This is a genomic window from Gloeocapsopsis sp. IPPAS B-1203 (assembly GCF_002749975.1).
GTDB lineage: Bacteria > Cyanobacteriota > Cyanobacteriia > Cyanobacteriales > Chroococcidiopsidaceae > Gloeocapsopsis.
Map to the genome: position 1 here is coordinate 230,687 of NZ_PEIG01000001.1, position 230,686 is coordinate 461,372.

Below are 230,686 nucleotides of genomic sequence, written 5' to 3' on the forward strand. Positions count from 1 at the left end.
GCTTAGCAAGAATTTATCAACTCCAGCCTGAGGTGCGGTTAAAAGAAGCACTGATCAAAGCTGTCAACTTAGCAGCACAGTTTGTTCATCCTGATGGTTCTTATGGTGGAGAATACACGAGTCGCAATACTTATAATTTCTTTCCCCACGGTTTTGAAGTTATTGGGCACTGGATGCCAGAAGCTTTACAAGTCAGCGATCGCTTTTTAGAAGGACTAGCCAAAGGACTAGCACCTTGTTATGCCGACGATCATATCATTGGACATCATACATGGAATTATTTATTAGCATGGCGTGATTTTGTCCCACAGCGTCCCGCACCGATGATACATCCTCAAGGACGAGTCTGGCTCAAAGAAGCAAAAATTTTAATTGAACGTCGAGAAAATACAGAGTTATATTTAGCCCTAAACAAAGGAGGGGTATTTAAACTATTTCGCAACAATCAATTAGTTGTATCAGATACGCAGATTTCATTCCAAGTTGAAGTCAAAGGTAAACTAAAAAACTGTGTTGCTCATCTCATTGATACTTATAACATTAACATCAACGACGAAGAGATAACAATTGCTGGTGCTATGGGTTGGGCAAAACAAAAACAGATGACGCCGTTAAATTTACTGATTTTACGTGTTGTCATGCTCATTTTTGGACGCTTTTTTCCTAACTTAATTCGTAAGTTACTCCAAAAGATGCTAATCACAGGTAAACAAAATGCTCCTTTTTACTTCATGCGAAAATTACGCTGGAGTCAAGGGAAATGGTGCGTGAGCGATGAAGTACATACTCCAACATGGCATAACGTCATTCATGCTGGAATTAGTGGCGATCAAACTTCAATTTATGTTGTCATGAGTCGTACATTTCAACTAAATCAATTACAACCGTGGATAAATTTAACACCAAAAATTAGAACACTGTCTCTTGGAGAAGCATTAAAGATAGAACGTTATATTTAATTTAGATAAGTATATTTAATATTTATTTCAATTTACTTTAATGAAAAGATTTTTTTCTATCTGTGTTAGCCTTTTCATGCTGGGAATTATTTATTGGAAAATTGACTTTCCTCAATTATTGCAAGTTTTACAAAATAGCAATGTTTGGTGGCTGGTAATTAGTTTGAGCATGGTTGTTCCGTTGACTCTCCTTACTGCATGGCGACTGCAACAGCTCATGCCTACAGACAAACGATTAGGATTTGGTGAAGCAATTCGTTTAATTTTAGCAGCAAGTGTCTTAAATATGGTTTTACCATCAAAAATGGGGGATATTGCTAAAGCTTTTTTTATGAAAGAACGAGGGCAAATAAGTGGCTCTCTATCTTTATCTTTGGTCGTTTTTGAAAAAGCTTGCGATCTGCTTTCACTACTTTTATGGTGTGTATTTGGATTGCTATTTTACTCACAGCAAAATTGGTTGTTCTGGATCATGACAGCCAGTGTTAGCTTAGGATTGATTTTTGGTATGCTATTACTTGCTTCGCAACAATTTGCACAAGTTTTTTTTGATATTGGTAAATTTATTCTACCTAGATTTAGCTCAAAGCTAGCAAAACTACAGTCCTCTTGGGGGCAAATGCACAATTATTTTTGGCGCGATCGCACCCACTTATTGCTAATAGTTACAACTTCTATATTTATTTGGTTTTTACATTTATTACAAATCTGGTTTTTTATTTTTGCCATCAATGCTTGGACACCTTTTTTGGCTAATCTAGCATTATCCCCTTTAGCAATTTTGGCAGGGCTATTGCCGTTAACTTTTGCCGGAGTAGGAACCCGTGATGCTGCCCTGATTGTATTCTACCAACCTTATTTTGATGCACCAACAGCAGCAGCTTTAGGATTACTGTGTACTTCACGATATATTCTACCTGCGATCGCTGGTTTACCTTTTCTAGGACAATACTTGACAATGCTACAAACTATCCGAAATGGAAAGCAGTCTATCCGTTATTAACTCGTGATTCTTAATTAAATAAAATGGGCAAAGAATCTTACTTAACCTTTTACAAATTTTTGTTTTCACCCCAAAGATTACCTTGGGTTATTATTGCTTTTGGAACTTTTGTTCGCTTAGTACAGTATCTCTACAATCGCTCTTTATGGAACGATGAAGCTGCACTTGCTTTAAATATTGTCAACCGTTCCTATGCTGAATTACTCCAGCCTTTAGATTACGATCAAGCTGCACCGATTGGTTTTTTATATGTAGAAAAATTTATAACTCAAGTTTTAGGCAATTCTGAATACTCTTTAAGGCTATTTCCTTTCTTATCAGCAATTGTTTCTTTATTTGTTTTTTATCAATTAGCTAAACGATGCTTGCAACCTTTAGCAGCTACAATTGCTTTAGCACTGTTTGCTAGCTTACATATTATTGTTTACTATGCTACGGAAGTTAAACAGTATTCGAGTGATGTTGCGATCGCAATACTTTTGTGTTTGCTTTTAGTTAACTTGAATCGCACTAATTTGAATTTAAAATGGATTGTAAGTTATGCCCTTCTAGGTGCTACTACAATTTGGTTTTCCCATCCAGTTATTTTTGTTTTAACAGGGATTGGGATCGCCCATATTTTAATTACAATAATAAACCAGCAACTCACTCAGACTTTAAAACTTATATTAGTATTTCTATTTTGGGCAATTAGCTTTATTATATCGTATTTTGTTTCACTACAAGCTTTGACTAACCAAGCAACTTTAATAAATTCTTGGGAAAGCCGCGGAACATTTCCAACATCTTTTTTAGACTTTTCATGGTTGTTAAAAACATTTTGGGAGTTTTTTCACAAACCTTTGGGTTTTCCAGATGTTTTTTTGGGAATTGCTATTTTTGCTTTTTTTGTAGGTTTTTCTACATTAATTAAAACAAAACAAAAAACTTTAATGCTATTGCTATTGCCAATCATTGTTACTTTATCAGTAGCTTACTTAAAACTTTATCCTTTTGATGGCAGATTAGTGTTGTTTTTAACACCATTTTTCATTTTAATCATTAGCGAGGGAATAGCAAGAATTAAACAAAAAACTCGTTCGACAAAGTTGGCAGTATTAGGCACATTAGTTTTAATATTACTACTCGTTCCTCCAATAGGTACTAGTATATACCTAGTTATTCAACCATATGAAAAGCAGGAAATTAGACCAGTTATTGCTTATATTAAAGAACATCAACAATTGCAAGACATTATATATGTGTATCAACGAGCAGAATTCCAGTTTAAATACTATGCTCCTAAATTTGGTTATCAAGTAAACGACTATATTATGGGTATAGATGATTTAGATAAACAAGATGGACAAGGTATTTCAGACTTAGAATGGCAAAGATACATTCAGGATTTAAACCAATTAAAAAACTATTCAAGAGTTTGGATTGTCTTTTCTCATGTACGTAGTTGGGCACAAGAAAGTGAAAGAATAACATCTTACCTCAATACTTTTGGTAAGCAAACTGACGCTTTTCAAGAAAAAGGCTCATTTGTGTATCTATACACTTTTACTAAATCTTAAATGATTAATTTTTTCATATTATATTAAATTTTAGGTACAAGATACATTACATTATTGTTGATGATTTACCCTTATTAAACTAGTAAATAACTAAATACTTTCTGTATTTTATTCACTGCAAGAGTAAGTGATTGCAAATGAATTCGCCACTAAATAAATTAAAGTCTACGGAGGTGGGCTTAATCATAAAAATCTTGCTTTAGTGTACCTCCGTACACTTTGTATAGATAGCCCCGACTTCAGTCGGAGGGCATCTGTGATTCATGCAGGAGGTCTAGTATTTTCAGCTTTGAAACAAAAGTATCTAATACATACACTGGCTAGAAATATACCATTTCTTAACTTTATTTACAATGATTAGTTTACGTAGGTCTATTTTTTTTACTGCTCCTAGGATTAAACTTAGTGCCAAGTTTATTTGGTTAATTCTGAGCTTAATCTTTGCAATCTTTTATGGTGTATTAGGTTTAAAAATTGCTTTCAGCAGCGATTACGTTGTCCAAGACGATGCTCGTCAGCATATATTTTGGATGAGGCGTTTTTTAGATCCCCAACTATTTCCTAACGATTTATTAGCTGATTACTTTCAATCAGTTGCTCCATTAGGCTATACCACTTTGTATCAAGTTTTTGCAATGATAGGCATCGATCCTATGTTGCTTAATAAATTTCTACCTATACTTTTGTGTACTATAACAACGGGTTTTTGTTTTAGTATTTGCTTGCAAATGTTTCCTGTTCCGTTCGCGGGCTTTCTGGCAACTTTACTACTCAATCAGTATTTATGGTTACGAGATGATTTAGTATCTGGTACAGCAGTAGCATTTGTATATCCACTATTTACAGCATTTATATATTATTTATTACGCCATAATTTATTCATAGTTTGCATAGCGATCGCACTTTTAGGCATGTTTTATCCTCAGGGTGTATTCATCTGCGCTGGTATTCTATTTTTGCAGTTAGTCTATTGGCAATTCGGTTGTATTACATTTACTTCAAATCGACGCGATTACTTATTTTGTGCAATAGGTTTAGGAGTAGCCTTTCTCGTTTTATCAGTTTATGCATTAAAGTCTTCAGATTATGGTCCAGTTATGACAGCAACTGAGGCTAAAACCTTACCAGAGTTTCAATCAACAGGATTGAGCCAATTTTTTGTCGATATTCCTCAGCATTTTTGGTTTACTGGGCAGCGTAGTGGGATTATGCCTAAATATGGAACGATATTACCAATTTTGGCTACCCTGCTTTTGTTTCCTATGCTGCTTTTCTCTCAAGTATTTCCTTTAGTCAAACAGTTAAATTCAAAAGGATGGCTTCTGGTACAAATTACCCTAGCATCTTTACTCATGTTTTTTGTTGCCCATGCACTGTTATTTACCTTGCATCTGCCAACAAGGTACACCGAGCATAGCTTGAGAATTGTAACGGCGATCGCTGGAGGAATTGCTATTGCAATCCTATTAGATGCTTTATTCTACTGGGCTATAAATACTAAGAGCAATTCACAGAAATATCAGTGGTGTGCTTTAGGAACAGCTACTTTATTATTTACTTTAATTACTATATCGCCCTTTTTAGAAAAGTTTCCTAAAACTGACTATGTTATAGGGAAATTTCCACCCTTGTATGAGTTTTTTGCTCAACAGCCTAAAGATATTCTCATTGCTTCTTTAACAGAAGAGGTTGCTAATATTCCTTCTTTTTCTCAACGTTCTATTTTAGTAGGAGGAGTTGGATTTCCTGTTCCTTATCAAAAAGGTTATTATGCACAAATTAGACAACGAATGAATGATTTAATTGCAGCACAATACAGCCCTGATTTACAGCAAGTAAAAAGTTTTATTCAAAAATATCATATAGATTATTGGTTGGTAGAAAATTCAGCTTGGGATCGTGCGTACATAGCTGGTAGCCGATGGATTAGGCAATATCATACTGCTCATCAAGCTATCAACTTATTACAGCAGGGTAAAATACCAGCTTTAGCTAAAGAAATAAACCAATGTTCAGTTTTTCAAACAGGTAATTTTGTTGTTTTGCAAGCTGATTGTATTATGCATAACAAAAAGGGCTTCTAGAGCACTTAATTGTATGCTAAAATTTATACACTTGTACGATCGGCACGAACATGACGTAAGGTAATAATGATGAGAGTCAGCAAGGTAATCGGAATAATAAAGGCTTGAAATACTAAGCTAAATATAGGCAAACCAGCGTGCTGAGTAGAGTACAAAATTAGATACGCTGTATAAGCAACATAATAGCCAAGAAAGAGAATTCCTTCCCAACGCGAGATGACATTACCTGTAAAGAAAATTGGCAAGCAGGCGATCGCAGTTGCAATCATGACAGGAATATCAAACCTTAAGACTGAAGCAGAAACGGCAATACCATCTGGGGAGAAAATACTTGCTAAGCCTAATACTGCCAAGATATTAAAAATATTACTGCCAACAACATTTCCTACAGCAATATCACGTTCACCGCGCATACTTGCGACAACAGAGGTTGCTACTTCAGGTAAAGATGTGCCTGCTGCAACTATTGTTAATCCAATAATCAACTGACTAACACCAATAGCTTGGGCGATCGCAATCGCACCATTAACTAACCATCGCGAACCAATGACAAGCAATACCAAACCGCCAATAATCAATCCTAAGTTAACCAACCAAGTAGTTCTACCGTAGTTACCATACTCTTTGGCGTATTCTTCTTGCACGGCAGCATCTTTTTCTCTACGGCTTTGGTAAACCAAGAAAAGAGTATAAATAACGCCGCTAAGGAACAGCAAAATTCCATCAAATCTGCCAATCCTACCGTCAGAACCTAGCAAGTGAGTCAAAAACGATACACCAATCATGATGGGGACATCAAACTTGACTAATTGCTGAGATACAAGTAGCGGGGCAACTAAGGAAGATACGCCCAAAATAAATAAGACATTAAAGATATTACTACCAACAACATTACCCACAGCAATATCTGCTTGTCCAGCAAAAGCAGATTGTACGCTGACAGCAAGTTCTGGTGAACTTGTGCCATAGGCAACGATGGTTAAACCAATAACTAAGGGTGATATACCTACACTAGCAGCAAGCCGCGATGCTCCACGTACTAATATTTCCGCGCCCGCAACTAGCAGTACCAACCCGATAATCAATAAAACGATTGTTGTAATATCCATAAACGTTATAACATCACTGGGTCCAGTTGCCACTTGCCTTGACGCATAGCTAACAATAAATGTTATGCGATCGCCATTCAACGTGCGGAAACTAGACCCAGTTAATTAAACATGAAGAACTCAAACTCCAGTTTACGCTTTAGCGCTTACTACCCGCAGCATTCCGTACTGGAACCATTTTCATATAGTCAATGTTGTAAGCTGAGACACCTTGAGCATAGTTTTGCTTGGGTGCGATCGCAGCTGCCATATCGCTATATTTGCGGGGGTCGCCTTCGCGTAGCTGACGCTGTTCGTACTTGCGGCTGTAGAATTGCTCTAAAGCAAAACGCCAATCGGTTGTGACAGTTCCAGCTGTTTCGCGGAAATCTTCACCATAGCGGGGAGTCACTAAGTTGAAGGGGCGACCTTCCATCCGCTTACGCTGATAAGGTACGGTATAGTCACCGAAATTATCAATGTACTCTTCGCTATCGAGCAAGGCATCAACAAAGCCGTGGAAGCCTAGCGTGCCAATTTTGATTGACCAAGCGATTTGTTCATCTTTATTAAAAGATGACCGACCAAGGAAGCGCTTTAAGCAGATGTCAACGAGACGATAGTTATTGTTGACAGCAACAACCATTTCGTAAAATCGTTCTGACTTTGCCAGTCCGCGAATAAAATCTCGTACGGTGATGGCACGATTTTTCAGTTGCGATTCTAGCTGTGACTGACGGTTTGCTTTGAGGATTTCATGTTCGCTGAATACCTGGCGATACGCTGCCCAGATCAAGTCTTGAATCTCTGCTGGCGAGTTAGCATCCTCCACACGGTAGATGTATGGAGTTTCATCGTCAAGGTCTGCAACGCCAAAGCTGCTGACGCGGTGATTTTGTGTTGTAGGTTTGTACTGAAGCAACGGCAATGCCATGCTGGTATCTCCGTTTCAAATAAGTTTAATTGTCAAAAATTGGGGAAACTCAATTTATTCAGCTGTTACAACCGGACAGGGAAGCTAGCTGAAGGATTGACTGAAACTGGTACCCCTTGTTTATTATCCCGTGTCATGTCCGGAATTTGGATGTTGGCAGTACTAACAGATGTAAATCGTACTTGTCGAGTATTGATCGAACTTGCCATTTCCATGAAATTATTGATATCGCCCCATTTGTAGCGCTCATTTTCTTCCTTGTCACGCCAGTAATCACCATAACGTGGTGTAACCAAATTGAAGGGACGATCTTTAAAGCGACGGCGCTGATACGGTACTGTAGTATCACCAAAATTAGTTTGGTATTCTTCACTGTCAAGCAAAGCATCTACAAAGCCACTCCAGCCCATAGTCGCAATTTTAATTGACCAAGCAATTTCTTCGTCTCGATTATAGGGGGCACGACCAAGAAGTCGTTTTAAACCAACTTCTACAAGTCGGTAGTTAGAATTTGTCTCGACAACCAAGCGACGAAAGCTTTCTGACTTTGCCAGTCCGCGAATGAAGTCGCGTACGGTAATCGCACGATTTTTCAGTTGTGATTCTAATTGTGCTTGGCGATAAAACTTCAGTGTTTCATGTTCGCTGAATACCTGACGGTAGGCTGCCCAAATTAATTCTTGAATTTCGCCATCAGAAGCGCAATCTTCTAGACGGTAAATCCAAGGAGTATCCTCATTGGGTACTTCATAACCCGACACCCGCTGGTTTTGGGAACTCGGTTGATATTCAAGTAAAGGAATTGGCATAGTTTAAGAAAGTTATGAGTGTTGAGTTGTGAGTGTTGAGTTGTAAGTTTAAGAAAACTTAATTCAAAACTCTTTATGATTCAAAACTTTTCATTACTCCACTGTTGGATTAGCAGAAGGAATGTAACGATAAGGTAAAGCGGTTTCTTTAGGTTTAACCGCACGTTGTACTGAATTTTCGCTGCGAGTCATATCAGGAATCTCTAGGTTTTTGATCTGTGAGGTAACACTAGCAACTGTACGTTGATAATTAAGCTCATTGGGTAAAAGACCTCCTGCCATAGCGAAAAAGGTGTCTGGAATTGCTTGACGTGCAGCTTCTTGTTTGGGCATATTTTGTGTTCGTCGTACCTGATAATAAGAACGTCCTGATATGGATTGTAAGCTCTGGCGATCGCGCCAGTACTCTCCATAACGCGGATTCACTAAATTAAATGGACGTTCGTTAAAGCGACGGCGTTGGTACGGAACTACATCATCGCCAAAATTCTGCCGATACTCTTCACCATCAACAACCGCATCAATAAATCCATTCAAGCCTCGAGTTGCAATGACAATTGACCAAGAAATCTGTTCGTCTTTACCGTAAGATGCTCGTCCTAAAAATCGCTTAAAGGTAATATCAACTAAGCGATAGTTGGAGTTTGTTTCTCCTACTAATTCGCGGTAAACTTCCGATTTGCCTAAACCGCGAACAAAATCTCGTACTGTAATTGCTCGATTGCGTAGTTGCGATTCAAGAAAAAGTTGACGATGCTTTTCTAAAATCAAGTGTTCGCTAAAAATTTGTCGGTAAGCTGCCCAAATTAGTTCGTTAACGTCTGTATCCGAAGTGGCATCAGTCATCCGATAAGCTCTCGGATCGTCTTCATCAGGCACTTCGTAGCCAGCAACTCGCTGATTTTGTGTTGTTGGGGTAATTTCTAGTAGGGGTATTGACATTTTGACAACCTTATTATAAAAGACAGAAATTTGTAAAAGTTTAGTCTGAAGTTATACTGAATAACTGCGCTTGAGCAAATTGCACCCGCGATCGCACTGCAGCATCTTTTTCTGTTGCTAAAAGTTGCGCAAACTTGCTTTGAATTTGAGACGTTAGTTCCGACGTAGTTGCTAGCCTTTGCAAGCCCACAATCGCAGCATAACGAATCGACCAATCAGCATCTTGGAGAATCAACTCCAAAGTTTCTAGCGCTTTTACTTGGGCAGTACTGCGTTCATTTGTTGGTAGTTCACGCCAACGCAAAGCACCCAAACCTTTAGCAGCCGCGCGGCGAACACTAGGAGCAAAGTCTGTCGCAGCCGATGCGAGTAATATATCTAAAGCTCGTGGATCGGCGATCGCTGCTAATGCTCGAATGGCATATGCTCGTGCGCCGTAGTTGTAATCATCCAGTTGTTCGATTAATGGTTGTACTGCTGGACTACCAATCTGAATCAACCCTTGTACAGCTGCCACTGCAGCAGTGGGATTGTTATATCCTAAGACCGCAATCAAAGTTGATATCCCTGCTTCGACTTCAGCAGATGCCAAATCCTGAACTGCTGCGACTAAGCGCGGGGCAGAGTCTGCTTGTTCGACGGCGCGAATGAGAGCTTGAGCTTCGGTCATTGAGGAGTCAGGGTTTATAAAAGTGAGTCCATTAGAGTCATGACTTGGATGGTGTCTTGAGTTGGTGCTTCGTGTAGTTTAGCTTGATGTTCTAGCAATCCTTTGAGCGCCAGCAGTTTGAAACTATTTTCTACAGCACATCGAGCGATCGCCTCTCTTGCTGGTAAATAGCCAATTGCGCCTAAATCGCTTAATGCAGTGCGACGTAGTTGTAAGTCATTACCTTCTAAGGCTTTTACTAAGCTTTGACCATAGCTATCTTCCTGCGTCAGCTGATACATTGCTCGCGTAGCCGCATACTGTACTTTAGCTTGGGGATGTTCTAAAAAAGGTTGAATCAGTGATATTGCCTGTTTTGCTTGTAGTGCCCCCAAAGCTTCAATTACCGAGTCATACGGTTGAGTCAAGTGCGGACGTCCTGAAACGGGTACAGCTTCCTCTACACCACCTGTTAATAATTCCATCAATGGGAAAATTGCCGCTGGCGCGTCTAACATTCCTAGGGATTGAGCAGCTGCTTCGCGTACGTAATAATCCTCACACGCTAAACAGCGGATCAACCCAGGTACAGCTCGCGTGTCACCGAGTTTTCCCAAAGCTCTCGCCGCGTTTCGTCGCAGCGGGTATCCGCCTAATTCTGTACGATCTGCTTCATCTTCTAAAGCTACAATTAAAGCCTCTACTGCTGCTGGCATGTTGACGCGAAATTTGCCTAACCACCAAGCAGCGTAGTAACGCAAGCTCAAATCAGGCGATTGCAAGTTGGCGATCGCCTGTTCTACAGTAAGTCCTTCTGTTTCCGCGGCGGATTGTGACCAATTGGACTGCATTAGTCAGAACTTTTAGCATCAATGCTTAACGGTTGAATACTGACAATTTTGCCACCCAGGCGGGTAATCCGTTGCATTTCCTCATTCATGCGGTTGTAGGGGACTGTAACGAATACACTGCCGCTACGACGAATATCGTAGTTGTTTTTGTCAGCTTCTTGATTCTGACGCAAACCTACAACTTCATAACGAAATACACGACTAGCATTAGAGGATATTCCTCCATTACCAACAGTTGTTTGACCAAACATTGCTGCTTTGTATCTCCTTTCAAAAGTTTTGAGTCGTGAAGTGTTGAGTTTTGAGTTAACCTCAATAGATAAATCAAGGAAACTGAATTCAAGTTTTGAATTTTGAATTAGAAGAATCTTAACTCATAGCTCATAACTGAGAACTCATAACTCCGTGATGCGGTGATTAAAGTGAGATGTAATTCTAGCTGACTCGTGGGTTGCTATCTAGCCTTTATCTGCACCTGCAGCTTTATTTTTACCTTCAGCTTTTAAGTTTTGTGTCACCGCTGTTGCTTCGCTTTTAGCTTGTCCATCGCCTTCAATTGTCAGCGGTTCAATGCTCACGATTGTGCCGCCCATGCGGTGAATTCGCTGCATTTCTTCATTCATCCGATTGTAGGGAACGCTAACAAAGAAACTACCGCTACTCCGAATCGGATAGCTTAGTTGATCGTTTTCATATGTCTGACGCATTCCTCTGACTTCGTAGCGAAACATCCGATTTTCGGCGTTGCTGAGTCTGCCACTGCCAAGTCCAGTTTGACCAAACATTTTTATTTGTATTTCCTTGTAGTATTTAAACTTTGAATTGGGATACGAGCAAGAAGCATAAGGCTCAATCCCTCGCTCCTCGCTCCTTGCTCCTCTTATGCTGGGGTGACGCTGACTATTCTGCCACCTTTTTTGGTGATTTCCTGATACTTTTGTGAAAGACGCTCGTAAGGCACTAAAAACGCAGTGCTACTCCGGCGTACTTTAGGATATCCAGGTTGGAGAATTCCAGTAACTTCGATGCGGTACATGCGTCCGCTTTCTTCAGGTGTACCACCAAGTGCTTTTCTTGGTGCAGCATCATTGGGAATTGAAGCGTGTTTCCAGCCAGAACCACTACTACCCGCAGGTTGCACAATATTGGAAGCTTGATTGCGTCCAAGTTCGCGAGTTAACCGAGGAGATTTACCACCTACTGTACCGCGATCGCTTGTCGCATATCCGCGATACAACCGGAACATTCTTGTAAAACCAGTGGTTTGCACGCCTGGCTCTACCATAAAGCCCCGATAATACGGAACCACATTGTTACCAAAGCTGTTTTCGTACTCAATGCTATCGATATGCGCATCAATCTCAGCATCGTAGCCCTGTTCCTCACACAACTGCGTATGATAGGCTAACTCTTCTTCACTATATGGTGCCCGACCTAAGAGATGCTTGAAATTGAGTTCAACAAAGCGTTGATTTGAATTCGGATAGAAAAACTTGTTTTTGTATAAATCTGATTTAGCAACGGCACGGACAAAATCTCGAACTGTGATATTTCCTTGCCGTAATAGCGATTCAGCAGAGGTTAGACGTTCTGCTTGCATCACATAATCGTTGCCCAATACCTGACGATAAACAGCACGAATAACTGTTTGAATATCATCTTCTGTCCAATCAGGTCGCAGCTCAACTCTTGATGAAGCATCAAACGCCGAAAGACCGAGTCGCCCTGCTGCTGCTAAATTGTTTACCATTAAAGCACTCATCAACGGTTCCCCCAACGCAATAAATTGTGATTGTGCAAAATTGGAAAAACAATGCCCGGAAAAATTAGCAACTGCTAGCTTTTTGTGCCAACACTCGCTTACTCTTCCGGGCATCGCACCTGAATACTAGCTCAGGGCGTTGATGGCGTAATCAAGGTAGGTGTTAGCTTCGTTAGCTGCTTGACCTTGCAAGCCGTGGTTGGACTTAATATGCTTTAGTGCTTCGACATACCAGCTAGGAGATAGGTCGAAGGAGCGGTTGATTTCATCCAAACCAGCAATTAAGTACTCGTCCATAGGACCTGTACCACCAGAAACTAGGCAATAAGTTACCATCCGGAGGTAGTGACCGATATCACGAGCACACTTGGACTTACCACGCGAATCAGCAGCGTACTGAGGTCCCTGCATTTGAGTGGTGTATGGGAACTTTTGATAAACTGCTTGAGCAGCTCCATCAATCAATTGCTGTGACTTTTGAGTCAATGATCTTGCAGCTTCCATGCTAGCTGCTGCGCGGTCAAAGCGACCATTGATAGCTTGTAGTTCAGTGTTGCTTAAAAAACGACCTTGGGTATCTGCAGCACCAATTGCTTCTGTAATTGGGGTTTTCATTGTTGCAATATCTCCTTTTTGTTTTCTCGTAGTTTACTTAGCTATATTAAGCTTTGAAAATATTAGGCAACAGCAGAAGCAGCGCGATCAAAATAGCTAGCTACTTCAGACATTAATTGGCTACAATCACCTTGGGTAATACCGTTGGGGTCGTTAGCAATCTTGATAGCAGCATCTTTCATTTTTTGTACGCCAGCAGCAACTGAACCACCAGGTACGCCCAAAGCTTGATAAGTTTCACGCAGACCGTTCAAGCAGCGATCGTCAAGTACGCTAGCATCTCCAGCCATTACGGCATAAGTTACGTAGCGTAGGATGATTTCCATGTCGCGCAAGCAAGCTGCCATACGACGGTTGGTATAAGCATTTCCACCTGGTTGAATCAACTGGGGCTGCTCTTCAAACAAAGCACGAGCTGCATCAGTCACAATGCTTGAAGCGTTGCTGGTGATGCGGTTCACTGTATCCAAGCGCTTGTTGCCATCTTTCACCATATTGGTGAGTGCATCTAATTGCTCGTTACTTAAGAACTCACCTCTTGAGTCTGCTTGAGATACTACTTTGGCGAATGCATCTAACATCGACTTTATTCTCCTAATGAGCGAAAAGTAGAGTGCTGTTTTTAAAAAATCAGGAATGTTGTTGTATGCAGTTGGAATTGACTGCAACAGACCTTAGCTTCAACACTGTATTCAAGTTTCAATTTTTCTTGGTCGCCGTGAATCGGGGATCAGACGGTAACAAGAGAGAAATCTGAGAAATTGCGTGACTTTTATGAGAAAGTCATTAACTTGATTTACGAGTGTTTTTCATTGCTTTTGCCTGTTACTTAACCCCTCCAGGTACTCTTTATACAATGCCCTCGTGTCATTATTTTTTACAAGTTGTTAAGTTTTTCCTGTGTTTGCTAAATAAAACATCAAACCCTTATATCACAAGGATTTCCTTGCTAAATTACCTCATCTACCTGTAACAAAACTTCACGTATTTATACTTACTGAAGCCAAATATATTTTTTTTATTTTTTCTTTATTTTTTCTCTAAGCACGGAAGGTTAATGTTTTGGTCGTACATAACCTAATTGTATCAAGATAAATTTTGTTAAAAAATGTAAAGGAGTTGTGTCTAAATATTTCCATTAGTTGTTGCAATTCTTTAGCTAACAGAGGTGTGGCAAATAGCGATCGCTATCCGGCGACGTAACACTTGTAAAAGCGTAGTAAGACTAGCTGGCAAAGGCGCGATCGCCTCAATTGCTTCTCCAGTAACAGGATGCTGTAACCTCAGTTTCCAAGCATGGAGTGCTTGTCCAGGAAGATTGACACCAACTGAATGACCAGAACTATAAACAGGATCTCCGACAATTGGATGACCAATAGCAGCACAATGAACGCGAATTTGATGCGTACGTCCTGTTTCTAGCTGAAAGTGCATCAAGGTATAGTTACCTAATCTTTCTTGAACCTGCCAGTGAGTAACAGCAGAACGTCCTCCCTTCTCTGTAGAAACAACAGCCATTTTTTTACGGTCTACTGGATGACGACCGATAGGAAGGTCAACTGTACCGCTTTCAGTTTTAGGAACGCCATAGACAACGCCTAGATATTCCCTATGGGCAGTTTTCGCTTTGAGTTGTGCCTGGAGATGTTGTTGCGCAAAATCCGTTTTGGCGACCGCGATCGCACCCGTCGTATCTTTATCCAAGCGATGCACAATTCCAGGGCGCTGTACGCCACCAATACCAGGTAAGTTAGGGCAGTGTGCGAGTAAGGCATTGACTAATGTACCTCCAGCATGACCTGGTGCTGGATGAACGACTAACCCTGCTGGTTTGTTAATAATCAACACAGAGTCATCTTCATAAAGAATATCCAGGGGAATATTTTCTGGTTGTAAATCTAGCGGTTGCGCTTCAGGAATTTTAATTGTGATGCGATCGCCTGGTTTTACAGTAACTTTTTTGGACGTACAAACTTGATCGTTAACTTGTACTTGTCCTTGTTCAATCAAATTTTGGATACGCGATCGCGATAAATCAGGTAATTCTTGTGCCAAATAACGGTCAAGGCGATCGCTTTGTGCTTGTACTTGAATATTTATTGTCAATTCAGAATCAACTCAACAAAAATCATCAATTTATATTCTGGCTAATATAAATTCTGTTTGGAAAATGAACTATATTAAACTTCAAGCTTGCCGAATACATTTTTAGAGTGATGAGTCAAAGTAAATGGACAGTTCTGTACAATAAGCTGTTATGTTTCTTTATTTCTAAGTTATGACAGTACAAACAGTTTATATGTGAGAAGTTCAGCATTAGGTTAGTTTTAATTGTTACAACGATGCGTATTCTATGAACTTCGACCAAGCTAATTTTGAAGTGCGGTGTGAGTGGGGTAAACAAGGAGTTTTACAATTAGCTCCTATTAGTGATGTCATTATTGTTGTGGATGTTCTCTCATTCTCGACTTGCGTTGACATTGCTAACAGCCAGGGAGCGATCGTCTATCCCTACCAGTGGAGAGATGAATCTGCACAAATATTTGCTCAGTCCGTTGATGCGGAATTAGCAGAAAAGCGCGGCGGCGGTCGTTATTCATTATCCCCAGCATCGTTAATGGCAATTAGCAAAGAGGCGCGGTTAGTGCTTCCCTCTCCCAACGGTTCATCTTTAAGCTTGACAGCAGAAGCAACTCCGACTTTAACTGGATGTTTAAGAAATTATCGAGCTGTTGCATTAGCAGCCATGAGTTATGGACAGCGGATTGCCGTTGTACCAGCAGGTGAACAATGGAGTGATGGTAGCCTTCGTCCGTCCTTTGAGGACATGATTGGAGCAGGTGCAATCATCAGTCATCTTAGCGGTAGTCTGTCACCAGAGGCGCAAGCCGCAACTACAGCATATCAAAACTTTCAACACAGTCTAGAGTGTCTAATCAAGCAATGTGGCTCTGGCAAAGAACTGATTGAGCGAGGTTTTGAGCAGGATATTGAGTTAGCAGCAAAGTTAAATGTCAGCGATTGTGTTCCTACATTGGTTGGCAGAGCTTATATCAATCTCGCAAGATGATAACCTCAATGCAACTGAAAGGTAATGCTATGTAAGCTAAACTTCAAATTGGGCGACAGCTAGATAAAATCTCATGCACCTTTACAACATTACCAATTACAGCGATCGCCGGTGCGCTGAATTTCGCTTCCATTGGTGTCACAATTGTGGCTAATATACCAATTAATTCTTTGATTAAGTTCCGTTGAAGGCGGGGGTGGTAAGGCGGTAGCTTGAAGGCAGTAACATGAAGCATTGGGCATCGAACCAGACGTCAGGCTGCCCATTCTGTCAACTCTTGCCGCAATGAACCTAAAAGTATACATTGAAACTTCTATTCCCAGTTTTTATTACGAGGTGCGTTCTACCCCTGACATGGTGGCGAGACGCGAATGGACAAGGGAATGGTGGAGTAATGCAAGTAACAACTATCGGCTTGTGACTAGTCTTGCTGTGCTGGATGAACTTAACAGAGGTAGCTTTCCCAGAAAGACTGAGGCAGTAGAAATGATCAGCGGCTTGCCATTTGTTCTTATTGAACCCGCAATTGCTGAAATCGTAGAAGTGTATATTCAGCAACACCTAATGCCTAACGATCCAGTTGGAGACGCCCTACATCTTGCTCTAGCCTCATACCATAAATGTGATTTTCTGTTGACCTGGAACTGTCGGCACTTGGCAAATGCAAACAAGTTCGGTCACATTCAACGTGTGAACGTTATGCTTGGATTGTACGTTCCAACGCTAGTCACGCCATTAGAGTTAATCGGAGCGCAAGATGATGAATGATGAAGCAATCAACCAAATACGTGAAGTTCGCCACATTATTTCTGAGGAGCATGGACACGATCCTCAGAGGTTAGTGAGCTACTATATTAAACTTCAGAAGCAATATCCTCAAGCCCAGTTTCAAGATAATTACTCAGAAGCTGTTCAAGCGTCAAGAAAGCTAGCTGCTAAAGACAGTAAATAATCTAATAGATGTTTGATTTCTAACCTATTACATCAGCCGCATCTATCGTCCAAACTGGGCGACAGCTAGATAAAATCTCATGCATTTTTACGACATTACCAATTACAGCGATCGCTGGTGCACTAAATTCTTTTGCTTCCATCTGTGTTGCAATTGTGGCTAATGTGCCTATTAGTTCTTCTTGTTCGGGGCGCGTACCCCAGCGAACTAAAGCTATGGGGGTTTCTAAACTCAATCCGGCTGCGTGCAACTGTTCGATAATATGAGGTAGATTGTGGATTCCCATATAGATAACGATTGTTTCGGAACCGTGAGCGATCGCTTGCCAGTTGATAACTGGGTTATACTTTCCTGCTGCTTCGTGTCCTGTTACAAAAGTGACTGAAGAACTGTAGCTACGATGCGTTAATGGAATTCCGGCGTAAGCCGGTGCAGCAATACCTGAAGTAATCCCAGGAACAACTTCCACAGGAACTCCAGCTTTTACTAGGTCTACCATTTCTTCACCGCCGCGACCAAAAACAAACGGATCGCCACCTTTTAGCCTGACAACAATTGCATTATCTTGTGCTTTTTCAATTAAGAGTTGCGTAATTTCTTCCTGAATTAACGAATGACGTCCCCGACGTTTTCCCGCATGGATTTTTTCTGCCTGGGGGTTAATCATCATTAATATTGCAGAACTGACTAATGCATCGTAGATGACAACATCCGCACACTCTAGCAATCCCTTACCCTTTAGCGTCATTAATCCTGGATCTCCAGGTCCTGCACCCACCAAATAAACCTTACCCAATTCTTCTCTCTCTGTGTGCATTGTGGCTTATTTCTCAACCAAATCCCAGATTAAACTGGCTAACTCAGCACTCGCGCCGATTGGTTCTGTCAAATGTAAATTTAAACTTGGGAATCGCATTTGTAATTGCGCTACTGATTGGGCGATCTCATCAGTAATCCCTCCTGCAAAGAGAAAGTAAGGTACAATGCCAATTTGCTGATAACCTGCATTTGCTAGTGCTTGTACGCGTGATTCTAAACTTGGTGCTATTGCCCAATATGCATCTACGGCATTTAGTTGCTTTGCTACTGCTTTGACTGGTTCTTTTGCACCAGGGCGACGACTACCATGAGACAACAAAATCCAAGTTTCAATGTCCTTCGTAACTATCTTGGCTAATAATTGCACTAAACCTGGATGCGTACCAAGATGTGGTTGTAAATCAAGTATGACTTTTTCTCCTAAAGTTTGTTGAGCGATCGCGACTTGAGTAGGAATATCTTCTTTAACGTGCGTTCCTGGTAAGAGAAATACTGGTATGATTTGAACTTTGTTATAGCCTTGAGTAAGGGCGCGATCGCTAAAGTCTACGATTTGCTGCGCTAATGACAATGGACTTAGCTCTAAACACGCTTTATCAACCAGTAGTTGCTTAGTTGAACTGATGTCTACAGTAGGCAAGTGATGAAAACGATTGTTTCCAGAACGTTGCTGATTACTTACACTAATTTGTACTGGCGAGTAAGAAATCAACTTAACCAACTGCTCCATAGCAACTTCTGGTCGCGGGTCGCGACTTCCATGTGATACCAGCAAATAAGCAGATGGCATTAACTAAGTACTATCAATATCGTTATCTCTTAGCTATTATAATTAAAACCTTCTTCCTAATTTGTTTTGTATCATTTTTATCCATTTTGTACGACTGTAGCTAAAGTTAAAATCTTGGATGACTTTGATCGTAATGCTTAAAAATTTAGGTTTCATAAAAACATGAAAGGTCAGTAGATAGAATTCTTACTGACCTTTTCAAATTTATTTTTTACAATCGATGACTAAGTGCCTTAGTGCTTATCAGCAACAGGGTCAGCAATATAACGGAAAGTAGGCTCAGAATTCCAAGGACCACGCTCATCCTGCTTACCATTTGTAGATAGATTGTAATAAATATCTACTGTTTCATCTGGCTGAATTTCACCAAAGAACGGATCAGTAAGCTTACCTAGAGAATCTAGTGCCTTCATGAACATCTGTGTGTGCGAGATTTCTCTGGTGAGTAGATGGACTAAAGTCTTCTTAGTGCCTTCATCAGGGGCTAGCTTAATCAGATCCTCATAGGTTTGACGCGCACCTGCTTCAGCGGCAATATTAGCCCGTAGGTCGCGGACTACGTTACCACCTTCGTTAAGATAGGTAGCTGACCAAGCATTACCTTGGCTATCTAAAAAGTGAGGTCCCATACCACGTACTGCAAACAATGTGCTTTTATAAGCTTCTGTCTGATCTACGTTTTTAGTATGCCCTTCAATTAGTTTGCCCACCATTTCTAAGTGACCAAACTCTTCAATCGCAATATCCTGAAGCATATCTTTGATGCCAGGATGCTCGACGTGGAATGACTGTACCCAGTATTGTAAAGCGGCAGAAAGCTCACCTGTCGCTCCTCCAAACTGCTCTAAAAGCAATTGTGCAAAACGGGGGTTTGCCTCATTGATATCTACTACGTGAATTGGTTCTTTCTTGTGAAAAAACACGGCGTTCCTCTCTTTTACGGCAGTGATTTAGATTTAATTAGACAACTTATGGTAGAATAGCTGCAATCAACTTACTGAAATAAAACTTCAATAAGTCTGTAATCTTTTTACAATGTTAGTCTTAATAACTAACTCATACTTACTCCGCAAGAAAGATTTTACTACTTTAATATTTCTATCCAAGTAAGCATTATGCAGTGCTTTTCTAGCTTTTTACAGTTAAGCTAAAAAATAAATATAGTGTATATCCCACAACATATCTAAAGTTAATTATTATACATTAAATAACCGTAGTAATTTGAGACTAATTGCAATGCGGTGAGGAAACAAAAATAATCAAAGAAGGTCAATCCAAAATATCAAAAAATTTCAGTTGTAAGGAATAAAGACTTGTGCTGTTCTTCAAACGCCGTCAGCGGTTAGCAATTCTATTATTTAGCATTTGCCTTTGCGGGGTTTTATTACTTAATAGTAGTTGGGCTGTCACACAACCAGCACCTACACAAAACGCTGATGTATCAGCAATCAAGCCGCTTTCAGTTACAAACAATGTCCGCAAAACCATATTAGAAAATGGGCTAACAGTCCTCACAAAAGAAGTTCCGACTGCACCAGTTGTGAGTGTACAAGTATGGTATCAGATTGGTTCGCGGGACGAAGCACCAGGAGTAAATGGGATTGCCCACCAATTAGAGCATATGCTATTTAAAGGTACTACCGAGCGCCCAATTCAGTTTGGACGTTTGTTTAGTGCTTTAGGAAGTGACTCTAATGCATTTACTAGCTATGACCAAACGGCATATTTTGGCACAGTCGAGCGTAGTAAGCTGCAAACATTGCTGACGCTAGAAGCAGACCGCATGCAAAACGCTTTGATAGACCCTCAGGAACTGGAAAACGAAAAACGAGTTGTCATTTCAGAGTTACAAGGATACGAAAACGAGCCAGGTTATCGCCTCAGCCGTGCTGTTATGCAAGCAGTATTTCCCAATAGCCCTTACGGATTACCTGTAGGTGGTACAAAAGCAGATGTACAAAAGTTTACAGTCGAGCAAGTACGTGAATACTACCGCAATTACTATAGTCCAGACAATGCAACGCTAATCGTTGTGGGAGATTTTGATACAAATACGGCATTGGCAGCGATTAAAGAAACTTTTGGTAAAGTAGCCAGTCGCAAGGTAGCAACGCTAAGCAGAACACAACAACTCAGGGCAATCTTAAGTCAAAATCGCCAACACAATCAACCACAGACACCTGAAAGTCCAATTGTCCTGCAAGAACCAGGTGCAGCAGCTTTATTACAAGCAGTTTATCCTTTACCAAACATCAATCACCCTGATGTACCAGCACTTGATGTCATGGACTATATCATCAGTGAAGGCAGAAATTCACGGTTGTATCAAGCTTTAATCGAAACAGGTTTAGCGAGTGATGCGAGGGGTTCAGTTGCTAGCATGAAGTCATCTGGTTGGTATAGGCTAGCAGCAACTGCTGTTCCAGGTCAGGCGTTGCAGAAAATTGATAGTGTTATGCAACAGGCGATCGCCCAACTCCAAACGCAAGGAGTCACACAAGAAGAAGTTAACCGCGCTAAAGCCTTAGTCAGAGCAACAATCGTTTTAAGTAATCGCGATATTACCTCGCAAGCTATGCAATTAGGCTTCGACCAATCGACTGCAGGCAATTATCGATACAGCGATCGCTATTTAGCAGCAATTGAGCAAGTCACAGCGGCAGATGTCCAGCGCGTTGCTAAAACTTACCTTCAGCCACAAAAACGCACAGTCGGCTTTTTTGAACCAACCGCACTTCAAGAAGGATCTGCTAGTGCCGAGGAGGCAATTCAAACACACGAAAGTCTCGCCGCAGGACCACCTGTTGACCCCGCAGAGGTGGCAAAGTACCTTCCACCAATTGAATCGGCAACACCAACAGTACGTCAGTTACCTGAGCAATTTAAACTAACCAACGGATTAGAAGTCTTACTCTTAGCTGATAAAAGTACGCCAACAGTGACACTAAGCGGCTACATCAAAGCAGGTTCAGAATATGATGCCAACACAACAGCAGGACTTGCTACCCTGACAGCAGATAACTTGATGAATGGTACTAAAACTAAAAATGCCCAGACATTAGCAGCAGCATTAGAAAATCAGGGTGCTAGCTTGGAATTCGCCGCTTTTCGCGAAGGAGTTGATGTTACTGGCTACAGCTTAGCTACCGATTTACCAGTTTTAGTTCAGACACTTGCAGATGTTATGCAAAATGCGAACTTTCCTGCTGATGAATTGGAACTTGCCCGACAACGTGCTTTGACGAATTTAAAGCTAGAGTTAGATTCACCTGCACAAGTAGCGCGGCGACAATTTCAACAAACTATTTATCCGCCCAACCATCCATACCATAGTTTCCCCACCGCAGAAAGCTTACAACAAATTAGCCGTGAAGATGTGATGCGCTTTTATCAGCAGCATTATCGTCCCGATCAAGTTATCTTGACTTTTGTGGGAGATTTTGAGCCACAACAAGTGCGATCGCTTCTCGAACAGCAACTTAAGGGTTGGCGTTTCCAAGGTGAAGTGCCTACTGTCAATTATCCGCAAGTGTCACCACCAAAATCAGTAGTACAGCAAAATCCTGTTCTTCCTGGTAAAACCCAAGCAGTGACTTTTATGGGTTACAAAGGTATTGAACGACGAGATCCACGCTACTACAGTGCCTTGGTGTTAAATCAAATTTTGGGCGGAGATACGCTATCAAGTCGTCTGGGAACCGAAATTCGCGATCGCCAAGGTTTAACTTACGGCATTTATAGCTATTTTCAAGCAGGCAGAAATGCAGGTCCATTTTTAATTCAAATGCAAACGTCACCTGAAGATGCGACACGGGCGATCGCCAGCACAATTCAATTGCTGCAGCAAGTTCATACTCAAGGAGTGAATCAAGATGAATTAGATACTGCCAAGCGATCGCTTACAAGTGGTTATACTGTTGCCTTGGCAAACCCAGATGATATTGCCAATCAAATTTTAATCAATGCTGTCAATGAACTGAGTGCTGAGGAACTACGGGCATTTTCGCAAAAACTACACTCAGTCACCCTTAGCCAAGTGAATCAAGCAGCAAAAGAGTTGCTCCAACCAAATAATATTGTGGTAGTGACCGCAGGACCAGGAAGAAGTACTGCCACTAGATAAAAATTGCGATCGCCTGCAGTGAGCAGTACGCTCAGGTAAAGATAAATTACTTTAAAATAGGAAGTAATACTTTATTAAAATACTTTAACAGGCGATTTGCACATTGATACACCTTCTGTAGTCTATCTAAATGCTGTCATCGTCATTTCTAATCTATATACCCTCAGTCATCCCATCGGTATCTCATGAACATTCTTAGCAATTTACTATCTCAACCGACTCCAGCCCCGCGTCAAAAAAAGCAACGCAGAGGTATCGAAATTAAATCAGCACGCGAAATAGATATTATGCGGCAATCAGCAAAGATTGTTGCCACTGTGCTCAAAGAAATTTCTGAGATGGTACAACCAGGAATGACGACAGCTGATTTAGATGCTTATGCCGAAAAACGCATCCGTGAGATGGACGCCACTCCTAGCTTCAAAGGCTATCACGGCTTTCCTGGTTCAATTTGTGCAAGTATTAACAACGAAGTCGTGCACGGTATCCCCAATTCAAAGAAAGTTATTCGGACTGGGGATGTTTTAAAAGTAGATACAGGCGCTTATCATCAGGGCTTTCATGGTGACTCGTGTGTTACTATTGCTGTTGGCGAAGTCACACCTGAAGCTGCAAAATTAATTCAGGTAGCCGAAGAGGCGCTATACAAAGGTATCGCACAAGTCAAGGCTGGAAACTACCTGATGGATATTGCCGGTGCAATTCAAGACCATGTAGAAACCAACGGTTTTGTTATTGTAGAAGACTTTACAGGTCATGGTGTCGGTCGCAATCTCCATGAAGAACCTTCAGTGTTTAACTTCCGTACCCGAGAAATGCCGAATGTTAAGTTAAGAGCGGGGATGACACTCGCAATCGAGCCAATTTTGAATGCTGGTTCTAAGTTAACTCGAACATTAAGCGATCGCTGGACAGCTGTAACTGTAGATAACTCCCTTTCTGCTCAGTTTGAGCATACTGTGTTAGTAACTGATAGCGGGTATGAAATTCTGACAGATCGAACAAAACTTTAGATTATCCCTGTAACCAAACTCGGGGCTTCGCATGAGTAAGTCCACAGAAGTGGACTTATTTATCTAGCGGTAAATGTCATTCGCCCTTCTTAAAATGCGATCGCATTTGCCGCCTATTATTAGGATCAACTAAACGAGTCTTCTGGCATTTCTAATCCAGTTGCTGCAGCTGCATCTTGAGCTATTGATTCTGGTTCGTCAGGGAAGTGTTCTTTGAGCCATTGAGAAAATTCTTGCGTAATTATCTGCCTATAACTTGCTTCATGACTTTCTAGCCAAGCTGCTACTTCCTCATAACCCGTAGCTTTCAGCTCATCAACTACACAAGAAAACTCCAGCATACCGCAATTACCACTATCTCGAATTTCTAATAGTGTTGGCATTAAACTATGAGGACGCTCGTTTTTAACTGATGTCATCTTATTTTTCCTATTAGCTAGGTTGCTCTATCTTCAATAATGCAGCATAAATTTTCTCAATCAAAACCATTAAAATGCATAGCCAATATGACAATAGGGCAAGTGTTTTGACCATAAGCAGAACTCCTGAATTAACGTCTTCTTCAAGTTCAGCTTATAGCGTACGTTCAACCCGCCAGTCTGAGAGTATTTTTGTTCTTGCATATCAGGTCGCCACAACATTTTTCAGCTTGAGGATGCCATGTCGTGTTAAACTTTGTGCAAATGGTCATTATGCGTCAAGAACATGACCTCAGCTTGTTGAGAAATATCTATCAATCTGCATAAACAACTGCTCGTAGTCCGATTGCTAGGCATCATAGTAAATAACCGCAGCAAAGTTGAGGTGAACCTCATATCCTACCTCCACGAAATCATTGACTGCTTGTATGCGCTCTGTAATGCTGGAAGTGCATATATCAACAATGTCAGATTTTGACTAAGGATAAACAATATAGTCACTATAAGCAACAATTATAAAGCCCTAGCATAAAACCAGGGCTTGGGCTACAAATATGGCGTTCAGTATATAGAGTAGATCAGGCAAGCTAATTGCTATGCCTATATATTTATCTGTCTGAAAGCAGAGAATTATGCAGTTATTTATCTGTCACTCAGACATTTTCTATAAAAATCGACAAGAGTGCGATGCTGTCGTTTCTTTTACGTAACATACCAGCACTCTGCAAGCTCTGTAAGAAGTATTTACAACTTCTGAGCTTTTTTACTTATGGAGAAATCAATTCCAGGTTTAGCCTTCTCCTGGGAATCGCAGTTAATTTAATAATATTAATACAAATAGCTTACCAAGTAGGCGGAAGTAAGTCTCTGCCATCCGTTCATAGGTTTAATTTTACCAGACTCCCACTCTAGCACTTGTTCAAAATTCGTTACTTTTGTCACATCAAACACTGCAGTTAATTTGCAACCGAGATTTTCAGAGGTAGTAAAACCTTACTAATTTTTTTAGAAATCTATGTGTTTTAGCGTTTTTAGTTTGTAGTAATATCACATTTTTCAACAACAAAACAGAGAGCTATAGAGATCAACTCAGGTTTTCTTGAGCATTCGATGGGTAAGATGCAGAGATTTTCTGTAACGACAAATACAGATTTTCAAATTAGTTTTGTAAATGAAAGTTGGTCACGCATTAAAAGGCACGGACATCAAAACTTTTTTGAAGCACAACTAACTAGAAATATAAAAACAGGTAACTATGAAATATACACAACCTTTAACACAATCCAAAGTTCTCCTTGCACTCGCCGTAACCTTAATGTCTACAGCAGGAATTTCTACCGCTGCCTTGGCTGGGGATGCTAAAGTCTACGTAGGTAGCATGTGCGATCCTGCACAGGGTACTGATGTTTCTAACGTTAACAGAAACGGTGGGATTTTCAACAATTCCAATAACCCAGTGCTTGTGCGCTGCCCTATCGTCCGAGACATTACTGGAAGCAGCGACAACAGCTTTAATGGTCCTTTTGCTACGATTCAGTTGCAACGCTTCGGCACCCCTCCGAGTGCCACAACTCAGTGCCAGATGCGCACCTACCAAGCGAACGGAAATGTTTTTTCTGAGAGAATATCCAGCGTCACTACTAGTGCTGGAGATTTCACGATCAACATAGCTGCCGTACCCCAATCGCCTGGAGGAGCTTACGAAATCTCTTGTTCTCTACCACCACTTACTGGACTTGAGCGATACGTCGTAACTGAGTGAGGAGTGAGTAGGAGTAGTAGGGGGAGACATACATATTCTTTGAATTTTCTCACCCCCTTCTATTCTTTCTTATGCTATCTGTAGAGTGGGATGAGTGAGTATTAAGTACAGAAATTTTGTATTAATTTCCCTATGTTCTTTTAAAACTCAGATTAAATAAATTCTAGAAATTTTCTGTAAAGAAAAATACAAATTATTTGCTCTATTGTATTAAGTAAAATAAGGCAAGTCACCAAAGCTTGTTTCAAGTCTTATTACATTGATAAACTCACAGTTATCGAAGCATAAATCACAACAAAGCTTCTCAAAAATTCTGAGGAAGAAAAGGAAAAACATTTATTTATGGAGCTAGTGAAGCGGAATTGATTTAACTGTGTAAGTCTACTATCTATTAACTTTTGGTGTTCTGTTCAATCATCTTGTTTTTTAAATCTAGACAAAATTGTCTGTTACAGCTGTTGCACTTGAAAGTTTGGTTACTACTGTTGTGAGAATCTACTCTATATCCTTAGCTATTTAAGACTACTGAGATTTGTAATTATCGTTGTAGTCGTTTTTTTGTGAGTTGATATCCATACTTTAGAAAACTCACAGCTAAAACTCAGGGAGTTCTCAGATGAGCTAAGTATAATCTGAGTTACCAGGGTTGAAATACTCTAGCATTTTCTAACACTGTCTAGAAGTCTAGTACAGCGTTGGTACTCTAACACAAACCAGTTAAGAAACTAATGAAGGAGAACCATTTCTATGAACTCGATTTTGAAGAACTCTGCTCTTGCGACCATTTTCTACCTAGCTATGGCAACCACTGTACAAGCTACACAACCAAATAGCAACGCCATCGCTAATGTCAACACTGTTAAGTCTCAAAACCTGATCGCACAAATGTATCCACGTAGTCGCTTTGATGCTACTAGAACAAGACCATTCATTGATGAGATGATCTTGCTACATATGCAGATGGTTGATGCAGCTCAAAGAGCAATGCAATCTTCAGATACTGAAATTAAGAAGATGGCAGAGGAAACGATGAAATTTAGTAACGCTCGAATTAATAGCTTGATGGAGATGCGGAGAAGCTTTTTAGAAAATCCAGATAAGGGTTGATTTTGTAGTTTTTGTAGAGGCAATAAATAGGTAATAGTGCAGATCGCTAGTCATTATATTCGATGCTGATTTTGTGCTAAAAAAACTTTCTCACTTGTTCTGTTGGCTTTTCTCAAGACTCTGAGGTTGCATTGGTCTAGACGCCTCAGAAATTCTTCAATCTTGGCTTAGAGAATATACCTATCGAGTTAGCAATACAGTCATTAACAAATTATTTCAAAGTTGCAACAAATACAAGAATGAGACTCCTTACTTGTAAAGTAAGTTGGCAGGTAACTGCACGATCGCAGTGTACATTTTTAGATAAACTTCACAATAATTGCAAACTCTTAGTATTTCTGTAAGCGCGATCGCTTATCAACCATTCTAACTGAGAAGCTTGTAAGTACCGCCTCGCTTTAGAGCATGTTGGTATGCTGGACGTGCATGAATACGATCTAGGAAGCTAATCAACTTTGGATGAGTTGTATCTTCTAAGCCTGCTCGTGCGACCGCCACTTCGATAGGAAAGCTCATCTGAATATCAGCTGCAGTAAATTCCTCACCCGCAAACCACAAGCTGTTTCCAAGTTCTGCTTCTAGATAATTAAGATGTTGTGTAATTTGAGGTTCAATAAAAGAACTTTTAGTTCGACTTGCAATTAGTCGTGCGATCGGACGGACAAAAAAAGGCAATGGCTGCTTTTCAATGCGATCAAACACTAACTTTAACAATAGTGGCGGCATTGCTGAGCCTTCAGCATAATGTAACCAATAAGTATACCGTAACCTTTCTGGTGTACCTGGTGGAGGCGCAAACCGTTCCTTACCATATTGCTTAATTAGGTACTCAATAATAGCCCCAGATTCTGCCAGCGTTAGCGCGTCATCGGTAATAACTGGAGACTTACCCAAAGGATGCACTTGGCGTAGTGACTCTGGCGCAAGCATTGTTTTTGGGTCGCGTTCATAGCACTTTATTTCATAATTTAGTCCGAGTTCCTCTAGCAACCACAGTATACGTTGTGAGCGGGAGTTGTTTAGGTGGTGAACGACGAGCATAAGGTTATTTTTCAGTTATCTATTCAGCACAGCATGACAAAAAATGAGTAAGTTTCACATCATCAAATGGTATTAGAATGCAGATTCAGACTAGTTTTTTTATTTATTGGCTCATGTTATTTTTTAGTGCTACTACATGATTTGTAGCTGTTATAAAAACTTTCTACAGCTAGTTTTGTCAACATCATTTTGTTGTTTTAAACGATGTTGGTAAGCTTTTAGCTTTCAGTGGAGGTGTAAAGGGAATAGAGCCATTGGCTCAAAATATATGCAGATCGTCGTCGCATTGTTCACAACTCAAGTTATAACACTTGTTATAAAGGAGTTATGATAGAAGCATTAAAAGAAATACGTTCAGAATCAAACCAACATTCGTTAGCAAACGGCTTCCTACTGCATTAGCTAAAGACCGAACCTATTTATCTTCAATGGTTACTATCACAGCATATATTAATTCTCGAAAAATCTTTCTTCTGTAAACAGCTTTTCGCTTCCAATGGTACTACTTCCACAACGCTTACTTCAATTTACTGATTGGTTCTCACCAAAGCAAAACGTTATCTTATTCGACACACCAACTGCAGCTAATGAAATTGCTTTTATGTTGGGCGGCGAGTGGGATGGATGCAACGGTATCGTCATGAATAAATGTGATGAGGTTGCTGTCAATACTGCTGCTAGCTTAATCCAAGCACAATGGTGCTATTCTGGAGCAGAAGTAACTTATCTCACTCGATTGACTGCTAACGAGTTGCTACGACGCTATCAAGCCGGTGAAAAAAACTTTACTAATGCGAACTTAAGGGGTGTAACCATCACTTCTAACACATTGGTTGCAATCAATCTAAGTTGGGCAAAGTTGAGCGGTTCTAACCTTTGGCAAACCAACCTGAGCTATGCTGATTTAACTGCAGCAGATTTCACAAATGCTGATTTAGGTTTGACAAACTTGAGTAAAACAACTTTGTCAATGTGCAACTTAACAAGAGTAAACCTATCGCAAGCAAATCTCAAAGAGTCTAATTTATATCGTGCTTGCCTGAAAGATGCTGACCTCACACAAGCAGATCTTACAGGCGCAAATTTAACTTTAGCAGATCTTACAGGTGCAAACTTGAGTCAAGCTAAGCTAACTCTTGCAAATTTGGAAGGTGCTAAGGTTGTTGAAACTGAACTAGCAAAAGCTGAATTGTTGTGATGAGTGAGTTGTAAAGTCAACTTGTTAGTGAACACCAGCAAGTACTTTTCCTGTAGCAAAGTCTATACCTAGTACAGCACACGGAAAATTAGAACCAAGTTGCTGAACGATTAAATGATTTGCTGAGTTGCAACCTAAAAACAGCAAAGATGCATTTTCTGACTCTACAACTGCTTTGAGTTCTGAAGCAACGTTACCAAACCGCAGATGAGCAACAAGAGAACCCCGCCATTCTGCTGCAAGGCTCTTGGCTTGCCATAAAATTAAGTCAGCTTGTTCAAATAAATCTGGTGATGCGATGCGTGGCTGTAATAGTAGCATTTCTGAATGTTGTGTCGCATTCGACCGAGAACCTCTGTTGGCTACGTGAGCTAATTCTCGCGAAATACTCTCACTATATAACCTGCTTAGATCAAAACTAGGAGAAATTGGGCAATGGCGATGCTGAGTGTGTTCTTCTAGAACATACACTACGTGAACAGTAACTTGCTTTTGAGTTGCTAGGCGAGTTTGATGAGCAATCCACAAGGTTAGATCCAGTGCTGTTTGACTATTTGGAGAACTGTTATAACCCACAACCAAGTCAACCGACTTAGTGGTTTCCTGAATTTGCGATGCATCTGGTGCTAGCAGCATCATTCTTTCTATGACATTCGTTTCTGTTGCGCTTTGTAGGCGCGCTAACATTGGCTTGATGTTCATTCGCTAGATACCTTATGTCGAAAGCAGGTACAAAAAAACGAGCAGTACGAGCCTCAGACACTGAACGAGATACAAGTCATTGTAGAAATGCTTGCTCTTCAGTCTCCTCTCGATGCCTACGAAGTTAGCTGACGGGCTAGGACTGAGAGATGTCCTTCTGCTTTAATCTTTGGTTTTATCAAAATGATTAAAGCTCAATTTTAGATACGCCCCAGATTTTGGTTCCTCCGTTCTAGCCTTCTCTTAATTAATTTAAAATACAACTTTAAGAAGATTCTAGATTAGGCTGACTTACTCAAATTCACTAAATTCTACCATTGATTATTGTACCAAGCAACGTCTTGATTTTGTTTTCTAAATTAAGAAAAACTTATGTATTCAAAGGCTTTTTGAATTAACATTATTTATTCTTTAATTGTCAAATCTAATTTGAAGAATCGATAAATCATCCTCAAAGCTATCTTGAGAATTTATCTGGCTTAACTGAGATAAAATGTTGTCTAAATCACAATTACCTGCGGCATGATCAGCGCTGAGTAAATCAATAAAATGATCGAGCTGCCAAATTGAACCGTCAGCCAAATGCAGCTCATATACTCCATCGCTAAAAATATAAAGCGTACTCGACTCAGGGATCTGAAAAAACTTATCTTTGTAGTTGGTATCAGGAAACATACCAATAGGAATACTTGGAGTATCGAGTTTCGTTATTTGCAACGCAGGTGTTTCTGAGAATAAAACAGCAGGTGGATGTCCAGCATTAGCATAAATAAGTTGACGATTCACTCGGTTGTAAACTCCATACCAAATCGTAAAGTACTTAGAGTTTTGAGTGGTCATTTGAAAAGTATTGTTTAAGGCTCTCAGGACATCAGTCGGTTGATAATAATTAATGCCATCGAGAGCGCGAGAACGTAACATATTGAGTACTGAAATGGAAGGAAGTGTAGCTCCGAGTCCGTGTCCAGCAGTATCAAGTAGATAAATAGCTAAATAGTCAGGATCTAGCCAGTAGTAATCGAAGCAATCTCCACCCAGTCTTTGGGAAGGAATAAATCGAGAATTAATAGTCAGTGGTTCTTTGAGTTGTGGGGGAAGTAGCGATCGCACATAATCTGCGGCTTCACCTAATTCTGCTTCTAGCAATTGCTTTTGTTTTTGTAAATCCCGACTCATTTGGTGCAAGCGTAATCCAGCACGTACCCGCGCGGTAAGTTCATTTTGGTCAATTGGCTTGGTAATAAAATCATCTGCACCAGCATTAAGCGCTTGAACGCAATCAGCTACAGAATCTAAATCTGTCAGAAAAATAAAAAATACTAGCGATATCGGTTCAGCTTTAATTTTGCGACAAACATCTAGCCCACAGGTTTGCTGAATCATCCAATCGCAAATAACTAAACCAGGATACAACTGGCGTGCTAATGTAACTCCATCTTCACCATTATTAGTGACAACAACTTGATGGCCTTGATTTTCTAGTGCCCTTGAAAGCACGATCTGTACTGTCGGGTCATCATCGATTACTAAGATTAGAGACATGGGAAAAAGGATTGAGCCACAACACAATAGTGCGTTTTAGTTGATTTAAATCGCGATAGATTTCCTGCTTAAACCACTGTCCCATCGCATCAAATGGTGTAAAGTTTGTTCCAGTTTGCCACCTCACATCTTGACCTAAAGGTGTTGTATGACTTCCTGGCAATGTTTGTAAAGTAACCATATCAGGAAAGCGCTGTTGTAACAGCTGATTTAAAGCAGTCGATTGGTCAATTGTGTCATTAGTAAACTGAATCAGCAAATTGCGACGAACACGATAGCGATCGCGAACTAAGTTAGTTGTCTCCACAGGAGAAGGTGTAAATTCTACCGTAAACGTAGGAGTAAACTGTTGTACTAAGGGAATGGCATCGCGTGCAGCATAGTTGTTAAAAGACATAAAAATATTCCCTGCACGTTCTACATTAAATAAACTACCAATGAGTAAATGTAGTTTACAACCCATACTGTGTCCTACGCCATAGGTTGGCAGATAACGCCGCCGTAGCAATGCGCGATCGTGTAATTCAGCGATCGCATTTTCAAAGTTGGTCAAAACAGTCTCGGCGATTGCGACATGATCTAAAGTATTAACAAACGGAGTAGCAATAATGGCATATTCTTGCCCTAGTTGTTCTAACAACCAACGGTACGTTAATTGTGGTGCTGTCGCAACAAAAGCTCCTCCGAGAAAATGTATGATTCCCACAGGATGGCGGGGAACTAAAACCCAGTTACCAGCGATTTCCTTCCATTCCATGCAATCAATTATGCTCGATTAGTTATTTCGTCTCAAATCACAGGCAAGTTTAAAATAGCCTGCTTCAACTAATGAACCTCCTCATCTATTGTGGCAATTTACCTTGAGGTATGAGCTATATCTTTTGACTTACACTTGCTCAAATTCAGCTACCGACACACTACTCACAACCATTCGCTAACCTCAACTCACTTCCGCTCTGGGTGAGCTTCTGTAGGTGAAGGAGTACCCATTTGATTAATAGTTGCAATCATTTGGTAGAGACGTCCTAAATCCCGCTGGTTAAAATACAATACAAGGCGGGGTAGTTCAGCTGTTTCGTCTTGAGCCTCTTGAGGTAAAGCTTGGCTTTTTTCAATTTTTCCCTTAACGAGGATATCGTGAAAATTATCATTGAGTAGATCGACATCTGCATTAGTAATGTCTGTCTTCAACCGAATGACAAGTTTGTCACCCACGTAGCGGCTAGAGTGATAAACCTGATAAAAACGAGTAATCGCACTGCAGGCTACTTCAAGGTTATCGGTAATTGTGTAAAGGCTATCGTCTTCTGGACTAATTAATCCTTGTTGCCGTAGATGACGATCAATATATTCACTCCAAGCCCGCCAGTAATCTCCTCCAGGACGATCTATCAGAACAACTGGTACAGGACCAAACTTACCTGTTTGACTAAGTGTCATGCACTCAAAAGCTTCGTCTTGCGTACCAAACCCACCAGGAAACAAAGCGATCGCATCACTTTCACGCAAGAGAAACAGTTTACGCGTGAAGAAATATTTGAAATGAATCAGTTTAGGATCGCCTTCGATAATGGGGTTTGCCTCTTGCTCAAATGGTAATTGAATATTTAACCCAAACGAATTTTCTTGTCCAGCACCTTCATTGCCCGCCTGCATAATTCCCCCACCGCCTCCGGTCATTACCATAAAGCCAAGCTGAGTGACACATCGCGCAAAGTCAGATGCCATGCGGTATTCTGGAGTTTCTGGAGATGTACGTGCTGAGCCAAAAATGGTGACTTTGCGTACGTGTCGATACGGATAAAAGACCTTGAAGCCTTGTTCCATATCAGCTAATGATGCTGACAAGATCTTCCAATCTAGGCGCTCGATATCACTATTTGCCAGATTGACTATGGTAGCAAGTGCATATTGAATGAGTTGCCGATGTTTCAAGTTCGGCAGTTTTTCAATTAAATCAGTTAGGTCTGATTGGAGAGAATCTAATGATGGAAAATGAGAAGATGAGGTCATGAGTGCTTCCGCACAAGTGGCACTCTATTTTATCGATATTTTAGGGGTAGTTTGTCAAGCTACAGATTAATATTTTTTTAATACTGCTTGATAACAAACAGCATTTTGTGCTTTTTACTATTTGAATTAAAGGCTGAAGGATCAGTGGAGTATCTATCGAGCAATTAAATACTTATACTCAAGTACGACTTGCGATCGCTTCTCTATAGATATTAAGTTCGCTCAAATAATGCTCAACATTGCTTTTCAGCATGGTATTTGAGCGAAGTGTTCTTCAATTTGCTCAACCTGTTTAACTCTGACGAGATACAGCTACAGAGCAAAATTAGATTTAGTACAACTTACAAATACTTTTCCAAGGTATTAGACAAAGTACTTTTAGGAACGGCACCAACAACCATATCAACTCGTTGCCCGCCTTTAAAAATCATTAATGTTGGAATACTACGAATACCGTACTGACTTGCAACGTTGGGGTTCTCGTCTGTGTTAAGTTTTACAACTTTCACCTGACCATCATATTGCTGCGCAATTTCGTCCACAACAGGAGCTACCATCCGGCATGGGCCACACCAAGGTGCCCAGAAGTCCACTAGAACAGGAACTTCACTCTCGAGTACTTCTTCTTTAAACGTTGAGTCTGTAACTTGTGCGGCTACTGACATGCCTAGAAATCCTTACGCTATATCTCTTACTTTGCTGAAATTCTACCATAGTCGAAAGCCGCGTTCTGTTCTATCAACCGTCTATATTTAGACAGATCTTAAGTTCTTATACCCATAGGAGTAGTAGACCAGGAGGTGCAGAGGGTAGGCGGGTAGTAGGGTAGTAGGGAAAAAGCAATCAAATCTCTCAATCTCGCTCACTTGCCAACTCTACAACGCTCCCACTAGCTACTAACCACTACTTCCTACTAATAAGGAACCGCCCGAACAATAGTCCGGGCGGAGTGTGGTGTGAGGAGTGAACGGAAACATGCGTCTCCGCTTTTTCTATTGTAGGCGACACCTTAAATATTTTCCGAATTTCCTCAAGGATTCCTTAAAATTTTGTCAGGAAAACTACCCAAGTATAATTACTTGCCCATCCCTAATTGCTGTGCTTTTTGGTAAACCTTACCTTCAGTTAGCAAAGAAGGAGCAATGACAACTTCTACCTGCTGCATTTCTTTGAGATCTTTAGCTCCCAGCGTGCCCATACTAGTTTTCAAAGCTCCCAAGAAGTTATGAGTACCATCATCAAGTTGTGCTGGTCCGCGGAGAATTTGTTCTAACGAACCAGTTGTACCAACGCGAATGCGAGTGCCACGAGGTAATACAGGGCTAGGTGTTGCCATACCCCAATGAAAGCCACGTCCTGGAGCTTCTGCACAGCGAGCAAAAGGAGAACCAATCATGACACCATCAGCACCGCAGGCAATACACTTACAAATATCTCCACCAGTAATCAAGCCGCCATCAGCAATAACTGGAACATAATTGCCAGTTTCTTGATAATAGTCATCGCGGGCAGCCGCACAGTCAGCGATCGCAGTTGCTTGGGGTATCCCTACACCAAGTACGCCCCGTGAGGTACAAGCAGCACCAGGTCCAATTCCCACTAAAACTCCCGCAGCACCAGCTTTCATGAGATTTAGAGTAACTTCATAAGTTACACAATTTCCCAATACGACTGGCATAGGCATCTGACGGCAAAATTCAGCTAAATCTAAATTAGCCATTGATTCAGGTGATAAATGAGCCGTAGAAACTACTGTTGCTTGGACAAAAAATAAATCAGCTCCAGCTTTAGCAACAGTTTCACCATACTTACTAGCACCTGCTGGAGTCGCACTAACAGCAGCAATACCCCCTTGCCGTTTGATTTCCTGAATGCGTTGCTCAATGAGTTCCGGCTTAACAGGCTCAGCATAGAGTTCTTGCATCAATGGGACAAATTCATGCGCACCCACTGCAGCAATTTTGTCTAAAATAGGATTTGGATCAGCATAACGAGTTTGGATACCCTCCAAATTCAACACACCCAATGCACCCAATTCTGATAAAAGCACTGCCATACGGACATCAACAACTCCATCCATAGCGCTGGCAATAATCGGAATCTCGCGCTTAATACTGCCGATTTGCCAATGCGTATCTGCTAAACTTGGGTCTAGCGTGCGCTGTCCAGGAACGAGCGCAATTTCATCAATTCCGTAGGCTCGGCGAGCCATCTTCCCACGCCCAATCTGAATATCCACGCCTGTTACTTCTTAAGTTCCACTACTGTTTTTGTTAGCGTACCAAATTGCAAGGAAATTTATTTTACTTCTAGATATGCTAGGTAATTATTGCTGCAAAAGAATTTATGCAAGTTCGCTAGAATAAAAAAAGCCATAGCTAAATCATAACAAGCTATTTACTCACTCATAGCACCTGCAGTTTGACGGTTAAGCTTTGATTCAATCAGAGACTCTAGAACTACTCGAATGGTCGCGCCTGTGTCAACACTTGTCCACCTTTGCGGCAACGAAATTAGGGGCAACAGCAGCGCGTAATTTACAAATTCCCCTATCTCAAAAACACAGTGAAGAACTACTAGCGCAAACTAAGGAAGCATATCAGCTAGAAAATAGCCTCACCGGAGGTTTATCTTTTGAAGGTATTCAAGATATTGGTGATGCTTTAGAGCGCGTTCAACGTCAAGGAATTTTAACCGGAGAAGAACTTTTAGCGATCGCAACAACTCTGGCGGGAACTCGCCAACTGCGTCGCGCTATTGACAATCAATCAGATGTACCCGTTCTCACTGCATTAGTTGCCGATATTCGCACTTATCCAGAAATAGAGCAAGAAATTCATCGTTGTATCGATGAACGCGGACAAGTTAGCGATCGCGCGAGTACAAAACTTTCTGATATTCGTCATTCACTACGGCAAATTCGCAGTCAAATTACACAAAAACTGCAAAATATTTTGCAACGGCAAGCTAATGCCGTTCAAGAACTACTGATCACTAAACGTGGCGATCGCTTTGTGATTCCGGTAAAAGCACCACAAAAAGACGCTGTTCCAGGAATTGTGCATGATACTTCTACGAGCGGCGCGACACTTTACATTGAACCAAATTCTGTCGTTCCTCTCGGAAATCAACTCCGGCAATTAATTGTCAAAGAGCAAGCTGAAGAAACAGCCATTCGTCGGGCTTTATCAGAGCAAATCGCTGCTGTCACCTCTGATTTGGAGCATTTACTTAGTGTTACCACAATTATTGACCTTGCTTGCGCTCGTGCTCGCTACAGCTATTGGTTAAAAGCAAATCCACCAAGGTTTATTGAACGTGGTACAGGTGAAATAATTACTTTACGGCAACTCCATCATCCTTACTTGTGTGGCAGTTTGCTCACGAACAAGGTGCAGCCGTTATTCCGGTCGATTTGGTCATCAAGCCCCAAATTCGGGTAGTCACAATTACAGGACCGAATACTGGGGGCAAAACTGTCACGCTGAAAACTCTCGGCTTAGCAGCTTTGATGGCAAAGGTAGGGCTATTTATACCTGCACGCGAACCTGTAGAAATTCCCTGGTTTGATCAAGTCTTAGCTGATATTGGCGACGAACAATCACTTCAACAGAGTTTATCGACCTTTTCTGGTCATATTCGCCGCATTAGTCGAATTATCAATGCGTTATCCAGTAGTCATCCGGATCTAGATTCAACTCTAACCCCTCGTCCCTCCCTAGTTTTACTCGACGAGGTAGGTGCAGGAACTGATCCGGTAGAAGGTAGTGCCTTGGCGATCGCCCTTTTGCAATACTTAGCAGATCATGCCCAATTGAGTATTGCCACAACACATTTTGGCGAACTGAAAGCGTTGAAATACCAAGATGAACGTTTTGAGAATGCTTCAGTCGAATTTGATGAAGAAACCCTCTCGCCAACCTATCGCCTGTTATGGGGAATTCCTGGACGTTCTAATGCTTTAACAATCGCTCGCCGCTTGGGACTAAATGCAGAAGTCGTGGAGCAAGCGAAAACTAAACTTGGCGGCGCAACCGAAGACGTAAACCAAGTCATTGCTGGCTTAGAAGCACAACGGCGGCTGCAAGAAACCAAAGCAACAGAAGCAGAAAAGTTACTACAACAAGTGCAACGACTATACACTGAAGTATCACAAAAGGCTTCACTATTACAAGAGCGCGAAGCTCAACTAAGACAGCAACAAGAGCAATCAATTCAACAAGCACTCGTTCAAGCTAAAGGTGAAATAGCACAAGTTATTCGTCGCCTCCAGCAAGGTACGACAACAGCCCAAGATGCACAACAAGCAACAGATGCTCTTTCTCAAATTGCCCAGAAGCATCTTCCACCACCACCCAAACCTAAACCAGGATTTAAACCACAAGTAGGCGATCGCGTCCGCATACCGCGTCTAGGTCAAACTGCTGAAGTCATCAGCGCACCTGACGAAGATGGTGACTTAAGTGTTCGCTTCGGGTTAATGAAAATGAGCGTCAAGCTCGCAGATATTGAATCGTTAGATGGACAAAAAGCTGAAGTAGTTACTACTAAGAAGCAAGTCAAAGAAGCAGCGCGTAGCAGTACTAAGCAAGACTCACCTGTGGCAACGCCATCCTCACTTACAATTCGCACATCACAAAACACAATTGATTTGCGAGGAAACCGAGTTGCAGATGCAGAAATGATTTTAGAACGAGCGATCGCACCTGCTCAAGGACCAGTTTGGATCATTCACGGACATGGCACTGGCAAACTCAGACAAGGAGTTCACGCATTCTTGCAGCAGCATCCCCGCATTAGTCATTTTGAGCCAGCAGCCCCAGAAGATGGAGGCACAGGTGTTACAGTGGCTTACGTTGAATAAAAAGAATTGTCTCAACTCTCTTAAACTCATAACTCAGCACTCAACACTCATAACTCAATGCAAGCAGTTAGGATAAAACAGCTATATGCTTAGCTTGGTGACGTCAGATCATGCCGCTTGAACCCGATTCTCCCCCACCCAATCCTACTTCAGGTGTTGAGTCACAGCCAGAGGTGTTGTCCGATCGCACTCAAAACACTGAACTTGCTCCGAAAGGATCGCTATCGCAACAGGCTTTAGCCGCCCTCGCTTCAATGCAATCACCGCAGCACCAAGCTACTATAGACCGTCTGACGAGAGCACAACAGGGAAATCACATTCCCGACTTGCAGGCAACTGGAATGACTCTGATTGCGATCGCCATCATTATTTTTGGCTTAGCGTTGGGTAATGAGTTACTGGCTTGGTTTGGAGTTGTGCTGACACTTCTCCTATCAATAGCAATGCTACTCCCGTGGTTGAAAGCTGTCATCCAAGAATTGTTTTCTGCGCAAGAGCGATCGCTATTTGTGGCTATAGTAGGGGTTGTTGTTGCTTTGATCGGCATCGTAGAACTTACAGGTATCAATCGCCGCCTGCTATTTTGGGGTAGTCAGCTTAACTGGGAAGCTTTCGGTACGCTTGCTGAGTGGATTGGTGCTTTAGGGCAAATCTTAATTGCCGTGCTTGCAGTTTTTGTTGCTTGGCGACAGTACGTTATTTCTAAAGACCTAACAATTCAACAAAATTTGCTGACAGTGCAGCAAAACTTAATTACGCAACAACAAACAATTGACAGCTATTTTCAAGGAATTTCTGATCTTGTCTTGGATGACGAAGGATTGCTAGAAGATTGGCCTCAAGAACGAGCATTAGCTGAAGGACGGACAGCAGCAATTTTGAGTAGTGTCGATCGCGATGGTAAAGCTAAAATTTTACGATTTCTCTCTAGCTCTAGGTTACTAACACCACTTAAGCGCGACTCTCGCTTGGGAAGAGCGATTCTAAATGGTGACGGTGGCTATGCTGAAGATCGTGTTTTTGGAGTGCGCGTCATCGACTTAGGAGTCATGCTGGCGGGCGCGGATCTATCGGGTACTGATTTACGTTGGACAGACTTGAGCGAAGCAAATCTCATTCGCGTCAACCTTAGTCATTGTGACTTAGTACGAGCCAACTTCGCCCGCACGATTTTAGCAGAAGCTAAGTTCATTAGTGCAGATTTAAAGGGAACGCTCTTATTCTACGGCTCAGCCGCAACTGCTAGTCCTCGTAGCCGTACTGAACCACCAAACTATAGAACAGGAGAATATACTGGCGCTGTGATTGAAAATGCTGACTTTACAAACGCGCAGCGGATGTCTGAATCAACACGTTACTATTGCTGTGCTTGGGGTGGTGAAAAAACAAGAGCAACTATTCCTGGGGGTTGTAACGGAATTCCTAATAAGTTAGAGAAATAGTTCTTGTTTTAATACTTTTATTAATGGTATTCTTTAGTAAGAATAGGTTTTATAGTTGGGTTTAAAAACTTATAAAAAAAATGTACAGATTTCCATTATGGAATAGATTATACCAGAAAAATGTAGTGATTTTCGTGAGAAACTTTCAATATTCAACACGCAAGAAGTAGATTGCCTAAGTATTCATTAGTTGTTCCCATTTTCAATGAAGAAAAAACGATTCCGGCGCTGTATCAACGCCTGTGTATTGTAATGGAACGACTAGACGGAGAAGTAGAATTAATTTTAGTGAATGACGGTAGTCGCGATCGCTCGTTACAACTACTGCGCGAACTAAATTATCAAGACCCCCGCGTTTGTTATCTAAGCTTAGCCCGTAACTTTGGTCATCAAATTGCTGTAACAGCAGGTTTAAACTTTGTGCGGGGTCAAGTTGCGATTGTGCTAGATGGCGATTTGCAAGATCCTCCAGAACTGATCCCCGATATGATTGAAAAGTGGCGACAAGGATATCAAGTTGTTTACGCCCAACGCACGCAACGCCGTCAAGAGAATTGGTTTAAGCGGTTTACAGCTTATTTTTTTTATCGTCTACTCAAGCGCTTAGCCGATGTGGATATTCCCACAGACACGGGCGATTTTTGTTTGCTGGATCGCCAGGTGGTGGATGTACTCAATGCAATGCCTGAACGAAATCGCTACATTCGCGGGCTGCGATCTTGGGTAGGTTTTCCTCAAACTGCAATTCAATTTGAACGCGATCCGCGTTTTGCCGGAGAAGTTAAATATACATTCGCAAAATCTTTAGCGTTAGCTGTCAACGGCTTAGTATCCTTTTCTAAAGTGCCATTGCGATTGTCTACTTATGTAGGATTACTTGCTGCGATCGTCGCAATTTTGATGGCGCTTTTGGTACTCTATTGGCGACTTTTTGTCCCAAGTTCGCGTCTAGAAGGTTTTGCGATTATTTTAGTTGCAATCTTTTTTATCGGTGCTGTTCAACTTGTCAGTATTGGAATTTTAGGCGAGTATGTTGGACGTATTTACGAAGAAGTTAAAGGAAGACCACTGTATACTTTGGCAGAAGTCGGCGGATTGAACAACGAAATCGCAACTTCTTACAATCACACACAACCCCAATCACGTACTACTAAAATCTCAAACTTGGCATCAGAGGAAAGAAGAACATCTAAAGATTTATAGTGACTTTGGCACCAAGATCTAAAACTCTGCATAGCTTTTGGGAAAACATCATCAGGAACGTACCAGCAAGAAGCATGAGGTTTTGTTTGGTAAATATCGAGTAACTCACCGACAGTTTGCGCAATTTGCCACTGTGCAGCAATTACATATTCCATTTTGGCACCTTGTTGTAGCAGTAGTTGTGTTACTTCCTGTTGTGAAGCACTGTAAGTTTCTGGCTGAAATCCTGGTTGATTTTGGAGTATCTCTAACCACTGATTTTCAAATTCTGTTTGATGTTCAGTTCTTTTACTTTGACAGTGGAGATAAACGCCATTTGGCTTGAGCACTCGGCGAATTTCACTTAGGGCTTGTTGCCAACTAGGAATGAGATGTATGATATGCCGTGTCAGCACAACATCAAAGAAGTCATTTTCAAAAGGAAGCGAAGCAGCATCCGTTTGAATCAATGTGAGATTGTCTGGAATACCTTGTAACTTGTGGCGAATTTCCTCCATCATCTGTTTTGAGATATCAACGCCTGTGTAGGAATATCCTCGTTTAATAATTGGTATGGCGTTCAACCCCGTACCAATCCCTGGTTCCAAAAATTTTGTCTCTGGTGTTGTGTTAACTAGGCGCAGAATACAATTCGTGACTTGTTCAGATATATACGGTGGTAATGCTCTGGTAGCATCATAAATCTGAGCTATCAGGTTGTAGTAATTGCTCAAAGCTTTATCCCTGAGTACCAATTTACTAAATAGCTTCCATTATATTTACTGGCGTAAAATTGGATAATAGCGTTGAGAATACCTACTTTATTTTGCTGAGGATTTAGAGTATATTGTTGAATAATGGAAATATAATTTTATTTTTTATTTTTGGTTATATTTCTATTATGAAATATTTATATTATAGACAATAATTTGGTAGAAGAAACAACCCTAACTCAAATTTTTTGCGATCAAGCTAGGGATTTTAGTTTCAAGCTTTGGTTGTAGGCATGACAACTTTCTTAGCTAAACCTGCAGTTTGCAGGAGTTTAATTGCCCACCAAGTCATATCAATTTCCCACCAACGCTGTCCTGCTTTTGCCACATTGGGGTAAGCATGGTGGTTATTATGCCAGCCTTCGCCATAGGTTAAGATTGCTGCCCACCAAAGATTTCGGGAATTGTCACTCACTTGAAAGTTCCGATAACCGCGCAGGTGAGTTGCAGAATTAATTAACCAAGTCGTGTGCCAAAGTAATACTGATCTCACAAAAATACCGTAGATAACAAAAGACCATCCTCCCAAAACGTACAATAAAATGCCTAGAGGAAGTTGAAGAAGCAAAAAATTACGATTTAACCAACGATAGTAAGCGTCACGGGCTAAGTCGGGAGCAAATCTTTTATAATTTTCGTGGTCAAAAAACTCTGGACGTGGATAGAAGATCCACAGCATATGACTCCACCAAAAACCGCGCTGTGAAGAGTAAGGATCTTTGTCTTTGTCTTCGGTATGTGCGTGATGCAATCGATGACTTGCTACCCAAAAAATGGGTCCTCCTTGAATCGCTAACGCGCCTAAAGTTGCGATCACATATTCTAACCACTTGGGCGACACCTGCAAGCTGCGGTGACTTAAAAGCCTGTGGTAGCCTAAACAGATACCGATACTGCCGAACAACCAGTGGAGGAATAGCGTCACTCCCAATGCCGACCAAGAAAAATTCCAAAATGCGGCGATCGCTACAGCATGAACTGTACCAAAAAATGCCACGTTGACCCAACTTAGAGCAAGCGGCTGCTTACCCTCAGCGTTGATGGCTGATGTTGTCATGAATGTTACCTTTAAATTTCTGTTAATCCAGTGCAGACAACACTGGTTATCGTTTGTAACGAGCGATCGCTCATTACTCTAGAAGGAGATGCAAGTGCTACTTACATTCTTACCTTAACAACAATGCTGTAGAAATGCAAGTGTTACTTGCACAGTTATAACTAATGCAGTACTCCCGCTGATTGAAACTAGCCTGTATGTCCACTCAAATTTCGACTCGACAAAGATTAATTAATGCAGCAATTGAGTTATTCGCCACTCAGGGAGTTACCGAAACAACAACAAAAGCCGTTGCTGAGTTAGCCCAAGTCAATGAAGTGACGCTGTTTCGGCATTTTGGGAATAAGCATGGTTTACTGCTAGCGGTCATTTCCGAGTCGGCAGTATTTCAAGAGTTGGGTGAAACTTTGCGCCAGCAAGCCCAACAAACACATAGTATTGCGCAAGCAATTCAATGGTATGCAGAGGATCGCTTAACGGCGATCGCGCAATTTCCTGAATTGGTGCTGTCTATTTTAGGAGAAGCACGGCAATACCCAGCAGAAAATCGCCGGATTATTGGAAAATACATTGATCAAATCAGTCACGATGTTGCCGAATATCTAGCAACCGTGATGCAACGAGAACAGTTACGCAGTCAATTACCCGTTGAAAAACTTGCAAGTTTACTTAATTATATTTTGTTAGGCTACGCGATTATTGAATTAGCGACTGAAGTTAACGAATCGAGTGACCGAGAAGAATTTTTAAATGACTTGGTTCAACTATTTTTAGGAGAAAATATTGTTGCTACAACTGCAACAGAAAATGTAGCAGATTTACCAGCAAACTTAGTGCATACAATTCTGCAACAAGCTAAAAAATCAGGATCGCGAGATTATGCACTTGTTTACGTTTTATTTGCAACAGGCTTATCTCCAATAGATATTACTCATCTAGAGCGAAGTCATCAAATTAGCGATGCGCATCAACACTTATTACAAATCACGCAAGGTTCAGTTAGACAAGTTCCTGTTAATCAATGGATTATGGGTAAGCGCTACGGTTCTTACACTCGTAATCCACTGACACAATGGCTCAAAAGCCGCAAGGATGATTGTTCTGCTTTATTTCTCAATGATGATGGAATGCCAATAACAAAGCAAGAAATCGCAGCACGTTGGCAAGAATTAACTGAAGGATTATTAACCCTAGAGGGAAAAGTCCCAACGATAAAGCAAGCACAGCAAACTTGGTGTGTTGAGATGTTAGTGAAAGGAATCAGTATTGAAGATTTGAGTATTTTGACAGGATGGAGTTTAACCCAATTACAATCTTATGTATGTAGAGCAAAAGAGAAATTAGCCTTAGAGCAAGCCCTGCGTCTCGATCAAAAATCTTAGCATTGGAGCCAAGAGTCATATTTTTGCGGTTTCAACTCATCACAAGTAGAAATAAACTCTCGATGCAAAAAGTTGTTTTGATCGCCATAACAATTGTTTGAGGACGCGACAAAATCTGCGGCATTGTTTACGACAAACTGTAAAATAAAGAAGCATTGAGAGGACTATGTTTATGTCTCAAGCCACATCAGAAGCAACCGAAACAACTTCTTTGTTAGAGGTTGAAGATGAAGACATTCAATTTCCTCCCTGTGATTTAGACAGTGATGAGCCGCCCTTGGACACTGACCTACATCGTAATCAAATTGACTTGCTGATTCGGCTATTACAAGCTTGGTGGCAAGACCGACAAGACTTCTACATTTCCGGCAACCTGACGGTATATTACAACGAACAGCAATTGAAGTCTCGTGACTTTCGCGGACCCGATGTGTTTGTGGTGCTGGGAACCGAAAAGAAAAACCGTCGTAGTTGGGCAATTTGGCAAGAAGGGGGAAAGTACCCCAACTTGGTGATTGAACTGCTTTCGAGTTCTACGGCAAAAGTAGATAAAGGTGCGAAGAAAACGCTGTATCAGGAAGTGTGGCGCGTACCAGAATATTACTGGTTTCACCCAGATACATTAGAATTTGCGGGGTTTCGGTTAGTAGGTGGCGGCTACGAGGTGATTGCACCAACCGATAGCGGTAACTTACCCAGTGAGCAGTTGGGGCTAGAACTAGGAATTCACGAACAGCAATTACGCTGGTTTACCGCACAAGGCGATTTGATACCCTTACCCGAAGAAGTAGAACGCCAACGCGCTGAACAGGAACGCCAACGCGCTGAACAAGCTCAGCAACGATTGGAGCAGCTAGAAAACTTTTTGCGATCGCAAGGCATTGAACCCGATCAACTACCCGATTTGTGACACAGAGCGATCGCAAAATTCTTAACCTTCATCTTTATATCGTGTAGCCTCCATTACTTTACTGTTTCCAGAGGTTGAACTTGAGTCAAATTTTTCACTATATACGGTATTACCTCAGATTCTTTTTCACTCTTGCATGAACCTTTGAGGGTAGTGCTACAGAAGTAAGGATGTAAGTAGAGAAAAGAGGTCTTTCAACTTTCAGTCATGGCAGTAAACCCAATTACTTGTCCTCGTTGCCAGTCAACTGATGTGGTGAAAAATGGTAAAATTCACAACGGTCGGCAGAACTTTAAATGTAAAGGTGGCAACAGACAATTTGTACAAAACCCAACAAAAAAGGTAATTGGGCAGGAAACTAGAGATGTGAGCGACAAGTTGTTGTTGGAGCGGCTGTCATTGGCAGGAATTGCCAGAGTAACTTGGGGATCTGAACAATGGTTGCAGACATATGTCAATGCTAAATACTCATCCGTGCCAAAAACAGTAGCAGCGTGGTCGAAAAAAAGGGGCAGCTAACAATACAATGTGACCAGATGTGGTCATTTGTAGGCAATAAGAAGAACAAGCACCTGCTTTGGTTAGCTGTGGATGTAAACACGGGAAAAATTGTTGGTGTATGCGTTGGTAAACGTAGCCGTGAAGGAGCACAGGGATTGTGGGAATCACTGCCTGCGGTGTATCGCCAGTGTGTTGTGTGCTACACGGATTTCTGGTCGGCATCTGAGCGAGTGATTCCCCAGTCTAGGCATCGTGCTGTTGGTAAGCACAGTGGCAATACCAATCAAATTGAACGGTTTAACTGTACCTTACGTCAAAGTGTTTCACGTTTAGTTAGAGATACCTTGTCTTTCTCGAAGCAGTTGGATAACCATATTGGAGCTATCTGGTATTTCGTACCTCACTACAATTTATCCTTACTTCTGTAGCACTACCGCCAATTTCATCAAATCCGTTGGTATCATCAAAACATTCGTCATGCTTTAATCCTTCTTCCCACAGCTTCTCATACTCTGCCGCAGTTATAATCTTCATTAGAAGAATTGCCTAGTTTCACTTCCTTAGTAGAAAAGTTTCTCATAAAGCAAGCTATGATCAGCCTTTAATATGACTAAGCCAAGCGATCGCGTCAACAAATAGACAAGAAACACTTTACCAAACGCTCATCACTAAAGAAGTACCGTTTCTCCTGTTTGTGCCGATCGCCTGGCTGCATCTGCAACTTTCAATGTGTACAAACTGGCAGTTGGAGTTACGTACATATCCGTACCTGTCAACAAGTGGTTTAAAACCATTTCAGTATCTTTAGCAAATAAACCACGACGCGAACCGACTTCGATTGGTGTTGTTTGTTCTGTTTGAAACAACTTACCCGTATCGCCATCAAAAATTAATCCGCCTTTTTCGCCGTGAACTTCAAACTTGCGTTCACCTTGCCATAAAGTTTCACCTTTACCGTAGGTAACATCAGCAATGACACCAGAAGTAAACTTGAGTTGAGCAGTGCATAAACAAGCTTGATAGAAATTACCTTCGCCCCAATAACGGTTTTGACAACTCACTGTAGCGACTTTGCCAAATAAATCAGTGAGACGATGTAGACGTGAAAGGGCTGCTATTAGAGGAAAACCAAACAAATCTTTGTGGTAAGTCCATTTTTGTGGTGCAGGACGCTGAGGAGTGACAGTAGCATAGCGGGCGTAAAATACATTTCCGACGGCTGGTAAGTTTTGTTTGAGTGCTTGATGCAAGCCACCGAGTAATTCAATATGCTCGATGTGAAGCATTTTGTTTTGATTTTGGGCTAGAGTGACAAGATCTTCTGCTTCATTAATATTAAGAGCAAGTGGATATTCAACAACGACGTGCTTGGTGTTTTGTAATGCTGCTTTTGCGATCGCCCCATGCTCTTTATTTATATTTGATATCACAACTAAATCAATATCAGAGCGAGATACTAGTTCCTGCCAAGATATTAGCGCTTCTGCTTGATACGTTTGAGCAAATTCCTGAGTTTTTTCTAGTGTATGACCAACAATGGCGACAACTTGCGATCGCTCATCTTGCTGAAATGTTTGTGCCCTTAACTTCGCTGCATATCCAGTACCAACAATACCTACACGTACCAAACGCTGCTGATAATCGCCAAAATTCCCCATATTAATTTTTACCTCTCACTCTTCTCTAGTCACTAGCCACTAGTCACTCTCTCATAAGAATAACTAATTAGGATTAAATAACTAAATTTCATTACTAATCGCCTGCAAAATCGGAGGAAATAGGGGGTTACAAGCTATGGTTTTTCTCGTAGTATCAGAAATGAAGTGAACTCAAATATTTTGGACTTTGCTCATGAGCGAAGCCCACAGTTTACTTTAGTTTATCTTATACTGCCGTAGCAAATTGAGAGGATCGCTGAATGGCAACTTACAAGGTCACTTTAATCAACGACGCTGAAGGACTAAATCAGACGATTGAAGTTGACGATGATACATATATTCTAGATGCAGCTGAAGAAGCTGGACTTGATTTACCATACTCCTGCCGCGCTGGTGCTTGTTCTACCTGTGCTGGTAAACTTGTGTCAGGTTCAATTGATCAGTCCGATCAGTCTTTCTTGGACGACGATCAAATCGAAGCTGGATACGTTCTCACTTGTGTGGCTTACCCATCTTCTGATTGCACAATCGAAACTCACAAAGAAGAAGAACTCTACTAGATAACCATCTTGGTTAGTAGCCACAAAGTAGAAGGCAGGAACTATAATGGCAAAAGTTCCTGCTTCATTTAATGAAAATAGCACTTAACGTTTAGCTTGAACTCTAGATCATCATTTTCCGGTCATTGCTAGCGGTTCTTCGTTATAAAAGGTAATGCGATCGCTTAATGGCTGAATTTGTGTGCCAGGATAGTAGAAATTTAAAATTCGCTCACTCGACCAGCCTAATTTTGCTAATCGCTGCGAACCTGTTTGACTTAAACCAACACCGTGTCCAAAACCACCACCAACAAAAGCATAACCCCATAACGAGTTTGCTCCTTTGTTCAGCGGTTGCAGGTAAAACAAAGTACTGCGAGGTGCAGAAAAAGCACTACGGACTTCATCTTTTTCTAACACAACTGTGCCCAGATCAGTTTCTACTGCAAGTTTCAGAATACGTCCGCTAGGCGATCGCTCAACAACCTGCATTTGATTGATTTGTTTCAAGTTTGCCCACGGGCTATTGTTTGCTTTAAAAAAGCGCTGCAAATCTTCTGTAATCTGTACTAAGCTGCTTTCTTTACGCCAACGGAACATACTCCAGCCAACTTCGTTAAATCCTTGCCTGAGACTAATAAATCGCTGAAAATTCGTTTCTTCGGCTAAACTTTGACCAGATAAGTTCCAAACACTACCGGCAGCATCGACAACTGGTTGCAAGTAGGGACGATCTGTCCCCTGCCAGACATCACTAAATGCCGCAGTCACGCCACCTGTTGTAGAAGAATACAAAGCATCGACGAGTTGATTATTGTAAGTTAGGACTCGCCCACTAGTAGCGGCGATCGCGCGATCTGCTAGAGGAACAGCACCACTCAAACCTTTGTAAACTTGGCACTGAGTATCTGCACATAGTTCATAGTTATCGATCGCAAAGCGACGCAAGTTTCGCAGTGCATACGTCCGTGCAATAATTGCTTGAGCTTCTACAGCAGAATAAGGAACATTTGCTCCAATTTCGTGCGGTACGACACCCCGCAAATAAGTTTCTAAAGGAACTTCATTAATCAACGTATATGTACCATATGCATTTGGCTGTAGGCGGATCTTGCCTGCATAGAGACGGCGATCGCGCTGATTGCCCTCACTCAGTTGAATCAAGTTTTTATTCGTTGTAATGTCTATTTCTGGATGACTGTAGCGCTTGCCATCCACAACTAAATTGACTGTGGGTGCTTCTTGGAGCACTCGAGTATCAAGGTAAGCATCGTTGTTACCCTTTACCTTTAAACTTAACAATAGCAAGCGTCGTAAAAGAGGAGAGTTGTAAACATCTCGCTTTGCCCACACTTGCCACCGTTCAGGTTGGGCAATCTCAACTTCGATCCCAATTTTCTGCCACTGCTTAGCAGTATTTTCCGCTGTTTCAAAACTGCGATGTGTACTCAGCACAACTCGCTCAGCTAAAGTTACTTTTGGCAGCGGTTGCATCACAGTTTCTAGCTTGACATTGGTTGCTTGTAGTGCTGCTTCGTCTCCGGCTTTTGTTTGAATTGTGAGGCGATCGCCTGGAGTTGCCTGTAAACTTAATACATCTGTTGGTTTAGCACCAAATCTTTGCACAATGCCAATTTTGAGTTCTGGTTCAGATTCCTGGGCTGCCATTGCACCAGTTGCTGTACCACATAAGATAAAAATAGTTGTTATCCAAAAGGAGAAGTGCGATCGCTTTTGTCGAGTTTTCCTGTGCAAAGGTTGTGTTTCGCTTGACAACGACAATAAAGATAGATGAGAACTGTAAAAACGACGGCGTGAAAGCTGATGAGTTGCTGTTGCACAGTAAGTATCTTCAACAGTTTGCTTATCGTTGCAATTTCTTTGCGTCTTGATCACTGCTAGTTCCCTCACCGTCATAAATCAGTCTTGTGCTACCTAGTTTGTCTCAGAATAGCTTTATTTTCGAGGACTATAGAGGTTTATTTTAGTTCCTTTTCCAGGATTTTTTGATAAAAACTTGCAAATCAAAGTCATAACGACTATGATTTATATAAGGCAACAGCGAGGAGGTAGCAAGGCTAAATGACTAAAGTTCAAGAAATTCCACTTAACCAAATTAGACGTCCCCTGCCAAGAGAAAACGACCCCAATAAAGTAGCAGCTTTGATGGAGTCGATTCAAGAAATTGGTCAACAAGAACCGATCGATGTACTTGAAGTAGACGGACAATACTATGGTTTTTCTGGCTGTCACCGTTACGAAGCATGTCAGCGGTTAGGCAAAGAGACGATTTTAGCTAGAGTCCGCAAAGCTCCTCGCGCTGTATTAAAAATGCACTTAGCCTAAAAAATCTACTTAAGGAGAATTGTATGCAAATTCAAAGTAAGGTTATGCCAGTCAACATTGGCATCAATGAAGAAGACCGCAAAGAGATTGCTCAAGGGCTTTCACGTTTACTTGCAGACAGTTACTCACTATATCTCAAAACACATAACTTTCACTGGAACGTTACAGGTCCAATGTTCCAGACATTGCACGTGTTATTTGAAGAAGAATACACCGAGTTGGCAACCGCAGTTGATGAAATTGCTGAACGAATTAGAGCACTAGGCTATCCAGCACCTGGAACATATAGCGAGTTTGCTGAACTCAGTTCAATCCCAGAAACTAAGGGTGTTCCTAAAGCGGAAGATATGATTCGGTTGTTAGTTGAAGGTCAAGAATCAGTAGTTCGCACTGCGCGTTCTATCTTTCCAGTTGTCGAGCGAGTTAACGACGAACCTACAGCAGATCTTTTAACTCAACGGATGCAAGTTCACGAAAAAAATGCGTGGATGTTACGCAGCTTGTTAGAACAATAAGAGAGAGCAGAGGTCAGGCTTAAAAGCTAGTTATGGCAATAGCTTTGAGCATGAGTGTCCTAACTATATTGAATATTGCCGTAGCAGACAGAAAATTTAGTTCAATTAACTAGGAATTAGAGATCAGGATTTAGTTTCTAGTTCCTATTTTCTCATCCCCGATTCCTCTTAATTGTGGCGACAATTAAGCTATGGATGTACACGAACAGTCTCAAGGTAGAAGAAATCCAAAACCAACACTAGATCAGCTGACCTTTGCTTTACAAGAACAAATGCAACAGGTGGGCTTGTCTAGTTTTACAGCATTAGCTCGTGCTGCTGGAGTAGCGCGAGGGCAAATTCTCAAGCTACGTCGTGGAGAAGTGGGACAAATACGAGTGGAGACTTTGCTCAAGCTTTCTCAAGCACTACAAGTGCCGTTAGAGGAGTTGGTAGCAATATTTTCTGGAAAAAATACGAAGACAACCCAGCGCCAGGCGTCTGCTGATTTAGAACATGAGTACCAACGACTGCAAAATCTCCTCGAACAGCAGCGAGAAAGCTTATACTATGAATTTCAAAATTCAAGTTTACAACTGCTTGAGTCGTGGTTAATACAGTGGCCTACAGCAGCCCAAAAAGCACAGGAGAATCCTCAACTAGCTGCTGTAAAATTACTACCTTTAATGCGCCCTTTAGAACAGTTATTGCAACAATGGGGAGTGGAAGCGATCGCTTCTGTAGGAACTGAGATCCCTTATGACCCACAAATACATCAGCTTTTAGAAGGTACAGCACAGCCTGGAGATCGCGTCAAGGTGCGTTACACAGGCTACCGTCACAGAGATAAGCTACTCAATCGCGCCAAAGTAAGTCCTAACAACAATCTCCCCTTTGGCTGATGTCCTCTTTGGTGAGATTTGTTCCACTGATTAAGGAAGAACAAGCGAGTAAAACAAGGGATTATGCGTAAAATCAACATTGGTCTATCAGAAGAACAACGCTCAGGTGTAGTCAAATTACTAAACGGTGACTTGTCTGACGCTTATCTAGTTTTGATCAAAACTAAAAAGTTTCATTGGGATGTCGTCGGACCACAGTTTCGTTCTCTACATGAAATTTGGGAAGAGCAGTATACTGCGTTAACCGAAAATATTGACGCGATCGCTGAACGAGTTCGTGCATTGGGTGGTTTCCCTGTAGGTACAGCGCAAGGCTTTTTAGAAAACTCTACGATTAAGGAGCAAGGAGACAATATTCCTCTTGCAACTGAAATGGTAGCTCAGTTAGTAGACGACCACGAACAAATTATCCGCAATCTCCGCGAACATATCGATCAGTGTTCTGAAGAATTTCATGATGAAGGTACAGCTGACTTCCTTACAGGATTGATGGAGCAACATGAAGAAATGGCATGGATGTTGCGCTCCTTTATTGAAGGTGAGTCCCTAAAAGCAGACGGTTCTAAGCCTGATCCTGAGATGCAAAAAGTCCCTGCTCAAGTTAAATAATTTACATTACTTGCAGGAAGATCAACAAAACATCTTCCTAGTTAAATAAAGCAGAGCGCTTCTTCAAACAACTGAAGAGGCGTTTGTTATTAATGTGCTTCTTTGGTACATGTCAAGCTTTAACAACCAACTGCCTCCTGATCTCTATTCATCTCAGCCTCAGCGGTAGCTAAATGCTTTAATAAAGTTGCCTGTGCAAGTGGTCCTTGAATATGACTCCACGGTAAAACCCGCTCTCTGAGCCAATCATGGTGCACATAAAAATCCAACTCAGGAATTTGCCCGCGTAATGTTTTAAACGCCCGTCGGTAACTTCCCAACGAGTCACCATAGTGCCGCGTTAACTCTAATAATTGTGATAAGCGGCGATCGCCCCGTGACAACAAAGCCTGAATGACTGACCAATTGTAACTTTCTGGACGAAATTCAATACCTTGAGGTTTAAGTTGCTTTTGTAAAAACTGTAGCCGTTTCTCAGCTTGGCGGTTGACTCCGTACCATTGAAACGGTGTATGCGCTTTGGGAACAAACGTGCTACATCCTAGCGTTAACCTTAATCCAGGTGCAGCTTTTTTCAGCGATTCCATCATCACTACAGTTTGTTCGAGATCTGCCATCTCTTCTCCAGGAACTCCCACCATTCCATAGAGTTTTAAACTGCTTAATCCTCCAGCTTTAGCATTAATTGCAGCTTGAATAATCTCATCATTATCAAGTTTTTTATTAATAATGCGCCGCAAGCGTTCTGAGCCACTTTCGACTGCAATTGTCAGCGATCGCGTGTCGCGTTTTGCCAGAGTTTGGGCAAGTTGTACTGTAACGGTGTTTGTGCGTACCGAAGCAATACTTAGACGGATGTGGTCGTATTCTGGTTTACTTAAGTATGCCAACAAAGCGTCAAACTCAGGATGCTGAGTCACCGATGCGCCTAACAAGCCAATGCGATCAGTGACAGCTAATCCCCGTTCAATTGCTGGAATTAATGAACCCTCAAAACTCGCTGTCCGAAACGGAAGTGTTAAGTAACTTGCCAAGCAAAAGCGGCACATTTCGGGACAACTGCGTACTACTTCCACCATGTAAATATTTTCCCACGCAGCTTTTTCGGTAACTACTGTAGACGCTGATAAAGTATTACCGCGATAAGTTTGCTTTTCTACAACGTCAGGAATTGCTGCTAGTGGTCGAATTGACTGAATCTCGCCTGTAGGATCGCAATATGTGACTTCGTACAAACTGGGGATATAAACACCTGGAACTTGTGCTAGATGTTGCAACTGAGTTGTGCGATCGGCATTACGAACTTCTTGATAAGCTGCAATAAAATCTCCTATCAGGTTTTCACCATCCCCTAGCAAGATAATGTCAAAAAAATCTGCAAAAGGTTCGGGGTTTGCAGTTAATACTGGACCACCACCAAAAACTAGGGGATCGCTATTACTGCGAGCATTTGCACGAATTGGAACGTTTAAAGATTCAAGTAAATTGAGAATATTAACATAATCAAGTTCCCACGATACAGAAAAGCCGATCAACTCAGGATCTCGTGGTAGCTGTTCGCAAACATCGGTAAATAGACGGCTAACTTGCACATCTGACCGCATTGCTAAAGTCGCCCAAACTACTTGATAGCCCAAGCTAGTGATCCCTACGCTGTACTCATTGGGGAACGCAAAAATTGTCCGAATCGCCTCGTTGTTTGGAGTTGCTGGGTTAAACAAAAGGCGTTCGCTGGTAAAAACAGAGGCAGTCACAGGCTTTAATTAGCTTGAGTTAGCTATTGAGTCATCTATATCTTATTTTAAGCCCTAGAATTATTAAGTTGAAAATGAGTGTAATTAAGTTAGCAAGAATAATAGGTAAAGCTTGCAGGTAAATTCCATAAATTAACCACAGAAATACACCTGTTGAAAATATCATTAACATCCCCAAAGAAACATCTTTGGCTGATTTTGATTGCCAGGTTTTAAATAACTGTGGTAAGAAAGCAATTGTTGTTAATGTTCCGGCTATAAGTCCTAAAATTGTAACGGAATCCATGCAGTTGTTAGATAAGAATTGAGCAAATACTAGTTACAGAAAATACAGAAACTGGACGAAGGTTATTTAAGATGTTTTTTTAGTAAATTCTTGTGCGATTTCTTGAATTGTTTGGCGTAAGTTTTCTGAGTGTAACCAGCCGACAAAGCCACTGTAAAGACATTTGCCTTCTGGACAACTGACGAAAACGTGATCTATTCCTAATGAGTTTTTCCACGTGCAAATAGAAACACCGTTGTCTAAGGTGAAGCACACTTGGGCTTTGGTAAAGTCTCGATGGTGTGCGTCTGTGATACCGGAAATGAGTTGTAAACGATCAATGAGTAAGTCAGTTATATCAGGATCGGGAATACTAGTAAGTATTTTTTCGCTAGCCCAAAAATCTTTAATAACAGTTGCTACCTCAGAATGGTGACGCATAATTGCGTGAGCTAAGCGAGGCAGTAGGACAAACTGGGCATTGCGAAATTTTGTTGAACCTATCGGAATCGTGCCATCACTACCATTATCAAAATCTCCAGCAATGATTAATGTAGGAATTTCTTTGGCGATCGCTGCAGCTATTCCGCGACGATTTTTGCCCAAGTCGCCTGCAATACCAACTCCCAAACTCAGGGGATCAAACATTCTTGCTAGATCTGCACCTCCTACAGGCGATGCAACAAGAACTAATGATTCAACTCGCGACCACCATTCGGGATGACGATTAAGAACTTCTAGCCAGATTAATCCTCCCATTGAATGACCAATAATGCGGATAGGGGTGTCTGGATACCGCGAATTTGTTTCAATAGCAATTTTTTCGACTGCTTCAATTAAAGGTTCTATCCGTAACCAAGTATTAACAAAGCCCAAGCTAGGGGCAATGATGAGTGTTTTCGGAGTTGCCAAACGATTTGCTAGTGATGCGATCGCCTTACCGGTATCAGCCCATCCGTGTTGTGCGTAGAGAATAAAATTTGGTTTACCAGTGACCATTCTGCCTGAACTTAAACTATAGCTCAGTGCTATACTAACTATCTTTCTAATACTTGCGTGGTTTCACTTTTTCGTATTTACCTAACCTATCAAGCAACAAAAATCACTCTTTGTTATCTGTGTAAGATAGGTTCTTGTGCTTTGAAATAGTCATAAACAACCAAGCCAATAATAATAATTACCAGAGTTATAAAACCTGCTAATCCAGTTAATCCAACAGTTAAGTCATTTCCTCCTTGAATGACTAAGGTAGACAATCCTGCTGTACCATTCATAGTGCCATGCAGGATAGCAGCAGCAACGACAGATTTTGCTTTGATTCTGATGTAACTATAAATCGGTGATAACAACACGGTAAAAAGCGTCATCATGAAGACACCAATAACTGGATGTTGAGGGTAATTATGACCTTGAAGAATGATAGGAGCGTGCCATATTCCCCAAATAAGACCAATAAAAACCGATGCTTTCCAAAAGCCTATGCCATTGAGTTCTTTTTGCAGAAATCCTCTCCAGCCTAATTCTTCACCAAAAGCTGCGATCGCATTAACACTCAAACCTGCAATTAAACCTTGAAGTATACCAACTACTACAAAAGTCATGGGAGCAGCAGCTACCTCATTTTGAATTTGCTTTAATTGTGCAGGAGGAACTAGAGATTTTAGTTGCTCAAACAGCTTTGGCATTTCTGCAGTGTATTCAACATCAGGAAAAAGTAAACTAATTCCTAAAGCAGCAATGGCGCTAATTGGAGGAAGTAGCCATGCTACTAAAAACCACCAATTCAACTGCCAAGAAATTCCTAACTTTGTCCACGGTTCTCGATATAAACGATGAATGACAACAGTAACAAACATCGGAACAAACATATAAAGCAAGGTGATAATCAAAGACCCTGGGAAAATCCACTTGCCTCCTAATGCCAGATAAACTATTACCAAAAGATAGCTGCACAAAAAGATTAAAAAAACAAATAAGAAAACCTTTTTGATGTTTATGAGCATGATAAGTTCAATGGCAATTTTGGTTATTATGACTTAATTTTAAATTCTAGCGATCGCTATAACACTCCACACTGCCCTTGCTGTCGCAATAGATGATCGCATAGCACCAAAGCAACCATTGCCTCTACCATCGGTACAGCACGCGGTAACACACACGGATCGTGTCTTCCTTTAGCAGCTAACAAAGTTTCTTCTCCTGCACGGTTAACCGTACGCTGTTCCTTACGAATTGTCGCGGTCGGTTTAAACGCTACCCGCAAAACAATGTTTTCCCCATTAGAAATTCCTCCCTGAATCCCTCCTGAACGATTTGTTATAGTACGAACTTCCCCGCGATCGTCGGTGTAGAATTCATCATTGTGTTCGCTACCAGTGAGTAAAGTTCCAGCAAAACCAGAACCAATTTCAAAACCTTTAGAAGCTGGTAAGGACATGACACCTTTAGCAATATCGGCTTCTAGTTTGTCAAAAACAGGTTCTCCTAAACCTTTAGGAACATTGCGCGCAACACATTCAACAACACCACCAATAGAATCTCCCTGTCGTCCAATTTGTTCAATGTGTTCAATCATGCGTTCAGCACATTCAGCATCAGGACAGCGGACAATATTGCTTTCAACTTGGGCGCTGGTGACAGTGTTGGGATCGATGATGCCTTCTAAATCTTTAATTCGTTTGACATAGCCAATAACTTCGACACCAGCAACTGCAAACAGAATTTTTTTGGCGATCGCCCCTGCTGCAACTCTCCCAATTGTCTCGCGGGCAGAAGATCTTCCTCCACCTTGCCAGTTCCGAATGCCATATTTGGCATCATAAGTCGCATCCGCATGTGAGGGACGATATTTTTGTGCCATTTCATCATAGTCTTGCGGACGAGTATCTTTGTTGCGTACCAAGATTGCGATCGGAGTTCCTAAAGTTTTTCCTTCAAATACCCCTGATAAGATCTCGCAGGTATCTGCTTCTTTACGTGGCGTTGTAATTTTACTTTGACCTGGACGCCTGCGATCTAGTTCTTGTTGAATGTCTTCAGTAGAAATTTCTAAGCGCGGTGGACAGCCATCAATCACTACTCCAACGCCACCACCGTGAGATTCGCCAAAAGTTGTTACCCGAAATAAGTGCCCAAAAGTATTACCCATAGTATTGGGGTCAATAATGTATTAATTAAACTTAAAGATATCAAGATTCTACTGCTTGCTCTAAGCATCTTGCTGTTGAGGAGATACACAGTTTAAACATTCCCCCCAGCATTTACGATATAGGGACATTTTACGGGCTGCTGTATCCTGGTTCGTTTCTCAGACTTAGGTATTAATGCTTAATTCAGCAAAATTACTGAATAATTAGTCGCGATCGCAAATAAACTTCAGTAGTTCCACTGTAGCCACTCTACACCTAACTGCCATAAGAGTGGTACTCAATGCATAATAATCATGTCAATCACATCGTCAGTGTTGGTCAATACTTTGTTTTTTGTACAGTACGTCAGTCCTACTGCTAACTTTGCACAGCCTCAGACAAGCTCTAAAATATCCAAGCATGGTATGAGCAAGCTAAGACAAACTAAGTTACTTTTTTGTAAAACATCTGCTATTAGATTAGGATGACCAGCATAGAATCAGTTTCACGCTCAGACTTAGAGCAAAGACGAAAAAAGTTGCGGACTCACAGACGCCTCAAAATGTTACAAGCTGCATGGCAAACCTTAGCAGTAGGTGGCATGTTGGGTGGTTTAGTTTGGGCAACGACTCAACCTATTTGGGTACTACAAGAGCCTAGCCAAGTCACAATTGAAGGGAACCAACTTCTAGCAACACCCGCAATTAAGTCATTACTACCAGTATCTTATCCGCAGTCGTTGCTGCGGATTCAGCCTGAAGCGATCGCAAACTCTTTAGAGTCTCAACCAACGATTGCTGATGCGACTGTAACACGCGAATTGTTTCCCCCAGGGCTACGAGTGGTCATTACAGAAAGAATTCCTGTGGCGATCGCCTACATTAGACCACCTCAAGCTGTTACAACAGATACGCAAGCTAACATGGGTTTTGTAGATGCCAATGGGATATGGATTCCTTTTCAAACCTATGCTGCTCAATCTACAAATCTAAAACTGCCTCAATTAAAAGTTATTGGTCCCTGGGAACGATATCATTCTTACTGGTCTTCAGTATATCAAAGTGTTAGCCGTAGCCCAGTTAAAATATCTGAGATTGACTGCCAAGATCCAACCAATATTATTCTCAAAACCGAATTAGGTATTGTACATCTTGGTGCATATAGTTCGAGATTAACTCAACAACTACAAGTCCTCGATCAAATGCGGCAATTTCCTCAACAACTAAATTCTAGTCAAATTGCTTACATTGATCTCTCTAATCCGGAAACTCCAGCAGTACAAATGAACCAGTAAAAATAGTTAATCCTGATACGCTATAGGGTTAACTTTGGTGTCATATTGTCAAGAGATCTTCTTTATTTTTTTTTGAACAGTGATGAGTTTTTTTTGATAAAAATCAAAATATCCTTTGCGATTTCTCGCTGAGTACAACTTTCAAGTTTGTATCACTAAATCTTTTGGAAATAGTATATAGCAATTCCCGTAAGAGTTTTGCGATTAACAAAATTGTCAGTACAATTAAAAATTGTTCAAAATAAAATGAAGTAGTTCTATGCCAATGACTAAGATAGCTCAGATGCGTTTATGTATTTTTCAGGTTTATAGGCTGAGAGTATAGTGTAGATGTTCCCTTAGAAAGAAGGCTTACTAATTGGTTAGTTAACAATAAAAAGTGAGCAAAAGTCTTTGTATCAAAGAATGCAAAGCACACATTAACACAAGCAAGAGATGTTTCAAAGATTGACTGATTGCATGACAAGATATTGCTAAAAACCCAATAAAAACATTGCTATCTTAATGCGAATTTAATGAATATAGCTTAAGAAATACATATATTAAGGCGAACGTCGCATCCAAACTGTAGGAGCTACACTTTGTGAAGAATAAACAGTCAAGCGTGAAATCTGTTATTAACTCTATTAATTACGTTCAGCAAAATCAATTGCCAAAACTTAATGTGCTGATGCATGCTCTTAGGCAATCAAGTTTGCTATTTGCTAACAGACCTCATATTATAAAGTCTATTAGGACGACTATCGAGATCAGCACTACGCTTACGCGATCATCTCAACAAAAGCAACTTACTGTGTACGAGCACCAATTAAATCCTTTAAACTTTAAGAAAAACGACACTAATCTATTACCTGATTCACTCTATTTAAGTCAATGCCAGTGGTAATTTCCTAACGTTAGAGTGAAACTTACACTCATACCGAAGAGCAATTGTAGAGTCAAAGAAGGTCAACCTATAGTAGACTCTAAGCCAAATCAGATAAAAAGTTGTTTATATAACCTTGTTCATGCCAATGGTGCTTAACAGTAAAAGAGAGCCAACTGAGAAAAGCTCACAATCTCCAGGACAGTCAGGTTACTCGCTGAGTGTCAACTCTAATAATCCCTTCAACTCTTCCGGAATTCACTTTGGGCAAAATTATGATTCCAAAGGAATGCCTGAGCATGACGACCAAATGGACGGTATTGTACCAGGTCGAGTTGCTAATATCAAAGTTATTGGAGTTGGTGGCGGCGGTGGCAATGCAGTTAACCGCATGATTGCTAGTGAGGTCAGTGGTATTGAATTCTGGTCAATCAATACAGATGCTCAAGCTTTAACAAACACCTCAGCAACTCGTCGGTTGCAAATTGGACAGAAGTTGACACGTGGACTTGGTGCAGGTGGTAATCCGGCGATCGGTCAAAAAGCAGCTGAAGAATCGCGTGAAGAAATTGCTGCGGCTTTAGAAAATGCTGATCTCGTTTTTATCACTGCGGGTATGGGTGGCGGTACAGGTACGGGTGCAGCACCAATCGTTGCAGAAGTTGCCAAAGAATTAGGTGCATTGACAGTAGGAGTCATTACTCGTCCATTTATGTTTGAAGGACGGCGACGCACCTCACAAGCTGAACAAGGTATTGAGGCACTCCAAAGTCGAGTCGATACGCTCATTGTGATCCCCAATGACAAATTGCTATCTGTGATTTCTGAGCAAACACCTGTACAAGAAGCTTTCCGGATAGCTGATGACATCCTGCGTCAAGGTGTGCAAGGAATTTCTGACATTATTACTATTCCAGGATTAGTTAACGTTGACTTTGCAGATGTCCGCGCAATTATGGCAGATGCAGGTTCAGCATTAATGGGTATTGGTATTGGTTCCGGTAAATCTCGTGCCAGAGAAGCAGCAAATACTGCGATTTCCTCTCCTCTTCTCGAATCTTCCATTGAAGGTGCTAAGGGTGTTGTTTTCAATATTACTGGCGGTCATGATTTGACTTTACATGAAGTCAATGCTGCTGCTGAAACAATATATGAAGTAGTAGACCCCAACGCCAACATTATTTTTGGTGCAGTAATTGACGAAAGGCTACAAGGTGAGATCCGAATTACAGTAATTGCTACAGGATTTACTACAGAAGCTGCTGCAGAGCCACTATCTAATGTAAAAGTTATTTCAAAGCCACAACAAGCAGCACCAACCAATTCCTCTCCTCCTGCTATTGAGATAGAAACTGTAGAAAAACCAGGTTTAGATATCCCTGAGTTTCTCCAGAGAAGACGGAATCCTCGCTCTTAGGAAAAAGCGTAGACGATTTATCGACGTCTACGCCTATAGTCTTGCTTCTATCCACCGAATAGCCTGTTCGCCTAAACGAGTACCTTCTAACCGATCAATTTCTCTGATACCCGTTGGACTTGTCACATTAACTTCGGTAAGATAACCACCAATGACATCAATTCCCACAAAATACAAACCATCTTGATGCAGTCTTCTGGCGATATCGGCACACATCTGCTGCTCTCGCTCAGTAATATCGATTTGCGCAACAGTACCACCTGCTGCCATATTATTGCGAAATTCATTACCTGAAGAAAGTCGATTGAGTGCACCAATAGGTTTACCATCCAAAAGAATAATTCTCTTATCTCCTTCTTTGGCAGCCGCTAAGTAAGTCTGCACCATCACTGGGACACTTCCTTGCAAAGTACTTAACTCAACCATTGAGTTAAAATTGCGATCGCCTGCTTCCAAATAGAGAATTCCTTCTCCAGCTTTATTTCCTAAAGGTTTAAGAATGGCTGCGCCTTGTTTTTCAACAAACTCGTAAATTGTTTGTTTATCAGAACTGACGATTGTTTCTGGAATCCATTTGGTAAATTGCAGGGCATACATCTTTTCATTTGCTGCCCTAATTCCTTGGGGATCATTGATAACAAAGGTTTTGGCAGGATCGATATAGTCTAAAATGTACGTAGCATAGAGGTAGGAAGCCGTTACAGGGGGATCGGTACGCATAAAGACCGCATCCATACTGTCTAAGGGCGCAAAAGTGCGATCGCTCAATTCAAACCAAGGAGTTTTTACTACCCATCGTCCTTGTACGAGTTCCACAGGCTTTAGCTCGACTCGTTCCAACATAGCCCAAGCTTTGCCGGCTACGACACTGAGAAGATTCGCTTGAGTTATCCAAACAGAATGACCTAATGCTTGTGCGGCTTCCATCAAGGCTACGCTAGTATCATGTCCTGGATCGAGACGTGTAATAGGATCGATAATAAAGGCAAGTTTCATAGCTTTTTTTACGCTGTTAGCAATTGATCGAGCTTGCCTTGAAGTTCCAATTCGTACAAATCGTCACAGCCACCGATATGATTGTCATTGATGAAAATCTGGGGGACAGAACGTCTATCATGGGCGCGTTTTGCCATGAGCGATCGCGCTGCCTCATCCCCATCAATTACGTATTCTGCGAATTCAACACCTTTTTCTTTGAGTAAAGCCTTGGCACGAATACAAAAAGGGCATCTACTCCAGGTGTAAATTTCAATGTTGGGATTCATAAGCTATTGAGAGAATGACAATAAGAACAAAAAACTACTAAGCAATAATTCTTAAACTTTATTTTAAACTCTGGCTGATGCGGTATGCGAAGAACGGTTGATTGAAAAGGCTTGATTTCAGAATAGAAGAGACGTTATGCAAGTTTCCTCCTCTCTACAAAATATCAATTACGAATGACAAATTCATACAGCTTTCACCTGACTCTCGACCTCTTCTAAACTACTGCAGCTCATCGGCTTCTTGATACAACTCTTGTAATGCTTGATGTTGAGTTCGTCGTGAATGCCGTCGGTATTTCGTTTCTAACTTTGGTTCGTATTGTCTTCTACCGCGCTTCGTTTTCAGCTTCAAACTTGATTCAGGATCGGCTTGTTGATCGATCTGTTCTTGATGTGCGATCGCGTCTTCGAGAAAAGCTAAATAATGCTCGTATCGCTCCCAATCACCTCGCACAGCACAATTTGGCTCATCGCGATGCAAACAATCACTAAATTGACAAGTTTGTTGGGTTAGCCGCTGTCGTGCTTCAGGAAAGAAATTGACTAACTCGTGTGGGTGATAATTCAAATCTGGTTGATTGAAACCAGGAGTATCTGCCAGTAATCCACCATCAGGTAAGGTAAAAAGTTCTACATGGCGCGTTGTATGACGTCCGCGACTAAGCTTACCAGAAACTTCACTGGTACGTAGGTTAACTGTCGGAACCAAAGCATTAATTAAACTTGATTTTCCTACACCTGAAGGTCCAGCCATTGCTGAAATTCGTAGTTTGAGAAGATTTCTAACTTCAGAAATACCATTTCCCTGACGCACACTGACGAACACAGGTTGATAGCCCCACTGTTCTAAGCGATTGTGCCATTGTTGCTGTTGTTCGATTGTCAATAAATCGCTTTTATTCAAACACAAACGAACATCCAATCCTGTAGATTCAGCTTTAACCAAAAAGCGGCTCAGTTGGTAAGGGTCTAGTGGTGGTTCTTCTAAAGCGAAAACCAAAAGAATTTGCTCAGCATTGGCAACTGGCGGACGATCTAATTGAGACTTACGTGGTAAAACACTTGCGATCGCACCTCTACCACCTGCCCAATCTGGTTCAACAATTTCCACGCGATCGCCAACCATAACTTGCTGTCCTAACTTCTTAAGTCGCGCTCGCCGCGTACATAAAAGGAGGGGTGAGGAGCGTAGGGCTTTGCCCTTCTCGGAGAGTGGGGCGAGGAGCGAGGGGTTGAGGCGAACTTGATAGTAGTTAGCTTGAACTGCTAGTACTGTACCCATTAATGGTACATCTGCCGTGCTAGTAGCTTCCTGACTCATGCAATAATCATCAAGCGTCGCCAGAGATATATTCCCGTGAGGGCAAAATTGTACTCCATGTAGAACTTCATTCCTGACATCCGATCTCTGAACCGTAAGTCTGCGCTAAGCGCGTCCTCTGACCCCTTACGCATTTGCATCACCTGGGCGTTGGACTATTAAGGCAAAGTAGCCATTACATTCAGTGATTTGTTCAACTGAATAACCTGCCATCATTAAGCTATCGGGAACCTGCTCAATGGGTTCTCCAGGGTCTAACCAAACTTCTAGTCGCGACCCTGGAGACATTTTTTCCAAGCGCAGTTTTGTCCGCACAAAGTTGAGTGGACAGGGAGTACCACGCAAATCGAGTTGTGCGTGAGGTTGAGATGCCGTTTGATTCATCGCTGGAACAGATTTCCCAAAAATCCTTCTAGACCACCTTTACCTGTGCGATCGCCCTTAATTTTAGCTAATTTTTCTAGTAATTCTCTTTCTTCAGTAGTAATCTTTGTCGGAATGTCGATCAAAATTGTAATGAGATGGTCTCCACGACTTACCGGATTACCTAGACGTGGGACACCATGATTCTCAAGAGTAATTACCGTGTTAGGTTGTGTTCCTGCTGGTACTAACAACTCTTGTGGCCCATCCACGGTGTTTACTTGTATCCGACATCCTAGGATTGCTTGGAGATAGCTAATCTTAATTTCTGATAGGACATTGATGCCTTCGCGTCGAAATTCTGCATCTTCGTTGACAAACAAATAAACGTACAAATCTCCTGGAGGACCATTACGCTGCCCTGCATCGCCTTCGCTAGAGATTCGCAACCGCGTTCCGTTATCAACTCCAGCAGGAATTGTTATTTTCAGCTTCTTTGTAACTTGTCGTACGCCGTTACCTTCACAAGCATCGCACTTTTCTTCAATCATTTGTCCTGTCCCATTACATGTAGGACAAGTCGATACTTGGGTAAAACTGCCAAAAGGTGTACGTGTCACGCGCCGTACTTGACCGGAACCACTACACGTTGAACAAGTGCGCGGTCGAGTTCCAGGCTTCGCACCTGAACCGCTACAAACTTCACATGTTTCTAAGTGCGAAATGCGGATTTCTTTTTCACCACCAAAAACGGCTTCGCGAAACTCTAGCTTGAGATCTAAGCGCAAATCGTCACCGCGTACAGGACCGCTGCGTCGAGATCGCGCTTGTTGCCCTGCACCAGAAAAACCGCTGAAGAAGCTTTCAAACAAATCGGCAAAACCGCCCATGTCACCCATGTCTTGGAATCCTCCGACTCCAACTCCACCAGCGACTCCAGCTTCACCAAAGCGATCGTAACGAGCGCGTGTTTCCGGCTCAGAAAGCACTTCGTAAGCCCGATTGATTTCTTTAAAGCGCTCTTCAGCTCCGGATTCTTTGTTCACGTCAGGGTGATACTTCCGGGCTAATCGCCGGTAGGCGCGCTTGATTTCTTCTTTGTCGGCGTCACGAGAAACACCTAAAATTTCGTAATAGTCGCGGGCCATAAAGCGCTGCTTTGCTCGAGGTTAGTAGTTATACAATTCTTAATTTTAAATTGACAATTAAGTCATTAGTCATTATTCCCATACTACAACTTTAAGAGGAACTGATAGTTGTTACTCAATTGCTTCATAATCAGCTGTGACTGTGTAATCTTCATCAAAATCAAAATTGTATTCTTCTGCAACCGTAGCATTCTCTACGGTACCTGAGTGCGATTCAAGCTTGCTTTCGCTTGGAGTGCCAACTTCTGCTGCTTGAACCGATTGGTTTTGTTCTTCGTCAACATTTTTGTAAACATCTGTACCAATTGACAGCAGGGTTTGTTGGAAGTTATTTAAGATTTGCTTGACTTCTGCTACTGAGGTAGTTTGCTCCCCAAAAACAGAACGTAGCTCTGCGGCTTTTTGACTGACTTCAAGTTTTAGGCGATCGCTGATCAAATGCTCGTTGTCTTTTAGAGTTGATTCGTAAGTGTACAGCAAATCCTCTGCTTGGTTGCGTAGAGCAATCATTTCTACACGCTTTTTGTCTTGCTCAGCGTAGATTTCTGCCTCTTGACGCATTCTTTCTATCTCGGCAGCACTTAAACCACCAGTATTTGTAATACTAATACTTTGCTCGCGCCCCGTACCTTTGTCTTGAGCTAAAACTTTGAGAATGCCATTGACATCAATTTCAAACGATACTTCAATTTGAGGTACTCCCCGAGGAGCGGGAGGAATTCCGGTTAGGAGAAACTTGCCAAGGCTTTTATTATCTTTTGCTAATGGGCGTTCTCCTTGAAGGACGTGAATTTCCACAGACGATTGACCATCAGTTGCAGTAGAAAACACTTGTGATTTACTGGTTGGAATTGTCGTATTCCGCTCAATAACTTTTGTAAAGACTTCTCCTAGCGTCTCAATTCCTAGCGAAAGTGGAGTGACATCGAGTAGCAGAACGTCTTCAACTTCGCCTCCTAACACTCCACCTTGAATAGCAGCACCTAAGGCTACTGCTTCATCTGGATTGACTGAACGTTCTGGGGCTTTGCCGTTAAAGAACTTTTGGACAGCGTTCGTTACTGCAGGAATGCGTGTTGAGCCACCAACCAGGATAATCCGGTCAATATCTGCTGGCTGTAAACTGCAATCTTTTAATGCCTGACTCATAGGTTTGATTGTCGCAGCAATCAGATGGTTCACCAAGTCTTCAAATTTAGCGCGGGTGAGTTCCATTTCTAAATGCTTTGGTCCAGTTGAATCAGCCGTGATGAACGGTAGATTAATTGTCGTAGTACCCAGGCTAGACAGTTCTATTTTGGCTTTTTCGGCTGCTTCCCGTAGTCGCTGCAGTGCCATTTTGTCTATAGCTAAGTCAATGTTTTCTTGTTCTTGGAAACAGGCAATCATCCAGCTAACAATGCAGTTATCAAAGTCGTCGCCGCCAAGTTGGTTGTTACCAGCAGTTGCTTTGACTTCAAATACGCCGTCTCCAAGTTGCAGGATAGAAACATCAAATGTCCCACCACCAAGATCGAACACGAGAATTTTTTGCTCTTGTTCTAGCTTATCCAAGCCGTAAGCTAAGGCTGCTGCTGTGGGTTCGTTGATAATGCGCAATACTTCCATTCCAGCAATCGTGCCAGCATCTTTGGTAGCTTGACGTTGGGCATCTGTAAAGTAAGCTGGCACTGTAATAACTGCTTGGACGATCGCTTCACCAAGAAGACTTTCAGCATCTTGTTTGAGCTTGCGCAAAATCATTGCCGAAATTTCCTGAGGAGTGTAGGTGCGATCGCGGATTTGGACATCAACTGTATTGTCTCGCCCTTGAATGCACTTGTAAGAAACTCGCTGGCGTTCTGCAGTAGTATCGTCCCAGCGACGCCCAATAAATCGCTTGATACTGTAAATTGTATTTTCCGCATTAGTAACGAGTTGCCGCTTAGCGAGTTGCCCAACCAGGTGATCGCTTCCCTTACCAAACCCCACAACACTAGGGGTTGTTCTTCCTCCTTCAGAATTGGCAATAACCATTGGTTGACCACCCTCTAAGATGGCAACACAACTATTCGTGGTGCCTAAGTCGATGCCAATGACTTTTCCCATGCTTTCTGGTCGTAAGTGCAATTAGAACATAGTTTGTGCCATTTCTGGGATATTTATAGCATCTAAGGCATCGAAATAAGTAAACGGGTGAAAATTGGTAACCGGTCATTGGTAATTGGATAAGAATATCTACTACCCATTACCCATTACCCACAAAGGAAGTGTATATTTTCTAATTTGCCCACCTACTTATAGGTTATTGCCAATGTGATTTGGTTTACTCAGTTAGGTTCGGTTCTGACGTTTCTCCTGGTTCGGGAGCCGCAGATACTTTCACCAAAGCATGACGTAAAACGCGATCGCCTAAGAAATATCCCCGAACTAACTCTTCTAACACTGTTCCTTCTGGATGTTCATCCGTAGGTTCACGCATTACAGCTTCATGAAAGTTCGGATCAAAAGGACTTCCTTCTGAACGCATTGCGGAAACACCCAACCGTTTTAAAGTGTCTACCATTTGCTTATAAACGCTTTGGTAGCTTTTATGAATGGTCATTTCCGCATCGGTTTGTGGCTTGATCTGCGATCGTGCCCGCTCAAAGTTGTCAACTACAGGCAATAGCTCTGTAATTGTGTCCCGCTTGATTTTCTGCTCAATTTCTTCTTTTTCTTTTTGTGTCCGCTTGCGGAAATTTTCGAAATCTGCCCCAATCCTTATGTATTGAGAGGTGCGTTCCTCCAACTGCGATTTGAGCGATTCTACCTGCGCTGTTAATTCAGCTAATTCTGGATGTCCTTGATCAACAGCAGCCGTAGCAGCGTTTTCCTCACCCGTTATTTCATCTGGTGAGCTTGCTGATACTACTTGAGCATTTACCTCGGAGTTATCATTCAAATTCATTGTTTCAGCTGAGGTGTTACTCTCTTGTTCTGAGATTTCTGTTTGTTTGTCCTCGTCAACCATTATGCACCAATCTTAGATACTCGAAACTACGTTAAATAGTTACTTGTTTCACCGTACCTTTTCTAGGATGCACTAATTACACTCTAAGTCGCAAAACCCACCACAATTTTTTAGGGGAGTAGGGGAGAGATTTGATGATTGTTGCTCTTTACTACCCTACTACCCGCCTCTCTAATTCCTTAAGCTGCATAGTAACTTTGCCAAATTTTTTGGGAATACTTGATTACGGAAACTCTCACGACTCATGTATGACTTACTCCCCCTCACAGCGGCGTGCCCTGATCGTCAAAAATGACTTTTCTCCTTTCGGCAATAAAGTGATTGAGTCGGGGTATGTCAGTAATGAACAGATGCAGCAAGCTCTGAGTGAAAGTCGTAAATCTAAAAGACCCATAACAGAAGTATTAGAGTCACTAACTGGACGTCAACTCCCACCTGACTTACTGAGGTTTTATAAAAAGCAGCAACTCTTTGAACTCAAAATTGTTTATGGCGTTGAATTTATCGATCCTCAGCTCAATCAAATTGCCCCTAATCAAGTCGCAAATTTGATCGACACGCTCATCCCGGTTGAGATTTGCCGCCGTTTTCAATTAATTCCTTTGTCTCAAAATCCTGACCCTCCTTCAGTATTAGTGGCGATGGTCGATCCCGATCATCTAGAGGCTCAAGATTATTTGAGTCGAATTCTCCGTGCCAAAGGATTGGGATTGCAACGTATGGTGATGACGCAAGAAGACTTCCAACAGTTGCTTTCCAAATACCTCGACGCACAAGTTGAACAGCAAAAACAGCGAGACATTCAAAAATCAGTTGATGTTCAATCTGAGATCGAAGGCTTAGAGGGCTTTGATTTACAAAATGCCAATGATGAAATTGAAGCAGATTTAGGTGCTGCTATTCAAAATGCTGAGGCCGCACCTGTTATTGCTTTAGTCAATAAAATTCTTGTCAAAGCCTTGCAAGAAAAAGTTTCGGATATTCACATTGAACCGCAAGAAGAACATTTACGAATTCGCTTTCGTAAAGATGGAGTTTTACGTCAAGCATTTGAGCCACTACCGAAAAAGATTGTGCCGGCTGTTGTTGCTCGATTCAAAATTATTTCAGAACTGGATATTGCTGAGCGGCGGATGCCCCAAGACGGACGTATTCGACGAGTCTTTGAAGGACGTAAAGTAGACTTTCGCGTGAGTACTTTACCAAGTCGTTATGGTGAGAAAGTTGTTTTGCGAATTTTAGATAACTCAGCGACTCAACTTGGTTTAGACAAACTGATTAGCGACGAGGAAAGTTTAGAGATTGTCCGTGAAATGGCAAGTCGTCCTTTTGGATTACTGTTAGTGACAGGACCAACAGGTTCGGGAAAATCAACAACCTTATATTCTGTCTTGGCAGAACGTAATGAGCCAGGGGTCAATATCAGCACAGCCGAAGATCCAATTGAATATTCTTTACCAGGAATTACTCAAGTCCAGGTAATTCGTGACAAAGGTATGGATTTTGCCTCAATTTTGCGGTCTTTTCTGCGGCAAGATCCTGATGTGATTCTTGTCGGTGAGACACGAGACAGAGAAACTGCTAAAACAGCAATTGAAGCGGCACTAACCGGACATTTAGTCTTAACAACACTCCATACGAATGATGCTGCAGGTGCGATCGCCCGCTTGGATGAAATGGGTGTTGAGCCTTTTATGGTATCAGGTGCGTTACTTGGTGTTGTTGCTCAGCGTTTAGTTAGACGCGTTTGTTCAGCGTGTCGCATCCCCTATTCACCTTCTTCTACAGAGTTAGCACGCTTTGGTTTAACAAGTTCGCAAGACAATGGCGTGACTTTTTACAAAGCAAAGGCTTTACAGCCTGAAGAAATTGCCACTGCCCGCAGTCAAGGCGAACTTTGTCCAGAGTGTAGCGGTGTTGGCTACAAAGGACGTTGTGGCGTGTATGAGGTGATGCGCATTAACCAACGGCTGCAAAATTTAATTACTGAAGGTGCGCCAACCGAACGCATTAAAGAAGTTGCAGTAGAAGATGGTATGAAAACCTTGCTATCTTACAGCCTTGACTTGGTACGTCGAGGGCAGACCACACTCGAAGAAGTTGAACGTGTCACATTTACTGATTCTGGCTTGGAGGCGGAACTTAAAGCGAAACGAAAGAGTTCTTTAGAATGTCAAACTTGTAGCGCGGAGCTACAACCAGAGTGGTTAGAATGTCCCTACTGCATGACGCCACGTTTTCAAGATTAAACAGCCATTAATGATTAGCAATTAGTGCCCTACTTAAACATCAGGAGATAAATTCTATGGAATATATGATTGAAGACCTCATGGAGCAAGTTGTTGCTTGTGGTGGTTCTGACTTACATATTTCAACTGGCTTACCGCCTTATATCCGCATTAGTGGCAAGCTGACTCCGACTGATTATGAACCACTTACAGCGGAGCAATGCCAGCGTTTAATTTTTACGATGTTGAATAACACGCAGCGCAAGCACTTAGAACAAAACTGGGAACTGGATTGCTCTTATGGTGTGCGAGGATTAGCTCGCTTTCGTGTCAATGTCTATAAAGATCGCGGAACTTATGCAGCTTGTTTGCGAGCACTATCTTCCCAAATTCCCAGCATGGATGCTTTGAAACTACCAGATATTGTACGGGAAATTTCCGAAAAACCTAGAGGATTAGTTCTAGTTACAGGTCCTACTGGTTCTGGTAAATCAACAACATTGGCGTCGATGATTAATAACATCAATATGACGCGCTCAGAACACATCTTAACGATTGAAGACCCGATTGAATTTGTTTATGAACCCATTCAAAGCTTAATTCACCAGCGTCAAATCGGAGAAGATACGAAAAGCTTTGCTAACGCACTACGCGCAGCATTAAGGGAAGATCCTGATGTGATCCTAGTTGGTGAAATGCGCGACCTAGAAACAATTTCGCTGGCAATTTCTGCGGCAGAAACAGGTCACTTGGTATTTGGTACATTGCATACAAGTTCGGCAGCACAAACAGTTGACCGGATGGTAGATGTGTTTTCGCCAGAACAACAACAGCAAATCCGCGTACAGTTATCAAACTCACTTGTTGCTGTATTTAGCCAAACACTTGTACCGCGTAAAAATCCTAAACCAACTGAATTTGGCAGAGTCATGGCACAGGAAATTATGATCGTGACTCCAGCGATCGCTAACTTGATTCGCGAAGGCAAAACTTCTCAAATCTACTCGGCAATTCAAACAGGCGCAAAACTAGGAATGCAAACTCTAGAAAAAGTTCTTTCTGACTTGTATAAAGCAGGAACTATCTCACTCGAAGCTGCAATGTCCAAAACTTCTAAGCCTGACGAGCTTCAACGTCTCATCGGTGGTAGTATACCTGCAGCTCATGCAACACCAGCTAAACCAGGTTTGGGTAGATCAGTACTAGTAAATTAATTTTTTGCTTTTTATTAAGTAGCTCGCGTTCTGCCAAATGAAATCTTAGATTGTGGGGTAGGCAAGATGCCTACCCATTCGCCCCTTAACCTAATCTAGACTGTCTCACATTTAAGTTAAGTTGACATAATTAGTGTATGTATAATACTCCTCCTAATACTTAAACTTCAGGAAATATTAGTTATTGCTTGTAACTTTTTATTAGGACATTTAAGGGTAACAAAGAAGTATATTAAAAATTGAGTTTAATTTTCTTATTTATACATTGCGTTGTAAATTCAAAACATATGTTTCTATTTTCTCAATTATTATTTCCTTAATTTTGAATGATTCAAGTTATAAATTATGCCTACTTACGTAGCCAGTGTTAGAGACTCTAAGGGACAAATTAGAAAAGAGAAAATCACTGCAAAATCTCCAAGTGAAGCTCGTTCTAGTTTAAGAAATCAAGGATTATTTATTCAAGAAATCAAACAATCTTCAGAATTCGATTTAAGCAAAATTGATCTGCAGCAATTAACATTATTTTTATCAAAAGTTTCTGTTAAAGATAAAGCAGTATTTTCTCGACAATTTTCTGCTCTAGTAAATGCAGGAGTAGCAATTGTTAGGAGCTTAAGTGTATTAGCAGAGCAGTGTTCTAACCCTAAACTTAAAAAAGCTTTACTAGAAATTAGCTCAGATGTACAACAAGGTGTCAACCTTTCAGAAGCAATGCGTAAGCATCCTGATTGCTTTGATAACTTGTATGTCAGCATGGTTCAAGCTGGCGAAGTAGGAGGTGTTTTAGATGAAGTTCTTAATCGCTTATCCAAGTTACTGGAGGATATAGCTCGACTACAAAATCAAATTAAATCAGCATTAGCTTACCCTGTTGTTGTAGGTTTACTAGCACTTGCAATCTTTATTGGAATGACTGTTTTCTTAATTCCTATTTTTGCTAACATCTTTCAAGATTTAGGAACAGAATTACCAGTATTGACACAATTCATGTTAAGTATTAGCGGATTTATCCAAGGTTTTTGGTGGATGATTCCTATCATAATTGTTGCTCTCGGCTTTGCTTACCGTAATTACTACAAAACTCGAGTTGGTAGAGAAACAATTGACCGCTTTTCTTTAAAAATGCCTTTGTTCGGCGATCTAATTCAAAAGTCAGCTGTAGCACGCTTTAGCAGAACCTTTGGTGCTTTGACTCGTTCTGGCGTTCCTATTTTAACCGCTTTAGAAATTGTGAGAGATACAGCTGGAAACCAAGTTATTGCTAATGCAGTAGATGCATCTCGACAAGATATTCAACAAGGGGGAATGATCAGTATTGCATTGCAAAAAGAACGAGTATTTCCACCAATGGCAATTCAAATGATTAGTATTGGCGAGGAAACAGGAGAACTTGACCAAATGCTGATGAAAGTCGCTGATTTCTATGAAGATGAAGTTGAGCAAGCAGTCAAGGCGCTCACAAGTATTCTAGAACCTATAATGATTGTTGTTCTTGGTGGTATGGTAGGGTTAATTTTGCTTTCTATGTACTTACCTATGTTTAAGGTATTTGAGAGTTTGGGTTAAAACTAAGTAGTTGGACATAATAGGTATCGGCAGTGAGAAGTAGACAGTAGATATTTGTACCAATTACCCATTACCAATTATCAATTACCAGCATTTAAGTTATGAGTGTAAAAAACGTTCAATACCAAATTTGCTTAGCAGAGTATGCAAATACTGCTGGTGCGATCGCACTACTGAAGCAATATCGCCTCTATTTAGAAATGCTTCCTAGCTTGCGACGTGCGCATGAAAGTTTAATCGCGATTCCTTTACCTATTGTACGATTGCGTCAAAGGTCAGTTGTTATGGCTGAACGCAGCGACATCACACAAACTGCGATCCAACTTCCGTGTGATGTCGCGATTTTAATGTGCGACCCTGAATGGAAGATTAAAACTGGAGTTGAAATTATGGTCTTCATTCATCGCCCACACGAAGACTTTTCTGATTTCCTCAAGCGCTGGCGACAAACGCAGGTTTTACTTGATCAAGATTACGAATGGATTCTACCCTCTTCTTATCAACATATGTTAAATGAAGGAGCTAATATTCATCCTCTATTCGTTATTTTTGATGAAACACCGGAACGTATTAAAAAAGGTTTACAAGGAGCAAGTTTACCATTCATGACTGAAACCCTACCTATAGGAATAGAGCAAGACTCAGTAGAACGTATATCTTCATAAAGCTCCCCAGTTTAACGCTGAAGACTAAGAAATACGAAGTGAAGAAATAAACAAAAAAGTATTTAATAAAAATGTATTTTTTACTTAACAAGGTAAATAATAACCCGTATAAATCACTGAATTAATGATTTATTTTATTGAGCAGCAAAGAGGAAACTTAAGCCGTCTGGAGAAATAATACATGTATATAGACTTGCAGGAGATACTTGTCTTCAATATAAATAAATCTCTATGTTAATTAATTAAAACTTTTGCTATTCATAAATAATAATAATTTTGCGGATTTTTCATAAACTCACCTAATCTTACTTTTTAAAACTTATTTTACAAATCAATAAGTTAGCTAGATTTAAATACACACTTTCTTTTACTTTTTCACATTGTTAATCCTGAGACAAGAACTTAAATTACTAAGCAGTAAAAGGTTTCGTTAGCAAAATACAGTTAATAACCTGCTACTTAACAAAAAACTTTTGTTAGCAAAATGTTTTACTTCAAGTAAACATGCTAGAAATTCAAGAATTTATTACTAGCGATTATTAGGTTTCTTTTCAGGAGGATTTAATAATGCCAGAAGTTTTGGATTTAGATCTTAGCCATGCCCAAAAACCAATAGAATTTACTCTGCCACATCTTCGTACTACTCGTCCTACCACCTTTCTTTTGCGAGATCAGCTGCCAGCACAGGTACTGGCTACGGAAGCACCAACACTTGGCTGGGATACTGTGTTTGCGGTTAGGCTACCAGACGTCAACTCGGCGTTAATGAAGTCAGATAAGTATCCCAAAACATTCGAGATCACAGTCGATCCATCAGAAAATTACTCAATTCAGGGTACTTTTGGTTCTTGGCAGGTTGCCCGTGGGGGTGATGGCAAAATCGTATATCTGTCGATTCCCATTCCTACTGGAACCATGACATCTGGAACAAAAAGTTATCCGCTAGACGGTTCACAAGTCTATATCTCGGTAAATCTGAAGTACGTACCACAGAAGCAAGGCTCGAACGCACTCAAAGCGAGTGACAGTGACGTTGAAGTAGACGATTTGGTGGTAAACCCAGAGGCGCGTAGCGAAGAAGATCCAGCTGTTGTGATTCAAAATCTCAAGTTTGCGCAGAATCCGCCCAGCACATTTATTAAATCACTGATGATTGGTGCGCTACTGGAGTGGTTTAATGCGAACCTCATACAGTTTGCTTACGTTTTTTCCACGGTAAATCTCAATGAACGCGCAGATCAAGAACAGTTTCAATGGTTGAAACCAACTTATACTAGCTATGGCTACTCCGATGGTGCTACGGATGAAAAAAGCTACTTCGGCGTGCTGAATATGACTGACGACCGGAGTCCGGAAGGGTTGGAAAACCATTTGCCTCCAGCAGCAATTCCTGAAGAAGCACGGGCATCTTTTTCAATTGCTATGGAGCGTTTTTTAGAAAAAATGGTTTTACCAGGTCTTCCTAAAGGTTTCCCCAATGCATCCGACACCGATTTTACTTTAGCGAACAACAACACAGTGATTCAGAACACCAGAACGGTCATAGCAGACAAAATCAAGGTTGGGTTAATCTGGTACACGCCAGAAATTGAAACCTTTGAGCTGCAGGTTGTTGGTAATGAAATCCAAATTCACACGATCACGAAGGTCAATATCTCACCAGGCATCGATACTTTTGTTGATAACACGAGCTACCAAGAGATTATTGTCGTCAACAAGCCGGATGGATCGCAGACATTAGATTTCAAACAAACTAGAGACCCAAGGACAAATCACTGGGTAAAAACAGCGACTTGGGTAACTGTGACTGAAATTATTATCAGTGTGGCAGGCACGATCGCACTTGGTGTCGCGGGTACGGTGATCAAAGGTATAGCCAGAACTATTGTTGCAGTAGTCATCATTGCTCTAGTAGCTGGATTCGCAGCAGCAACACCTGCTCTGATTGCTGCGGTTGCTGGTGGTGAGGCTGGAGAGAAATTACCTTCAATTGATTTATTAGTGTTAAACTCGACCGCTCCTATTAAGTGGCCTGGCGCCTCTGAGTTTAAGCTCACCTCGGCGGGGTTGAATGGCTCGTTCCAGATGGGTGGCGATCCTGGTTTCACAATCTAAGCTCCAATACATTTCGCTCCGGCTTCCTTTTTTCTGAGGAGGTTGGAGTGAATTTCCCTAAAGGATATACCGTGTCAGCTTTTGGAGATGGCTATGCAAACCTTTGGTTGGGATACAGTTTTTATCGTGAGTATCAGTCGAATTAATGCGGCGTTGGCAGCAAACAGTACTACGCTTGTTATGTCCTTCGATGCTGCGCTCGATTCAGCTCCACCGGTTTCTGCAAATGGGAAGTTCAACACTTGGGAGATTGTTCCTGGTGGAGACGGCAAATTATTGTATCTGAAGCTACCCATTCACGAGGGGCTTTTGATTGTGGGAGAAGAAGATACAGCCCGAGAAATTTCTTTGGCAGGTGTTGCGGTAGTGATGTCACTTGAGTTAACGTTGTTGCCCAGTTACTCTGGGCTAGATCGCGGTTCAGGTCTGCAAGAGTTGAAGTTTTTGATTGATAAAGTGGGTTATGAGCAGATTCCCCCCGCTCCTGGTCTGATCACGCCTGTAACAGTCATAGACCCATCGGGGAGACTCAGTGTGGCTGACAAGGCGCTGCTTTCAAGCTTGCTCGCTAATTTTCTCGTCGAGAATGCGAACCAGATCAGTTATGTATTCGCCACAATCAATCTAGTGCCACCACATTCAAATAGCTGGCTTGCTCCTGTCTCATCAGACTATGCCTACCTAGACAAAACGGGTACTGGAAACGGTTATCTTGCGATCTTGAGTGTCACAGATGCACGGGATATCACGCACCTGCACCATACGCCTGACCCTGATGTGATCGCCGCTAGTCAAACGGCAAGCTTTGTGATTTCTCAGGACTTGTTTCTCAAGAATGTTATCCTGCCCTACTTAGCGGCTGCCTACCAGACAACACCCGACAGCTTCTATTTTGACGTACAAAGCCACGCAATCCGCAACAGACACTCATTTACAACTCTTGCAGTTAAGGAAGGTGCGATTACTTATTATCCGCAAATCGATCAGTTATTAATTGTGACAACCACTGATGGGCTGGGGACAACGATTGAAGGCTCGTGTTCGCTATACGCTGGAATTTCAATGACGTACAAAATTAGAACTCATAACAAAGCACAGTTCTACCCAATCGACAAAGCGATCGCATTTTTACCTGACCCAAAACCTCAAAGCAGTCACCATGCTGATATTCCTTGGTATTATTGGTTTTTAGGACTTTTAGTTAAGCCGATTGTTGATGCTGTGGTAGAAGCGATCGCGGATGGGATTGCTGAGTCATTGGATAATTTTGCCGGCCAAGCTTTGTCGCTTGCGAAAAACCCACCGCATTCAATTCAGTGGACAGATACCGAGCCGTTAGACGTAACCGTAGCAGGAGTAGACGGTAGCTTCTATATGATGGGACATGTCTAAACTACTCAAAATTCTTGATAAATCTCATTTGTCGATACCAAATGCTTGTGGAAATATTGGCGATACAAGTTACAGCGTGGTGTTACCTCATTTCCTTGCTGATGTACTAATCCCATACTGTATAGCTTAAATGCTTGCAGTGCAGCTAACCGTATAGGATGCGACGCAGTAACGGTTGATTTTATTGCTGCTGCTAGCTCGGGTTGTTGTTGTAGATTCCACAAGTGTCGTCGCAGATGATCGCTATAAGGTCCAGTTTCTGAAGGTGCTGTTCGCAAAAGTTGAGTAAGTGTCAGATCTTGCTGCGCAATATAATAAAGCGCTACCCGCACTAAATACGGGTGTCCTCCTACCATTGCCATCAGTTGAGCAACCTGTATGATATCCCAATGAAGTCCATGTCTTCGCGCTAAATCCTGCACTTGCTCGCTTGTAAATTCAGGTAACTCAATTGATAGCCCTACATTAAATGGCGATTGATGGATATTTAATGGGATATAAACTTCTGTTGAGTGTGCAATTACCAAGCGCAGTTTATGCCAAATTTCACGATTTTTTGCTTCTTCATGCCAAGCACGCAACAGCCCAAAAAAGTCATCGGCGATCTCAGGATATAGAAAGATACGATCCACTTCATCCAAACCTAAAACCAAGGGCTGGGACAGCTGAGCCAAAATGTACTTTTCAAAATAAACTTTGCAGCTGATCTTGCTGCCAAACATCTCATCCCAGTATTCAGCTAATCGATTAGGTAATTCTAATCCTAGTCCAACATTGACACAGAACCAGCGTAAAAATCGATCCAAATCTTGAAAAACACTACTATCTGCGAATTGAAAGCTTAAAGGTAATGTGTGGTAGCCTTGCTTGGTTGCATGGTGCAAAATTCTAGCCATCAGTGATGTTTTGCCCATTTGTCGAGGAGCTTTAATTCGGATCAAAGCTCCCCGATGCGAAATCATTTCGTAGCTGCGGGATTCAATTGGGGGACGCTCGATGTAAAAAAGAGAAGCTAGCTCGACTTGTCCTGCTGGTAATTCTGGTGCAGCTACTGGTGAGGGAGGACTATCAATTATAATTTTTTGTAACGTAGTGGGAACTGCTACTGTAAATTCACTGGTAGGTAATTGATGTTCTGCTATTCTGCTAAGAACTTTTTGCAAAGTTGTTGGTGTATCAGCAGGCGATCGCCACTCGTGCTGTGGAATCTGATTGAGATAGCCGTAGAGATCGTAGTTCAAGGATGAGCTTTGAGAGTCAACCCAGATTGGAATAATTACAGGGGACTTTTGCTGCGAGTGAGATATTTGTGTTTTAGTCCAACGAACGATTTCGGTAACTATTTCGCTAATTGCAGATTGCTCGGATAACAGCAAAACCCAGTAATCACAACGCTTTAATTCTGTATCGAACTGCGACCAGTTTTCTTGCGATCGCATAATCTCCTGAGCCATCAATGTTTGATGACCAGAGGCTCTCAAAGCTTGCTCAAACTCTCTCGCTATGTTGAGGTCTGACTCTTGGCTGCCATGATAGACAAAAACTTTTGAGTGGAGTAACGGAGCCACTTCACTATCAGTATTATGCTCTATTCCTGCGCTTTGCACTCGAAATGATTGAGTTTCGGGTAATAAGCTTCCTGTAATGGAGGTAGAGTATCTTTTTCTTCGCTCTAATGCAGCACGAAAGGTCTTTTTACTGACTTTTTCTTCTAATCCTTCAGAAAGTAATTTCCATAATGTAGCACCAACTGTTTTCACATAGTCTTCTGAGCAGTAGCAGGTTTGTGCAATTTGTTCATACTTCTGACTTAGCCATGTACCACGAAATACAGCAGCTTGTAGAGTATTCAAGTGCTTACCTGTTTTGGTAAATATCAAAGCATCGGTAAACGCTAGTGCCTCTTCAACGTCCATCGGTCAACTCAAGCTTTGATTCAGACTTTGGTTTGGTTGGTTTAGATAGCTAATTGCTATTAATAGTAGACTACAGGAACTAATATTCATGAGATATGATTCTTATCACGTTTTTGCGAAATATTAAAACATCTAAGTTAAGTCGCTTATTTTTTCCTAACTTTTGCCACAAACAATAACATTTTTTTTATTAAGACCAGTAAATAAATCGATCAATTCTTAATATTACTCTTAATGAGTTGCTTCTCAATAAAACCAAATATAATTTCGCCAAAATAAATAGTGAAACCTTTTTAATACCCTCATTTTTTGAAAAAAACGACCATTTATTTAAATCTAAGGGCATAATAAACTAATTTATTATACCTATCAAGGATTAACAGATTATCAATAGAATAAGTACTACTAAGTAGTACAGAAATTGTAAACTGCAAGTAGATAGACTAATTCAATTTTTAGGCAAACTTTACCTAAATAAGTTAGAGGGATGAAATGATAATTTTATCTGTGTGAAATACTACTACTAGCATCTCATGCTATAAAAAATATTTCCAGAGTAGGTACATTGATAAAGTTTGATAGAGCAATGCAGCTTTATTGCTAAAAATTTAATATTCAGTTAAAGCAACTTTAGTAATACTGAGTTAAAACTGACACCTTAAAAACATCTACAAATTATCTTGAAATATAGGAAATAACCATGAAAGAAACAACTCAATCATCAACTACTGAAGCAAAAAATACTAATTGCTCATCAGTGCCAGAGTCTGTTATGACTGCAGGTCGTTGTGAACTGACTGACGTCAAACTACACATTTCTGGAAAATTACCAGACGACTTACAAGGTCATGTTTTCATTGTCGGACCTGTAGGAGATGTTAATTCTGGAGGACTTCCCTACCCTAACGGTGACTCGGTTCTAAATGGCGATGGTATGATTTATCGACTTGATTTTGATTGCCAAGGCGAAGTAGGGCTGAAGTCTCGCATTGTTAAACCACCTTGTTACTTTGCTGACAAGGCAACTCGACTAGGATCAATGTATGCTAAGTATCGGTTTCGTAATCATGGACTTCTGCGTTTTTCATTATCGCTCGGCGCTCGCAATGATCTGAATACAGCTTTTCTACCCATAAGGTTCCGTGATGACTCAGAGGAGCGTCTGTTAGTAACTTACGATGCTGGTCGTCCTTATGAAATTGATACACAAACGCTTGAAGTTGTCACTCCTGTGGGAGCTAATCTTGAGTGGCGAGCAGAAACACAGTTAAAGTTTCCCTTTCAACCTATTTTTAGCACTGCACATCCCGCTTTTGATGCTCACACTAACAGGATGTTCACAGTCAATTATGGTAGATCAGCAGGCAATTTTTTAGAAACGTTACCTTTTATTTACGGATTAGATAAACTTCCACATGAGATTGATGAACTTTTAGATATTGTTGGGGAGTTTATCGAAACACAAGATTTAATCAAAGATTTCATCAAGCTTTTTTCCCAGTTTTCTCAAAATATTTGGCAATTATATATAAGGATAATTGAGCGAATTACAAGCATAGATATTGAGGATTTTGTTTATTTAGTTTGCTGGGATGGTGTTGGGAACTTAGAGCGATGGAAGTTGATACTCCCCGATGGCTCGCCAGTTAGGATTGAGCAAACCATGCATCAAATTGGGGTAACTCAAGATTATGTCGTCTTGATGGATACGGCTTTTAAAACTGGATTAGAGCAGATAATCAATAACCCTTTTCCAGAAAATAAAGGAGTTGAAAGATGTTTGAGGAATATACTCACACGACCCGTATCGCCTGACTCTACTATTTACATCGTGCGTCGCGCTGACCTGAAAGTTGGACAATGCCCAGCGTCTGCTCAGCAGGAAGTTGAAGTCCTAGTGCATCGAGTTGTGATTCCATTAGAAGCCGCGCATTTTTTAGTAGATTACGAAAATCCACACGGACAAATTACGCTCCACGCATCACATATCTGTGCCTGGGATGTAGCTGAGTGGCTTCGTGACTATAATAGCTCGGCATACAAACCTCATAATCCTGTACCGTCTCGCCTCAATGGAATGGAACAAGATGAAATGGACATCAGCCGCATGGGACGCTATGTAATTGACGGAGAAAGTGGACAAATTATTAAATCTCAAGTTATCTCAGATTTAAATCTTACTTGGGGTGTAGGATTATATGCGTATCTTGATAGACTCTCTTCCGGTATGCCTCTAGGGCAAATTAAAGATATCTACTGGACTTCGTTTGGGCTATGGAGAGAACTACTAACAAAGTTTATCTGCGATCTATACAAGGATTATAAATACCGAGCAGTGCCTGTGTCAGAAGTTCTTCACCTCGCAGAACAAGGTATACCAGCAAGCTTATTTCGACTGCACACCTCAGATGAATCGCTATATATCGCTGACAGCTTTCAGTTTCCTGAAGGTTATATGGTAAGTTCACCGCAGTTTGTACCTTATCTTGATGGAAATGACGGATCAACTGACGGTTACATTGTATGCGCTGTTGTCTTCGACGACAGCAATGAAATTTGGGTTTTTGATGCTAACAATTTGAAGGCAGGTGCAGTCTGCAAGCTAAGTCATCCTTTACTTAAATTTGGCTATACGTTGCATACAGCATGGCTGCCAAGCATTGGACTTCGCACAGCTAATTACTACATTTCTGTACGTCAGGATTACAAGGATTTAGTTAAGCAGCAACCACAAGAAATTCAACAGATGTTTGAGAATGAAGTGTACCCACACTTCGCATAAAGCTCATGCTATTACTTAAATATTTTCTGTTTAAGATAGGGAGCTAAACTACTATTAGATAAAAGTGTTATACATTTTTAAAAATGAGTAGTAAATAATTAGCTGTTAGCTTTACTTTTCGCTGATTACTAATAAATAGAATACTTAAAATTCAAAAAAATAACTTTAGTAAGAATGGCAATTACACATTTTCTAAACTTAAACAAACAATTGTTCTGTAAAACTAAGAAATATGCTGTTTATTCCAGAATACACAATTTCAGAGTTAATTTACACTGGCGCAAAAAGCATTGTTTATCGAGGAAATAGAAATTACGATAAAAAAGCTGTTGTTATCAAAGTAACAAAGGACAAATACCCTACACCAACGTATCTTGCTAAATTTAAGCATCAATATGAAATTATTAAAAACTTAGAAATTAACGGAGTTGTCAAATATTTAGGAATAGAAAAATATGAGAACAAGCTTGCTCTAATTATGGAAGATGACAAGTTTGAATGTTTAAAAAATGTTATTCCTAAAACCTATGGAAATTTAGACTTTTTTCTAAAAATAGCAGTTCAGCTTTCAGAAATTTTAAATGATTTACATCACAATAATATCATTCACAAAGATATTAAGCCAGCAAATATCATTATTAATAGTATCAAAGAGCAAGTAAAGATAATCGACTTTAGTAGTGCGTCACTTCTATCGAAAGAGAAACCAACTATTAGCGATCCTAGCTTACTAGAGGGCACGCTTGCTTATATGGCTCCAGAACAGACAGGTCGAATGAATCGGTCAATTGACTATCGCACTGATTTTTATTCATTAGGTGTTACTTTTTACGAAATTCTTACTGGTCAATTGCCATATCAAACAACAGAAGCGATGGAGTTAGTTCATTGCCATATTGCTAAACAAGCAGTACCTCCAGTCATACTAGTACCAGACATTCCCCCAATGATTTCATCTATTGTGATGAAGTTACTTGCTAAGACAGCAGAAGACAGATACCAAAGCGCATTTGGACTGAAAGCTGATTTGGAACAGTGTCTAGCGGCTTGGAAAACTGGCAACATTCCAAATTTTCCTCTAGGTGTGCACGATTTATCGAGTCACCTTCTTATTCCACAGCAACTCTATGGTCGTGAGGCGGAAGTTGCTCAACTTTTAGCTGCGTTTGAGCGAGTAAGTTCTGGCGCGCATGAGTTAATCCTCGTTACTGGTTGTTCGGGTTGTGGTAAATCTGCATTAGTGAATGAAATTCATAAATCTATTGCACAACGACGAGGATACTTTATCTCTGGTAAATTTGACCAATTGCAGCGAAATGTTCCTTATGCAGCGTTTATTAATGCTTTTCAAGAGTTGATACGACAACTATTAACAGAAACTCCTCAACAGCTACATGTGTGGAAGCAGAAGATCTTGAATGCTGTAGGTTTTAATGGTCAAATACTTATTGATGTCATTCCTGAACTGGAATATATCATTGGCTCACAGCCAATAGTTTCATCAGTAGGATTAACAGAAATACAAAATCGATTTCACTTTACATTTAATAATTTTATCCAAGTTTTTACTCAAAAAGAGCATCCACTTGTTCTATTTTTAGATGATTTACAGTGGGCAGATTTGGAGTCCTTAAAATTAATTCAGATATTAATAGACAATTCTAATATTCAGTCTTTATTGCTTATTGGTGCTTATCGAAATAATGAGATGGATGCAACGCATCCTCTAAACCGAATTATTGAAGATATTCAAGGCAATGCCATTATTAGTCATATTGATGTTAGGGAGTTAAATATCACCTTCCTCAATCAACTGCTTGCTGACATATTAAAATGTCAAAAAGAATATTCTCTTCCTCTAGCTAAATTAGTTTTTGAAAAAACTCATGGCAATCCTTTTTTCTCGATTCAATTACTTCAGGAGATGCATCAAGAAAAATTAATATTCTTAAATGATCAATTACTGTGTTGGGAATGGAATATCAAACAGATTCAGAACTTGAAAATAACTGATAATGTTGTTGAATTGATGGTATGTAAACTCAAAAAACTCAATCAGAGTACGCAGCATATATTGAAGTTAGCTGCTTGTATTGGAAGTCGATTTGATTTAGCAACACTCTCTTTTGTGAATCAAAAATCCCAACAAGCCACAGCATTTGAGCTTTGGGAAGCCTTACAAGTTGGTCTACTTACACCGCTGAGCGATTCTTATAAAATTCCTCTAACTTTAGACCAAAAAAGCACAGACAATTCGATTGTATCATCTGATGCGATCGCGTATGAGTTTTTGCATGACAGAGTACAACAAGCAGCATACTCACTCATCTCAGACGATCAAAAACAAAAAGTCCATTTAAAGATAGGTCAATTGCTACTAGAGAATACAAGTTCAGAAGAACAAGAAAACAAAATATTTGATATTGTTAATCATTTAAATATTGGTGCTAATTTAATTTGTGACGAATCTATTAGAAACAAATTAGCTGAATTAAACTTGATAGCTGGTCAGAAAGCTAAGGCAGCAACAGCATACAAGTCTGCGATCGCCTACTTAAATTTTGGTTTAAAAATATTGGAATCAAATACTTGGAAAACTCAATATAGTTTGACCCTCGCACTTTATCAAGAAGCCGCAGAAACAGAATATATTACCACTAATTTCCAGCAAGCAGTGCAGCTTTGTGACATTGCTTTAAATCAAGGAAAAACAATTCTTGATAAAATTCCTTTCTACAACTTAAAAATCAAAATTAATATTGCTAAAAATGAAGTTCAAAAAGCTTTAAACACTGGTTTACAGGTTTTGGCACTCCTTAATATTTCTCTATATGAAGCTCCTCAACAAACACTTATTATTGAGGATTTAATTAATCTACCAGAGATGAAAGATGTTTATAAAATTGCAGCAATGCAAATTTTAATAACGATACAACCTCCTTCAAGTTTTGGAGATACTTCATTGTCACTGCCCATTATATATACAATGTTGGAACTTTGCGTTCGCTACGGAAACTCTCATTCTTCAGCGTATGTTTATGCAATGTACAGTGTTATTTTATGTGCGCGATCGCTCAATATAGATACTGCATATCAATATGGTCAACTGGCGCTACAAGTATTGGATAAATTTCAGGCGAGAGCCTTTGAATGTAAGGCGATCGTAGCATTATGCCTCAATGTCATCCATAGAAAAGAGCATACTAGAAATACTTTAGAAGTATTGCGGCAGGCTGTTCAAAAAGGGCTAGAAGTAGGTGATATAGAATTTGCCTGTCATGCAGCCATGTACTATTGCCAACATTTATTTTTTACTGGTGAGACATTACAATCTGTTGTTCGGAAACACTCTGAATATATTGATTTGATTATTAAATATGACCAAAGACACCAACTTTATCTAGCGCAAATAAATAAACAAATTGTAATAAATTTAATAGAAGAATCTGAACATAAAAACTCTTTAGTTGGCAAAAGCTTTAACGAATTGAAAACGCTTCCCTTTTTTAAAAAAACAAATAACATAATTGCTATATTTTTTGTTTATTTTGCCAAAATTTTACTTGCATATCTATTTAAAGAATATCAAAAGGCTATAAAAAATGCTAGAGAAGCAGAAAAATATATAGGACACACTTTGACAATGATCGTTTTCATTGAATACAAGTTTTATTATTCTCTAGCACTACTGGCTCACTATTCATTTGTTAATATTAGAGAGCAAAAAAAATACCTAGCCATTGTTGTAGACAATCAGGAAAAGATAGAACACTGGGCACACTATGCGCCAATGAATTATCAGCATAAGTACGATTTGATAGTAGCCGAGAAAGCTCGTTTTCTAGAGGAAACTTTGACTGCAATGGAGTACTACGATCGCGCTATAGCTGGTGCTAAAGAACAAGGATACATTCAAGTAGAGGCAATTGCCTGCGAACGAGCAGCAGAATTTTACCTTTCATTGGGAAGAAAGAAAATTGCTCGTATGTATATGATCGATGCATACTATAACTACTTTCGCTGGGGAGCGATCGCTAAAGTTAGAGATTTAGAAAAAAACTATCCTGAATTCTTTTCTCATCAGACTATGAATCAAACAGGAAATGAAACTAGTAGCATCATTTCTTTAACTAGCGATAATACACAAGCGTTAGACTTAGCAACCGTAACGAAAGCATCACAAGCTCTAGCAACTGAAACTGACTTAACTAAGTTACTAGAACAATTAATAAGAATAGTGATTGAAAACGCCGGAGCAAAAACTGGCTTTCTCATATTAGCAAAGAATGAGCAACTCTTCATAGAAGCTTCCGGCTCAGTCGAGCAAAATAATGTATCTGTCATGCAATCTACTTCTATAGAGACAAATCCGGATATATCAGCAGCTATTATTAATTATGTAAATAGGACAAGAGAAACTGTTGTTTTAAATAATGCACTTTTTGAAGGCAGATTTACTAACGATCCATACATTATAAAAAGTCAAGCAAAGTCTATATTATGTACGCCAATTATTAACCAAGGAAGACTTATAGGAATTATTTTTCTAGAAAATAACCTGGCAACAGGAGCGTTTACACCTAAGAGGCTAGAAATTCTCAGACTACTTTCGGCTCAAGCAGCTATTTCTATTGAAAATGCATTGCTGAGGAATGCAGAACAAAACTTAGTTTATGAGTACCATGTAGGAGGCAGTTTGCCGTTAGGAACACCGACTTACATAGTACGTCAGGCAGATCGCGAACTCTATAAAGCTTTGAAATCTGGTAGGTTTTGTCACATCCTCAATTCACGACAGATGGGAAAGTCTAGTTTGCGGGTGCAAATCATGCAACAGCTTCAAACCGAAGGTTTTGCCTGTGCTACTGTTGATATTTCAGAAATTGGGCATCGGCAGATTACTTTGGAACAGTGGTATGCAGGCTTTATTTATGTATTAGTGAATAGCTTTAATCTTACAGATAAATTTAATATACGTACTTGGTGGCATGAGCACGAATTTTTGTCTCCAGTACAACGTTTAGGAGAGTTTATTACAAAAGTATTACTAGAACAAATTTCCCAGAATATCGTAGTTTTTGTAGATGAAATTGACAGTATTTTAAGTCTTAAAATTGAACTTGATGATTTTTTCCTTCTTATACGTAATTGCTATAATAAGCGAGCTGACCATGTCAAGTTTAAAAGACTTAGCTTTGTTTTACTGGGAGTAGCAACTCCTGGTCAATTTATTCAAGACAAAAGCCGTACACCCTTTAATATTGGTCAGGCAATTCAACTGCAAGGTTTTCAGTTACATGAAGCCCAACCTTTACTACAAGGTTTGATAGGAAAAGTTAGCAATCCTCAAGCTGTACTCAAAGAAGTTTTGTTTTGGACTAATGGTCAGCCTTTTCTCACACAAAAGCTTTGTAAGCTAATCTGCGCTTCTTCATCTCCTGTTCCTACTAACCATGAAGCAGAATGGGTAGAAAACTTGGTACGCCAGCAAGTGATTGAGAATTGGGAACTGCAGGATGAACCAGAGCATTTAAAAACAATTCGCGATCGCCTTTGCCGACAAGTGGAGCATAACCGCGTTTGGCATAGTAAACAGCAGGCTCTGTTACTTATGTATCAGCAAATTTTAGAGCAAGGAAAGAGTGTTGCAGTCGATACTCCAGAACAAACAGAGTTACTTTTGTCTGGTTTGGTAGTTAAGCAGCACGGATATCTCGAAGTTTCTAATCAGATTTATAAGTTAATCTTTGATTGCAGTTGGGTTGAGCGAATGCTAGTTCAATATTGCTGACTTACTCAACGCTCTTGGTTTTAAACAATGTTACAAAAATGTTGGATGTAAATTAAGTCTTACGCTTACTTGGTATATTTTAACCAACCACGATTTCTCCTACTTTTTCTTACCTATATTGTCACTTTTTCACACTGAAAAAAATTTAGGCATATCTTAGCTTGAATAAAGTAGGGGCAAACAGCTTTTCTCGATTGTTTGTAAAGATGTGCAGTGAGAGAAGTAAGTAGATGTCTTCAAGGTCAAAGTCATCCAAAGTCGAGCAGAGCGTAACGAAGGCTCTCGACAGGGCAATTTGATACTTCTCAAGCATCGTGTGAGATGAGGCATAATTCAAAACCAGGGTTTTCTAGCACAAATCTAGAAAAAGCATTTCTACGCTGAGTGTATTACGGGCAAATTTGCAACATAGAAAACGTCGTTCACTTCTGAACTTTTCGGGATTGGCAAAATTCTGTTTTGAACGGTAATTAACATACTATGTCGCACTCAGTAGGAGTTGTGTCGCTGTAGTACTTTGCTTTAGTCAAATCGCTCTAAATCCTACATTAGTTGCCAAAAGCGATGGGAATTCGTAACTCAGGAGCAAAAGCCTCTGATACTACAGCCATCAATTGTTTACTAAGAAGCATGAAGCAATCAGCTGGAGATGTCAGCCAAGAATCAACTGACGAAATGATATCCCTTGTCAGTCAATATCCAGTAGCAACAAGGAGCAATAACAATGGCAGTCACAACGATTGAATTAGCGAACCTCAACGGTAGAAACGGCTTTGTCCTCAATGGTATTGATAGAGGCGATAGCTCAGGCGAATCCGTCAGTAGTGCGGGAGATGTCAACGGTGATGGCTTTGACGATATGATTATCGGCGCCCCCAATGCTGACCCCAATGGCAACTCACTCGCAGGAGAGAGCTACGTCGTGTTTGGTTCGGGCAATAGTTTCCCGGCAAGCATCGATTTAGCCAACCTTAACGGTAGCAACGGCTTTGTTCTCAATGGTGTTGATACATTTGACTTCTCAGGCGATTCTGTCAGTAGTGCAGGAGACATCAACGGCGATGGCTTTGACGATGTGATTATCGGTGCCCCTGATGCTAACCCCAACGGCAACTCACTCGCAGGAGAGAGCTACGTCGTGTTTGGTTCGGGCAATAGTTTCCCGGCAAGCATTGACTTAGCCAGTCTCGATGGCAGCAACGGCTTTGTCCTTAATGGTGTTGATGAAGATGACGAATCAGGCTCTTCTGTCAGTAGTGCAGGAGACGTCAACGGCGATGGCTTTGACGATGTGATTATTGGTGCTTTTGGTGCTGCTCCCGATGGCAATATTGAGGCCGGAAAGAGCTACGTCGTGTTTGGTTCGGGCAATAGTTTTCCGGCAAGCGTTGATTTAGCAAGTCTCGACGGTAGCAACGGCTTTGTCCTTAATGGTGTTGATGTATTTGACGCATCAGGTGCTTTCGTCAGTGGGGCGGGAGACTTCAACGGCGATGGCTTTGATGATGTGATTATTGGCGCTCGCTTTGCTGACCCCAGCGGTACTGATGCTGCCGGAGAGAGCTATGTCGTATTTGGCTCAAGCAGTGGATTCCCTGCCAGCATCAACTTAGCAAGTCTTGACGGTAGCAATGGCTTTGTCCTCAATGGTATTGATGAAGATGATAGATCAGGCATTTCCGTCAGTGCTGCTGGCGATGTTGATGGCGATGGACTTGACGATCTAATTATTGGTGCTCCTGGTGCTGACCCCAACAGCAACTCTAACGCGGGAGAGAGCTACATCGTATTTGGCTTTCGCTCGTTGTTTGGCACTGCTGGTAACGACGTTCTCCTCGGTAGCAACACGCGCGACTGCATCTCAGGACTCGATGGCAACGACACCCTCGCCGGACTGTTAGGAGACGACACGCTTCTCGGTGGTGCAGGCAATGACGTGCTACGCGGCGACTTGAATAACCGCTCGCCTCAAGGCAGCGTCGGTGGCAACGATACGCTGTTTGGTGGACTCGGTAATGACCAACTCGGTGGCAAGGGGGGTGACGACCAACTGTTTGGCGAACAAGGTAATGATACGCTCTACGGCGATGATGGCGATGATTTGTTACGTGGTGGTGCAGGCAATGACACGCTGATTGGCGATGACTTCTCTGGTGGTCAAGGTAGCGATACTTTTGTCTTGGCAGCAGGCGAAGGGCGCGACACTATCCGTGACTTTGAAGATGGCATTGACTTGATTGGCTTGGCAGGCGGTTTGAGTTTCGAGCAATTGACGATTAGCGCTAGTGGTGCTAACAATGCCCTGATTCGCTTGGGCAGCGAGCAACTTGCACTGCTAACGGGTGTGGCGGCGAGCAACTTAACCGCGACGGACTTTACTCTTGTCTAATTTTGAGACGTTATGACACTACCACCAGTTGCATGAGGCAATCAGCTGGAGATGTCAGCCAAGAATCAACTGACGAAATGATATCCCTTGTCAGTCAACATCCAGTAACAACAAGGAGCAACAACCATGGCAGTGACAACAATTGAATTAGCAAACCTCAACGGTAGAAACGGCTTTGTCCTCAATGGTATTGAGGCAAATGACTTCTCAGGCTATTCCGTCAGTAGTGCAGGAGACGTCAACGGCGATGGCTTTGACGATGTGATTATCGGTGCCGCTAATGCTGACTCCAACGGCAACTCTACCGCCGGAGAGAGCTACGTCGTGTTTGGTTCCGGCAGTGGCTTTCCTGCCAGCATCGACTTAGCCAACCTCGACGGTAGCAACGGCTTTGTTCTCAATGGTATTGATGTAAATGACAGATCAGGCAGATCCGTCAGTAGTGCAGGAGACGTCAACGGCGATGGCTTTGACGACGTGATTATCGGCGCTCCCAATGCTGACCCCAACGGCAACTCATTCGCGGGAGAGAGCTATGTCGTGTTTGGTTCGGGTAGTGGCTTTGCGGCAAGCGTGGACTTAGCAAGTCTTGATGGCAGCAACGGCTTTGTCCTCAATGGTATTGATGAAGATGACTTCTCAGGCGAATCCGTTAGTAGTGCGGGAGACGTCAACGGCGATGGCTTTGACGATGTGATTATCGGTGCCATCTATGCTGACCCCAACGGCAACTCTAGCGCCGGAGAGAGCTACGTCGTATTTGGCTCAAGCAGTGGCTTTCCAGCCAGCATTGACTTAGCCAACCTTGACGGTAGCAATGGCTTTGTCCTCAATGGTATTGATGAAGATGACAGCTCAGGCGAATCCGTTAGTAGTGCAGGAGACGTCAACGGCGATGGCTTTGACGATGTGATTATCGGTGCCGCTAATGCTGATCCCAACGGCAACGCTGATGCCGGAGAGAGCTACGTCGTGTTTGGCTCAAGTAGTGGCTTTGCGGCAAGCGTGGACTTAGCCAACCTCGATGGCAGCAATGGCTTTGTCCTCAATGGCATTGCTGCAAATGACAGCTCAGGCGAATCCGTTAGTAGTGCAGGAGACGTCAACGGCGATGGCTTTGATGATGTGATTATCGGTGCCCCTGGTGCTGACCCCAACGGCAACTCTGGCGCCGGAGAGAGCTACGTCGTATTTGGCTCAAGTAGTGGCTTTGCCGCGAGTATCGACTTAGCCAACCTCGACGGTAGCAATGGCTTTGTCCTCAATGGCATTGCTGCAAATGACAGCTCAGGCGAATCCGTCAGTGGTGCAGGAGACGTCAACGGCGATGGCTTTGACGATCTGATTATCGGTGCCATCTTTGCTGACCCCAACGGCAACTCTGGCGCGGGAGAGAGCTACGTCGTGTTTGGTTCGGGCAGTGGCTTTCCTGCCAGCATCAACTTAGCAAGTCTTAATGGTAGCAATGGCTTTGTCCTCAATGGTGTTGCTGCGGGCGACTTCTCTGGTAACTCGGTGAGTGCCGCCGGCGATGTTGATGGCGATGGACTTGACGATCTAATTATTGGTGCTGTTGATGCTAACCCCAACAGCAACTCTAGGGCGGGAGAGAGCTACATCGTGTTTGGCTTTCGCTCGTTGTTTGGCACTGCTGGTAACGACGTTCTCCTCGGTAGCAACACGCGCGACTGCCTCTCAGGACTCGATGGCAACGACACCGTGGCGGGAGGGTTGGGAGACGACACGCTTCTCGGTGGTGCAGGCAATGACGTGCTACGCGGCGACTTGAATAACCGCTCGCCTCAAGGCAGCGTCGGTGGCAACGATACGCTGTTTGGTGGACTCGGTAATGACCAACTCGGTGGCAAGGGGGGTGACGACCAACTGTTTGGCGAACAAGGTAATGATACGCTCTACGGCGATGATGGCGATGATTTGTTACGTGGTGGTGCAGGCAATGACACGCTGATTGGCGATGACTTCTCTGGTGGTCAAGGTAGCGATACTTTTGTCTTGGCAGCAGGCGAAGGGCGCGACACTATCCGTGACTTTGAAGATGGCATTGACTTGATTGGCTTGGCAGGCGGTTTGAGTTTCGAGCAATTGACGATTAGCGCTAGTGGTGCTAACAATGCCCTGATTCGCTTGGGCAGCGAGCAACTTGCACTGCTAACGGGTGTGGCGGCGAGCAACTTAACCGCGACGGACTTTACTCTTGTCTAATTCTGAAACGTTATGACACTACCACCTATTTATTTCTACTTACCCCAACCCTACTTTCCTCACACTCTGCCCGCAACTGCTGCGGAGAATTGGGCAGGATATGGGCTGGGCATTTATACCTGGACGCTCCAAACTTACTTCCGGCTGCAAGCGGTTGGTTTTCCCTGTCAGTTGGTCAGTTCGCCGCCGAAGGAAGGAATTGTGCTATTTCATCGCCAAGCGTTGCAATTTCGTCCGCTCCAGCCGCAACCCCGATTACTCCTGATTTGTCTTCAAGCTGACAAACAACCCTGCCCTGTCGCTCACCTGCATGTGGTTCAAAATCCCACTGATTCCCGAATTCCACATAGCTACTATCTACCCCACTGGCCCCAACCTGGGTTAATTCCCCGTAATCCAGAACGCGGCGATCGCTTCGAGACAATTGCTTATTTCGGTCATGCGTGCAGTTTAGCTCCCGAACTCAAAGCACCCGCGTGGCAATACCAATTAGCCGCCTTGGGTTTACGCTGGCAACCAATTATCAATCACAACTCCTGGCACGATTTCCGCCAGCTTGACTGTCGCTGGAATGACTACAGCAACATTGATGCCATTGTTGCTATCCGCAGTTTTCACTCTGAGCAAACCTATCTTTATAAGCCCGCTACGAAACTCTACAATGCTTGGCTTGCTGGAGTCCCCGCGCTGCTTGGAGCAGAATCGGCGTATCGCGCGATCGGGCAAGCAAATATGAATTACTTAGAAGTGTCTTCCTATAGTGAGTTGCTCGCTACCCTCATCAGACTAAAGTCATCTGCTACAGCACGCCAGAGGTTAGTCGGCAACGGTGCGCTGTCGGCATTACAGTTTCTGCCCGAACAAATTACTGAGAACTGGTGTCAGTTTCTGATTAATGTCGCGATTCCTGCTTGGCAAGCCCGTTGTCAACGCAACGAGCGACAACTTTTCAGCCGAGTCAAAAACTTCAATTCCAGACTAGAACGCGCCACATCTTAAACGCAATCTTAGCGACTCGACATAAATGAAACTATATTATTATCAACGACGTGATGGCAACAGCAATTTTGGCGACGACCTCAATTCGTGGCTGTGGTCCCAGCTACTGCCAGGTTTTTTTGACGAAGATCCAACCATTGCCTTTATTGGTATCGGTACGTTGTTGAATCATCTACTTCCACAACGCGTACCACAAGCTCAACGGCTTGTCATCTTTGGTACTGGTGCAGGTTACGGCAATCCATTCACTGCGGTTGCTCATCAATGGCAAATTTATTGCCTTCGTGGCAGGTTATCTGCGCAAAAACTCGGTCTTGCAGAAGAGTTAGCAATTACGGATGCAGCTTTATTAGTTCGACGTTTGTTCCAGCCAACGAGTCAAAAAACAAGCCGCTTCGCTTTTATGCCACACGTGCATCATGCGACTTATGCTGGTACTCTATTGCAAGATATTTGCACTCAAGTGGGCTTAGGTTATATTGACCCACGGTGGTCAGTAAAGAAAGTCTTGACATCAATTAGCCAAACCGAGGTTCTCTTAGCCGAAGCGATGCATGGTGCCATTGTTGCTGATGCCTTACGCATCCCGTGGATTCCGGTATTGACGAGTCCTCGCATCCTCACATTTAAGTGGCATGACTGGTGCTCGTCGTTAAAGTTAGAGTATCATCCTTACTATATTCCGCCTCTAGTGAGTGCCTATCCTCGCTTTGCGCGTCGCCGCAGTGCGATCGCATATTGGAAAAATTGTTGGCAACAGGAACCGTGGCTGGCGTTATGTCAAATGGTATCTCAACGCTCATTGTGGGCAACTCAGTTACTGCGGATTACTCAAGTTGCTTGTCCTTCCCTCAGCCATGCTAGTCTAGTCGAGCAGTTAACAGATCAATTGGAAAATCGCTTAGAGCAGCTAAAAAGCGATTGGTCTGTATAATAGGCACATCTCGTGCTATGGCGATGAAACGACTGTAGCGCGTGAGCTAACTTCTATCGGAGAACCGTCAGGAGATTCAATCACAAATCCAGCATCGCAAATCATTTTTAAATCGCTGTGTGTTGCTTGTCCAGGAGTTGTCAAATAATCACCAATAAAGATTGAGTTTGCTGGATAAAGTCCTAAAGGTTGCAGCGATCGCAAATGAACTTCTCTACCGCCAGCGATTCTAATTTCCTGTGTAGGAAGCACAAAGCGAAATAAGCATAACACTCGCAGACAATAGCGCGGGTTCAAGTCTTTGATCTTCTCAAACGGCGTTCCTGGAATTGGAATCAAGAAATTTAGGGGAACACTAGTAGCATTCAATTCCCGCAACGAGAATGCTAAGTCGATGACATCATCATCCGACTCGCCCATGCCAATAATTCCACCAGAACAGGTTGTGATTCCTGCGGCTTTGACATTTTCTAGCGTAGCAGTTCGGTCATTAAACGTATGTGTTGTGCAAATTTGCGAGTGATAATCATCCGAAGTATTCAAATTATGATTGACGCGATCTACCCCGACTTCTGCCAAACGCAGCGTTTGCTCTTGACTCAACAACCCAAGACACGCACAAATTTTTAAATCATAGTTTGCTTTAACCGCTTGTACAGCGTCCAGAACCTGCGTAAACACTCGCTCACTGGGAGAACGCCCCGAAATAACCAGACAAAAAGTTCCAGCTTGCAATTTCTTTGCCTGTGCAGCAGCGTCTAGAATTTTTTCTTGAGCTAAGAGGGGATACTTCTCAATTTCAGCAGTAGAAATCTTCGATTGCGAACAATAGTGACAATCTTCTGGACAAAGCCCACTTTGAGCGTTAAGGAGAAAATGCAACCGGACGCGATTTTCCCAGTAATGATAGCGCACGCGATAGGCAGCAGCAAGTTGCTCAAGCAGGACACTATCAGGTGCATTGAGTACCGCCCGTGCGGCTTCGCGTGTCAGTAGTTCTCCAGCCAAAGCGCGATCGGCAAGTTCGTTCCAGTTAAGAGCAGAAGATTTCAACATAAGAAGAGGTCAGAGGTCGGAGGTCAGAGGTCAGAAATTATGGTTAAAACAGGGGTAAGGCACTGCCTTACCCATCACTGGAGCAATAATTCTGATTGACCATTGCTATATGATAGTATCAAGCACGCAGCGGATTGCTTGATAAATTGATTCGAGTTGCTCTAAGGTAATGCAATAAGGTGGCATTAAGTAGAGCGTATTACCCAGAGGACGTAAGAGAAATCCTTCCGCTAGAAACCTTTGTTTGAGGATTGGTGCGATCGCATTAAAATATCCACTTTGACCATCGGTGACAATATCCATCGCGGCGATCGTTCCGCAAGTACGTATTTTCTCTATTTTAGGATGCTCTTTCAACCATTTTTCTAGACAGTGGCGATGCTGCTGTTCTAAATGGCGAAAATGAGGATTTGCTTCCAGTAGTTCCAAAGACGCAACACCCGTAGCACAGGCTAACGGATTTCCTGTGTATGAATGACCGTGAAAAAACGTTTTACTGACATCATCACTGTAAAACACACGATAAATGTCTTCTGTCGCAACGGTGACAGCTAAAGGTAAGCAGCCGCCAGATAAACCTTTTGATAAACAAATAATATCCGGTGCGGTTTCTGCTTTTAAGCAAGCAAACAATTCTCCAGTACGTCCAAAGCCCGTCATTACCTCGTCATAAATTACAAGTATGCCAAAAGACTGTGCTAGGTTTCCCAATGCTTGTAAAAATTGCGGGCGACATACTCGCATTCCCCCTGCACCTTGTACAAGTGGCTCGATAAAAATACCTGCGTAGCGCGTGGAATTTTGCTGGAGAAGCCGTGTCAGTATATCTAGAGTATGTGCTTCACGGATTACTACATCGCCATCATCATCAAACGTAGCAGGAAAAGGCACAAGCTCTGTCGAGAACATCAAGCGTCGAAAAGGCTGCTCCCACGGAGAACTACCTGCAATTGACATTGCTCCTATCGTATCACCGTGATACCCACCTTCAAAGCTAATAAACGTAGTGCGTTCAGTCTCTCCTTGGTTGAACCAATATTGGCAAGCCATTTTCAGCGCTACTTCCATCGCTGTTGAACCGTTATCTGAAAAAAATACTCTTGTGAGCAATTTTGGCAGATGCTTCAGCAATTTTCTGGCTAACTGTTCGGCTGGTTCGTGAGTAAAACCTGTAAAAATGACGTGTTCCAATGCTTGGGCTTGTTTGTAAAGTGCTTCAGCAAGTACAGGATGTCCATGTCCATGAATTGTTACCCACCAACTAGAAATACAATCCACAATTTGGCGTCCGTCTTCCAATTCGAGCATCACTCCTTTCCCCTTGACTACCTTCAAAGGCATTGGCGCGGTTTTCATTTGGGTAAATGGTTGCCAAATCGGAGAATCATAAATTTCTTCGATGCTGCTCATAAAAAAAATCAAGTTCTTGAGTAAAAAAAGCTATGAATAATCCCGAAAAACAAGCAAATAGAACATAATTTAGTCTTTCTAGCCACTAATCACTCTTCCCTAGCCACTCAATTCTGACTTGACTGCTGAGGTTAGTTAAGCGAAACTGACAATAATTGATGTCAGGCTTCATGTATTGCTAAATTTTGTTAACTTTTTATTCTCTATAATTCGATAGATGAAACATTATTTAGCAATAGTGATAGTGAGGAGAGCACATAGTAGGCATAAACGCTTACAAATAGCAACAAGCAGCCGATACAGTGTAGCTGCAAAATTATAAATAAAGCTATGGTGATTAGCTAGAAGTATGGAAACGCTAGAGTTTGTGATTTATCCTGATGGTCGCGTCCAGGAAACAGTCTCCGGTATAGTAGGAGCTACTTGTACCGAAGTTACAGCGGCAATCGAAGCAGAACTGGGGCAAGTCGTCAGTCACCAGCCAAGCTCAGAATTTTATAATGCAGTACAACACCAGTCTACAGTTGCAACGACACAAGCTAGTTTTAGCGAGTGGTAATTTTACTAACTAGTCCAGCTTGATTCAATTCACAACTAATACAATGTCACACTTTAGCCAAATCAAAACACAAATCCGTAATCTTTCATCTCTACAAGCTGCTCTCACTGACTTAGGCATCAGTTGGAAATCTGGTTCTAGAGCAGTAAGAGGATATCGCGGTCAAACTCGTAATGCCGAAATCACCATCGAGCAGGAAAATGGTTACGATGTCGGCTTTAGTTGGAACGGTAAAGAATACGAACTCGTTGCCGATTTGCAGTATTGGCAGCAAGATTTGTCAGTTGAAGGTTTCCTGAAGAAAATCACCCAGCGTTATGCTTACCACACAGTGTTAAGTGAAACCTCGCGTTTAGGATTCCAAGTAGCAGAACAGCAACAAAATAAAGACGGATCAATTCGACTATTAGTACAGCGCTGGAGTGCGTAATGTCTGATTTTATGCCGCCGATCGAGCAGACAGCACAATCTGGAGCAATGCGATCGCAGCTTGAACCTGAGTTAGGTGGTATCTTTCGCGATGCACCCGAACGTTCTGGTTTAGAACCTGAGTTAGGCGGTGTAGTGCGGCAGAAAGGTGTCTACGTTGATGAAGTCACTTGTATTGGTTGCAAGCACTGCGCTCACGTTGCCCGCAATACTTTCTACATTGAACCAGACTATGGTCGCTCGCGTGTTGTCCGTCAAGACGGAGATTCAGAAGAGTTAATCCAGGAAGCAATTGATACTTGTCCAGTCGATTGTATTCATTGGGTTGATTACACAGAACTCAAAAAACTTGAGGAAGAACGACAATACCAGGTGATTCCTATCGCAGGTTATCCAGTAGAAGAAGCTGTTGTTGCTGCTCATCGACGGCGCAAAAAACGTCAGGCACAGAAAAAAGCTCGCTATTAATTGGAAGAAGTGTTTTATCCTTACAAAAGGCTGTTGTAACAGCCTTTTTTGGCTTTGTAGAGGGTAGGTAATGATTGACAGTCGAACGTGCTCGCGGTGCTAAAGTTTTAAACTAAATCATCATCTGGTAGGAGAATCAGTGTCGCGCTTGAGCAATTGTGGCTGCGAATATGGGATTATGAGCAGTGACTTTCACCTCTGTTTGTAATTCACGATTGATGATGAAGGCGATCGCTATGAATCAAGCGGACTTCGCACCCCTTTTCCACCCCGATTCAGCACATGCGTGTAAATCATCGTTGTCTTCACATCCTTGTGTCCTAACAGTTCTTGCACTGTGCGAATGTCGTACCCCGCTTCCAGCAAATGCGTGGCAAAACTATGACAAAAAGTGTGACACCCGACTCGCTTTTGAATTCTTGCTGCAAACACTGCTTGCTTGAGGGCTTTTTGCACTCCGCTTTCATGCAGGTGGTAGCGATTGATTTGCTCGGTTCGAGGGTCACGGCAACGACGGTTGGATGGAAACACAAATTGCCCCACCCACGATCGTTCTGCATTCGGATACTTCCGAGCCAGTGCATATGGTAAATGCACGGCTCCATAGCCCTGCGCTAAATCTTGCTGATGCAATCGGCGGACTCGTTGCAGATGCTCATTTAGCGGGTCATTTAGACTGGTAGGCAGCATCGTGACTCGACTCTCGATCCCTTTCGGTGTGCGAACGATGATCTGCTGTTGAGCAAAATCGAGGTCTTTGATCCGAATGTTTAGTCCTTCATTCAGTCGCACACCACTACCATAAAGAACTTGCACCACCAGTTGATACACGTCACTGAGATTGCCAATCACGCCTCTAACTTCATCTTTTGTCAGGACGGTAGGCAAGTAGCGCGGTTGCTTGGCTCGAACAGCATCGATCGACGCATCGAGTTCTTGCCGCAACACTTCGCGGTACAGAAATAAAATCGCACTCAAGGCTTGGTTCTGAGTTGAAGCTGCGACCTGCTCTTGCACGGCAAGATGCGTTAAAAATGCTTCAATTTCTGCACTTCCCATGTCTTTGGGATGGGTCTTGTTATGAAACAGAATGTAGCGTCGAATCCATTGGATGTAAGTTTGTTCAGTGCGATACGAATAGTGCTTGACTCGGAGCAAGTCAGAGACCTGTTCAAGCAGTTTTCTCGGTCATGGCTCCATTGTGGTGATCTCCAGCGCTGTAATGTTGTTATTCAGGATCTTAGGTGGACAGCGCTGTGTTCTCTGTTGGAAGAAATACGGCAGATTTCGGGCTAAGATCCCTGTCGAGGAGTATTATACGGAAATTGCGTCGGGCTAAGTTGCCTGGTGCGGACTTAGGCAGAAAGATTCGGGCTAAGCGCCTCAAACTGGGATCTTAGGCAGAAACTTTCAGTCCAAATATATAGTTAGGCTGATAGTTGGCTGCGGTTGGGGGTTTGATGGAGCCTCTTGATGATGGCAAAGTCCTGAAACGAAGCAATTAGAGTTAAGATGTCTTAGTTCTCTGTAGGAGTATAGGACTCGTAAAGCTTGATGACTAAGCCTTCGCAGCTTCAGCTTTTTGGTTTAGTACCTGAATCGCATAAAGATGCTCAATCACGAGTCATTCAAGAGCGAGTAGGTACTTTCACTGACAATATGAAATTGCCTATTCATAGGTGGTTTCGCTATTCTGCGGGCTTTTCAGCAGCTTGGGTTGAAAAAGTAATTACAGATTTAGAACCTCAAACTATCCTTGATCCTTTTGCAGGCTCCGGTACTGTCTGTTTAGCTGCGGACAAGCTTGGCATAAATTCTTTTGGCATTGAGGCGCATCCTTTCGTTTACAAGCTTGCAAAAGGTAAACTTTCATGGGGAGCTAATGTCCATACATTTGTAGAAGCAGTTGCCGAAGTTAAGCGTTTTGCTATCAGCCTTCAGCCTAATCTTCCAGAACAGCTTCCAGCCTTATTAGGAAAATGCTATACAAGTGAAGCGTTGATCGACCTCTTTAGACTTAGACAAGCTTATTGTGAAATAGCCTCATCTTTATCGGAAGAATTGCAGTTTCTCATCTTTCTAGCGATTTCCGCTATCTTACGCATGTCCAGCCATGTAGGAACAGCACAATGGCAATATATCCTTCCTAACAAGCGAAAGGTTAAAGCTTATGAGCCATTTGATGCATTAGAAAAACAGGTTTCTTTAATGCAGGAAGATATGTGTTATCTACAATCTCTTGCTAGATCGAGCCAAGCTACATTCATAAACGAAGATGCTAGAAGCTTAAAAAGTATCCCTGATAAATTGATAGACTTAGTAATAACATCACCTCCTTATGCAAATAACTATGACTATGCAGATGCTACACGTCTTGAAATGACTTTTTGGGGTGAGGTCGATTCTTGGGGAGATTTGCACAAGACAGTTCGTCAATTTCTAATCCGCTCAAGTTCTCAACATGTGTCAAAGGATCGACTGAGTTTAGATGCCTTGATCAGTACGCCAATTGTTGATCCGATTCGGGATGAACTAGTTCTTGTCTGTCAAGAGCTAGAAAAAATCCGAGGAACTAAAGGCGGCAATAAGGCATATCACACAATGGTTGCCGCTTATTTCAATGATCTGGGAATTGTTTTCTATGCTCTTCGCCGAGTCACAACGTCTAGTTGTAAAGTTTGCTTTGTTGTAGGAGATTCAGCTCCCTATGGAGTGTATGTTCCAGTTGAGCAGTGGCTTGGCAAACTAGCTATTGCAGCAGGATTTGATGTTTGGTCTTTTGAACAAATTAGACAGCGTAACATCAAGTGGAAAAACAGGAAGCATAATGTTCCACTTCATGAAGGACGACTCTGGATAGAAGGTGAATCTATGGCACAATCTCCATCACACAAGTTTGGACAGGATCTAGGCAAACTTCTTGAGGATATTGTCCTCGACGACATTCTCAAGCCTCGACTGCAACAGTTTGCACAAAGCAAAAACTATTATCTTGATTGGCAACGTCCACGTCCAGCGCGAAGTGGCAAAAAAGTAACTTGGGAAGATAAATATGGCAACAAACATGATTTAGACTTTGTGATTGAGATAGGCGGTACAGATGATCAGATTGGTAGACCTGTTGCATTTATTGAGTCTGCATGGCGCAGGTATACGAAGCACTCGAAGAATAAGGCTCAAGAGATTCAAGGAGCTATATTACCTATTATTGAACTTCATCAGTTGTCAGCACCATTTTATGGTGCAGTATTGGCTGGGGATTTCACTAAACCAGCTTTGGATCAACTGAGGAATAATGGATTTGCAATTATTTACATCCCCTATAAAGATGTAGTAGCAGCATTTAAAGGGATTGATTTTAATGTTGCATTTGACGAAGAAACACCTGACGAAATCTATGCTGTAGCCTCGAAAAAATTAGCTAGTCTTACTAGTTCTGATAAAGAGAGGCTCCGACAAGCTTTGATGCAAGTTTCAAAGCAAGAAGTAGATAGTTTTATGAATACGCTTAGAAATTCTCTTGAGCGTTATATTGCAAAAATAATTCTTATTCCTCTCTTTGGCGCAAAATATGAGTTTGAGAATATTGATGATGCGCTCACTCAGCTAGATACAATTGACATCGCTAAACCAAGTGGTGAGTTTGAACGATTTGAGGTCATCATCGACTACAGCAACAATGATACAATCCGAGCAACTTTTCAAAATAAAACCCTTCTTGCAGATTTTTTGAGGAAGTTGGAAAGTTAAGGTCAGCCTAACACTGCGTTGGTGCGGACGGAACAGAGGTTATTGGTGAGAATTCAAAGGTTATCTGCCGCCGCACAACTTCACCGTTACTGAGCATTTTCACGAGGATCTCGCGTGACTTGCGGGGCTTCACGATCTTCCAAAAAGGTTTGAACTTTGCCGTCAGGCGTCAAAACAACTCGAATTCTAGCAACTTTGCCATCGCTGATAGGAGACACAAAAGGTTCGCCAATCAAAGGCATTCCAGTACGGTCAATTTGGTCTCTCGCAGCTTGATTTAAAGGTTCAATGCGTTGAATTGTTCCATCAACGTCTAGGAGCAAACTATATTCTAAGGTTTGCTTGACTGCGGCTGTAGGTTCCCAGCGGCGCTGAAAAAATTGTCTAGCCTCTCCTACTTGGCTAATGTTGTCTAGTGGCGCAGGTTCGCTAGGAGCTGGAGAAGCACTAGGCGATCGCACTGCGGCAGTAGTAGTGTTATTCGCAGCTTGTTGTTGTGGCGGTGCTGGTGCTGGGCTAGCTGACTGTGCTGGGGCTGTAGGTTGAGCTTGAATAGTTGCTTGAGAACGAGGATTAGGAGTGTTGAGTTGCGCCAAAGGACTCGGTACTGCGATCGTGGGAGCATTTGAAGACCCTGTTGGTGGTGACGCTTGCTGCTGCGAACCTGGTTGTGGTGCTGTTGCTCCAGGAACAGTAGGAGTGGGTGGGACAGCGTTCGGTACGGGAATCGCAGGTAGTGGAGTAGCAGGCACTGGTACAGGAGAACCTACAGGCGGGGGAGGTGGCAATGTATCTATTGATGACAAGGGTGGTAGCGGTGAAGGTTGAACCGCGACTTGCTGCGGATCTTCAGGGATTTGATTACTGGTTATTTGCTGTTGAGCAGGACGATTGAGCTGCTGTAGTACAGCAAATAGACCAACAGCAAGTGTTAATCCAGCGGCAATTGTAGCCCATGCGGGGGGAGTGGTACTCACTCTAGAACGGCGGTTGAGACTTGGTAAAGCAACGATATCAGCTTCGTATTCATCTAAAGCAGTTGCTAAATCAAATAACTGCAGTACGCTCAACTGCACTATAGGTCCTGTCACAGGAGTTGCTAGAGAACCTAAACTCAATGTGTGAGACAATCCTGTACTGGGTTTGAGAAAAATTTGTTGTAAGCCAGAAGGCGATGAATCAGGAGAATTTGCTGGCGAAATCACTATTTGAGAATCAGCAACAGTCGTAGAGTCTGTTGCAGTATTTGTTGGAGTTAGCTGTGCCGTAAATTGTGCTGGAGATTGATTAAGTAGCTCTTGTACATAAGTTGTCACCGCCTGCTGTAAAGCTTCAAGTTGTTCGCGATCGCCAGTAAGATGAATGCGTTGTTCTGGTAGCCGTGGATCGTCAAGATGCAGGTGGAATTGTAACTGTGTGGCTACTGTACGCCCAGCCCAGCGTGATAATGGCGAGCGAGGAGCCACAATTTCTAATGTACAAGTGGGCGGAGTATACCTACGGAGAACCTGGGAATTTGACAAAGACATAGGTGAGAATTTGAGCAGAGGTCAGGGGTCAGGGGTCAGGGGAGACAACTAAGGTGATACTCTATTGACTAATCACTCGCTCCACTCTTCGAGAAGAAACTCGCCCCTCAGCTATTATTTTGAGCGGTCTAGAAGTGCTAACCAGAGGCGGCGATGACCGCCAGGAGAACTATAGAATAACAAATCAATTAAGAGTTTAAGAGCTAACTGAGTCAGAACATCGGTGGAGACGTTTTCATCTTCCTCCATGCGTTCCTGGTAGGTATTACTGAAAGCATCAATGTAATCTCCTAAAAGAGCGGCTTTGTAAGGAGCTTCATTGTTTTGTGTGACTTGTTCGAGCAAAGCAACAGCACGGCGAATAACTTCTTGGTGTTGTTTTGCAAGGTAGCAGCTGATCAACACAAGCGATCGCGCTTCTTCAACGTCGAGCTTTTTCCGTCCTCCTTCACCTTTGCGTAGCGGATTTGATTGGCGCAGTCGCCATAATGCCACGCGGTCTGGGATTTTGGACTCTAAATTAAGTTGGGCTGCAGCTTGGAGCATTGCTTCTGAACCAATCCCTGCCAAAGCTTCCAGCGCCAATAATACCAAGTCCAGTTGAGCTTTGATGTTGTCTAATTGGGCTGGGTTGGGCTGGATTTTAGTAAGCTCTTCCCATCTTGAAGTTGGAGTTGGCAACTGTGCGCTAGAGTGCATAACCTTAAGCATAGGAGGTAATACTAGAATGGGCATTTGTTGTTACCCATTTTGAAACCAGACTTGTCTAAATTGACGTTGGTTTCTAATTAGCTACCAGCTTATCCTGTTTGGTTCAAAAGTAAAATTACCCACTACAAAAAAAGCAGAGGAGCCAGTGTCGTGCGGAGGTGTCCTCCGTTGAGGAGCGGATTCGTTGCGGAGGTTGCCGCGCCCTGTAGAACTCCGCGTGAGCCACTGCGCCCTTGGGGGTGTCCCCCGTTGTAGCAAGTGGCGTACAACTGGCATGAGCAAAAGAAACAGAGTGACAAAATCAGGCTTGCGCAGAGGCAATAAGTTGATGGAACTGGTCAGGCGGCAATAGAATGGCAACGAATCATGCACTGTTCGTTGCATGGGGTTAATTAGTTGCTTAAACCTTAACACCAGCACTGGAGAGTTTTGGGTTATAGACTACCGCTGGTACAATCCGGACAGTGATGGCAATAACAAGCTTGACCCTCTTGAGTAGATGCTACACAATTGCGTAGTCTTCGCCCAGCCATTGCCGTTGGCAATCGGATTGATGGATAGTTGAGATGCGGCTTAGAAGTGAAGAATATTTCTCTAGTTGAGCATTCTCGCTAGCGTAGGCCATTCAATTTTCTGGTCAAATTTGGTTGTCTGGCTTGCTTGTTGCTATCAGCATAGGAAACCCTCTGTGCATTTAGGTGACTTTTTCCTCCCTGCTGCTTAACCTGAACAGAAGTTATAGCTAATACTTAAATCTCAGAAATAGCTTTCAAGATGTTGTCGCATAACTGAACGGACTAGATCAACACGTTCCTGAGTAAAATCTTGCCAATCAAGTCGCTTTGAGACTGCTGCTCGTGCAGTGCGAAAGACTAGAATTTGTCCTATGAGTGCAAATGCCCGAACTGCACATTCTGGATCGTTGGCTGTTTTGTCGGTTAGCTGAGCAATTAAAATGGTGCAGGGGCGTAGAATTCGCTGCAGAAAGTTTTCGTAGAGGATATCAAATGCAGACGAAGGATCGAGAAATTCCCGCATAATGAAGCGGTTGTAATGATCTTTACCGTCAGAAGCAATAACAGTAATCGCAAGTGTATCCAATAACTCTTGCAATAGCTCGAGGGCTTCCTCATGCGAAAGCTGGGTATCTTGAAGTAATACCTCAATGCGTCGGGCTGTAGAGGCTGCTGGTTCATCATCACTAGCGATATGCTCTGCAACCGCACGGTACAGTCCCTCTTTGCTACCAAAATAGTAGGGAATAGCAGCAAGATTAACGCCTGCTTTGTCTGCAATGTGGCGGGTACTCGCTGCTTCAAAGCCTGAAATGCCAAAAACTTCAATTCCCGCCTCAATTAAACGATGACGAGCATCCTCACCACGCTGCTGCACATTAGGTTGAGGAGATTTTGGTTGAACCATTATGATGTCACTTTACTATTACCAGCACAACTTAATTGTAGTCGATTGACAAAATCAATCGACTGACTTACATTAAAATCAATCGATTGAATTATTCGCTTGATTAAAATTAGGTGAAATATGTAGAGGCTAATTAATATGCAAAGCCAAATAAGTAGGAAAGTAATCGATGACAACATCTACTGAGATTGCAGTTTCCAAAACCCTTGTTCGTCGTCCCATTAGGCGATCAATTGCAGTACTTTTAGCCGTTGGATGTCTAACGCCCTTCATCTACTGGCAATTCCAGTCATTTCAATCGAGGAATTCGCCACCTCCAATTAAGCAGCCTGAGGTCAAAACGATCACTGCCTTAGGGCGGCTAGAGCCTGCAGGCGAAGTCATCAAGCTTTCAGCTCCTACATCAGCTCAAGGAAGTCGCGTAGAACAACTGCTTGTGAAAGAAGGAGATCCAATCAAAGTTAATCAAGTCATTGCAATTTTAGATAACCGCGATCGCCTTCAAGCAGCATTAGAAGAGGCACAAGAGCAAGTACGAGTTGCCCAATCTGAGTTGGCGCAGGTACTAGCAGGAGCAAAGCGCGGCGAAATTCAAGCACAGCGTTTTGAGATTGCGCGTTTAGAAGCTGAGAGAGTCGGAAATTTGAACGCTCAAACGGCAACAGTTACACGTCTAGCAGCAGAAGTGCAAAATGCACAAACTGAGTATCAGCGTTACGAATCTCTATATCAAAACGGAGCAATTTCAGCATCAGAACGCGATCGCCAGCAGTTAGCTTTGACGACGACTCAAAAACAACTCCAGGAAGCACAAGCGGCTTTAGAGCGGATTACAAAAGCCACTCAAGAGCAAGTCGCTGCAGCGCGTGCCACACTAGCACAGATTGCCGAAGTACGTCCAGTTGACGTGCAGACAGCCGAGGCAAGAGTAAGTCAGGCGATCGCCGCTGCCAAACAAGCAGAGAAAAATTTAGATCAAGCTTATATCCGCACTCCTCAATCTGGTCGAATCCTCAAAATTCATGCCCGCCCTGGCGAACTCATTTCCAGTGAAGTAGGACTTGCTGAAATTGGACAAACCGAGCAAATGTATGCAGTTGCAGAGGTTTATCAAAGTGATATTCATCAGGTACGAGTCGGACAGTCGGTGAAGCTTACGAGCGAATCATTACCTAATACAGAACTATATGGAACTGTAGAAAGCATTGGTTTACAGGTGCAGCGACAAGAAGTTATTAACAGCGACCCTTCAGACAATATTGACAGCAGAATTATCGAGGTCAAGGTGCAGCTAGATGCACCATCGAGTCAAAAAGTTGCTAACTTCACTAACCTTCAAGTTCAAACAGTGATTGAAACATGATACTTCAACAACTTCGCCGGAGAACTCCTTTAGGTTGGATTCAACTGCGTCACAACAAAACACGCCTTTTAGTCTCAATTGGAGGCATTGCCTTTGCTGATATCTTGATGTTCATGCAACTGGGAATTCTTAATGGCTTGTACGACAGCAATACAGCACCGCATCGCCAATTACAAGCTGATATTGTGTTAGTCAGTACTCAAGCGCGTCAATTGACAAATTTGTTATCTTTTCCCCGACGGCGACTTTATCAAGCAATGGACGTACGTGGTGTTGCATCAGCGCAAGCTTTGTATATCAACTTCATTGACTGGAAACATCCTGAAACTCGCCAGAAAACTGCAATGTTAGTTGTCGGCGTAAATCCTGACACAAAAGCATTTGACCTGCCAGCGGTTAACCAAAGCTTAGATAAAATCAAGTTGCCAGATACAGTCTTGTTTGATCGCGCTGCGCGAGGTAACTACCAATGGGTTATCGACCAAGTTGAGCAAAAACGCACAGTCACGACAGAAATAGAACGACGCACAATTACCATAGCAGGGCTGTTTGAACTGGGTGCATCCTTCACAACTGATGGTATTTTGCTGACGAGCGATCAAAGCTTTCTGAGGCTGTTTCCTAGCCGCCAAGCTGGACAGGTGAGCTTGGGATTAGTTCAGGTGCAACCTGGATCAGATCCAGAAGCCGTCGTTGAGGATTTAAATGCGTATTTGCCTCAAGATGTTAAAGCTATGACGAAGCAGGGGTTTGTAGATTTTGAAAAAGCTTACATTGACCAAAATCAGCCGATCGCTTTTGTCTTTGGATTAGCAACGACGATTGGTTTTATTGTAGGGATTGTCATTGTTTACCAAATCCTTTCTACCGACGTCAACGATCACTTAGCCGAGTACGCCACCTTTAAAGCAATGGGCTACCGCGATCGCTACTTATTAGGGGCAATCTTTGAAGAAGCACTAATTCTCGCTGCCATCGGTTTTATACCTGGTGTTGGAGTGTCTTTAGGACTATATAGCTTGCTGCGCCAGGTGGGAGCTTTGCCGATATATATGCCGTTATTGCGGTTGGTTTTGGTATTTACTCTGACTGTTGTTATGTGCAGTCTGTCGGGAATCGTTGCGACTCGTCAATTGCGCTCTGCAGATCCAGCAGACATTTTTTAATTTTGAATATTCTTGATTTACTCGCAATCAGCATCATGCAGCAACCTGTTATTCATATTCAACATCTCAATCACTACTTTGGTGAAGGTGAGTTACGCAAGCAAGTCCTATTCGACATTAATCTAGAGATTTTTGCCGGTGAAATTGTGATTATGACCGGACCCTCTGGCTCAGGCAAAACAACGATTTTGACTTTAGTCGGAGGATTGCGATCGGCACACTCTGGTAGTTTAAAAGTATTAGGACAAGAACTTTGCCAAGCGACTTCTCAGCAATTAGTTCAAGCACGCAGACATAATGGCTACATTTTTCAAGCTCATAATCTGCATCGCAGTCTGACAGCACTCCAAAATGTGTGTATGGGTTTAGAAGTTCATGGCAATTTATCCCGCACCAAAATGCAATATCGAGCTGCTCAAATATTAACCGAGGTTGGATTAGGCGATCGCCTACACTACTACCCTGACAATCTCTCTGGTGGGCAGAAACAACGAGTAGCAATTGCTCGTGCTTTGGTAAGTCACCCTAAAATTGTTCTCGCTGATGAACCTACAGCAGCACTTGACAGTAAATCGGGGCGAAATGTCGTTAATCTAATGCAGCAGTTAGCCCAAGAACAAGGTTGCACCATCCTGATGGTGACTCACGACAATCGGATTTTAGATATTGCAGATCGAATTGTTCATATGGAAGATGGAACATTATCTAATAACACGCTATCCCTCGATGCCGCCTAGGTAGCTGAGACAAGATACTAAGTAGGTTTTAATCCACCTTTCTACTAACAATGAATTAGGATAATGACAAGGCAACTACGAAACGCGAGTAGGATTAGGATATCGAGCAACCAGAGGAGCATCTACACTTGTACTCTACATAACCTAGATAGTATGATGCGTAAGAGCAAGAATGTTTTATTGATAGAATTCTCAGCACAAAAATTTTTAGTAGGACTTTTGCTATGTGTGCTACAGCAGTACTGCGTTGAGTGACTCAGCCGGTAAAATTTTACAATCGATAAAACTGTAGCTAATTTGCTATGGATTGCAAAAAGGCGTCTAGCTTGCTACTTTAATATGTTGACACTAGCGCAACAATGCTTGTTTCAACGCATAATTATATATACTTATAAATATTTTATTGTATGTGTTGATTGTCACAATAATAGGCTAATCCTAAAATTTAGTGTGAGTAAGCTATAAAACAGAATTTACCGATATCATAACTTGTGCGTAGACTACAGTAAGTCATTCATAAATCTAGAGTAAAAGCAGCATTTTTCAGCATGGTAAGCAGTGTAGCTTAAAGTATGAATGGTTTAAGAAGCATCTCGATATGTAGATATCTAGTCACTCCTGCTGCAGTCAAGTTGATTTTTGTGTGAGGAATCGTGGTGAAACAATTACGTCACAGCTTGTGGTTGAGCCTTTCTATGATGGTGGCAGTATCTCAGACTGCTGATGCTGATACCTTGCCAGGTAATCTAATTGATAAGAATACATTTTTAAAACAGCACAATAGCAGTCATAATAGTTTATTGCTAAGCGCGATACCTACCAATGCTGCAGATAAAGGTGTTATCCCTAGCCTTTCTCAAAAAGGTAGATCGACAGCTGGAGTTTTGTCCCAGAATAATACTCCGACAGATAATCGAAACATTGTTGTGCCCACGGTTCCTACTCCAGCAACGCCAGGAACTGCTATACCTGCTGCCCCTGACGTGCGTCCTCCAGCAGAGATACCAGATTATCTTAATCCCAGCCCTAATCCACTGCAATTTCCTACTCGACCAGAAGAAGTCCGTATTCAAGGAACTCAGCCGATTACATTTCAACAAGCACTAGAACTCGCACAGCGGAATAATCGCCAACTTCAAGTAGCTAGGCTCAATTTAGAGCGAAGCCGTGATACTTTACGCGAAGCCCAAGCTGCTTTGCTTCCTAATGTTGGTTTGAGTGCAGGGCTAACTCGTTCTTCATCTTCGTCTGGCAATCAAAACCCGTTTCAGCAACAAACTGGAGCTAGGACATCTTTCTCTGGTCAAGCACAACTGAGCTACAGTATTTATACCTCTGGAGAGAGAAGCTCTCGCATTCGTGCAGCAGAAGAACAAATCCGTTTAAATGAATTACAGCTAGAGCAAACAGCACAACAACTTCGATTAGACGTTGCCAACGATTACTATAATTTGCAAGCGTCAGATGAGTTAGTCCGCATTAACCAGTCTGCTGTAACAAACGCTCAAGCAAGTTTACGTGACGCTCAAGCATTAGAACAGGCTGGCGTAGGAACGCGATTTGATGTACTGCAATCTGAAGTACAACTTGCTAATGCCACACAAGAATTAACAAATGCTCTAAGTCAGCAGCAAAATAGTCGCCGTCAATTAGCCGCACGGCTAAGTTTAGCACAGTCAGTAAGTCTTGCAGCAGCAGAGCCAGTTCAAATTGCAGGGCTATGGAACTTACCGCTCGAAGATAGTATCGTACTCGCATTTCGTAACCGTTCAGAACTTCAGCAGCAATTAGCCCAACGTAATATCAGTGAAGCACAGCGACGGATAGCTTTATCACAACTTGGGCCGCGTGTCAATGTCTTAACAAGTTACGATGTGAATGACACTTTTAATGATGGTTCAGGAATTACCGATAATTATTCTTTGGGGGCTAACGTGTCGCTTAACTTGTACGATGGTGGAGCCGCAAGAGCAAGAGCACGACAAGAAGAAGCAAATATTGCGATCGCAGAGACTAATTTCGCGGATACTCGTAACCAAGTGCGCTTTGAGGTTGAAGAATCCTACAACACTTTGCAGGCAAACTTAGCTAATATTCAAACAGCTTCTGTTGCCTTAGAACAAGCAAGAGAAGCACTACGCTTAGCGCGGCTACGCTTCCAAGCCGGAGTAGGTACACAAACTGAAGTCATTGATGCTGAAAATGCTTTGACTAATGCTGAAGGCAATCGAGTTACTGCAATCTTGGACTACAACCGTGCTTTGGCAAGACTACAACGTGCAATTAGCTCTAGTCAACCACGCTAGTTTAGTGGCTAGTGGCTGGTAACTAGTGGTTAGTTGTTTTTCTAGTCACTAGTTACTCTGCTGCGGCTTGGGAGTCATCAAGTGTACTTTGGAGGTAATAAACTTTTCTGGATTTTGTAAGAACGATTGGCATTTATTTTCTAGCACTACACAAATGTTACTTAAAGCTTCTTGATAACTTTCCACATCTCCTTGTGCCAAAAAAAGTTTCGCGGCTTGCTTTAAATCTGTCAACGCACTGGAATGGTCTTGGTTCTGAGTTTTGTCACTTTGAGCAATTTCGTAGCGAACAATACCCCGCTTAATATATGCTTCAGCTTCTTGATTGTTAAGTCGCAAAGCTTGATTGAAGTCATTGATGGCTTCTTGATAGCCTGGATGCTGAATATTTTTACTATTTTGCGCTAATTTATAGTAAGAAATGCCTCTTTTTACGTATGCTTTAGCATTGCTTGGGTTCAGCATCACAGTTTGGTTGAAGTCACTAATAGCTGCCAAATAATTTTTATCTGTATCTTTACTGAATTTAGCAGTGTCATGGCGGACAATACCGCGACTCAGGTAAGCTTCCTCAGCTGATGGGTTAAGTTGCAACGCTTGATCAAAATCAGCGATCGCAGCTTGATATTCCATCACAGGATTACTACTATGTTGGGCTATCTCATAACGAGCATTACCACGGTTGACATAAGCATTAGCATCGTTAGGATTATAAAGTAAAGCGCGATTGAAATTTTCAATTGCTCCTTTGTAGTCACCTAATTTGTAATGAAAATTGCCTTGATCGTAGTAAGCAATCGAAATTTGATTACCATTTAGTGAAGGTTGTGGTATTGCAGGTTTTGCCTCACTTCTATCAGGAAAAAGATTGGCGATAGTTTGTGGAGAAATTTGCAGATCGTGAACAATTACAATAATCTCTAGACAAACTAGTGCTCCTGTGCCAATCAAACCCCACATCAAAGGATTAAATCTCTTTTTATGTTTCCCAACAACTAGTTTTGCAGTTGGGTTAGCTGCAGCGGAATTAAAAGCTGATAGTACTTGCTGCTGATAGTCTTTTTTTGGTAGTGTGACACGCTTGCGCTTCACTGGTTGGAGGTGTTGACCTGCACGAACAGCTTGTAGTGAAGGAAACTGATCGCGTCCTCCTAGTCTGACTGCACGCTCGCACCAAGGACAAGAACTAAGGTGGTTGCTGTAGCGGTGTTGGTTATTTGATGTGCAAGTTATCAGCGATTTTTCTGCTTCAATTAAAGCAGTTTGCCATGCTTGGGCATTCGGTCGCAATTTAGGATTGTGATGCCCTTCTTCAAAACAACGTAAGAAAAGCTGCTGTAAGGAAGGATAAAGGAGTTCAAAAGGGGGTGCGATCGGCGTAGGATTGTAGGGGACGCGCTTGCTTTTACTGTAGACAAAATGTCCAGCATTAATGCGTGCTGAAAATGAAGGGGGATCGCCAATTCCTTGATAGATGCCAGCAAACGGGTGCGTTCCTTCCATCAAGAGTTGAAATAACAGCACTGCTAATCCAAAAAGGTCGTGTTCTGGTTTGCGCTCGAAGTGGGCGAAGTTTTTGCCTTGTAATTCAGGCGGAGTAAATTCTGCTTTCCCAACTCCACAGCGATACACATAGCCACTTTTAGGATCTGGCACTTGAAATGAGTCAGTGTCTACCAAAGTAATTAAGGCAGTATCACTCACAAGAATATTTGATTCGTTGATATCTCCAATACAATAACCTCGGGAGTGCAGTGCTCCCATTGCGGTGACAAGGTTACGTGCTGTGCGGTGTAAGTAAAGATAGTTAAAGAAGGGGCAGGTTTGGCGGCGGGTTTTGGGGTTATAGAACTCTAAGACCGAGTGCATCTTGTGAACGCGAGGCATCAAAAAGCCGATAACGCGATCGCTACCATCTCCTGGATACAACAAATCAGTAGGCCAAGCAATCGAAATATGCCCTTTTGCTGCTGTAGGATTTTCTGGCGGATTAGCAAGCATTGCCATGAGTTTTTGCGCGTGAGCCTTGGTTGGCTTGTGATAAACTTTTGCCACCAACTGCTCGTCTTGCGGCAAGACAAAAACTCGCGCTTCACCCCCATGTCCTACAGTCAACTTGGGTTCAATGGTGATAATTTGTTTGTTCGATTGACGTTGCAACCGCATAGCCCAAAATTATTAACTTAGTGTTGCCAACAAAAGTGTTAAATCATCGTCTGTTCGTTCAGCGATCCTCGGAGAACGCAAAAAAGATACTAATTGGTCTTTTGCTGCTGTTTCATCTTGGATCTGGGCAACAAAATGAAACAAGGGAGAGAAAAAAGGTGCATAGGGTTTTCCTTGATCTAATTCCAAAGCGAGCATTTGCAATCCATCAGATAACAATGCAATCTTAGCTGTTTTCCCTTGCCAGAGAGTAATTTGTGCCGTATCAAGTGCTTGTGGCGAGACGAGGAAAGTTGTTTCATTAATGTATTCCCCAAATTGAGGCGTAGTTAAAGAAATTAAATTACCTTGCTGATCGCTGGCAACTGCGACACCATCACCAACTTGGGCTGCAACGACAAGGCTAGGTGTTGCAACGACAAGAATTAATGTTGTTGCAAGTTCGCGGGCGGATAGCTGACAGGCAACAGCCTCTGCTTCTACAGTTGTCCTGGCTACGGTGAGAGCTTCGTTTAATAGTACGCGCCATTCACTATCATTGTTAGGTAGTGGCGGTATTGCTAAGCGATCGCGAACTGTTTTCACGGCTGTTTGTGCCGCAACAATTGCACCAACTTTCCCTAAATTTGCAGAACCCGCACCATCAGCCACGGCAGCTACTAAAATTCCTTCAGGTAACTTTTCCCAAAAATGTGCATCTTGGCACAGTTGCCCTACTTTCTCGTGACCTCTACCACGTACTGACGCTGCTGCCACACGCCAGCTAACTTCTTCAACCGTATTCTTTTGTCTGAAGAAGTCATTCACGTTCATTTGATCTCACTAAAAACACCACATCATTAACATAGATAACTCGGATAGGCAAACAGCTAAGAATTGTTCCTGCCTTTCCCTTAAATTAGAAATCTAACCTCTTATATAGTAATCAGAATCTGCCGTTCAAGGATTTGTCATCCAATGTTTTAAACTTTTTTCATAAGTACTTCATCAATAATTTACTTAAATTTATGCAAGTTACTCAGGACACGTGCTATCTTAATGGGTTTACTCTTGTTCAGTAGACATAAACTCAGGTGTTTTGTGCCATAATCACTCCAACCTATTCAGTCTAAGGTTTACTACTATACTGCATTGCTAGGTCAGTCATTTGGCTGTCAATACATGGTTAAACGCATTCTACCTATTCAGAGTTCTCAGCCAACCTTATCAAGTTCTTCCTTGCTTTTGACCCAAACATGACGGAAGCACTAAGTAGGTAAGTTTGTGTAGCATCATAAGAAGAACGCTCATGTGACAGCTACTCAGCACTTTTCCAGCGAAAGTGTTCTGCAGTAATAGTCTTCTTGCAATTATGTATGCTTCTGCCTTACTACGAAGTTGTCAGACAGCTTCTTATAGAGACTAAGTGGCTCTCTAGGACTAGTATTTTGTTCCTTGTGCTAAAAGCAATCTCGATTAGATAAATGATACGTAGACTGTGGACTGTTAATATATGTAGTTAATATCATTTCCAGTTCACAAGAACTGTATCTCTAATGTAAAATTCATATAACTTAACAAGTCAATACTATTGAGGTAGTAGGATAGCTTCTAAATAATGAAAAAATATTGTTACTGCTCTCGTCTGTTTCAATTTCCATTTCAAAGAAAGAATAAAAATAATTGATTTAATAAACTTAAATTCAGTTACAAAACAATAGTTTAAAAGAATATCTCATATTAGGGTACTTTTATAAAGTTATAAGGTTTCAGTTATAAATGGCTATTTATGGCAAGTTTCAAACCCTACGCCCTTTAAGCTTACTAGCACATTTATGTAGTAGTTACGATAGTGCTTGTTTAAAAGTAAATAGCAATACTGTTTCTTGGTTGATTTATGTAAAACAAGGCAAAATTATTTATGCCTCTCAAACAGTTGATCCTCTCGATCGTCTCGATTGTTATCTGCGACGATTCAGTTATCACACCGCTACACTCAACAGTGAAATCCGCACCAAACTTCGTTTGATGTTTGACGAAGAGTCGACACTACATCCTGAATACCAAGCAATTTGTTGGCTCGTGAATAATCAATATTTGAATCAAGCTCAAGCAGCAGCTTTGATTGAATATCTTGTTAAAGAGGTTATAGAATCATTTCTCTTAATTAAAGAAAGCACATACGAAATAAATGAAAACTATAGTCCACTATCATCTGAATTGTGTCATCTTGATCTTCAAGATATAGTTAAACACTGCCAGAATAAATTACAAGTTTGGCAGTCTTTTGCACCTTATATTTGGTCTCCTTATCAACGTCCTTATTTATGCCATCAGTCAGGAATAAAAGAGCAACTTTCTCCAGAAATCCAACATAAATTGAGTGCAATTCTTAAAGGTTTTAGTATTCGGCATTTAGCTGTTTTGCTGAATCAAGATGAATTACAACTAGCACGAAGTTTGTATCCTTATATCAAAATGGGGAATATTATCTTGCAAGATCCCCAACCACCATTTGAGCAGCTACCGAAAACCTATGAATCACCTACAGAAAGTCAAGCTGTGCAACAAATACAAACTCCTGCTACAGTTGACATTGCACCTCCAGTAGCATCTATCAAAAATCACAATCGTGATGATGACAAAAATACAGTTTCTTTAACTAAAATTACACCCAATTCACAACAACCAGTTGTTAGTCGTCGCCCTACTCAACCTATTGAGAAATTCGTAGTATCTCAAAACAACTCTGTTGAAAAATCAGCTACACCCCCAGAAAAAATTACTAATCCTTATCCAAACAAAAATAAATTTAAAGTTGTCTGTATTGATGATAGTCAAGCAATGCTACAAGAGCTAAATCATTTCTTAGATGATGAAAATTTTGATGTTTTTACAATCAACGATCCTGTTAAAGCTCTTATGCAAGTTGTAAGGATTAAGCCTGACTTAATTCTATTGGACGTGAGAATGGCTGGTATAGATGGATATGAGTTATGTCGTCTTCTTCGTAATCATTTTTTATTTAAGAGTACTCCCATTATTATGGTGACAGGTAATACAGGAATTATTGATCGAGTAAAAGCTAGAATTGTAGGCGCGTCTGGATATTTAACTAAACCTTTTACTCAGTCAGAACTCTTTAAAATCATCTTTCGGCACTTATCTTGAGCAGCTTTTAAATAATTGTATTATCAAGCGTTGAGGGAAATTGAAAGTGGCTACAATTTTGGTAGTTGAAGATACTTTATCAGAACTAGAACTAATTAGTAATTATTTACGAGAGAGTGGTTTCACTGTCATTGGTGTTACTAGTGCTAAAGAAGCTTTGAATAAAGCGATAGAACAAAAAATCGATGCAATAGTCACAGATATTGTCATGCCAGGGATGAGTGGTTTTGAATTATGCCGTAAGCTTAAAAACAATCCAGATACAGAACAATTACCAATAATTATTTGTAGTTCTAAAGATCAAGAAATTGATCGTTTTTGGGGTATGAAACAAGGAGCAGCTGTCTATGTCACTAAACCTTTTACCCGAGAAGAGTTGGTTCGTGCTGTAAAATCTGTCGTAGCTTAATCTTATGGATATTCCTATCCTGACACCGCAATTGCATCAGCATAAAACAAGTGTAGGTGAATCTTATCTAAGATTTCAACTTAATGAGAATACTCCAGCTGTCCTTTTAATGAAGTACGTTCAAGAAGTCTTAATTATTTCAAATGGGCGCATAACGCCTATACCTAATATGCCTGAATGCATATTAGGTTTATTTAATCGACGCAATCGCATTTTCTGGGCAATCGACTTGGCATCTATGTTAACTTCACAACCTGTTGACGCTAGTAGTCAGCAGTACCACGTTATGATAATTCGAGTTGGGGAGATTCCACTCAGCTTAATTGTACGAGAAATTAAAGGAACAATTAGGCTAGTGTCAGATTTACAGCCTTTAGAGGAGGGTACTGCCACAATACAACCTTACCTGCAAGGATATATTTGGCAACACCAAGAGAAATTGCTTGTATTAAATGCTGAAGCAATTGTACACTCGCCCAGTTTATACAACTACTAGTTTTATAGTAGTCGAGCAAATACTGATTGGAGCTGATATGGCAACCCGATTTAAACAGGAACCAACAAGCAGACACAAGCACAAGAAAGCAAGTCATCTCAATAATTCTACGCACAACACTCCTCAAATGCCTAGTAGCAGTGTTCAGCATTCCCTGTCAGGGTTAGATAATCATCAGATTCCAACTCAGCAGTCGAATCAAAACTCAGTTTTCGATCAGTTAGGTTTATCTTTTTGGCGGCGGTTGAGCTTAAAGACTAAAGCAACTACACTAGCGATCGCACTCAGCACACTTCCAATTGTAGTTCTTGGGGCGACAGCTTACTACATTACAAGTAAAACTATTACAAATAATGTCACTCAGCAACAACAAGCCCGTGCAATTGCTTTGGCGGATCAGTTCGATAATTTTATCTCACAACGCTATTTAGACATTCAAAACTTAGCACAATCGAATTTACTAAATGATCCCACAGTTCGCACATTATTTCCTACTCAATCAAAAGAATTAAGTTTAGAGCAATATATAAAAAATAACCCTGGCTACGACAATATTGTTGTTATTAATCCTGCGGGTCAAGTTATTCTGCAAACTGCTGGAGAAGGAATCTCCAACTATAGTAATGTAGATTACTTTCAGCAAAGTATTCAAACCAAGCGTCCAGTTGTGACGCCGCCAAGAAAGTCTTTATTAACAGGCGAGTATTCAATCTATGCAGCTGCACCTGTAATTAATACAACAACAGGAGAGGTATTCGCCGTTGTGCGATCGCGAACTCCAGTACAATATTTTAATGAAATCTTACACGCTGAAGCAAAAAACTTAGCTCAAAGTGGCAATCGTTTTGGAGTTGAAGAATATTTTGCAGTTAATGATTTGGGCAAAGTTGTTGTTGCGCCAACAGAGCATTTGGACTACATTGGCGAAGATGCTCAAGCAGTATTTCCCCGTGTTGCTCCACGCTTAATCAACAATACTTCAGTAGGTAGTCTCATCGATCGAGATCGCGTTGAGCGCCAGCAGTACTTAGTTGCTTATACTCCCATTCGGCAAATTGAAAGTCAAACTGCATTAAATTGGAGTGCAATGGTTGCACTACCGACAGCACAAGTATTCGCAGCCCGCCAGGGACTATTTTTACCCTTCTTTCTAGGAACAACAGTATTTACTATTCTTGTAGGTGCGATCGCTGCTTATTTAGTCAACCGCGCCTTACGTCCAGTCGTCAATGCATCACTAGCTGTCCAAAAACTCGGAGAAGGAAACCTCAACACAAGACTTAGCGTCCAAGGCAAAGACGAATTAGCAGTGCTAGGTTCTAATATCAACGTTATGGCGAACCAACTGCAAAGTTTGCTGCGACAGCAAGAAGAAGTGACAGAACAAGCCCAATTGTTTGCTGATGTCACTTTTCGGATTCGCCGTTCCTTGAACGTAGACGATATTCTTAAAACAGCAGTTAAAGAAGTTAGAAAAGTTCTTAAAAGCGATCGCGTTGTTATTTATCAGTTCAACTCTGACTTAAGTGGCACTATCGTCGCTGAAGCAGTAGCACCAGGATGGACACAAGCTCTATCAGACACCATAGACGATCCTTGTTTCAAAGATCGACACATTCAGCAATACAAAAATGGTCGCGTTCGAGCAATTGATAACATTCATCAAGCTGGTTTAACTGATTGTCACATCAAGACTTTAGAACGATTTGAAGTTAAAGCTAATTTAGTCGCACCGATCTTAAAAGACAATCAATTATTAGGGTTGCTGATTGCTCATCAATGTGCCACAACTCGTGCTTGGCAACAGGCTGAAATTGATTTATTTACTCAGTTAGCAACTCAGATTGGATTTGCATTAGATCAAGCATATCTCCTAGAGCAAGTTGAAAAAGCTCGTGCAGTTGCCGAAGAAGTCTCTGGAGATCAGCGACAGCAAAAAGAATCACTCCAGCAACAGTTAATCGGATTACTCAGCGATGTTGAACAAGCAGCTCAAGGAAATCTGACGGTACGTGCAGAAGTTACCGCAGGAGAGATTGGTACAGTTGCTGACTTTTTTAACTCAATTATCGAAAGTTTGCGACAACTGGCGACAAATGTCAAAACAGCGGCAAGTCAAGTCAACTTTGCTGTTGCCGAAAACCAAGGGGCAATGCATCAACTAGCAGATCAAGCCTCACAACAAGCCGAAGCGATCGCCCATAGCCTTGATTCTTTGGCGCATATGACAGATTCGATTCAAGCAGTCGCTGCTAGCGCGCACCAAGCCGCAGAAGTCACCCGCACTGCTTCTCTTACTGCCCAAGTAGGAGGAGTCGCAATGAACCACACGGTAGACAGTATTCTAAACCTACGCCAAACCGTTGCTACTACTGCAGGTAAAGTCCGACAGTTAAGTGAGTCTTCGCAACAAATTTCCAAAGTTGTTTCTTTAATTAACCAAATTGCATTGCAAACTAACGTTTTAGCTATTAACGCTAGCATAGAAGCAAATCGTGCAGGTGAAGAAGGTAGAGGCTTTGCTTTGGTAGCAGAAGAAATTGGCGAACTGGCATCGCAATCAAGCGCAGCAACAAAAGAAATTGAACAAATTGTGGAAAATATTCAACGTGAAACTGTTGAAGTCGCCCATGCTATGGAACTTGGCACAAATCAAGTAATTGAAGGAACTAACTTAGTTGAAGATACAAAGAAAAACCTGAGGAAAATCTTTGATGGTTCGCGCCAAATCGACCAATTAGTACAATCAATTTCTCACGCCACAATTGCTCAAGCTCAGACTTCACAACAAGTCACGCAATTAATTAAAGAAATTGCCATAATTTCTGAACAAACAGCAGATTCTGCAAGACAAGTTTCAAGCTCTTTACAAGAGACGACTACTGTAACACAACAGTTACAAGCTTCCGTTGGTGTCTTTAAAGTTGATGATGAAAGTTAAACTTTCATTAATGTTAATCACATGGTAAAGGATAAAGAACTAGAAATCCGGCTTTCGTTTCTTGAGGAAGCTCAAGACTATTTAAATACGATTGAAACCGGAGTTATGGTTGCGACAGCACAGCAAGATCGCCAACAAATGGATGCAGTACTACGTGCTGCACATTCCATTAAAGGTGGTGCGGCAATGATGGGATTTCCTGTATTAAGCGATCTGGCTCATCGACTAGAAGATTTTTTTAAAGTCTTAAAAACACAGCAACTATCGCTTGACGTAGAGTTAGAAAGTTTACTACTAGCAAGCGTAGGTTGCTTAAGACAAGCGATCGCAATTTATCATCAAGGCAAATCTATTGATGAACGGTGGCAAGAAAATCACGTTACACCGATTTTTTCCCAACTACAGCAACGCTTAGGAAATGCTTCATCTATTGATAGTCCTGAGTTGATGTTGCCTGAAGATAGGCAAATGCAAACCTTAGTCTTTGAAACCGAAGTAGAAGAATATCTGCAGCGGCTAGAGAGTATTTTAGCAGATCCACAACATCCTGGATTATTAGAAGAAACAACGGCGATCGCTCAGGATTTTGCCAGTTTAGGGCAAATGTTTCAAATTCCGGCGTTTCAAAGCTTGTGTGAATCAATTAGTCAAAATTTAGCAGAATTTCCAGAACGTGTTGTAGAAATTGCTAGCTTAGCATTACAAGAATGGCGGCGATCGCAAGCAGCAATATTGTTGAACCAAGGCGTACCATCAACACTTCCTACTAATATTAATCAGAGCGACTCATTAGCAACAGCACAAGCCGAAATTGAAGCTCTTCTCGATTTGCTTTCACCAGAATTAACTGAGGACAACTCTCAACTAGAATTCAATCCAACTTTAGCGCCAATTGATCCGCAACAACACTCACAAACAACAGAAAAAAAATCTCTTCATCTCGCTTCAGAATCAACTTTAAATTCAATTGAACAAGATAAAACAGTTCGTGTTTCTGTTGATCTTCTTGAACAAATAAATGACTTATTTGGAGAACTCACAATTGAGCGAAATGGTATCAATTTATATATAGATCGTCTCAGAAACTTAGTCAAAATTTTAGATGGTCGAGTTCACACTCTCAAAAATTTTGATACTCGCTTGTTGACAGCCTATGAAAATCACTACTCGCATGGCACTACTGCGCATACGTTTAATAACACTATAGAAGAAAATAACTTTGCTAACCGATTTACCGATGAAAGCCACGATCTGCGAGCTTTAACTGATGAGGTTATGGAAAGTATTTTCCGGATTCAAGAAGTTGCTAATGACATTAGTATTAGTATTGAAGACACTGCACAAACTGTGGGCGAACTCAATCGCACAGCAAAACAGATGCAAACCAACTTAACACAAGTGCGAATGCGTCCGTTATCAGATTTACTCGATCGCTTTCCCAGATTTTTACGCGAGCTTTCATTGCAGTACAACAAAAAAGTTGAATTAAAAATCCAAGGCGGTGAAACTTTAATTGAACGGAATATTTTAGCAGCATTAAATGATCCTTTGACACATCTTCTACGTAATGCCTTTGATCACGGAATTGAAGATCTGCACACACGGCGATCGCATGATAAACCAGAACAAGGCACAATTGAGATTAAAGCCACCACACGCGGAAATCAAACTTTCATTAGTGTTAGTGACGATGGTCAAGGTATTGATTTGACTAAAATTCGTGCTAAAGCACAGCAGTTAGGTTTAAATGCACCAGCCCTCGCCAAGGCTAGTGAACAAGAACTTTTATCACTCATTTTTGAACCAGGTTTTAGCACAGCTGAGCAGGTAACAAACTTATCTGGTAGAGGTGTAGGACTTGATATTGTCTGCACTAACTTAAGAAAAATTCGTGGTGATATTAAAGTAGATACACAGTTAGGTAGCGGTACAACTTTTCATCTCAATGTACCTATAACCCTCTCTATTGCTAAAGTTATTTTAGTTGAAAGTAATAGTATGCTCATGGCATTTCCTACAGATACGATTGAGGAAATGCGCTTACTTAATTCTGAATATATTACTACAATTGAGGGCAAGGAAAAATTCAGTTGGGAAGAAAGCATAATACCTCTAATTCGCTTAGGACAATGGCTAACATTTCGTGGTGCATACAAAAAGTCAGACGCAGCAACAGTAGCTACTATGGGCGTTCCGACAGTGCTAAAAGTTGTCCAAGGTCATGAATTAGTAGCTGTTCAAGTAGATCGCTGCTGGGGCGAACAAGAAGTCGCCATTCGTCAAGTAGAAGGGGCGATCGCTATGCCTCCTGGATTTTCTAGCTGTACCATTTTGGGTGATGGTCGAGTTGTTCCGTTAGTCAATCCATCTGCTTTACTACAGTGGATTGCAAGTAGTCAGCAGTCGGCATTAGTACAAACAGAGACATTAGCTAATATTCAATTTCACAGTCATAAAGATACAATATTAGTAGTAGACGACTCAATTAATGTACGTCGTTTTTTAAGTTTAGCTTTAGAAAAAGCTGGGTATCGTGTTGAAGAAGCTATTGATGGTCAAGATGCAATTGAAAAACTTTTTAGTGGCTTACCAGTAAAAGCTGTGATTTCTGATGTTGATATGCCTCGCCTTGATGGTTACAGTTTATTAGCACAAGTTAAATCAATTGCTAATCTCAAACAACTACCCTTCATTATATTAACTTCGCGCCAAGGACAGCGAGAGCGGCAACTTGCAACAAATTTAGGCGCAGCAGCTTATTTTTCTAAACCTTTTAATGAACAAGAATTACTCCAAACTCTACAGCATATTTTATATTAGAAACGTAAGTAAAAATTGGTGTTGAAGAGTATTTGTGAATCTATCTAATACAGACTGGATATTTGTGAAGACTTGGTATTAGTAACATTAACGCGATCGCCTTGACATCTGTTTCAGTTTTAATGAGAATAAATTTCATTAGAGCAATTTGACTGTCAAACTCATGATCGTACTCACGAACACAGATTTCCAAGAACTTCAAGTGCAAGCTCAGCAGCAGGGTGAGACGATTTACCAGCCAACATTAGGAACTCAGATTGCTCTTCCGCAAATGCTTGGGACTGGTGGACAACACGACATTAATCTCCGTAACGGGTTAACTATTCAAATCCGCAATGGGACACTCGTGCAGCCAATCAATCTTGTACAGCAACACGACTACTCGTTTCCTCTAGTTGCCAAATTTTATCTGTCAGGCTTCTCCAGGGTGCAAACTCCGAATGTTAAAGACGTTGCAGCCGACTATGAAGAAATTAACAGCTTCAACTACCTCTATTACCTTCCTAATCTTACTGAAGTTGAACAATGGCCTGCCAATAAGGCGCTGTATGTCGTGATGCTTGTTGTCAAGCCCGAATATTTTAGCTCACTTGGTCAGGGAGACATGACTTTACCCAAGCCATTACAAAAGCTACTAGAAGGGAATCTAACTGAACGCTTTCATCAATCACTAGGCAAGACACCGCCTGCAATGAAGCAAGTGATTCAACAAATTTTGCACTGTCCTTACCAGGGTGTTATGCAGCAGCTTTATTTAGAAAGCAAAGCTCTGGAATTGTTTACATTACAATTTGCTCACTGGGCTAATCGCGATCGCTCATCTCCTCAATTAGCATTCTCATCAAATGACGTTGAGCGACTGCATCATGCTAGAGAAATCTTGCTCGAACACTTTGACAATCCCCCCTCATTACTTGAAATTGCCCAACAAGTTGGCTTGAATGACCATAAATTGAAGCAAGGGTTTCGTCATCTCTACGGCACTACCCTATTCGGCTATTTGCACGACTATCGAATGCAGCAGGCACGGCACCTCCTCCTTAACTCGAATCTGTCAGTCGCAGGTGTTGCGGCAAGGGTTGGCTATCGCAATCCTGAAGCCTTTAGCACCGCGTTTCGGAGAAAGTTTGCTGTCAGTCCTAAAGCCTATCAACTCGGAAATTGTTACTGATACGTTAGATTCTGCTCTCCGTCGCACAAAGAAAAAAACTCCGTTACGCAAAGAAAAGCAGAGGCTCAACCAACTAAGATTTCCCTATTACTTTTTGCAAACAATTCTTAGTTGTCATTAGGATGTTTTTTCTGAATGGCGATCGCGCAGTGGGTGAAAAACGGGAAATGAAACGGTTGATGCTTGACATGGGAACTGTCGCGCCGCTCGTGACTATTTTTACAATATTGTCGGTTCAATCAGCAGGTGCAATCGAGGTAGATGTAGCTTCCTGTGCGATCGCATCATCGCTATCCCTAAGCGACATCAAACAACCTGCAACAACAATTGATGAGTGGCTAACGCAAATTGCTCAAACTTCGATTGTACAAATCACACAAGTGCAACTCGACTCCACCGATGGAGAAATGACACTGACATTGCAAACAACGGGTGAGTTAGCAACTCCTACAACTTCTGTCGTAGGTAACGCCCTAATTGCGGATATTCCTAATGCGGCATTGGTATTGCCAGAAGGCGACGAGTTCTCAGCTGCTGAACCCGCAGACGGTATCACCCTCATCAATATCACAAATTTGCCCAACAACCGAGTGCGAGTTGTTATTACTGGAACAGAGGCTCCACCCACAGCAGAAATTATCGCTGAAGCTTCTAGGCTAGCCTTTAGCGTGACACCGAGAACCGCTACTGGAACCGATGACGATACCATCGAGATTGTAGTGATAGGCGAGGAAGAAGGTAGTGATTACTTTATACCCAATGCCAGTACCGCAACCCGAACCGACACGCTGATTCTAGATATACCGCAGTCAATTCAGGTCATCCCTCAACAGATATTGGAAGATCAGCAGATTTTACAGATCGATGATGCGCTGCGGAACGTCAGTGGTGTGATTGGCAGCTACGATGCTTTTGGAGCAGGGGCTACCTTAACGCTGCGCGGATTTACAACCGATAGTTTTTCAAATGGTCCGATTGTGCGCGATGGCTTTCGAGTATATGACAACCTGGGGGTACAGGAAACTGCGAATCTAGAACAAATTGAAATCATTAGAGGCCCATCCTCGGTTTTATTTGGTCAAAATGATCCAGGTGGAATTATTAATCTTGTCACTAAACAACCTTTATTAGCACCCTTGTACAAATTTCAGTTGCAAGCGGGTAGTTTTGGATTAATTCGCCCTAGCTTGGATTTTTCTGAGCCATTGAATGAGGACGCTTCATTACGCTATCGGCTCAATGCGGCTTACCAGCGACAAGATGGGTTTCGTGACTTTAACACGCTCAGCGAACGCTTCTTTGTTGCACCTGTATTGAGTTGGAACAGCGATCGCACTAGATTTTCTTTAGCGCTCGAATACTTAGATGATGAAGCTCCCTTTGATACAGGTCTAATTGCCTCAGGCGATCGCGTGATTGACGTGCCTTTTGACCGTAACTTCAATGAACCAGACGACTTTCGCCGCAGCCAATCTCTAAACCTTGGCTACAATCTAGAACATCAGTTGAGTGATAATTGGACACTGCGAAATGCCTTTCGCTACGTCGGGCAAGACTACAACATTCAAGTTGCTTTACCAATATCATTTGATGAAGCCACAGGCATCTTAAACCGTGCCTATGCAATTCGGGAGTATCGTTCAGATGATCACTCGGTGCAAACCAATATTGTCGGTCAATTTACGACTGGCGCACTTGAGCATACCCTTCTCGCAGGGGTTGATTTGAACTGGAATCGCTTTGACGAACGCTTTACCAAAGTAGACTTTGCTAATCTTGTACCGCTCAATGTCTTTGACCCAACTTATGGAGTCATTCCTCGTCCTGACTTTTCGACAATTGCTGCGACAACACCATTTGATACCGAGTATGACCGAGTTGGCGTGTTCTTGCAGGATCAAATTTCAATCGGCAATCATTTCATTATAGTTGGTAGCCTACGCTACGACAGCGTTGATTTTCGCAACACCGCAGAAGCGACAAGTCGCTCAGATTCAGCTTGGAGTCCACGCCTAGGAGTGGTGTATCAACCGCTTGAAAATCTATCGCTCTACGCCAGCTATTCTCAGTCATTTGTCCCCTCATTTGCCAGAGGAATCGATGGAGATTTTCTGGAACCTGAAACATCAGAAGGATTTGAAATCGGAGTTAAAGTTGACCTTCTCGATGGATTACTGGCAACTCTAGCTTATTTCGATATTACAAAACGCAATGTGGCGACGGTAGCTGACCCACTGACAGGGGCATCAGTCGCGACAGGAGCGCAGCGCAGTCAGGGCATTGAACTAGACGTATTGGGTGAGATTTTACCAGGTTGGAATATCATCGGTTTCTACGCCTACACCGATGCCAGAGTGACAGAAGATAATGTGATTCCGATTGGCAATCGCCTTCCTAATGCACCACGCCATAGCGCCGGACTTTGGACAACTTATGAAATTCAGCACGGCAATTTGCAGGGCTTAGGTTTTGGGTTGGGAGTGAACTATGTCAGCAACCGCTTTGGCAATTTGGACAATGACTTTGAAATTGGTGACTACTTCCTCACCAATGCGGCTTTGTTTTATCGGCGCGACAACTGGCGGGTGGCGCTTAATGTTAACAATCTATTTGATGTTGGATATATCACTAGCACGAATACCTTTAACCGTAATAGTGGCATTCGACCAGGAGAGCCTTTATCTATAATCGGCTCAATTTCAATCAGCTTTTAAGGGTGTAAATCAAAAAATACTAAAAGCCACATTTATGGTTAAACTTGGCAGCATTCAATTGCTGGTTACGTTCCTAACTGTTGCGATCGGGTCTTGTGGCGTGACAAATCATGCGATTCGCAACACTCCTTTGTCAACGACAAGCGCAGACTGCCGCACGATTGAGCATCAAATGGGTAAAGCCGAAGTCTGCGGACAACCGAAAAACATTGTGGTACTAGGTCCCAATCTTTTAGAGTTGGTACTTGCTTTAGGAATACAGCCTGCCGGATTTGCCGACCATATGGCATTTCACCAAGGAGACTATGACAATCCTCAGCAGCAGATTCCTTATATTGGCGATCGCATCACCAGTCAGCCTATTAATGTCGGGCTTACTTATACGCCATCACTTGAAGCAATCGTCAGAGTTCAGCCTGACTTAATTTTAGGAACGACACGAATGAATAAAAGCCAGTACGAGCAGTTGTCTCAAGTCGCACCAACACTGTTATTCGAGTGGTTTGATACAGAAACTAACTTACGCGCGATCGCTCAAGCTGTGAACCAACCTCAACGCGCAGAACAATTGCTAGCAGAATCTCAACAACTTATTGAAACGGCTCGCAAAGCCTTAGCGCCAGTCGTCTCAACGCATCCACGAGTATTGATGATGACATCTGGAGATGGTCAAGAATTGAATTTACTCGTTGCTGAGAATAACTTTTGCGGTTCTCTGGTTAGCGAGTTAGGCTTTCAACTCGTCTACCCACCTGAAATTGATAAAAATACGCTCAGGTCTTCTACACTTCCTATTTCTGTGGAGACATTACCCCGATTCAACAATGCCGATTTAGTGATTCTTCTAGGATACAACTGGGATACTCGTCAGTTTACAGATATGAAGGCATTTGACGATCATCAGTTAAATAATCTGAAGCAAGGTTGGAAAAAAAATGCGATCGCCCAATCGCTAGATGCTAGCCAAGTCGGACGGGTTTACTTTATTCCTGCTTATATGTGTCTAGGTTTACCAGGTCCAATCGGCACAAAACTGTATATAGAAGAACTACAAAAGTTGCTGTTATCAAACTAACTACTTATAAATTGGCATTTAACACTTGGTCAACACTCAGACCTAATTGCGAAAATACCCCAGACTGAAGCCTCTCATTTCCTTTAAAAATGACTTCCTCATACAGTCCATCAACAAGCGTTAACACTATGATTTGAGCCTGTTGTGGATCGACAATCCAATATTCGGCAATTCCTCTAGCGGCGTACTCAGACCTTTTGTAGCGATAATCTCTATCTTGGTTGATTTTTCCAGGGGAAACTACTTCAACTACCAACAGTGGCGGTGGCATATCTAGCGTAATCGTCGAGCGCGTCGTCTGCTGCATTGCCTCAACAAGCTCATCGGTGAGAACCATCAAATCAGGAATACGAGTCGTCGCACGCACGCCGCTAATCACAATCTCGGCTTTATTGCTGAGTTTGGCAATTGGAACAAATTGAAGAAATCGAACCAGCAAAAAAAGTGCAATCTGCACATTTAGGGGACTTTCCGGCGGCATCTCAACTAATTCTCCAGCCACTAATTCGTATTGAGTGTCCCCGCCATTGTCGTAGTTTAGATATTCCTCAAGCGTCAGGCGTTGGGTTGTGAACATAGCGATCGCACCTGCTGCGAGCAATATCTCAAATTTAACTTCAGTGTAACCCGAAATACACTTGTTGATGCTCTAAATCCTATCCCTATGCGTACTTTCATCATCCTCTGGCTAGGACAGCTTGCCTCCTCTATCGGCAGCAGCATGACATACTTTGCCCTCACTTTGTGGATCTGGCAGCAAACCCAGTCAGCTACCGCGATCGCCCTCATTTTAGTGTTCTATCAACTCCCTCAAGTTGCGATCTCAGTCTTATCCGGTATTTTGGTTGATCGCGTCTCGCGCAAATCTCTTTTGATTGTCAGCGATACTGCCTCCGCCTGCTGTACCTTCTCAGTAGGGATTTTGGCAGCAACTCAGGTTCTACAAACCTGGCATATTTACTTCATTGCCGCAATTATCGGTTGTTTTGGTAACATTCAAGCCCTCACCTATTCGACAATGATTCCGCTGTTGGTGTCGAAACAACATTACACTCGTGCCAGTAGTATGGGCGCAATGGTGGGCTATGCTGCGGGAATTCTCTCGCCCGCATTTGCCGGAGTGTTGTATCCCAAGATAGGACTTTTAGGCATTACAGCGATCGATATGGGGACATTTGCGATCGCCGTTTTCACGTTACTCATCGTACCAATTCCGCAAACACTGCGTGTCGAAATCGATAAGTCGCCAGAAGTCAAAACGGGAAAAAGAATTTGGCAAGAAGCAACGTTTGGATTGCGCTACATTGCTTCGCAGCGCAGTTTATTCTCAATGGCGATCGCGATGTCATCGTTTGCGTTTCTTAATCAAATCAGCGAAACGCTTTATCAGCCAATGATTCTGGCAAGAACGGATGGTAATTCACAAATACTAGGAACAGTCGTAGCAGCATCCGGTGTTGGAGGAGTTGTTGGGGGAATCTTGCTCAGTATTTGGGGTGGTTTTCACCGTCGCATCTTTGGTATGCTTTTCGGATTTATTGGTGCTGGCTTGAGTAACCTGGGATTAGGGATCGGGCTTCCTGTGATTTGGGCGATCGCTCGGTTCGCGGCATCACTTCACAGCCCACTCATTTTTAGCTCTTATATGGCAGTTTGGTATGCCAAAGTTGCCCCTGACTTGCAAGGACGGGTGTTCGCTGCTGATTATTTAATTGGATTAGTGATTGAATCAACAGCTAGTTTGACTGCGGGACTTTTAGCTGACCAAGTTTTTGAACCTGCGATGCGATCCGGCGGATGGGTTTTCTCACTTTTGACTCCCCTAGTTGGTGCTGGGGCTGGTAGCGGAATTGCATTGCTGTACATACTTAATTCTTGCTGCATGGTATTGGTAGGAATCGCGAGTTTTAAAGTACGACGACTACGAGACGCAGAAGCTTTGATGCCAGATTATGAGGCAACTTAGCGGCAACAGTTGTCAAGCTAAAGAAATTTAACGGCTGCCGTATCAAGAATTATTTCCCTAATTGCCCACGCCGCGAACTGAAGTGATATAATTAGCAACCAAAGCTAGGGGTGTCTGGATGTCCAGGCTGAGATCAAACCCTGAGAACCTGAGACCGGCTCATACCGGCGGAGGGAAGCTGTTACTAGAGGAACTGAAATAATGCGTACAGAATGGATCGCGAAGCGTCGCGGACAAAGTAACGTGACACAGCTGCATTACGCGCGTCAAGGCACAATTACCGAAGAGATGCACTATGTTGCTCAACGAGAAAATCTGCCAGCATCACTCATCCGCGAAGAAGTTGCACGGGGACGGATGATTATCCCCGCCAATATTAACCACACGAACTTAGAGCCAATGTGCATCGGCATTGCCTCAAAGTGTAAGGTGAACGCAAATATTGGTGCGAGTCCCAATTCATCGGATCTTGATGAAGAAGTTGCCAAACTCAACCTAGCGGTGAAATACGGCGCAGATACCGTCATGGATTTATCCACTGGTGGCGGGAACTTGGATGAAATTCGCAGCGCGATTATCAAAGCTTCCCCCGTACCAATTGGCACAGTGCCGGTTTATCAAGCACTAGAATCTGTTCATGGCACAATTGAAAAACTCACTCCTGATGACTTTCTTCATGTGATTGAAAAACATGCACAGCAAGGAGTAGACTACCAAACAATTCATGCCGGAATACTCATCGAGCATTTGCCTTTGGTGCGCGATCGCCTAACCGGAATTGTTTCACGCGGTGGTGGAATTCTTGCACGTTGGATGCTGCATCACCACAAACAAAACCCACTGTATACGCACTTTCGTGACATTATTGAAATCTTCAAAAAATACGACGTTTCCTTCAGCTTAGGCGATTCACTTCGCCCTGGATGTACGCACGATGCATCTGATGCGGCACAACTCGCCGAACTCAAAACCTTGGGACAACTGACGCGCAAAGCGTGGGAACAAGACGTTCAGGTTATGGTAGAAGGTCCAGGTCACGTACCGATGGATCAAATTGAATTTAATGTCAAAAAACAAATGGAAGAGTGTTCCGAAGCACCCTTCTACGTTCTAGGACCATTAGTAACAGATATTGCTCCTGGTTATGACCATATTACATCAGCGATCGGCGCAGCAATGGCAGGATGGTATGGTACTGCAATGTTGTGCTATGTGACGCCTAAAGAGCATTTAGGACTGCCTAATGCTGAAGACGTGCGGAATGGATTAATTGCCTATAAAATCGCGGCTCACGCCGCTGATATTGCACGTCACCGTCCTGGTGCTAGAGATCGCGACGACGAACTGTCCCGCGCTCGTTATAACTTTGATTGGAACCGACAGTTTGAGTTATCGCTCGATCCAGAACGCGCCAGAGAATACCACGACGAAACTTTACCTGCAGATATTTACAAAACTGCAGAATTCTGCTCGATGTGTGGTCCCAAGTTCTGTCCCATGCAAACAAAAGTTGATGCAGATGCATTAACAGAGTTAGAAAAGTTCTTGGCAAAAGAAACTGTATCTAGAAACGCTTAAACTAAAGACTGGGACTAGGAATGGGAACTAGTTCCCAGTTGTCGGAAATGTTTCTGCAGATCTTCAATTGTAAACACCGATTGAAATTGCAAACCAGCTGATGCATATAATTCAGCACCTCCTTGCAAGCGATCAACTAAGGAAATAACATAATGAACGTTGTAGCCCGCCGCTTTAAGCCTTTCTACGGCTTTTAATGCCGATCCTCCTGTTGTCACTACATCTTCCAACACCACCACACTCGCATTTTCTGGCAAATTGGGACCTTCAATATATGCTCTTGTGCCATGTCCCTTCGCTTCTTTGCGGACAATCAACGCTGGTATGGGGCGATTTTCATAAGCAGAAACAACACTGACTGCTGTAACAATCGGATCAGCACCTAAAGTTAAACCTGCTACAGCCTGAGTATTAGTTGGTAGTAGAGAAAGAATGATCCGCCCAATGGCTAATGCTCCTTGGGGATGTAACGTAACTTCCTTACCATTAATGTAGTAAGAACTGTATTGCCCAGAAGAAAGCACAAAATCTCCTTCGCGATAAGCTAGCCGACAAAACAAATCTAGTAGTTGCTGGCGAAGAATAGACAAACTAGTAGTAGTTGCCCAATTATCAGATGCTGGCTGCGACGCGGTTTGATCAATCATCAGTGTGTCAACGGTGGTAGCTAAGCAAAAGTTAAGCTAAAAAGAGTTTAAATTCCAGCATAAATGAAGATTGCGTTAGAAAGTGAGGTTGATTCATGCGTTTCTCATACAAATACTTGTTGAGTAGTTTAATAATTCTTGCTGTTCCTACTGCGGCGATCGCCCAAACACCTCCAATTGTAGAGTCAACAAGTAGCGAAACAGTACCAGAGGCATATTACAGAGCCTTCTTTACAAATGCGCCTGACTTCTATCGCGATCGCTCTTTACTGCGGCAACTTAACACATTTTTTGGAATTGGTTCTTTGACTCGCAACAGTTTTCCTGAAAACGAATACGCTCGTGATGCTCGGCTAATTAACATTTTGTACCAAGATATACTTCAACAACAGGCAGGTAGCACAACTATTCGTACCCCTGATTTACAAAATCCTTACGACTCGTCACTTTTTTCACAGCCGCCCGCAGTCACTACTCAAGATGAAAATAATACGCCCACTACACCCGATCCAGATGATGCAGAAAACTCGGATCAGAACGACATTGATGTTCCATCTGATGCGGAACCAACTGAAGACAGCCCTATAGAAAATGATTTTGAAAGCGAAACGGAGACTCCTGGAATTGTTCCCTTCGAGTAGAAGTTTTTAAAAATATTAAAATCGGCAGTGCAGGAGTTGAACCTGCCTAAGGCGAATTATGAGTTCGCTGCCTCAACCGCTCGGCCAACTGCCGTAATTTTTTTGCACAATTAACTACTTAAATAGCTTATTGTAGCTGACATATTAGCATATCATCTTTATACTATTATTGCTCATGCAATGCAGTTTAGTTATTGCTCAATGCTATCGTTCTAACAATAAGATAATTAAATAGACACAGCAAACAACATGTTGAGCAGCAACTTGTATATTAAATAACCCATGAAAATAAATTCTACTGTAGCGCTTAGTTTGCTCTTATTAGTCCTCATGGCAATAGCAGGTTACGTCAGTGCAGTATGGGGGTTTACCATCGGTAGCGAAGCACTTGAAAGCGTGACACAACCCGATACTCGTCCCACAAGTAAAGCTAAAGCTCCTTCAGGAGGCTCGCAACAACGGGCAGTAGTAATGTTGAAAGAGCAAGATATTCTCACCAACGTTCGGGCAAGAATAGAAGGAAAAGGCAAAAATGCCAAGCCTGAACCACAGCAACAAAAAAATGATACTCAGTCTAGTGCCAAACCAAAAGCACAGTTAGTAGTAGCCGCAAATCAACCTGGATTTCCTTTAGTCAATCGCGATCGCGGTGTCATGCTAGAGGTGATCTCAGCGCAATATTCTGGGGGAACTTTACAGCTAAGATTGAATCTTAAAAATGAAAGCGATCGCACAGTGCGCTTTTTGTATAGTTTTATGGATATCACTGATAACCACGGACGCCCATTAATTGCAAATGCTGAAGGTTTACCGGAGAAGTTACCGCCAGATGGTAAACCAATTTCTGGCATTCTCAGTATCCCCTCAACTGCTCTAGATGATGTTGAAAAACTGTCTCTACGATTGACAGATTATCCGGAGCAGCAACTTAAACTGCAAGTGTCCGAAATTCCTGTCAAAATTTAGGTAGTGTAGTATCTTAATTCGAGCAAGGTAGACCGCGATGCCAAAAGGCATCATCTGGAATCAAACTGATGTCTCACTTGCCGATAGTTTTCTGTATTGTTCCGCTGTTGGCTGTATCACCGTTGTTTATCTCAGACATTTGGTTACGTCTACTATCGGTGTTATTGCTCATTGCAATTAATGCCTTTTTTGTGACAGCCGAGTTTTCTATGGTGTCTGTACGGCGATCGCGCATTCACCAATTAGTCGAAGCTGGAGATGCTCCTGCTATTACACTTCAAGCCCTGCAACATAGTATTGATCGCTTACTATCTACAACTCAATTAGGAATTACTTTATCGAGTTTGGCGCTTGGCTGGATTGGAGAAAGTACTATGGCTGTACTCGTTGCTACTGGGCTGACACAGTTACCCTTATCTGACGTTATGCGGATCAGAATAGCGCACTCGCTATCAATTCCCTTAGCTTTTTTTCTGGTAGCATATCTCCAAATTGTTTTGGGAGAACTGTGTCCTAAGTCAGTTGCATTACTTTACTCTGAACGCTTGGCAAGGTTGTTGGCGCTACCGGTTAAAGCAATTGCGCGTTTTTTTACTCCCTTTATTTGGATTTTGAATCAATCTACACGCTTGCTGCTGCGAGTTGTCGGAATTCAATATACAGGTCAAGCTTGGCTTCCTCCGGTAACTTCTGAAGAGTTACAATTAATCATCGCGACCGAACGAGAATCAACAGGGTTAGAAGCAGAAGAACGCGAGCTACTCAATAATATTTTTGAATTTGGCGATGTTACCGCAGAAGAAATCATGGTACCACGCACTGGAATTGTTGCTTTACCAGAAGACGCAACGTTTCAAACCTTACTTAAAGAAATGGCAACAACTGGACACTCTCGTTATCCAATTATTGGTAAGTCTTTGGATGATGTGCGGGGAATTGTTCACTTTAAGGAACTTGCAAAGCCTTTAGTTTTAGGCAAGTTATCGTTAGACACAAAAATTAATCCTTGGCTTCACCCAGCAAGGTTTGTTCCTGAATATATGCCTTTAAGTGAATTGCTACCACTGATGCAGCGATCGCATCTATCAATGGTAATTGTTGTCAATGAATTTGGCGGTACTGTCGGCTTGATTACAATTCAAGATCTCGTTGCTCAAATCATTGGTAATACAGGCGAACTCGCAACTACAGACGAGTTACTCGTGCAAAACTTGGACGAACAAACTTTTCTTGTGCAAGCACAGATGAATCTTGAAGAACTAAATGAGTTACTTAAGCTAGATCTACCACTAAGCGATGACTATCAAACACTAGCCGGTTTCTTGCTTTACCAACTTCAAAAAGTTCCAGCGATCGGGGAAACTTTACACTACCAAAACTTAGAATTTACAGTAACATCAGCCCAAGGACCGCGTTTGCAACACATCCGCATTCGCCGTCTTCAGCCAAGATTCACTAATGAACATCAAGAGTAATATCAAACAAGATGCCCTTCGACTCCCTTCAGAGCTACTAAGCAGAGTATAATTTTATGCACTAAAACATAATTTATTTCGGTGTTTTAATGTAGGTAGACTTTGTTTGTATAGCAGCGAATTTATTTGCACTCGTATTGACATCACTATGATTACGCCACAAATGGAAAAATATTTTCCAACTTCCCTGTCAAGTTATAGTCGTTATGACTAAAATTAATTTACCTCAGCGTTGGCATGAGTGTTCGTAATCTCACAAGATGACTATATTCAAGCAAGTAATCTCTGGCACATCTTTTCTGAAGAGAAAAACCGTACAGCACAAGCGATCGCTGGGGCGCTAAGTGGAGCAAGACAAGATATTCAAATGCGGCACCTGTACCACTTTTTCCAAGCTGATGTCGATTACAGTCGGTGCGTTGCTCAGGCGTTAAGTATAGAAATTGACCCCTGCATGCTACAACACAACCCTCAAGCTGTTACGGTATAAGTTATGTATCATTTTCCGCCGTAAACTTAATACTAAAAGGGGTGTGTTTAAACACCCCTACTCACAGTACTTATCAGCTTTATCTGAATTTATTGCCTCAGAAAGAACGGTAACTATAGTGCTTAATTTCAAGTAACCGCATCTCAATTAAACTTGAATCCCGACAGGGCAGGCAACATTAGTTCCACCTAAACCACAGTAGCCGTTAGGGTTTTTTGCTAAATACTGCTGATGATAGCCTTCAGCATAATAAAATTCAGGAGCATCTAAAATTTCTGTTGTAATTGTTTTGTACCCTGCTGCACTCAACGCTTGTTGATAAGCTTCTTTGGAAGCTTCAGCTAGTTTTTTCTGAGTTTCAGAGTATACATAAATTCCAGAGCGGTATTGTGTGCCTACGTCATTGCCTTGACGCATTCCTTGAGTAGGATTGTGACTTTCCCAGAATGTTTTCAAGAGTTGCTCGTAGCTAACCACTTTAGGGTCGAACACAACAAGCACAACTTCATTGTGTCCTGTCATTCCTGTGCAAACTTCTTGATAAGTAGGGTTTGGTGTTATACCTGCTGCGTAACCTACGGCTGTAACAAAAACTCCATCTAGCTGCCAGAATTTGCGTTCTGCTCCCCAAAAGCAACCCAAACCAAACACAGCGGTTTCCATCCCATTGGGGTATGGTGGCTGTAGAGGATTGCCGTTAACAAAGTGACGTTCGGGAACTGACATCTTTGCCGCACGTCCTGGCAAGGCTTCTTCTGGCTTAGGTAGCGTTGATTTTTTACCAAGTCCAAACAGCATAGTGATTTATGAAAAAATTTATATTCCTTAATATAACGCGATCGCCCATCTAATCGTTTGCTACTACTTAAATAACTCTCAGTAACTAAGTACATCCAAATAAACTTTTGCTTTTCTCACCTCGGACTCCGTCCTGCTGGGCTTCGCCTCGCTGGGCTTCGCTAACGCTAACGCTAACACCCCTCAACACCAGTTTGCTCAACGGAGGACACCTCCGCACGAAAAAAGCGGCTCCTCCTCACCCCTGTTCGATAAGTTTGCGCGCGGTAGGAAATCGGATCTTCCAATCCCAATTCTGCAAAAGCTGCTAAGCGCAAGCGGCAAGCATCACAAACACCACAGGCAATGCCACCTCCAGCATAGCAAGACCAAGTTTTTTCCCAAGGTACACCTAGCTGATTGCCTAATTGAATAATTTCCGTTTTTTTCAAGTTAATTAAAGGCGTCTCAATTGCGATCGGTTGTCCCTCGCGTCCTTGCTTGGTACCGAGACGAAAAACTTCTTGCATGGCTTGAATATAGTCAGGACGACAATCAGGATATCCTGAGTAATCAAGGGCATTAACACCTATGTAAACACGCTCTGCAGCGATTGTTTCTGCATAAGCTAAGGCAAAACTTAAGAAAATTGTGTTGCGGGCAGGAACGTATGTGATAGGAATATCTTGAGACATCTCTGACACAGAACGATCGCTTGGTAAAGCAATACTGGTATCGGTTAATGCCGAACCCCCCCAAGAACGTAAGTCAAAAGTTACCAACTTATGAGTCAGCACTTGAGTCGATTGGGCGATCGCGATCGCGGCTTTTAGCTCGCGCTGATGTCGCTGTTGATAATCAAATGAGAGCGCATGGCACTTGTAACCATCTGCCACTGCTTGGTACAGTACCGTAGAAGAGTCTAAACCTCCAGACAATAAAATGACCGCTTTCATCACTAAACCTCTTAACTTGACAATCTATTTACTTTCTAATTTTCCCTAACCTCTAGCCCTCACCGCTTAGTCCATTCATAATGGACAGGTCAGAAAGTGACACATTGCGCCTACGCTATACACCTCAGCAAAATCACAATGATTGAAACCTAGCTTGGTGATAAACGTAACAATCTGTGGAACATATAAGTAAATTTGAAATTCTTCATAAATAGAGTCATTATGCTACCATCTGGATGATTTGAGACTGTAATCCAGTCAAAATTGCGTATTGGCGCTGTTATAGATGCGTCTTGATAGTTTTGGTGGTGGAGGAGAAGACAGAGGAGTGCAAAGCATGACAGTGGGACAACCCATCCCTCATTTACAGCGCAACCAGCCTCAACCAATCCGTGTTGGCGTGATTGGAGTAGGCAACATGGGACAACATCATACCCGTATTCTGAGTTTACTCAAAGATGTAGAACTCATTGGTGTTGCCGATATCAACGTCGAGCGGGGACTAGATATTGCTAGCAAGTACCGCATCCGTTTTTTTGAAGATTACCGCGATTTGCTGCCTCATGTCGAGGCAGTTTGCATTGCTGTTCCCACCCGCTTGCATCACGCTGTCGGGATGACCTGTCTCCAGGCGGGAATCCATGTTTTGATCGAAAAGCCTATTGCTGCCAGTATTGCTGAAGCTGAATCTTTAGTAAATGCCGCAGCCCAATCGCAGTGTATCTTACAAGTAGGTCATATTGAACGCTTTAACCCAGCATTTCAAGAACTCAGCAAAGTCCTGAAAACAGAAGAATTACTGGCTTTAGAAGCACATCGCATGAGTCCTTATTCCCAGCGAGCAAATGATGTTTCAGTTGTGCTGGATTTGATGATTCATGACATTGACTTGTTACTTGAGTTAGCAGGTGCACCCATTGTTAAACTAACCGCTAGTGGTAGTCGCGCTGCTGGTTCTGGTTACTTGGATTACGTCACCGCAATTCTCGGCTTTGCTAATGGAATTGTTGCGACACTCACTGCTAGCAAAGTGACTCATCGCAAAATTCGGCGGATTACGGCTCATTGTAAAAATTCCCTGACAGAAGCAGATTTTCTAAATAACGAAATTTTGATTCACCGTCAGACAACCGCTAACTACATGACGGATTATGGTCAAGTACTTTATCGTCAAGATGGTTTGATTGAAAAAGTTTACACGAGTAACATTGAACCTCTACACGCAGAATTAGAACACTTTGTGTCATGCGTACGGGGTGGTAATCAACCTTCTGTAGGAGGCGAGCAAGCACTTAAGGCTTTGCGTTTAGCGAGTTCTATTGAGCAGATGGCTTTAGATGGGAAAGCTTGGAAAGAAGAAGTAGAGCTTTATCAACGTAATGGTTCTGCTGTTGTTATCTGAGCTTTCTTCAGAACATCACAAAATTAACTGCAAGTGACAGCCCAATCTGAAAAGATGAGGGTTGTTTTTTTTGTTTTAGTCAGTTGTTTAACCAGATTATGTATGATAAGTGAGGTATACATCTTACTAATTACCTATAAGTTTCATTAATTTGTCTTTCTCCAGACAGCTATTGCAGTCAGCTTCTAGCACAAAAAAGAATATTTTAATTATAAGTTTTACAAATTAACGAACAAAGATACTAAAATCGAAACGGGTAAAATCAACACTCTGTCGTTGGAGGAGAACTTATATGTCTGACTTAGATCGTGGAATTATGAAGTTTAAGGGAGCCGATTCCCCAAAAGCAGTTGTAATCTCAACAATGCTGATATTGGGTTCAATCGCAGTTCTCATTTTATGGGCATTGCAAGTTGCTTATGCTCAATAACTAGGTTGTGGGAACTAGGAGTTTTATATAGTTTGCTTTCCGCAAAAATGAGCTAAGTTCTGTGCGTGCGTAATTATTAGCTATTAGGCTTAAGCTTTGCAATATCTGTAGGTATTACTTTAAAGTAAAAATGATCTTCGTCGTTGCTCCAATCAACAGGAAGAACAATCCATAAACCGTAATCTCTAATTCTAAAATGCTGCAAGTCTGGGGTGCGATCGCTATCTTTCTGATCTGTCCCCTTATTGGCGGATTACCACTCATTGCTTGGATCGTATCAGCGCTGACTGGACATAATTTAGCGAACTCAGGCACAGGTAATATCAGTGTGTCCGCAGCGTTTTATCATGGCGGTAAACTTGCAGGTGTTCTTGCCGTTCTCTCTGAAGCCTTAAAAGGCATAGCGGCTGTTCTTTTAGCACGGACATTCTTTCCGCAAGCTTCAGTTTGGGAGTTAATTGCCTTAATTGCCTTAGTTATGGGACGTTATTGGATAGGTGGAGGTGCAGGGACCACAAATGTTGTTTGGGGCTTCATCGTTCACGATCCCGTTGTTGCAGGGTTAGTATTTCTGATTGGTGGAATTAGTTTCACCGTCTTACGAGAAAGGCAATTGGGAAAAATTGGGGTCTTAATTCTGTTTCCCTTACTAACTGCACTGCTACGTCCTCATGATTTTGATCGCATTGTCGCAGCGATCGCTCTAGCAGTTTTACTGGGATGGATTTATCAAAAAATGCCTGACGATCTCGACTTAGCACCAAATGCAGGACACGCGGAGTCGCAAAAAGTGTTTCGCTTTTTTCGTGGTGATAAAGCCATCGTTTCCTTAAGTGATGAGTTGACAGCAGCTCAAGTCGGACACAAAGCAGCAACACTTTCACAATTAATCCGCTGGGGTTACCCTGTACCAACAGGTTGGGTACTTCCTCCTGGTGACGACTCAGAACCTCTCGTTAACTATTTACCCTTAGAATCCCCCTTAGTTGTACGTTCCTCCGCTGTAGGTGAAGATTCTCAACAAGCATCAGCAGCGGGACAGTATAAAACTGTTTTAGGTATGACAAGTAAAGAGCAATTGCAGCAGGCGATCGCTACGGTTTTAGCTTCTTACGACAATCCAGCAGCGATAGAATATCGCAAACAACGGGGTTTGCCAGACTCAGCAATGGCTGTTCTCATTCAAAAACAAATACAAGGAGTTTTTTCTGGAGTAGCATTTAGTCGCGATCCGATGACACAGCAAGGTGACGCTGTTGTGATTGAAGCATTGCCTGGTGATGCTAGCAAAGTCGTTTCAGGACAAGTGACACCAGAGCAGTATCGCGTTATTGTGCCGCAAACTGACTTAGAACACAGCCAAAACTGGGTATTGCCAGAAAATATAGCATTTAGCATTGAGGGTGAGGGGGACATCCCACCTCGTTTGATTCAACAAGTTGCTTTCTTAGCCCGACACCTAGAAGTACGCTATCACGGGATTCCCCAGGATATCGAATGGAGCTATGATGGTCAAACATTGTGGCTGTTACAATCGCGCCCAATTACAACGCTGCTACCAATTTGGACGCGTAAAATTGCGGCAGAAGTCATTCCAGGATTGATTCGTCCGCTGACTTGGTCAATCAATCGTCCTTTAACTTGTGGCGTTTGGGGAGAAATTTTTACAATTGTCTTGGGAAGTCGCGCCCGTGGTTTAGATTTTAATCAAACTGCAACGCTGCATTATTCTTATGCTTACTTCAATGCTTCACTGTTAGGGCGGATATTTTTACGCATGGGTTTACCGCCAGAGAGTTTGGAGTTTTTGACACGGGGTGCAAAATTTAGTAAGCCCCCGTTACATTCTACTGTGCGCAATGTCCCTGGATTAATGCGCTTATTAAGACGCGAGTTGAATCTAGCAAAGGATTTTCAAAAGGACAATCGACACTACTTCCAGCCAGCATTGATTGAGTTGAACTCCAGCGATCGCGACCCAGTACAACTGCTATCACAGATAGACTCGATTCTGATGTTGCTGAAAAGGGCAACGTATTACAGTATTTTGGCACCTTTAAGCGCGGCTTTACGACAGGCAATTTTCAAGACGAAAGATACAGAAATTGATAACAGTCTGACTCCTGAAGTGGCTTCAATGCGATCGCTTGTGCAACTTGCAACTGATGCGCGTCGTGTTTTACCTAATTCTCAAAATGTGTCTTCCGAAGAGGTATTTACTCAATTGGCTGCAACAGACCTAGGTAGGGCAATTTTACAGCGATTTGATCAGTTGTTGGAGCATTATGGCTATTTGAGTGAGGTAGGAACTGATATTGCTGTGCCTACTTGGAAAGAAGAACCGCAGTATGTACGAGAGTTGTTTGTGCAGTTTGTCAGGAGTGGAGGTATAGGAGGAAACGAACCACAGAGACACAGCAAAAAGTTTGAGCGGAGGAAACCGCTGATCAAAGCTTTTAAAGACAGAGGACACCGAGGCAAGATAGTACAAGGGCGGGTTGATTTGAAGGGAAGGGTGACTGAGGTTTATAGTCAGTTGTTAGCGCATTTGCGTTGGCGTTTTGTGACGTTAGAGCGAGTGTGGATACAGTCGGGATTGCTGACGTCTACGGGGGATATTTTCTTTCTGGAATTCGCGGAAGTACGACAGGTTGTGGATGGTGACTCGAAGCTGAGTTCTCAGTTAAAGGAACTTGTGGAACAGCGGCGATCGCAACTTGAGAAAGATCGTGGCTTAGATGTACCTTTTTTAGTCTATGGCAATGCTCCCCCAGCCTCTTTTACTTCTTCTGCTCCCTCTGCTACTCTACTCAAAGGCATCGGTGCTAGTCCTGGTAAGGTAATAGGGCGTGTGAAGGTGCTACGAAATTTGCAAGCGAATTTTGAGATTGACCAGGATACGATTCTTGTTGTACCGTACACAGATTCTGGTTGGGCACCATTATTAGCAAGATCGGGCGGGCTGATTGCAGAAGTGGGAGGACGGCTCTCTCATGGTGCAATTGTAGCGCGGGAGTATGGATTACCAGCAGTTATGGATATTCATAATGCCACTGTTATCTTAAAGGATGGTCAACGAGTGCAAATTGATGGTCAGTTGGGAACAGTACAAATTTTGGCAGATTAAAGTTATTCATCTATCTCAAGTACGTTTGAGTTTCTTGAAGAACGGGCTAAATAGTCCTGGCAAGCAAACTCATATCAATTGAAAATCTCAAAACAAAACGATATGACTCGTCGAGCATTATTACTAATTAATCGTCACGCTCGTCAAGGACAAAATTCACAAGCGATCGCTCAACTACAAAAGTTGGATTTGGAGTTAATTACAGAAAATATTGAAGATGTGCGGTTTTTACCTGAGATTATTGAAAGTTACCAAAACCAGGTAGATTTAGTCATTATTGGTGGTGGTGATGGTACTTTAAATGCTGCGGTTGACGGTTTAGTGACTACTCAGTTACCTTTGGGCATTCTACCTTTAGGAACAGCTAACGACTTAGCACGCACTCTAGGAATTCCTAAATCTCTATCTGCAGCTTGTCAAATCATTGCTCGCGGTCATGTTCAGCACATTGACTTAGGCTGTGTTAATGGTAAGCATTTTTTTAATGTTGCCAGTCTTGGGCTGAGTGTCCAAATTACACAAAGACTCACCAAGGAAACTAAACGGCGCTGGGGAGTTTTTGCTTACGCCATAACTGCAATAGAAGCGATGTGGCGATCGCGACCATTTCATGCAGAAATTCGTCTCAATGGAAAAACAATACAGCTAAAGACGATTCAGATTGCAATTGGAAATGGTCGTTACTATGGAGGTGGAATGGCGATTGTACACGATGCTAAAATTAACGATCAGAGGTTAGATGTGTACAGTTTAGAAATACAGCACTGGTGGCAGATGTTAGCTTTGCTACCTGCTTTACGGCGCGGGAGACATACCACCTCATCGGGTGTTCGTGCTTTTCACGCTCAGGAGATTGAAGTTTATACTCGCAAACCCCACCCCATTAATACTGACGGAGAAATTACAACATATACACCCGCTCATTTTCGTGTTATTCCTCGTGCTTTAGCTGTTTTGATGCCATAGCTATTTCAATGCAGAAATACAACACACCCAATGCTGAGATTTTCTCAAGATATTAAGTTATTGCTAGAAAAGTTAGCCTCTCAGCCACTTACTATTGGCGATATTTTGGCAGAAACTTCAGAAAGAGGCTTTAGCTTAGTTATTGCATTGCTTGTCTTACCCTTTCTCTTTCCAATGCCTCCAGGATTCACGGGTCCTTTGGGTGTAGGCTGTTTGTTACTTTCACTGCAAATGGTTATGGGTCGGCGATCGCCTTGGTTGCCTAAAAAAATTGCCCAGTTTCAATTTCCTCACCGATTTGTCTTACAACTTCTCCACAACTTAAGACGTATTACCCGAGTTATTGAAAAAATTGCACGTCCTCGATTGACAGCATTTGCCAAAAGTCAAATTACCTGGCGACTCAACGGACTGTGTATTTCTTGGCTAACGATACTTCTCATTTCTCCAATTCCGTTCACAAACCCCATCCCTACCATTGGAATTTTATTATTGGCTGTGGCTACTTTAGAAGCTGATGGTTTACTAATGTGCATCAGTTACATACTGACAGCTTTAATTACCTTGATAGTTTTATCAATTGGCTACACGCTTTGGCAAGCTCCTCAGGTATTGCCAAGTCTATTTTGACCAGGCAGTAATATTATCGGTCAGGACTTACGCAAGATTATGAAAAAACGAACCACATTCCCCGCAGGAGTTACTGTTAGCATAGCGAAGCGCGAAGCGAAGCCGAAGGCGCTATGCTAGGACACAAAGGAATAGGCGTTTCAGAGAGTTTTTGCGTTAAGTCCTAATCGGTAACTTGAGGTAGGCAAGATGCTTACCCCATATTTAAAATAAAAGCTCTAAGAAGGCGAACAAAGAAAAGTATCTATCTTTGTTACACCACTCTTAAAGCCTAACAATATACAGGAAATCTATAATTAACGAGTTTCCTTGCGCCGATCAACAACCTTAACTTCTGGCTGGCTGGTTGTGTCTACTACATTGCGTTTTGTTGTATCGCTAGTATAGCGATGTGTTGTTGGTTCTACAGTGTCTTGATGTACACTCCGCTCTACTTTATTGTTAGTAGCTGTGGTATTTGCGTAACCATTGCTAGCAGGTATATCATACACATTCCACTGATGAACACCTTGATTGCTTAGAAGTCTACTAGCACGGTCAATATCTGCGGCAGTACCTTCTATAAACACCAAATAGTCACCATCAGACACGCGATCGCTATACGTTTTGGCGTCTTCTTCAGGGATTCCCAAACCTGTCAGTGCTCCGACAATACTTCCCGCTGCTGCACCAATACCTGCACCAGCCAGTGTGGTTGCAATAGTTCCACCCGCGAGAAATGGTCCTACTCCAGGAATTAGCAAAGCTTCTAAGCCTACTAGTAATCCACCAGCACCTCCTAAAACTGTACCAGTAGTTGCACCAATACCTGCACCTTCTTGGGCTTCAGTATTACCTCGTTCATTAACCTGGTTGCGATCTTGCAGATCAACACCAGCAATTTGGTCATTACGGCTTGAGTCTTTAGCCAATATTGAAACTTTATCCATCTCAAAGCCTGAATCTCTTAAAGCATTAAGAGCAGATTCGGCTTCTGTCCGGCTGGAAAATGTACCAACTGCACGCTTAAGCTGAGTTGCCATTGTTCCCTCCTTTTCTAACTACATCAATGATGAGTTTTGTACTCGTCACTTGAATTTATAGTTTCTCCAATGAAGCTGGTTGCTTCATCAGTCTATGGTTTTAGCTATTTATCTATCAGAAGAGGGGGAGGTTTATAGATATCAGCTTAATAATTGGCTGTATTCAGCTTTACAGGATAAGAAATGAAGAATGCGTTCAACTTTTCAGATCCAATTTATATGGACGTAACTGGATTCGAACCAGTGACCTCTACGATGTCAACGTAGCGCTCTAACCAACTGAGCTATACGTCCGCAGGGAAACAATACTAGCATAGACATAGACCAGAATGCAATCATTAAAATTTACTGCACGGCGATCGCATTAATATTTAATTTAATTTGAGTAGCATCCTAACTTTACATCAAGAAAGAAAAATACTGAAATAAATAGAACGATGCAAACTTGATGGGATATGTCAAAATATCTACTAACAGATGATTTGATATGTGGTATTTTCATCAATAAATCGACCTGCAACTGAGCAGAAGGTGGCTCCTATGTCAACACTTAACCAAAGAAAATATAACGACGCTTCAATAATTTTTTTTACACATTCCTAAATTTGCAGGTAGTACGTTATAGAGTAATTAATCGCCAGTACAGAAAAGAATTTATCTTTTCTATTTATGGTTTTGAACGTAGTGAAAGAGAAGTTAAAACTGTGGAACAGTTTAAAGCTCTTCCAGAAACACGTAGAAGGAATATCAAATTATTAAGAGGACATATTGGACTTGGATTGCACAAGTACTTAGTACAGTCATCGATCAATACGCGATAGAATTAAATCATTGAGTCACCAATAATTAGCTGTTGTGCTACTCTAAAACATAATGTCTATTATCTTCTTTAAAAAGACTTTACTATAATAGATTTTTTCACTTCAATTTGCTATAAAGACAAGCAAAACTCATTCGATCCTCAAATATACAATGAATAAGCTTATTTTCGTAGGACAACAACTGGACAGTGAGCAAATCGAATGACTCTTTCTGCTACTGAACCAAGCAAAAAACGACTAAGCCCAGTACGTCCGTGGGATGGGATCACTATCAAGTCGGCATTGATTTCCTGAGCATAGTCAATAATCTTCGAGCTAGGATCGCCAACCAAAATAGCTAGATGAACGCCCTGATATTCTGAGTCTTTGAGGCGCTCGTGTAGTGCTTCTAATGCATGTTTTTTACGTGTCTCGTCATCTATCGTATTCCATATAACTCCTGGCTCAGCAGGATGAAGATGAGAGAGAATATGCAACACATACAACTGAGACGGTTCTTGCACAAACTCTCGTGCAGGTTGAAGCGCAGCAAACGATTCTTCAGAAAAGTCAATTGGGACTAAAACACGGTTTTTTTGTAGCCAGGTCATAATTTTTTCCTGATTAAAAGTCACACCTTTTTATGTCAGGTAATAGGTAATAGGTAATGGACAAGAAATATTCTTTTCAATTAGCAATTACCAGTTACCAATTTCTAGCCTGTAAGTGACGCTTATTCGCACCCACTTAATTAAAGCTCTATGCCTCAGCTTTAAGTTACCTATAGACTGGCATTTGTCCAGTGTTTAAACGTTTCATATAGCTTTCTAAATCTGCTGCTACCTTCCCAGACAATAGATAGCAACCAAGAATATTAGGAAAAGCCATAGCCAAGATCATCATGTCGCTGAAGTCGAGAACAGCACCTAAGTTGACGACAGATCCGATGAAAACAAAGACAACAAAGATGACTTTGTAAATTAACGTAGAGCGATCGCCAAACAAGTAAGCCCAACAACGCTCACCATAGTAACTCCAGGAAATCATCGTTGAGAAGGCAAATAAAAACACTGCAAGTGACAGAATAATCGGGAACCAGGTAATTACCGAAGCAAACGCAGTACTTGTTAGCTGTACTCCGCTATCTGTTTGATCGGTGTAGACACCAGTAATCACAACAACTAGCGCTGTCATATTACAAATGACTACAGTATCAATAAATGGCTCTAGTAAAGCCACAATTCCTTCTCGAACAGGTTCTTCTGTACGGGCTGCGGAATGGGCGATCGCCGCTGAACCAACACCAGCTTCGTTAGAAAAAGAGGCTCGCCGGAACCCTTGTACTAGCACTCCAATAAATCCCCCTGTAACCGCTTGAGGGACAAAAGCTTCTCGCACAATCGTGCCAAAAGCAGCAGGAACCTGCGGTAAATTAACTAAAATAATCCACAATGCAGCTAAAACATAAATCAAGCACATTGCAGGAACAAGTTTTTCCGCCACTCCACCAATACGACGGATACCACCAATAATCACTAAAGCGACCATAGCACCCAAAATAAGTCCATATAGCCAGCTTCGTCCCTCAAACAAAGGAATAACTCCGGCGATCGCAGAGTAAGATTGGTTTGCCTGAAACATATTACCGCCGCCAAAGGAGCCACCGATACACAAAACTGCAAATAAACCTGCAAGCAGCCTTCCCAAAGGACGCAGTCCGAGTTCTCCTAGACCGCGCGATAGGTAGCGCATTGGACCACCAGAAACTGTACCATCAGGTGACACCAAGCGATATTTTTGACCCAGCGTACACTCAACAAATTTACTCGACATACCTAGTAATCCAGCAATCGTCATCCAGAACATTGCACCTGGACCACCAAGCTGAATTGCGATCGCTACCCCAGCAATATTTCCTAACCCAACAGTTGCAGAAAGTGCTGCTGATAAAGCTTGAAAGTGAGTCACCTCTCCTGTTTCAGATGGATTATCATAATGACCTTGAACCACAGAAATGGCATGACCAAAACCGCGAAAGTTAATAAAACTCATGCGCAGTGTAAAGAAAACTGCACCAACAATTAACCACAAGACGATAAATGGTAAACCTGCAACGCTAAAAAATAGTACCTGCGATAAGGTATCTACCAAACTGGAAAAAACAGCATCGATTCCAGCCAAAAATCCATTGTCCGCCGTTGTCTCTTCTGCTGCTAAAGCTGTTCCTGACACAACCAATAGCAGCACTACTGAAAATATAGGAGATTTTCGCAGCACCCGTAAAAGCGAATATTGTCTCATCAGATACTAATGCAAACACTAGGGACAGAATGTCAAACAAACTATAAATTTATTTGATAATAAAACTGTTAACAAGGAAACATTTTTTTGCGTTTTGCTAGAAATCTTTTCGTTTGTCTATCTCCATTGGTATAAAACTCTCTCTTGATCAACTCTAAAATTAAAGTTAAGTAATATTAAGATTTTTTAAACAATCATTTGGTAAAAAGCATGACAACTGCTTTAATTACAGGTGCCTCTGCGGGGATTGGTGCTGTTTTTGCTCAAGAACTAGCTACTCACAAGACAAATCTAGTTTTAGTCGCGCGATCGCATGAAAAACTCCAACAGCTAGCAACACAACTACAAACGCAATATCAAATTTCAGTAGAGGTTATTGCCCAAGACTTGACCGCGCCACAAGCAGCGCAAGCTGTATTCGATACCCTAGCTAGCAAAGGCATAATAATCGATCTACTTATCAACAACGCAGGCTTTGGCGAATACGGTGACTTTATTGAACTGGATCGCGAACGACAGTTGAACATGATTCAGTTAAACATACTGGCGCTAGTGAATTTAACACATCTATTCTTGCCAGGAATGCGGCAGCGTCGTTCAGGAAACATTATCAATATGTCTTCTGTTGCTGCGTTTCAATCGATGCCTTACTTTAGTGTTTATGCTGCAACCAAGTCATTTATCCTAAGTTTTAGCGAGGCTTTGTGGGCAGAAAATCGTCAATATGGTGTCCGCATTATCGCAGTTTGCCCAGGACCTACTGATACAAGTTTTTTCCAAGATGCAGACTTTCCATCAGTTTTAGTTAATATTGCAGAAAAAAATTATACTTCGACAGAAGTCGTTGTTCGTGAAGCTTTAGCGGCGCTACAAAAAGAACATCCTGTTGTTGTTCCTGGAGACTTGCGCAACCAAATCTTGGCAAATGTACCGCGATTTTTACCAAGAGAAGCCGTTACAACTTTTTGGAAAACAGTCTTAAGAAGTAGAAAGTAGAGTGTTGGTAACTGGTAATCGGTAATTGGTAATTGGTCATTAAATAGCGATCAGCCGTTAGTGATCTTCGGTTAGCGTCTGTGTAGCTAAATGCTAATTGCCAAGTGCTAAAAGCTTTTTCATTAGCTATTACCCATTCTCCATTACCAAAACTACAGTTATACATACCGTGTCAACTGCACGCGGTAGCGTTCTTTTTTAGTGACAGCAACTTCTCCAACTTCTAAACGTCCTTTACCGCGAATTGCTATTAAGTCTCCAGGTTTAACTTGGGTGCTTGCTTGAGTCACCTCTTTCCAGTTAACGCGCACATCTCCAGAGTCAATCATATCAGCCATTTTGCTGCGCGATGTGCCAAATCCAGCTGATGCGATCGCATCTAACCGCATGGAAGCTTCAACCGTTGTTAGTTCTTTCTTCTTTGGTTCGCGAATTTTCAGTTCGCTTAATTCAAGGCGTTGTGTTTTCACAGGAACCGAACGAACTTGCTGGAGATTCATCTCCAAAAACTCTACAAGTTCAGGGACAACAATTGCCTGCGCACCACGTTCTCCTAAAACAATAATGTCGCCAGTTTTTTCGCGAACAATCCCAGTACCAAGCATTGCACCTAAAAAATCACGATGAGTTGCAGTGTCAAACAGAAAATTACCCGAAATATCCAGCGCAGCGACGATAACTTGTGACAAATCTAAAGGAATTTCAGCACGGGCGATCGCGACTCTTTGCCTTTCAGCTTGCGGATAGCCACCCCATGCGATCGTTTGTACTTCAGTTAAACGGCTAAAAACTTGTTGCGTTTCAGCTAATTCTGGAGGCGACAAAAAATCAGTTAGTACAACTTCCCAAGTTTTAATTGCCTGTTGTGCTTGATCGATCACTCGTGCAATACTATCGCGGTTTTCAACGCCCTTTAACAGTTCTTCTCTCGGTAGCATTGTGAAATGTGTTTAATACCTTAAATTAACGACGTATCATGCCATCATAATTATCTTTTCTCTTCTACGCCTCTATTCACGCTCCCGCTGGATCGACATATCCTTGCAAGTTTTCCGGTTCAAACTGACGCAGAACGCGAGTTGCTTGACGAGTTAAACTTTCTGAACCGCGAACAATAACCAAATACTTACCCGCATCGAGACGATTGCGATAAGGCAAAGCATCGCCACTACCAAAAGCTATTCCCGCCGCACCACCAACAAAAAAGCTTCCCATAAAACCAGCAGCAGCGCCTAACAAGCCGCCAATTAACTGATTGCCAATCTCTCCCGCCCAAGGGAAAGTATTTAAACCTGTGAGCAAATTAAATGCAATTCCGGCAATAAAGCCAAACGGCACAAGCCATAACATCATTATTTTCGACTGCTTTTTAGCCTGTTCTTTAGGATCGATTAACCCAAATTCATCTGCACTTTTATATCCTTTACCCAAAATACTAACTTTATCCGTTGGAATTCCTTCTTTTTCGAGCGCCAAGTAAGCAGCTTCGGCTTGGATGCGATCTGGTAATACAGCAATCAGGTAGTTCATTTTAACAAGTTATATTAACTGACAGTTATGCTTCAGTAGATATTTTGCGCTCATGCTGACTTACATACAGCAAGTAATATGCAAAGGATCTCAATTTTTAATGTACCAGTGGCAAGCACGCTGCTGGTTCTGTCGTAATTATGATTTGCTCAAAACTATAGTGTTTTATCGGTATATTAATAAGGGTATAGCCCAAATGCAGAAATTATTTTGTCAAATGTTCTGGGGTGGACGCCTTTACAGTTAAAATAACCTACGGCAGAAGCAACTGCGCTGTGGCACAGAAGTTTACTTTGCATGCCTACGATTGCGATCGCTGACGCAATAGTTGCTCAAGAGCGTTTTGCTGTTATCATTAAAAGCCCGTTTTTCCCACCTAGTCTTGCTTGCTAATTGTTGCTTATTATGGCTAAAGTTCTCGTCTCCGATCCAATAGACCAAGCAGGAATTGATATCCTGTCTCAAGTTGCTACCGTTGATATAAAAACTGGACTATCGTCAGAAGAACTGGCGCAGATTATACCAGAATATGACGCATTAATGATTCGCTCTGGTAGTCGCGTCACCCAAGAAATTATTGAAGCGGGAACGCAGTTGAAAATTATTGGTAGAGCAGGCGTCGGAGTAGATAACGTAGATGTTAACGCCGCTACCCGCAAAGGAATAGTTGTCGTCAACTCTCCAGAAGGAAACACAATTGCAGCCGCAGAACACGCGCTAGCGATGATGCTAGCTTTATCGCGCTATATTCCTGATGCAAATGCTTCAGTCAAAAGTGGTAATTGGGATCGCAAAAGTTTTATTGGGGCAGAAGTTTATAAAAAAACCCTTGGTGTTGTTGGTTTGGGTAAAATTGGCTCCCACGTCGCCACAGCAGCTAAAGCTATGGGGATGAAACTGTTGGCGTACGATCCGTTTATTTCCACAGAAAGAGCCGATCAGTTAGGCTGTCGCTTAGTTGAAATGGATGTACTGCTGCAGGAATCTGATTACATCACCTTGCACATACCCAAAACACCAGAAACAACCCACTTAATCAACGCAGAAGCGATCGCCAAAATGAAACCCAATGCCCGCATCATTAACTGTTCGCGTGGGGGCATCATTGACGAAACGGCACTATACAACGCACTTAAAGAAGGTAGAATTGCCGGTGCAGCCCTTGATGTTTATGAAACAGAACCTTTGGGAGATTCACCCTTAAAGTCACTCGAAAAACAAGTAATTCTCACTCCCCACCTAGGCGCATCTACTACAGAAGCACAAGTCAATGTCGCAATTGATGTCGCTGAACAAATTCGCGATGTTTTGCTCGGATTACCTGCGCGATCGGCAGTGAATATTCCTGGGCTTGGTCCTGATGTTTTAGAAGAACTACGCCCATATATGCAACTTGCAGAAACTCTAGGTAACTTGGTAGGACAGCTAGCTGGAGGAAGAGTAGAACAACTCGTTGTCAAATTGCAAGGAGAACTTGCAACAAACAAAAGCCAGCCTATTGTAGTCGCAGCACTCAAAGGTCTACTTTCGCAGGCGTTACGAGAACGAGTAAATTATGTTAATGCTTCCATTGAAGCAAAAGAACGTGGAATTCGGGTAATTGAAACGCGGGATGCAGCAGTTAGAGATTATGCAGGTTCGCTGCACTTAGAAGCCAAAGGTTCTTTAGGCGAGCATTCTGTGACAGGTGCTTTGCTGGGTGACAGTGAAATTCGCATTACAGACATTGATGAATTTCCTGTCAATGTTCCTCCCAGTCAAAATATGCTGTTTACGCTGCACCGCGATATGCCAGGAATTATTGGTAAAATCGGCTCGCTACTGGGTAGTTTTAATGTCAATATTGCCAGTATGCAGGTAGGACGCAAAATTGTGCGTGGCGATGCTGTGATGGTTTTGAGTCTTGACGATCCTCTACCTGATGGCATTTTAGATGAGATTACCAAAGTGTCTGGCATTCGAGATGCTTACACGGTGACATTGTAGGGGCGAGGGGTGAGGAGCGAGGGGCGAGTGGGAGTGTGGGAGTGTGGGCGAGTGGGAGTGTGGAAGAGATTTGATTACTTTACTATTGTTCTCTCTTACCCACCTACCCGCTACCCGCCTACCCAACTACCCAACGACCCTTCTTCTGCTATAACTTATGACAAATACTTGGTGTGAATTACAGATTGTTTGCGACTCTGTGCTAGAAGAAACTGTTTTTTGGCAATTAGATCAATTTGGGTTGCGAGGAATGGCAAGCGAGAAAAAAGGAGATTTTCGCCTGATTCGAGCGTATTTACCGTCCCAGGAAGTGCAAGCAGTTGATTTAGAAGCATTATTGCAAAAATTAAGTGAAAATGCCACATCGATGGATCTAGCCGTACCAGAAATGTACCAGCGATCGCTTGATGAAGAAGACTGGGCAAATAGTTGGAAACAATATTGGCATCCGCAGGAAATTGGCGATCGCTTCTTAATTAACCCCGCATGGCTACCAACGCCTGATACTGAGCGCATTATCCTACGACTCGATCCTGGTGTTGCTTTTGGCACGGGCAATCATCAGACAACACAATTGTGTCTCGAAGCATTAGAAGCTCATGTTAGCTGTGAAACCGTTATTGCAGATATTGGCTGTGGTTCTGGGATTTTGTCAATTGCCGCAATACTTCTAGGCGCAAGTAAAGTTTATGCAGTTGATGTCGATCCTCTGGCTGTGCAATCTACTGTAAACAATAGCGAACTCAATTCAATTAAACCAGAGTGCTTAATTGTTGAGCAAGGAAGTGTCGAGCAGCTTGTATCCTTAGTATCAGCACCAGTAGACGGCATTGTCTGTAACATTTTGGCAGAAGTTATTATCAAGTTAATTCCTCAATGGAATGCGATCGCCCATGCATCAACTTGGGGCATCTTGAGCGGAATTCTTGTCAGCCAAGCCCAGGCAGTTAATAATACTTTAAATCAACATGGCTGGCGTGTTACAAGCCAATTGCAAAAACAAGACTGGTGCTGCCTTAATATTTGCCGTACTTGAAGTTATAAACTTACTACAGCAAAGTTTGTAGCTTTTGGATCAAAGCATCTGCTGGCATGACACCTTCAATGCGTTCTACAGGTTGACCGTGTTTAAACAGCACTAATGTCGGTAATGCTTGAACTTGATGCTGACTAGCAATTTCAGGATATTTTTCTGTATCAATTTTAACAACTCGCAATTGTTGCTGGAACTGCGCATTGACTCGCTCTAAAATCGCCGCCATCATTTGACAAGGACCACACCAGTCTGCATAAAAATCAACTAGTACCGGAACATTCGATTGAGCCAATAATTCTTCAAAGTTTTTGAACTGTTGCTTAGTTGCCATAGAACAGTGGTTATTTTTTAGAATTGCATCTCTATCCTAATTTTTTCCGACAGCGATCGCACCTATTTCTAGAGATCAGAGATCAGGGAGTTATGAGTTCTCAGTTTTGAGTGTTGAGTTTAAGAAAGTGTAATTCAAAACTCTTGAGGATTCAAAACTCACCCCTCATCCCTCACTCCTCACTCCTCTCCTATAGGTTCAGGACACAAATCGACTTACAATGCTTGAGCAAGATAGTTGTAGAGGTGTATTTATGGAAGCATTACCAGATTTGCAAAAATTACGTGACAAAGTAGCAATTGTGACAGGTGCTTCGCGGGGAATTGGCAAAGCGATCGCTCTTAGTTTAGCTAGTGAAGGTGCAAATGTTGTTGTTAACTACGCAAGTTCTAGCACTGCAGCCGAACAAGTCGTTGCAGAGATCGCCGCAGGAGGAGGAAGTGCCATCGCGCTGCAAGCTGACGTATCCAAAGCCGATCAAGTCGAGGCGCTGATTAACGCTGTCATGGAAAAATGGAACCGTATTGATGTACTTATTAATAATGCAGGAATTACTCGCGATACGCTGTTATTACGGATGAAGCCAGAAGAATGGCAAGCAGTTATTGACCTTAACCTCACAGGTGTATTCCTGTGTACTCGTGCCGTCAGTAAAATTATGCTCAAACAGCGCAGTGGAAGGATTATTAGTATTACCTCTGTTGCAGGACAAATGGGAAATCCAGGACAAGCAAACTACAGTGCTGCTAAAGCTGGAGTGATTGGATTTACTAAAACTGTTGCCAAAGAATTTGCCCCACGGGGAATCACAGTGAATGCTGTTGCGCCTGGATTTATTGCTACTGATATGACAGGTAATCTCAGTAATACGGAAGAGATTCTTAAGTTTATTCCCCTAGGTCGCTACGGTCAACCTGAAGAAGTCGCTGGTATGGTGCGCTTTCTTGCTAGCGATCCTGCTGCTGCTTACATTACAGGACAAGTGTTTAATGTCGATGGTGGTATGGTAATGGCGTAACTAAAGCATTGAGCTGCACAGGAGTGGCAATTTCTGCAGCTAAATAGGGCGATGATTGAAAACCTAAACAGCTGATTCAACAAATTGCTTGCCACACTCCTTACAGAGATAGCACTGCTTTCCCCTTCTATACCCGTTTTTCGATAACTGCTGCGATCGACAATGGGGACACTTCATTACTTTCATTACATATTCTAACCGATTGTCACCAATGTGCGGTTCTAGATAGGAAACAAATAACTCCTCAATTTGCTGCACTAACTGTTGACGATGCTGTTCGTCTGGGTTGCGAAGTGCGGCTAAGATAACGGCATTACTACTGTGAACGCAAACTTCTGCTAGTAGATGACATTGCGTTTCATTCAATGCTAGGTTTCGTTGCTTAAAGAGACTGGCAGCAAAATCAATAGCTTCCTGAGTCATACTTTCATCAATCAACTGAAAAATCTCGCGGGAGCTAAAAAACTGTACGAATACTACCCGCGATACAGGCTGCTCAAACAGTTCGACGACAGCACTTACCAGCGCGTGAATCATTTGGCGTAATGGTAAGTGAATGATTTGCTGCGTGTTAGCTTGTGCCCACATCGCTTTGACTCGCTCGATATGCCGTAACTCCATTGCTTTAAAGATGGCAGCTTTATCGGGAAAAAACTGATAAATAGAGCCGATCGCTGTTTCTGCTTTTGCCGCAATTAGATGAGTTGTTGCTGCGGCGTAGCCTACTTCATCGAATACTGCTGCTGCTGCATCCAAGATTTTTTCAACACGTTCCTTACCACGTTGTTGTTTAGGTTGACGGCGCAAACTTCTTGACGAATGCGAAGATTTTGTCATATTCTAAAAACACGACGAATTCCTCACAATTTTATATCAAGCGGAGAACATCATGCTGTCAATGCTTCGTGGCGCACCTTGGTTGTTGGCGCATAAGTCGATGCTATCAATGCAACCTTGCAAAATTTCTTTATATGGTGTTGATTATGTGATGTGGAAAGATGCTGCAGGAAATGTCTATGCCCTACCTAATGCTTGTCCTCACATGGGAGCAATGCTATCAGAAGGATGGTGCGAAGCACAAAATGATGGTACAAGTGTTGTCACGTGTCCATTTCATGCTTTGAAGTTTGATGCAGAAGGCTGTACAGTTTTGCCTGGATCGAATAAAAAAACGTTACCTCAACTCAATCCTTTGCCTTTAATAATTCAGGGCGACTTTATTTGGTCTTACGGCGGACACGAACCAAAAATTCCTATTCCTACTGTGCTGAATGAGATTGCCAAGACCTATTACTTTGTTGGACATACAGCAGATACGAGTGTTGCAACAGATTTGTTAACAATGCTGCTGATTATGCACGACTACAATCATCAAAATGGCACACACCACGATTTGTTCCGAATTACCGAAGTTGAATTTCATCAATTTATTGATAACGGGCATCATTCCCATGCCTTTTACGATATGCCCACAGCACCTTATAGCTTGACAGCAAAGCTCAAGAAGCCAGATTTATTTCTACTGCCCAGCACGATTAAAGCACACCTAGAAAATCATTTTCCATCTCTCGTTATTTTTCACGGAGAAATGCCACTGGGTAAAGCTGCACAGTGTCACATTTTTGTACCAGAAGCCGAGAATCGGACGCGAACTTACATTTTGCTCTTTGGGCAAGCGAAACACCCTGCTTTCAAGCTATTTGGCAATACATATCTCGAGTTTGGTAATGTCGTTGTCAAGCAAGATGCTGATATTTTGGCAAAAATTTATGCAGATGCGCCACAGAAAATTAAACTCAATAATGAAGTAGGTATGGACTGGGTACGGCGTAACTTTAAAAGCTTTCCTCATATTACAGAGCCTAATTTTTCAAACTTCAGTTACCAGTAGAGTTGCTGTATGACAAACATACTATTACCAGTTAAAGTGTACGAAGGTACACTTTGTCTGAGTAGTTCTGACTTCAGTCAGAGAGTTTATTTAGTGAATTAAGCTTCAACAGTTGAGTCTAAATATGGGATAAACCAAGCTCTTTCTTCCGAAGAAAGCCGTCGCGGACGCATAGTTTGCCTATCAATAAATAATCCTTTTTGAACGCCCTCAGCCGCAAGTATTTGTTGACTATTATAGAAACGAAATTGCATAGTAGCAGAAGCGTTACGCAACTCAGACAGCCAGAGATCTATTTGAACGCGATCGCCTAAATACAAGGGTGATTTATAAATAATGTTCGTTTGAATTAAAACTGGTGCAAATCCTTGCTTGAAAATTTCATGAGTTGGCATTCCCACCGCTTCAAGCAGCTTAGTCCGTCCTATTTCCATCCAGTGAATATACACAGCATTGTTGACGTGTCCAATGAAGTCAATTTGGTAAGAGTAAATATCTAAATCAAAGGAAATTTTTTGCATTCGATCTACTCTCAGTCAACAAAAATGAAGTGTTTCATGTTGAGAATAATAACTAATTCACTGTTGAAATACTTTATGTTCCTCTAAATGGGCTTGAATGTCTTGACGCGATCGCCACACTGGACGTAATTGCTTTTGTGCAAATAACGATAACTGATCTCCGTTATGCTGCGAATGAGGTTGCGTTGAATTACCGTAACTGTTGAGTGTCATTGCCCGAATGGGATTGGAAAATTCAATCGCTGCAACATACGAATCGCCACCAATTGATGTATAACTACCGTCTCTTTGAGGTGCAAACCAAACTGTGCGAAACACCCCTAAGTTATCAAAAGCGCCATTACCAGGCAATTTTTGGTTGCCATACTGTAACTGAAAAACATCTCCCCAGCGGACATTCAATGTACCATACGCTTGTTTCACTTTACCAGCAGCCGTTTCTAAAGCTTTAACCGCACTTTGAGGATTTGCTAGTCCATTCGGTGTAGTTCGTGGAGAACAGAACAGCCAAGGAGTTGCAAACACTTCAGGAAATTTGACTTCATTTGTCCATGCTGTAAATAACACCGCACCTCTACTATTAGCTTCGGTTTGACGATCCCAAGATTCCAGAACATCCGCCGCCTGACGCACTAATTCATTACCATATTCACGTGCTACCAAAATGAGATTGTCTAAAATGCGATCGCTCAATTCCATACGTGTTGAGTGCTTGTATTGCATCATCTCCTCAAACGAGATTTGCCGATCTTCATCTAGCATACGTGCAGATCGCTGTGCTCGAAAATGCATAAATTGTGGAGCCATATATGCGGGAAACTTTGCTGGATCTAGCACCTGGGGAAATGTCGTTGTCCACGGTGGATCGTTAGCATTCTGTAACCAGCCACTTGCCGGATCGACTACCCGTGGTAAATCTTGGTAAGCATGATATTTTGTCCACAACGTTTTTGAAGTCTCACCAGGAATCACACCTGACCAATATTGATAGTCTCCTGCTTGTCTAATAGGAACTTGCCCGTTAAACAAATGCATAATGTGACCTTTACGGTCAGCATACATCACAGTAAACATGGGTAACTGCAAGCGTTGTAACGCGGCTTCAAACTGAGTCAAGTTTTTAGCCCGTGCCATATTCCACCATTGTTCTAATACCCCTGGTTGATCCAACCCGACAACTCGCAATGCTAACGCCTTGCCATCTTGTTGTGATATGACAGGTCCATGAACTGAACGGCTGACTAAAAGAGGTTGCGATCGCACGCTTCCATCTTGCTGCTTCACCCGTAGCGTTAAATTTTCTGTCTCAAACGCCCGTACCTTGCCATCAAAAAGATACCCATCATCTTGCAGCTGTAATTCATAAGCATCCCAACCATCGTGAGTATTGACGGTATACGTCCACCCCAAATTATTATTGAATGCGATCGCTAGCCCAGGAAACCCGACAAGTGTCGCTCCATAAATATCAACACCAGGAGCTTGCAACTGTGCTTCGTACCACAAAAACCGATCCGACCATAACAAATGCGGATTTGCGAGTAACATTGCATGACCATTTGCTGAACGTGAAGGTGCGATCGCCCAAGCATTAGATCCTGCAGAGTATTTTTCCTCTACCCCTGCAACTTGCGCCGGATTGACAACGAACGTAAAATACAGCACCCGCTGCAAATGCGCTAACGCATCTTCCGGATTAACTGGTAACACGACCTCAACTTTATCATCAATCAAGTCACCATGTTCTTGCACATACTGATTAATTCCCGCCGCAAATGCTTCAAGATAACTTTGAAAAGCCGGACTTTGCAGTTGATACCAACGACGCGCCCTGTTGGGTACACCCATCGTCAATACCCAGCGATCCGAATCTAAATAACTCTCTCCCCAATACTCCGCCGCACGTCCCCGCGCTTGTCCATAAAGCCGCAGCAATAAATCCCCATGACTTTGCATTTGCGCCCAACCAAAAGCCTGAAACGCACCACGCGCATCCTTAGCAAACACATGAGGAACACCATAAGTATCCCAAAGAATCTCCGTTGCTGTTGGCAAAATTGCCCTACCATACCCCCCAACCAGCAACACAACAATCAACCCTAAAACCACCAATCCAAATCGCCAAAACCTCCTTTGCATCTTTTCTCTGCGCCCTCTGTACACGCCATCACGGGAGTTGCTACAACGGGGGAGACCCCCGCAACGCACTCCCTCCTCAACGGAGGAAACCTCCGCACCTTTTATGTGGCTCCTCTGTGGTTCGTCTAAGCGATCGCACTTCTCACCTTCCGACTCAAAGGAATACACATCGGCGTTCCCGCAACCGGATCAGCAATAATCCGAGAATCCAAACCAAACACCTCACGCACCACCTCCTCTGTCATCACCTCTTGAGGAGTGCCATGCGCATAAATCCCCCCCTGCTTCAGCGCTACTAAATAATCTACATACCGACAAGCTTGATTCAGATCGTGCAACACCATCACCAAAGTTCTACCTTGCAGGTGATTCAACTCCTGCAATAAATCCAACACTTCAATTTGATGCGCCAAGTCCAAAAAAGTTGTCGGTTCATCTAATAGTAAAATTTCCGTATCCTGTGCCAACGCCATAGCAATCCAAGCACGTTGTCGTTGTCCACCAGATAGTGTATCAAGTTCGCGTTCGGCAAACTCTGTCATTGCTGTCGTTGCTAATGCTAACTCTACCAACCGCTCATCTTCTGGCGACCATTGCTGCAACCAACTTTGATATGGATATCGTCCGCAAGCGACTAAATCCTTTACTGTTAAACCTTCTGGCGCAACAGGTGATTGTGAAAGGATACCTAATTGCTTTGCAACTTGTTTAGTCGATAACTTAAAGACATCTTTGGCATCAAGGTAAACAGCCCCCGATCGCGGTTTGAGTAATCTTGCTAACCCTCGCAACAGAGTTGATTTACCACAGCCATTAGCACCCACTAAAGCGGTCATTTTCCCTTTGGGAATTGCCAAATCTAAGTTTTTGATGATTGCTGCTTTATCATAAGCAAGCGTGAGACGCTGAGTTGATAGTCGGTTTGGTGAGGAAGCTTTCAAAGTCATCTTTTGCAATTGAACACCAATAAAGCGTTGTCGGAGTACAAATCACTAATCTTGCGGTTAATTCTTCACAATGTCACTACACATTCAACTTCCAAGAAATCCTGAGAAATCAATGCAAAAACGACACAGAGTTTATGTTTGATTCTCCGTGTCGCTATTGTGTGCGAGGAGTAACACTAAAGATTACTTTATACTTATTGCGAGTGATTATCAAGTTTTTGAGGAGCGATCGCGTTCTACGATTAGCAACTCTATTAAATTCTCAAATCTTCAGTACGATCAGTAACACCTTCAGGCAAAATATCAAGAATGCTGTGAGCTAAAGAGCGTTAGTTCTATGTCCTTTGCAAAAAAATCTCTCCAGCCACCGTGGTTTTGGCTAGGAATATTAGCAGTATTTCTGGTCTCTCTAGGTCTGCGGTTTTGGCAACTGAGTCGGTTTAACACCTTAGTATTTGATGAAGTTTACTACGCTATTTTTGCCAATAACTACCTAACTCGTACTCAATTTTTTGACGGACACCCACCTTTAAGCAAATATATTATTGCTGTAGGAATGTGGATTGGCAGTCATCTTCCCGTTGGACAGGACACTGTAAATAGCCTCACGGGTTCTTTACGCTCTACGTGGAGTTATCGCTGGCTGAATGCGCTCACTGGGTCTTTTATTCCCTTAGTCATTGCCGGAATTGCTTACCAAATCAGTTATAGCCGTACCTATGCATTGATAGCAGCATTATTTACAGCGGCTGATGGCTTATTTTTAGTTGAGTCGCGCTATGCACTAAACAACGTTTACTTAGTGATTTTTGGACTATTAGGACACTTATGCTTTTTATTGGCATTAGAGCATAAGAAACGACGCCATGTATGGCTAACACTCGCTGGAATTGCTTTTGGGGCAACTATATCAGTAAAGTGGAATGGCTTATGGTTTTTATTGGGAGCTTATACTGTATGGATAGCTGGGTGGCTGAGTTGGCTATTTCCCAAACGCTACAGTAATTATCAAAGTCACTTTATTCGAGTTTCTTCGTCTTTAGTCAATCTTAGGCAAATCAAGCTTTGGCACGTTGTCTTTTATTTAGGCATTGTTCCAGTTGCTTTTTACAGTATTCAGTGGATTCCGCACCTACAATTGAATCCATCTCCTAACTTCTGGGAAGTACAGCAGAAAATTCTGTCTTACCATCAAAATATTGGTAGCGGCAGTGATGTCCATCCTTACTGTTCTTCTTGGCTCAGTTGGCTGTTCATGGTTAGACCTGTAGCTTATTTTTACCACATAGCTCAGTCTACAACAGCACCAATATCAATTGTGGGACCACCACTTCCCGCTAGCTATGCTCGCGTGATTTATGATGTTCATGCCATCGGAAATCCTATCTTATGGTGGCTGTCAACGGTAGGAATTGTCACTCTGCTGTGGAGACTAGTAAGACGCTTTGTTGTCAATTGGATTCAGACTAAGCGATTATCAGAACGCACATCACCTACAGATACTTGGATTGCGCTGTACTTAGTCATAAACTGGTTAGCCAATCTATTACCCTGGGTAAGAGTAACGCGCTGTACATTTATTTATCACTACATGGGCGCTTCAGTGTTTGCGGGACTGGCGATCGCCTGGCTAGTTGCTCGCTGGATACAAAGTTACTCTTTATTATTGCGGGCAGTTGCCATGACAATTATTTTCCTCATCTTGGCAGCCTTTGTCTTTTGGATGCCAATTTATCTTGGTTTACCATTAACTCCAGAAAGTTATCGATTACGAATGTTATCGCCCACATGGATTTAGGTAATGGGTAATGGGTAATGGGTAATGGGTAATTAGCCAAAGTGCCACTCATCACTCCTCATCTTTGACAAACATTGCCCGATACACAGGTTTTCCTTGCGATAGGGTTGACTTTTCTCTTTCCGTGTGTATTGGCAAAGGATTTTCGGCTAACCACTGCGTTCCTTGGCGATGGAAAGCGGGATGTGCACTAAAGCGATCGCACATCTCCTCAGCAACTGCTTCAATATCCGATTGCAAGAAAACAATACCGCCAGATGCTAGATGCTTTGCCAATTCTTCTACTAATTCTGGTTGCACAACTCGCCGTTTGGCGTGGCGATGTTTAAACCAAGGATCGGGAAATTGAATTGTAACTCGCTGTAATGTATTGGCAGGCAAATTACTCAAAAGCGGCGCGAGAGAATTATTTGCATTACAAAACAAATAATGTAAATTTGGTATTGCTAACTTATCGCGCAAATAATTTGCTTCTTGAACAAGCGGTTCGCGAATTTCTAATCCTAAGAAATTCCAGTTTTGCTGATTTATTGCCATCTCAAGCAAAAATTTTCCCTTACCACAGCCAATATCTAAGTGTAGGGGCTGAGTCAAATTAACATAGACTTTCTCCCAATCTAAAGCATGAACTGGCGTTTGATACTTCTGCGATAATGGATTGACGTGTTGTCGAACTCGGAGTGCCAATGTTTACCCTCCTGATTGCGTTTTGGATGGATGAAAGCCTCTGTCAGTCAGTTTACCGAATGATTTACTTTGTCGTGACTTACGAATAACGGATAACTTTGTTATGCGGGGCTAAAAACCGTTTTACAATTAGCTAATTGCTAATCGCTAATCGCTCAGTACTCTCTCTAGTCATGACTTTAAATTTTCGCTTTGCTGTAGTTAGCGACTTACACATTGCTCTTCCTCACACCGTCTGGAGTCATCCTAGTCGATTTCACATGGTGGAAGTCAGTATTCCCGCTTTAGAAATTGTCTTTGAGCATTTAAAACAACAGCAACTTGATTTTCTGTTACTTCCTGGCGATTTAACTCAAGATGGAGAACCAGATAATCATGCTTGGCTACAACAGCGATTAGCTCAGTTACCTTTTCCAGTGTATGCGATTCCTGGCAACCATGATTTTGAGACGAAAATTCCAGGTAAACAAGCGATCGCAGCCACTGATTTCCCTCGATATTACCGTAAGTTCGGTTATGAAACTACACAAGAGCTTTACTATACTCAGCAAGTACTACCTGGGTTAAGACTTATTGGCTTAAACTCCAATTACTTTAATGCGCAAGGAAAACTTGTCGGGCGATTGGATAGCAACCAACTCAAGTGGTTACATCAGGTACTTGAGCAAGCAGCAGAAGATGTTGTGTTGGTTATGGTGCATCATAACGTGATTGAACATATACCGCATCAATCACGCCATCAACTCGGTCAGCGATATATGTTAGAAAACGCGCCAGAGTTATTACAACTCCTCAAAATTTTGGCGTACAGTTGGTTTTTACAGGACATTTACACGTTCAAGATGTCGCGCAGTGGCAGAATATATACGAAATTACAACAGGTTCGCTTGTCAGTTATCCTCACCCTTACCGGATCATTCAGTTTCACCAAGATGACTCAGGACAAAATTGGTTAAAAATTGAGTCGCATCGCGTAGAAGCTGTTCCTGATGTCCCACAACTGCAACAAATGTCACGTCAGTGGATCGGCGATCGCAGTTTTCCTTTTATGCTCCATCTATTGACTCAACCACCTTTGAACTTACCGCAAACAGAAGCAGAAAAACTTGCTCCTCATTTACGCTATTTTTGGGCAGATATTGCGGCTGGAGATGCTTTATTTGAATTTCCTGATTTTCCCTTGTCTGCACAACGTTATTTTGCCAAATTTGGGGCGATCGCATCTAATGGCAAACTACTATTAATTGATAACAACACAACCCTAAGACTGTGAAGCTATGGCAAGATAGAATGCTAGTGGTTAGTGGCTAGTGACTAGTCACCTCGATGATTTGGTCATTAACCAAACTTTCTATTACGGTTGGCGACAAATCGCAAACACTGATGTGTAGCCATGCAGAAAGGTACTACCACCCACAGGACCAATTTCTCCATTACAGAAAAAACCTCCCATTGATACATTTGGCATATAGCTGCTAAATAGCTGAGAATCAAAGTTAGGTTTCCCGTAGAGCATTTCTCCTCGTCCCAAACAAGAAAACATTAACGCCCCAGCAGGTGATAAATCAGGATGAGTTTGTATGTATCGTTGTAGCAACCATTCCAAATCATCAGCAGAAGTTTCAGCATCGCGCAAGTGAAACTGAATTCGTTGTCCAGGGCGAACTAAATCAGCTACAGCGATCGCCCCAACTTTAGGATCGACTCCTAATAAATTCCGAATCAAAAAGTCTCCTTGTTCTAAACTCTGCTTAAACTCGTCGCGCACAACTCCAATAAATAAGGAGTGTTCTGCTAATTGCCGATCTGAATCATTTAAGCTAGAAATTAAATCGCGTAACACTTCTAACGGTGGTTGTTCTTCTAAAGCAAGTAAAATATTACGTTCAGAGGCGCTAACGCGGTAAGGTTCGCCAATAGGTCGGCATCCTTGTGCCACAATTGTATCCAAAATAATATTGCCACTTAAGGCAACGCCCACTGTTCCTGAACGATATAAAGTTTCGTTGCACAACAAGCCAATTCGCCCAGGAACTTGACTACCACTTGCTAATCCGCCTACTGTAATTGAACCAGGATAGGCATAATCTATCCCTTGCAATAAATCGCTAACTCCTGAAGCAAAAGGATCAGATAGTAAAATAAACTGAGGTTGTTCAGCTGGTGAGACACCAAATAAATCGACCCATGCTGTAGGAGGACTATCAGGATCGGGAAATTGCTCAGCGACAACGTGAAAAGGTTTGATTGCAACGCCTGGTAAGTGTGCCAAAGTCAGGCTTAGTGCTGGTATACCCTCAAATTCCTGCACAGATCCTTGCTGGTTCATCCCAATAATACCACCGCCACCACAACCAATCAGAACTTCAACGTCGGGTAGCTTTTCTTGTAATAAAGGAAGCAGGCGGGGATACTCACTAGTAAAGGCAGCAGAAATAAAAATTAATCCAAGATCTGCTGGTAACTGTAACAGTGTAGAAGCTTTTTCTACAACTTCTGCAACAGCGGCTTCTAATGAAGCACGAGTTGATACGGCGTTTGCCCACTGCATGAAGTCTGCCATAAGTTATACCATCACTCCTCTTCTAGGCTGAGGTCTTTTCTATTTTCGGTGTTAATAGGGAATAAAAGCATCTAACTGAAGTTAATTTAGCTAACGATTGGTCTAGAAGTGACTAGTGGAAGAGTGATTAGTTTTGAGTTTTGAAGTTTGAGTTTTGAGTTAAAAGAATTGTCATAACTCACAACTCCCCATCCTCCAGCCCTAAACAACGCCTATCTATCTAAAATAGTCTGTGACGATTTGTAAGATTCTTTCAGCTGCATGACCGTCACCGAAAGGGTTGATTGCGGTTGCCATCGTTTGATAAGCTTCTGCGTTATTTAATAATACGCTGGCTGCAGTAAATATTTGTTCTGGGTCAGTTCCGACTAGTTTAGCAGTACCTGCCGCGATCGCTTCTGGTCTTTCGGTTGTTTCGCGCAATACTAATACTGGTTTTCCTAAAGAAGGTGCTTCTTCTTGTAATCCACCTGAATCAGTCAGTAGTAAGTGCGATCGCCCAATTGCACCAACCAATTCTGCATAATCCAATGGTTCTGTTAAAAATATGCGAGAGTGGTGACTCAACGCCGCTTGCAACGGTTCTCTCACAATTGGATTGCGATGCAGGGGTAAAAGCAAAGCTGTATCTGGACACTGATCTAAGATTTGTAAAAATCCTTCAGCAATCTGGAGGAGGGGTTCTCCCCAATTTTCGCGTCGATGCACTGTTGCCAACAAAACACGGTATTTTTCCCAGTCTAAACCAGGGACATCACATGCAGGTTGACGCTGAGCAACTGATAGCAAAGCATCGATCACAGTATTACCTGTTTGATGAATTTTTCCTAATACTCCTGAACGTTGCAAATTTTGCACAGCAAGCGTTGTAGGGGCAAAATGCAATTGTGTCAGCTGTGATATTAAACGACGATTTGCTTCTTCTGGATAAGGGTTTAAGACATCATCTGTCCGCAATCCTGCTTCTACATGACCTACAGGAATTTTTTGATAAAACGCTGCTAATGCAGCAGCAAAAGCAGTCGTCGTATCTCCTTGAACTAAAACTAACTGAGGTTGGAGTTGCTTGAACAAGCTTTCTAATCCCTGTAAGCTGCGACATGTAATATCCGTGAGAGTTTGCTTTGGCTGCATAATTTCTAAATTTTGGTTCGCTTCCAAGTCAAATAACTGCATGACTTGTGCCACCATCTCAATATGTTGACCTGTTAAAATTACCTGCGTGTCAAAGAGGGGCGATCGCCTAAAGACTTGAATCACCGGAGCCATTTTAATTGCTTCCGGTCGCGTACCTAAAATAATGCAGACTTGCTTTGCCATGTGCTCAGGACTTATGACTGAAGTTAGAGAAAAACTTTCTCCTGATATATGTTCTCTTATCTTCTGTATCCTGACACGATTTTGGATGAGGTTGGGTAATATAGCAAGGTTCAGAGATCAGTGTTAGAAGGTTAGAAGTTAGCACTTAGCAATGACTCTAAGTTCTTGTATAGTTAATCAGAAAGCTATTACAATTCTTGGCATGAAAAAACCCGGCTTTTACCGGGCAGATCCACTGTCATTGCGGATAGTGACTATAAAACTACTTTGCAAATATCCGCTATCCCAGCGCTCCTTATTGCTTCAGTTCGCAAGTTAATGGACAAGCCGCGTAGACCGAAGTATGTAGGGTGTCTGCCTCGCCGTGTAGCCAGTTTAGCCAGCTAACTTCTTTTGGATGAATGCCTTTGAGTGTCAGTATGCCAGCACCAACCACTACTGCTAATACATTGATGGTAATGATGCTACCAACGACTAATAAAACTGCACTAACTGGTATCACTGATTGCAGCACAATTGATAGTAGCGAACCAAATGTTGCCATCAAAACAACAAGGGGAAACCCTACGACTAATAAGCAAACTGCCAGTGTAAAAGTCCAGATTAAAAAGCTTTTGAGCATAAAGAAATAATAAGTCTTTTTTAGACTGGAGCTTTGAGCTAGAGCCATGATTTCTCCTCCACAGAGAATAAAAAAAGTGAATTAAGTAAAATTCTTGTTAACTAGTTTTATCTAGCTTATCTATTGAAATTTAGTATATAGAAACCAATGGTTAAAATGATCTTTTAGTTATTAAACTTTACAGTTGAGCAAATGTATTTATGAATACTCAATTAAAGTTGTTGCATTTTGGATATTTATCATTAGTAATTACATTGGCATCTATCAATAGGTATAAAAGCTACAAGACCTTCTCTTTCGCGATCCCAAGCTATATTACTTCATGTATGCCTGCCGAGGTTGCGCTATTCTCACAATAATTTCTTGAGAGCTACAATCAAGGCTTAACATTTCTTATAAATAAATACATTTTCTCTCATAATTCTTTTGGTTCAGATTTGAGTAAATTCGTTCTGAAAAACAGTGCTTTGCTGAGGGTATTGATGCCTCCGCTGTAATAGGGATTCATTAATTCTTTATTTATAAAAATGTCATTGCGATCTCAACTCAATAAAAAATTAACAAGTAGCACTAGAACAAATGTATAGGAGTACAAATACTTAGTATTAGAAAGCTTAAAAATATCATGCTTTCATTTTTTAGAGATTCTGTAACAAATCCATTACAAAATCAGATTGATAAATAGGTGCTTTATCAAGACAAGCAACAATGCAATCGTGATGTCAAAACAATACACCTGATACAAAGCGTGGCAGTGAGGGAAAACTATAAACGAATGTCATTGCAGCCATTTGGTACAACAGGCTTGCAATGTCTCATTTGATTATTTAATCAGGTAGCCACAAGTATTAATACATGACAGAATCACAGCGCCCACCAATTCCTGCTCCAGCGATTCCTCGCGTACCACCGATGCCATTACCAAAGTCTAGAGTAGTAAATCATCCACCTACAGACATAACTGAGCTACAACCACAAACTGTTTTACAACTGAATACTCATATTCCTCACAAGTCTCAGCCAAGTACTGCGGCAACAAGTGCAACCCCAACATTAGAGCAACTAGTGCGAGAAGCTCACGAAAAAGGTATTTCAGACTTACACTTGGGTGTTGGCGAAGTTCCTCGTTTCCGCGAACGTGGAGAAATTATTGTGACCGATCATCCAAACATAGATGAAGCTACGTTTGCTAGCTGGCTTCAAGAAATTCTTACCGAACAACAAATTGCACAATTTCACGAATATTTAGAATACGACGGTGCTACACAGTATGAAGGAGTAGTACGAGTACGAATTAACGTATTTATCTCGCTCAACGGTCCAGCAATGGTGCTGCGATTAATTCCCTTAAAAATTCTGACGTTAGAGCAACTGAGTTTACCACCCATTTTTCGAGATTTGTGTCACTATCACAAGGGATTAATTTTAGTTACAGGACCAACGGGTTCGGGTAAGTCTACTACGCTCGCAGCAATGGTTGATTATATCAATCAAGAATTGCCTAAGCATATTATCTCAATTGAAGATCCTGTAGAATTTGTGCATCAAAGTAGAAAATCGCTAATCAAGCAACGGGAAGTAGGCATTCACACGTTGAAATTTGACAACGCCTTGAAAGCATCATTGCGGGAAGATCCAGATATCATTCTCATTGGGGAGATGCGCGATCGCGAAACTGTTAATACTGCTTTAAAAGCTGCCCAAACTGGACACCTTGTCTTTGGAACTTTGCACACAAATAGTGCAGTAAAAACAATTGAAAGAATTCTTAATCTTTACAACCCTGACGAGCAAGCTCCGATGCGAATTCAGGTTGCAGAATCTTTGGTTGCAGTTATTGCCCAAAGCCTCGTGAGGACAACTGACAACAAACGAGCGGCGATTCACGAAATTCTGATTAATACAGATGCTATTAAAGATTATATTATGCGCAACGAGGTTGAAGAAATCGAGGCAATCATTCCACGCTGTAACTTTGAGGGCATGTGCACCATGAATCAATCAATTTATAAACTATACGAAGAAGGAAGATTAACAGAAGAAACTGCTTTAGAGGCGTCACCCAAGCCAAACGAAATGGCGATGATTTTACGCGGTAGAGTATAAGAGGGGAGAGGAGTGAGTGATGAGTGACTAGTGACTAGTGGGAGAGTAGGAGTGTGGGAGTGTGGGAGAGATTTAATTATTATTGTTCTTTACTACCCGCCTACCCAACTACTCAACTCCCTCCTACCCTCTGACCCCTGACTCCTAACTACAAACAATTGAATCAAGCTCAGTCACAAGATATAGATACGTTTAAAGGTATTGCACTGTTTACCCCAGGGGGCGATTTAATTTACTGCATTGACCCCAAAAAACAAGGACGCTGGCATTCACATCTGTGTGCAGGTTTACAAGAAATACTCAACCTTCCTGAACTACCTCATTTCTTAGTGCCTTGCTATACTGCAACAATTGATCGTTGGTTAGATCCACAGACACAACAGGTACAGACTTACGCAGAAGCACATCCTCCTGTGCTACGGTACCAACCTCTGTTAAATGCTGTTTTTCGCACTCATGTAGTTTGGCAAGCTGCTCCTGTCACAGAAGGTTTGTGCGATCCAATATTGCTAGCTACGTATCGCCCCTCATTTCCGCAATTGTGGGAAGAACACGAGCTTGTTGTGCACTTTGAGCGATCGCTTGCGAGTTCCCGTTTTATTGAGCCAGTGTCATCTCAGCCATCAATAAAGTATAATTCGCAACCACTAGACTGTACCCTGTACTTGTTTGTTGCAGGACATAATCCAGCAACAGAGAGGATCTTACAAACTTTACGCCAAGTTCTTGAGCAATTTAACTATCCATACACACTAAAAGTCATTGATGTGCTTAAGTATCCAGAGCAAGCCGAAATTTATCAAGTGACAGCAACACCAACACTTGTCAAAGTCTCTCCAAAGCCAACACGGCGCTTGGTTGGTAATTTAGATAATGCCGAAAAACTGTTACAGATGTTAACTTTCCCTGAGATTTGAAGTAAAGAAAAGTGGCTAGTAGCTAGCCACCAATCACTTTGTCACCCTAGGCATTAGTTGTTGCAGGATCAGCCTCTAAAGGCTCAGGCGTAGAGGTTTGTAAAGATGCTTCATCGAGTTTTGTCCATTCAGTATGGAAGGCACCTTCTTTATCAACTCGGGCGTAAGTATGTGCCCCAAAGTAGTCACGCTGGGCTTGAGTAAGATTTTGTGGCAAGCGATCGCGGCGGTAGCTGTCGAAATAATCCAGTGAAGCACTAAATGCGGGTACTGGAACGCCGAGTTTAGCAGCAGATGCAACTACTTCCCGCCAAGCGTCTTGCCGATCCAAAATTGTTTGCTTGAATTCTGGTGCCAGTAGTAAGTTCAGCAAATTAGGATCTTCTTGGTAAGCGTGTTGAATCTTACCTAAGAACCCTGCTCGAATAATACAACCACCTTTCCAAATCCGAGCCATTTCGCTCAAGTTCAGATTATAAGAATACACTTTTGATGCAGCAGCTAACTGTGCCATTCCTTGGGCGTATGAGCAAATTTTTGAGCAATACAGCGCATCGCGAATCATGTTGATAAAAGCTTCAGCATCGCCTTCATACTTACCTGTGGGACCTGTAAGCGCTTGCGAAGCAGCAACACGTTCTTCTTTAAATGAAGACATAACACGTGCATTGACTGCTGCGGTGATTGTTGGAATAGCAATTCCTAATTCCAAAGCACTTTGTACTGTCCAACGTCCAGTTCCTTTCTGTCCAGCAGCGTCGAGAATTAAATCAACTAATGGCTGCTTTGTGGTTGGATCGATGTACCTAAAAATGTCTGCTGTAATTTCAATGAGAAACGAATTGAGTTCTTCAGTAGTATTCCACTCTGCAAAAATCTCGTGCAAGCGATTGTGATCGAGATTCAATGTACTTCTGAGTAAATCGTAGGCTTCTGCAATCAGCTGCATATCACCGTACTCAATACCATTGTGTACCATTTTGACGTAGTGTCCAGCACCACCAGGACCAACATAAGTGACACAAGGTCCATCTTCTACTTGGGCAGCAATTTTTGTCAAAATTGGCTCTAAGTATTCGTAAGAGCTTTTTGTCCCTCCTGGCATTAAACTTGGACCATTGAGCGCTCCTTCTTCACCACCACTGACTCCCATACCAATAAATCTGAAGCCAGCAGGTTCTAAATTGCGCGTGCGTCGAGCCGTGTCGTCATACAAGGAGTTTCCGCCATCAATAATGATGTCTCCTTCATCTAACAAGGGTTTAAGCTGGTCAATTACAGCATCAACAGGTGCTCCAGCTTTTACCATGATTAAAATTTTTCGGGGTCGCTCTAGCAAGCCAACGAATTCTTCAAGCGAGTAAGCAGCTTTAACATTCTTACCTTGTGCTCGCGTGTGCATGAAGGCATCTGTCTTTTCTGGGGTACGATTGTAGACGGCGATCGGAAAACCATTACGCTCGACGTTAAGAGCTAGGTTTTCGCCCATAACGGCTAAGCCAATTACACCAAAGCTTTGCTGTGTCATAAGTTTGCTTTACTAACTCCGCTATTGAGATGATTGATTCCCCTTCAGGGTAGCTTGAACTATTGGAATTCTTCTGTAAAAAAGAGATTAAAAGTGTTAAATAAGTTGGGTAAAAGTACATTTAAAATACAGATTCTCTGACTAAATAGATCAAAAGATAGATTTCTCTCATTAGCTTTCAGTCTAAATACAAGCTAGATGGTACATTGAGGATGCATAATCAGTGTGCAAAAAAAGCAAAAACATTGTCCCAGCCAACTTGATTTCTCCTGCCAATTAAGTAGATTCCAAGACTAGTCCAGTCAATTAACTAAGATTTGTATCCAATTGAACAATAAAAGCGCAAAATTAAAATATGTAGTCTGATGACACAGTAAGGAGTAACCCACAAATGCTGGCATACATCCTGGCGTTGGCGGTAGGTTTTTTTAGCCTCGCTATCTACATGACAGCTTTCTTTTTTCCTGAGGTACACCGCAAAGGTGACTTTATTTGGAGCGGGGTAGGACTATTCTACGCCTTAGTCTTATGGGTGTGTTCTGGACGCATCACAGGGGGTGTACTACTCGGTCAAGTAGCTAGCGTTGCTTTATTAGGTTGGTCAGTCACCCAAACGCTGTTGCTACGACGACAACTCACTCCACACCTTCTGCAAACCGCAGCACCCAGCGCGGAAGAAGTAAAAAACACAGTACAAGAAAAAGTTTCTAAATCCTCTTTCTTTTCTAAACTTTCGCAATTGACTAAGCGCGGTAGCAATAGTGCGGCTACTGCAAAAGAGCGGTTGCAACAATTGAGTGAAAAAACACAAGTTCCAGAAACAGGTTCCTCAGGGACAACTGCTACAAGTACTGTACCCGCGACTACCATCGATGACTCAATTCAAGTTATTGACAATCGTACGTTTACACCAGAGCAATTAGAAGGTGCTGCAACACTGCAAGAAACTTCTGCAGAGTCAGTAACTGAGAGTATTTCTGATGCAGTTTCGCCATCTACCGCAGCAGATGAAGTCGTCCAAGCAGCTAGAGAATCGACAGCAGATGCTCAGCCTAATGAGTTTGCTGAGTCAGATCTGTCTGAGGAAACAGCAACAGAAGCAACATCTGAATTGCCTGAGGTGATACGTCCTAATCCGCCCGACCCTGAATTAGTCGAAGCTGCACTTGAAGATGCTGAGGAAAAACATCAAGAAGCTGCACCACCGGAACCCCAAGCACCAGAAAAGCAAGATTCGTAATTACATAGTAAGCCTACTCAAGAAAACGCTTTTAGGTAATGGGTTGACGAGCGATCGCAAAAGGTGAGAGTTGCGATAAAATTATTGCAATTAAGTTTCAACAATTGGATGACAAACTAGCCTCACCATGACGCTCGTCCTTTCTCAATCAGACTGGGATGAACTGTTTCAGCAAGTTCCCCAAGCTCCTCCTGATAATCTGGTGCTTGATGATTTTGAGGAGTTTACGAACCTGCCAGAGTACATAGGACGCGGCTATAATCGCGGCATAGAGTTAACACCTGGGTTATGGTTAAATTTCTCTGAATGCGAATATTGCCAGGATTTGAGCGTGAAGGCACCCGCCCACGACCATTTAATCCAAATTGGGGTTCATTTGTCGGGATTTATATATTTTGATGCGGTTCATCCTAACTTGGGCGGGACACGTGGCTATTTTTCGGGGAGCGGAATTTCGCCAGCCTATGTTGAGAAGTACCGAAGTGGAGAGCGTTTAACTGCTGTCAGTGTAGACATTGAGCCGGAATGGTTGGAATTGTTTTTGACTGATGAGCAGCGATGTTCTGATACTTTAAAGCAGTTATTTAAACAAGAAGACTGGAAAGTATCATTTTACCCAAAAGTCACTCCGGCAATGCGATCGCTCGCGTACCAACTCTGGAATGCACCCTATCGAGGTGCAGCAAAGCGGATGTATCTTCAGGCGAAGGTATTTGAACTCTTAGCGATGCACCTTGACCTGATTTCGGCATCGGCACAAACGCTAAATTCACCACGATTGAAACCAAAGACGATTACGCGTCTGCATTATGCAAAAGAAATTTTGACGCAGCAATTCGAGAATCCGCGATCGCACGCTGCAACGAGGTTTTCAGGCACTGTTTCAAACAACCGTAGTCGGTTATCTAACGCAGCAGCGGCTTGAGCAGGCAGAAAGGTTATTGCGCCAGGGCGATTGTACGGTGGCAGAGGTGGCAACGCTAGTAGGTTATGGGCATTTAGGACACTTTGCAACGGCGTTTAAGCGACGATTTGGGATGACACCGAGTCAGTGTTTGGCGGGGAGAAGAGTGGATGGGTAGGCGAGTGGGAGTGTGGGAGGGTAGGTGAGTGGGAGTGTGGGAGGGTGGAAGTGTGGATGGGTAGGTGAGTGGGAGGGTAGGTGAGTGGGTGAGTGGATTAGGGTTTGGGGGTTGTCCATTTTTGCGGATTGCGGATCATGTTGACCAACATACCGAGGATTTTGTCGTAAGCTTCGGTGAGGGCTTGTCCGGCTGTGGGGGAAAGATATTGGCACCGAACCAAAAGCTATCCAAGTTTGAGTTTCAGAGGTTTCAGCAGCACAGTCAGTTAACTTAGCAATGAAAGCTGCTTCGTAGCAGCGTTTGCGCCATGCCTCTGCCAAGTTAGCACAAATCGAACGAGACGAGCGGCGCATTTGATCTGTGAGTGAGTATCGTTCTTCAACCGGAAATGCTTTAGAAGCTTCAAAAATTCGCATTGCCTCTTCAAATGCCATTTGATAAACTTCCAAATCTTGATACCTTCTCACAAAATCCCTACCCATCAGCCCCCCCCAAATCCCTTATACCCTTATGTTTCCTTCCCACACTCCCATACTCCCACTCGTCTACCCTCCCACTCACCCACCCATATAATCAAAAAGAGAATGACATACAAACTCCCAGTCTCAGGAGGTCATGATGACTTTAACGGTGCAGGATTTGGAGAAGGTGCAGTATAAACTCGGCGACGAATACCGAGTGGAACTGGTTGATGGAGAAATTGTGGTTATGAGTCCGTCTGATCAAAATTAAAATTAGGACAAACCTGTCCCGCTGTTGCTTGCCTCTCCTTCGATGTCTCAACCTTCAGATTCAGATTCTTATATTGAGCAACTCGATCACCTGCGGCTATTAATACTAAAATACTTCCATCAACGCTTGTCTACTGCTGCCTAAATTTGTTTTTGCTACCTTCTCAGGTGAAACTAGAAAGATGCCCCTAGGCAGAAGCAATTATCCATCCTGCTCAGCAAAACTATTCTCATAACAACCAGTTGCGCGATCGCCTTTGACCTAACACATAGATTAGGAGCGATTCTCTGCACGACGGCAAAGTTGAAGGGGTACATTCGGTGGGCGATCTGAGAATTTTATAGAGGAGGCGATCGCACTCTGCACAGGCTACGTGATTATACGTTGCACAGTGAGCGATGATTGAAGATTGTAAATCGATGAAAGATGCTGTATCGCTGTATCTGTCCAAAAAACCTTCACTCTGGCAACCCAAATCTTTTACGAACTTCCTCAACTGATAGTCCTCAACCTGCCTGAGTGTCAGCTAGCCCAGCTTCTACAGCTTGCCGTACATAAATCTCATACATCAAGTCATCCCATGTTGAATCTTCGGGTAACTGCTCAATCAATCGCCTTGCTGCTTCTTTAATGCTACGCGCTTCCATTGATTTATCCTCAACCCTCATGCCAGCTATTTTAAACGATTGTCAAAGAGGGCGATCGCATGAAGAGGAGCAATCCCTAGCAACAGATTGGGAGATGACCGAGGCAATCGCGTTTGGAAAGACGAGGAATGTTCACACAGTGTCTCTACAAGAAAATCGCAAGTGTGTAATAGTTGCCTTAATTGTTCGTTGCTGGTTCTTACCGTTCAAACTCTTTTAAGATGTCTCGAATTTCTTCGGCTGTAACATCTTCCTGGTCAGATTTTGAATATATCGTCACTAAGATGATTTTGTTAGCAGTTTGGATATAGTAAATTATGCGATAACCTGCACTTTTACCCCGTTGAGCGTCCTGATTTCTAAGCCGAACTTTGAAAATGGTGTACTCAACACCTACTACAGCATCACCTAGCAACTCACCCCTTTGAAGTTGTTCGATAACAGGTCGAATGTCGCTGCGGATATTGCGATACCGCTTTTTCAAGAGTCGTAAATTTCAAAGAAATTTAGCAGATGCTTCAACCTGCACGAGTGGTGGATCAATCGTCATCAATACCTTCCCAAAGCTGAGCAATTGGAATGGTGTTTCCCATCACAACATCATGCCACCCTTGTCGGAAACTTTCTGCCGCAGACTCTCGATCGACTTCGTCAATTTCACCTTCAACGGAAACTGCCAAAGCCCTCCCTTCGTCAGGTGTAGGATTGTTCTCAGGGTTCAATTGAGGCTGACGCCGCAACTTGACAAATAATAAAAAGTCAAGAATTTCTTCGATCAGAAAATCAGGAATCTGCTCAATTTCTCGAATCAGTCGCTCTCTAGCTGTCATGGCTTAGAAACGTAAAACTCCCCAGCCTCAGTTTAGCGTTCATCTTCATCAGGATTAGCGATTATCATTGCATACAAAGTCCTCATTTCAGCAGTGCGATCGCCGATTTTGTAGTAACGCAGCGCCTGAAATATACACTTAACGTGAGTTCGGAGGTTGGAGAAACGCTACGCGCAAGTTACCGGAGTTTATCTTTACTTGCTACTCATTACTCAAGTGCGATCGCTCAGTGCTTCTCATACCAAGTTGCGATCAAAAGCATCTCCTGAACTACACCACCTCAGCATTTGTTAGCGAGATTGATGCTGTACATAGGTTCTCAGCACCTCATTAATTAAAGTTTGATATCCTTTATTCTTAGCATGGGAACGAAACCATTCTAAAACTTCAGTATCAATTCTGATACTAATAGCTTCAGTGCTCGGTTTTTTTTCTACTAGCTTGGCATTCTTAAAAAACTCATCATCTAATGGCGGAATATCAGAATAGTCAATATCTTCATCGGTCATCTCTAATAATTTCCTTTCTCGTTCTTCCAAAGACATATCAGAGCTGAATTTACTGTTGCTCATATCTTTTCCTCTCTTTTTTATTAGCTTTTCTAGCTGAAATTAAACGAATTTTACTATCCCTTTGAGTGTAAACAACTACGACAATGATAATTTTTTGCTGGGTGGTAAGCAGTAACTTACCGATAGAAATTTCTCTAATTTCTCCATAATCAAAGCGATTGTCCACAAAGATAAGCAAATTTGGGTCTTCAAAAACCCTTTTAGCCTGCTCAAAATCAATACCATGCTTTGATATATTGCTATAATTTTTGCTTTTGTCCCATTCAAATTCCATAAATAGGTATATACGATTTTGTATATACAATTAAATTGTAACTTAAGTTTTTTAGCCAGAGCAAAATAAAAAACTTACTATTTTCTCCTCGGAATTAACATATAGTTAGTGCAATCGCCGCTCTTGTAGTAACGCACCACCTGAAATATATACTAGAAATTTGAGTGACCAAACATCCGCTGCATTTGAATTGTTGGGCTGCGCTATGGATAGCCGTTTGCGTTTTCAACCAATAGCCCTTCGTTAGCAGCTAAATTTAATTTATCGTCTGCGGATACATAAATACTGGGTGATGAGCCACTAGCAATACTAAGCTCATCTGTTGCTTATCTGGCAAATAGAATTTAGGAGCAATTCTCTGCGCAAGGGCAAAGCCGAACGGGGTTCATCGGTGAGCGATCGCCATTCATCGAATTCTCATAAGCCTTTCGTCTAAGCACCCCCAGTCCCTCCTATAATAGTTGCAAAAGACTTCATCATCTTTCGGCATTAAACTGTGACAGAACCAGGAAGCTACGAAACTAATGTCGGCGAGGATACCTCGCCGCCCGTTTCTTACAAAGATACTGTTAATCTGCCTAAAACCAACTTTGACATGCGGGCAAACGCCACAAAGCGCGAGCCAGAAATTCAACAATTTTGGGCAGAAAACCAAATTTACGATCGCCTGTCGCAGAACAACCCAGGCGAGGTTTTTGTTTTACACGATGGTCCACCTTACGCTAACGGCTCACTGCATCTCGGTCATGCACTTAATAAAATTCTCAAGGATATTATTAACCGATTTCAGTTGCTGCAAGGACGTAAAGTGCGCTACGTTCCTGGCTGGGATTGTCATGGTTTGCCGATTGAACTCAAAGTATTACAAAATATGAAGGCGGCTGAACGACAAAACCTCACGCCGCTACAGTTGCGTCGCAAAGCAAAAGACTTTGCCTTAGCTGCTGTCGAAGAACAAAGCAAAAGTTTCCAACGCTACGGCGTTTGGGGTGATTTTGACAATCCTTATTTAACTTTAAAGCCTGAATACGAAGCAGCACAAATTGGTGTATTTGGGCAAATGGTCTTAAAAGGATACATCTATCGCGGTCTGAAACCTGTCCATTGGAGTCCTAGCTCAAAAACAGCTTTGGCAGAAGCTGAATTAGAATATCCTGAAGGTCATACTTCGCGCAGTCTTTATGCTGCTTTCCCTGTCACTCATCTTTCTGAAGCTGTCTCTGCACTAGGGGAATTTTTACCACATCTGAGTGTAGCAATCTGGACAACGACACCCTGGACAATTCCAGCTAACTTAGCGGTGGCTGTCAATCCAGAACTGACATATGCGGTTGTAGAAGTTCCCACCGATGAACATGCCAAATATTTAATCGTCGCTGCTGACTTAGTAGAACGCTTGTCACAAATTCTCGCAACGGATCTTACTATCAAAGCTAAAGTCAGTGGTAAGGATTTAGAACACACGACCTACCGCCATCCACTCTACGATCGCGAAAGTCCAGTCGTGATTGGTGGTGATTATGTTACAACCGAGTCAGGTACAGGCTTAGTCCACACCGCACCAGGTCACGGACAAGATGACTATATTGTTGGTCAAAGATACGGTTTACCAATTTTGGCACCAGTTGATGCTGATGGTAACTTTACTGCAGAAGCAGGACAATTTGCAGAGTTAAATGTCCTCGGTGATGGCAATTCTGCAGTCATTGATGCTCTATCTGCAGCGGGAGCGTTACTCAAAGAAGAACCTTATGTTCATAAATACCCCTACGATTGGCGGACAAAAAAACCAACAATCTTCCGCGCCACAGAACAGTGGTTTGCCTCAGTAGCAGGATTTCGCGATCAAGCACTCCAAGCAATTGCTGGGGTGAAGTGGATTCCCGCAATCGGCGAAAATCGGATTACTGCAATGGTGTCCGAACGCTCAGATTGGTGCATTTCGCGACAACGTAGCTGGGGCGTACCGATCCCTGTGTTCTACGACGAAGAAACAGGCGTTGCACTACTCAATGAAGAAACGATCGCCCACGTGCAAGCAATTATTGCAGAAAAAGGCACAGATGCATGGTGGGAATTATCAACTGAGGAGTTATTACCAGAAAGTTACCGTAACAATGGTCGCTCTTACCGCAAAGGGACAGATACGATGGATGTCTGGTTCGATTCGGGTTCCTCATGGGCAGCAGTAGTCCAACAGCGTCCGGAATTGCGCTATCCCGCTGATATGTATTTGGAAGGCTCCGACCAACACCGAGGCTGGTTTCAGTCAAGTTTACTCACGAGTGTAGCAGTCAACGGCTATGCCCCTTACAAAACAGTCTTGACTCACGGTTTTACAATTGATGAGCAAGGTCGCAAAATGAGTAAATCGCTGGGAAATGGCATCGAACCAGAGATTGTCATTAATGGTGGTAAAAACCAAAAAGAGGAACCAGCCTATGGTGCTGATGTCTTGCGGCTGTGGGTATCATCAGTCGATTACACCTCAGATGCGCCACTGAGTAAAAATATTCTCAAGCAATTGTCGGATGCTTATCGCAAGATTCGCAATACAGCACGATTTTTGATTGGGAATTTACACGATTTTGACCCTGTTCAACATTCAGTCCCTTATGAGCAGTTGCCCGAACTCGATCGCTATATGCTGCACCGGATGACGGAAGTCTTCAAAGACGTGACTGATGCTATGACAAGTTATCAATTCTTCCGGTTTTTCCAAACGGTGCAGAATTTCTGCGTAGTAGATTTATCTAACTTCTACTTAGATATTGCTAAAGATAGATTGTACATCAGTGCGCCTAATGCATTTCGACGACGCAGTTGTCAAACTGTGTTGAGTGTCGCCCTGGAAAATTTAGCAAGAGCGATCGCACCTGTACTATGTCACATGGCAGAAGATATTTGGCAGCAACTGCCTTATCCCACACCATACAAATCAGTTTTTGCAGCTGGTTGGGTGAAATTAGAGCAACAATGGCACCAACCAGAACTGGGTAATTCTTGGCAAAAGCTACGACAAATTCGTGGAGAAGTTAATAAGGTTCTCGAACAAGCACGAGTCGAGAAAATGATTGGTTCTTCTTTAGAAGCCAAAGTGTTGCTTTATGTGCCTGATGCTGCACTCAAAGCACAATTACAAGCGTTACACCCTAGCACGACACCAACCCAACATACTGTAGTTGCGCCTGAAGGAGTAGAAACAGCTAAAATCTCTGCAACAGAAACCCCAAAAACCTGGCAACAGTATTTAGCAGAGATCTTGCAACCATTTACGCGATCGCCTGCCTATTTACGTGATGTATTAAAGGTATACCGCGAACTGTGGATAGTTGCAGTTGTTCTTGCGGTGTTTCCTTTGGTTGTTTTACCGATTGGTTTATTAAAAGCCCTGCTTGTCGGAATCAATGAAATTCCGCTACTACCGCGCGTATTTCAACTGATTGGAATTTATGCAACGCTGCGCTACTTGTTATTCGTATTTATGCGCGTGATGTTATCGCAAAAATCAAAACCGCTAGTTACTGAAACTAAATCTATCACAGATGCACCAGTACAACCCGAAAAGCAGTCACTTCAGTCTAATGGTGTTGATGAACTACGTTATTTATTCATTGCTTCCCAGGTAGAACTCGTCGATTCACCAGAAGCTGTGCAACATGCGAAGTACAACTTACAAACTGATGAACTAAGCATTGGTATTGTTCATGCAAATGGCAAAAAGTGCGTTGGCGAAGCCTACACGAAGTGTATTCGCTGCTGGAACTACTCAGTCCATGTTGGCGAATCATCAGAACATCCCCTCATCTGCGAACGATGCGTTTCTGCATTAGCTGGAGACTTTTAAAAGGGAACTGGTAACTGGTAATTGGCGAAGCCGCCGCACGCTGCTTGTGGTGTCCCAAGCAGAACGGCGGTAACTGGTAAATATCTTTTTTCTCATTACCGATTACCGATTACCCATTACCGACCTTAGCAAATGCGATATTTAATTATGTCTACCTACTTAGCATTGACCAATTGCGTTTGCTGTTGACTGCTACCAGTTGCTTGCAGTTTTTGTAAAAACTCTTGCGTTATTTGAGTAAACGCTTTAGCGCCAGCAGACTGTGGATTTGTCAACACAACAGGCATAAAACTATCAACTGCTTTAGCAACATTAACATCAGTAGGTATTTGTGTCCTGAAAATCTGTGCTGCATCGAAATCTTCATGAATTCTTTGCATGACTTGTTTATAGTATCGTCCCGTAATTAAATTACCCGACATTGTAAATACAATTCCCAATAATTTGATATTCAAATTAACCTCAGATGCATGACTTTCTTTAAGCTGAGCGATACGTCTTTCTAATAACTGAATGCCTACTATCGATAATGGCTCAGATTTTGCAGGTAGGATGTAAAAGTTACTAGCAGCAAGTGCGCTTCGAGTCATCAAATTGTAACCAGGTGCGCAATCGAGAATAATAAAATCATAGTTTTCGATAACTGGCTCTAAAATCTGTTTTACTAATCGTCGTTCAAAACGATTCCAGACAGTTTCAAAATCTAATCGATCTACCTCAAAAGCTTCTTCATGAAGCATTTCAGAAACAACAAATTCATCGTACAGCTCAATATCTCCAGGTAATAAATCTAAATTAGGAAGCTTACATACATTGTGATGAATTGCTTCTTTAACACTTATTTTTGAGCGCGTCTCTGGCTGAATAGCTTGATTAATTAAATATTTCAAAGTACGCTTTGTCTTGCGATACTTTGCAAAGTCTGTCGGGGACATCATACTCAAGGTAGCACTAATTTGAGTATCTAAATCGAAAACAAGAACTTTTTTACCATGATCTTTGGCTAGCGCAGTTGCTAAGTTGACACTTAACGTTGTTTTACCCACACCACCTTTCATATTTGCTGTTGCAATGATATAAGCCATTAGTAAAATCCTGGAATTCAGTTAATGCTTGATTACACTGTGTTGTGATTTAGCTGTCTTGAGGTAGACAGACACAAAAGTAGATTAATGCTAAATTTACTCGAGTGATACTGTTAAGTTATATTTAGGAACCATTGTTTTATGGCACATATTCTGCATGTTGATTCTAGTCCTCGTGGTGAACGTTCTTTTTCACGTAAACTTTCTTATGAGTTCATCACAGCGTGGAAAAATGCCCATCCAGAGGATACACTGACTTACCGCGATTTGGGCAAAAATCCTGTACCCCACGTCGATGAGGGATGGATTGCTGCTGCATTTACACCACCAGAAGCGCGTACTCCCGAACTAGATGCAGCAATTAAGCTTTCGGATGACTTAGTAGATGAATTTCTCGCCGCCGATCGCTACGTTTTTGGTATCCCAATGTACAACTTTAGCGTACCTTCTACTTTTAAAGCATATATTGACCAGATTATTCGTGTTAATCGCACTTATGCCACTACTGAGCAAGGCTACGAAGGTTTAGTTCATGGCAAAAAGATGCTAGTTGTGACTGCTAGCGGTGGTAGCTATAGATCGGGAACTCCAGCAGAACAGTATGATTACCTTAAGCCTTTTTTACAGGCTGTATTTGGCTTAATCGGAATTACTGATATTACCTTTGTACAAGCCGATAACCTCAGCAGTGGTGACGACGCGCGTCAAGACTCTTTAGACGAAGCCCGTACAACGATTGAAGAGTTAGTTGCTAACTGGTAGTAACTTAGCTGTAGAACTACGACTTTACAGGGTTGACCGTTGAGGGGTAACACTTTCGTCAAAATCTGATCTAGAGGATATGATACTAGAAAAGGTTAGTCATATTAAACTTTAGACAGAATCATTGCGAGGTATGAGGCTTCTCACAGATAAGCGGGTGAAACTCTTCAAAGTCAACGTTTTGACCAATTAAATTTAAGTTGGTTGCAAATAATAACTGATTTTACGATGCGACTACACCGTATAATATGTTAAGTGGGAACTAGTAGAAAGTTGAAGAGTTTCACTACTCCCATTTTTATAAATCTCAATATTTAAGAAATACTGTCTTCACATAAGGTTTTTAACGCTACTTGTGATTTGTTATGCCAAAAATCTGTTCGCAAAAATTGCGATCGCTTTGAGTTTAGTCTGCTCCTAGCATAGTTGACGATAACTTTGGTGTCATTCTTGTATATCTAGGATAATTAAGCTGGTTCATCACCTCAGATAAGCTATCTTCAATAAAAATTGCGTCAGCTTCACTGATATAGTCTTGCCATTTTTTAGTAGGTTTCTTTATCGTACCAAATAGATTGGGATACATCTTCTCTTCAGCAAACTCAGGATATTCATTTCTACTTTCAGGAATACACTCCTCTTCGTATGATTCCTCTAAAAAGTCGCAAACTCGACGAATTATTAATTCTGGCTCGCTAATAAAGTCTTCATACCGAATTAACATAAATTGGCAGGGATTGGAGTGATATTCTCTCAATACCAGTTGGATACGTTTCGTGTAAAGTTCACAAAAATCTTTAGGAGAAAGCATTAGCCAGGTAAGATTTGACTTTTCAATACCATCTTCCAAAGAAACCTTGAGCCTCTGCCTATAAGAACTATATACATCAAGAGGATGACGATATATATGGATAAACTTAGCTTTGGGAAATGTTGCTTTTATTTCTGGAATTCTATATACATGTAAAGGGCTTTTTTCAATTATTCTTTTCGTACCTCGTGCTTGCTCAGCATAGTAAAAAAATGTCTGAAGCAAAAGTACATTAAAAGTTAGCTTATATGTTAAAGATCTTAATAGATTAAACTTAGTAGCAATTTTAGTAGATAGCGTTTCCGTAAAAAAACAATATTGAAATACCCTTATCCACCTAGTTTTTTTAAGAAAACGATGGTAGCAATCTGTATTATTTAGTAAATACTTGAGTGGTTTTTTGTTATCAATACAAGAATTATAGAAAACCTTAGATTCTGTAAGATCTACTCCAGTTTTTTCCTTACTATTATATGGTCTAAAGCTAGAATGTCTTTGAAGTACTCGGTAAAGAATACTACTACCACTTCGAGAACCACCTATAATAAACACAGGTGACTTTTGTTTCATAAGCGTTGAAATTTCAGATAGAGTTAAATTCATAAGCTTGTTGTAGTAATAGGACTGAACTTTCCTTATTCGTTAAATCTTGGAGTAAGATCTTAAACAACATTTGTATATATTAAACTCCTACAAATTTAACATTTTGTCTATTCAGAGAAAGTTAGGATAGTTCAGGTAATTAATAGAAATAAATATTTTTTGATATTAGTAAAAGAAATAAAATAATTTATGTAAGATGTTATACACCTTTGTTAGTCGGAGATAAAAATCTGATTGCGAAATAAGAGATAATCTAGCTATAAAGTAGGTAGTTGTATAGTTTACTCAAATGTGCAAACTTAGTTGTATAGGTTATGCGATCGCTTTCTCATAATTATGGTAGCTGAATCGTTTTCGCAAATAAGCTTTGTAATCGATGTAGTTGTGCGCCACCTTGGTAGAGTAAATCGCCTTTACCGAGTAAATAAGCTGCTGAAGTTTGTTTTCCCCCTAAGATAATCGCAGAATCAGCCTCACTCGCAGTCCGCAGCGCAACTCTTCCTGGTAAATTTGAGCGGATAATTGGAGTAACGACTTTAGCTTCAGGACGTTGTGTAGCAATGATAAGATGAATTCCTGCAGCGCGTGCCATTGCACCTAATCGTTTAATACTTTGTTCGAGTGCATTGCGGCTTTCTTTTTCTGCCATAAAATCAGCATACTCATCAAATATACAGACGATACGGGGAGTTGAGAAATGCGTTTTCTGATTGTAGCTATTCAAATCGGCACATCCTGCTGATTCAAACAGTTGATAGCGCTGTTCCATTTCTGTCACGAGTCGATCCATTAATTCAATTGCCTGTTCGGTATCCTTAACTACAGGTGAATAAAGCGATCGTATCTGTTCAAATTCTGGAAACGTGACTCGTTTAGGATCGACAAGCGCAACTTTAAGATAATCTGGGGAATGACGAGTAATAAGACTAAGAAGCAGCGATCGCAAAAACTCACTTTTACCACTACCAGTGGTACCACCAACCAAAAAGTGACAAGTATTCGGATCAGACAAATCAGCTTCTACAAGTTGTCCTTCTAAGTTTACCCCAATAGCAATTTTTATCTGAGCATCAATAGATAACACTTGCGATCGCACATATTTTTCAAAGCTAGCGACTTGGCGATCTTGACGCGGTAAATCAACACTGATATATCCTGCTTGCGGTGCAATCAGAGGAGGATTTGCGAGTCCTAACTGCACCTGTAAGTCATTAGATAAGCGTAAAATGGAACCAACTTTAACTCCTGCATGAGGTTTGAGTTTCACACGTACAAATGCAGGTCCAATAGCAGCACCTTGGTACTCAACACCAATACCAAAAGATTCTAATGTATCAACTAACTCTTTTCCAGTGCGATCGGCGTTAGGAGTTGAGGCTTTGGAATTGTCCTGAATAGATGGAGATGACACTACTGATAAGCTATCAATAGCGATCGCTTCACTGTCGTTAAAAAAAGATTGGCATTTTTTGTGCTGTGGACAGACGTAACATAAATCAGGCTGACTTGTAGGCGGTGGTGGATCGGGTTGCGGTGGTTCCCAAGTTAACCATTGCTGCATTTGTTGCATTTTTTGGGGAACAAGTTGATGTACTGTTTTCTCCAGTTGCTCCCATGTAAAAGTGAGTTCATGCAAATCGGGTAGTACGCTATAAACGGCGGAATTAATCTCAACACCAATCTTTTTACGCAGCATATAACTGTAAAGCGCGACTTGCGCTAACTGGGCTGATTGATCGACAGCTTGATATGATTTATACTCAACTACACACAAACGTTGCTCAGCAAAATCGTAGATAAGGCTGTCACATCTACCTTTAATTAACTGCTGCGTTCCATTGGGAAGCGTAAAGTAATGTTGAATTTTCAGTTCTTGCGCTAGAAATGTTTTAGAAATAACTTCTTGTGCTGTACAGTAGCGACGATTACCAATCAATAACTGCGCCCAACGGTGAATAAGTTGCGTAAGTCCTAACCAAAGTTGATGTAATGCGGGTGCTTTTCCAGGTTCTTTCTGAATAGATACTTGTAGATAAGGAAAAAAAACTTTTTCATAGAATAATTTTTGTAATGCAGAGGCGATCGCTTCTACCTCTAATTGTTCAATATTTAGTTCAAACAAAGCCGAAAACTGCGAGTCTTGTTTTGCAATACGGACAAATTGATTTGATAATTCATGAAATGCTGTCCCAATTCCAACTGCAGTATCCGCAGGTAAGAAAAGTGTCATTCCGCCAAAGTGATAGCCTAAATAAAACAATCGCGGACACTCAAAGGCTACTCTGACATTAGTAACACTTAAAGAAGGTTCAGTTTTAGCTCCTAGCATATTATATGTAGGCTCAAAGTTACTTTTTGCTATCTCAATTAGTCGTCGATGCACGTGAGCTAGATACACTGTGTCCATCTTGGCATACTGTAACTGCTTTGATGTTAATGGTCGCTGTCCCCAATCGCTTCCCTGTTCTGTTTGATCTATGTTGACAAAGTGACAAAGTTCTGATGCTAAGGTTTTTAATTTTAAATTTGTAACAGACAGAGAGTTTTTAGCTAACTTTTTTGCGATCGCCCAAGTACAAGTTACGTTTTTTGCATCTTTTTTTCCTAAAAATCTTAAATCATAATTAGCATTATGAAAGACTTTTTCGATTTGGGGATTTGCCATAATTTTATGAACGAAATACGTTACTAAATTAGGCTTATCCAATACGTCTAAAATTACCGTAGAGTTACCTGTACGATCCTCATGATTGCTTAAAACCTGAATTAGAGACAATCTAGGGCAAGTAGTTTTGTAATCAGCAACTTCTGTATCTAACCAAAGAATGTTACTAGAGACAATTTGATGAATAAATACTCGAATATCATTGTCTTCAGTAAGATATAGTGCCTGTGTTAATTTATTATTGAGAAGTTGATTCATTTTGAATTAGGCACCAAACAAACGAGTTGTGCTTCAGGTTTTGCCTTAGGGTCAAGAATTTGCACTTTATTTTCTTGGCATAACTGCTGAATGAGTGGTTCAACTTGTAGTTCATTGGCTTGAGGAAAGCTTTCAAGTGCATTTTGTATTAATGTATTTCGCCCTAAAAGTTGCTGTGTTGTAACTAAGTTTATGAGAAACTCTTTTACTTGCTGTAGCTCTAGATCTGGATCTCGATCTGGCTTGGGTTCTGCTTCTTCAGCAAGAGTTCCTAAAACTTGCAATAAACTACAATTTTGCAATACTTGAGCCTCACGCACAAAGGCTTGTAATTCTTTTAAATCAGGAATTTTGTCTATAATAACTAACTCTTTAGAACTAACAGCATTAACCATGCTGTGGTAAGTAGCTAGGTAGTGAATCGAAGTAAGATCTGGTACAATGTGACAATGAGGTGAACCTTTAAAAATTTGCTTGTAGATTTGATAGCCTTGATTCGTTTTGCTACCTAGTTTTTCTGCTCGAATCAGAAACAAAGTTTGACAGTGTTTTTTTTCCAAAGCTTTGTGACAACCTTTCATCACATAAAAAAAACTACTCATATTGGGATCTTCCATCCAGACAATTCCACCTTGTTTTTGTTGTGATGGTAAAAAACAACTTAGGGAATAACTGGTATAAGTAGGACTAGGTAAAAATTTTGGGTGAGTTTTTAATTCCAAAACTTCCAAGGCTTCACGTAACATTTGAATTAGCTCTGGCGAGGATAAATAACGAATTCGCGTAATTTTCTTTTCAATTTTCTTAAGTTCTTTACTCCACAGTAATTGAAAAGCAGCTAAATGAGGTTTAACAGGGGGTGAATCAATTACCTTTAATTTATACAGTTGAAATAATTGTCGTCCCAGAATTAGTGTATTTCTAGGAAAGGTTTTGCCACCAGGAAAATTTTCGTCTAAAACTTGTCGCTTTAATGGATAGATTGAAGAGATTGGCAATTCATCAGCTTCTTCATGTAAAGGAAAAAGGCGAGATTTCCAAATTGCTTCCGCTTCGTCAAGTTTGATGGGTTTGAGGACAACTAAATCATCAACTCTTACTCTATCGGCTGATTGAACGCGGTTCTTATTTTCTCTCCATGTATTCGTAATAATGCTAATAATAATTAGAAAGTTTTTTAATGATTGATTGTGAATACTAGAGTTAACGCTAAATAATGCTTGTAAGTCAATAAATCCATCTGTACGTGGAATATTATCGAGTTGGTCAAAACATAAAACAATTGGTTGAGTTTGGGCAGAAATTTTGCCAAAATTAGCTAAAATATTCTGGGCTGCATCTTCGGTAACAATTGTATTTTTGACTCCTAGCGCTTCCAGACTATCTGCATCAAGATCGTCGCCGCGTAACCAATCACAAGCAAGTAGGTGTAGTTCGGGATTAAGTAAGTCATACAACACACCAAAAAACTCATTGGCGTTGTACATATCAGACGGACAAGTTATTTTTAACTTGTGGATAAATGCTTTGCGATCGCCTAGTAATTTATCTATAAGATTACGTTGTTTAAAGATCGACAAACTCTTTAGCCATAACAACAACTGTGATTCTTGTTGTCCTTCTGGTACTTTAAGTAAACTGTCAACTGTTTGACGTAAAGTGTGTCGCCAAATAAAATGACTATCAGCCCAAGGACCAATGTAAACAAAAAAGGCTTTAGAGTTCAGTGTTTGCTTCAGCCTACCCAAAAGATGACTTTTACCTGAACCAGAATCACCAGCAAGCATTATTGTGCGCGTCCGATGATCTTTTGCTATCTGAGCTAAGGTATACTCAATTGTAGTAATTGCTTCTTGGTGAATCGAATCAACATTCAACGCTGGATCTTGCTGTTCTTGCCAAAAGTTACCTGGTTTGAAGGTTGTCGTATCAAAGGGGTTAACTTCGCGTTGGATAATTTGATCTATAGATGCCATCCTGCTACCTTGATAAAAACTGAGTACTACAGATAATTCAAGAAAACTTTAATTCACAACAATAAAAAATAAAGGTCCACCAATATCCTGAGGAATTCCTGCATCAATTTGTTCTGGAGTATAAGCAGTAACCTCTTGCAAGGAACTCAATTCAATTTGGTCATTGCGCTGTAAGCGATACAGTATTTTATCTAATTGCTTACGTGAAATTACGGAAGCAAGTTTCTGGCGTAAATGAAAAATTGGTAAATAGTTTTCTGTACCTAATTCTTGATCTAAACTTTGAATCGTTTGAAAAACTTCTAAGTCGTTCGGTTCTTTTGCTAGCGTTGCTGATACTCCATTTGATTCAGTATAAGTATTCGTTTCTGTGTTAAAACTTTTACGTATAAAACGTATATAGTTACTTAAAAGCTCTAGACTAATAACAGGTTGAACTCCTTTGTTAGGAATATATTCGTCCCGTAGATATGCTTTACCTTGTTCAGATAGCCAAACTTCTTTAACTTTAGTCTCTACCTCAATTAAACCGCGTTCAGCCAACCCTTGAATTACTGCTTGTCGTTCCGCAGTAGGGATTTTGGTTTCTCCTGGCGAAATCTTTTTGTTTTCACTAGCTTTCAGGGCTTTGAGTTCATTTTGAGTAACTGGTACTTGGGACTGATCTAATTTAAGTAGGGCTTTTCCTGGAGGCGCAATCTTAAGTTTTGTAACTTCATAGGAACATTCAACTAAACCGCGATCGCATAGTTTACGGCAAATTTTATTTCTTTCTGCTGCTTTAGTATTATTACCCAGGTTGATTTCAGTTAGTGATATCCGGTAATCGGTAAAACCCAATAATCTCAACAGGAACTTAAGTTCAATTGTCTCCATAAGCATTCACTTTTCACTTATTGATGATTCATTGCTAAATTGAACTACTGCGATGTAAATTAATAATTTACATTTTTATAAGTAGCATTTATGCGATCGCTAATTTCTTTGTTACTAAATAAAGTCTTGATAATTCAAGAAGACTTTAAGCTTAAATGACTCATCCACATAAAAACTTTATAAAAAGAGTAAACTACCTTAATGAAATAGTTGTTTTTACTTAGAGTAATTATTGGAAGCATTACAAACAAATCAGTTTAATGAAGTTGTTTATACATCAAGCACAATTCTACGGAGATATAATCAATATCAACAAAATTACCAGCGTAAATATACGGAATTCTGAAAATAAAGTTATGCTAAAGCATAATTGATCGCCATACCCAAAAAATAGCTATTTACTCCTCATAAATATGTGTAAAAGCTGGTCAAAACAAAGTAAAGTTAAAATATACTGGTAAAAAATAATGCATGAAATAGCTGCATTAACTAACTTCAAATCACTTCTTATTAGCAATGATGTCGGATGCTTGAACGCAAATGCCAAAACACAAGCATAAACTAACCAGATACACGCTTGCTGATACATCTTTTCTGCAGCACAACTCAAGCTATGAGAAAAGAAAAAAGCAAATGGCATTTTTATTAGGAACGACGTTGTTGTTGGGTGCAAGCGGCGTAGTCGTTAGCAGTATATGGTTGAGTTATAGTTTGTTTTTTAATCCAAGTGCGATCGCATCTCTCAATGAATTCTTACCGCAGTGGGCGCAGCTACCGTTAAATCAAGAACCAGCCCAAACTCTGACACAAATTTCAGCCGAGTTGAATAAACAAAGAAAAAGTGCTGGGAAACCGTTACCTTTAGAAGTTAATTCTGCTAATTCGCAACCAACGTCTGTCATCTTACCTGTGCGATCGCAAAATCAGCAGATCGTTGAATTGCGAGTGTATCGCATCGCGGATGCTAGAAATCTTCTGAATCAACCGAAAGGTGAAATCCACTATCAGTTTATAACTCAAGCTGATGTAACAGGACCTGAAGAATCATTTGTTGTCGCACCCCTCATCAATCCAGAGACAGCAGATACAAGTTCAAATCGTCCCCTACCAGTAACCGAACTGCGTCGGTTTGAGAGTACGACACCAACCCAAGGAATTTGGTTTTATCTTTGGGGAGAACGACAACGAGGACAAGCGATCGCCTACGGTCAAATTGTCCACTATAACCCCGATCGCTCCTATCTTAATTTAATGTTGCCTTGGACAAGTCCCACTCAACCACAATGGCAACAAGCGATCGCCGGAGGTTCTCCAGAGTTAGTTATCGATCAAACCGTTGATTTAGAACCGCGATTGCAAGTTTATCAACTAAAACCTGCCAATTTCATTTTTGATCCACTGCAATTAGAACCTGTTTCGATTGCCGAATCTGCACTAGATAGTCGCGACTATCAAAATGCACTACTTATTGCCCGTAGTGGATTATGGACACCTGCCGAGAAGTGGTTGCAGTTTATCAAACAACAACGTCAAAAGCATCAAGCATGGTCAAGTGCAGCGCAAGCACAACTCGATTTTATTCGATTACACGCCGAAAAAAGCCAAAAGCGAGCAAATCAAACTTGGGCAAGTCCTAGTCAACAAGTTCTCGCTCTTTTAATCGATGGGCGTTGGGGAGAAGCCCTAAAAGTTTTTCAAGCTTCACCGACAAATACACAAGAAATTACGACTTTATTAGAAACAGATAATGGACGATTAGGCAATCGTGTAGAAGTTGCGTTACGTGTTAACCCGAAGCGAACTGAAGTCAAAGCTTGGGGGGCGCTACTTAAAGGCGCACAACAAAGTAGAAGAAATGCGATCGCCTGGCTAAAACAGCAACCACAGACAACATCGGCTGATATTGCTTATATCCAAAAACTCCTCAAACGTTTAGAAGGTGATTTCTCATCAAATAAAGTTGCAACTTCTCATTCCAGTCGCTTTGTTGGTACAGCACAACAAGTTACGCAAATCAATCCTCAGCAATGGCTGCAAACTGCGCCAACACCCTTACAAGTCACAAACCAACGAACATGGTATCAAATCCAACTTAGCGCCTATCACGATGGCAACACCTGGCAACAAGCGCCGTTTAAGCTTACACCTCAACAAACCGCAGCCCAATATTGGGAGCAATTAGGTTTAGATTCAGACGCAGAAGTTCAAATTGTTTCTTGGCTACCAGGTGGATATCAGCAAATCGATCTTGCCGTTGTCAAAGCTGTGCAATTACAAGGTAGTACGCTGAAGTTATTAGCTGTGTCTGATGCGTTTCCCATAGTATCAGCTTCACGACAACTAGCACTTACTAAAGCAACATCACAGTGGCTACAACCCCAAACAATCGCTTTTTCTGAATTGACACAACAATCGCAGCCTATTGAAATTGTCCAAATATTACCTCAGTTATGGCAGGAATTGCAAAAACGCAACCCAAATTCTCAAAAAACGCCTGTCCCAAATGTAGAGAAGATGCTAAAGCAACTAGGAGAATTGCCAGTACAGTTAATTGACTTAGATGGTGATGGTACAGCGGAAGTATTAATGATTATCTCTTCACAGGAGATTGCTGCCGTTCATAATTTCGAAACCAATCTACTTCAACAAAATGATTCGCGATCGCACACAATTATTTTTTCACACAATGGACGTATACTTTACAGTGAGTTTGGCAGTGCTACTGAGCATCGCGCGATCGGAATCGCCGATCTGGAGGACGATCAGCCTCCAGCATTATTAGTTGCTACTGACAAAACCTATCAACTCAAGCGCTGGTCTTCTCAACACCAACGCTTCGATTCATTTCAGCCATGAAGTTGTAAGCCTACTACTTGTAGCCTCATTTGACTGATACTTCTTCAGCAGCCGTATGACGCTGTTTTTTAATTGCTTGCAACTGCTGCAACAGTGATTCTACCTCTGCTTCTAAATGCAGAAATTTAACTTGTACACCAGCAGCATATAAAGATTTTTGTGAATCGTCCCAGGGCGATCGCTTTTGGCGATGGGCTTCTCCCAATTGCGCTGTCGATGTTCCAGAAACCGTATTTACTGATTGATTATTATCCACCAACGTGGAGGAAGGAGACATAGTAGCTGAACAAATTCCCATCGTTATATTAAATAGTTATTTTTGCCTACTCACACCAAAATGTTATTGTACCTCTATCTTGGAGCATAGTTGTATCAAGTGTGTCGATTTTATAACTGGCTATGTGCTGTACCCTATGATAGTTCACTTGTCAGAGTAAACTAAATAATACAAGCTGAAGATCTGTTAATATCGCTTTTCAACTCAAAAAGTGAATTAACGCTCACTGGCTCTCTATATAACTAAAGTTGCTGCAAACACCGTGACTCTGATTGCTAACAAATCTACTAACCGCGAAGTTTGGTCTGGATTAATCAAAACGTACCAGCAATACTTACCTGTAACTGAAAATACACCAGTAGTAACACTATTAGAGGGTAATACTCCGTTGATTCCGGTTCCCTCAATCGCCCAACTCATCGGTAGACAAGTACAGATTTTTGCTAAGTACGACGGGCTAAACCCTACAGGTAGCTTCAAAGACCGAGGAATGACAATGGCGATTTCCAAGGCGAAAGAAGCAGGGGCGCGGGCAGTCATTTGTGCAAGTACGGGGAACACTTCTGCAGCAGCAGCCGCCTACGCGAAGCGTGCGGGGATGAAAGCCTTTGTCCTAATTCCTGATGGCTATGTTGCTTTAGGTAAGTTAGCGCAAGCACTACTTTATGGTGCTGAAGTGTTGTCGATCAAAGGAAACTTTGACCAAGCACTGAAAATAGTCCGCGAGATGGCAAACAGCTATCCGGTTACTTTGGTTAATTCAGTTAATCCTTATCGCTTGGAAGGGCAAAAGACCGCAGCATTTGAAGTGGTTGATGCTTTAGGTGATGCGCCTGATTGGTTGTGTATTCCTGTAGGTAATGCCGGCAATATCACAGCATATTGGATGGGGTTTTGTCAATACCATCAATCCGGTAAATGCGATCGCCTACCCAAAATGATGGGCTTTCAAGCTGCTGGGGCTGCACCGTTGATCACTGGAAAACCTGTAACGCACCCTGATACTGTTGCGACAGCAATTCGCATCGGTAATCCGGCAAACTGGGAAAAAGCGATCGCAGTAAAGTCTGCCAGTAAGGGAGAATTTCACGCGGTTACTGATGAAGAAATCTTAGTAGCATACCGTCTACTCGCTGCTCAAGAAGGTATCTTTTGCGAACCTGCAAGCGCGGCTTCAGTTGCGGGAATGTTAAAAGTTAAAGACCAAATTCCCACAGGCGCAACTGTTGTGTGCGTACTTACTGGAAACGGACTGAAAGACCCCAACACAGCAATTGATAACAACCAAAATGCATTCAAGCCAGGAATAGAACCTACCCTCGAAGCTGTAGCAGCAGCAATGGGAGTTATCTAAAAATTACGTGACATTAATACAATTTTTAGATGCAACAGGATAGTGGAGAGTTTATGCTGAAAACTACCAATTACGACAAAGATTTTGTTGCTTGGTCTGATGAGCAGGCGATGCTGTTGGAACAGGAGAAATTCAGCGAATTAGACTTAATCAACTTAATCGAAGAGGTACGAGATTTGGGCAGCAGCGATAAACACGCCTTAAGAAGTAACTTGAGAATCGTGTTACTCCACCTGCTCAAATGGCAATTCCAGCCTAGTTATCGCTCTAATAGTTGGCTATCCTCGATTGTTGAGCATCGACAGCGAGTTGAGGAGTTGATAGAGAAAAGTCCTAGCCTTAAATCCTATTTAGAAGCAGTGTTCGGCGAAGTTTATCTTAAAGCTGTCAGAGGAGCAGCAAAGCAGACAGGTTTATCTGCTAGTAGTTTTCCTGATACGTGCCCTTACACGCTTGCAGAGGTTCTCGATCTTGACTTTCTTCCAGATTAGAGGCACTCGAGCTTACCTTACTTTATAATTTCTTTAGCCTCTGACCCCTAACCTCTCGAATGTTTAAAACCCGCTTTGTCAGGTTTTTTCGCCACATCACTTGGGCTACTTTAAGAGCAACATTTGTGCGTGTCGGTGAGCGAAGACTACTAGGTTTGTCAGCGGAAATTGCTTATAACTCAATGTTATCACTGTTTCCTGCAATTCTTGCTGTACTGACAGCGATTAGTTTGTTTCAAGAATCTCTACAATCTACATTTAAACAGCTAGCATTGCGACTCAGTACAGTTGCACCAGATGAAGCACTCTTTTTGATTCGTAACTTTGCTCAAGAAATTACTCAAAATAGAAACAGAGGCTTATTTTCAATCAGCTTTGTTGCAGCCATTTGGATTGCATCTGGGGCACTAAATACTATTATGACAGCTCTCGATCAAATTCATCAGATTCCTCCAAAGCAAACGCGCCCTTTCTGGAAAGCTAAGTTAATTTCGATTGGTCTGACTATCGGCTCAATTATATTATTAGTATTCGCTTCTTTCTTAGTATTTCTTAGCGATTTGCTCTTAGCGTTTTTTGTACGTGAAAGTGGTTTGTATTTCTTATTGTTTGTTTGGCAAATACTGATTTGGCCTTTAGCTTTAGGGGTTATGTCTTCCGCTTTTGCTTTTATTTATCGCTATGGTCCAAGCCGCTGGAATCCTGGCACGCCAATGATGCCTGGTGCAATTTTAGCAGCTATTTCTTGGGCAATTTTATCTGCTTTGTTTCGGATGTATGTAGCAAATTTTGGAAACTATAATCAAGCTTATGGTGCAGTTGGCACAGTCATCGTTTTAATGCTGTGGTTATATATGAGTGCAGCAGTTCTTTTAGTCGGCGATCAGCTTAATGTCTGTGTCGGTGAAGCAATGCGATCGCGCTCTAAAACTGTGATAGAAATTGGCGATCCAAACTCTAAGGTAAAAAATTCATCATAAATTTACTCACTCTCTAGATTTATTTCTCTAGATAACTTCTTTTATAGAAACTCTTCCTTTGCGATATACGTAAATATTGCTACAGGTACACTACAAGTAATATTGAGAAATGTTTAAATTAAATTATAAAAGATTAATGGTTGTGTTTCATCTATGACCCAATCTGCTGCTCAGTTTGCCAGTAAAGTTGCGGCTCACCCTAAACTTACCTCAGTACAGCGTTTACGTAGGTTTAGCCGTTTGCTTGATAATGCTATTGGCATTCCAGGGACAAAATTTCGGATCGGTATCGATCCCATTATTGGTTTAATTCCTGGTGCTGGAGATATTGTTGGAACAGCACTTTCTGCTTATATCGTTGTTGAAGCAGCAAGGTTAGGAATTCCAAAAGCCATATTGGGACGGATGGTAAGGAACATTGTCATAGAGAGCGTATTTGGCTCAGTTCCAATCATCGGTGATATGTTCGACTTTGCTTGGAAAGCTAACATGAAGAATGTGGACTTGCTGGAAGAATATCTCAAGAATCCTCAAAACATTGCAAAGTAGAATTACCGCTCTAGACACGCTTAAAATATTTCTACAATAGATAGGCTGAAAGTTAATCAGCCTATTTTTTAGTTAAATTAGGTAATCAATAGACCTCCTGCATGAACACGCTTGTAAATAAATTCGCACCTAAATAAACTAAGTACACGGAGGTGGATTTACTCATAAATCTATTTCTTACAGTGGGCGGAGCCACACTTTGTTTGAGTAGCCCCGACTTCAGTCGTAGGGCATTTGTGTGATTCAGGTGGGAAGTCTCATAATTTCAGCAAGCAATTCTGCTCAGATATAAGCTAATGCAAGACTGGTGGAGAGAAACTTTTCCAAAAGGGCGGCAAAATTTAACGATCGCCGATGCTAATGGTCATCCTGTTTCAATTGCTTATGGAGAAAAAGGTACAGGAAAACCACTAATCTTGATTCATGGTATTGGTAGTTGGTCTTATAGTTGGCGTCATTGTATTGAACCACTCTCAAAATACTTTCGCGTGATTTGCTTTGATGCGAAAGGATACGGTTTCTCCGAGAAACTAGCACATCCAGAACACCCAGGGCATCAACTGATAGAATTAGAGCGGATTATTCGTGCTTTATGTAATGAACCTGCGATTGTAGTAGCAATCTCTTTAGGTGCATTGGTGAGTCTTGCAGTTATTCAAGAGCATCCAGACTTATTTGCAAGTTTAGTCTTAATTAATGTACCAATATTTCCTGAACGATTACCTAACCGATGGATGCGATCGCTTTCCGATTTGCCAATTGAATTATTAAAAATCGTTGATTCGCTGCGGTTAACATTCCTTTTCTCGACGCTTGTCCGCGCGATCGTGCGAGTCGAACGCCGTGAAGTTTTGGTAGATTGGTCAGCAGTCACACCTGAAGAAGTCTATTGGATTACTTACCCCTACATTTACATCCCTGGAACACTAGCGAAAGTCACTGAAGAGCTACAAATTGCTGCCCAGGAAATCAAATGCTTACAGCAAAAGCAACCTAATTTAATTAGTAAAATTCAAGCACGTTTAGGTGACATTACTTGTCCAACACTCATTGTCTGGGGCGATCAAGATCGCTGGTTTCCGGTAAGTGATGCTGAAAAATTGCGATCGCACATTCCCCATTCGCAAGTAAAAATTCTCCAAGACTGCGGTCACGATGCACCTGCAAACTCTCCTAATGAACTCAATGCTGCAATCTTAGAGTTTCTCTGCAAGACAAGTTTCCTCACTTATTAATACTTACTAAAAAGCTATACCTGAGCAACTTTAATAGCACTCGCTGATAAATTTCGATTAAACAAAACTCGCGGGCGCAGTAAAATTTTAAATATCAGAAATAAAGAAGCTAATTCTCCTGGTGTATTCTGAATTTTCCATTGTCCAGGACGACAAAATAATATTTCTATTAGTTGACATTGTTGAGTTAAATCAAGTGTCTCAAAAGATATCCGTAGTGTAGGAAATTCACCGTCAAATCTACTTTGGATAATTTGCCCTATTAAAGTTAATTTTTCCTCCATTATTTCTAAGGTTACTGGTATAACTGTATGCGAAAAAGAACTTATTGATTGAGTTAAGATCACTTCTGCCCCCACTTCTGAAAGCATTGTCGTTATACCCCAAAACGTTTGATCAGCAATTTTGAGTTGCACAATTCGTCTGAGGTAAAACCACGCAAATAAATCATTGGGAACATCAATTAAAATTAGTAAGGCGATCGCGATCGCAATTAAGTTATAAGCACTCCAGATCCAACCTAAGTTAATCCCTTCAAGATGTTGAGACATTTCTGAAGTTACCCATGCACCTTTGACGATACACATTCCTAGATTACGCCAGAGACTAATTGCTGTAGCGATGAATAAAATAATTAGAGGTGAAGCAAGTTTCCAGTTGAAAGTATAGCGATCGCTTGTAGTTCCTTTGGGCGTTACTTTAAAGCCTCTAGAAAAAGGACGCAGCATAACTTGAATTGTATTCAATGCTAAGGGAAAACATAGAACTAGCGAGTAAACATCTGATAATAAAGCTGAGCGCGATCGCCCGTTTAACCAAGCAAATACTGTTAATTGAACTAAATAATAAGGCAAAAAGAAATATAAAAGTTCTGGTATTGTTGCTCGAATAGGAATAATATTCAAGAACGAATAAGCTAATGGCATTATGAGAAAGCCAACCCGAGAGATACTCGTAAACCAGTGCAGCAAGCCTTCTAAATGAGCTAATCTCTGTAATAGAGTTAACCCTGGAATCGTTAATGGATTGGCACTAATAAAAAAACCTTGTAATGTACCTTGTGCCCACCTTAATCGTTGTGTAGCATGAGCAGCAATATTTTCCGCAGCTAAACCTGCGCTCAACTTTTCATTCAAATAGACAAGTCGATAGCCTTGAGCAGATAAGCGGATTCCTGTAAAGTAGTCTTCACTGAGTGAATCTGTAACAAAGCCCCCAGCCATTTCTAACGCACTACGACGCACCACAAACGAAGTACCAGAACAGACAACACTACCTGCTGCATCCCGAATCGGCTGAATTTGTCGATAAAAAACCTCTTCTTCAGATGTAAGAATGTTTTCTAACCCTAAATTACGAGTAATTGGATCGAAATTATAAAAGCTTTGTGGTGTTTGTACTAAGGCAACAGAATTATCTTGGAAAAAACCTACAGTGCGTGTTAGAAAGTTTTTTGTTGGTACAAAATCTGCATCAAAGACAACAATTAATTCACCCTGAGTTTGCCTAATTGCATGATTTAAATTTCCTGCTTTGGCGTAGTTGTTATTAGGTCTGGTAATATATTCGCAGCCTAGTTTTTGAGCTAGTTTTTTGATTTCTGGACGTTTAGTGTCATCAAGCAGATAAATTGTTTTGCATGGATACTCTAAGGCTTGGCATCCAATAATTGTGCGCTTAAGAATAAACTCAGGTTCATTATAAGTCGGAATGAGAATATCAACTGTAGGAGTAAAACTACCATCAATAACAGATAAGGAGCATTGATCGGCTTCGCTGTGGCGATCGCTCACATTTAGCATTAAAAATAACTGAATCGTACCACTGAGTAATATCAGCCCTTCAAAAAAAAACAACCCTAAGCTAAATACACCATTTAACGGATCGGCAACATTTAAAGTAGAAAGCGATCGCCATAAGATATAGCGCATTGTCAAGATTAGCAAAATTCCTACAACTAACTGTCTTGCCCAAACACGCGGTTGAGGAGATATTTTTGTAACTATAAAAACTATCAAAAAAAGTACTACTGTAGGTGCTAACAAATACTCACCCATAACCATAGGTACTGCAAGCCACATGGGAGGATTTTCTTGCAGCACTTGAATTTGTGCAAAAATTTCTGAAACTCTATCTTCACCTGTAAACCAGGCTGTAACAATAATTGCGCATAAAGTGAAAATTCCTACAAGTACCAAAGTTGCTACTCGCAATCGCCGCACGCCTCGGCGTCTATCGACACCTTGGCTATCAACCTGAGAAATCATGATTTTTCTAGTTTGTACTGCTGCTAGGAAAATACCAAGTTCTTCTCCCAGCAAAATGATTTCTCTTTAAGAAGTAAATGAGATTTCTCTGAGAAAGTAAATGAATAGCAGGCAATCGCCCTTATTGCTTGATAGTTTTGAGCGCCCATTGAGGTAATTCTTCTGCAAACTGATAATCAAGCGGTAAGTGTCCAACTAAAAGCCGGAAGTAGATAGGTCCATAAAGAATATCGATCGCCAATTCTGGATCAAGACTCGGCTCAAACTCGCCGTTTTTTATTCCCTGCTCAATGATAGCTTTAGCCGCAGCGCGGCGGGGGTAGATAAAGTGATCGCGGTAACTGGCTAGGGCTTCTGGTTCCGCTTGTCCCTCAGCAATAATCTGCGCTACGATACGCCCATAGTCCCCGCTAAAGGCTTTGATGAGCGTCGCCATTTGTTGCGAGAGTGCTTCTGTTGCTGATAAACCTTCAGGAAACTGAATCTCAGGCGACAGTTTTTCTAAAAATGCATCCATCACCACTGCTACTTTACTCGACCACCAACGATAAATCGTCGTTTTACCGACTCCAGACTCGCGGGCGATCGCCTCTATCGACAAGTCTCGCAATGTAGTTGTTTTAAGTAACTCCCAAGTTGCGTCTAAAATCGCTGTCTTTGCTTCTTCAGAGCGAGGTCGTCCAATTCGTTTATTGGCAGGGCTTTGAGGCATTTTTGAAATAAATGCTTGACATCTAAGCTCTATTCTAATACGATACGTGTCATAAATAAACAATACGCAACGAAGCGAAATAAAAAAGGGAGGTTATATAAAGCATCTATTCTGACCAGCTTGGCTGAAATCACACAGAAATTTTGGAAAATCGTGCTGTTAGCAACAACTTCAGCTTAAATTATGCTTGCAACAACAATGCATTCTAAAGTCAACACAAACAATTCCCAACCGATCGCGGTGTTAGTGTCGCGTCATCCACGTAAAGGTAAAGAACGCGAGTTTGAACAAGCCTTATCTGACACAATTCACACCGCGCTTCAATTTCCTGGTCATTTGGGCGTAACTGTTCTCAAACCCCAACCCAATGAATCGGAAGCCTATCGAATTCTCGTCAAGTTTGACTCAGCAATGCATTTTCAGCACTGGTATCACTCAACTGCTGCTCATTATTGGTTTAATACTCTGGCAGATTTAGAAGAACAACCAGCCAATTTAGAAGTGATGACCGGACTCGAAACTTGGTTTACGGTCAGTAACAATACGCTTCGACCGATCATACCACCACCGCGTTACAAAATGGCACTCGTGACATGGATAGCTATTTTCTTACTCATAGTCGCAATCAACATATTATTTGGTAGCTTCCTAGCTTCGTTGTCAATGTTGCTGCGTAGTTTTGTTCTGACTGTTGTGTTAGTTACGTTGATGACCTACGTTGTTGTGCCGAGAATGACACGGTTATTCAGTGGGTGGTTGTATCCAAAGCAACGCTAAAGGAAAAAATTATGACACAGTCAAATGTCACTGCTAATAGTTTAAATTCAATGCAAATCGACCATGTGGCATTAAATGTACCAAATTTTCAAGAAACGATCGCGTGGTATCAAGAAAAACTGGATGCCAAGATTGAGCGAGAATGGACAGTTGATATTTTTCCCGATCTCAAACTAGCTTACTTAAATGTGTACGGATTTCGCATTGAAATTGTTGGTAGTACTCAACCGCAAGCTGGAATGCCAACAGCAGAAAACTTCGGCGACGGACTGCGCACCAGTGGTATTGGACATTTTTGTTTCCGTGTAGATGATGTTGATGCAGTACTTGCGGAACTGAATCGCCGAGGCGTAGCAACGTTTGTTGAACTCGGTAGTTACCCAAATGCTGGAGTTCGGCTTTGTTTTGTGAAAGACAATAACGGCAATCTGATTGAGTTTGTCACTCCTCTATAGATTTCTAAAAAGGTCTACAATGAATGCGCAACAACCATCTATTACTTCCACATTTCATTTGGGTGGAGATCTGATCATCAATCGTCTTGGCTACGGCGCGATGCGACTAACCAAACAACCTGGCAACTTTGGTCCCTACGCTGACTGGGAAGGGGGACAACAATTACTCCGTCGTGCTGTTGAACTGGGTGTAAACTTCATTGACACGGCTGAAGCTTATGGTCCTGGCTACAATGAAGAACTAATAGCCGCTGCACTTCACCCTTACCCACCTAATTTAACTGTTGCAACCAAGGGCGGCGTTCTTAAAACTGCACCTGATAATATTCGCGCCGATGGTTCACCTGAAAGTTTACGTCGCAGTTGCGAAGCTAGCTTACAACGTCTGAGAGTTGAATGCATTGATTTGTATCAACTACATCGTCCTGACCCTAATGTACCGTTTGCTGAATCTGTAGGGGCGCTAGCAGAACTACAACACGAAGGTAAGATTCGTCATATTGGCTTGTCAAACGTGACGCTCAACCAATTGGAAGCAGCCCGAAAGATAGTTGCGATCGCTTCTGTACAGAATCGCTTTAACATTACAGAGCAAAGTGGAGCAGACATTCTTGACTATTGTACCCAACACAATATTGCGTTTATTTCCTACGCACCCCTAGGCGCACATCCTCTTAAACGCGGCGCACCAGTTGCGAATACACAAGGAATCCTCGCAGAGATTGCAATACGTCATGGCGTGAAACCTAATCAGATTGCCTTAGCTTGGATGTTGCACCGTGCGCCCAATATTGTACTGATTCCAGGAACAACGACGAGTGCTCATCTAGAAGAAAACGTTGCAGCTGCCTCAATCAAATTCACAAATGAAGAACTTGAGTTGCTCGATAAACCTCTTGCATAAATCGCAACTGCTCCTTGTTTTAGCAACAAATTCATTCACGAAGCTTTCCAGTAGATAAAGTTCCCATCAAGGATACTACTGTCATTGCGACTAACACAACTATTACAAAACCAAAAGCGACTTTGAGATCAATTTGATCGGCAATGCTACCTAGAATGAATGGTGAAATTAAAATTGCCATCCCCACTCCAATCGAGAGACGTGCAACTGCTAGATCAGACTGCAAGTTAGCAGCACCAACTGCAAGTGAGAGAATAAGAGGATAAAAGTTAGCAATACCAAGCCCAGCAATAAGTAAACCGAGAATGTTGATTGGGGCAAAATTAGCCAACCAAAACATTGGAAAACCGAAAAAAGTTATTGCGATCGCACCTAATAGTAAAATCTCATCCCGCACAAGCCGACTAAGGCGGCTAAACATTACACGTCCAACAAAACCCGATAACACAAAAATACTCATCGTGCTAGCTGCATGACTCCTTGTTAAGCCAACAGCAGTTTCTAGAAAATCTGCACCCCAAAAGAAAATGCAGTACTCAACTGATACGCCTAGGAAAATGACTACCCAGTAGATCCAAAATGTTCTTGGCAATTTTTGATGTAGTGCACTTCCTGCAACTTGAGGTGTTGCAACAACGGGAATAGATTGTCGAAACTTTATGCTAATCAGAATTAATGCGATCGCCGCCGAATACAAAGCACTGCGCCAGCCCCATCCTATTTGCTGAAAACCACCGATCAACAAGGGAACAAGACTCGCACCAATACTAGCAGCAATATTTGCCTCAGTCAGCGCTAGTGTACGCTGTGCCTGATACTGATCAGAAAGTGCTGCCTGAATTGTCATCTGAAGAATAGAACCAAGTAGCCCTAAAAGTAATGTACTGGCAATAGTAAAACTTGCTTGAGGTGAGAGTGCTAAAGTTAAAGCACCTAGCGACATCCCAACAGCACCAGCCCATAAATTAAAACTACGTCCCCATATCTGAGTTGTGCGCTCGCTCACCAATCCAGCTAAAATCATCCCCAACGCAAACGCACTGAAATGCAGTCCGCCTACGATGTAGCTCATTCCCAATTCAGCCCGTAGAAATGGCATGAGTGGACCTAAAGCCGCTTGTAAATACGCAAAGTAAGCTGTCATCAAGTACGCTAACCAGGTAAAACGATTCCGTACAAATAGAGCTTTTGCTGGCATAGTGTATGTAGTATTTTTTATATTTGACTAATCGTTCCAAAATTGTTATAACAGTTTTAGAAGGGCAATTAAAGTTGATGGCGCGTAAGAAAGAGTTTGATCGAGATGAGGTGCTAGAAAAAGCAATGGAAACTTTCTGGTGCCAAGGATATGAAGCAACATCAGTCCAAGACTTGGTTGAACAAATGGGAATAAACCGAGGAAGTCTTTACGATACCTTTGGTGATAAACGCGCCCTATTTCTCGCGGCGATCGCGCATTACAATAACACAACTTTTACAGAAGCGATCGCTCAATTAGAAGCACCAGGCGCAGCTAAGCAAGCAATTGTAGATTACTTTCAAAACTTCATTGAGTGTGCCACAAATGACAAACAACAACGCGGTTGCTTGATAACCAATTCAGCCGTAGAATTGGCACCACATGACCAATATACTGCGAGTTGCATTACTGCCCATCTTCAGCGCCTAGAAAATGCTTTCTATCATGCCTTAGTTAACGCAAATGAAAAAGGTGAAATTACTCCTAAACAAGATCTGCGAGCTATAGCACGTTTCCTTACCTGTATTCTGCAAGGCTTACATGTCATGTGCAAAGTCAAGCCTTCTGTCTTGCAAGACATTACAGACGTAGTTATCTCTGTTTTAGATTAAGATAACTATTTTTTTCAGTTAAACTGGAACGTTCATTCCAAAACATCAACAAGGCTAGTAACTTATGTCAGATAATACCAAATATATCACTCTAACAAACGACAACTTCCAGCACGAAGTGCTAGAGAGTGCAGTACCAGTTTTAGTAGACTTTTGGGCACCCTGGTGCGGACCTTGCCGCATGATAGACCCGATTATCAGAGAAGTTGCAGCTGATTTTGCAGGTATAGCCAAAGTCGGTAAATTGAATATTGACGATTATCCAGAGCTGGCGACAGAGTACAACATCAATGCAATTCCTACATTAGTATTTTTCCAGAAAGGGCAAGTTGTAGAGCAGATTGCGGGTGTCATACCAAAGCAAGCGATCGCGCAGCATCTCAATACTTTATCTGCGATAGAAGCTGTCTAAAGGAAACTATTTAGAGGGATGAGAAATTATTCTTATCCCTTTACTTTAATAGCTCAAGTGAAAAATTCAACAAGATTAGTGATGAGAATTTGCTGAGAGGAAAGTGAGTGCTTTCCTACTAACTTCTCAATTGGAATTAATTCTACATCTACGACAAGCTTATACATTGTCATCAGTAGATGTTATTCAAATTAAAACCAATGAAATTGAATTATTTAGTCCTTAGTATTGCTACTGTTTTATCAGTTGGCAGTTTTAGCGGATTACCTACAACCTCACCAGTTCAAGCAGCACAAGTAGCTATAGTGAAATCGGGTAACTTCATCGCAGCAGAACACCCAACTGAGGGTGTAGCTCGAATTGTAACTGAAAATGGTAGACGCTATTTAGAATTTGACCAAGCATTTATGTCTGATATGGGTCCTGATTTGTACGTTATTCTGCATCGTGCTGCTACCTTACCAAAAGGTGGTCTAAAAGAGCAAGATTACATATCACTTGGTCGCTTACAAAAATTAAACGGAACTCAACGTTATAGCGTTCCTCAAGATATTAATTTAGCAGATTATCAATCTGTAGCTATTTGGTGTAGACAATTTAATGCTACATTCGGCTATGCACCACTACAAACAGCAGCACAAGCCAACCGCTAGCACTACTTTGTTAAGCGATCGCATACACCACAAACTCCTTTTAGCTACACCAGAACTTACGTAGTAACAATGCAATTCTGATAAAAAATTACGTAAGTTCTCCTTAATCTTATTAAGACTAAATACACACAGTAAGATCAAAATTTTAATAAACATCTCTCTTTAAATCTTTTCTTTGTGTACTACTCTGCGGGAAGGTTGCGCCAATGTGGTAGCCTACGGCAAGCCGAAGCAGGTCTATGCTTCAAAAAACATTACAAAACGCACCGAGAAAATCTAAGCTTTTTCTAGAGGATTCCTATGGTAGAAATCAGTGATGCTTTAAGGTTATTGCATCCAGCGATCGCAATTATTTTTGTATTTCCAATTATTGGTATTGTCGTCAACTTAGCCTGGCAAACTCGGCAGCGTCGCTTACATAGTAAACAAAGTAAAATTCCACCAATTGTCGGGGCAGAGCATAATAGAATAGGTCACTGGTTAACCACAGCAGTTGTCAGTATTACATTACTAGGATTAACTCACCCAATTGTCAAAAATATTCTCAGCAATCAACTTATTACTAAGCAACCATTTCAAGTTATATTTATAGTATTAATGTTTGCTGCTACTATAACTTCCTTAATCTTACTTTATCAAGCAAAACAGCGTCTTTGGCGGGGAATATTTGCGACACTTACAGGTGCAGGTTTAATCATTTTAGGCAGTCAAGATGGAGTCTTTCGCCGAACGAATGAGTGGTATTTATCGCATTATTATATTGGGATGGCAGCAGCGATATTAATGATTTTTTCGTTAGCAATTGCACCAGATATTTACAAAGATCGTTCGCAGCGTTGGCGGAAAATTCATACAATTTTAAACTGTATTGCGCTTTTGCTATTTATTGGACAAGGAATCACAGGAACAAGAGATTTGCTAGAGATTCCCTTAAGCTGGCAAGAGTCGTATATTTATCAGTGTGATTTTGCAAATAAAACTTGTCCGACACCAACACCAGGAAACAGTGGGTGATAGCAAGAATTAGGAACATTTGGCGAATTGACCCTTTTTCATTGCGCGTACGCTTGACAATAGGTATTGCTGCTGTTTCTGCTTTGGGATTAGGTAGCGTTGCTGTTTGGACAACATGGCAAATGCAGCAAATTCTCATTGGTTCGCACAAGCGTCATGTGGAAGATATTGCTGGGCGTTTACCGCGTGATGCTGAAATATACAGTGAAATGTTTCTAGTCGCAACTGGCGTTCAAAAAGCAATTGATAATCTCACAGCTAGTCAAACTTTCTTGTGGGTCAATTTTTTTGATGGAACAAACCAAGCTAAATCTACAAATTTCAATTCCACAGATGCTACAGCGATCGCATTATTATCACTGCGTCAGGTTTCAACTAGCCCGCAAGTTTACGTAATTAATAACCGCTACTTTGTGATGTGTGCTAGAACTTTGCGCGTTAATGGCAATTCCTTAGGACAGTTATTTGTAGCGCAAGATATTTCTGACGAACAGACAATGTTTTTAACAGTAGTGAAGGGTTTGGGTGTTACTAGTCTACTTATACTAATAGCTATCACGGGTGCGATCGCACTTTACATTCAACGTTCGCTAAAGCCATTAATGCAGATTAATCAACTCGCGGCAAAGGTTTCTGCCACCGATTTGGGACAAGCAAAACTACAATGCGATCGCGCACCTACTGAGGTTAGAGAGTTAGCCCGTACCTATAACATGATGTTAGAGCGTCTCGCCGCCGCTTGGGAACAACAGGAACAGTTTGTTAGTAATGTTTCCCATGAGTTGCGTACGCCACTCACAATTGTCCACGGTTATTTGCAAAGTGTTCTTCGACGCGAGACTAACCTGACGACAATACAGCGTGACGCTTTAGAAACCGCAGCCTCAGAAGCAGATCGTACAATTCGTTTGTTACAAGACTTGCTAGACTTAGCACGGGCAGATAGCGGTCATTTACACTTTCATATAGAACCCATCGTACTCAATGCACTAGTAGCCGAAGTAGTAGGAATGGCACGGCAATACAGCAATCGAGAAATTGCGATTGAGGCGACTGGTGAAATTATAGTTTTAGCAGATCGCTATCGTTTAAAACAAGTTTTGCTAAATTTGATCGATAATGCGGTCAAGTACTCTGACTCTAGCCAACGAATTGCATTAAAATTAGACCAACTGGAACAAGCAAGAATTCAGGTGTGCGATCGCGGTGTAGGTATTCCTTTACAACAGCAAGCCCGTATCTTTGAGAGATTTTATCGAGTTGATGAATCGCGTTCTACGAGTGGTTATGGTTTAGGTTTATCAATTGTCAAAACCCTTGTAGATGGAATGGGTGGGTGTGTTACAGTCTCTTCTAGACTGGGTGAAGGCAGTGTCTTTACTATCACTTTACCAATTGCTGCATAACAACCATGACAGCACATATTCTGTTAGTAGAAGACGAAATTAAACTAGCTAAGTTCGTTCAGATGGAACTAGCCTATGAAGGCTATCGCCTCAGCGTAGAACATGACGGACTAGCAGGGTTAATTGCAGCACGCGAATTACATCCCGATTTAGTGATTTTAGATTGGATGTTACCAGGAATATCAGGATTAGAAGTTTGCCGCCGCTTGCGGATTCACGGAGACAAAGTACCAATTATTTTACTCACTGCCAAGGATGATATTAGCGATCGCGTTGCAGGCTTAGATGCAGGTGCTGATGATTATGTTGTTAAGCCTTTTAGTGTTGAAGAATTACTCGCAAGAGTCCGCGCACACCTACGACGTACTCAAGACATAGATCCTGATATACGCCAATTTGCAGATTTGAAGTTAAATCGCCGCACTAGAGAAGTTTATCGAGGTACGCGATTAATTGAATTAACAGCAAAAGAATTTGACTTACTAGAATATCTCCTTGCTCATCCCCAGGAAGTGATTACGCGCGATCGCATTCTGGAAAAAGTTTGGGGTTACGACTTTATGGGCGACTCTAACATTATTGAAGTTTACATCCGCTACTTGCGTCTCAAGCTAGAAGCCAACAAAGAACCGCGCCTGATTCAAACTGTACGTAGTGTTGGTTATGTATTGCGCGAGAGGAGTGAAGGAGTGATTAGTGGCTAGTAGCTAGTGAAATGATGAGTGGCTAGTTAATATTTCCTATAACGGTAGAGCGTGTAATAATAATCCAGCTGTTATGCGATCGCTTTTCATGTCATCTTCTGATATTGATCTTGTTGCTGCCTTAGAGGAACAGACTAATTTAAATTTTCAACTTCCCGATCCTGAAGATGAACAAATTCCCGAGATGGAATTTCAACGCCAGGTAGATACTGCATGGCAAGTCTGCGATCGCTTTGATTTACAAACTGAAATTTGGCGAGGGCGGATTTTACGTGCAGTTCGCGATCGCGAGAAGAAATACGGTGATGCGCGAGGAAGTGGCTTTCTCAAGTGGCTGCAAGAACGAGAGATCAGTAAAAGTCAAGCATATTCGATGATTCAGCTTGCCAATAGTGCAGATACGCTCATGGAACAAGGACAACTCGATCCTGATACTGTGCGCTGCTTTAGTAAACGGGCGTTTATTGAAACCGCTAAAGCCGAACCTGAAATTCAGCAGTTGATTACCGATGCAGCAAAAAAAGGCGATCGCATTACGCGCCGAGAAGTTCGTCAGCTAGCCGATGAATTCACCGCCATGTCATCCGATTTACTTCCGGATACTGTCAAAGCCAAAGCCGCAGACAATACGCTTCCTAGCCGCTATCTTGCCCCGCTAGTGCGAGAAATGGAGAAACTACCACAGTCACACCAAACAGTATTTCGCGAGGAAGTTGCCGCGAATCCTGACGTCGATACACTCAAACAAGTCACATCTGAGGCGCGTTATCTCGCCAAGTATCTAGATGCAGCAACTAATGTTCAAGCACTTGATGAGGAGTCAGTGGACTTAGAAAGGGCGCTAGAAGAAGCGTTAAGACTAGGCTGTATTAATGTTGCTGCCGATCTTGTCAATCAAGCCTCGCAATTAGAGCAAACAATTGCCAAACTTTACAACACTTGGAAAAAAATCGGTAGTTTAGCCGATCGCCTGTATGTTGATACTGGAGCAAGTACGCCAAATTTGCGATCGCTCTTAAATTGCTTAGAACAACTCGGCGGTGAAGTCGTCGAAGTGCAACTCGGTAGCGGAGAACGTACCATTCGCCTGCAAATTCAAGAAGAATAATCAGATAAGCCAGTAAAAATCAACCTAACTTCAAAGCTGGTAATTGGTAATTGGTCATTGGAATAATACTCATCAAATTACCGATTACCTATTAGCTGTTACCCATTACCTAAAAACGACCAGGATTGTCATCTAGTGCCAACAAAAAGTTGACTAAGTCAGTTTGCTGTGCTGGAGTAAAACCAGCAGATGAGTCTACATAAAAGTGATGACCAGTTCCATCAAGATTAGATCTGACTAAAGCAGAGTTAGCTTTATTAACTGCAACGACTTGAGCGCGAAGATTGCGATCGACTAACGCGCGTAAGCTACTCGCAGCATCCGCAGGTTTACCAATACTCAATGTACCTGTCAATCCTAAGCCAGTTGGATCAACTACACTAAAACGACCATCCGACCTGACTTGTAATGCTCCTGAGCGGACTGCGACTCCACCATCATGTAAATAGGGCGCACTCAAATAAAGTCCACGTAAAGGAGTTGTTTTATAGCCACCATCAGGTAACAAACCTTTTGGTAAACTTGTGGGACTATCACTAATTCCCGCTGTTGGTACATCCAAAACTTCAGCATTAGCAGGAATTGGCACAGGATTGTTAAAAGTGTAAATTTTAGGCGGTACGAGCAGATTATTCAAGTCAAGGCGAGATTTAGCACGGGCAGGATTAGTATTTATTTCTCGTAGTGGGTGAATTACGTTGTCTGTAAAGAACGGTGGAATGTGGCACGTTGCACAGTTAGCTTGCTCGAAAACTTTAGCTCCTCGCTGTACTGAACCGCTTTGCAGTGCTTGCTGATTTTCCCGACTGCGATTTGGTGGCGGAACCAGGCTATTTTGCCAAGCTGACATTGCATTTGAGGCAAACAAGAAAGGTCCACTTCCAATGTCTTGAGAATTCGTATTCGGGCTGAAAATTAATCCATTATAAGTAAACAAACTAGGTTTCAGTTGAGGATAATTACCTGTACCTGGTGCTGGAATTTGTGCTTCTAGCTCGGCTTTTAAGGGGTCTGGAGCAATCAAACGTAACCATTGTGAGGGTTTAATCGGTGGTCCCCATTTAGGTAAACGCAGCAGCGGATCAACCGCATTTTGCAGCACAACTCCTAAATAAACTTCTGGGTCAATTCCCAGCGTTTGAGCACTTAATTGCGCGGCTGCTAGCAAATTAATTTCTGAGGAATGCACTCCATTGTTGATAGCACTAAGCCCAGCAAAAGGTCCAACTGCAAACTGACCATCAGCTGCATATGGATGAGTTTTGAAAGTAAAGACATTAGGGATTTGTGTTGTGTTACTAATACCATCAGGTGAACTTTCAAATTGACCCAAGGGTATATCGAGTACTGCATCGTCAAACGCAGCCTCAATTTTTTGCGGATCGGGTAACTTAACTAAGTTATTACGGCTATCGATGATTGTTCTGCCATTGCCTTGATACTTAGGATCAAGCGGATTAATCTTTAATCGTGCAAAACCTGCCGCTGAGTTCGGTGCTAAAGCAACAAAGAATGAAGCATTCAAATCTCCATTAGGTACTCCTTTTAAACGTTTACCAGTATTGGTGGTAGCAATATGGCAAACTGCACAAGTAATATTGCCATCTGTTTTCAAGCCTAAGGGAAAAATAGCTCCCTTCTCAATGTCTAAACCAGTATTAACAGTGCTTCCTTTAGGATATGTATGGCTGCCTAAAGTTAAGTTTTTCTTAAGAGTAATCTGTAAATTAGTTGTTGGCTGACCGTGGAGTTTCAAAATTGCTTCGGTGACTTCTGGTAAAATTTGAGCAAAGCCAATGCTGAATCCGAACACTCGTTGAAACCCTAAAGTATCGCCAATTTTGCGATTGAAAAAGATATTCTCGCCACTATCAAGCAACTGTTGAGTAATTTTGACTGCGCCAATGCGCTCGTAAGCACCAGGCGAATTCGGATCAATTCCTTTTTGACGTATGAGTTGTTCTGCTTGTCGCGGGTTAAGTAACTTACCAAAATAATCGTAGTAACCTAAAGGTTGTGTAGGTGCAGGTTGTAGTAGTGCTTCAGTTGCTCTTACTGGTGGCTGTAGTAAGAAGTCTGAGAGAAAAACCGCAGCTACTGTAACTACAACAATCAGGACAAACAGCGATTTGTAGCGCCAACGCATATATGCCCCCTCGATTAATTTAAATTAAGGGTTAAAAAATTTTGTCATAGAAAATTTTTGTAAGCATAATATAACTAACTGTTATCAGGGATACAATTTTTTGCAATGAATCTTTAGCGATCGCCTTCAAAATAAATACATTAACTAATTTTTAATTCCTGTTGTAGCGATGCCGCGAATAAATTGCCGTTGACCAAAGAGAAACAGAATAACAACAGGAATTGTAGCGATCGCGACTGCTGCCATTAGTAAAGGCCAGTTATTTGTAAACTGTTCTTGAAACTCTGCTAAGGCAAGTTGTACCGTTCTTAACTCTGGTCTTGTCGTAAAAACCAAAGGCTTAAATAAATCGTTCCATTCCCCGATAAAAGTAAACAAAAAGAGCGTTACCAAGGCTGGGCGTGATAATGGCAACATCACCCGCCATAGAATCTGCCACCGATTCGCACCATCCAACGCTGCCGCTTCTTCTAACTCGATCGGAATTGTTAAAAAGTACTGCCGCAGTAAAAAAATCCCAAAACCATTTACTGCTGTTGGGAGAATCAAAGCCCCATAAGTATTAATTAGATGTCCCCACTTGAGAACTAAGAAAATTGGTATCACTAATAACTGAAAAGGAATCACCAGTGTCGCTAAAACAATCAACAGTACTACCTGCCGACCTTGGAATTTTAATCGCGCTAGCGCATATCCCGCCAAGGCTGAAGAGATTATCTGAAAAGCAGTAACAGCAAGTGCGACAAGTGTAGAGTTAGCAAATGCAAGCAGGAACTTGCCTTGCTGCCAGGCGTCTTGGTAATTAGTTAAAGACCAACTATTTTGTGGAATTAGTGCTGGGGTCGCTCCTTCTGGAGCAAAGGAGGTGAGAAAAACTATTCCCAGAGGTAGTAGTACAAGAACCACACCTAGTAGTAAAACAACTAAGTTAACTACTTCTAATGTGGATTCACTGGTGGTGCTGTTATTGAGATTTTTTTTAGGCATTGTTACTGATTTCGCCTTATGCTTTTATAGGTATTGATATTTTTTTAAATTAAAAAATATTTCATGACCAAACGTAACGTAGCGCATCGAGATTTGTTAAGTTAAATTTAACCATCAGCTTTACACTTGAGTTGCCAAGTTGACCAAGCTCGTATTAGTTGATTTACGTAAATAGGAGATAAAAGACCTATGCAGCAGCTGGCTGCCACCACCGCAGAACTTGATTTCCACAGCGAAACCTACAAGGACGCTTACAGTCGCATCAATGCGATCGTGATTGAAGGGGAGAAAGAAGCCCATGAAAATTACATCCGATTAGCGGAACTGCTGCCAGAACACAAAGAGGAACTGATTCGCTTATCGAAGATGGAGAACCGCCACAAAAAAGGTTTTGAAGCCTGTGGGCGTAATCTTCAAGTCACACCAGATATGCAGTTTGCGCAAGAGTTCTTTGCTCAATTGCACCAAAATTTCCAAAAAGCAGCCGAGTCAGAAAATGTAGTTACTTGCTTACTCATTCAATCTCTCATTATCGAATGCTTTGCGATCGCTGCTTACAATATCTACATTCCTGTTGCTGATGACTTTGCCCGTAAAATTACTGAAGGTGTAGTTAAAGATGAGTACAGCCACCTTAACTTTGGTGAAGTGTGGTTGAAAGAACACTTTGAAGAATCTAAAGCTGAACTCGAACAAGCAAACCGCCAAAATCTTCCCATCGTTTGGAAAATGCTTAATGCAGTTGAAAACGATGCCCATACCTTAGCAATGGAAAAAGAAGCTCTGGTAGAAGATTTTATGATTCAGTACGGTGAAGCGTTGAGTAATATTGGCTTCACTACCCGCGATATTATGCGGATGTCAGCATACGGACTTACAGCTGCATAAAACTTACCAAGGTGCAGGGGTGGTAAGCTCTGCCTCTGTATCAGTTTCACTGCATTGCTTAAACGTATCATCGCGCAAGTATGCCGAGTCCGAATTCGGCATTTCTGTGTGATATCTGGGGGAAATCATCCCTCAATTTCACACTATTAATTTTTCTAATAGCAGCCATAGGTCTAATACAGCACAATAAATGTTTGGTCTAATCGGTCATCTTACTAGTTTGGAACACGCCCAAGCAGTAGCTAAGGAGTTAGGCTACCCTGAATACGCAGATCAAGGGCTTGATTTTTGGTGCAGCGCTCCGCCCCAAATCGTAGATACTATCAAAGTTACAAGCATTACTGGTCAAATAATTGAAGGTCGGTATGTAGAATCTTGCTTTCTTCCAGAAATGCTAGCTTCACGCCGTATCAAAGCAGCAACGCGGAAAGTACTCAACGCTATGGCTCATGCGCAAAAGCATGGTATCAATATCACGGCTTTGGGCGGTTTCTCCTCGATAATTTTTGAAAATTTTAACTTGTACCAAAATCGACAAGTGCGTAATGTGCGGCTGGAGTTTGAGCGGTTTACGACTGGTAATACACACACAGCTTATATTATTTGCCGCCAAGTTGAACAAGCCTCTAGAAAGCTAGGCATTGAACTCTCAAAAGCAACCGTTGCAGTGTGTGGTGCTACAGGTGACATTGGCAGTGCAATCTGCCGTTGGTTGGACGCTAGAACAGATGTAGCAGAGTTGCTATTAATTGCCCGCAATCAAGAGCGATTACAACACTTGCAATCAGAACTCGGTCGTGGCAAGATTCTGAGCTTAGACGAAGCTTTACCTCAAGCAGATATTATCGTCTGGGTAGCCAGTATGCCCAAGGGAATGGAAATTGATCCTACAACGCTGAAGCAACCCTGTTTACTCATTGATGGTGGTTATCCTAAAAATTTAGTCACCAAGGTGCAGTATCCAGGTATAAGTGTACTTAATGGTGGGATTGTAGAGCACTCGCTTGACATTGACTGGCGAATTATGAGCATAGTGAATATGGATGTTCCAGCCCGCCAGCTATTCGCTTGTTTTGCTGAGTCGATGCTACTAGAATTTGAGAAGTTACATACTAACTTTTCTTGGGGACGTAACCAAATTACAGTAGAAAAGATGGAACAAATCGGTCAAGTATCTGTAAAACATGGTTTTCGTCCTCTACTAGTGTAGGAAACAGGGGTAAGGAGGAGCCAGTTACGTGCGGAGGTGTCCTCCGTTGAGGAGCCACTGCGTTGCGGGGGTTCCCCTCGTTGTAGCAAGTGGCGTCAAACTGGCGTTAAGGGGCGAGGGGCGGCGAGTGACTGGTGGAAGTGTGGGAGTGTAGGAGAGTGGGAGTGTGGGAGTGTAAAAGATAATTGTCAACTTCCCTCATACCCAACTGCCCGCTTACTCGCCTACCGCCTACCCAACTACCCACTTACCCAACTCTTTCTGAACCCCGACTCACTATGGCAACTACTGAGCGCAAACCGCTACTTCTAGACTTCGAGAAGCCGCTGATTGAACTTGAATCACGAATTGAGCAAATTCGCGAACTTGCGGCAGAAAATGGCGTCGATGTTTCCGAGGATATTCGCCAATTGGAAGCCCGCGCCATGCAACTACGACAAGAAATTTTTAGTAGTCTTTCGCCTTCGCAGAAACTGCAATTGGCACGACACCCACGCCGCCCAAGTACTTTGGATTACATTCAAGCAATTAGTGATGAGTGGATGGAAATGCATGGCGATCGCAGAGGCACTGACGATCCGGCTTTAGTTGGTGGAGTGGCAAAGTTGGCAGGACGCGCTGTTGTCATGTTGGGGCATCAAAAAGGTCGCGATACGAAAGATAATATTGCCCGTAACTTTGGGATGGCATCTCCTGGAGGTTATCGTAAGGCAATACGGCTCATGGAACACGCCAATCGATTTGGAATGCCGATCTTGACGTTTATTGACACGCCTGGCGCTCTACCAACAGCAGAAGCGGAATACAAAGGTGCAGGCGAGGCGATCGCTTATAATCTGCGTGAAATGTTTCGTTTTGAGGTGCCGATTATTTGTACTGTTATCGGCGAAGGCGGTTCTGGGGGAGCTTTGGGTATTGGTGTAGGCGAGCGTTTACTGATGTTTGAACACTCAGTTTATACGGTTGCCACTCCTGAAGCTTGCGCGGCTATTCTCTGGAAAGATGCTGCCAAAGCATCTCAAGCTGCAGTTGCTTTAAAAATTACAGCTCCAGACTTGAAAAATCTGGGTATTCTCGATCAACTCTTACCTGAACCAAGTGGTGGCGCACATTCTGATCCGCTTAGTGCAGCGACAATCCTTAAGCAAGCATTAATTGAAAACTTAGAAACTTTATTGCAAATGAATGGTCAAGAGCGACGTAAAATGCGCTACCAGAAATTTCGCAGACTAGGTGTTTTTACTGAATTATCTTAAGAAGTTTCATCAATTGCGATCGAGAAAGCAGGTGATATAATTACCTTTAGCGCGTAAAGAAACTTTACAAACAGCGCACCTGCAGAACAAATCATCTTGCTACAGGTCTGTAGTGAGGGTTGCTCATGGCAACTTGCTTGTGAGCAATCTGTTATTTGTCAATTCATCTGCACTCAAGCAGTTAATTTAGGTTACTCTATGCCAGAAGAACACTAATCTAAGTCTTAGAAACGATTAATCTATCTAGAGTAAGAAGTTGAGATAATGAGGAAGCAATGCCACTTCTTCAAGGAAACAGGAATTCATGAATTTGGCGAAAAGTAAAAGCGCCTTGATTACTGGTGCAAGTAGTGGAATTGGAAAAGCAACAGCTTTAGCATTTGCTAAGGTGGGAATTGATGTTGCACTAGTGAGCCGTTCTCAAGAAAAATTAGCGGCTGTAGCTAGTGCAGTGCAGCAAACAGGGGTAAAAGTTACAGCATGTCCACTCGATTTAGCTGATGTTGAACAAGTGCGAGAACAGATCAGCGCGATCGCAGCGGATTTCAAGGTAGATATTTTAGTCAATAGTGCTGGAATGGGATACACCGGAAATCTAAGTGAAACACCATTAACTGACTGGCAAGCAGTGATGAACTTGAATCTGACAAGTGTATTTCAATGCATTTTGGGAGTTTTGCCAATAATGCGCGATCGCGGCACAGGTACCATCATCAACGTTGCTTCTATAGCTGGCGTGCAGCCTTTTCCTAGTTGGGGTGCTTACTCTGCTAGTAAGGCTGGATTAATTGCACTTTCTAAAACCTTAGCCGCAGAAGAACGCCAGAATGGTATTCGCGTTACAACTATTTGCCCAGGTGCAGTCGATACTGAACTCTGGAACAGCGATACTGTAAAAATTAAACTTGAGCGCTCAGCAATGTTGACGCCAGAAAGTGTAGCCCAGTCAATTCTCCACACAGTACTACTGCCACAACAAGCAGTTATTGAGGAATTAACCTTAATGCCTAACGCAGGCGTTTTGTGAAGCGATCAGGAATAAACATACACTATCAACCTTCAGACACTGGCTGTAGGATTGACAATTACGGCTGAATGTGTTATAGGTCACAACCCTAAACATTAATTATACAAACCTTAACTGAAACTTGAGATCATGACTATTGGATTCTCTGGCGGTTCTTCCCGCTCTAACTCGCCTCTAATGCCAGATAGCTTAGAAGATAAAATTAATCGTATTGCAACAAGACCAGATCGCAATACTCAAAACGGTAAAGAAGCTAAATTGCAGCCACCTCCAGAAGATCTTGATGAAAAGATGGTGGACGCAGTACGCACAATGTTATTAGGCGTGGGAGAAGATCCAGATCGCGAGGGGCTTTTAAAAACTCCTAAGCGTGTTGTTGAAGCAATGCATTTTCTCACTAGTGGTTACAATCAATCGCTAGAAGAACTCGTCAATGACGCCATCTTTGACGAAGGTCACAATGAGATGGTACTGGTAAGAGACATCAATTTCTTTAGCTTATGCGAGCATCATATGCTGCCGTTTATGGGCAGAGCACACGTTGCATATATCCCGAATGAAAAAGTTGTGGGACTAAGTAAGCTAGCTCGTATTGTCGAGATGTACTCGCGTCGCTTGCAAGTGCAAGAACGTCTGACACGTCAAATTGCCGAAGCTGTACAAACGATTTTAGAACCCCAAGGCGTTGCTGTCGTGATGGAAGCAACACATATGTGTATGGTAATGCGTGGTGTTCAAAAACCAGGCTCCTGGACAGTTACCAGTGCTATGGTAGGCGTATTTCACGACGAGCAGAAAACTCGTGAGGAATTTTTGAATTTAATTCGGCATCAGCCAGCGTTTTTCTAGCTGCTAGTTGTCGAAATAATTGGGCAACTTTTATTAAATCTTTGTCACCAGGGGCGCGTTCTACACCACTTGATAAATCAATACCATCAGGTTTTAACCGATCAAGAGCATCGTTGACGTTTTCTGGAGTTAATCCGCCAGCAAGTAACCAAGGGCAACTTGGGCAGAATTGCTGTAAAGTTATCCAGTCAATAGTTTTTCCAGTACCACCCAGCATCTGAGGGTGGTAGGCATCGAGCAAAAGTGTGTCTACGCAGTCTACATAAAAATTTGTTTGAGCTAAAGCTTGTGAATTACGCACTCTTAAAGCTTTGATGATTTCGACCCCAGTGGGTAACGATTGACGGAGTCGAGTGCAAAATTCTGGAGATTCGTCACCATGTAATTGGACACCAGTAAGATCTCCATCTGTAACGACCTGGAAAATTTCTGCACAAGTTGTATTTGCAAAGACACCAATACGCTCAAAGTGTTGTGGTATTCGCGACACAATAGCTTGAATTTGCGTAGCAGTGATGTAACGGGGAGATGCCGGTACGCAGATAAACCCTAGCGCTGTTGCACCTAGTTGGGCGATCGCTTGTCCTTGTTCTGGTTTTGTAATTCCGCAGATTTTAACTCGCATTAAGTTTTGTATCAAAAATAGCTTGTAACTGTTAACTCTTAAAACAGAGACTTTGTGTGTCCTAACGAAATTTGATAATCCTTAATTATTAATATCGTTTTGTTTAGGAGAGAGAAACTTGACTGACTTAATTTTACTAGCAGCAGTGCAACCAACAGTTCCTGACACTCTAAGGTGGAGTTGGACAGGAACGGCAATTATTATTATTGCCTCTGTGTTGATTTTATTCATTGCTGGTCGGACAATTCGCTATCCTCAAGTTGGTCCTAAGATGCCACTACCGTTCCCATCGCTATTTAACAATCCTAGTGTAGGTACAGTCCTCGGTTCTGTGAGCTTAGGTCATATTGTTGGCTTCGGTATTATCCTAGGACTCAATAACATTGGCGTTCTTAAGTAGACTATATCTACGTCATCATTCCCTGTTTATTCGCAATTAACAAGCAGTAGCGGTGAGGATTTCCTCCCGCTTTATTTGTGCTGAAATCAACAAAAGTGACGCCGATGGCTCATCTACATAGGTACACAACAATCTGTCAGTGCCTCAACTCGATATTGCTCCACCAATGAAGCTTTTTCACTATTGCAGGAACCCTTTAGGTATACTGTTTTTGATTTATCTAATAAAATAGTTGCTGTGTAGCGATGGCGATCGCCTTCTGGAGTATCTGCCACTATCTCAACCTGGTTAAAGCTTTCATCTTCGTTGTGCTCTAACACGCGACCTTCTATTCGATAGTCAAACCATTGCCATCTGTAAGTAACGATTAGTTCTCGTTCTAGAATTTGAGCCGCCCAAGGCAGCCTACCACAGCCTCGATATTGTTGAGCAATCCAGTCAAGTCTCCCCGTTTGCGTCAGAATTGACCGCAGTGATTCTGGCGTCAGGTAGCCATAGTAACGAGCATCAGGAAAAGTGACTGCTGTGGGAGCCATCCGGTGTCCGCCAATATGACTGGCTTGCCAGACGCGAATGCGATCTAGCGATCGCTCCTCCACAATCTTCAATGCTTGGTGATAGATTGGGTTGCCAAAGCGAGAACAGCAGCGATCGCGGCTACCGTGAGTACAAATCAAGATATCTTTTGTAGGGTTGTCAATCGGAAGTGCATCCGTTGCTTCACCCATCACATACTGCTTAACTAGAGGGGCAACATCTTGCATATCCGCAAGATGAAATTCTTGTTTGACATATCCTGTTGACAGTCCCGATTGTTTGCGAAAGATCAAAATAGTGAGATTGTCTTGCTTTAGGCGTTCATTGTAGATGAGCAAAAACCGAGTTTGGAAGCGATCGTACTCTTCGTCAATTTCGTCAGCGAGTTCGCGTAAGTTATCTGGAATTCCGCTAGATTCTAAATCGTAGGATGCCCAGGGAGGAGGACATTCAATCGCTACATAAATGTGATGCTCGGAGGCAGAACCGATAATATCTACTCCAGATTGGCGCGAGTGCTCAGCGCACAAAAAATTTTCCATAAGCTAATTGTTTTACCAAAATGTAGACAAAGAAGGATGAGCATTAGTGTATTTGTTGGCGATCGCTAACGTGACTAATTTCGGCATTTAGCAACTCTTGCACATTATCCACAATCAAATCAGCCGCGATCGCTCCGCGAATTCGGCTCCAGAGTTGATAATCTACAAAATAAACCTGATTGTTTTGATAGGCACAAAGCGATCGCAAGACAGCATTTTGCTGCCATCGTTCTCGTTCAGCGTCTACTGTATTGTTAGATGCAGTCATGACAAAATTCCATCACTTCAGATGAATTGCAGAATTCTTGTTCTAGGACATCCTGCCAAAGATGGGCGTAGTCTTCCTCTGAAATAGTAAGGGTCACAACAAACTCCAGATGACAGACTCAAATGGGTGACAAATGCAAATTATTATCATTTATTTATGCTTAAGCGTCAACCGCATTAGCCTGCTGTATACTTTTAACTCTATATTTGGAGTAAAACTATAAACTCAAAGTCTTCTGCTAGAGCGTTAGGTGAGTGCTACCAAGCGATCGCTTCCACTACTTTTATTTAAGGAAACCAATCTCCGCGTCCGTGTCAGCCATCTGTAGCAATCTCAAAATGACTTAGCATAACTCCTCAAGGTACGGATTCCTCGAAATAACTGGAGTAGTAGTGAGTCAGAGTGATTGTCTATTCTAGAAGTAAGGTGAATTACAAATCTATAATTGCTGGATAACTCACATCTGAGCGGTGAAAATCTTGACAAAGTCTAGCAAGTATGCATGGATTGTCTGCCTTAAAGTGCTGAGTTTTAGGAAAATTTCATGCAAACAAGTTGGCGAATAGGATCTTTATTTGGCATTCCGCTGTTATTAGACCCTTTGTGGTTCGTAATTTTGGCAGTAGCAACGCTTAACTTTGGTTTATCTTACCAACAGTGGGGAGCAACATTAGGCTGGAGTGCGGGAATTATTACTGCGTTGTTGTTATTTGGTTCAGTTCTATTACACGAACTCGGTCATAGTTTAGCAGCGCGATCGCAAGGCATTAATGTCAAATCGATTACATTATTTCTCTTTGGTGGTATTGCCGCAATTGAGGAAGAATCAAAAACACCAGGACAAGCATTTCAAGTTGCGATCGCAGGTCCTACGGTGAGTGTTATTTTATTTGTGCTACTGAGTGCGATCGCCTATCTCTTACCAACAGGTAGCTTGTCGAGTACACTGATCGGCGACTTGGCGAAAATTAACTTAGTGTTGGCTATCTTTAATTTAATTCCAGGCTTACCTTTAGATGGGGGACAAGTCTTAAAAGCCGCTGTATGGAAAGTGACTGGCAATCGCTTTCAAGCAGTACGCACTGCTGCTAGCGCTGGACAAATCTTAGGTTGGAGTGCGATCGCATTAGGTTTTGCGATTGATTTCATGACTGGTGAGTTGGTTTCTGGGTTGTGGATTGTGCTGCTGGGGTGGTTTGGTATCCGTAATGCGACAGCTTATAAAAATATCACTTCATTACAAGAAGCGTTACTCACATTACAAGTAAGTGACGCCATGAATAAGGATTTTCGAGTTGTCGATGCAGACTCAACACTACGTCAGTTTGCAGACTTGTTTCTTCTCGCACCTAAAGCAACGCAAGTCTATTTTGCAGCTTCAGATGGACGCTATCGCGGAATAGTGTCAGTAGACGATCTGCGCCTGATTGAACGCAGTCAGTGGGAAACTCAAACTCTACATAGCATTGCGCGTCCTCTCACAGAAATTCCTACTGTGACAGAAGCAACTTCAATTGCAGACACAATCAATCAACTTGAAAATCAACAGCTACAACAAATTACCGTACTTTCTCCTGCTGGGGCGGTTGCGGGTTTAGTGGATAAAGGTGATATCGTGCGGACACTAGCAGAAAAGTTAAAGTTACGCATTGTAGATGCAGAAATCAAGCGCGTTAAAGAGGAAGGTACTTATCCTCCAGGATTACCACTTAGTGCGATCGCTAAAGCAGCCAGTAAATAAATTTGGACAAGAGGTTAGAGGATAGTAGGCGTTCCTTTAACCTCAATCTTTGCTTATCGTTGCTACACTTGGCACAAATATATTCAAGCTATTAGGAATACACTCAATTTCTATAGGCGTCGTTCCCATTAAATTACCATCCAACACGACCGGCTGCGGAGGTGCTGTATTAATCTTGATGTGTCTGGCGCGGAGATGATTGACATTATCAAGTTCTACAGCACTATCGTTAAAGCCTGATTTGAGGAGATGGTAAAGTGCGATCGCTCCTTCAAGGCGAGATTGCGGAGACGTTATTGTAATATCTAAAAGACCATCATCAGCATAAACTCCTGTAGTACCATGCGCTAGTACAGAAGTTGGTGGCGCTGAGTTTGCAACTGTTACCGCTGTTACTTGTTGGATTGCGACTGTTTGTGATTCAGTTTCAACTCTAGTTTCAAAAGGTTTCATACCTTGCCAAAATTGTTTGACTCCAGCCAAGATATAAGCTAAAGCCCCGAAACGATTTTTTGCTTCTGAGTCAGCTTGTTCAATAGTTTTCGCTTCAAAACCAATTCCAGCAAGTAGTACCATTGGTCTGTTATTGCACAAAGCCGTATCTACTAAACGAGTGTTACCTGCTAAGATGACTTGACACGCAGCTTTGAGAGTGCTGGGAATACCAAGATAAGCTGCAAAAGCATTAGCAGTTCCTCGCGGAATAACGCCAAAAGGAATGTCTGTATTAATTAAAGCTTCCGCTGCTGCTGAAACTGTGCCGTCACCTCCAGAGGCAATAATGACCTCAGCACCATTTTCGACAGCTTGATGTGCTAACTGATTAGCACTGACTTCGGGAGTTGTAAAATAAACATTTAAGTTAAACTCCGGCTCTAACATCGCACGGATTTCTAACAACTCTTGTTCATCACGTTGGTCTGAAGCAGGTTTAAAAATAAGATAAGCTGAGCGAGACATAAGCAACGAATTTTAACTGGAATTCAAAAACAGAAATTGCTGTGATTTAGGACTATGAAGGCAGGTAGTAGTGCACATTGCCCAAGCAACCATGCGAAGACTCAGTATCGTCTTTTGCTCAATGTTTAAGCCAGAAGCAGCGTAGATAAACTACAAGACTTAACTTAATAAACTGACAAAAAAGCTATGAAAAGAAATCATACTAAAGGTGGGTGAAATGCGTAAAAATCACCTCAAATTATCCATAGTATGACGATTCAGGGAATAGAGTTAGTGAAAATAAACGGCACTTAATAGCTGTAAATAGTTGATTGTTCGTAGGGGAATTATTGAGACATCAACAATAAACCATGAATTTAGTTAAATAGTTGTCAAAACTTCAGCTAGAGTGCAAAATAGTTGGTCGATATGTTTTTTCTCAATAATTCAGTGGTGAAGATCAAGAAAAATTGGCGATTTGCCCCAATTCCACCAACAGCACCAAAATTCACACTATGATAAGCATGTTTTCTGCCAATTAACCGCTGACACGAAGCTTCATCATGTATCCAGTGGTAGGCGATCGCTATTTTCAATGCAGTATCTATTGCTTCTGAAGCCGAATTCATGAAAAAAGCACGATTCAACCCCCAAAAGGCAGTTCTGTCAATTGGGTTGCAAATTCAAACGCCCTTGGATACCCCATCTGAAACGCGGGTGCAAAACCAACCGCATTGCTGCCAAGAACTAGATTTGTGTGTTTGAATCTGTTGCCAGAATTTAGGGAATTGGTATGTTAGACGGTCTGTCGCCAATTCATTTACCGGACTCAAAAAAATTTACAATGCCTGATGGAGAATCAACGCAGAAAGAACAGTGGTATTAGAAGCTGGTAAATTGTGGACAAGGGTAATTGAGCAAACTGAGTATGCTTTACATACGGGCGCACTTCAGTCTATTCCCACAGATTATGAGTTTGTAGAACAAAACGGTATCAGTTTCCTTGTCCGCACGTTGTCAAACTTGGTACGAAAGGATGAGGTGAAAAAGCAGCAGGAAGATAGCACTTCTGCTGGCAAGGATTTTAATCCATTCTTACCTTACGAAGAAGATTTATTTGTTGCAGATATTTCTGACACGCATTTGTGTCTGTTGAATAAGTATAACGTTGTCGATCATCACTTGCTGATGATTACTCGTGATTTTGAGGATCAGGAAAACTGGCTTAACTGGCGCGATTTTCAGGCGATGTGGATTACCTTAGCAGAGATTGATGGTTTAGCGTTCTATAACGGTGGAAAGATTGCTGGTGCGAGTCAAAAACATAAACATTTACAACTTGTACCCTTACCGCTTGCTGAGAAAGTAAATTTACCAATTGAAAGGGCGATCGCTACTGCTAAGTTTACAGATTCTATCGGTACATCATCAATATTCCCCTTTGTTCATGCGATCGCTTTGTTAGATCCTAGTTGGACACTCGATACCGCTGCTACAGCAACGCTAGAATGCTATCAAAACCTGCTTCATGCTGTTGGACTCAACACAAATCAATTTAAAAGCGACAAGCAATCAGGTGCTTATAATCTACTTGCAACACGACAATGGATGTTAGTTGTACCGCGTCTTCAAGAAAGTTTTGAGTCAATATCAGTTAATTCATTAGGATTTGCCGGATCGCTGTTTGTCCGCAACGATGAGCAAATGCAGATCCTCAAACATTATGGTCCAATGAGGATTTTGCAGCAAGTGACGAGTGGCTAGTTACTGGTGGCTAAAACTGTTGGCTTGACATTTTGGCGGTTGTATGAAGTGTAAGTAGATGAGTTTTCTGTAAGGATGCGGATGCTGTCTGGCGGTAGCTTGACTTTTACAGTGTCGCCAGAATTAAATCTATGGAGATCGCTGTAGTGAAGATTTTGCGATCGCACAATAATGCAACTCTGCTCAGTTAAACGCACAATATAACGCGTATCAGTGCCAATATAAACAGTTTCTTCTACCTTACCTTGCAAAGACTCATCGCTGTTAGCAGGGAAAATCACTACCTTTTCAGGACGCACAACTAAAGTGACAATACTATCTAGTGGTATTTCATCATCACAGCTGACGCATACTGGTAATTGTTCGTCAACTAAAATCGTAACTGCATCTAGATGACGCTTAATGACACGTCCGATTAAGAAATTTGTTTCGCCAATGAAATCGGCAACAAAGCGCGAAGTTGGGTTTTCGTAGATTTCAACCGGTGTCCCTACTTGTAATACCCGTCCTTGATCCATTACCGCAATGCGATCAGACATGGTGAGGGCTTCTTCTTGATCGTGAGTGACGTAGATGAATGTAATTCCTAAGCGTTGTTGCATCCGTTTGAGTTCGAGTTGCATTTCTTTGCGCAACTTCAAATCTAAAGCTCCCAAAGGTTCGTCAAATAATAGTACTGCTGGTTGTTTGATCAAAGCCCGCGCTAAGGCGACTCGCTGCTGTTGTCCTCCTGAAAGTTGACGCGGATAGCGTTTTTCCATTCCGGTGAGTTTTACTTGCGCTAATACTTCAGCCACTCGATTTTGAATTTCTCGGCGGGGGCGGTTCTCCATTTCGAGTCCAAAGGCGACATTCTGGGCTACAGTGAGATGCGGAAATAATGCGTAGTTTTGAAATACGGTGTTGACTGGGCGGTGAAAGGGTAAGCGATGTGACATTGGTTCGCCGTGAATAAAAATCTCTCCTGATGTGGGAGTTTCAAATCCAGCGATCGTCCGTAGTGTTGTTGTTTTACCACATCCTGATGGTCCAAGGAGGGAGAAGAATTCTCCTGAGGCTATTTGGAGATTAATGTTGTTGACGGCTAGGAAGTCTTTTTTTCCAGTGAATTTTTTGGAGAGTTGTTGGAGTTCGACTGCTGGTATCATTTGTTTGGTAGTGTAGCTTTTTAAGAAACGAACCACATTGGCGTAGCTTTCCCATAGGGTAGGCACAAAGGACACAGAGCAAGAAGACTAGAGAGGGGAAGGTTAGGATGATCGTATGCTCAATTCTATTCACTCGCTCCGGACTTCGTCCCGCTGCGCTAACGCCCCTCGCTCCTCATTAAAGTATTATTTGCCTACTGCGACTTTGACTTCGTTCCAGGCTTCGTCGTAGAGGGGTGTTGCTTGACCGACATCGTTGATGTATTTGAGTTTGGCGAAAACTTCAGGTGGAGGATAGATTGCAGGGTTTTGTAAGTCGGCTTCGTTAATTAGTCCTTTGTCTCTGGCTGTTTTGTTGGGCGAACCGTAGTGAATGAAGTTTGAAATTTTTGCCCCAACTTCGGGTTCTAAAATGAAGTTAATAAATCTTTCAGCAAGTTCTTTGTTAGGGGCGTTTTTGAGAACTACCATGTTATCTGTCCAAACGATTGTTCCTTCTTTAGGAATTGCATAGCGGATTTGCTCGTTTTCTTCCATAACTTGGAAAATATCACCACTCCACTCGTGGGTGAGATCGACTTCACCTTGATCGAGTAGAATTTGACCAGTATCGGGAACAAAAGCAGCGATCGCATCTTTATGCTTGACTAAAAAATCTCGTGCTTGCTGAATTTCTGCGGGATTAGTCGTATTGGGGTCGAAACCGAGATACATTAAAATTACACCCGTGGTATGGCGCATGTCATCCAGCCAAGCGGTTCTTCCCGCAAATTTAGGATCAAACATTGTTGCCCAGCTATCAATTTCTTGATTATTTGTTGCTGTAATGTTGTAACCAATTCCTAAAGTTCCCCATTGATAAGGCAAACTATATTTATTTTCTGGATCGTAGGGTGCATTCACAAATGTTGAATCAAGATGTTTCCTATTAGGAATATTCTCTAAATTTAATTCTTCTAATAAACCTTCATTGGTCATAATTGCGACCATGTAATCTCCAGGAAACGCAACATCATAGCCTGGATTTCCTGGCTGAATCTTAGCATAAAGGGCTTCGCTATTTTCATAAGTATCATACTTAATTTTAGCGTTAAACTCTTTCTCAAACTGAGTAAGAACTTCAGGTGCAATATAAGTAGACCAATTATAAACACTCAATACATTAGACGGTGTATTACCATCACTCACGTTTGTCTGGTTACTCCCACTACATCCGAGTGGTAATATTAAAGCAACAAAAAACAACACTACAAAACTCAAAATTCTTCTCATCATAGAACTCAAATCCTATTCATTACTTGATGAGTTAATCTCTCATGACTTCTCCTTTGCGCCTACCCTATGGGAAGGCTACGCCAATGTGGTTCGTTCACCTCAATTCTTTCGTCCCAACGACCAAAGCAGGTATTATCAACACCAAAGAAGCCAACAACATTAAACTAGAAATAGCATTAATCGCAGGTGTCACCGAAAATTTAATCATCCCGTAAACAAAAAGTGGTAAAGTTGTTGCACCAACTCCAGCGGTAAAGAAAGTCACAACAAAATCATCTAGAGAAAGTGTAAAAGCAAGCAAAGCACCACTAAAAATTGCTGGAGCAATTAGTGGTAAAATAACTTTCGATAATACTTTCCATTCATTAGCCCCTAAATCTAAAGCAGCTTCTTCTAGTGCTGGATCGAGTTCGGCTAAGCGCGCCCTGACAGTAATTGCAACAAAAGAAATATTAAAGGATACATGACCAACAATCATTGTAGGTAAGCCAAAATTCAATCGAATTCCTATAAAATTTTCTATTAACCTAAAGACTAAACTAAAGAAAACTAATAAAGAGATTCCCATTGTAATTTCTGGAATCACAATAGGAAGAAACAATAAACTATCAATAATCACTCGCCCAGGAAAGCGAAAACGTTCTAACGCAAGTGCGATCGCTGTTCCTAAGATTGTTGCTAGAAGTGTTGAAATCACAGCAACGAGTAAACTATTCTGTAATGCATCCCAAATTCGGGTATCAGTCACGTTCGCTGTTAATTGCGAGTCAGCTTGAAGTAAACCACGATACCAATCCAAAGTAAAGCCACGCCAAACAGCATTAAAACGCGATGTATTAAACGAGTAAATAACTAAAATCAGAATTGGCAAATAAATAAAAGCAAATCCTACTGCTGCATGGAGTAATAGCCAACGTTTACCAAGCGATCGCACCAATACATCAAACCTTCTTGAGGCATTATCTGACACAGAAATCGTCATGAGACTTCCTCAGATGTCCGAAAATAAACCAACACCGGAACTAAAACTACCACCATCAGCAACATCGAAAGTGCCGAACCAAAAGGCCAATTACGCGCTTGTAAAAACTGATTTTGAATCAAATTTCCTACCATCAAAGTTTTCGCACCACCAAGAATATCTGGTGTGACAAACGCACCTATAGCTGGAATAAAAACAAGTAAAGATCCTGCTACAATCCCCCGCATTGTTAATGGTAAAACGACACGTATAAAGCTGCGGATATCATTGGCACCCAAATCATATGCTGCTTCAACCAACGAGAAATTAAACCGATCCATTGTGGCATATAATGGCAAAATCATAAATGGCAAATAGCCATAAATTAAGCCCACTGTAACAGCAAAAGAAGTAAACAATAAATTTAGAGGTGCATCAATAATTTGAAAATTTTGTAGCGCTACATTAATCACCCCCTCTTGTCGCAAAAGCACAATCCAAGCGTAAGTACGCACCAAAAAATTAGTCCAAAAAGGAACAATTACCAGTAATACTAGAACATTCCGCCACCGCCCAGAACATGTAGCAATAAAAAATGCTAATGGATAACCAATAATTAAGCAAGTAACTGTCGTTATTAAAGCCAACCCTATCGAACGCCAAATAACTCCTAAATACAGTTCACTCGTCAGTCGTTGATAACTCTCTAAACTAAAACTCCAAACAACCCCGCCATACGTTCCCCGCTGCAAAAAACTGTACAGCAACACAATCAATAACGGCAGAATAAAAAATAGCAACAACCAAAAAGTTGCCGGAAATAACAGAAACGCCAAACTTCTACGCTTGTGAGATTCTATAGTTGATCTCATTATCCAAAATCAATCTTTGAATTCTTCCTTTGCGAACTTTGTGTCCTTGGTGGTAGCCTACGGCAAGCCGCTGTGCGTCTACGTTTCAAGAACAACATTTATGCTTCGCCGCCGAAGGAGGAACATCAATCGCCGGACTCTTATCAAAAAAGCCCACAGGTTTTAACATAAAACCAATATAAGAGACAGGCATCACAGGCCAATCCTCTGGACGGGTCACATGATTGTGTCCAAACGTATACCAAACCACAACGTCTGTATTCTCAATTGCCCGATTTGCCTTTGTCCAAATAGGTAATCCCGCATCACCTGGATGTTGATTAGGATAATCACCCGCAGCATAGAGTTCATCAGGATTATAGGGAGTCACCCACAAGTGCTTCGTCATAAATCCCGCACGTTTGATCACACTTGATTCGGGATGTGCAAACGGTAAAATGTTTTCACCAGGCATCAGCTTATAACTCACAGGCTGACCAAGGCTATTGTGCACTGCAGGATTGATAATCTTCCAATAACGTCCTGTAAAAG

General features: G+C 41.9%; 199 protein-coding genes, 2 tRNA genes, 5 pseudogenes and 2 riboswitches (2 of these 208 cut by a window edge). Of the genes and pseudogenes, 106 read left to right on the forward strand and 100 right to left on the reverse strand.

Annotation, left to right across the window (positions count from 1 at the left end):
- The 4 genes from CSQ79_RS01120 to CSQ79_RS01135 form a co-directional block, all read left to right on the forward strand.
- A protein-coding gene (locus CSQ79_RS01120) for a hypothetical protein (RefSeq protein WP_099699366.1) crosses the window boundary here: on the forward strand, nucleotides 1-959 show its 3' portion. It extends 637 nt beyond the left edge of the window; only the last 959 of its 1,596 coding nucleotides appear in the window; the start codon falls outside the window, past its left edge; the stop codon is at nucleotides 957-959.
- 40 nt (nucleotides 960-999) lie between these two features.
- Nucleotides 1,000-1,962: a lysylphosphatidylglycerol synthase transmembrane domain-containing protein gene (locus tag CSQ79_RS01125; RefSeq protein WP_099699367.1), complete on the forward strand. Its 963-nt coding sequence runs from the start codon at nucleotides 1,000-1,002 to the stop codon at nucleotides 1,960-1,962.
- A 23-nt stretch (nucleotides 1,963-1,985) separates the two neighbouring features.
- Nucleotides 1,986-3,521 carry a glycosyltransferase family 39 protein gene (locus CSQ79_RS01130; protein WP_099699368.1) on the forward strand — a complete coding sequence of 512 codons (1,536 nt, stop codon included), beginning with the start codon at nucleotides 1,986-1,988 and terminating at the stop codon, nucleotides 3,519-3,521.
- Between the two features lie 353 nt (nucleotides 3,522-3,874).
- The gene (locus tag CSQ79_RS01135; protein ID WP_099699369.1) at nucleotides 3,875-5,605 is read left to right on the forward strand and encodes a hypothetical protein; all 1,731 of its coding nucleotides are present in this window, start codon (nucleotides 3,875-3,877) and stop codon (nucleotides 5,603-5,605) included.
- Between the two features lie 23 nt (nucleotides 5,606-5,628).
- Here the strand turns inward: CSQ79_RS01135 and CSQ79_RS01140 are convergent, their stop codons facing one another.
- The 12 genes from CSQ79_RS01140 to CSQ79_RS01195 all read right to left on the reverse strand — a co-directional run bounded on the left by CSQ79_RS01140 (nucleotide 5,629) and on the right by CSQ79_RS01195 (nucleotide 15,361).
- On the reverse strand, nucleotides 5,629-6,714 hold the full coding sequence (locus CSQ79_RS01140) for a calcium/sodium antiporter (protein WP_099699370.1): 1,086 nt from the start codon (nucleotides 6,712-6,714) through the stop codon (nucleotides 5,629-5,631).
- A 139-nt stretch (nucleotides 6,715-6,853) separates the two neighbouring features.
- Entirely contained in the window at nucleotides 6,854-7,627 is a 774-nt protein-coding gene (cpcG4, locus tag CSQ79_RS01145) for a phycobilisome rod-core linker protein CpcG4 (protein WP_099699371.1), read from the reverse strand.
- A 65-nt stretch (nucleotides 7,628-7,692) separates the two neighbouring features.
- The gene (gene cpcG2 / locus CSQ79_RS01150; RefSeq protein ID WP_099699372.1) at nucleotides 7,693-8,436 is read right to left on the reverse strand and encodes a phycobilisome rod-core linker protein CpcG2; all 744 of its coding nucleotides are present in this window, start codon (nucleotides 8,434-8,436) and stop codon (nucleotides 7,693-7,695) included.
- A gap of 93 nt (nucleotides 8,437-8,529) precedes the next feature.
- Nucleotides 8,530-9,378: a phycobilisome rod-core linker protein CpcG1 gene (cpcG1, locus tag CSQ79_RS01155; protein WP_099699373.1), complete on the reverse strand. Its 849-nt coding sequence runs from the start codon at nucleotides 9,376-9,378 to the stop codon at nucleotides 8,530-8,532.
- Nucleotides 9,379-9,418: 40 nt separating this feature from the next.
- Entirely contained in the window at nucleotides 9,419-10,048 is a 630-nt protein-coding gene (gene cpcF / locus CSQ79_RS01160) for a C-phycocyanin alpha-cysteine-84 phycocyanobilin lyase subunit CpcF (protein WP_099699374.1), read from the reverse strand.
- 14 nt (nucleotides 10,049-10,062) lie between these two features.
- Nucleotides 10,063-10,878 (reverse strand): C-phycocyanin alpha-cysteine-84 phycocyanobilin lyase subunit CpcE, encoded by an 816-nt coding sequence (cpcE, locus tag CSQ79_RS01165; RefSeq protein ID WP_099699375.1) that lies wholly within the window; start codon nucleotides 10,876-10,878, stop codon nucleotides 10,063-10,065.
- Complete coding sequence (gene cpcD, locus CSQ79_RS01170; protein ID WP_099699376.1) at nucleotides 10,878-11,129, reverse strand: rod-capping linker protein CpcD; 252 nt, start codon at nucleotides 11,127-11,129, stop codon at nucleotides 10,878-10,880. Before cpcD (CSQ79_RS01170) ends, cpcE begins: the two co-directional genes overlap by 1 nt.
- A 207-nt stretch (nucleotides 11,130-11,336) precedes the next feature.
- Complete coding sequence (cpcD, locus tag CSQ79_RS01175) at nucleotides 11,337-11,663, reverse strand: rod-capping linker protein CpcD (RefSeq protein WP_099699377.1); 327 nt, start codon at nucleotides 11,661-11,663, stop codon at nucleotides 11,337-11,339.
- 95 nt (nucleotides 11,664-11,758) lie between these two features.
- Nucleotides 11,759-12,640 carry a phycobilisome linker polypeptide gene (locus CSQ79_RS01180; RefSeq protein ID WP_099699760.1) on the reverse strand — a complete coding sequence of 294 codons (882 nt, stop codon included), beginning with the start codon at nucleotides 12,638-12,640 and terminating at the stop codon, nucleotides 11,759-11,761.
- Nucleotides 12,641-12,766: 126 nt separating this feature from the next.
- Nucleotides 12,767-13,255 carry a C-phycocyanin subunit alpha gene (cpcA, locus tag CSQ79_RS01185; protein WP_099699378.1) on the reverse strand — a complete coding sequence of 163 codons (489 nt, stop codon included), beginning with the start codon at nucleotides 13,253-13,255 and terminating at the stop codon, nucleotides 12,767-12,769.
- Nucleotides 13,256-13,317: 62 nt separating this feature from the next.
- Complete coding sequence (cpcB, locus tag CSQ79_RS01190) at nucleotides 13,318-13,836, reverse strand: C-phycocyanin subunit beta (protein ID WP_099699379.1); 519 nt, start codon at nucleotides 13,834-13,836, stop codon at nucleotides 13,318-13,320.
- Nucleotides 13,837-14,410: 574 nt separating this feature from the next.
- Entirely contained in the window at nucleotides 14,411-15,361 is a 951-nt protein-coding gene (locus CSQ79_RS01195) for an RluA family pseudouridine synthase (RefSeq protein ID WP_099699380.1), read from the reverse strand.
- Nucleotides 15,362-15,608: 247 nt separating this feature from the next.
- Between CSQ79_RS01195 and CSQ79_RS01200 the strand changes: the two genes are divergently transcribed.
- A complete protein-coding gene (locus CSQ79_RS01200; protein ID WP_099699381.1) occupies nucleotides 15,609-16,325 on the forward strand; it encodes a 2-phosphosulfolactate phosphatase in 717 nt (238 codons plus the stop codon).
- Between the two features lie 43 nt (nucleotides 16,326-16,368).
- On the opposite strand, the pseudogene CSQ79_RS01205 reads toward CSQ79_RS01200, so the two are convergent.
- Nucleotides 16,369-16,497, reverse strand: a pseudogene (locus CSQ79_RS01205) (uroporphyrinogen-III C-methyltransferase); the annotation flags it as partial.
- A 113-nt stretch (nucleotides 16,498-16,610) separates the two neighbouring features.
- On the opposite strand from CSQ79_RS01205, the gene CSQ79_RS01210 reads away from it, so the two are divergent.
- Both CSQ79_RS01210 and CSQ79_RS01215 read left to right on the forward strand, forming a co-directional pair.
- On the forward strand, nucleotides 16,611-17,093 hold the full coding sequence (locus CSQ79_RS01210; protein ID WP_099699761.1) for a type II toxin-antitoxin system VapC family toxin: 483 nt from the start codon (nucleotides 16,611-16,613) through the stop codon (nucleotides 17,091-17,093).
- On the forward strand, nucleotides 17,083-17,277 hold the full coding sequence (locus tag CSQ79_RS01215; protein ID WP_143755404.1) for a hypothetical protein: 195 nt from the start codon (nucleotides 17,083-17,085) through the stop codon (nucleotides 17,275-17,277). Before CSQ79_RS01210 ends, CSQ79_RS01215 begins: the two co-directional genes overlap by 11 nt.
- A 19-nt stretch (nucleotides 17,278-17,296) precedes the next feature.
- Here CSQ79_RS01215 and cobA read toward each other — a convergent pair whose 3' ends face one another.
- The 3 genes from cobA to CSQ79_RS01230 all read right to left on the reverse strand — a co-directional run bounded on the left by cobA (nucleotide 17,297) and on the right by CSQ79_RS01230 (nucleotide 19,809).
- Entirely contained in the window at nucleotides 17,297-18,094 is a 798-nt protein-coding gene (gene cobA, locus CSQ79_RS01220; protein WP_099699383.1) for a uroporphyrinogen-III C-methyltransferase, read from the reverse strand.
- Between the two features lie 6 nt (nucleotides 18,095-18,100).
- Nucleotides 18,101-18,886 carry a sirohydrochlorin chelatase gene (locus CSQ79_RS01225; protein WP_099699384.1) on the reverse strand — a complete coding sequence of 262 codons (786 nt, stop codon included), beginning with the start codon at nucleotides 18,884-18,886 and terminating at the stop codon, nucleotides 18,101-18,103.
- A gap of 233 nt (nucleotides 18,887-19,119) precedes the next feature.
- Nucleotides 19,120-19,809 carry a manganese catalase family protein gene (locus CSQ79_RS01230; protein WP_099699385.1) on the reverse strand — a complete coding sequence of 230 codons (690 nt, stop codon included), beginning with the start codon at nucleotides 19,807-19,809 and terminating at the stop codon, nucleotides 19,120-19,122.
- A gap of 392 nt (nucleotides 19,810-20,201) precedes the next feature.
- On the opposite strand from CSQ79_RS01230, the gene CSQ79_RS01235 reads away from it, so the two are divergent.
- Together CSQ79_RS01235 and map are read left to right on the forward strand one after the other, a co-directional pair.
- Complete coding sequence (locus CSQ79_RS01235) at nucleotides 20,202-23,009, forward strand: M16 family metallopeptidase (protein WP_099699386.1); 2,808 nt, start codon at nucleotides 20,202-20,204, stop codon at nucleotides 23,007-23,009.
- A gap of 185 nt (nucleotides 23,010-23,194) precedes the next feature.
- A complete protein-coding gene (gene map / locus CSQ79_RS01240) occupies nucleotides 23,195-24,022 on the forward strand; it encodes a type I methionyl aminopeptidase (protein ID WP_099699387.1) in 828 nt (275 codons plus the stop codon).
- 125 nt (nucleotides 24,023-24,147) lie between these two features.
- Here map and CSQ79_RS01245 read toward each other — a convergent pair whose 3' ends face one another.
- Entirely contained in the window at nucleotides 24,148-24,441 is a 294-nt protein-coding gene (locus CSQ79_RS01245; protein WP_099699388.1) for a DUF5049 domain-containing protein, read from the reverse strand.
- Between the two features lie 1,255 nt (nucleotides 24,442-25,696).
- On the opposite strand from CSQ79_RS01245, the gene CSQ79_RS01250 reads away from it, so the two are divergent.
- Both CSQ79_RS01250 and CSQ79_RS01255 read left to right on the forward strand, forming a co-directional pair.
- Complete coding sequence (locus CSQ79_RS01250; RefSeq protein WP_099699389.1) at nucleotides 25,697-26,203, forward strand: hypothetical protein; 507 nt, start codon at nucleotides 25,697-25,699, stop codon at nucleotides 26,201-26,203.
- Nucleotides 26,204-27,001: 798 nt separating this feature from the next.
- Nucleotides 27,002-27,310: a hypothetical protein gene (locus tag CSQ79_RS01255; protein WP_143755405.1), complete on the forward strand. Its 309-nt coding sequence runs from the start codon at nucleotides 27,002-27,004 to the stop codon at nucleotides 27,308-27,310.
- 366 nt (nucleotides 27,311-27,676) lie between these two features.
- On the opposite strand, the gene CSQ79_RS01260 is transcribed toward CSQ79_RS01255, so the two are convergent.
- A complete protein-coding gene (locus CSQ79_RS01260; RefSeq protein ID WP_099699391.1) occupies nucleotides 27,677-28,351 on the reverse strand; it encodes a glutathione S-transferase in 675 nt (224 codons plus the stop codon).
- A gap of 496 nt (nucleotides 28,352-28,847) precedes the next feature.
- On the opposite strand from CSQ79_RS01260, the gene CSQ79_RS01265 reads away from it, so the two are divergent.
- A complete protein-coding gene (locus tag CSQ79_RS01265) occupies nucleotides 28,848-29,549 on the forward strand; it encodes a pentapeptide repeat-containing protein (RefSeq protein ID WP_099699392.1) in 702 nt (233 codons plus the stop codon).
- A 24-nt stretch (nucleotides 29,550-29,573) separates the two neighbouring features.
- Here CSQ79_RS01265 and CSQ79_RS01270 read toward each other — a convergent pair whose 3' ends face one another.
- From CSQ79_RS01270 to CSQ79_RS01295, 6 genes are all read right to left on the reverse strand, one after another.
- Nucleotides 29,574-30,251, reverse strand: a complete 678-nt coding sequence (locus CSQ79_RS01270; protein ID WP_099699393.1) for a universal stress protein — start codon at nucleotides 30,249-30,251, stop codon at nucleotides 29,574-29,576.
- A gap of 98 nt (nucleotides 30,252-30,349) precedes the next feature.
- Nucleotides 30,350-30,526, reverse strand: a riboswitch (cyclic di-AMP (ydaO/yuaA leader).
- Nucleotides 30,527-30,662: 136 nt separating this feature from the next.
- Nucleotides 30,663-31,793, reverse strand: coding sequence for a SpoIIE family protein phosphatase (locus tag CSQ79_RS01275; RefSeq protein ID WP_099699394.1), 1,131 nt, complete (start codon nucleotides 31,791-31,793; stop codon nucleotides 30,663-30,665).
- On the reverse strand, nucleotides 31,768-32,550 hold the full coding sequence (locus tag CSQ79_RS01280; RefSeq protein WP_099699395.1) for a DUF1350 family protein: 783 nt from the start codon (nucleotides 32,548-32,550) through the stop codon (nucleotides 31,768-31,770). The genes CSQ79_RS01275 and CSQ79_RS01280 overlap by 26 nt, the downstream gene beginning before the upstream one ends.
- A gap of 188 nt (nucleotides 32,551-32,738) precedes the next feature.
- The gene (locus CSQ79_RS01285) at nucleotides 32,739-33,806 is read right to left on the reverse strand and encodes an LOG family protein (RefSeq protein WP_099699396.1); all 1,068 of its coding nucleotides are present in this window, start codon (nucleotides 33,804-33,806) and stop codon (nucleotides 32,739-32,741) included.
- Between the two features lie 341 nt (nucleotides 33,807-34,147).
- Complete coding sequence (gene trxA, locus CSQ79_RS01290; RefSeq protein ID WP_099699397.1) at nucleotides 34,148-34,471, reverse strand: thioredoxin; 324 nt, start codon at nucleotides 34,469-34,471, stop codon at nucleotides 34,148-34,150.
- A gap of 410 nt (nucleotides 34,472-34,881) precedes the next feature.
- The gene (locus tag CSQ79_RS01295; RefSeq protein WP_099699398.1) at nucleotides 34,882-36,045 is read right to left on the reverse strand and encodes a GuaB3 family IMP dehydrogenase-related protein; all 1,164 of its coding nucleotides are present in this window, start codon (nucleotides 36,043-36,045) and stop codon (nucleotides 34,882-34,884) included.
- Nucleotides 36,046-36,241: 196 nt separating this feature from the next.
- Between CSQ79_RS01295 and CSQ79_RS28755 the strand changes: the two genes are divergently transcribed.
- From CSQ79_RS28755 to CSQ79_RS01310, 4 genes are all read left to right on the forward strand, one after another.
- Nucleotides 36,242-37,249, forward strand: coding sequence for a hypothetical protein (locus CSQ79_RS28755; RefSeq protein ID WP_502693897.1), 1,008 nt, complete (start codon nucleotides 36,242-36,244; stop codon nucleotides 37,247-37,249).
- Nucleotides 37,174-38,670 carry an endonuclease MutS2 gene (locus tag CSQ79_RS28760; RefSeq protein ID WP_502693898.1) on the forward strand — a complete coding sequence of 499 codons (1,497 nt, stop codon included), beginning with the start codon at nucleotides 37,174-37,176 and terminating at the stop codon, nucleotides 38,668-38,670. The genes CSQ79_RS28755 and CSQ79_RS28760 overlap by 76 nt, the downstream gene beginning before the upstream one ends.
- A gap of 110 nt (nucleotides 38,671-38,780) precedes the next feature.
- The gene (locus tag CSQ79_RS01305; RefSeq protein ID WP_099699399.1) at nucleotides 38,781-40,112 is read left to right on the forward strand and encodes a pentapeptide repeat-containing protein; all 1,332 of its coding nucleotides are present in this window, start codon (nucleotides 38,781-38,783) and stop codon (nucleotides 40,110-40,112) included.
- 171 nt (nucleotides 40,113-40,283) lie between these two features.
- Entirely contained in the window at nucleotides 40,284-41,315 is a 1,032-nt protein-coding gene (locus CSQ79_RS01310; protein WP_099699400.1) for a glycosyltransferase family 2 protein, read from the forward strand.
- Here the strand turns inward: CSQ79_RS01310 and CSQ79_RS01315 are convergent.
- Together CSQ79_RS01315 and CSQ79_RS01320 are read right to left on the reverse strand one after the other, a co-directional pair.
- A complete protein-coding gene (locus tag CSQ79_RS01315) occupies nucleotides 41,237-42,028 on the reverse strand; it encodes a class I SAM-dependent methyltransferase (RefSeq protein ID WP_289500200.1) in 792 nt (263 codons plus the stop codon). The two genes, CSQ79_RS01310 and CSQ79_RS01315, sit on opposite strands and share 79 nt — an antisense overlap.
- Before the next feature lie 253 nt (nucleotides 42,029-42,281).
- On the reverse strand, nucleotides 42,282-43,124 hold the full coding sequence (locus tag CSQ79_RS01320; protein ID WP_099699402.1) for an acyl-CoA desaturase: 843 nt from the start codon (nucleotides 43,122-43,124) through the stop codon (nucleotides 42,282-42,284).
- Between the two features lie 197 nt (nucleotides 43,125-43,321).
- Here CSQ79_RS01320 and CSQ79_RS01325 point away from each other — a divergent pair, with 197 nt between their 5' ends.
- The 3 genes from CSQ79_RS01325 (at nucleotide 43,322) to CSQ79_RS01335 (ending at nucleotide 46,345) form a co-directional block, all read left to right on the forward strand.
- Complete coding sequence (locus CSQ79_RS01325) at nucleotides 43,322-44,506, forward strand: TetR family transcriptional regulator (RefSeq protein WP_099699403.1); 1,185 nt, start codon at nucleotides 43,322-43,324, stop codon at nucleotides 44,504-44,506.
- A 172-nt stretch (nucleotides 44,507-44,678) separates the two neighbouring features.
- The gene (locus CSQ79_RS01330; RefSeq protein ID WP_289500205.1) at nucleotides 44,679-45,416 is read left to right on the forward strand and encodes a Uma2 family endonuclease; all 738 of its coding nucleotides are present in this window, start codon (nucleotides 44,679-44,681) and stop codon (nucleotides 45,414-45,416) included.
- A gap of 207 nt (nucleotides 45,417-45,623) precedes the next feature.
- Nucleotides 45,624-46,345 (forward strand): IS1 family transposase gene (locus CSQ79_RS01335; protein ID WP_099699405.1). Its coding sequence is split into 2 segments (ribosomal slippage): nucleotides 45,624-45,930 and nucleotides 45,930-46,345, totalling 723 coding nucleotides; the frame shifts between segments, so codons are not numbered across the junction.
- Between the two features lie 240 nt (nucleotides 46,346-46,585).
- On the opposite strand, the gene CSQ79_RS01340 is transcribed toward CSQ79_RS01335, so the two are convergent.
- The gene (locus CSQ79_RS01340) at nucleotides 46,586-47,575 is read right to left on the reverse strand and encodes a Gfo/Idh/MocA family protein (RefSeq protein WP_099699406.1); all 990 of its coding nucleotides are present in this window, start codon (nucleotides 47,573-47,575) and stop codon (nucleotides 46,586-46,588) included.
- 260 nt (nucleotides 47,576-47,835) lie between these two features.
- Between CSQ79_RS01340 and CSQ79_RS01345 the strand changes: the two genes are divergently transcribed.
- On the forward strand, nucleotides 47,836-48,135 hold the full coding sequence (locus tag CSQ79_RS01345) for a ferredoxin (protein WP_099699407.1): 300 nt from the start codon (nucleotides 47,836-47,838) through the stop codon (nucleotides 48,133-48,135).
- A gap of 111 nt (nucleotides 48,136-48,246) precedes the next feature.
- Here CSQ79_RS01345 and CSQ79_RS01350 read toward each other — a convergent pair whose 3' ends face one another.
- A complete protein-coding gene (locus CSQ79_RS01350) occupies nucleotides 48,247-49,869 on the reverse strand; it encodes a SpoIID/LytB domain-containing protein (protein WP_502693901.1) in 1,623 nt (540 codons plus the stop codon).
- Between the two features lie 327 nt (nucleotides 49,870-50,196).
- Here CSQ79_RS01350 and CSQ79_RS01355 point away from each other — a divergent pair, with 327 nt between their 5' ends.
- The 4 genes from CSQ79_RS01355 (at nucleotide 50,197) to CSQ79_RS01370 (ending at nucleotide 52,465) form a co-directional block, all read left to right on the forward strand.
- Nucleotides 50,197-50,460 carry a ParB N-terminal domain-containing protein gene (locus CSQ79_RS01355; RefSeq protein WP_099699408.1) on the forward strand — a complete coding sequence of 88 codons (264 nt, stop codon included), beginning with the start codon at nucleotides 50,197-50,199 and terminating at the stop codon, nucleotides 50,458-50,460.
- A gap of 23 nt (nucleotides 50,461-50,483) precedes the next feature.
- On the forward strand, nucleotides 50,484-50,975 hold the full coding sequence (locus CSQ79_RS01360; RefSeq protein WP_099699409.1) for a Dps family protein: 492 nt from the start codon (nucleotides 50,484-50,486) through the stop codon (nucleotides 50,973-50,975).
- 191 nt (nucleotides 50,976-51,166) lie between these two features.
- Entirely contained in the window at nucleotides 51,167-51,856 is a 690-nt protein-coding gene (locus CSQ79_RS01365; protein WP_099699410.1) for a helix-turn-helix domain-containing protein, read from the forward strand.
- Between the two features lie 63 nt (nucleotides 51,857-51,919).
- Nucleotides 51,920-52,465: a Dps family protein gene (locus CSQ79_RS01370; RefSeq protein ID WP_099699411.1), complete on the forward strand. Its 546-nt coding sequence runs from the start codon at nucleotides 51,920-51,922 to the stop codon at nucleotides 52,463-52,465.
- Nucleotides 52,466-52,584: 119 nt separating this feature from the next.
- Here the strand turns inward: CSQ79_RS01370 and CSQ79_RS01375 are convergent, their stop codons facing one another.
- The 5 genes from CSQ79_RS01375 to aroC all read right to left on the reverse strand — a co-directional run bounded on the left by CSQ79_RS01375 (nucleotide 52,585) and on the right by aroC (nucleotide 57,632).
- Nucleotides 52,585-54,219, reverse strand: a complete 1,635-nt coding sequence (locus tag CSQ79_RS01375) for a B12-binding domain-containing radical SAM protein (protein WP_099699412.1) — start codon at nucleotides 54,217-54,219, stop codon at nucleotides 52,585-52,587.
- Nucleotides 54,220-54,250: 31 nt separating this feature from the next.
- Nucleotides 54,251-54,505 carry a SemiSWEET transporter gene (locus CSQ79_RS01380; RefSeq protein ID WP_099699413.1) on the reverse strand — a complete coding sequence of 85 codons (255 nt, stop codon included), beginning with the start codon at nucleotides 54,503-54,505 and terminating at the stop codon, nucleotides 54,251-54,253.
- 66 nt (nucleotides 54,506-54,571) lie between these two features.
- The gene (locus CSQ79_RS01385; RefSeq protein WP_099699414.1) at nucleotides 54,572-55,483 is read right to left on the reverse strand and encodes an alpha/beta fold hydrolase; all 912 of its coding nucleotides are present in this window, start codon (nucleotides 55,481-55,483) and stop codon (nucleotides 54,572-54,574) included.
- 113 nt (nucleotides 55,484-55,596) lie between these two features.
- Nucleotides 55,597-56,424: a CPBP family intramembrane glutamic endopeptidase gene (locus CSQ79_RS01390; protein ID WP_289500214.1), complete on the reverse strand. Its 828-nt coding sequence runs from the start codon at nucleotides 56,422-56,424 to the stop codon at nucleotides 55,597-55,599.
- A gap of 119 nt (nucleotides 56,425-56,543) precedes the next feature.
- Nucleotides 56,544-57,632: a chorismate synthase gene (aroC, locus tag CSQ79_RS01395; protein WP_099699416.1), complete on the reverse strand. Its 1,089-nt coding sequence runs from the start codon at nucleotides 57,630-57,632 to the stop codon at nucleotides 56,544-56,546.
- Nucleotides 57,633-58,096: 464 nt separating this feature from the next.
- Here aroC and CSQ79_RS01400 point away from each other — a divergent pair, with 464 nt between their 5' ends.
- Nucleotides 58,097-58,906 carry a cell division protein FtsQ/DivIB gene (locus CSQ79_RS01400; protein WP_099699417.1) on the forward strand — a complete coding sequence of 270 codons (810 nt, stop codon included), beginning with the start codon at nucleotides 58,097-58,099 and terminating at the stop codon, nucleotides 58,904-58,906.
- A gap of 1,013 nt (nucleotides 58,907-59,919) precedes the next feature.
- Entirely contained in the window at nucleotides 59,920-61,188 is a 1,269-nt protein-coding gene (gene ftsZ, locus CSQ79_RS01405; protein ID WP_099699763.1) for a cell division protein FtsZ, read from the forward strand.
- A gap of 33 nt (nucleotides 61,189-61,221) precedes the next feature.
- Here the strand turns inward: ftsZ and gshB are convergent, their stop codons facing one another.
- The 7 genes from gshB to grpE form a co-directional block, all read right to left on the reverse strand.
- Complete coding sequence (gene gshB / locus CSQ79_RS01410) at nucleotides 61,222-62,184, reverse strand: glutathione synthase (protein WP_099699418.1); 963 nt, start codon at nucleotides 62,182-62,184, stop codon at nucleotides 61,222-61,224.
- An 8-nt stretch (nucleotides 62,185-62,192) separates the two neighbouring features.
- Nucleotides 62,193-62,453, reverse strand: coding sequence for a glutaredoxin 3 (gene grxC, locus CSQ79_RS01415; RefSeq protein ID WP_099699419.1), 261 nt, complete (start codon nucleotides 62,451-62,453; stop codon nucleotides 62,193-62,195).
- 220 nt (nucleotides 62,454-62,673) lie between these two features.
- On the reverse strand, nucleotides 62,674-63,774 hold the full coding sequence (rsgA, locus tag CSQ79_RS01420; protein WP_099699420.1) for a small ribosomal subunit biogenesis GTPase RsgA: 1,101 nt from the start codon (nucleotides 63,772-63,774) through the stop codon (nucleotides 62,674-62,676).
- Nucleotides 63,775-63,900: 126 nt separating this feature from the next.
- Nucleotides 63,901-64,158, reverse strand: coding sequence for a sulfurtransferase TusA family protein (locus CSQ79_RS01425; protein WP_099699421.1), 258 nt, complete (start codon nucleotides 64,156-64,158; stop codon nucleotides 63,901-63,903).
- Complete coding sequence (gene dnaJ / locus CSQ79_RS01430) at nucleotides 64,155-65,285, reverse strand: molecular chaperone DnaJ (protein WP_099699422.1); 1,131 nt, start codon at nucleotides 65,283-65,285, stop codon at nucleotides 64,155-64,157. Before dnaJ ends, CSQ79_RS01425 begins: the two co-directional genes overlap by 4 nt.
- Before the next feature lie 111 nt (nucleotides 65,286-65,396).
- Entirely contained in the window at nucleotides 65,397-67,373 is a 1,977-nt protein-coding gene (gene dnaK, locus CSQ79_RS01435; protein ID WP_099699423.1) for a molecular chaperone DnaK, read from the reverse strand.
- A gap of 217 nt (nucleotides 67,374-67,590) precedes the next feature.
- Nucleotides 67,591-68,277 (reverse strand): nucleotide exchange factor GrpE, encoded by a 687-nt coding sequence (gene grpE, locus CSQ79_RS01440; RefSeq protein ID WP_099699424.1) that lies wholly within the window; start codon nucleotides 68,275-68,277, stop codon nucleotides 67,591-67,593.
- Nucleotides 68,278-68,525: 248 nt separating this feature from the next.
- Here grpE and CSQ79_RS01445 point away from each other — a divergent pair, with 248 nt between their 5' ends.
- The 6 genes from CSQ79_RS01445 (at nucleotide 68,526) to CSQ79_RS01470 (ending at nucleotide 77,460) form a co-directional block, all read left to right on the forward strand.
- Nucleotides 68,526-70,526 carry a GspE/PulE family protein gene (locus tag CSQ79_RS01445; protein ID WP_099699425.1) on the forward strand — a complete coding sequence of 667 codons (2,001 nt, stop codon included), beginning with the start codon at nucleotides 68,526-68,528 and terminating at the stop codon, nucleotides 70,524-70,526.
- 56 nt (nucleotides 70,527-70,582) lie between these two features.
- Entirely contained in the window at nucleotides 70,583-71,719 is a 1,137-nt protein-coding gene (locus CSQ79_RS01450) for a type IV pilus twitching motility protein PilT (protein ID WP_099699426.1), read from the forward strand.
- Nucleotides 71,720-72,064: 345 nt separating this feature from the next.
- On the forward strand, nucleotides 72,065-73,288 hold the full coding sequence (locus tag CSQ79_RS01455) for a type II secretion system F family protein (RefSeq protein WP_099699427.1): 1,224 nt from the start codon (nucleotides 72,065-72,067) through the stop codon (nucleotides 73,286-73,288).
- 101 nt (nucleotides 73,289-73,389) lie between these two features.
- Nucleotides 73,390-73,953 carry a hypothetical protein gene (locus CSQ79_RS01460; RefSeq protein WP_099699428.1) on the forward strand — a complete coding sequence of 188 codons (564 nt, stop codon included), beginning with the start codon at nucleotides 73,390-73,392 and terminating at the stop codon, nucleotides 73,951-73,953.
- A gap of 567 nt (nucleotides 73,954-74,520) precedes the next feature.
- Nucleotides 74,521-76,068 carry a TULIP family P47-like protein gene (locus tag CSQ79_RS01465; protein ID WP_099699429.1) on the forward strand — a complete coding sequence of 516 codons (1,548 nt, stop codon included), beginning with the start codon at nucleotides 74,521-74,523 and terminating at the stop codon, nucleotides 76,066-76,068.
- Nucleotides 76,069-76,155: 87 nt separating this feature from the next.
- Entirely contained in the window at nucleotides 76,156-77,460 is a 1,305-nt protein-coding gene (locus tag CSQ79_RS01470) for a TULIP family P47-like protein (protein WP_099699430.1), read from the forward strand.
- A 5-nt stretch (nucleotides 77,461-77,465) separates the two neighbouring features.
- Here the strand turns inward: CSQ79_RS01470 and CSQ79_RS01475 are convergent, their stop codons facing one another.
- On the reverse strand, nucleotides 77,466-79,376 hold the full coding sequence (locus tag CSQ79_RS01475; protein ID WP_099699431.1) for an AAA-like domain-containing protein: 1,911 nt from the start codon (nucleotides 79,374-79,376) through the stop codon (nucleotides 77,466-77,468).
- A 700-nt stretch (nucleotides 79,377-80,076) separates the two neighbouring features.
- Here CSQ79_RS01475 and CSQ79_RS01480 point away from each other — a divergent pair.
- The 6 genes from CSQ79_RS01480 (at nucleotide 80,077) to CSQ79_RS01505 (ending at nucleotide 94,494) form a co-directional block, all read left to right on the forward strand.
- A complete protein-coding gene (locus CSQ79_RS01480) occupies nucleotides 80,077-82,158 on the forward strand; it encodes a carotenoid oxygenase family protein (protein ID WP_099699432.1) in 2,082 nt (693 codons plus the stop codon).
- Between the two features lie 232 nt (nucleotides 82,159-82,390).
- Nucleotides 82,391-87,949, forward strand: a complete 5,559-nt coding sequence (locus tag CSQ79_RS01485; RefSeq protein ID WP_099699433.1) for an AAA family ATPase — start codon at nucleotides 82,391-82,393, stop codon at nucleotides 87,947-87,949.
- A gap of 724 nt (nucleotides 87,950-88,673) precedes the next feature.
- Nucleotides 88,674-90,338, forward strand: a complete 1,665-nt coding sequence (locus CSQ79_RS01490) for a calcium-binding protein (RefSeq protein ID WP_289500226.1) — start codon at nucleotides 88,674-88,676, stop codon at nucleotides 90,336-90,338.
- 126 nt (nucleotides 90,339-90,464) lie between these two features.
- A complete protein-coding gene (locus CSQ79_RS01495; RefSeq protein WP_099699434.1) occupies nucleotides 90,465-92,561 on the forward strand; it encodes an FG-GAP repeat protein in 2,097 nt (698 codons plus the stop codon).
- 12 nt (nucleotides 92,562-92,573) lie between these two features.
- Entirely contained in the window at nucleotides 92,574-93,560 is a 987-nt protein-coding gene (locus CSQ79_RS01500) for a hypothetical protein (protein WP_099699435.1), read from the forward strand.
- Nucleotides 93,561-93,585: 25 nt separating this feature from the next.
- A complete protein-coding gene (locus tag CSQ79_RS01505) occupies nucleotides 93,586-94,494 on the forward strand; it encodes a polysaccharide pyruvyl transferase family protein (protein ID WP_099699436.1) in 909 nt (302 codons plus the stop codon).
- A 15-nt stretch (nucleotides 94,495-94,509) separates the two neighbouring features.
- On the opposite strand, the gene bioB is transcribed toward CSQ79_RS01505, so the two are convergent.
- Together bioB and bioA are read right to left on the reverse strand one after the other, a co-directional pair.
- Nucleotides 94,510-95,550: a biotin synthase BioB gene (gene bioB, locus CSQ79_RS01510; protein WP_099699437.1), complete on the reverse strand. Its 1,041-nt coding sequence runs from the start codon at nucleotides 95,548-95,550 to the stop codon at nucleotides 94,510-94,512.
- A 105-nt stretch (nucleotides 95,551-95,655) separates the two neighbouring features.
- Nucleotides 95,656-96,960, reverse strand: a complete 1,305-nt coding sequence (bioA, locus tag CSQ79_RS01515; RefSeq protein WP_099699438.1) for an adenosylmethionine--8-amino-7-oxononanoate transaminase — start codon at nucleotides 96,958-96,960, stop codon at nucleotides 95,656-95,658.
- Between the two features lie 349 nt (nucleotides 96,961-97,309).
- Here bioA and CSQ79_RS01520 point away from each other — a divergent pair, with 349 nt between their 5' ends.
- From CSQ79_RS01520 to CSQ79_RS01530, 3 genes are read left to right on the forward strand one after another with little or no spacing between them, the layout of a single operon-like run.
- Nucleotides 97,310-97,519 (forward strand): DUF2997 domain-containing protein, encoded by a 210-nt coding sequence (locus CSQ79_RS01520; RefSeq protein WP_099699439.1) that lies wholly within the window; start codon nucleotides 97,310-97,312, stop codon nucleotides 97,517-97,519.
- A 43-nt stretch (nucleotides 97,520-97,562) separates the two neighbouring features.
- Entirely contained in the window at nucleotides 97,563-97,949 is a 387-nt protein-coding gene (locus CSQ79_RS01525) for a DUF1257 domain-containing protein (RefSeq protein WP_099699440.1), read from the forward strand.
- Complete coding sequence (locus CSQ79_RS01530; RefSeq protein ID WP_099699441.1) at nucleotides 97,949-98,416, forward strand: ferredoxin; 468 nt, start codon at nucleotides 97,949-97,951, stop codon at nucleotides 98,414-98,416. Before CSQ79_RS01525 ends, CSQ79_RS01530 begins: the two co-directional genes overlap by 1 nt.
- A gap of 234 nt (nucleotides 98,417-98,650) precedes the next feature.
- Here the strand turns inward: CSQ79_RS01530 and CSQ79_RS01535 are convergent, their stop codons facing one another.
- A complete protein-coding gene (locus CSQ79_RS01535) occupies nucleotides 98,651-99,595 on the reverse strand; it encodes an integron integrase (RefSeq protein WP_289500407.1) in 945 nt (314 codons plus the stop codon).
- 375 nt (nucleotides 99,596-99,970) lie between these two features.
- Between CSQ79_RS01535 and CSQ79_RS01540 the strand changes: the two genes are divergently transcribed.
- Complete coding sequence (locus CSQ79_RS01540) at nucleotides 99,971-102,166, forward strand: DNA methyltransferase (protein WP_099699442.1); 2,196 nt, start codon at nucleotides 99,971-99,973, stop codon at nucleotides 102,164-102,166.
- Between the two features lie 86 nt (nucleotides 102,167-102,252).
- Here CSQ79_RS01540 and CSQ79_RS01545 read toward each other — a convergent pair whose 3' ends face one another.
- The 3 genes from CSQ79_RS01545 to CSQ79_RS01555 form a co-directional block, all read right to left on the reverse strand.
- Entirely contained in the window at nucleotides 102,253-103,695 is a 1,443-nt protein-coding gene (locus CSQ79_RS01545; RefSeq protein WP_099699443.1) for a DUF4335 domain-containing protein, read from the reverse strand.
- A gap of 114 nt (nucleotides 103,696-103,809) precedes the next feature.
- Nucleotides 103,810-104,406, reverse strand: a complete 597-nt coding sequence (locus CSQ79_RS01550; RefSeq protein ID WP_099699764.1) for a DUF3038 domain-containing protein — start codon at nucleotides 104,404-104,406, stop codon at nucleotides 103,810-103,812.
- Nucleotides 104,407-105,162: 756 nt separating this feature from the next.
- Entirely contained in the window at nucleotides 105,163-105,828 is a 666-nt protein-coding gene (locus CSQ79_RS01555) for a CerR family C-terminal domain-containing protein (RefSeq protein WP_099699444.1), read from the reverse strand.
- 169 nt (nucleotides 105,829-105,997) lie between these two features.
- Here CSQ79_RS01555 and CSQ79_RS01560 point away from each other — a divergent pair, with 169 nt between their 5' ends.
- The 4 genes from CSQ79_RS01560 (at nucleotide 105,998) to CSQ79_RS01575 (ending at nucleotide 111,400) form a co-directional block, all read left to right on the forward strand.
- Nucleotides 105,998-107,191 (forward strand): ABC exporter membrane fusion protein, encoded by a 1,194-nt coding sequence (locus CSQ79_RS01560; protein WP_099699445.1) that lies wholly within the window; start codon nucleotides 105,998-106,000, stop codon nucleotides 107,189-107,191.
- Nucleotides 107,188-108,357 carry an ABC transporter permease DevC gene (gene devC / locus CSQ79_RS01565; protein ID WP_099699446.1) on the forward strand — a complete coding sequence of 390 codons (1,170 nt, stop codon included), beginning with the start codon at nucleotides 107,188-107,190 and terminating at the stop codon, nucleotides 108,355-108,357. The genes CSQ79_RS01560 and devC overlap by 4 nt, the downstream gene beginning before the upstream one ends.
- 35 nt (nucleotides 108,358-108,392) lie before the next feature.
- Entirely contained in the window at nucleotides 108,393-109,094 is a 702-nt protein-coding gene (locus tag CSQ79_RS01570; protein ID WP_099699765.1) for a DevA family ABC transporter ATP-binding protein, read from the forward strand.
- Between the two features lie 656 nt (nucleotides 109,095-109,750).
- A complete protein-coding gene (locus CSQ79_RS01575; RefSeq protein ID WP_289500232.1) occupies nucleotides 109,751-111,400 on the forward strand; it encodes a TolC family protein in 1,650 nt (549 codons plus the stop codon).
- Between the two features lie 48 nt (nucleotides 111,401-111,448).
- Here the strand turns inward: CSQ79_RS01575 and CSQ79_RS01580 are convergent, their stop codons facing one another.
- Together CSQ79_RS01580 and CSQ79_RS01585 are read right to left on the reverse strand one after the other, a co-directional pair.
- Nucleotides 111,449-113,566, reverse strand: a complete 2,118-nt coding sequence (locus CSQ79_RS01580; protein ID WP_099699448.1) for a tetratricopeptide repeat protein — start codon at nucleotides 113,564-113,566, stop codon at nucleotides 111,449-111,451.
- 12 nt (nucleotides 113,567-113,578) lie between these two features.
- Nucleotides 113,579-114,379: a PP2C family serine/threonine-protein phosphatase gene (locus CSQ79_RS01585; RefSeq protein ID WP_099699449.1), complete on the reverse strand. Its 801-nt coding sequence runs from the start codon at nucleotides 114,377-114,379 to the stop codon at nucleotides 113,579-113,581.
- A gap of 945 nt (nucleotides 114,380-115,324) precedes the next feature.
- Between CSQ79_RS01585 and CSQ79_RS01590 the strand changes: the two genes are divergently transcribed.
- The 8 genes from CSQ79_RS01590 (at nucleotide 115,325) to CSQ79_RS01625 (ending at nucleotide 128,342) form a co-directional block, all read left to right on the forward strand.
- The gene (locus CSQ79_RS01590; protein WP_099699450.1) at nucleotides 115,325-116,716 is read left to right on the forward strand and encodes a response regulator; all 1,392 of its coding nucleotides are present in this window, start codon (nucleotides 115,325-115,327) and stop codon (nucleotides 116,714-116,716) included.
- A 46-nt stretch (nucleotides 116,717-116,762) separates the two neighbouring features.
- Entirely contained in the window at nucleotides 116,763-117,125 is a 363-nt protein-coding gene (locus CSQ79_RS01595) for a response regulator transcription factor (protein ID WP_099699451.1), read from the forward strand.
- A gap of 4 nt (nucleotides 117,126-117,129) precedes the next feature.
- Nucleotides 117,130-117,621 carry a chemotaxis protein CheW gene (locus tag CSQ79_RS01600; protein WP_099699452.1) on the forward strand — a complete coding sequence of 164 codons (492 nt, stop codon included), beginning with the start codon at nucleotides 117,130-117,132 and terminating at the stop codon, nucleotides 117,619-117,621.
- Nucleotides 117,622-117,658: 37 nt separating this feature from the next.
- Nucleotides 117,659-120,562 (forward strand): methyl-accepting chemotaxis protein, encoded by a 2,904-nt coding sequence (locus tag CSQ79_RS01605; protein ID WP_099699766.1) that lies wholly within the window; start codon nucleotides 117,659-117,661, stop codon nucleotides 120,560-120,562.
- A gap of 21 nt (nucleotides 120,563-120,583) precedes the next feature.
- Entirely contained in the window at nucleotides 120,584-123,382 is a 2,799-nt protein-coding gene (locus CSQ79_RS01610; RefSeq protein ID WP_099699453.1) for a hybrid sensor histidine kinase/response regulator, read from the forward strand.
- Between the two features lie 163 nt (nucleotides 123,383-123,545).
- Nucleotides 123,546-124,553 (forward strand): helix-turn-helix transcriptional regulator, encoded by a 1,008-nt coding sequence (locus tag CSQ79_RS01615; RefSeq protein ID WP_099699454.1) that lies wholly within the window; start codon nucleotides 123,546-123,548, stop codon nucleotides 124,551-124,553.
- A gap of 122 nt (nucleotides 124,554-124,675) precedes the next feature.
- Entirely contained in the window at nucleotides 124,676-127,267 is a 2,592-nt protein-coding gene (locus CSQ79_RS01620) for a TonB-dependent siderophore receptor (RefSeq protein ID WP_099699455.1), read from the forward strand.
- A gap of 34 nt (nucleotides 127,268-127,301) precedes the next feature.
- Nucleotides 127,302-128,342: an ABC transporter substrate-binding protein gene (locus CSQ79_RS01625; RefSeq protein ID WP_099699456.1), complete on the forward strand. Its 1,041-nt coding sequence runs from the start codon at nucleotides 127,302-127,304 to the stop codon at nucleotides 128,340-128,342.
- Between the two features lie 4 nt (nucleotides 128,343-128,346).
- Here CSQ79_RS01625 and CSQ79_RS01630 read toward each other — a convergent pair whose 3' ends face one another.
- Nucleotides 128,347-128,919 (reverse strand): Uma2 family endonuclease, encoded by a 573-nt coding sequence (locus tag CSQ79_RS01630; protein ID WP_099699457.1) that lies wholly within the window; start codon nucleotides 128,917-128,919, stop codon nucleotides 128,347-128,349.
- Here CSQ79_RS01630 and CSQ79_RS01635 point away from each other — a divergent pair.
- The gene (locus tag CSQ79_RS01635; RefSeq protein WP_354000885.1) at nucleotides 128,905-130,308 is read left to right on the forward strand and encodes an MFS transporter; all 1,404 of its coding nucleotides are present in this window, start codon (nucleotides 128,905-128,907) and stop codon (nucleotides 130,306-130,308) included. The genes CSQ79_RS01630 and CSQ79_RS01635 overlap by 15 nt on opposite strands.
- 96 nt (nucleotides 130,309-130,404) lie before the next feature.
- Nucleotides 130,405-130,501, forward strand: a riboswitch (TPP riboswitch).
- Between the two features lie 8 nt (nucleotides 130,502-130,509).
- Entirely contained in the window at nucleotides 130,510-131,886 is a 1,377-nt protein-coding gene (thiC, locus tag CSQ79_RS01640) for a phosphomethylpyrimidine synthase (RefSeq protein ID WP_099699767.1), read from the forward strand.
- A gap of 14 nt (nucleotides 131,887-131,900) precedes the next feature.
- Here the strand turns inward: thiC and pyrE are convergent, their stop codons facing one another.
- On the reverse strand, nucleotides 131,901-132,533 hold the full coding sequence (pyrE, locus tag CSQ79_RS01645) for an orotate phosphoribosyltransferase (protein ID WP_099699459.1): 633 nt from the start codon (nucleotides 132,531-132,533) through the stop codon (nucleotides 131,901-131,903).
- A gap of 95 nt (nucleotides 132,534-132,628) precedes the next feature.
- Here pyrE and CSQ79_RS01650 point away from each other — a divergent pair, with 95 nt between their 5' ends.
- Complete coding sequence (locus CSQ79_RS01650; protein ID WP_099699460.1) at nucleotides 132,629-133,174, forward strand: outer membrane protein assembly factor BamD; 546 nt, start codon at nucleotides 132,629-132,631, stop codon at nucleotides 133,172-133,174.
- 21 nt (nucleotides 133,175-133,195) lie between these two features.
- Here the strand turns inward: CSQ79_RS01650 and CSQ79_RS01655 are convergent.
- Nucleotides 133,196-133,268: transfer RNA gene (locus CSQ79_RS01655), tRNA-Ile, on the reverse strand.
- Between the two features lie 188 nt (nucleotides 133,269-133,456).
- Here CSQ79_RS01655 and CSQ79_RS01660 point away from each other — a divergent pair.
- The 3 genes from CSQ79_RS01660 (at nucleotide 133,457) to CSQ79_RS01670 (ending at nucleotide 136,105) form a co-directional block, all read left to right on the forward strand.
- Nucleotides 133,457-134,140, forward strand: a complete 684-nt coding sequence (locus CSQ79_RS01660; RefSeq protein ID WP_099699461.1) for a putative periplasmic lipoprotein — start codon at nucleotides 133,457-133,459, stop codon at nucleotides 134,138-134,140.
- Nucleotides 134,141-134,208: 68 nt separating this feature from the next.
- On the forward strand, nucleotides 134,209-135,615 hold the full coding sequence (locus CSQ79_RS01665; protein WP_289500239.1) for a hemolysin family protein: 1,407 nt from the start codon (nucleotides 134,209-134,211) through the stop codon (nucleotides 135,613-135,615).
- Nucleotides 135,616-135,856: 241 nt separating this feature from the next.
- Entirely contained in the window at nucleotides 135,857-136,105 is a 249-nt protein-coding gene (locus tag CSQ79_RS01670) for a catalase-related domain-containing protein (RefSeq protein ID WP_289500240.1), read from the forward strand.
- 147 nt (nucleotides 136,106-136,252) lie between these two features.
- Here the strand turns inward: CSQ79_RS01670 and msrA are convergent, their stop codons facing one another.
- Together msrA and queC are read right to left on the reverse strand one after the other, a co-directional pair.
- Nucleotides 136,253-136,903, reverse strand: coding sequence for a peptide-methionine (S)-S-oxide reductase MsrA (gene msrA / locus CSQ79_RS01675; protein WP_099699462.1), 651 nt, complete (start codon nucleotides 136,901-136,903; stop codon nucleotides 136,253-136,255).
- Between the two features lie 173 nt (nucleotides 136,904-137,076).
- Nucleotides 137,077-137,838: a 7-cyano-7-deazaguanine synthase QueC gene (gene queC, locus CSQ79_RS01680; protein ID WP_289500243.1), complete on the reverse strand. Its 762-nt coding sequence runs from the start codon at nucleotides 137,836-137,838 to the stop codon at nucleotides 137,077-137,079.
- A gap of 337 nt (nucleotides 137,839-138,175) precedes the next feature.
- Here queC and CSQ79_RS01685 point away from each other — a divergent pair, with 337 nt between their 5' ends.
- From CSQ79_RS01685 to CSQ79_RS01700, 5 genes are all read left to right on the forward strand, one after another.
- The gene (locus CSQ79_RS01685) at nucleotides 138,176-139,240 is read left to right on the forward strand and encodes a Gfo/Idh/MocA family protein (RefSeq protein ID WP_099699770.1); all 1,065 of its coding nucleotides are present in this window, start codon (nucleotides 138,176-138,178) and stop codon (nucleotides 139,238-139,240) included.
- Nucleotides 139,241-139,532: 292 nt separating this feature from the next.
- Complete coding sequence (locus CSQ79_RS27255) at nucleotides 139,533-139,670, forward strand: hypothetical protein (protein ID WP_289500244.1); 138 nt, start codon at nucleotides 139,533-139,535, stop codon at nucleotides 139,668-139,670.
- Nucleotides 139,671-139,866: 196 nt separating this feature from the next.
- Nucleotides 139,867-142,797, forward strand: coding sequence for a glycerol-3-phosphate acyltransferase (locus tag CSQ79_RS01690; protein WP_099699463.1), 2,931 nt, complete (start codon nucleotides 139,867-139,869; stop codon nucleotides 142,795-142,797).
- A gap of 102 nt (nucleotides 142,798-142,899) precedes the next feature.
- Complete coding sequence (locus tag CSQ79_RS01695; RefSeq protein WP_099699464.1) at nucleotides 142,900-143,763, forward strand: lipid kinase; 864 nt, start codon at nucleotides 142,900-142,902, stop codon at nucleotides 143,761-143,763.
- 30 nt (nucleotides 143,764-143,793) lie between these two features.
- Nucleotides 143,794-144,393 (forward strand): exopolysaccharide biosynthesis protein, encoded by a 600-nt coding sequence (locus tag CSQ79_RS01700; RefSeq protein ID WP_099699465.1) that lies wholly within the window; start codon nucleotides 143,794-143,796, stop codon nucleotides 144,391-144,393.
- Between the two features lie 296 nt (nucleotides 144,394-144,689).
- On the opposite strand, the gene CSQ79_RS01705 is transcribed toward CSQ79_RS01700, so the two are convergent.
- From CSQ79_RS01705 to CSQ79_RS01720, 4 genes are all read right to left on the reverse strand, one after another.
- On the reverse strand, nucleotides 144,690-145,415 hold the full coding sequence (locus CSQ79_RS01705; protein WP_099699466.1) for a general stress protein: 726 nt from the start codon (nucleotides 145,413-145,415) through the stop codon (nucleotides 144,690-144,692).
- Nucleotides 145,416-145,635: 220 nt separating this feature from the next.
- Nucleotides 145,636-145,709: transfer RNA gene (locus CSQ79_RS01710), tRNA-Val, on the reverse strand.
- 688 nt (nucleotides 145,710-146,397) lie between these two features.
- Nucleotides 146,398-146,826 (reverse strand): universal stress protein, encoded by a 429-nt coding sequence (locus tag CSQ79_RS01715; protein ID WP_099699467.1) that lies wholly within the window; start codon nucleotides 146,824-146,826, stop codon nucleotides 146,398-146,400.
- 166 nt (nucleotides 146,827-146,992) lie between these two features.
- Nucleotides 146,993-148,516, reverse strand: coding sequence for an alanine/glycine:cation symporter family protein (locus tag CSQ79_RS01720; protein ID WP_099699468.1), 1,524 nt, complete (start codon nucleotides 148,514-148,516; stop codon nucleotides 146,993-146,995).
- Nucleotides 148,517-148,726: 210 nt separating this feature from the next.
- Between CSQ79_RS01720 and CSQ79_RS01725 the strand changes: the two genes are divergently transcribed.
- The gene (locus CSQ79_RS01725; RefSeq protein ID WP_099699469.1) at nucleotides 148,727-149,512 is read left to right on the forward strand and encodes an SDR family NAD(P)-dependent oxidoreductase; all 786 of its coding nucleotides are present in this window, start codon (nucleotides 148,727-148,729) and stop codon (nucleotides 149,510-149,512) included.
- Nucleotides 149,513-149,670: 158 nt separating this feature from the next.
- Here CSQ79_RS01725 and CSQ79_RS01730 read toward each other — a convergent pair whose 3' ends face one another.
- Nucleotides 149,671-150,450 (reverse strand): photosystem II electron transport protein, Sll1252 family, encoded by a 780-nt coding sequence (locus tag CSQ79_RS01730; RefSeq protein WP_099699470.1) that lies wholly within the window; start codon nucleotides 150,448-150,450, stop codon nucleotides 149,671-149,673.
- Nucleotides 150,451-150,526: 76 nt separating this feature from the next.
- Entirely contained in the window at nucleotides 150,527-151,042 is a 516-nt protein-coding gene (locus CSQ79_RS01735; protein ID WP_099699471.1) for a hypothetical protein, read from the reverse strand.
- A gap of 405 nt (nucleotides 151,043-151,447) precedes the next feature.
- Between CSQ79_RS01735 and serA the strand changes: the two genes are divergently transcribed.
- Both serA and prmA read left to right on the forward strand, forming a co-directional pair.
- Complete coding sequence (serA, locus tag CSQ79_RS01740) at nucleotides 151,448-153,028, forward strand: phosphoglycerate dehydrogenase (RefSeq protein WP_099699472.1); 1,581 nt, start codon at nucleotides 151,448-151,450, stop codon at nucleotides 153,026-153,028.
- Nucleotides 153,029-153,185: 157 nt separating this feature from the next.
- Nucleotides 153,186-154,064 carry a 50S ribosomal protein L11 methyltransferase gene (gene prmA / locus CSQ79_RS01745; RefSeq protein ID WP_099699473.1) on the forward strand — a complete coding sequence of 293 codons (879 nt, stop codon included), beginning with the start codon at nucleotides 153,186-153,188 and terminating at the stop codon, nucleotides 154,062-154,064.
- Between the two features lie 13 nt (nucleotides 154,065-154,077).
- Here prmA and trxA (CSQ79_RS01750) read toward each other — a convergent pair whose 3' ends face one another.
- On the reverse strand, nucleotides 154,078-154,395 hold the full coding sequence (gene trxA / locus CSQ79_RS01750; protein WP_099699474.1) for a thioredoxin: 318 nt from the start codon (nucleotides 154,393-154,395) through the stop codon (nucleotides 154,078-154,080).
- Nucleotides 154,396-154,648: 253 nt separating this feature from the next.
- Here trxA (CSQ79_RS01750) and fabG point away from each other — a divergent pair, with 253 nt between their 5' ends.
- Nucleotides 154,649-155,413 carry a 3-oxoacyl-[acyl-carrier-protein] reductase gene (gene fabG / locus CSQ79_RS01755; protein ID WP_099699771.1) on the forward strand — a complete coding sequence of 255 codons (765 nt, stop codon included), beginning with the start codon at nucleotides 154,649-154,651 and terminating at the stop codon, nucleotides 155,411-155,413.
- A 72-nt stretch (nucleotides 155,414-155,485) separates the two neighbouring features.
- On the opposite strand, the pseudogene CSQ79_RS27260 reads toward fabG, so the two are convergent.
- Nucleotides 155,486-155,590, reverse strand: a pseudogene (locus tag CSQ79_RS27260) (IS1/IS1595 family N-terminal zinc-binding domain-containing protein); the annotation flags it as partial.
- Nucleotides 155,591-155,647: 57 nt separating this feature from the next.
- A pseudogene (locus CSQ79_RS01760) lies at nucleotides 155,648-156,250 on the reverse strand (TetR/AcrR family transcriptional regulator); the annotation flags it as partial.
- A 52-nt stretch (nucleotides 156,251-156,302) separates the two neighbouring features.
- Between CSQ79_RS01760 and CSQ79_RS01765 the strand changes: the two are divergent.
- Nucleotides 156,303-157,304 (forward strand): Rieske 2Fe-2S domain-containing protein, encoded by a 1,002-nt coding sequence (locus CSQ79_RS01765; protein WP_099699476.1) that lies wholly within the window; start codon nucleotides 156,303-156,305, stop codon nucleotides 157,302-157,304.
- Between the two features lie 98 nt (nucleotides 157,305-157,402).
- On the opposite strand, the gene CSQ79_RS01770 is transcribed toward CSQ79_RS01765, so the two are convergent.
- From CSQ79_RS01770 to CSQ79_RS01780, 3 genes are all read right to left on the reverse strand, one after another.
- Nucleotides 157,403-157,825 (reverse strand): acyl-CoA thioesterase, encoded by a 423-nt coding sequence (locus tag CSQ79_RS01770; protein ID WP_099699477.1) that lies wholly within the window; start codon nucleotides 157,823-157,825, stop codon nucleotides 157,403-157,405.
- 57 nt (nucleotides 157,826-157,882) lie between these two features.
- Nucleotides 157,883-159,964, reverse strand: a complete 2,082-nt coding sequence (locus CSQ79_RS01775) for an acylase (RefSeq protein ID WP_099699478.1) — start codon at nucleotides 159,962-159,964, stop codon at nucleotides 157,883-157,885.
- A gap of 125 nt (nucleotides 159,965-160,089) precedes the next feature.
- Nucleotides 160,090-160,911, reverse strand: a complete 822-nt coding sequence (locus CSQ79_RS01780; RefSeq protein WP_099699479.1) for an ABC transporter ATP-binding protein — start codon at nucleotides 160,909-160,911, stop codon at nucleotides 160,090-160,092.
- A gap of 337 nt (nucleotides 160,912-161,248) precedes the next feature.
- Between CSQ79_RS01780 and CSQ79_RS01785 the strand changes: the two genes are divergently transcribed.
- Nucleotides 161,249-162,709, forward strand: coding sequence for a dolichyl-phosphate-mannose--protein mannosyltransferase (locus tag CSQ79_RS01785; protein WP_099699480.1), 1,461 nt, complete (start codon nucleotides 161,249-161,251; stop codon nucleotides 162,707-162,709).
- Nucleotides 162,710-162,760: 51 nt separating this feature from the next.
- Here CSQ79_RS01785 and trmB read toward each other — a convergent pair whose 3' ends face one another.
- Nucleotides 162,761-163,396 (reverse strand): tRNA (guanosine(46)-N7)-methyltransferase TrmB, encoded by a 636-nt coding sequence (trmB, locus tag CSQ79_RS01790; RefSeq protein WP_099699481.1) that lies wholly within the window; start codon nucleotides 163,394-163,396, stop codon nucleotides 162,761-162,763.
- A gap of 173 nt (nucleotides 163,397-163,569) precedes the next feature.
- On the opposite strand from trmB, the pseudogene CSQ79_RS01795 reads away from it, so the two are divergent.
- Nucleotides 163,570-164,669: pseudogene (locus CSQ79_RS01795) on the forward strand (metallophosphoesterase family protein).
- Between the two features lie 81 nt (nucleotides 164,670-164,750).
- Here CSQ79_RS01795 and CSQ79_RS01800 read toward each other — a convergent pair.
- From CSQ79_RS01800 to CSQ79_RS01810, 3 genes are all read right to left on the reverse strand, one after another.
- Nucleotides 164,751-165,959 carry an FIST signal transduction protein gene (locus tag CSQ79_RS01800; protein WP_099699482.1) on the reverse strand — a complete coding sequence of 403 codons (1,209 nt, stop codon included), beginning with the start codon at nucleotides 165,957-165,959 and terminating at the stop codon, nucleotides 164,751-164,753.
- Nucleotides 165,960-166,175: 216 nt separating this feature from the next.
- Entirely contained in the window at nucleotides 166,176-167,279 is a 1,104-nt protein-coding gene (wecB, locus tag CSQ79_RS01805) for a non-hydrolyzing UDP-N-acetylglucosamine 2-epimerase (protein ID WP_099699483.1), read from the reverse strand.
- 295 nt (nucleotides 167,280-167,574) lie between these two features.
- Nucleotides 167,575-167,949, reverse strand: coding sequence for a hypothetical protein (locus tag CSQ79_RS01810; RefSeq protein WP_099699484.1), 375 nt, complete (start codon nucleotides 167,947-167,949; stop codon nucleotides 167,575-167,577).
- An 807-nt stretch (nucleotides 167,950-168,756) separates the two neighbouring features.
- On the opposite strand from CSQ79_RS01810, the gene CSQ79_RS01815 reads away from it, so the two are divergent.
- Together CSQ79_RS01815 and CSQ79_RS01820 are read left to right on the forward strand one after the other, a co-directional pair.
- The gene (locus CSQ79_RS01815) at nucleotides 168,757-170,007 is read left to right on the forward strand and encodes a type IV pilus twitching motility protein PilT (RefSeq protein WP_099699485.1); all 1,251 of its coding nucleotides are present in this window, start codon (nucleotides 168,757-168,759) and stop codon (nucleotides 170,005-170,007) included.
- 158 nt (nucleotides 170,008-170,165) lie between these two features.
- Entirely contained in the window at nucleotides 170,166-170,924 is a 759-nt protein-coding gene (locus CSQ79_RS01820) for a circadian clock KaiB family protein (protein WP_099699486.1), read from the forward strand.
- 46 nt (nucleotides 170,925-170,970) lie between these two features.
- On the opposite strand, the gene gnd is transcribed toward CSQ79_RS01820, so the two are convergent.
- Nucleotides 170,971-172,452, reverse strand: coding sequence for an NADP-dependent phosphogluconate dehydrogenase (gnd, locus tag CSQ79_RS01825; protein WP_099699487.1), 1,482 nt, complete (start codon nucleotides 172,450-172,452; stop codon nucleotides 170,971-170,973).
- A 391-nt stretch (nucleotides 172,453-172,843) separates the two neighbouring features.
- Between gnd and CSQ79_RS01830 the strand changes: the two genes are divergently transcribed.
- The 3 genes from CSQ79_RS01830 (at nucleotide 172,844) to CSQ79_RS27265 (ending at nucleotide 174,774) form a co-directional block, all read left to right on the forward strand.
- Nucleotides 172,844-173,692, forward strand: a complete 849-nt coding sequence (locus CSQ79_RS01830) for a Ycf66 family protein (RefSeq protein WP_099699488.1) — start codon at nucleotides 172,844-172,846, stop codon at nucleotides 173,690-173,692.
- Between the two features lie 127 nt (nucleotides 173,693-173,819).
- Nucleotides 173,820-174,617, forward strand: a complete 798-nt coding sequence (locus CSQ79_RS01835; RefSeq protein ID WP_289500259.1) for an AraC family transcriptional regulator — start codon at nucleotides 173,820-173,822, stop codon at nucleotides 174,615-174,617.
- Nucleotides 174,571-174,774, forward strand: coding sequence for a helix-turn-helix transcriptional regulator (locus CSQ79_RS27265; RefSeq protein ID WP_289500410.1), 204 nt, complete (start codon nucleotides 174,571-174,573; stop codon nucleotides 174,772-174,774). Before CSQ79_RS01835 ends, CSQ79_RS27265 begins: the two co-directional genes overlap by 47 nt.
- Nucleotides 174,775-174,871: 97 nt before the next feature.
- On the opposite strand, the pseudogene CSQ79_RS01840 reads toward CSQ79_RS27265, so the two are convergent.
- The 3 genes and pseudogenes from CSQ79_RS01840 to CSQ79_RS27270 form a co-directional block, all read right to left on the reverse strand.
- Nucleotides 174,872-175,259, reverse strand: a pseudogene (locus CSQ79_RS01840) (four helix bundle protein).
- A gap of 479 nt (nucleotides 175,260-175,738) precedes the next feature.
- Nucleotides 175,739-176,005: a hypothetical protein gene (locus tag CSQ79_RS26995; protein ID WP_143755406.1), complete on the reverse strand. Its 267-nt coding sequence runs from the start codon at nucleotides 176,003-176,005 to the stop codon at nucleotides 175,739-175,741.
- A gap of 10 nt (nucleotides 176,006-176,015) precedes the next feature.
- Nucleotides 176,016-176,156: a hypothetical protein gene (locus CSQ79_RS27270; RefSeq protein ID WP_289500261.1), complete on the reverse strand. Its 141-nt coding sequence runs from the start codon at nucleotides 176,154-176,156 to the stop codon at nucleotides 176,016-176,018.
- A gap of 19 nt (nucleotides 176,157-176,175) precedes the next feature.
- Here CSQ79_RS27270 and CSQ79_RS27000 point away from each other — a divergent pair, with 19 nt between their 5' ends.
- Nucleotides 176,176-176,376, forward strand: coding sequence for a hypothetical protein (locus tag CSQ79_RS27000; RefSeq protein ID WP_143755407.1), 201 nt, complete (start codon nucleotides 176,176-176,178; stop codon nucleotides 176,374-176,376).
- Here the strand turns inward: CSQ79_RS27000 and CSQ79_RS01850 are convergent.
- A complete protein-coding gene (locus CSQ79_RS01850; RefSeq protein ID WP_289500262.1) occupies nucleotides 176,356-176,640 on the reverse strand; it encodes a type II toxin-antitoxin system RelE/ParE family toxin in 285 nt (94 codons plus the stop codon). The two genes, CSQ79_RS27000 and CSQ79_RS01850, sit on opposite strands and share 21 nt — an antisense overlap.
- A gap of 55 nt (nucleotides 176,641-176,695) precedes the next feature.
- Nucleotides 176,696-176,986 carry a hypothetical protein gene (locus CSQ79_RS27275; RefSeq protein ID WP_289500263.1) on the reverse strand — a complete coding sequence of 97 codons (291 nt, stop codon included), beginning with the start codon at nucleotides 176,984-176,986 and terminating at the stop codon, nucleotides 176,696-176,698.
- Between the two features lie 156 nt (nucleotides 176,987-177,142).
- On the opposite strand from CSQ79_RS27275, the gene CSQ79_RS27280 reads away from it, so the two are divergent.
- Nucleotides 177,143-177,280 (forward strand): hypothetical protein, encoded by a 138-nt coding sequence (locus CSQ79_RS27280; protein ID WP_289500264.1) that lies wholly within the window; start codon nucleotides 177,143-177,145, stop codon nucleotides 177,278-177,280.
- On the opposite strand, the gene CSQ79_RS01860 is transcribed toward CSQ79_RS27280, so the two are convergent.
- Together CSQ79_RS01860 and CSQ79_RS01865 are read right to left on the reverse strand one after the other, a co-directional pair.
- On the reverse strand, nucleotides 177,277-177,558 hold the full coding sequence (locus CSQ79_RS01860) for a BrnA antitoxin family protein (protein WP_099699489.1): 282 nt from the start codon (nucleotides 177,556-177,558) through the stop codon (nucleotides 177,277-177,279). The two genes, CSQ79_RS27280 and CSQ79_RS01860, sit on opposite strands and share 4 nt — an antisense overlap.
- Entirely contained in the window at nucleotides 177,545-177,832 is a 288-nt protein-coding gene (locus CSQ79_RS01865; protein ID WP_099699490.1) for a BrnT family toxin, read from the reverse strand. Before CSQ79_RS01865 ends, CSQ79_RS01860 begins: the two co-directional genes overlap by 14 nt.
- Nucleotides 177,833-178,427: 595 nt before the next feature.
- Between CSQ79_RS01865 and ileS the strand changes: the two genes are divergently transcribed.
- Nucleotides 178,428-181,679 (forward strand): isoleucine--tRNA ligase, encoded by a 3,252-nt coding sequence (gene ileS, locus CSQ79_RS01870; RefSeq protein WP_289500411.1) that lies wholly within the window; start codon nucleotides 178,428-178,430, stop codon nucleotides 181,677-181,679.
- A gap of 155 nt (nucleotides 181,680-181,834) precedes the next feature.
- Here the strand turns inward: ileS and CSQ79_RS01875 are convergent, their stop codons facing one another.
- A complete protein-coding gene (locus CSQ79_RS01875; RefSeq protein ID WP_099699491.1) occupies nucleotides 181,835-182,764 on the reverse strand; it encodes a ParA family protein in 930 nt (309 codons plus the stop codon).
- A gap of 141 nt (nucleotides 182,765-182,905) precedes the next feature.
- Between CSQ79_RS01875 and CSQ79_RS01880 the strand changes: the two genes are divergently transcribed.
- A complete protein-coding gene (locus CSQ79_RS01880) occupies nucleotides 182,906-183,526 on the forward strand; it encodes an FMN-dependent NADH-azoreductase (RefSeq protein WP_099699492.1) in 621 nt (206 codons plus the stop codon).
- Nucleotides 183,527-183,932: 406 nt separating this feature from the next.
- Here the strand turns inward: CSQ79_RS01880 and CSQ79_RS01885 are convergent, their stop codons facing one another.
- The 4 genes from CSQ79_RS01885 to CSQ79_RS01900 all read right to left on the reverse strand — a co-directional run bounded on the left by CSQ79_RS01885 (nucleotide 183,933) and on the right by CSQ79_RS01900 (nucleotide 190,715).
- Nucleotides 183,933-184,940, reverse strand: a complete 1,008-nt coding sequence (locus tag CSQ79_RS01885) for a sulfotransferase family protein (RefSeq protein ID WP_099699493.1) — start codon at nucleotides 184,938-184,940, stop codon at nucleotides 183,933-183,935.
- A gap of 334 nt (nucleotides 184,941-185,274) precedes the next feature.
- The gene (locus tag CSQ79_RS01890) at nucleotides 185,275-187,863 is read right to left on the reverse strand and encodes a DNA translocase FtsK (RefSeq protein ID WP_099699494.1); all 2,589 of its coding nucleotides are present in this window, start codon (nucleotides 187,861-187,863) and stop codon (nucleotides 185,275-185,277) included.
- Nucleotides 187,860-189,839 carry an AAA family ATPase gene (locus CSQ79_RS01895; protein WP_099699495.1) on the reverse strand — a complete coding sequence of 660 codons (1,980 nt, stop codon included), beginning with the start codon at nucleotides 189,837-189,839 and terminating at the stop codon, nucleotides 187,860-187,862. Before CSQ79_RS01895 ends, CSQ79_RS01890 begins: the two co-directional genes overlap by 4 nt.
- 48 nt (nucleotides 189,840-189,887) lie before the next feature.
- Nucleotides 189,888-190,715 carry a hypothetical protein gene (locus tag CSQ79_RS01900; RefSeq protein WP_099699496.1) on the reverse strand — a complete coding sequence of 276 codons (828 nt, stop codon included), beginning with the start codon at nucleotides 190,713-190,715 and terminating at the stop codon, nucleotides 189,888-189,890.
- Nucleotides 190,716-191,348: 633 nt separating this feature from the next.
- On the opposite strand from CSQ79_RS01900, the gene CSQ79_RS01905 reads away from it, so the two are divergent.
- On the forward strand, nucleotides 191,349-193,571 hold the full coding sequence (locus tag CSQ79_RS01905; protein WP_099699497.1) for a hypothetical protein: 2,223 nt from the start codon (nucleotides 191,349-191,351) through the stop codon (nucleotides 193,569-193,571).
- A 25-nt stretch (nucleotides 193,572-193,596) separates the two neighbouring features.
- Here CSQ79_RS01905 and CSQ79_RS01910 read toward each other — a convergent pair whose 3' ends face one another.
- Entirely contained in the window at nucleotides 193,597-193,848 is a 252-nt protein-coding gene (locus tag CSQ79_RS01910; protein WP_143755408.1) for a hypothetical protein, read from the reverse strand.
- Nucleotides 193,849-194,110: 262 nt separating this feature from the next.
- Between CSQ79_RS01910 and thrC the strand changes: the two genes are divergently transcribed.
- The 5 genes from thrC (at nucleotide 194,111) to CSQ79_RS01935 (ending at nucleotide 198,457) form a co-directional block, all read left to right on the forward strand.
- The gene (gene thrC / locus CSQ79_RS01915) at nucleotides 194,111-195,202 is read left to right on the forward strand and encodes a threonine synthase (protein WP_502693899.1); all 1,092 of its coding nucleotides are present in this window, start codon (nucleotides 194,111-194,113) and stop codon (nucleotides 195,200-195,202) included.
- A gap of 53 nt (nucleotides 195,203-195,255) precedes the next feature.
- Nucleotides 195,256-195,693, forward strand: coding sequence for a DUF29 domain-containing protein (locus CSQ79_RS01920; protein ID WP_099699772.1), 438 nt, complete (start codon nucleotides 195,256-195,258; stop codon nucleotides 195,691-195,693).
- A 59-nt stretch (nucleotides 195,694-195,752) separates the two neighbouring features.
- Nucleotides 195,753-196,673: a YihY/virulence factor BrkB family protein gene (locus tag CSQ79_RS01925; RefSeq protein ID WP_099699500.1), complete on the forward strand. Its 921-nt coding sequence runs from the start codon at nucleotides 195,753-195,755 to the stop codon at nucleotides 196,671-196,673.
- A 153-nt stretch (nucleotides 196,674-196,826) separates the two neighbouring features.
- Nucleotides 196,827-197,222: a DUF4112 domain-containing protein gene (locus CSQ79_RS01930; RefSeq protein ID WP_099699501.1), complete on the forward strand. Its 396-nt coding sequence runs from the start codon at nucleotides 196,827-196,829 to the stop codon at nucleotides 197,220-197,222.
- A gap of 296 nt (nucleotides 197,223-197,518) precedes the next feature.
- Nucleotides 197,519-198,457 (forward strand): alpha/beta fold hydrolase, encoded by a 939-nt coding sequence (locus tag CSQ79_RS01935; RefSeq protein WP_099699502.1) that lies wholly within the window; start codon nucleotides 197,519-197,521, stop codon nucleotides 198,455-198,457.
- Nucleotides 198,458-198,471: 14 nt separating this feature from the next.
- On the opposite strand, the gene CSQ79_RS01940 is transcribed toward CSQ79_RS01935, so the two are convergent.
- Nucleotides 198,472-200,724: a glycosyltransferase gene (locus CSQ79_RS01940; protein ID WP_099699773.1), complete on the reverse strand. Its 2,253-nt coding sequence runs from the start codon at nucleotides 200,722-200,724 to the stop codon at nucleotides 198,472-198,474.
- A 121-nt stretch (nucleotides 200,725-200,845) separates the two neighbouring features.
- On the reverse strand, nucleotides 200,846-201,436 hold the full coding sequence (locus CSQ79_RS01945; RefSeq protein ID WP_099699503.1) for a TetR/AcrR family transcriptional regulator: 591 nt from the start codon (nucleotides 201,434-201,436) through the stop codon (nucleotides 200,846-200,848).
- Nucleotides 201,437-201,619: 183 nt separating this feature from the next.
- Here CSQ79_RS01945 and CSQ79_RS01950 point away from each other — a divergent pair, with 183 nt between their 5' ends.
- The 3 genes from CSQ79_RS01950 to CSQ79_RS01960 are packed head-to-tail and all read left to right on the forward strand — an operon-like array spanning nucleotide 201,620 to nucleotide 203,572.
- Nucleotides 201,620-202,213 (forward strand): antibiotic biosynthesis monooxygenase, encoded by a 594-nt coding sequence (locus tag CSQ79_RS01950; protein ID WP_099699504.1) that lies wholly within the window; start codon nucleotides 201,620-201,622, stop codon nucleotides 202,211-202,213.
- Nucleotides 202,214-202,224: 11 nt separating this feature from the next.
- Nucleotides 202,225-202,668 carry a VOC family protein gene (locus tag CSQ79_RS01955; RefSeq protein WP_289500270.1) on the forward strand — a complete coding sequence of 148 codons (444 nt, stop codon included), beginning with the start codon at nucleotides 202,225-202,227 and terminating at the stop codon, nucleotides 202,666-202,668.
- A 19-nt stretch (nucleotides 202,669-202,687) separates the two neighbouring features.
- The gene (locus CSQ79_RS01960) at nucleotides 202,688-203,572 is read left to right on the forward strand and encodes an aldo/keto reductase (RefSeq protein WP_099699505.1); all 885 of its coding nucleotides are present in this window, start codon (nucleotides 202,688-202,690) and stop codon (nucleotides 203,570-203,572) included.
- 31 nt (nucleotides 203,573-203,603) lie between these two features.
- Here CSQ79_RS01960 and CSQ79_RS01965 read toward each other — a convergent pair whose 3' ends face one another.
- On the reverse strand, nucleotides 203,604-204,770 hold the full coding sequence (locus tag CSQ79_RS01965) for an MFS transporter (RefSeq protein ID WP_099699506.1): 1,167 nt from the start codon (nucleotides 204,768-204,770) through the stop codon (nucleotides 203,604-203,606).
- A 77-nt stretch (nucleotides 204,771-204,847) separates the two neighbouring features.
- On the opposite strand from CSQ79_RS01965, the gene CSQ79_RS01970 reads away from it, so the two are divergent.
- The 7 genes from CSQ79_RS01970 to CSQ79_RS02000 all read left to right on the forward strand — a co-directional run bounded on the left by CSQ79_RS01970 (nucleotide 204,848) and on the right by CSQ79_RS02000 (nucleotide 210,720).
- A complete protein-coding gene (locus CSQ79_RS01970) occupies nucleotides 204,848-205,423 on the forward strand; it encodes a TetR/AcrR family transcriptional regulator (RefSeq protein WP_099699775.1) in 576 nt (191 codons plus the stop codon).
- Nucleotides 205,424-205,487: 64 nt separating this feature from the next.
- A complete protein-coding gene (gene trxA / locus CSQ79_RS01975; RefSeq protein WP_099699507.1) occupies nucleotides 205,488-205,835 on the forward strand; it encodes a thioredoxin in 348 nt (115 codons plus the stop codon).
- 200 nt (nucleotides 205,836-206,035) lie between these two features.
- A complete protein-coding gene (locus tag CSQ79_RS01980; RefSeq protein ID WP_099699776.1) occupies nucleotides 206,036-206,488 on the forward strand; it encodes a DM13 domain-containing protein in 453 nt (150 codons plus the stop codon).
- A 300-nt stretch (nucleotides 206,489-206,788) separates the two neighbouring features.
- Nucleotides 206,789-207,502, forward strand: a complete 714-nt coding sequence (locus CSQ79_RS01985) for a DUF4079 domain-containing protein (RefSeq protein WP_099699508.1) — start codon at nucleotides 206,789-206,791, stop codon at nucleotides 207,500-207,502.
- Nucleotides 207,502-208,908 (forward strand): sensor histidine kinase, encoded by a 1,407-nt coding sequence (locus tag CSQ79_RS01990; RefSeq protein WP_502693902.1) that lies wholly within the window; start codon nucleotides 207,502-207,504, stop codon nucleotides 208,906-208,908. Before CSQ79_RS01985 ends, CSQ79_RS01990 begins: the two co-directional genes overlap by 1 nt.
- A 5-nt stretch (nucleotides 208,909-208,913) precedes the next feature.
- The gene (locus CSQ79_RS01995; protein ID WP_099699510.1) at nucleotides 208,914-209,612 is read left to right on the forward strand and encodes a response regulator transcription factor; all 699 of its coding nucleotides are present in this window, start codon (nucleotides 208,914-208,916) and stop codon (nucleotides 209,610-209,612) included.
- A gap of 88 nt (nucleotides 209,613-209,700) precedes the next feature.
- Nucleotides 209,701-210,720 carry a hypothetical protein gene (locus tag CSQ79_RS02000; protein WP_099699511.1) on the forward strand — a complete coding sequence of 340 codons (1,020 nt, stop codon included), beginning with the start codon at nucleotides 209,701-209,703 and terminating at the stop codon, nucleotides 210,718-210,720.
- Nucleotides 210,721-210,829: 109 nt separating this feature from the next.
- Here the strand turns inward: CSQ79_RS02000 and CSQ79_RS02005 are convergent, their stop codons facing one another.
- A complete protein-coding gene (locus CSQ79_RS02005; RefSeq protein ID WP_099699512.1) occupies nucleotides 210,830-212,866 on the reverse strand; it encodes a di-heme oxidoredictase family protein in 2,037 nt (678 codons plus the stop codon).
- Nucleotides 212,867-213,010: 144 nt separating this feature from the next.
- Nucleotides 213,011-213,853 (reverse strand): carbohydrate ABC transporter permease, encoded by an 843-nt coding sequence (locus tag CSQ79_RS02010; RefSeq protein WP_099699513.1) that lies wholly within the window; start codon nucleotides 213,851-213,853, stop codon nucleotides 213,011-213,013.
- 189 nt (nucleotides 213,854-214,042) lie between these two features.
- Here CSQ79_RS02010 and CSQ79_RS02015 point away from each other — a divergent pair, with 189 nt between their 5' ends.
- Entirely contained in the window at nucleotides 214,043-214,741 is a 699-nt protein-coding gene (locus CSQ79_RS02015) for an aldehyde oxygenase (deformylating) (RefSeq protein ID WP_099699514.1), read from the forward strand.
- Nucleotides 214,742-214,931: 190 nt separating this feature from the next.
- Nucleotides 214,932-215,951 (forward strand): long-chain acyl-[acyl-carrier-protein] reductase, encoded by a 1,020-nt coding sequence (locus tag CSQ79_RS02020; RefSeq protein WP_099699515.1) that lies wholly within the window; start codon nucleotides 214,932-214,934, stop codon nucleotides 215,949-215,951.
- 24 nt (nucleotides 215,952-215,975) lie between these two features.
- Here the strand turns inward: CSQ79_RS02020 and CSQ79_RS27285 are convergent, their stop codons facing one another.
- A complete protein-coding gene (locus CSQ79_RS27285; protein ID WP_289500284.1) occupies nucleotides 215,976-216,143 on the reverse strand; it encodes a hypothetical protein in 168 nt (55 codons plus the stop codon).
- A gap of 86 nt (nucleotides 216,144-216,229) precedes the next feature.
- On the opposite strand from CSQ79_RS27285, the gene CSQ79_RS02025 reads away from it, so the two are divergent.
- The 3 genes from CSQ79_RS02025 (at nucleotide 216,230) to folE (ending at nucleotide 219,083) form a co-directional block, all read left to right on the forward strand.
- Nucleotides 216,230-217,207 carry an acetyl-CoA carboxylase carboxyltransferase subunit alpha gene (locus tag CSQ79_RS02025; protein ID WP_099699516.1) on the forward strand — a complete coding sequence of 326 codons (978 nt, stop codon included), beginning with the start codon at nucleotides 216,230-216,232 and terminating at the stop codon, nucleotides 217,205-217,207.
- A 304-nt stretch (nucleotides 217,208-217,511) separates the two neighbouring features.
- Nucleotides 217,512-218,234: an SDR family oxidoreductase gene (locus tag CSQ79_RS02030; RefSeq protein WP_099699517.1), complete on the forward strand. Its 723-nt coding sequence runs from the start codon at nucleotides 217,512-217,514 to the stop codon at nucleotides 218,232-218,234.
- A gap of 129 nt (nucleotides 218,235-218,363) precedes the next feature.
- On the forward strand, nucleotides 218,364-219,083 hold the full coding sequence (folE, locus tag CSQ79_RS02035; RefSeq protein WP_099699518.1) for a GTP cyclohydrolase I FolE: 720 nt from the start codon (nucleotides 218,364-218,366) through the stop codon (nucleotides 219,081-219,083).
- Here folE and CSQ79_RS02040 read toward each other — a convergent pair.
- Nucleotides 219,001-219,708, reverse strand: coding sequence for a phosphoribosylanthranilate isomerase (locus tag CSQ79_RS02040; RefSeq protein ID WP_099699519.1), 708 nt, complete (start codon nucleotides 219,706-219,708; stop codon nucleotides 219,001-219,003). The genes folE and CSQ79_RS02040 overlap by 83 nt on opposite strands.
- Nucleotides 219,709-219,826: 118 nt before the next feature.
- On the opposite strand from CSQ79_RS02040, the gene psaK reads away from it, so the two are divergent.
- A complete protein-coding gene (psaK, locus tag CSQ79_RS02045) occupies nucleotides 219,827-220,108 on the forward strand; it encodes a photosystem I reaction center subunit PsaK (RefSeq protein ID WP_099699520.1) in 282 nt (93 codons plus the stop codon).
- A gap of 113 nt (nucleotides 220,109-220,221) precedes the next feature.
- Here psaK and CSQ79_RS02050 read toward each other — a convergent pair whose 3' ends face one another.
- Both CSQ79_RS02050 and CSQ79_RS02055 read right to left on the reverse strand, forming a co-directional pair.
- Nucleotides 220,222-221,187: a ferredoxin family protein gene (locus tag CSQ79_RS02050; protein ID WP_099699521.1), complete on the reverse strand. Its 966-nt coding sequence runs from the start codon at nucleotides 221,185-221,187 to the stop codon at nucleotides 220,222-220,224.
- Between the two features lie 43 nt (nucleotides 221,188-221,230).
- A complete protein-coding gene (locus tag CSQ79_RS02055; RefSeq protein WP_099699522.1) occupies nucleotides 221,231-221,455 on the reverse strand; it encodes a hypothetical protein in 225 nt (74 codons plus the stop codon).
- Nucleotides 221,456-221,999: 544 nt separating this feature from the next.
- On the opposite strand from CSQ79_RS02055, the gene CSQ79_RS02060 reads away from it, so the two are divergent.
- Nucleotides 222,000-223,196 (forward strand): site-2 protease family protein, encoded by a 1,197-nt coding sequence (locus tag CSQ79_RS02060; RefSeq protein WP_099699523.1) that lies wholly within the window; start codon nucleotides 222,000-222,002, stop codon nucleotides 223,194-223,196.
- Nucleotides 223,197-223,238: 42 nt separating this feature from the next.
- On the opposite strand, the gene CSQ79_RS02065 is transcribed toward CSQ79_RS02060, so the two are convergent.
- Both CSQ79_RS02065 and CSQ79_RS02070 read right to left on the reverse strand, forming a co-directional pair.
- On the reverse strand, nucleotides 223,239-224,156 hold the full coding sequence (locus tag CSQ79_RS02065; protein ID WP_099699524.1) for a YegS/Rv2252/BmrU family lipid kinase: 918 nt from the start codon (nucleotides 224,154-224,156) through the stop codon (nucleotides 223,239-223,241).
- A gap of 383 nt (nucleotides 224,157-224,539) precedes the next feature.
- Entirely contained in the window at nucleotides 224,540-224,764 is a 225-nt protein-coding gene (locus CSQ79_RS02070) for a hypothetical protein (protein ID WP_289500293.1), read from the reverse strand.
- On the opposite strand from CSQ79_RS02070, the gene CSQ79_RS27290 reads away from it, so the two are divergent.
- A complete protein-coding gene (locus tag CSQ79_RS27290) occupies nucleotides 224,763-224,900 on the forward strand; it encodes a hypothetical protein (RefSeq protein ID WP_289500295.1) in 138 nt (45 codons plus the stop codon). The two genes, CSQ79_RS02070 and CSQ79_RS27290, sit on opposite strands and share 2 nt — an antisense overlap.
- 111 nt (nucleotides 224,901-225,011) lie before the next feature.
- Nucleotides 225,012-225,899: an ATP adenylyltransferase family protein gene (locus CSQ79_RS02075; RefSeq protein WP_099699525.1), complete on the forward strand. Its 888-nt coding sequence runs from the start codon at nucleotides 225,012-225,014 to the stop codon at nucleotides 225,897-225,899.
- Here the strand turns inward: CSQ79_RS02075 and CSQ79_RS02080 are convergent.
- The 5 genes from CSQ79_RS02080 to CSQ79_RS02100 all read right to left on the reverse strand — a co-directional run.
- On the reverse strand, nucleotides 225,896-227,047 hold the full coding sequence (locus tag CSQ79_RS02080) for an ABC transporter ATP-binding protein (protein ID WP_289500297.1): 1,152 nt from the start codon (nucleotides 227,045-227,047) through the stop codon (nucleotides 225,896-225,898). The two genes, CSQ79_RS02075 and CSQ79_RS02080, sit on opposite strands and share 4 nt — an antisense overlap.
- Before the next feature lie 186 nt (nucleotides 227,048-227,233).
- Nucleotides 227,234-228,319: an ABC transporter substrate-binding protein gene (locus tag CSQ79_RS02085; RefSeq protein ID WP_099699526.1), complete on the reverse strand. Its 1,086-nt coding sequence runs from the start codon at nucleotides 228,317-228,319 to the stop codon at nucleotides 227,234-227,236.
- A gap of 97 nt (nucleotides 228,320-228,416) precedes the next feature.
- Complete coding sequence (locus CSQ79_RS02090; protein ID WP_289500301.1) at nucleotides 228,417-229,304, reverse strand: ABC transporter permease; 888 nt, start codon at nucleotides 229,302-229,304, stop codon at nucleotides 228,417-228,419.
- Nucleotides 229,301-230,155 (reverse strand): ABC transporter permease, encoded by an 855-nt coding sequence (locus CSQ79_RS02095; RefSeq protein ID WP_099699527.1) that lies wholly within the window; start codon nucleotides 230,153-230,155, stop codon nucleotides 229,301-229,303. Before CSQ79_RS02095 ends, CSQ79_RS02090 begins: the two co-directional genes overlap by 4 nt.
- An 85-nt stretch (nucleotides 230,156-230,240) precedes the next feature.
- On the reverse strand, nucleotides 230,241-230,686 hold the 3' end of the coding sequence (locus CSQ79_RS02100; RefSeq protein ID WP_099699528.1) for a primary-amine oxidase. Its footprint extends 1,498 nt past the window's final position; only the last 446 of its 1,944 coding nucleotides appear in the window; the start codon falls outside the window, past its right edge; the stop codon is at nucleotides 230,241-230,243.

Bases quoted from the DNA above. Each gene is read 5' to 3' on its own strand.
- CSQ79_RS01125 (WP_099699367.1), top strand. From the start codon at position 1,000: ATGAAAAGATTTTTTTCTATCTGTGTTAGCCTTTTCATGCTGGGAATT.
- CSQ79_RS01505 (WP_099699436.1), top strand. From the start codon at position 93,586: ATGAAACTATATTATTATCAACGACGTGATGGCAACAGCAATTTTGGC.
- cpcG1 (WP_099699373.1), bottom strand. From the start codon at position 9,378: ATGTCAATACCCCTACTAGAAATTACCCCAACAACACAAAATCAGCGA.
- CSQ79_RS01925 (WP_099699500.1), top strand. From the start codon at position 195,753: ATGTTTAAAACCCGCTTTGTCAGGTTTTTTCGCCACATCACTTGGGCT.
- CSQ79_RS01715 (WP_099699467.1), bottom strand. From the start codon at position 146,826: ATGACCTGGCTACAAAAAAACCGTGTTTTAGTCCCAATTGACTTTTCT.
- gshB (WP_099699418.1), bottom strand. From the start codon at position 62,184: ATGAAACTTGCCTTTATTATCGATCCTATTACACGTCTCGATCCAGGA.
- CSQ79_RS02005 (WP_099699512.1), bottom strand. From the start codon at position 212,866: ATGCGTTGGCGCTACAAATCGCTGTTTGTCCTGATTGTTGTAGTTACA.
- CSQ79_RS01890 (WP_099699494.1), bottom strand. From the start codon at position 187,863: ATGAATCAACTTCTCAATAATAAATTAACACAGGCACTATATCTTACT.
- CSQ79_RS01720 (WP_099699468.1), bottom strand. From the start codon at position 148,516: ATGAGACAATATTCGCTTTTACGGGTGCTGCGAAAATCTCCTATATTT.
- dnaJ (WP_099699422.1), bottom strand. From the start codon at position 65,285: ATGGCCCGCGACTATTACGAAATTTTAGGTGTTTCTCGTGACGCCGAC.
- cpcB (WP_099699379.1), bottom strand. From the start codon at position 13,836: ATGTTAGATGCATTCGCCAAAGTAGTATCTCAAGCAGACTCAAGAGGT.
- cpcG2 (WP_099699372.1), bottom strand. From the start codon at position 8,436: ATGCCAATTCCTTTACTTGAATATCAACCGAGTTCCCAAAACCAGCGG.
- CSQ79_RS01700 (WP_099699465.1), top strand. From the start codon at position 143,794: ATGCTGAGATTTTCTCAAGATATTAAGTTATTGCTAGAAAAGTTAGCC.
- CSQ79_RS01910 (WP_143755408.1), bottom strand. From the start codon at position 193,848: ATGTCTCCTTCCTCCACGTTGGTGGATAATAATCAATCAGTAAATACG.
- CSQ79_RS01615 (WP_099699454.1), top strand. From the start codon at position 123,546: ATGATCGTACTCACGAACACAGATTTCCAAGAACTTCAAGTGCAAGCT.
- CSQ79_RS01385 (WP_099699414.1), bottom strand. From the start codon at position 55,483: ATGGTCACTGGTAAACCAAATTTTATTCTCTACGCACAACACGGATGG.
- CSQ79_RS01545 (WP_099699443.1), bottom strand. From the start codon at position 103,695: ATGTCTTTGTCAAATTCCCAGGTTCTCCGTAGGTATACTCCGCCCACT.
- CSQ79_RS01330 (WP_289500205.1), top strand. From the start codon at position 44,679: ATGTCTCAAGCCACATCAGAAGCAACCGAAACAACTTCTTTGTTAGAG.
- trxA (WP_099699507.1), top strand. From the start codon at position 205,488: ATGTCAGATAATACCAAATATATCACTCTAACAAACGACAACTTCCAG.
- CSQ79_RS01630 (WP_099699457.1), bottom strand. From the start codon at position 128,919: ATGTTCACAACCCAACGCCTGACGCTTGAGGAATATCTAAACTACGAC.
- CSQ79_RS01400 (WP_099699417.1), top strand. From the start codon at position 58,097: ATGACCAGCATAGAATCAGTTTCACGCTCAGACTTAGAGCAAAGACGA.
- CSQ79_RS01540 (WP_099699442.1), top strand. From the start codon at position 99,971: ATGACTAAGCCTTCGCAGCTTCAGCTTTTTGGTTTAGTACCTGAATCG.
- CSQ79_RS01275 (WP_099699394.1), bottom strand. From the start codon at position 31,793: ATGTCTCTAATCTTAGTAATCGATGATGACCCGACAGTACAGATCGTG.
- CSQ79_RS01445 (WP_099699425.1), top strand. From the start codon at position 68,526: ATGACTTACTCCCCCTCACAGCGGCGTGCCCTGATCGTCAAAAATGAC.
- CSQ79_RS01895 (WP_099699495.1), bottom strand. From the start codon at position 189,839: ATGGCATCTATAGATCAAATTATCCAACGCGAAGTTAACCCCTTTGAT.
- CSQ79_RS01625 (WP_099699456.1), top strand. From the start codon at position 127,302: ATGGTTAAACTTGGCAGCATTCAATTGCTGGTTACGTTCCTAACTGTT.
- CSQ79_RS01305 (WP_099699399.1), top strand. From the start codon at position 38,781: ATGCCGCTTGAACCCGATTCTCCCCCACCCAATCCTACTTCAGGTGTT.
- CSQ79_RS01325 (WP_099699403.1), top strand. From the start codon at position 43,322: ATGTCCACTCAAATTTCGACTCGACAAAGATTAATTAATGCAGCAATT.
- CSQ79_RS01500 (WP_099699435.1), top strand. From the start codon at position 92,574: ATGACACTACCACCTATTTATTTCTACTTACCCCAACCCTACTTTCCT.
- CSQ79_RS01210 (WP_099699761.1), top strand. From the start codon at position 16,611: ATGAACCTAAAAGTATACATTGAAACTTCTATTCCCAGTTTTTATTAC.
- CSQ79_RS27270 (WP_289500261.1), bottom strand. From the start codon at position 176,156: ATGGAAGCGCGTAGCATTAAAGAAGCAGCAAGGCGATTGATTGAGCAG.
- CSQ79_RS01245 (WP_099699388.1), bottom strand. From the start codon at position 24,441: ATGACATCAGTTAAAAACGAGCGTCCTCATAGTTTAATGCCAACACTA.
- CSQ79_RS01470 (WP_099699430.1), top strand. From the start codon at position 76,156: ATGGCTATGCAAACCTTTGGTTGGGATACAGTTTTTATCGTGAGTATC.
- CSQ79_RS01815 (WP_099699485.1), top strand. From the start codon at position 168,757: ATGACAGAATCACAGCGCCCACCAATTCCTGCTCCAGCGATTCCTCGC.
- trxA (WP_099699397.1), bottom strand. From the start codon at position 34,471: ATGTCAGTAGCCGCACAAGTTACAGACTCAACGTTTAAAGAAGAAGTA.
- CSQ79_RS27290 (WP_289500295.1), top strand. From the start codon at position 224,763: ATGAAAAAAGCACGATTCAACCCCCAAAAGGCAGTTCTGTCAATTGGG.
- CSQ79_RS01365 (WP_099699410.1), top strand. From the start codon at position 51,167: ATGGATGTACACGAACAGTCTCAAGGTAGAAGAAATCCAAAACCAACA.
- CSQ79_RS01200 (WP_099699381.1), top strand. From the start codon at position 15,609: ATGAACTTCGACCAAGCTAATTTTGAAGTGCGGTGTGAGTGGGGTAAA.
- CSQ79_RS01130 (WP_099699368.1), top strand. From the start codon at position 1,986: ATGGGCAAAGAATCTTACTTAACCTTTTACAAATTTTTGTTTTCACCC.
- CSQ79_RS01800 (WP_099699482.1), bottom strand. From the start codon at position 165,959: ATGGCAGACTTCATGCAGTGGGCAAACGCCGTATCAACTCGTGCTTCA.
- CSQ79_RS01810 (WP_099699484.1), bottom strand. From the start codon at position 167,949: ATGGCTCTAGCTCAAAGCTCCAGTCTAAAAAAGACTTATTATTTCTTT.
- CSQ79_RS01730 (WP_099699470.1), bottom strand. From the start codon at position 150,450: ATGCTACCGAGAGAAGAACTGTTAAAGGGCGTTGAAAACCGCGATAGT.
- pyrE (WP_099699459.1), bottom strand. From the start codon at position 132,533: ATGATTGATCAAACCGCGTCGCAGCCAGCATCTGATAATTGGGCAACT.
- CSQ79_RS01605 (WP_099699766.1), top strand. From the start codon at position 117,659: ATGGCAACCCGATTTAAACAGGAACCAACAAGCAGACACAAGCACAAG.
- CSQ79_RS01580 (WP_099699448.1), bottom strand. From the start codon at position 113,566: ATGCGGTTGCAACGTCAATCGAACAAACAAATTATCACCATTGAACCC.
- CSQ79_RS02060 (WP_099699523.1), top strand. From the start codon at position 222,000: ATGCAAACAAGTTGGCGAATAGGATCTTTATTTGGCATTCCGCTGTTA.
- cpcF (WP_099699374.1), bottom strand. From the start codon at position 10,048: ATGACCGAAGCTCAAGCTCTCATTCGCGCCGTCGAACAAGCAGACTCT.
- CSQ79_RS01455 (WP_099699427.1), top strand. From the start codon at position 72,065: ATGCCTACTTACGTAGCCAGTGTTAGAGACTCTAAGGGACAAATTAGA.
- CSQ79_RS01520 (WP_099699439.1), top strand. From the start codon at position 97,310: ATGGAAACGCTAGAGTTTGTGATTTATCCTGATGGTCGCGTCCAGGAA.
- CSQ79_RS01215 (WP_143755404.1), top strand. From the start codon at position 17,083: ATGATGAATGATGAAGCAATCAACCAAATACGTGAAGTTCGCCACATT.
- CSQ79_RS01935 (WP_099699502.1), top strand. From the start codon at position 197,519: ATGCAAGACTGGTGGAGAGAAACTTTTCCAAAAGGGCGGCAAAATTTA.
- queC (WP_289500243.1), bottom strand. From the start codon at position 137,838: ATGAAAGCGGTCATTTTATTGTCTGGAGGTTTAGACTCTTCTACGGTA.
- CSQ79_RS02085 (WP_099699526.1), bottom strand. From the start codon at position 228,319: ATGAGAAGAATTTTGAGTTTTGTAGTGTTGTTTTTTGTTGCTTTAATA.
- CSQ79_RS01875 (WP_099699491.1), bottom strand. From the start codon at position 182,764: ATGGCTTATATCATTGCAACAGCAAATATGAAAGGTGGTGTGGGTAAA.
- cpcA (WP_099699378.1), bottom strand. From the start codon at position 13,255: ATGAAAACCCCAATTACAGAAGCAATTGGTGCTGCAGATACCCAAGGT.
- CSQ79_RS01140 (WP_099699370.1), bottom strand. From the start codon at position 6,714: ATGGATATTACAACAATCGTTTTATTGATTATCGGGTTGGTACTGCTA.
- dnaK (WP_099699423.1), bottom strand. From the start codon at position 67,373: ATGGGAAAAGTCATTGGCATCGACTTAGGCACCACGAATAGTTGTGTT.
- CSQ79_RS01765 (WP_099699476.1), top strand. From the start codon at position 156,303: ATGCTGTCAATGCTTCGTGGCGCACCTTGGTTGTTGGCGCATAAGTCG.
- wecB (WP_099699483.1), bottom strand. From the start codon at position 167,279: ATGGCAAAGCAAGTCTGCATTATTTTAGGTACGCGACCGGAAGCAATT.
- CSQ79_RS01735 (WP_099699471.1), bottom strand. From the start codon at position 151,042: ATGAACTACCTGATTGCTGTATTACCAGATCGCATCCAAGCCGAAGCT.
- CSQ79_RS01835 (WP_289500259.1), top strand. From the start codon at position 173,820: ATGACGCTCGTCCTTTCTCAATCAGACTGGGATGAACTGTTTCAGCAA.
- CSQ79_RS01725 (WP_099699469.1), top strand. From the start codon at position 148,727: ATGACAACTGCTTTAATTACAGGTGCCTCTGCGGGGATTGGTGCTGTT.
- CSQ79_RS01980 (WP_099699776.1), top strand. From the start codon at position 206,036: ATGAAATTGAATTATTTAGTCCTTAGTATTGCTACTGTTTTATCAGTT.
- CSQ79_RS02040 (WP_099699519.1), bottom strand. From the start codon at position 219,708: ATGCGAGTTAAAATCTGCGGAATTACAAAACCAGAACAAGGACAAGCG.
- CSQ79_RS01265 (WP_099699392.1), top strand. From the start codon at position 28,848: ATGGTACTACTTCCACAACGCTTACTTCAATTTACTGATTGGTTCTCA.
- CSQ79_RS01270 (WP_099699393.1), bottom strand. From the start codon at position 30,251: ATGAACATCAAGCCAATGTTAGCGCGCCTACAAAGCGCAACAGAAACG.
- CSQ79_RS01940 (WP_099699773.1), bottom strand. From the start codon at position 200,724: ATGATTTCTCAGGTTGATAGCCAAGGTGTCGATAGACGCCGAGGCGTG.
- CSQ79_RS01600 (WP_099699452.1), top strand. From the start codon at position 117,130: ATGGATATTCCTATCCTGACACCGCAATTGCATCAGCATAAAACAAGT.
- CSQ79_RS02070 (WP_289500293.1), bottom strand. From the start codon at position 224,764: ATGAATTCGGCTTCAGAAGCAATAGATACTGCATTGAAAATAGCGATC.
- CSQ79_RS01880 (WP_099699492.1), top strand. From the start codon at position 182,906: ATGGCACATATTCTGCATGTTGATTCTAGTCCTCGTGGTGAACGTTCT.
- CSQ79_RS01280 (WP_099699395.1), bottom strand. From the start codon at position 32,550: ATGGAATGGAAGGAAATCGCTGGTAACTGGGTTTTAGTTCCCCGCCAT.
- CSQ79_RS01490 (WP_289500226.1), top strand. From the start codon at position 88,674: ATGGCAGTCACAACGATTGAATTAGCGAACCTCAACGGTAGAAACGGC.
- CSQ79_RS01460 (WP_099699428.1), top strand. From the start codon at position 73,390: ATGAGTGTAAAAAACGTTCAATACCAAATTTGCTTAGCAGAGTATGCA.
- CSQ79_RS01180 (WP_099699760.1), bottom strand. From the start codon at position 12,640: ATGAGTGCTTTAATGGTAAACAATTTAGCAGCAGCAGGGCGACTCGGT.
- CSQ79_RS01955 (WP_289500270.1), top strand. From the start codon at position 202,225: ATGACACAGTCAAATGTCACTGCTAATAGTTTAAATTCAATGCAAATC.
- CSQ79_RS02050 (WP_099699521.1), bottom strand. From the start codon at position 221,187: ATGGAAAATTTTTTGTGCGCTGAGCACTCGCGCCAATCTGGAGTAGAT.
- CSQ79_RS01995 (WP_099699510.1), top strand. From the start codon at position 208,914: ATGACAGCACATATTCTGTTAGTAGAAGACGAAATTAAACTAGCTAAG.
- cpcD (WP_099699377.1), bottom strand. From the start codon at position 11,663: ATGTTTGGTCAAACTGGACTTGGCAGTGGCAGACTCAGCAACGCCGAA.
- CSQ79_RS02020 (WP_099699515.1), top strand. From the start codon at position 214,932: ATGTTTGGTCTAATCGGTCATCTTACTAGTTTGGAACACGCCCAAGCA.
- CSQ79_RS01590 (WP_099699450.1), top strand. From the start codon at position 115,325: ATGGCTATTTATGGCAAGTTTCAAACCCTACGCCCTTTAAGCTTACTA.
- CSQ79_RS01660 (WP_099699461.1), top strand. From the start codon at position 133,457: ATGAAAATAAATTCTACTGTAGCGCTTAGTTTGCTCTTATTAGTCCTC.
- CSQ79_RS01770 (WP_099699477.1), bottom strand. From the start codon at position 157,825: ATGCAAAAAATTTCCTTTGATTTAGATATTTACTCTTACCAAATTGAC.
- CSQ79_RS02090 (WP_289500301.1), bottom strand. From the start codon at position 229,304: ATGACGATTTCTGTGTCAGATAATGCCTCAAGAAGGTTTGATGTATTG.
- CSQ79_RS01450 (WP_099699426.1), top strand. From the start codon at position 70,583: ATGGAATATATGATTGAAGACCTCATGGAGCAAGTTGTTGCTTGTGGT.
- serA (WP_099699472.1), top strand. From the start codon at position 151,448: ATGGCTAAAGTTCTCGTCTCCGATCCAATAGACCAAGCAGGAATTGAT.
- CSQ79_RS01705 (WP_099699466.1), bottom strand. From the start codon at position 145,415: ATGGCAACTCAGCTTAAGCGTGCAGTTGGTACATTTTCCAGCCGGACA.
- rsgA (WP_099699420.1), bottom strand. From the start codon at position 63,774: ATGAGTCAGGAAGCTACTAGCACGGCAGATGTACCATTAATGGGTACA.
- CSQ79_RS01225 (WP_099699384.1), bottom strand. From the start codon at position 18,886: ATGCCATCTGCTTATTTGCTGGTATCACATGGAAGTCGCGACCCGCGA.
- CSQ79_RS02095 (WP_099699527.1), bottom strand. From the start codon at position 230,155: ATGAGATCAACTATAGAATCTCACAAGCGTAGAAGTTTGGCGTTTCTG.
- CSQ79_RS01525 (WP_099699440.1), top strand. From the start codon at position 97,563: ATGTCACACTTTAGCCAAATCAAAACACAAATCCGTAATCTTTCATCT.
- CSQ79_RS01480 (WP_099699432.1), top strand. From the start codon at position 80,077: ATGAAAGAAACAACTCAATCATCAACTACTGAAGCAAAAAATACTAAT.
- CSQ79_RS01960 (WP_099699505.1), top strand. From the start codon at position 202,688: ATGAATGCGCAACAACCATCTATTACTTCCACATTTCATTTGGGTGGA.
- CSQ79_RS02000 (WP_099699511.1), top strand. From the start codon at position 209,701: ATGTCATCTTCTGATATTGATCTTGTTGCTGCCTTAGAGGAACAGACT.
- CSQ79_RS01360 (WP_099699409.1), top strand. From the start codon at position 50,484: ATGCAAATTCAAAGTAAGGTTATGCCAGTCAACATTGGCATCAATGAA.
- CSQ79_RS01425 (WP_099699421.1), bottom strand. From the start codon at position 64,158: ATGAATCAAACGGCATCTCAACCTCACGCACAACTCGATTTGCGTGGT.
- CSQ79_RS01475 (WP_099699431.1), bottom strand. From the start codon at position 79,376: ATGGACGTTGAAGAGGCACTAGCGTTTACCGATGCTTTGATATTTACC.
- CSQ79_RS01370 (WP_099699411.1), top strand. From the start codon at position 51,920: ATGCGTAAAATCAACATTGGTCTATCAGAAGAACAACGCTCAGGTGTA.
- CSQ79_RS01830 (WP_099699488.1), top strand. From the start codon at position 172,844: ATGCTGGCATACATCCTGGCGTTGGCGGTAGGTTTTTTTAGCCTCGCT.
- CSQ79_RS01560 (WP_099699445.1), top strand. From the start codon at position 105,998: ATGACAACATCTACTGAGATTGCAGTTTCCAAAACCCTTGTTCGTCGT.
- CSQ79_RS02025 (WP_099699516.1), top strand. From the start codon at position 216,230: ATGGCAACTACTGAGCGCAAACCGCTACTTCTAGACTTCGAGAAGCCG.
- CSQ79_RS01865 (WP_099699490.1), bottom strand. From the start codon at position 177,832: ATGGAATTTGAATGGGACAAAAGCAAAAATTATAGCAATATATCAAAG.
- CSQ79_RS01585 (WP_099699449.1), bottom strand. From the start codon at position 114,379: ATGAACGTGAATGACTTCTTCAGACAAAAGAATACGGTTGAAGAAGTT.
- CSQ79_RS27000 (WP_143755407.1), top strand. From the start codon at position 176,176: ATGCCAGCTATTTTAAACGATTGTCAAAGAGGGCGATCGCATGAAGAG.
- CSQ79_RS01905 (WP_099699497.1), top strand. From the start codon at position 191,349: ATGGCATTTTTATTAGGAACGACGTTGTTGTTGGGTGCAAGCGGCGTA.
- ftsZ (WP_099699763.1), top strand. From the start codon at position 59,920: ATGGTGCTTAACAGTAAAAGAGAGCCAACTGAGAAAAGCTCACAATCT.
- aroC (WP_099699416.1), bottom strand. From the start codon at position 57,632: ATGGGTAATACTTTTGGGCACTTATTTCGGGTAACAACTTTTGGCGAA.
- fabG (WP_099699771.1), top strand. From the start codon at position 154,649: ATGGAAGCATTACCAGATTTGCAAAAATTACGTGACAAAGTAGCAATT.
- CSQ79_RS01570 (WP_099699765.1), top strand. From the start codon at position 108,393: ATGCAGCAACCTGTTATTCATATTCAACATCTCAATCACTACTTTGGT.
- CSQ79_RS01285 (WP_099699396.1), bottom strand. From the start codon at position 33,806: ATGACCTCATCTTCTCATTTTCCATCATTAGATTCTCTCCAATCAGAC.
- devC (WP_099699446.1), top strand. From the start codon at position 107,188: ATGATACTTCAACAACTTCGCCGGAGAACTCCTTTAGGTTGGATTCAA.
- CSQ79_RS01255 (WP_143755405.1), top strand. From the start codon at position 27,002: ATGGCAACCACTGTACAAGCTACACAACCAAATAGCAACGCCATCGCT.
- CSQ79_RS01945 (WP_099699503.1), bottom strand. From the start codon at position 201,436: ATGCCTCAAAGCCCTGCCAATAAACGAATTGGACGACCTCGCTCTGAA.
- CSQ79_RS02080 (WP_289500297.1), bottom strand. From the start codon at position 227,047: ATGATACCAGCAGTCGAACTCCAACAACTCTCCAAAAAATTCACTGGA.
- CSQ79_RS01920 (WP_099699772.1), top strand. From the start codon at position 195,256: ATGCTGAAAACTACCAATTACGACAAAGATTTTGTTGCTTGGTCTGAT.
- CSQ79_RS01965 (WP_099699506.1), bottom strand. From the start codon at position 204,770: ATGCCAGCAAAAGCTCTATTTGTACGGAATCGTTTTACCTGGTTAGCG.
- trxA (WP_099699474.1), bottom strand. From the start codon at position 154,395: ATGGCAACTAAGCAACAGTTCAAAAACTTTGAAGAATTATTGGCTCAA.
- CSQ79_RS01135 (WP_099699369.1), top strand. From the start codon at position 3,875: ATGATTAGTTTACGTAGGTCTATTTTTTTTACTGCTCCTAGGATTAAA.
- CSQ79_RS01970 (WP_099699775.1), top strand. From the start codon at position 204,848: ATGGCGCGTAAGAAAGAGTTTGATCGAGATGAGGTGCTAGAAAAAGCA.
- CSQ79_RS01885 (WP_099699493.1), bottom strand. From the start codon at position 184,940: ATGAATTTAACTCTATCTGAAATTTCAACGCTTATGAAACAAAAGTCA.
- CSQ79_RS01260 (WP_099699391.1), bottom strand. From the start codon at position 28,351: ATGCTCGTCGTTCACCACCTAAACAACTCCCGCTCACAACGTATACTG.
- CSQ79_RS01985 (WP_099699508.1), top strand. From the start codon at position 206,789: ATGGTAGAAATCAGTGATGCTTTAAGGTTATTGCATCCAGCGATCGCA.
- CSQ79_RS01355 (WP_099699408.1), top strand. From the start codon at position 50,197: ATGACTAAAGTTCAAGAAATTCCACTTAACCAAATTAGACGTCCCCTG.
- CSQ79_RS02055 (WP_099699522.1), bottom strand. From the start codon at position 221,455: ATGACTGCATCTAACAATACAGTAGACGCTGAACGAGAACGATGGCAG.
- CSQ79_RS01465 (WP_099699429.1), top strand. From the start codon at position 74,521: ATGCCAGAAGTTTTGGATTTAGATCTTAGCCATGCCCAAAAACCAATA.
- CSQ79_RS01555 (WP_099699444.1), bottom strand. From the start codon at position 105,828: ATGGTTCAACCAAAATCTCCTCAACCTAATGTGCAGCAGCGTGGTGAG.
- CSQ79_RS01380 (WP_099699413.1), bottom strand. From the start codon at position 54,505: ATGGATTCCGTTACAATTTTAGGACTTATAGCCGGAACATTAACAACA.
- CSQ79_RS01690 (WP_099699463.1), top strand. From the start codon at position 139,867: ATGCTGCAAGTCTGGGGTGCGATCGCTATCTTTCTGATCTGTCCCCTT.
- CSQ79_RS01665 (WP_289500239.1), top strand. From the start codon at position 134,209: ATGTCTCACTTGCCGATAGTTTTCTGTATTGTTCCGCTGTTGGCTGTA.
- cpcE (WP_099699375.1), bottom strand. From the start codon at position 10,878: ATGCAGTCCAATTGGTCACAATCCGCCGCGGAAACAGAAGGACTTACT.
- CSQ79_RS01250 (WP_099699389.1), top strand. From the start codon at position 25,697: ATGAAATATACACAACCTTTAACACAATCCAAAGTTCTCCTTGCACTC.
- CSQ79_RS01785 (WP_099699480.1), top strand. From the start codon at position 161,249: ATGTCCTTTGCAAAAAAATCTCTCCAGCCACCGTGGTTTTGGCTAGGA.
- CSQ79_RS01610 (WP_099699453.1), top strand. From the start codon at position 120,584: ATGGTAAAGGATAAAGAACTAGAAATCCGGCTTTCGTTTCTTGAGGAA.
- CSQ79_RS01620 (WP_099699455.1), top strand. From the start codon at position 124,676: ATGTTTTTTCTGAATGGCGATCGCGCAGTGGGTGAAAAACGGGAAATG.
- CSQ79_RS27255 (WP_289500244.1), top strand. From the start codon at position 139,533: ATGTCTGACTTAGATCGTGGAATTATGAAGTTTAAGGGAGCCGATTCC.
- ileS (WP_289500411.1), top strand. From the start codon at position 178,428: ATGCGGGCAAACGCCACAAAGCGCGAGCCAGAAATTCAACAATTTTGG.
- bioA (WP_099699438.1), bottom strand. From the start codon at position 96,960: ATGAGCAGCATCGAAGAAATTTATGATTCTCCGATTTGGCAACCATTT.
- CSQ79_RS27275 (WP_289500263.1), bottom strand. From the start codon at position 176,986: ATGACAGCTAGAGAGCGACTGATTCGAGAAATTGAGCAGATTCCTGAT.
- grpE (WP_099699424.1), bottom strand. From the start codon at position 68,277: ATGGTTGACGAGGACAAACAAACAGAAATCTCAGAACAAGAGAGTAAC.
- grxC (WP_099699419.1), bottom strand. From the start codon at position 62,453: ATGAATCCCAACATTGAAATTTACACCTGGAGTAGATGCCCTTTTTGT.
- CSQ79_RS02030 (WP_099699517.1), top strand. From the start codon at position 217,512: ATGAATTTGGCGAAAAGTAAAAGCGCCTTGATTACTGGTGCAAGTAGT.
- map (WP_099699387.1), top strand. From the start codon at position 23,195: ATGAACATTCTTAGCAATTTACTATCTCAACCGACTCCAGCCCCGCGT.
- CSQ79_RS01340 (WP_099699406.1), bottom strand. From the start codon at position 47,575: ATGGGGAATTTTGGCGATTATCAGCAGCGTTTGGTACGTGTAGGTATT.
- CSQ79_RS01900 (WP_099699496.1), bottom strand. From the start codon at position 190,715: ATGGAGACAATTGAACTTAAGTTCCTGTTGAGATTATTGGGTTTTACC.
- CSQ79_RS01695 (WP_099699464.1), top strand. From the start codon at position 142,900: ATGACTCGTCGAGCATTATTACTAATTAATCGTCACGCTCGTCAAGGA.
- CSQ79_RS01320 (WP_099699402.1), bottom strand. From the start codon at position 43,124: ATGACAACATCAGCCATCAACGCTGAGGGTAAGCAGCCGCTTGCTCTA.
- CSQ79_RS02015 (WP_099699514.1), top strand. From the start codon at position 214,043: ATGCAGCAGCTGGCTGCCACCACCGCAGAACTTGATTTCCACAGCGAA.
- prmA (WP_099699473.1), top strand. From the start codon at position 153,186: ATGACAAATACTTGGTGTGAATTACAGATTGTTTGCGACTCTGTGCTA.
- CSQ79_RS01550 (WP_099699764.1), bottom strand. From the start codon at position 104,406: ATGCTTAAGGTTATGCACTCTAGCGCACAGTTGCCAACTCCAACTTCA.
- cpcD (WP_099699376.1), bottom strand. From the start codon at position 11,129: ATGTTTGGTCAAACAACTGTTGGTAATGGAGGAATATCCTCTAATGCT.
- CSQ79_RS02065 (WP_099699524.1), bottom strand. From the start codon at position 224,156: ATGTCTCGCTCAGCTTATCTTATTTTTAAACCTGCTTCAGACCAACGT.
- CSQ79_RS01950 (WP_099699504.1), top strand. From the start codon at position 201,620: ATGCTTGCAACAACAATGCATTCTAAAGTCAACACAAACAATTCCCAA.
- CSQ79_RS01495 (WP_099699434.1), top strand. From the start codon at position 90,465: ATGGCAGTGACAACAATTGAATTAGCAAACCTCAACGGTAGAAACGGC.
- bioB (WP_099699437.1), bottom strand. From the start codon at position 95,550: ATGTTGAAATCTTCTGCTCTTAACTGGAACGAACTTGCCGATCGCGCT.
- CSQ79_RS02010 (WP_099699513.1), bottom strand. From the start codon at position 213,853: ATGCCTAAAAAAAATCTCAATAACAGCACCACCAGTGAATCCACATTA.
- msrA (WP_099699462.1), bottom strand. From the start codon at position 136,903: ATGCTGTTTGGACTTGGTAAAAAATCAACGCTACCTAAGCCAGAAGAA.
- CSQ79_RS01930 (WP_099699501.1), top strand. From the start codon at position 196,827: ATGACCCAATCTGCTGCTCAGTTTGCCAGTAAAGTTGCGGCTCACCCT.
- CSQ79_RS01780 (WP_099699479.1), bottom strand. From the start codon at position 160,911: ATGACTTTGAAAGCTTCCTCACCAAACCGACTATCAACTCAGCGTCTC.
- cobA (WP_099699383.1), bottom strand. From the start codon at position 18,094: ATGCACACAGAGAGAGAAGAATTGGGTAAGGTTTATTTGGTGGGTGCA.
- CSQ79_RS01860 (WP_099699489.1), bottom strand. From the start codon at position 177,558: ATGAGCAACAGTAAATTCAGCTCTGATATGTCTTTGGAAGAACGAGAA.
- CSQ79_RS01485 (WP_099699433.1), top strand. From the start codon at position 82,391: ATGCTGTTTATTCCAGAATACACAATTTCAGAGTTAATTTACACTGGC.
- cpcG4 (WP_099699371.1), bottom strand. From the start codon at position 7,627: ATGGCATTGCCGTTGCTTCAGTACAAACCTACAACACAAAATCACCGC.
- CSQ79_RS01530 (WP_099699441.1), top strand. From the start codon at position 97,949: ATGTCTGATTTTATGCCGCCGATCGAGCAGACAGCACAATCTGGAGCA.
- CSQ79_RS01345 (WP_099699407.1), top strand. From the start codon at position 47,836: ATGGCAACTTACAAGGTCACTTTAATCAACGACGCTGAAGGACTAAAT.
- CSQ79_RS01650 (WP_099699460.1), top strand. From the start codon at position 132,629: ATGCGTTTCTCATACAAATACTTGTTGAGTAGTTTAATAATTCTTGCT.
- gnd (WP_099699487.1), bottom strand. From the start codon at position 172,452: ATGACACAGCAAAGCTTTGGTGTAATTGGCTTAGCCGTTATGGGCGAA.
- CSQ79_RS01685 (WP_099699770.1), top strand. From the start codon at position 138,176: ATGACAGTGGGACAACCCATCCCTCATTTACAGCGCAACCAGCCTCAA.
- CSQ79_RS01775 (WP_099699478.1), bottom strand. From the start codon at position 159,964: ATGCAAAGGAGGTTTTGGCGATTTGGATTGGTGGTTTTAGGGTTGATT.
- folE (WP_099699518.1), top strand. From the start codon at position 218,364: ATGACTATTGGATTCTCTGGCGGTTCTTCCCGCTCTAACTCGCCTCTA.
- thiC (WP_099699767.1), top strand. From the start codon at position 130,510: ATGCGTACAGAATGGATCGCGAAGCGTCGCGGACAAAGTAACGTGACA.